General features: G+C 42.5%; 223 protein-coding genes and 1 tRNA gene (1 of these 224 cut by a window edge). 84 read left to right on the forward strand and 140 right to left on the reverse strand.

All coding sequences use genetic code 11. The annotated features are described in order from the left end of the window. Window positions 1-377: 377 nt before the first annotated feature. Window positions 378-740, reverse strand: a complete 363-nt coding sequence (locus MTO98_RS26385) for a WGxxGxxG family protein (RefSeq protein ID WP_243481975.1) — start codon at window positions 738-740, stop codon at window positions 378-380. Between the two features lie 411 nt (window positions 741-1151). Here MTO98_RS26385 and MTO98_RS26390 point away from each other — a divergent pair, with 411 nt between their 5' ends. Further along, window positions 1152-1712 (forward strand): hypothetical protein, encoded by a 561-nt coding sequence (locus tag MTO98_RS26390; protein WP_243481976.1) that lies wholly within the window; start codon window positions 1152-1154, stop codon window positions 1710-1712. 543 nt (window positions 1713-2255) lie between these two features. Here the strand turns inward: MTO98_RS26390 and MTO98_RS26395 are convergent. After that, on the reverse strand, window positions 2256-3320 hold the full coding sequence (locus tag MTO98_RS26395) for a hypothetical protein (RefSeq protein ID WP_243481977.1): 1065 nt from the start codon (window positions 3318-3320) through the stop codon (window positions 2256-2258). A gap of 257 nt (window positions 3321-3577) precedes the next feature. On the opposite strand from MTO98_RS26395, the gene MTO98_RS26400 reads away from it, so the two are divergent. Then, window positions 3578-4045 carry a hypothetical protein gene (locus MTO98_RS26400; protein WP_243481978.1) on the forward strand — a complete coding sequence of 156 codons (468 nt, stop codon included), beginning with the start codon at window positions 3578-3580 and terminating at the stop codon, window positions 4043-4045. A gap of 480 nt (window positions 4046-4525) precedes the next feature. Then, a tRNA-Arg gene (locus MTO98_RS26405) sits at window positions 4526-4600 on the forward strand. Between the two features lie 16 nt (window positions 4601-4616). Here MTO98_RS26405 and MTO98_RS26410 read toward each other — a convergent pair. Next, window positions 4617-5945 carry a site-specific integrase gene (locus MTO98_RS26410; protein WP_243481979.1) on the reverse strand — a complete coding sequence of 443 codons (1329 nt, stop codon included), beginning with the start codon at window positions 5943-5945 and terminating at the stop codon, window positions 4617-4619. Between the two features lie 539 nt (window positions 5946-6484). On the opposite strand from MTO98_RS26410, the gene MTO98_RS26415 reads away from it, so the two are divergent. The 5 genes from MTO98_RS26415 (at window position 6485) to MTO98_RS26435 (ending at window position 14678) form a co-directional block, all read left to right on the forward strand. Further along, on the forward strand, window positions 6485-7120 hold the full coding sequence (locus tag MTO98_RS26415) for an RNA polymerase sigma factor (protein WP_243481980.1): 636 nt from the start codon (window positions 6485-6487) through the stop codon (window positions 7118-7120). A 45-nt stretch (window positions 7121-7165) separates the two neighbouring features. Beyond that, on the forward strand, window positions 7166-8359 hold the full coding sequence (locus tag MTO98_RS26420; protein WP_243481981.1) for a FecR family protein: 1194 nt from the start codon (window positions 7166-7168) through the stop codon (window positions 8357-8359). Window positions 8360-8567: 208 nt separating this feature from the next. Further along, window positions 8568-11792 carry a TonB-dependent receptor gene (locus MTO98_RS26425; protein ID WP_243481982.1) on the forward strand — a complete coding sequence of 1075 codons (3225 nt, stop codon included), beginning with the start codon at window positions 8568-8570 and terminating at the stop codon, window positions 11790-11792. Between the two features lie 34 nt (window positions 11793-11826). Further along, on the forward strand, window positions 11827-13467 hold the full coding sequence (locus MTO98_RS26430) for a RagB/SusD family nutrient uptake outer membrane protein (RefSeq protein WP_243481983.1): 1641 nt from the start codon (window positions 11827-11829) through the stop codon (window positions 13465-13467). Between the two features lie 29 nt (window positions 13468-13496). Further along, on the forward strand, window positions 13497-14678 hold the full coding sequence (locus MTO98_RS26435) for a CehA/McbA family metallohydrolase (RefSeq protein WP_243481984.1): 1182 nt from the start codon (window positions 13497-13499) through the stop codon (window positions 14676-14678). Between the two features lie 119 nt (window positions 14679-14797). On the opposite strand, the gene MTO98_RS26440 is transcribed toward MTO98_RS26435, so the two are convergent. Then, window positions 14798-15640, reverse strand: a complete 843-nt coding sequence (locus MTO98_RS26440; RefSeq protein ID WP_243481985.1) for an AraC family transcriptional regulator — start codon at window positions 15638-15640, stop codon at window positions 14798-14800. Window positions 15641-15726: 86 nt separating this feature from the next. Here MTO98_RS26440 and MTO98_RS26445 point away from each other — a divergent pair, with 86 nt between their 5' ends. Together MTO98_RS26445 and MTO98_RS26450 are read left to right on the forward strand one after the other, a co-directional pair. Continuing rightward, a complete protein-coding gene (locus MTO98_RS26445; RefSeq protein ID WP_243481986.1) occupies window positions 15727-16122 on the forward strand; it encodes a DoxX family protein in 396 nt (131 codons plus the stop codon). Window positions 16123-16126: 4 nt separating this feature from the next. Further along, window positions 16127-17074: a polysaccharide deacetylase family protein gene (locus tag MTO98_RS26450; protein ID WP_243481987.1), complete on the forward strand. Its 948-nt coding sequence runs from the start codon at window positions 16127-16129 to the stop codon at window positions 17072-17074. A gap of 133 nt (window positions 17075-17207) precedes the next feature. Here the strand turns inward: MTO98_RS26450 and MTO98_RS26455 are convergent, their stop codons facing one another. The 4 genes from MTO98_RS26455 to MTO98_RS26470 form a co-directional block, all read right to left on the reverse strand. Further along, a complete protein-coding gene (locus MTO98_RS26455) occupies window positions 17208-18596 on the reverse strand; it encodes a sulfatase (protein WP_243481988.1) in 1389 nt (462 codons plus the stop codon). Window positions 18597-18705: 109 nt separating this feature from the next. Further along, window positions 18706-19524, reverse strand: a complete 819-nt coding sequence (locus MTO98_RS26460) for an SDR family oxidoreductase (protein ID WP_243481989.1) — start codon at window positions 19522-19524, stop codon at window positions 18706-18708. A gap of 84 nt (window positions 19525-19608) precedes the next feature. Further along, on the reverse strand, window positions 19609-20526 hold the full coding sequence (locus MTO98_RS26465) for an AraC family transcriptional regulator (RefSeq protein ID WP_243481990.1): 918 nt from the start codon (window positions 20524-20526) through the stop codon (window positions 19609-19611). A 75-nt stretch (window positions 20527-20601) separates the two neighbouring features. Further along, the gene (locus MTO98_RS26470; RefSeq protein WP_243481991.1) at window positions 20602-20961 is read right to left on the reverse strand and encodes a helix-turn-helix domain-containing protein; all 360 of its coding nucleotides are present in this window, start codon (window positions 20959-20961) and stop codon (window positions 20602-20604) included. A gap of 75 nt (window positions 20962-21036) precedes the next feature. On the opposite strand from MTO98_RS26470, the gene MTO98_RS26475 reads away from it, so the two are divergent. The 3 genes from MTO98_RS26475 (at window position 21037) to MTO98_RS26485 (ending at window position 23886) form a co-directional block, all read left to right on the forward strand. Further along, window positions 21037-21852 carry an SDR family oxidoreductase gene (locus tag MTO98_RS26475; protein ID WP_243481992.1) on the forward strand — a complete coding sequence of 272 codons (816 nt, stop codon included), beginning with the start codon at window positions 21037-21039 and terminating at the stop codon, window positions 21850-21852. Window positions 21853-22033: 181 nt separating this feature from the next. After that, a complete protein-coding gene (locus MTO98_RS26480) occupies window positions 22034-22918 on the forward strand; it encodes an oxidoreductase (RefSeq protein ID WP_243481993.1) in 885 nt (294 codons plus the stop codon). Window positions 22919-23079: 161 nt separating this feature from the next. Continuing rightward, window positions 23080-23886, forward strand: coding sequence for an AraC family transcriptional regulator (locus MTO98_RS26485; RefSeq protein ID WP_243481994.1), 807 nt, complete (start codon window positions 23080-23082; stop codon window positions 23884-23886). Window positions 23887-24245: 359 nt separating this feature from the next. Here the strand turns inward: MTO98_RS26485 and ychF are convergent, their stop codons facing one another. Then, window positions 24246-25349 carry a redox-regulated ATPase YchF gene (gene ychF / locus MTO98_RS26490; protein ID WP_243481995.1) on the reverse strand — a complete coding sequence of 368 codons (1104 nt, stop codon included), beginning with the start codon at window positions 25347-25349 and terminating at the stop codon, window positions 24246-24248. Window positions 25350-25568: 219 nt separating this feature from the next. Between ychF and mgtE the strand changes: the two genes are divergently transcribed. Beyond that, entirely contained in the window at window positions 25569-26939 is a 1371-nt protein-coding gene (mgtE, locus tag MTO98_RS26495; protein ID WP_243481996.1) for a magnesium transporter, read from the forward strand. Window positions 26940-27025: 86 nt separating this feature from the next. On the opposite strand, the gene MTO98_RS26500 is transcribed toward mgtE, so the two are convergent. The 23 genes from MTO98_RS26500 to MTO98_RS26610 form a co-directional block, all read right to left on the reverse strand. Next, complete coding sequence (locus tag MTO98_RS26500) at window positions 27026-27358, reverse strand: DUF3276 family protein (protein WP_090528014.1); 333 nt, start codon at window positions 27356-27358, stop codon at window positions 27026-27028. A 349-nt stretch (window positions 27359-27707) separates the two neighbouring features. Beyond that, window positions 27708-29495 carry an ABC transporter ATP-binding protein gene (locus tag MTO98_RS26505; RefSeq protein ID WP_243481997.1) on the reverse strand — a complete coding sequence of 596 codons (1788 nt, stop codon included), beginning with the start codon at window positions 29493-29495 and terminating at the stop codon, window positions 27708-27710. Between the two features lie 481 nt (window positions 29496-29976). Continuing rightward, window positions 29977-31785, reverse strand: coding sequence for an SGNH/GDSL hydrolase family protein (locus MTO98_RS26510; RefSeq protein ID WP_243481998.1), 1809 nt, complete (start codon window positions 31783-31785; stop codon window positions 29977-29979). Then, the gene (locus MTO98_RS26515; RefSeq protein ID WP_243481999.1) at window positions 31782-32243 is read right to left on the reverse strand and encodes a hypothetical protein; all 462 of its coding nucleotides are present in this window, start codon (window positions 32241-32243) and stop codon (window positions 31782-31784) included. The genes MTO98_RS26510 and MTO98_RS26515 overlap by 4 nt, the downstream gene beginning before the upstream one ends. Before the next feature lie 18 nt (window positions 32244-32261). Continuing rightward, the gene (locus MTO98_RS26520) at window positions 32262-33068 is read right to left on the reverse strand and encodes a hypothetical protein (protein ID WP_243482000.1); all 807 of its coding nucleotides are present in this window, start codon (window positions 33066-33068) and stop codon (window positions 32262-32264) included. Next, entirely contained in the window at window positions 33065-33553 is a 489-nt protein-coding gene (locus MTO98_RS26525) for a hypothetical protein (RefSeq protein WP_243482001.1), read from the reverse strand. Before MTO98_RS26525 ends, MTO98_RS26520 begins: the two co-directional genes overlap by 4 nt. Continuing rightward, entirely contained in the window at window positions 33546-34376 is an 831-nt protein-coding gene (locus MTO98_RS26530) for a hypothetical protein (protein ID WP_243482002.1), read from the reverse strand. The genes MTO98_RS26525 and MTO98_RS26530 overlap by 8 nt, the downstream gene beginning before the upstream one ends. A gap of 2 nt (window positions 34377-34378) precedes the next feature. Continuing rightward, on the reverse strand, window positions 34379-34669 hold the full coding sequence (locus MTO98_RS26535) for a LysM domain-containing protein (RefSeq protein ID WP_243482003.1): 291 nt from the start codon (window positions 34667-34669) through the stop codon (window positions 34379-34381). Beyond that, on the reverse strand, window positions 34659-34955 hold the full coding sequence (locus MTO98_RS26540) for a hypothetical protein (protein WP_243482004.1): 297 nt from the start codon (window positions 34953-34955) through the stop codon (window positions 34659-34661). The genes MTO98_RS26535 and MTO98_RS26540 overlap by 11 nt, the downstream gene beginning before the upstream one ends. Beyond that, on the reverse strand, window positions 34952-35170 hold the full coding sequence (locus tag MTO98_RS26545) for a hypothetical protein (RefSeq protein ID WP_243482005.1): 219 nt from the start codon (window positions 35168-35170) through the stop codon (window positions 34952-34954). Before MTO98_RS26545 ends, MTO98_RS26540 begins: the two co-directional genes overlap by 4 nt. Further along, window positions 35167-35628: a hypothetical protein gene (locus MTO98_RS26550; RefSeq protein ID WP_243482006.1), complete on the reverse strand. Its 462-nt coding sequence runs from the start codon at window positions 35626-35628 to the stop codon at window positions 35167-35169. Before MTO98_RS26550 ends, MTO98_RS26545 begins: the two co-directional genes overlap by 4 nt. Then, the gene (locus tag MTO98_RS26555) at window positions 35621-36703 is read right to left on the reverse strand and encodes a hypothetical protein (RefSeq protein ID WP_243482007.1); all 1083 of its coding nucleotides are present in this window, start codon (window positions 36701-36703) and stop codon (window positions 35621-35623) included. Before MTO98_RS26555 ends, MTO98_RS26550 begins: the two co-directional genes overlap by 8 nt. Beyond that, window positions 36703-37317 carry a DUF6046 domain-containing protein gene (locus tag MTO98_RS26560; protein ID WP_243482008.1) on the reverse strand — a complete coding sequence of 205 codons (615 nt, stop codon included), beginning with the start codon at window positions 37315-37317 and terminating at the stop codon, window positions 36703-36705. Before MTO98_RS26560 ends, MTO98_RS26555 begins: the two co-directional genes overlap by 1 nt. Further along, window positions 37317-39110, reverse strand: a complete 1794-nt coding sequence (locus MTO98_RS26565) for a tape measure protein (RefSeq protein ID WP_243482009.1) — start codon at window positions 39108-39110, stop codon at window positions 37317-37319. The genes MTO98_RS26560 and MTO98_RS26565 overlap by 1 nt, the downstream gene beginning before the upstream one ends. Before the next feature lie 165 nt (window positions 39111-39275). Beyond that, window positions 39276-39659: a hypothetical protein gene (locus MTO98_RS26570; protein WP_243482010.1), complete on the reverse strand. Its 384-nt coding sequence runs from the start codon at window positions 39657-39659 to the stop codon at window positions 39276-39278. A gap of 28 nt (window positions 39660-39687) precedes the next feature. Next, on the reverse strand, window positions 39688-40122 hold the full coding sequence (locus MTO98_RS26575) for a hypothetical protein (protein WP_243482011.1): 435 nt from the start codon (window positions 40120-40122) through the stop codon (window positions 39688-39690). Window positions 40123-40125: 3 nt separating this feature from the next. Continuing rightward, window positions 40126-41319 carry a DUF2586 family protein gene (locus MTO98_RS26580; protein ID WP_243482012.1) on the reverse strand — a complete coding sequence of 398 codons (1194 nt, stop codon included), beginning with the start codon at window positions 41317-41319 and terminating at the stop codon, window positions 40126-40128. Next, complete coding sequence (locus tag MTO98_RS26585; protein WP_243482013.1) at window positions 41319-41936, reverse strand: hypothetical protein; 618 nt, start codon at window positions 41934-41936, stop codon at window positions 41319-41321. Before MTO98_RS26585 ends, MTO98_RS26580 begins: the two co-directional genes overlap by 1 nt. Window positions 41937-41943: 7 nt before the next feature. Beyond that, the gene (locus tag MTO98_RS26590; protein WP_243482014.1) at window positions 41944-42429 is read right to left on the reverse strand and encodes a hypothetical protein; all 486 of its coding nucleotides are present in this window, start codon (window positions 42427-42429) and stop codon (window positions 41944-41946) included. Between the two features lie 5 nt (window positions 42430-42434). Beyond that, a complete protein-coding gene (locus tag MTO98_RS26595) occupies window positions 42435-42911 on the reverse strand; it encodes a lysozyme (protein WP_243482015.1) in 477 nt (158 codons plus the stop codon). Beyond that, complete coding sequence (locus MTO98_RS26600) at window positions 42902-43444, reverse strand: phage holin family protein (RefSeq protein ID WP_243482016.1); 543 nt, start codon at window positions 43442-43444, stop codon at window positions 42902-42904. Before MTO98_RS26600 ends, MTO98_RS26595 begins: the two co-directional genes overlap by 10 nt. A 100-nt stretch (window positions 43445-43544) precedes the next feature. Next, window positions 43545-44657 carry a hypothetical protein gene (locus MTO98_RS26605; RefSeq protein ID WP_243482017.1) on the reverse strand — a complete coding sequence of 371 codons (1113 nt, stop codon included), beginning with the start codon at window positions 44655-44657 and terminating at the stop codon, window positions 43545-43547. A 61-nt stretch (window positions 44658-44718) separates the two neighbouring features. After that, window positions 44719-45786, reverse strand: coding sequence for an HK97 family phage prohead protease (locus MTO98_RS26610; protein WP_243482018.1), 1068 nt, complete (start codon window positions 45784-45786; stop codon window positions 44719-44721). Window positions 45787-46037: 251 nt separating this feature from the next. Between MTO98_RS26610 and MTO98_RS26615 the strand changes: the two genes are divergently transcribed. The 7 genes from MTO98_RS26615 (at window position 46038) to MTO98_RS26645 (ending at window position 52308) form a co-directional block, all read left to right on the forward strand. Continuing rightward, window positions 46038-46493, forward strand: coding sequence for a hypothetical protein (locus MTO98_RS26615; RefSeq protein ID WP_243482019.1), 456 nt, complete (start codon window positions 46038-46040; stop codon window positions 46491-46493). Continuing rightward, window positions 46493-48004, forward strand: coding sequence for a hypothetical protein (locus MTO98_RS26620; protein WP_243482020.1), 1512 nt, complete (start codon window positions 46493-46495; stop codon window positions 48002-48004). The genes MTO98_RS26615 and MTO98_RS26620 overlap by 1 nt, the downstream gene beginning before the upstream one ends. Before the next feature lie 2 nt (window positions 48005-48006). Beyond that, the gene (locus MTO98_RS26625; protein ID WP_243482021.1) at window positions 48007-48420 is read left to right on the forward strand and encodes a hypothetical protein; all 414 of its coding nucleotides are present in this window, start codon (window positions 48007-48009) and stop codon (window positions 48418-48420) included. 31 nt (window positions 48421-48451) lie between these two features. Beyond that, the gene (locus tag MTO98_RS26630; RefSeq protein ID WP_243482022.1) at window positions 48452-49810 is read left to right on the forward strand and encodes a DUF935 family protein; all 1359 of its coding nucleotides are present in this window, start codon (window positions 48452-48454) and stop codon (window positions 49808-49810) included. 35 nt (window positions 49811-49845) lie between these two features. Continuing rightward, a complete protein-coding gene (locus MTO98_RS26635) occupies window positions 49846-51096 on the forward strand; it encodes a PBECR2 nuclease fold domain-containing protein (RefSeq protein WP_243482023.1) in 1251 nt (416 codons plus the stop codon). Window positions 51097-51194: 98 nt separating this feature from the next. Continuing rightward, window positions 51195-51773, forward strand: coding sequence for a hypothetical protein (locus tag MTO98_RS26640; protein WP_243482024.1), 579 nt, complete (start codon window positions 51195-51197; stop codon window positions 51771-51773). 4 nt (window positions 51774-51777) lie between these two features. Further along, complete coding sequence (locus MTO98_RS26645; RefSeq protein WP_243482025.1) at window positions 51778-52308, forward strand: hypothetical protein; 531 nt, start codon at window positions 51778-51780, stop codon at window positions 52306-52308. Window positions 52309-52337: 29 nt separating this feature from the next. On the opposite strand, the gene MTO98_RS26650 is transcribed toward MTO98_RS26645, so the two are convergent. The 4 genes from MTO98_RS26650 to MTO98_RS26665 are packed head-to-tail and all read right to left on the reverse strand — an operon-like array spanning window position 52338 to window position 53913. Continuing rightward, window positions 52338-52505, reverse strand: a complete 168-nt coding sequence (locus MTO98_RS26650; RefSeq protein WP_243482026.1) for a hypothetical protein — start codon at window positions 52503-52505, stop codon at window positions 52338-52340. A 7-nt stretch (window positions 52506-52512) separates the two neighbouring features. Next, a complete protein-coding gene (locus MTO98_RS26655; protein ID WP_243482027.1) occupies window positions 52513-53049 on the reverse strand; it encodes a hypothetical protein in 537 nt (178 codons plus the stop codon). Continuing rightward, a complete protein-coding gene (locus MTO98_RS26660) occupies window positions 53046-53585 on the reverse strand; it encodes a hypothetical protein (protein ID WP_243482028.1) in 540 nt (179 codons plus the stop codon). Before MTO98_RS26660 ends, MTO98_RS26655 begins: the two co-directional genes overlap by 4 nt. Before the next feature lie 16 nt (window positions 53586-53601). After that, window positions 53602-53913: a hypothetical protein gene (locus MTO98_RS26665; RefSeq protein ID WP_243482029.1), complete on the reverse strand. Its 312-nt coding sequence runs from the start codon at window positions 53911-53913 to the stop codon at window positions 53602-53604. Window positions 53914-53990: 77 nt separating this feature from the next. Here MTO98_RS26665 and MTO98_RS26670 point away from each other — a divergent pair, with 77 nt between their 5' ends. Next, window positions 53991-54257 (forward strand): hypothetical protein, encoded by a 267-nt coding sequence (locus tag MTO98_RS26670; RefSeq protein WP_243482030.1) that lies wholly within the window; start codon window positions 53991-53993, stop codon window positions 54255-54257. Here MTO98_RS26670 and MTO98_RS26675 read toward each other — a convergent pair. Then, window positions 54249-54446 (reverse strand): hypothetical protein, encoded by a 198-nt coding sequence (locus MTO98_RS26675; protein ID WP_243482031.1) that lies wholly within the window; start codon window positions 54444-54446, stop codon window positions 54249-54251. The two genes, MTO98_RS26670 and MTO98_RS26675, sit on opposite strands and share 9 nt — an antisense overlap. Window positions 54447-54779: 333 nt before the next feature. Here MTO98_RS26675 and MTO98_RS26680 point away from each other — a divergent pair, with 333 nt between their 5' ends. After that, complete coding sequence (locus tag MTO98_RS26680) at window positions 54780-55367, forward strand: hypothetical protein (RefSeq protein WP_243482032.1); 588 nt, start codon at window positions 54780-54782, stop codon at window positions 55365-55367. A 26-nt stretch (window positions 55368-55393) separates the two neighbouring features. On the opposite strand, the gene MTO98_RS26685 is transcribed toward MTO98_RS26680, so the two are convergent. The 20 genes from MTO98_RS26685 to MTO98_RS26780 all read right to left on the reverse strand — a co-directional run bounded on the left by MTO98_RS26685 (window position 55394) and on the right by MTO98_RS26780 (window position 65161). Beyond that, on the reverse strand, window positions 55394-55612 hold the full coding sequence (locus tag MTO98_RS26685) for a hypothetical protein (protein WP_243482033.1): 219 nt from the start codon (window positions 55610-55612) through the stop codon (window positions 55394-55396). Window positions 55613-55624: 12 nt separating this feature from the next. Further along, window positions 55625-56173, reverse strand: a complete 549-nt coding sequence (locus MTO98_RS26690) for a hypothetical protein (protein ID WP_243482034.1) — start codon at window positions 56171-56173, stop codon at window positions 55625-55627. A gap of 1 nt (window position 56174) precedes the next feature. Further along, window positions 56175-56558, reverse strand: a complete 384-nt coding sequence (locus tag MTO98_RS26695; protein WP_243482035.1) for a hypothetical protein — start codon at window positions 56556-56558, stop codon at window positions 56175-56177. Window positions 56559-56562: 4 nt separating this feature from the next. Then, entirely contained in the window at window positions 56563-56883 is a 321-nt protein-coding gene (locus MTO98_RS26700) for a hypothetical protein (protein WP_243482036.1), read from the reverse strand. Between the two features lie 4 nt (window positions 56884-56887). Then, the gene (locus tag MTO98_RS26705) at window positions 56888-57286 is read right to left on the reverse strand and encodes a hypothetical protein (RefSeq protein WP_243482037.1); all 399 of its coding nucleotides are present in this window, start codon (window positions 57284-57286) and stop codon (window positions 56888-56890) included. Continuing rightward, on the reverse strand, window positions 57279-57560 hold the full coding sequence (locus MTO98_RS26710; RefSeq protein ID WP_243482038.1) for a hypothetical protein: 282 nt from the start codon (window positions 57558-57560) through the stop codon (window positions 57279-57281). The genes MTO98_RS26705 and MTO98_RS26710 overlap by 8 nt, the downstream gene beginning before the upstream one ends. Then, a complete protein-coding gene (locus MTO98_RS26715) occupies window positions 57557-57988 on the reverse strand; it encodes a hypothetical protein (RefSeq protein ID WP_243482039.1) in 432 nt (143 codons plus the stop codon). The genes MTO98_RS26710 and MTO98_RS26715 overlap by 4 nt, the downstream gene beginning before the upstream one ends. Continuing rightward, entirely contained in the window at window positions 57981-58682 is a 702-nt protein-coding gene (locus MTO98_RS26720) for a DNA repair protein RadA (protein WP_243482040.1), read from the reverse strand. The genes MTO98_RS26715 and MTO98_RS26720 overlap by 8 nt, the downstream gene beginning before the upstream one ends. Window positions 58683-58686: 4 nt before the next feature. Continuing rightward, entirely contained in the window at window positions 58687-58911 is a 225-nt protein-coding gene (locus MTO98_RS26725; RefSeq protein WP_243482041.1) for a hypothetical protein, read from the reverse strand. Beyond that, entirely contained in the window at window positions 58911-59264 is a 354-nt protein-coding gene (locus tag MTO98_RS26730; protein ID WP_243482042.1) for a DUF4406 domain-containing protein, read from the reverse strand. Before MTO98_RS26730 ends, MTO98_RS26725 begins: the two co-directional genes overlap by 1 nt. A 76-nt stretch (window positions 59265-59340) precedes the next feature. Further along, on the reverse strand, window positions 59341-59574 hold the full coding sequence (locus tag MTO98_RS26735) for a hypothetical protein (RefSeq protein WP_243482043.1): 234 nt from the start codon (window positions 59572-59574) through the stop codon (window positions 59341-59343). A gap of 74 nt (window positions 59575-59648) precedes the next feature. Beyond that, the gene (locus tag MTO98_RS26740) at window positions 59649-59882 is read right to left on the reverse strand and encodes a hypothetical protein (RefSeq protein ID WP_243482044.1); all 234 of its coding nucleotides are present in this window, start codon (window positions 59880-59882) and stop codon (window positions 59649-59651) included. Window positions 59883-59884: 2 nt separating this feature from the next. Next, window positions 59885-60526 carry a DUF3164 family protein gene (locus MTO98_RS26745; protein ID WP_243482045.1) on the reverse strand — a complete coding sequence of 214 codons (642 nt, stop codon included), beginning with the start codon at window positions 60524-60526 and terminating at the stop codon, window positions 59885-59887. A gap of 4 nt (window positions 60527-60530) precedes the next feature. After that, on the reverse strand, window positions 60531-60764 hold the full coding sequence (locus MTO98_RS26750; protein ID WP_243482046.1) for a hypothetical protein: 234 nt from the start codon (window positions 60762-60764) through the stop codon (window positions 60531-60533). 122 nt (window positions 60765-60886) lie between these two features. Continuing rightward, window positions 60887-61246 carry a hypothetical protein gene (locus MTO98_RS26755; RefSeq protein WP_243482047.1) on the reverse strand — a complete coding sequence of 120 codons (360 nt, stop codon included), beginning with the start codon at window positions 61244-61246 and terminating at the stop codon, window positions 60887-60889. A gap of 1 nt (window position 61247) precedes the next feature. After that, window positions 61248-61652, reverse strand: a complete 405-nt coding sequence (locus tag MTO98_RS26760) for a hypothetical protein (RefSeq protein WP_243482048.1) — start codon at window positions 61650-61652, stop codon at window positions 61248-61250. Beyond that, a complete protein-coding gene (locus MTO98_RS26765) occupies window positions 61649-62548 on the reverse strand; it encodes an AAA family ATPase (protein ID WP_243482049.1) in 900 nt (299 codons plus the stop codon). The genes MTO98_RS26760 and MTO98_RS26765 overlap by 4 nt, the downstream gene beginning before the upstream one ends. A 60-nt stretch (window positions 62549-62608) precedes the next feature. Next, on the reverse strand, window positions 62609-64651 hold the full coding sequence (locus MTO98_RS26770) for a Mu transposase C-terminal domain-containing protein (protein ID WP_243482050.1): 2043 nt from the start codon (window positions 64649-64651) through the stop codon (window positions 62609-62611). Between the two features lie 65 nt (window positions 64652-64716). After that, entirely contained in the window at window positions 64717-64872 is a 156-nt protein-coding gene (locus MTO98_RS26775) for a hypothetical protein (protein WP_243482051.1), read from the reverse strand. A 19-nt stretch (window positions 64873-64891) separates the two neighbouring features. Next, window positions 64892-65161, reverse strand: a complete 270-nt coding sequence (locus tag MTO98_RS26780) for a hypothetical protein (RefSeq protein WP_243482052.1) — start codon at window positions 65159-65161, stop codon at window positions 64892-64894. An 81-nt stretch (window positions 65162-65242) separates the two neighbouring features. Between MTO98_RS26780 and MTO98_RS26785 the strand changes: the two genes are divergently transcribed. From MTO98_RS26785 to MTO98_RS26810, 6 genes are all read left to right on the forward strand, one after another. After that, window positions 65243-66169, forward strand: a complete 927-nt coding sequence (locus MTO98_RS26785) for a S24/S26 family peptidase (protein ID WP_243482053.1) — start codon at window positions 65243-65245, stop codon at window positions 66167-66169. A 289-nt stretch (window positions 66170-66458) separates the two neighbouring features. After that, on the forward strand, window positions 66459-67061 hold the full coding sequence (locus tag MTO98_RS26790; RefSeq protein ID WP_243482054.1) for an RNA polymerase sigma-70 factor: 603 nt from the start codon (window positions 66459-66461) through the stop codon (window positions 67059-67061). 89 nt (window positions 67062-67150) lie between these two features. Further along, complete coding sequence (locus MTO98_RS26795; RefSeq protein WP_243482055.1) at window positions 67151-68338, forward strand: FecR family protein; 1188 nt, start codon at window positions 67151-67153, stop codon at window positions 68336-68338. Between the two features lie 274 nt (window positions 68339-68612). Then, entirely contained in the window at window positions 68613-72044 is a 3432-nt protein-coding gene (locus MTO98_RS26800) for a SusC/RagA family TonB-linked outer membrane protein (protein WP_243482056.1), read from the forward strand. Window positions 72045-72065: 21 nt separating this feature from the next. Then, window positions 72066-73541, forward strand: a complete 1476-nt coding sequence (locus tag MTO98_RS26805; RefSeq protein ID WP_243482057.1) for a SusD/RagB family nutrient-binding outer membrane lipoprotein — start codon at window positions 72066-72068, stop codon at window positions 73539-73541. A 189-nt stretch (window positions 73542-73730) separates the two neighbouring features. Beyond that, window positions 73731-74366, forward strand: a complete 636-nt coding sequence (locus MTO98_RS26810; RefSeq protein ID WP_243482058.1) for a hypothetical protein — start codon at window positions 73731-73733, stop codon at window positions 74364-74366. Window positions 74367-74856: 490 nt separating this feature from the next. Here the strand turns inward: MTO98_RS26810 and MTO98_RS26815 are convergent, their stop codons facing one another. Beyond that, on the reverse strand, window positions 74857-75318 hold the full coding sequence (locus tag MTO98_RS26815; RefSeq protein WP_243482059.1) for an RES family NAD+ phosphorylase: 462 nt from the start codon (window positions 75316-75318) through the stop codon (window positions 74857-74859). Then, the gene (locus tag MTO98_RS26820) at window positions 75315-75812 is read right to left on the reverse strand and encodes an antitoxin Xre/MbcA/ParS toxin-binding domain-containing protein (RefSeq protein WP_243482060.1); all 498 of its coding nucleotides are present in this window, start codon (window positions 75810-75812) and stop codon (window positions 75315-75317) included. Before MTO98_RS26820 ends, MTO98_RS26815 begins: the two co-directional genes overlap by 4 nt. A 204-nt stretch (window positions 75813-76016) precedes the next feature. Between MTO98_RS26820 and MTO98_RS26825 the strand changes: the two genes are divergently transcribed. The 11 genes from MTO98_RS26825 (at window position 76017) to MTO98_RS26875 (ending at window position 84083) form a co-directional block, all read left to right on the forward strand. Continuing rightward, entirely contained in the window at window positions 76017-77102 is a 1086-nt protein-coding gene (locus tag MTO98_RS26825; protein ID WP_243482061.1) for a Glu/Leu/Phe/Val dehydrogenase, read from the forward strand. Between the two features lie 58 nt (window positions 77103-77160). Beyond that, on the forward strand, window positions 77161-78108 hold the full coding sequence (gene nusB / locus MTO98_RS26830; protein ID WP_243482062.1) for a transcription antitermination factor NusB: 948 nt from the start codon (window positions 77161-77163) through the stop codon (window positions 78106-78108). 8 nt (window positions 78109-78116) lie between these two features. Continuing rightward, window positions 78117-78557, forward strand: a complete 441-nt coding sequence (locus tag MTO98_RS26835; protein ID WP_243482063.1) for a DUF1573 domain-containing protein — start codon at window positions 78117-78119, stop codon at window positions 78555-78557. Between the two features lie 16 nt (window positions 78558-78573). After that, window positions 78574-78906: a preprotein translocase subunit YajC gene (gene yajC / locus MTO98_RS26840; protein WP_243482064.1), complete on the forward strand. Its 333-nt coding sequence runs from the start codon at window positions 78574-78576 to the stop codon at window positions 78904-78906. Window positions 78907-79076: 170 nt separating this feature from the next. Beyond that, complete coding sequence (locus tag MTO98_RS26845) at window positions 79077-80027, forward strand: YbbR-like domain-containing protein (RefSeq protein WP_243482065.1); 951 nt, start codon at window positions 79077-79079, stop codon at window positions 80025-80027. Then, window positions 80027-80623 (forward strand): dephospho-CoA kinase, encoded by a 597-nt coding sequence (gene coaE, locus MTO98_RS26850; protein ID WP_243482066.1) that lies wholly within the window; start codon window positions 80027-80029, stop codon window positions 80621-80623. Before MTO98_RS26845 ends, coaE begins: the two co-directional genes overlap by 1 nt. Next, window positions 80623-81561, forward strand: coding sequence for an MBL fold metallo-hydrolase (locus MTO98_RS26855; protein WP_243482067.1), 939 nt, complete (start codon window positions 80623-80625; stop codon window positions 81559-81561). Before coaE ends, MTO98_RS26855 begins: the two co-directional genes overlap by 1 nt. After that, a complete protein-coding gene (locus MTO98_RS26860) occupies window positions 81561-81749 on the forward strand; it encodes a DUF5522 domain-containing protein (RefSeq protein ID WP_243482068.1) in 189 nt (62 codons plus the stop codon). The genes MTO98_RS26855 and MTO98_RS26860 overlap by 1 nt, the downstream gene beginning before the upstream one ends. A gap of 46 nt (window positions 81750-81795) precedes the next feature. After that, entirely contained in the window at window positions 81796-82245 is a 450-nt protein-coding gene (locus MTO98_RS26865) for a MarR family winged helix-turn-helix transcriptional regulator (protein WP_243482069.1), read from the forward strand. A gap of 51 nt (window positions 82246-82296) precedes the next feature. Next, complete coding sequence (locus MTO98_RS26870; RefSeq protein ID WP_243482070.1) at window positions 82297-83526, forward strand: AAA family ATPase; 1230 nt, start codon at window positions 82297-82299, stop codon at window positions 83524-83526. Then, on the forward strand, window positions 83526-84083 hold the full coding sequence (locus tag MTO98_RS26875; RefSeq protein ID WP_243482071.1) for a DUF4276 family protein: 558 nt from the start codon (window positions 83526-83528) through the stop codon (window positions 84081-84083). The genes MTO98_RS26870 and MTO98_RS26875 overlap by 1 nt, the downstream gene beginning before the upstream one ends. Before the next feature lie 116 nt (window positions 84084-84199). On the opposite strand, the gene MTO98_RS26880 is transcribed toward MTO98_RS26875, so the two are convergent. The 6 genes from MTO98_RS26880 to cysC all read right to left on the reverse strand — a co-directional run bounded on the left by MTO98_RS26880 (window position 84200) and on the right by cysC (window position 89167). Then, window positions 84200-85288, reverse strand: a complete 1089-nt coding sequence (locus tag MTO98_RS26880; RefSeq protein ID WP_243482072.1) for a family 10 glycosylhydrolase — start codon at window positions 85286-85288, stop codon at window positions 84200-84202. A 5-nt stretch (window positions 85289-85293) separates the two neighbouring features. Beyond that, window positions 85294-86421 carry a carbohydrate-binding family 9-like protein gene (locus MTO98_RS26885; RefSeq protein ID WP_243482073.1) on the reverse strand — a complete coding sequence of 376 codons (1128 nt, stop codon included), beginning with the start codon at window positions 86419-86421 and terminating at the stop codon, window positions 85294-85296. After that, window positions 86418-86825: an EVE domain-containing protein gene (locus MTO98_RS26890; protein ID WP_243482074.1), complete on the reverse strand. Its 408-nt coding sequence runs from the start codon at window positions 86823-86825 to the stop codon at window positions 86418-86420. The genes MTO98_RS26885 and MTO98_RS26890 overlap by 4 nt, the downstream gene beginning before the upstream one ends. Before the next feature lie 125 nt (window positions 86826-86950). After that, window positions 86951-87541, reverse strand: coding sequence for a hypothetical protein (locus MTO98_RS26895; RefSeq protein ID WP_243482075.1), 591 nt, complete (start codon window positions 87539-87541; stop codon window positions 86951-86953). A 208-nt stretch (window positions 87542-87749) separates the two neighbouring features. Continuing rightward, complete coding sequence (locus MTO98_RS26900) at window positions 87750-88580, reverse strand: sulfotransferase (RefSeq protein WP_243482076.1); 831 nt, start codon at window positions 88578-88580, stop codon at window positions 87750-87752. 26 nt (window positions 88581-88606) lie between these two features. Further along, complete coding sequence (cysC, locus tag MTO98_RS26905) at window positions 88607-89167, reverse strand: adenylyl-sulfate kinase (RefSeq protein ID WP_243482077.1); 561 nt, start codon at window positions 89165-89167, stop codon at window positions 88607-88609. A 336-nt stretch (window positions 89168-89503) separates the two neighbouring features. On the opposite strand from cysC, the gene MTO98_RS26910 reads away from it, so the two are divergent. Beyond that, on the forward strand, window positions 89504-90148 hold the full coding sequence (locus tag MTO98_RS26910; RefSeq protein ID WP_243482078.1) for a hypothetical protein: 645 nt from the start codon (window positions 89504-89506) through the stop codon (window positions 90146-90148). Between the two features lie 8 nt (window positions 90149-90156). On the opposite strand, the gene MTO98_RS26915 is transcribed toward MTO98_RS26910, so the two are convergent. Both MTO98_RS26915 and holA read right to left on the reverse strand, forming a co-directional pair. Beyond that, window positions 90157-90534 carry a hypothetical protein gene (locus MTO98_RS26915; RefSeq protein WP_243482079.1) on the reverse strand — a complete coding sequence of 126 codons (378 nt, stop codon included), beginning with the start codon at window positions 90532-90534 and terminating at the stop codon, window positions 90157-90159. A gap of 22 nt (window positions 90535-90556) precedes the next feature. Beyond that, window positions 90557-91579: a DNA polymerase III subunit delta gene (holA, locus tag MTO98_RS26920; RefSeq protein ID WP_243482080.1), complete on the reverse strand. Its 1023-nt coding sequence runs from the start codon at window positions 91577-91579 to the stop codon at window positions 90557-90559. Window positions 91580-91713: 134 nt separating this feature from the next. Here holA and MTO98_RS26925 point away from each other — a divergent pair, with 134 nt between their 5' ends. Both MTO98_RS26925 and MTO98_RS26930 read left to right on the forward strand, forming a co-directional pair. Next, entirely contained in the window at window positions 91714-92166 is a 453-nt protein-coding gene (locus MTO98_RS26925) for a type I restriction enzyme HsdR N-terminal domain-containing protein (protein WP_243482081.1), read from the forward strand. A 312-nt stretch (window positions 92167-92478) separates the two neighbouring features. After that, window positions 92479-94290: a glycoside hydrolase family 2 protein gene (locus MTO98_RS26930; RefSeq protein ID WP_243482082.1), complete on the forward strand. Its 1812-nt coding sequence runs from the start codon at window positions 92479-92481 to the stop codon at window positions 94288-94290. A 308-nt stretch (window positions 94291-94598) separates the two neighbouring features. On the opposite strand, the gene MTO98_RS26935 is transcribed toward MTO98_RS26930, so the two are convergent. Further along, window positions 94599-96407: an ATP-binding protein gene (locus MTO98_RS26935; protein WP_243482083.1), complete on the reverse strand. Its 1809-nt coding sequence runs from the start codon at window positions 96405-96407 to the stop codon at window positions 94599-94601. Window positions 96408-96507: 100 nt separating this feature from the next. Next, complete coding sequence (locus MTO98_RS26940; RefSeq protein ID WP_243482084.1) at window positions 96508-99204, reverse strand: valine--tRNA ligase; 2697 nt, start codon at window positions 99202-99204, stop codon at window positions 96508-96510. Between the two features lie 522 nt (window positions 99205-99726). Here MTO98_RS26940 and MTO98_RS26945 point away from each other — a divergent pair. From MTO98_RS26945 to MTO98_RS26990, 10 genes are all read left to right on the forward strand, one after another. Continuing rightward, window positions 99727-101802, forward strand: a complete 2076-nt coding sequence (locus tag MTO98_RS26945) for a M13 family metallopeptidase (protein WP_243482085.1) — start codon at window positions 99727-99729, stop codon at window positions 101800-101802. 152 nt (window positions 101803-101954) lie between these two features. After that, window positions 101955-102245: a hypothetical protein gene (locus MTO98_RS26950; RefSeq protein WP_243482086.1), complete on the forward strand. Its 291-nt coding sequence runs from the start codon at window positions 101955-101957 to the stop codon at window positions 102243-102245. A gap of 84 nt (window positions 102246-102329) precedes the next feature. Next, entirely contained in the window at window positions 102330-102401 is a 72-nt protein-coding gene (locus MTO98_RS26955) for a hypothetical protein (RefSeq protein WP_371825437.1), read from the forward strand. Window positions 102402-102570: 169 nt separating this feature from the next. Next, a complete protein-coding gene (locus MTO98_RS26960) occupies window positions 102571-103917 on the forward strand; it encodes a rhodanese-like domain-containing protein (protein WP_243482087.1) in 1347 nt (448 codons plus the stop codon). A gap of 144 nt (window positions 103918-104061) precedes the next feature. Next, entirely contained in the window at window positions 104062-104739 is a 678-nt protein-coding gene (mnmD, locus tag MTO98_RS26965) for a tRNA (5-methylaminomethyl-2-thiouridine)(34)-methyltransferase MnmD (protein WP_243482088.1), read from the forward strand. A 53-nt stretch (window positions 104740-104792) separates the two neighbouring features. Next, window positions 104793-105596, forward strand: coding sequence for a nucleoside triphosphate pyrophosphohydrolase (gene mazG, locus MTO98_RS26970; protein WP_243482089.1), 804 nt, complete (start codon window positions 104793-104795; stop codon window positions 105594-105596). 71 nt (window positions 105597-105667) lie between these two features. Next, window positions 105668-106108, forward strand: coding sequence for a hypothetical protein (locus MTO98_RS26975; protein WP_243482090.1), 441 nt, complete (start codon window positions 105668-105670; stop codon window positions 106106-106108). Window positions 106109-106277: 169 nt separating this feature from the next. Further along, on the forward strand, window positions 106278-106832 hold the full coding sequence (locus MTO98_RS26980; protein WP_243482091.1) for an RNA polymerase sigma factor: 555 nt from the start codon (window positions 106278-106280) through the stop codon (window positions 106830-106832). Continuing rightward, window positions 106825-108357 carry an outer membrane beta-barrel protein gene (locus tag MTO98_RS26985; RefSeq protein ID WP_243482092.1) on the forward strand — a complete coding sequence of 511 codons (1533 nt, stop codon included), beginning with the start codon at window positions 106825-106827 and terminating at the stop codon, window positions 108355-108357. Before MTO98_RS26980 ends, MTO98_RS26985 begins: the two co-directional genes overlap by 8 nt. Further along, entirely contained in the window at window positions 108354-109103 is a 750-nt protein-coding gene (locus tag MTO98_RS26990) for a hypothetical protein (RefSeq protein ID WP_243482093.1), read from the forward strand. Before MTO98_RS26985 ends, MTO98_RS26990 begins: the two co-directional genes overlap by 4 nt. Before the next feature lie 2 nt (window positions 109104-109105). Here MTO98_RS26990 and MTO98_RS26995 read toward each other — a convergent pair whose 3' ends face one another. After that, window positions 109106-110257 carry an ABC transporter permease gene (locus MTO98_RS26995; RefSeq protein ID WP_371825386.1) on the reverse strand — a complete coding sequence of 384 codons (1152 nt, stop codon included), beginning with the start codon at window positions 110255-110257 and terminating at the stop codon, window positions 109106-109108. A 155-nt stretch (window positions 110258-110412) separates the two neighbouring features. On the opposite strand from MTO98_RS26995, the gene MTO98_RS27000 reads away from it, so the two are divergent. After that, complete coding sequence (locus MTO98_RS27000) at window positions 110413-111654, forward strand: exo-beta-N-acetylmuramidase NamZ domain-containing protein (RefSeq protein WP_243482095.1); 1242 nt, start codon at window positions 110413-110415, stop codon at window positions 111652-111654. A gap of 32 nt (window positions 111655-111686) precedes the next feature. Continuing rightward, a complete protein-coding gene (gene fmt / locus MTO98_RS27005; RefSeq protein ID WP_243482096.1) occupies window positions 111687-112604 on the forward strand; it encodes a methionyl-tRNA formyltransferase in 918 nt (305 codons plus the stop codon). Between the two features lie 566 nt (window positions 112605-113170). Here the strand turns inward: fmt and MTO98_RS27010 are convergent. From MTO98_RS27010 to MTO98_RS27035, 6 genes are all read right to left on the reverse strand, one after another. Continuing rightward, window positions 113171-114244, reverse strand: a complete 1074-nt coding sequence (locus MTO98_RS27010; protein ID WP_243482097.1) for a hypothetical protein — start codon at window positions 114242-114244, stop codon at window positions 113171-113173. Window positions 114245-114605: 361 nt separating this feature from the next. Beyond that, window positions 114606-116564 (reverse strand): M1 family metallopeptidase, encoded by a 1959-nt coding sequence (locus MTO98_RS27015; RefSeq protein WP_243482098.1) that lies wholly within the window; start codon window positions 116562-116564, stop codon window positions 114606-114608. A 189-nt stretch (window positions 116565-116753) separates the two neighbouring features. Next, window positions 116754-118019 (reverse strand): anthranilate synthase component I family protein, encoded by a 1266-nt coding sequence (locus MTO98_RS27020; RefSeq protein ID WP_243482099.1) that lies wholly within the window; start codon window positions 118017-118019, stop codon window positions 116754-116756. A gap of 167 nt (window positions 118020-118186) precedes the next feature. Next, a complete protein-coding gene (locus tag MTO98_RS27025) occupies window positions 118187-119464 on the reverse strand; it encodes an adenylosuccinate synthase (protein ID WP_243482100.1) in 1278 nt (425 codons plus the stop codon). Window positions 119465-119510: 46 nt separating this feature from the next. Continuing rightward, window positions 119511-119978 carry a Fur family transcriptional regulator gene (locus MTO98_RS27030; RefSeq protein WP_243482101.1) on the reverse strand — a complete coding sequence of 156 codons (468 nt, stop codon included), beginning with the start codon at window positions 119976-119978 and terminating at the stop codon, window positions 119511-119513. Between the two features lie 137 nt (window positions 119979-120115). Then, entirely contained in the window at window positions 120116-122338 is a 2223-nt protein-coding gene (locus MTO98_RS27035; protein ID WP_243482102.1) for a bifunctional (p)ppGpp synthetase/guanosine-3',5'-bis(diphosphate) 3'-pyrophosphohydrolase, read from the reverse strand. Window positions 122339-122447: 109 nt separating this feature from the next. Here MTO98_RS27035 and MTO98_RS27040 point away from each other — a divergent pair, with 109 nt between their 5' ends. The 3 genes from MTO98_RS27040 to bshB1 are packed head-to-tail and all read left to right on the forward strand — an operon-like array spanning window position 122448 to window position 124312. Beyond that, window positions 122448-123062, forward strand: coding sequence for a DUF4294 domain-containing protein (locus MTO98_RS27040; RefSeq protein WP_243482103.1), 615 nt, complete (start codon window positions 122448-122450; stop codon window positions 123060-123062). Window positions 123063-123066: 4 nt separating this feature from the next. After that, a complete protein-coding gene (locus MTO98_RS27045; RefSeq protein WP_243482104.1) occupies window positions 123067-123570 on the forward strand; it encodes a glutathione peroxidase in 504 nt (167 codons plus the stop codon). Between the two features lie 16 nt (window positions 123571-123586). Beyond that, entirely contained in the window at window positions 123587-124312 is a 726-nt protein-coding gene (gene bshB1, locus MTO98_RS27050; protein WP_243482105.1) for a bacillithiol biosynthesis deacetylase BshB1, read from the forward strand. A gap of 99 nt (window positions 124313-124411) precedes the next feature. On the opposite strand, the gene MTO98_RS27055 is transcribed toward bshB1, so the two are convergent. Both MTO98_RS27055 and lat read right to left on the reverse strand, forming a co-directional pair. Beyond that, window positions 124412-124849, reverse strand: coding sequence for a hypothetical protein (locus MTO98_RS27055; RefSeq protein ID WP_243482106.1), 438 nt, complete (start codon window positions 124847-124849; stop codon window positions 124412-124414). A 227-nt stretch (window positions 124850-125076) separates the two neighbouring features. After that, window positions 125077-126408: an L-lysine 6-transaminase gene (gene lat, locus MTO98_RS27060; protein ID WP_243482107.1), complete on the reverse strand. Its 1332-nt coding sequence runs from the start codon at window positions 126406-126408 to the stop codon at window positions 125077-125079. Window positions 126409-126752: 344 nt separating this feature from the next. Here lat and MTO98_RS27065 point away from each other — a divergent pair, with 344 nt between their 5' ends. Next, window positions 126753-128774, forward strand: a complete 2022-nt coding sequence (locus MTO98_RS27065; protein WP_243482108.1) for a PAS domain S-box protein — start codon at window positions 126753-126755, stop codon at window positions 128772-128774. 284 nt (window positions 128775-129058) lie between these two features. Here MTO98_RS27065 and MTO98_RS27070 read toward each other — a convergent pair whose 3' ends face one another. Continuing rightward, the gene (locus MTO98_RS27070; protein ID WP_243482109.1) at window positions 129059-129955 is read right to left on the reverse strand and encodes a 1-aminocyclopropane-1-carboxylate deaminase/D-cysteine desulfhydrase; all 897 of its coding nucleotides are present in this window, start codon (window positions 129953-129955) and stop codon (window positions 129059-129061) included. A gap of 75 nt (window positions 129956-130030) precedes the next feature. Here MTO98_RS27070 and MTO98_RS27075 point away from each other — a divergent pair, with 75 nt between their 5' ends. Beyond that, window positions 130031-131068 (forward strand): RluA family pseudouridine synthase, encoded by a 1038-nt coding sequence (locus tag MTO98_RS27075; protein ID WP_243482110.1) that lies wholly within the window; start codon window positions 130031-130033, stop codon window positions 131066-131068. Between the two features lie 72 nt (window positions 131069-131140). Further along, the gene (locus MTO98_RS27080) at window positions 131141-131977 is read left to right on the forward strand and encodes an aminotransferase class IV (protein ID WP_243482111.1); all 837 of its coding nucleotides are present in this window, start codon (window positions 131141-131143) and stop codon (window positions 131975-131977) included. A gap of 182 nt (window positions 131978-132159) precedes the next feature. Here MTO98_RS27080 and MTO98_RS27085 read toward each other — a convergent pair whose 3' ends face one another. The 6 genes from MTO98_RS27085 to MTO98_RS27110 all read right to left on the reverse strand — a co-directional run bounded on the left by MTO98_RS27085 (window position 132160) and on the right by MTO98_RS27110 (window position 136976). Beyond that, entirely contained in the window at window positions 132160-132957 is a 798-nt protein-coding gene (locus MTO98_RS27085; protein WP_243482112.1) for a DUF3050 domain-containing protein, read from the reverse strand. A gap of 273 nt (window positions 132958-133230) precedes the next feature. Next, window positions 133231-133962: a YqjF family protein gene (locus MTO98_RS27090; protein ID WP_243482113.1), complete on the reverse strand. Its 732-nt coding sequence runs from the start codon at window positions 133960-133962 to the stop codon at window positions 133231-133233. A 47-nt stretch (window positions 133963-134009) separates the two neighbouring features. Next, on the reverse strand, window positions 134010-134810 hold the full coding sequence (locus tag MTO98_RS27095) for a M48 family metallopeptidase (protein ID WP_243482114.1): 801 nt from the start codon (window positions 134808-134810) through the stop codon (window positions 134010-134012). Window positions 134811-134815: 5 nt separating this feature from the next. After that, entirely contained in the window at window positions 134816-135469 is a 654-nt protein-coding gene (gene plsY / locus MTO98_RS27100) for a glycerol-3-phosphate 1-O-acyltransferase PlsY (protein ID WP_243482115.1), read from the reverse strand. A gap of 103 nt (window positions 135470-135572) precedes the next feature. After that, complete coding sequence (nadC, locus tag MTO98_RS27105; RefSeq protein ID WP_243482116.1) at window positions 135573-136418, reverse strand: carboxylating nicotinate-nucleotide diphosphorylase; 846 nt, start codon at window positions 136416-136418, stop codon at window positions 135573-135575. Between the two features lie 162 nt (window positions 136419-136580). Next, on the reverse strand, window positions 136581-136976 hold the full coding sequence (locus MTO98_RS27110) for a DUF4783 domain-containing protein (protein ID WP_243482117.1): 396 nt from the start codon (window positions 136974-136976) through the stop codon (window positions 136581-136583). A gap of 193 nt (window positions 136977-137169) precedes the next feature. Here MTO98_RS27110 and gpmI point away from each other — a divergent pair, with 193 nt between their 5' ends. Next, the gene (gene gpmI / locus MTO98_RS27115; RefSeq protein WP_243482118.1) at window positions 137170-138693 is read left to right on the forward strand and encodes a 2,3-bisphosphoglycerate-independent phosphoglycerate mutase; all 1524 of its coding nucleotides are present in this window, start codon (window positions 137170-137172) and stop codon (window positions 138691-138693) included. Continuing rightward, a complete protein-coding gene (locus MTO98_RS27120) occupies window positions 138680-139246 on the forward strand; it encodes a hypothetical protein (RefSeq protein ID WP_243482119.1) in 567 nt (188 codons plus the stop codon). The genes gpmI and MTO98_RS27120 overlap by 14 nt, the downstream gene beginning before the upstream one ends. Before the next feature lie 20 nt (window positions 139247-139266). Here the strand turns inward: MTO98_RS27120 and MTO98_RS27125 are convergent, their stop codons facing one another. After that, window positions 139267-139917 carry a tetratricopeptide repeat protein gene (locus MTO98_RS27125; RefSeq protein WP_243482120.1) on the reverse strand — a complete coding sequence of 217 codons (651 nt, stop codon included), beginning with the start codon at window positions 139915-139917 and terminating at the stop codon, window positions 139267-139269. A 369-nt stretch (window positions 139918-140286) separates the two neighbouring features. On the opposite strand from MTO98_RS27125, the gene lon reads away from it, so the two are divergent. Both lon and MTO98_RS27135 read left to right on the forward strand, forming a co-directional pair. Further along, on the forward strand, window positions 140287-142761 hold the full coding sequence (gene lon, locus MTO98_RS27130) for an endopeptidase La (protein WP_243482121.1): 2475 nt from the start codon (window positions 140287-140289) through the stop codon (window positions 142759-142761). A gap of 525 nt (window positions 142762-143286) precedes the next feature. Continuing rightward, entirely contained in the window at window positions 143287-144246 is a 960-nt protein-coding gene (locus tag MTO98_RS27135) for a lipid A deacylase LpxR family protein (RefSeq protein ID WP_243482122.1), read from the forward strand. Window positions 144247-144404: 158 nt separating this feature from the next. On the opposite strand, the gene arfB is transcribed toward MTO98_RS27135, so the two are convergent. Then, a complete protein-coding gene (arfB, locus tag MTO98_RS27140) occupies window positions 144405-144821 on the reverse strand; it encodes an alternative ribosome rescue aminoacyl-tRNA hydrolase ArfB (RefSeq protein ID WP_243482123.1) in 417 nt (138 codons plus the stop codon). Window positions 144822-144892: 71 nt separating this feature from the next. Between arfB and cmk the strand changes: the two genes are divergently transcribed. Further along, window positions 144893-145570: a (d)CMP kinase gene (gene cmk, locus MTO98_RS27145; protein ID WP_243482124.1), complete on the forward strand. Its 678-nt coding sequence runs from the start codon at window positions 144893-144895 to the stop codon at window positions 145568-145570. Window positions 145571-145778: 208 nt separating this feature from the next. On the opposite strand, the gene MTO98_RS27150 is transcribed toward cmk, so the two are convergent. Both MTO98_RS27150 and MTO98_RS27155 read right to left on the reverse strand, forming a co-directional pair. Next, window positions 145779-146234: a dCMP deaminase family protein gene (locus MTO98_RS27150; protein WP_243482125.1), complete on the reverse strand. Its 456-nt coding sequence runs from the start codon at window positions 146232-146234 to the stop codon at window positions 145779-145781. A 112-nt stretch (window positions 146235-146346) separates the two neighbouring features. Continuing rightward, window positions 146347-148026, reverse strand: coding sequence for an MFS transporter (locus MTO98_RS27155; protein WP_243482126.1), 1680 nt, complete (start codon window positions 148024-148026; stop codon window positions 146347-146349). Between the two features lie 123 nt (window positions 148027-148149). Here MTO98_RS27155 and MTO98_RS27160 point away from each other — a divergent pair, with 123 nt between their 5' ends. Continuing rightward, window positions 148150-148806: a LysE family translocator gene (locus MTO98_RS27160; protein WP_243482127.1), complete on the forward strand. Its 657-nt coding sequence runs from the start codon at window positions 148150-148152 to the stop codon at window positions 148804-148806. A 14-nt stretch (window positions 148807-148820) separates the two neighbouring features. Here MTO98_RS27160 and MTO98_RS27165 read toward each other — a convergent pair whose 3' ends face one another. The 4 genes from MTO98_RS27165 to MTO98_RS27180 form a co-directional block, all read right to left on the reverse strand. Beyond that, entirely contained in the window at window positions 148821-149309 is a 489-nt protein-coding gene (locus tag MTO98_RS27165) for a hypothetical protein (protein ID WP_243482128.1), read from the reverse strand. An 84-nt stretch (window positions 149310-149393) separates the two neighbouring features. Then, on the reverse strand, window positions 149394-151301 hold the full coding sequence (locus MTO98_RS27170) for a class II glutamine amidotransferase (RefSeq protein WP_243482129.1): 1908 nt from the start codon (window positions 151299-151301) through the stop codon (window positions 149394-149396). Window positions 151302-151391: 90 nt separating this feature from the next. After that, window positions 151392-151757, reverse strand: coding sequence for a hypothetical protein (locus tag MTO98_RS27175; protein ID WP_243482130.1), 366 nt, complete (start codon window positions 151755-151757; stop codon window positions 151392-151394). A gap of 54 nt (window positions 151758-151811) precedes the next feature. Next, complete coding sequence (locus MTO98_RS27180) at window positions 151812-152420, reverse strand: alpha-ketoglutarate-dependent dioxygenase AlkB (protein WP_243482131.1); 609 nt, start codon at window positions 152418-152420, stop codon at window positions 151812-151814. A gap of 313 nt (window positions 152421-152733) precedes the next feature. Between MTO98_RS27180 and MTO98_RS27185 the strand changes: the two genes are divergently transcribed. Continuing rightward, entirely contained in the window at window positions 152734-154731 is a 1998-nt protein-coding gene (locus MTO98_RS27185) for a KUP/HAK/KT family potassium transporter (RefSeq protein ID WP_243482132.1), read from the forward strand. Window positions 154732-155453: 722 nt separating this feature from the next. Here the strand turns inward: MTO98_RS27185 and MTO98_RS27190 are convergent. From MTO98_RS27190 to MTO98_RS27275, 18 genes are all read right to left on the reverse strand, one after another. Continuing rightward, the gene (locus MTO98_RS27190; RefSeq protein WP_243482133.1) at window positions 155454-156761 is read right to left on the reverse strand and encodes an ammonium transporter; all 1308 of its coding nucleotides are present in this window, start codon (window positions 156759-156761) and stop codon (window positions 155454-155456) included. Window positions 156762-156856: 95 nt separating this feature from the next. Beyond that, complete coding sequence (locus tag MTO98_RS27195) at window positions 156857-158350, reverse strand: NADH-quinone oxidoreductase subunit N (RefSeq protein ID WP_243482134.1); 1494 nt, start codon at window positions 158348-158350, stop codon at window positions 156857-156859. 7 nt (window positions 158351-158357) lie between these two features. Continuing rightward, complete coding sequence (locus MTO98_RS27200) at window positions 158358-160337, reverse strand: mucoidy inhibitor MuiA family protein (protein WP_243482135.1); 1980 nt, start codon at window positions 160335-160337, stop codon at window positions 158358-158360. 8 nt (window positions 160338-160345) lie between these two features. Further along, window positions 160346-161950: a NuoM family protein gene (locus MTO98_RS27205; protein ID WP_243482136.1), complete on the reverse strand. Its 1605-nt coding sequence runs from the start codon at window positions 161948-161950 to the stop codon at window positions 160346-160348. A 5-nt stretch (window positions 161951-161955) separates the two neighbouring features. Beyond that, a complete protein-coding gene (nuoL, locus tag MTO98_RS27210) occupies window positions 161956-164013 on the reverse strand; it encodes an NADH-quinone oxidoreductase subunit L (RefSeq protein ID WP_243482137.1) in 2058 nt (685 codons plus the stop codon). A 139-nt stretch (window positions 164014-164152) separates the two neighbouring features. After that, window positions 164153-164458, reverse strand: a complete 306-nt coding sequence (gene nuoK / locus MTO98_RS27215; RefSeq protein ID WP_121231449.1) for an NADH-quinone oxidoreductase subunit NuoK — start codon at window positions 164456-164458, stop codon at window positions 164153-164155. Then, window positions 164455-165003: an NADH-quinone oxidoreductase subunit J gene (locus MTO98_RS27220; protein ID WP_243482138.1), complete on the reverse strand. Its 549-nt coding sequence runs from the start codon at window positions 165001-165003 to the stop codon at window positions 164455-164457. Before MTO98_RS27220 ends, nuoK begins: the two co-directional genes overlap by 4 nt. Beyond that, complete coding sequence (locus MTO98_RS27225; protein ID WP_243482139.1) at window positions 165000-165587, reverse strand: 4Fe-4S binding protein; 588 nt, start codon at window positions 165585-165587, stop codon at window positions 165000-165002. Before MTO98_RS27225 ends, MTO98_RS27220 begins: the two co-directional genes overlap by 4 nt. A 123-nt stretch (window positions 165588-165710) precedes the next feature. After that, complete coding sequence (gene nuoH, locus MTO98_RS27230) at window positions 165711-166781, reverse strand: NADH-quinone oxidoreductase subunit NuoH (protein ID WP_243482140.1); 1071 nt, start codon at window positions 166779-166781, stop codon at window positions 165711-165713. 462 nt (window positions 166782-167243) lie between these two features. Continuing rightward, entirely contained in the window at window positions 167244-168092 is an 849-nt protein-coding gene (murI, locus tag MTO98_RS27235) for a glutamate racemase (protein ID WP_243482141.1), read from the reverse strand. Window positions 168093-168158: 66 nt separating this feature from the next. After that, window positions 168159-168671 carry an OmpH family outer membrane protein gene (locus tag MTO98_RS27240; protein WP_243482142.1) on the reverse strand — a complete coding sequence of 171 codons (513 nt, stop codon included), beginning with the start codon at window positions 168669-168671 and terminating at the stop codon, window positions 168159-168161. Window positions 168672-168894: 223 nt separating this feature from the next. Then, window positions 168895-169407 (reverse strand): OmpH family outer membrane protein, encoded by a 513-nt coding sequence (locus tag MTO98_RS27245; RefSeq protein WP_243482143.1) that lies wholly within the window; start codon window positions 169405-169407, stop codon window positions 168895-168897. A gap of 48 nt (window positions 169408-169455) precedes the next feature. After that, on the reverse strand, window positions 169456-169986 hold the full coding sequence (locus MTO98_RS27250; protein WP_243482144.1) for an OmpH family outer membrane protein: 531 nt from the start codon (window positions 169984-169986) through the stop codon (window positions 169456-169458). 16 nt (window positions 169987-170002) lie between these two features. Then, window positions 170003-172555 carry an outer membrane protein assembly factor BamA gene (gene bamA / locus MTO98_RS27255; protein ID WP_243482145.1) on the reverse strand — a complete coding sequence of 851 codons (2553 nt, stop codon included), beginning with the start codon at window positions 172553-172555 and terminating at the stop codon, window positions 170003-170005. 63 nt (window positions 172556-172618) lie between these two features. Next, the gene (locus tag MTO98_RS27260; RefSeq protein WP_243482146.1) at window positions 172619-173359 is read right to left on the reverse strand and encodes an isoprenyl transferase; all 741 of its coding nucleotides are present in this window, start codon (window positions 173357-173359) and stop codon (window positions 172619-172621) included. Between the two features lie 383 nt (window positions 173360-173742). Beyond that, complete coding sequence (locus MTO98_RS27265) at window positions 173743-174261, reverse strand: biopolymer transporter ExbD (protein ID WP_243482147.1); 519 nt, start codon at window positions 174259-174261, stop codon at window positions 173743-173745. Window positions 174262-174438: 177 nt separating this feature from the next. Then, complete coding sequence (locus tag MTO98_RS27270) at window positions 174439-175224, reverse strand: DUF6089 family protein (protein WP_243482148.1); 786 nt, start codon at window positions 175222-175224, stop codon at window positions 174439-174441. A 9-nt stretch (window positions 175225-175233) separates the two neighbouring features. Continuing rightward, complete coding sequence (locus MTO98_RS27275) at window positions 175234-176115, reverse strand: NAD kinase (RefSeq protein WP_243482149.1); 882 nt, start codon at window positions 176113-176115, stop codon at window positions 175234-175236. Window positions 176116-176379: 264 nt separating this feature from the next. Between MTO98_RS27275 and MTO98_RS27280 the strand changes: the two genes are divergently transcribed. Further along, window positions 176380-177042, forward strand: coding sequence for a response regulator transcription factor (locus tag MTO98_RS27280; protein WP_243482150.1), 663 nt, complete (start codon window positions 176380-176382; stop codon window positions 177040-177042). A 103-nt stretch (window positions 177043-177145) separates the two neighbouring features. On the opposite strand, the gene MTO98_RS27285 is transcribed toward MTO98_RS27280, so the two are convergent. The 6 genes from MTO98_RS27285 to ubiE all read right to left on the reverse strand — a co-directional run bounded on the left by MTO98_RS27285 (window position 177146) and on the right by ubiE (window position 182016). After that, window positions 177146-177808 (reverse strand): CBS domain-containing protein, encoded by a 663-nt coding sequence (locus tag MTO98_RS27285; protein WP_243482151.1) that lies wholly within the window; start codon window positions 177806-177808, stop codon window positions 177146-177148. Further along, complete coding sequence (locus MTO98_RS27290; protein ID WP_243482152.1) at window positions 177809-178582, reverse strand: alpha/beta fold hydrolase; 774 nt, start codon at window positions 178580-178582, stop codon at window positions 177809-177811. Between the two features lie 218 nt (window positions 178583-178800). After that, complete coding sequence (locus MTO98_RS27295) at window positions 178801-179250, reverse strand: GatB/YqeY domain-containing protein (protein ID WP_091172583.1); 450 nt, start codon at window positions 179248-179250, stop codon at window positions 178801-178803. A gap of 158 nt (window positions 179251-179408) precedes the next feature. Further along, on the reverse strand, window positions 179409-180167 hold the full coding sequence (locus MTO98_RS27300) for an SDR family oxidoreductase (RefSeq protein WP_243482153.1): 759 nt from the start codon (window positions 180165-180167) through the stop codon (window positions 179409-179411). A 386-nt stretch (window positions 180168-180553) separates the two neighbouring features. Continuing rightward, on the reverse strand, window positions 180554-181288 hold the full coding sequence (locus MTO98_RS27305) for an outer membrane beta-barrel protein (RefSeq protein WP_243482154.1): 735 nt from the start codon (window positions 181286-181288) through the stop codon (window positions 180554-180556). Continuing rightward, complete coding sequence (gene ubiE, locus MTO98_RS27310; protein WP_208864852.1) at window positions 181285-182016, reverse strand: bifunctional demethylmenaquinone methyltransferase/2-methoxy-6-polyprenyl-1,4-benzoquinol methylase UbiE; 732 nt, start codon at window positions 182014-182016, stop codon at window positions 181285-181287. The genes MTO98_RS27305 and ubiE overlap by 4 nt, the downstream gene beginning before the upstream one ends. 356 nt (window positions 182017-182372) lie before the next feature. Between ubiE and MTO98_RS27315 the strand changes: the two genes are divergently transcribed. Both MTO98_RS27315 and MTO98_RS27320 read left to right on the forward strand, forming a co-directional pair. Next, entirely contained in the window at window positions 182373-183743 is a 1371-nt protein-coding gene (locus tag MTO98_RS27315; RefSeq protein ID WP_243482155.1) for a Gfo/Idh/MocA family protein, read from the forward strand. A gap of 24 nt (window positions 183744-183767) precedes the next feature. Next, window positions 183768-184505, forward strand: coding sequence for a DUF1080 domain-containing protein (locus MTO98_RS27320; RefSeq protein ID WP_243482156.1), 738 nt, complete (start codon window positions 183768-183770; stop codon window positions 184503-184505). A 220-nt stretch (window positions 184506-184725) separates the two neighbouring features. Here the strand turns inward: MTO98_RS27320 and MTO98_RS27325 are convergent, their stop codons facing one another. Next, window positions 184726-185214, reverse strand: coding sequence for a VOC family protein (locus MTO98_RS27325; protein ID WP_243482157.1), 489 nt, complete (start codon window positions 185212-185214; stop codon window positions 184726-184728). A gap of 148 nt (window positions 185215-185362) precedes the next feature. Between MTO98_RS27325 and yihA the strand changes: the two genes are divergently transcribed. The 5 genes from yihA to MTO98_RS27350 all read left to right on the forward strand — a co-directional run bounded on the left by yihA (window position 185363) and on the right by MTO98_RS27350 (window position 190477). After that, a complete protein-coding gene (gene yihA, locus MTO98_RS27330; protein WP_243482158.1) occupies window positions 185363-185986 on the forward strand; it encodes a ribosome biogenesis GTP-binding protein YihA/YsxC in 624 nt (207 codons plus the stop codon). Between the two features lie 13 nt (window positions 185987-185999). After that, window positions 186000-186854, forward strand: coding sequence for a UbiA-like polyprenyltransferase (locus tag MTO98_RS27335; RefSeq protein ID WP_243482159.1), 855 nt, complete (start codon window positions 186000-186002; stop codon window positions 186852-186854). After that, the gene (locus MTO98_RS27340) at window positions 186842-187447 is read left to right on the forward strand and encodes a Crp/Fnr family transcriptional regulator (RefSeq protein ID WP_243482160.1); all 606 of its coding nucleotides are present in this window, start codon (window positions 186842-186844) and stop codon (window positions 187445-187447) included. Before MTO98_RS27335 ends, MTO98_RS27340 begins: the two co-directional genes overlap by 13 nt. Window positions 187448-187699: 252 nt before the next feature. Further along, entirely contained in the window at window positions 187700-188620 is a 921-nt protein-coding gene (locus MTO98_RS27345; protein ID WP_243482161.1) for an NAD-dependent epimerase/dehydratase family protein, read from the forward strand. A gap of 153 nt (window positions 188621-188773) precedes the next feature. Beyond that, window positions 188774-190477, forward strand: a complete 1704-nt coding sequence (locus MTO98_RS27350) for a M3 family oligoendopeptidase (protein ID WP_243482162.1) — start codon at window positions 188774-188776, stop codon at window positions 190475-190477. Between the two features lie 241 nt (window positions 190478-190718). Here MTO98_RS27350 and MTO98_RS27355 read toward each other — a convergent pair whose 3' ends face one another. The 12 genes from MTO98_RS27355 to MTO98_RS27410 all read right to left on the reverse strand — a co-directional run bounded on the left by MTO98_RS27355 (window position 190719) and on the right by MTO98_RS27410 (window position 204186). Beyond that, window positions 190719-191723, reverse strand: coding sequence for a glycosyltransferase family 4 protein (locus tag MTO98_RS27355; RefSeq protein WP_243482163.1), 1005 nt, complete (start codon window positions 191721-191723; stop codon window positions 190719-190721). Continuing rightward, window positions 191724-194000, reverse strand: coding sequence for a glycosyltransferase family 4 protein (locus MTO98_RS27360; RefSeq protein ID WP_243482164.1), 2277 nt, complete (start codon window positions 193998-194000; stop codon window positions 191724-191726). It abuts the gene before it with no gap. 680 nt (window positions 194001-194680) lie between these two features. Continuing rightward, on the reverse strand, window positions 194681-195877 hold the full coding sequence (locus tag MTO98_RS27365) for an aspartate aminotransferase family protein (protein WP_243482165.1): 1197 nt from the start codon (window positions 195875-195877) through the stop codon (window positions 194681-194683). Window positions 195878-196194: 317 nt separating this feature from the next. Beyond that, window positions 196195-196701, reverse strand: coding sequence for a hypothetical protein (locus MTO98_RS27370; RefSeq protein ID WP_243482166.1), 507 nt, complete (start codon window positions 196699-196701; stop codon window positions 196195-196197). 17 nt (window positions 196702-196718) lie between these two features. Then, complete coding sequence (locus tag MTO98_RS27375) at window positions 196719-197756, reverse strand: hypothetical protein (RefSeq protein ID WP_243482167.1); 1038 nt, start codon at window positions 197754-197756, stop codon at window positions 196719-196721. A gap of 51 nt (window positions 197757-197807) precedes the next feature. Then, on the reverse strand, window positions 197808-198362 hold the full coding sequence (locus MTO98_RS27380; protein ID WP_091221884.1) for an RNA polymerase sigma factor: 555 nt from the start codon (window positions 198360-198362) through the stop codon (window positions 197808-197810). Window positions 198363-198393: 31 nt separating this feature from the next. Further along, window positions 198394-199359 carry a transketolase family protein gene (locus tag MTO98_RS27385; protein WP_243482168.1) on the reverse strand — a complete coding sequence of 322 codons (966 nt, stop codon included), beginning with the start codon at window positions 199357-199359 and terminating at the stop codon, window positions 198394-198396. Window positions 199360-199458: 99 nt separating this feature from the next. Then, complete coding sequence (locus MTO98_RS27390; protein ID WP_090531971.1) at window positions 199459-200304, reverse strand: transketolase; 846 nt, start codon at window positions 200302-200304, stop codon at window positions 199459-199461. 52 nt (window positions 200305-200356) lie between these two features. After that, window positions 200357-200818 carry a thioredoxin-dependent thiol peroxidase gene (gene bcp / locus MTO98_RS27395; protein WP_243482169.1) on the reverse strand — a complete coding sequence of 154 codons (462 nt, stop codon included), beginning with the start codon at window positions 200816-200818 and terminating at the stop codon, window positions 200357-200359. Window positions 200819-200831: 13 nt separating this feature from the next. Further along, complete coding sequence (locus MTO98_RS27400; RefSeq protein WP_243482170.1) at window positions 200832-202553, reverse strand: M23 family metallopeptidase; 1722 nt, start codon at window positions 202551-202553, stop codon at window positions 200832-200834. A 2-nt stretch (window positions 202554-202555) separates the two neighbouring features. Continuing rightward, a complete protein-coding gene (locus MTO98_RS27405) occupies window positions 202556-203167 on the reverse strand; it encodes a fumarylacetoacetate hydrolase family protein (RefSeq protein ID WP_243482171.1) in 612 nt (203 codons plus the stop codon). A gap of 503 nt (window positions 203168-203670) precedes the next feature. Beyond that, on the reverse strand, window positions 203671-204186 hold the full coding sequence (locus MTO98_RS27410) for a T9SS type A sorting domain-containing protein (RefSeq protein WP_243482172.1): 516 nt from the start codon (window positions 204184-204186) through the stop codon (window positions 203671-203673). 198 nt (window positions 204187-204384) lie between these two features. On the opposite strand from MTO98_RS27410, the gene MTO98_RS27415 reads away from it, so the two are divergent. Continuing rightward, a complete protein-coding gene (locus tag MTO98_RS27415) occupies window positions 204385-206334 on the forward strand; it encodes a KUP/HAK/KT family potassium transporter (RefSeq protein WP_243482173.1) in 1950 nt (649 codons plus the stop codon). Between the two features lie 177 nt (window positions 206335-206511). On the opposite strand, the gene MTO98_RS27420 is transcribed toward MTO98_RS27415, so the two are convergent. Both MTO98_RS27420 and MTO98_RS27425 read right to left on the reverse strand, forming a co-directional pair. Next, window positions 206512-206925 (reverse strand): DUF5655 domain-containing protein, encoded by a 414-nt coding sequence (locus tag MTO98_RS27420; protein WP_243482174.1) that lies wholly within the window; start codon window positions 206923-206925, stop codon window positions 206512-206514. A 3-nt stretch (window positions 206926-206928) separates the two neighbouring features. Beyond that, entirely contained in the window at window positions 206929-208863 is a 1935-nt protein-coding gene (locus MTO98_RS27425) for an amino acid permease (RefSeq protein ID WP_243482175.1), read from the reverse strand. Between the two features lie 80 nt (window positions 208864-208943). Between MTO98_RS27425 and MTO98_RS27430 the strand changes: the two genes are divergently transcribed. Next, window positions 208944-209624: a phosphatase PAP2 family protein gene (locus tag MTO98_RS27430; protein ID WP_243482176.1), complete on the forward strand. Its 681-nt coding sequence runs from the start codon at window positions 208944-208946 to the stop codon at window positions 209622-209624. Here MTO98_RS27430 and MTO98_RS27435 read toward each other — a convergent pair. Next, complete coding sequence (locus MTO98_RS27435) at window positions 209621-210289, reverse strand: hypothetical protein (RefSeq protein WP_243482177.1); 669 nt, start codon at window positions 210287-210289, stop codon at window positions 209621-209623. The two genes, MTO98_RS27430 and MTO98_RS27435, sit on opposite strands and share 4 nt — an antisense overlap. 449 nt (window positions 210290-210738) lie before the next feature. Further along, the gene (locus tag MTO98_RS27440) at window positions 210739-212199 is read right to left on the reverse strand and encodes a glycoside hydrolase family 130 protein (RefSeq protein ID WP_243482178.1); all 1461 of its coding nucleotides are present in this window, start codon (window positions 212197-212199) and stop codon (window positions 210739-210741) included. A 211-nt stretch (window positions 212200-212410) separates the two neighbouring features. On the opposite strand from MTO98_RS27440, the gene MTO98_RS27445 reads away from it, so the two are divergent. Both MTO98_RS27445 and MTO98_RS27450 read left to right on the forward strand, forming a co-directional pair. Continuing rightward, window positions 212411-213088 (forward strand): response regulator transcription factor, encoded by a 678-nt coding sequence (locus tag MTO98_RS27445; protein WP_243482179.1) that lies wholly within the window; start codon window positions 212411-212413, stop codon window positions 213086-213088. Between the two features lie 13 nt (window positions 213089-213101). Then, window positions 213102-214421, forward strand: a complete 1320-nt coding sequence (locus tag MTO98_RS27450) for a HAMP domain-containing sensor histidine kinase (protein WP_243482180.1) — start codon at window positions 213102-213104, stop codon at window positions 214419-214421. 237 nt (window positions 214422-214658) lie between these two features. On the opposite strand, the gene MTO98_RS27455 is transcribed toward MTO98_RS27450, so the two are convergent. From MTO98_RS27455 to MTO98_RS27465, 3 genes are all read right to left on the reverse strand, one after another. Continuing rightward, on the reverse strand, window positions 214659-215579 hold the full coding sequence (locus MTO98_RS27455) for a DUF58 domain-containing protein (RefSeq protein ID WP_243482181.1): 921 nt from the start codon (window positions 215577-215579) through the stop codon (window positions 214659-214661). Window positions 215580-215685: 106 nt separating this feature from the next. Further along, the gene (gene trxA / locus MTO98_RS27460; protein ID WP_022831961.1) at window positions 215686-216006 is read right to left on the reverse strand and encodes a thioredoxin; all 321 of its coding nucleotides are present in this window, start codon (window positions 216004-216006) and stop codon (window positions 215686-215688) included. Between the two features lie 508 nt (window positions 216007-216514). Next, window positions 216515-217279, reverse strand: coding sequence for an SDR family oxidoreductase (locus tag MTO98_RS27465; protein WP_243482182.1), 765 nt, complete (start codon window positions 217277-217279; stop codon window positions 216515-216517). A gap of 132 nt (window positions 217280-217411) precedes the next feature. Between MTO98_RS27465 and MTO98_RS27470 the strand changes: the two genes are divergently transcribed. Then, window positions 217412-217822, forward strand: coding sequence for a helix-turn-helix domain-containing protein (locus MTO98_RS27470; protein WP_243482183.1), 411 nt, complete (start codon window positions 217412-217414; stop codon window positions 217820-217822). Between the two features lie 125 nt (window positions 217823-217947). On the opposite strand, the gene dnaE is transcribed toward MTO98_RS27470, so the two are convergent. Then, on the reverse strand, window positions 217948-221532 hold the full coding sequence (dnaE, locus tag MTO98_RS27475; protein WP_243482184.1) for a DNA polymerase III subunit alpha: 3585 nt from the start codon (window positions 221530-221532) through the stop codon (window positions 217948-217950). 226 nt (window positions 221533-221758) lie between these two features. On the opposite strand from dnaE, the gene MTO98_RS27480 reads away from it, so the two are divergent. The 3 genes from MTO98_RS27480 (at window position 221759) to MTO98_RS27490 (ending at window position 229785) form a co-directional block, all read left to right on the forward strand. Next, window positions 221759-226927, forward strand: a complete 5169-nt coding sequence (locus MTO98_RS27480; RefSeq protein WP_243482185.1) for a translocation/assembly module TamB — start codon at window positions 221759-221761, stop codon at window positions 226925-226927. 4 nt (window positions 226928-226931) lie between these two features. Beyond that, the gene (locus tag MTO98_RS27485; protein ID WP_243482186.1) at window positions 226932-229214 is read left to right on the forward strand and encodes a BamA/TamA family outer membrane protein; all 2283 of its coding nucleotides are present in this window, start codon (window positions 226932-226934) and stop codon (window positions 229212-229214) included. Window positions 229215-229320: 106 nt separating this feature from the next. Further along, entirely contained in the window at window positions 229321-229785 is a 465-nt protein-coding gene (locus MTO98_RS27490; RefSeq protein ID WP_243482187.1) for an aspartyl protease family protein, read from the forward strand. 7 nt (window positions 229786-229792) lie between these two features. Here the strand turns inward: MTO98_RS27490 and MTO98_RS27495 are convergent, their stop codons facing one another. Continuing rightward, window positions 229793-230455 carry a hypothetical protein gene (locus MTO98_RS27495; protein WP_243482188.1) on the reverse strand — a complete coding sequence of 221 codons (663 nt, stop codon included), beginning with the start codon at window positions 230453-230455 and terminating at the stop codon, window positions 229793-229795. Window positions 230456-230526: 71 nt separating this feature from the next. After that, window positions 230527-230686 carry the 3' portion of an alpha/beta hydrolase gene (locus MTO98_RS27500; protein ID WP_243482189.1) on the reverse strand. 764 nt of this gene lie beyond the right edge of the window, so 160 of the gene's 924 nt are visible here — the last part of the coding sequence; the start codon falls outside the window, past its right edge; its stop codon occupies window positions 230527-230529.

Here is a 230686-nt window from a genome sequence, read left to right on the forward strand (position 1 = left end):
AGCTTGATAGCAAACTCATCAATTGAGAGATTGGTTGTAGCTAACTATATCGCAATCTATCGCTAGTGCCAATTGCTTTTCAACCTTATTGATTTAAAAGGTGAATGAATCAAATGCCTTGCAAAGAGTTTGTCAAGCTAACTGCAAATAATTTTCATCAGCACCTTGTAATAACATAATCAGTCCTGTCCCTCCGCCATCAACATAACATATTTTTGCCAGGCGTTATCTTTGGTACCTTGCTTACAGTCCATCATAAGCCTGTATAGAGGCGCTCTGTATTCACTTGATTTTGATGTTCTTCGTTTATGCAAGTGTTCATTCATTAATTGCTCCTCTCTTTGAAACATTTCAAGCTGCGACAGTCTATCAATGCCTTAAGCTTTTTCGCTAATGTTTTTTCTCAAACCAAACAAACCCAGTAAGCCAAATAATCCGAGAAGTCCCCAGTTACCTGCTGATTTTGTTGGTTGATTTGATGTTGAATCCAATTGCGTTGGTACAGATTTAATTCCTGATTCCCCGGCGCTGCTACTGTCACTATTGGCAAGTGTGCCGGATCCGGTACCTGATACTGTCGCGGCATCAGGTGAGCCCTGACTCGAACCATTTCCCGCACCAGATCCATTAGCTTTAGTAGTCGATGCTGAATCTTTTAGTGTTTGTGCAAAGACAGGAGCAGTTGTAGATAAGATTGTACTGTAGACAATGGCTGTTGCAACCCATTTTAACTTTTTCATAATACAGATATTGATGTATCCGTAAAAGATCAATAGTTGTGCCAGTTCGATAGCACGTTGTCTTCATGCTGACAAGACCAAGAGACGGATTGTGCACCAATAGAAAGATTTAGTATATCCTAAACTATTTCTTACAAACCCCACAGGTTAAGCCTTGCTTAGCACATCGTTTACAATACTTACAGTTCTTGCAAGCACGGCAAGGGGTTTCACCTTTACAAGTTGCGAAATTAGTCTTGGAGGTTGTATAAGTTGGATTGAAGCTGGTAGTGCACATAAGAGTTAGTGCAGCCAGGCTATGGACGATAAGGTGTCGCTTCATGATCGTGTTAGGTTAATGGTAGTAAATATAAGTAGTATATCTCTGTAATACTATTAAATAATTATCTTTAGAAACTAAATCGAGTCATAATGAAAAAGCTTTTAACCCTCTTACTGATCATTTGCGCTTTTAAGTCCCAAGCACAATACAATGCCACAAACTTTCCAAACAATATCGATAAGTTATTTGCTCAAGAATATAGCAAAGACGCCAGTGAATTTCTTACCAAGGTTTACATATCGAGGAATATATTAAAGCTTAATGAGAACGAGTTAACAGGGTTTCAAATAGATGCTATTACAGCAGCAAAAAGTGGTGAGCTTACAACCGTCCTATACAATTGCCCCAAGTTGAACCAGAAAGGACTTGTATTTGTCTTCTACAACTACAAGCATTTCAGCTTTTACCACTTCGAATTCAATGAAGCTAAAGTGCTACTTGATAAGATATCCGCAGCGGTCGAGGACAATAAACAAGTTTTGGATGAGGTTAATACAAGCGTTTTGAAAGCAAATGATATACATCTCATATTTGCAGAAAGCTCGATAAGGGTTGTTTGGGATGAGTACGACTCCAATTGGGACAAATCAAATTTCAAAACCACGTACAGGAGATTTGACAAGTTTTTTAAGAAGCAGTTCAAAGGATAAACCGATCTTGGTGCTGCCTAGTCGAAGCAATGCTGACTGTTTTATTAAAAGGCGACGCTAAACAATTAGTTGGTCAAATAACTGATAAAACCATTACTGTAAAAGGATCAGTAATCGACTTTAAAGGCAAGCCGGAGATTATTGTTACAGATCACAAATTGATTGTTATCCAAAGGTAATTCCTCGATATCAGCCAGTTAAACCATCTATTGATAATACAGATTAAACGCCATAACTTTAACTGACAATATAAACCCATAACTTATTACAGTTCATTATGAAACAGAAATTATTCCTATTGCTAACGGTAACAATGTTACTGGCAACACAGTCTTTCGCTCAACGCGTTCACTATCCAGGCAGAACTCATACCTATAGCCATGGTGGACATTATTCTGGAGGTCACGGCAGTTCGCATAGAGGCGGGCATTATCGCAATGCGCGAACCGGTAATCATTACGGTAGACATAGAAGATAAGCGAAATACTAATAACACACCATCTAACAACAAACGCCAAGCTGTTAAGCCTGGCGTTTGATTTGCTAACCATTTCCTGTATGCCCTCCGTCTAACAGTGTATTTGAGTGCGTAATCATTTCATAGGTTGAGTTACGAACATGCGCTTGATAGTTTGAATACTGTTCATAGAAGTGCTTAGCTTTCTTATGGTCACTGATGTAATAAAGTTCATTGATCCCAGAAGGGCTTTTAAGGTGGATCGATCCGTATAATGCTATTGGGATTTTATAGTTACCTACAAATCGCCTATCGGGAGAGCCATCTTTATTCACTCTATACCAGGTTTCGCCAATTGTTGTTACGTCACTCACTATATCTTCTTTCCTTTCTAAGAACTGCTGCTCCTTATATTCGATATATAGGTCTGTATAATCTATAATCGCGATTTCCTCGCGTCCTTTGAAATAAATAATGAACATCGGGTAGAAATAAAAGTCACCACCATTGAAGTTCTCGACATGCAAAACCTTTTCATTGGTAGACAGTATATCCAAGCCTTTAAAATCGAATTTAACCTCATGCCGGTCAATAGATGTACCCGCTGCTGCTTTAGTGTCTAAATTCATTTGCGCGGTGGTGACATCCCAAATCTTGTTAGCTGATTTCATTGTGGTGAAAGAGCTTGTTAGGTCTGAATAAGCATCTGTTAGCAGAGAGTTTTCATACTGATATTTAAGGTCAACACTTGATCCCAATTGCGATTCTTTAAGAGAATTAACTTGATTTGAAAGCTGTTCAACTAACTCAGTTTCCTTAGCTATCTTTTTCTTATACAGAAACTTAAATAACGATGACTTGCGATTATCAAGGTTTTGAGATTTTGCACGTAATTCATTAGAGAAATGATGCAATTCTGATGTTAACTTTTTTCTTATATAATGAGTACCAATTACCAGCTCCTTAAAGCCAGTGAAGTTGAAAGAGTTAAGTCGTTCGGTATTGAAATGGCTTTGAATATCTCCGTATTCAACTGACTTGGGGAATAGTTTATTTACAACGCCTTTAGCAAATTGTTTTGATGCAGAGTGTAAAGATTGTCCGTAAGCAAAGCGTTCAAATGCAGTTAATAGCTGTTTAAAGTCTGTCATAGCAGTAAGTTTTATGTCGAGTGAATTCTCGAACGACTCACTGCTGATCAGCAGCACTAAGACAAGGTGGAGGTAGAGTAATTGTGGAGGGTCACGAGGAAGGAGGGAAACCCAATTACGAGATACTACCTTGAAACGAAGTTGAACTATGTGCTGACGTATCAGCTAACTTTGTGATGGGAATCTACAACATTCATCGTTAAACCACTATTAAAGTGATGGGAAAAGTGCTTAACTTTACGTAAAAGAACCTAAACATGAAGCAACTCTTAATATATATTCTCATAATCGCTTGCTTTTCCTCGCAATGGGCATTGGCCGCTAAGCGCTGTAATAGTAATATCACCTTCCGACCGGTGATGCTAATGTTAGATACACCACTATTTAATCCTGATATCGATATGTATGGTGCATTTACACCAATGATTCTACCGCAGCAACTACAGTATCACGTTAATGAAAAGGTTTTTACTCAAGGTAAGGTTTACGATGCTCACGTTGATTTAAAGAGCAACGCGGTACTTTTAAGTCTTGGGAACGAGCGTGCAGTCGAAAGAGTCACTATCATTATTAAAAACAAGTATAGAGTTAAGTTCGACCACCCTGAAATATCGCTATTGGGCAAGACAATAACTGTATTGGGTTGGGTAATCCACTACAAAGGAGATTCCGCTATGAAACTAAATGATCCAAAGAATTTACAGATATCTCATAGCGAAGATTAACTAACATTTTATGTGTGCCATCTTGAAGTGAAACGGCTATTAGCTGATGCATCAGCTAACTTTGTGGAAAGAATTAAGAGGTAAATCTTTTGCCTCTTTCCTATCTTAATATCTTACTTAAACCAACAATTAAATGGGTGGGCCAGGCAGTGGACGTGTAAAAGACTGGTTTGAAAAGAATCCGTCTAAAACACAGTTCTATCTTACCATTGTTGTATTATTTACAACAATAATCTTTTCATATTTAGGGCTAGTAGATAATTCAACATGTTAGTTAAAACCAATTGTCTTAGTGATAAACTTTAAATGATTCTTCATCTTTGGTATTGGGTTGTTGAAACTTAATAATTCAAAAATCTAAAAAATCGAGGTAGTTTAATCGTCCTCAATCAAGGTTGAGGAAAAAATTTTCCCGACATGTTTTTTCTTTTTTGAGATTCCCCGTCATACTTGAAGAATAATTTTAACTTTGCGCAAATTGTTCCCGTAGTTCAATGGATAGAATTGCTGATTCCGGTTCAGCTGATATGAGTTCGAATCTCGTCGGGAACACCAAGCCTTTAGTTAACCTCTAAAGGTTTTTCTTTTTTAGGGGTTTTAGATTGATCCCTGCCAAAAGTGTTCTCACAGGCGAAGCATTTTTTTTCAACTCATCCTTCTTAATATATCGAATTATCAGACAAACAGCTTCTTGTACCTCATCAACAATTTTCCAATCTTTAGTAATGTAAATATCTGTCGTTTTTCTATTCTCGTCGATATGATTTAAAGCCATAGCAACGTCGTCTTTGCTTATTCTGCATTTGTTTCTTGCCCAAGTGGCAAAAACGCTTCTAGCCCAATAATAGGTTACCTCCGGTAAATTTGAATCCGCAATAATTTTTCTCATACCATTACTTAAGGCAGTCGATAATCCGGTTCGCGTAGTAAATCTCAATTGCAATTTGCCTAGGTATTTATCCAATAAAGATTTAGCCTCATCAACTATTTTGATACTGATAAAAGCTTTATCCAACCTTTTACCTTTGGTTTTTGATCTGTTGTAATCTAGTCTACCTCGATTTATATTCGAGCGATCCATATTATAAAAATCAACGGAATTTGTTCCGCACATATAGAACGATAGCATAAACAGATCCCTCGCCAATTCATTTTGAGATCCTGGCTTACAATCAATATCCCTAATTGCTAGTATCTGCTCGATTTCAAGATATTTCTTCGGTGTTTCTGGTCGTTTTATAATCTTAAACTTTTTAAAGGGATAATGGGGGATTCTAATGATTCCGAGATCTTCATCATTAAAATGATCCTTGGCAACATTGAATAAACTACGGAGATCCCGCAGGTGGTTATGAAGTCCGCTATCTGATAATCCGGGGCTAATTATCGTGAATTTTTTCTGGCCCCTGCTTTGTCTTTCGAGCTTTCTCTCTGTTCTTAAATATCGTTCGTAAGAACGAAGCATATTTGCTGTAATTTCAGAGATATAAATCACTTCCCTACCAAAATAATCGACAAGACTATTGGTAACAGCACGAAAATTGGAAGTACCATTGTTTTTGTTTTCAGATAATTGTAATATGTGCGCTCTGGCAAATTCTATAAAATCAATTTCCTTTTTGTTCGACTGGAGATAATCAACAATTTGATCGCAAGTCATTAGATTGATTTTTTGATCAAGTTCGCCAATACCCTTCCTGTAATCATTTAGCGTTTTATCAACTTGTAATAGAATGATGTTATCCTTTATCTCCAACTTCTTGTTAAGTTGTTTTTCTGCTACAAAATGATTGGTCTCAATATATCGCGAAACTCTGTTATGCGAGACTCTGATTTTAACATTATAGGTACCATCTGATTTCCTGTTATGTTTTAATACAAGTGCTCTAATCGTTGCCATCAATTCCTATTTAGTAAAACATTTGTAAAACATTTTCGTGAAATTGAACAAATTTATCTGCTTAACTTAACAAAAACCACTACTTTAATTAGTCTAAAATACGCTTTTAAAGCATAAAAAGGCACTTTTTTATAAAAAAATGAAATAATTAAATTTTATAAAAATCCTATTATGTATGGTTTCCGGTACCATCGATATGAGTTCGAATCTCGTCGGGAGCACAAGGGTTTGGCACACAGTGTAAAAACCGAACCGGCGGAGAAATATATTTCTCCGCCGGTTTTTTATTTTAATGGTTCAATCAAATCCCTTGAATTTACTAACCGGTTCTTGATTAATCCTGCACTGCTCCAATAGTAGCCGGTACATAAGCTATTCAAAGTTGCCGGGAGATTCTTTTAGTTAAGCACACAATATTTACAACCAAAAAATTTACACAGCGCAGCGGGCTTTAACAAATTGATAACATTAGATAAACTGTGAATGCACATCAGGTGACCAACTTTGTCGCCGAATTGCTTCCCCACAGTTCACATGCAATGTCCAGTCACGGAAAATCCGGTTTAGCGTTAAAAGCACATTGGGATACTTTCATTTTGGAAGGAGGACAAGATGTTTTTTACACGCTTTATTCGCATTATCATGATTATCTGATCTATCTCGGCAACTTCAAAGGGGCTACGATTGACCGGTCGAAAGATTGCATCAACGACCTTTTCTTGTATGTGTTTGAGAACCGTGCACGGTTGCAACACATCCGTAACCATCATAACTACCTGGTAACATCCTTTTTGCGTAACCTTTTCCGCAAGTCGCATTTTGGTGCAGAAGAAAGCCTGGAATTGCAGGACCTGCCAGAAATGCCGGCCTACCCTTCTGCAGAGGCTGAATATATTCAGCGGACAAGCCGGGAACAGGCAACACAGGTTTTGGGCGATTATATTGGCCAGTTATCTGACAGCCAAACAAAAATTGTATATCAAAAATTCTATCTCGGCCTCACTTACGAAGAAATAGCGCTGGTGAATGAAATTTCAATAAAAACCGCTTATAATACCATATTTAACGCGGTAGAGAAGCTCAGGAAGCTGATTGGCCAGGAATATGTGAGTGTACTTACTGCGGCAATTTCCCTTTTCAGTCTTCTTTTTTTAATTTTTTTAAAAAAAGCATAGGTAAAATCTAAGGCTTCCTGCTCTATTGTCCAAAGCTTACCGCAAATGTTGGACAAAGATCTTGCACATTTACTCCACAAGGAGAGTTTCCTGAATTATTGTTTCGGGCGAAACGATGATGATGTCAGATATTGGAACAAATGGCTGGCAGATCATCCCGAAGATGAGATGCGGATAGAAGAACTCAGGAGAACTGTTATTTTGCTGGGTAATGAATCACATAAGCATCTGCGCGACAAACATTTTGAAGAGCTTCAGCAAAAAATAACTAAAACAAGTATAATTCCTTTGTTAACAAGGAAGAAGATATCAATATGGAAACCGGCAATGGCAGCCGCATCTGTAATTATTGTGGTATCTGCTGTTGCAGTACTCTTTCGCCCGGGTTCAAAACCTGCAAAAAGCAATACCATCGCAAAAAAAAATGATATTAAGCCGGGCAGCAACAAGGCCGTTCTTACACTGGCTAATGGTCAAAAGATCACTTTAACAGACTCTGTCAACGGCCAAATCGCGGTACAAGCCAACGTTAAGATCGCAAAAACAGCAAAAGGTCAGATCGTTTACGAATTACCGAAGGAAGTAACGGATAATGATCTTGCGCCAGAATACAATACGATTGAAGCCCCAACCGGCGGGCAGTGGGAAGTTATCCTGCCCGACCAGTCAAAAGTTTGGTTAAATGCTAAATCAAGCCTCACCTATCCAACTTATTTTACCGGGAACGAACGGAAAGTTCAGCTTAAGGGAGAGGCTTATTTTGAGATCACCCATAATGCAAAAATGCCTTTTAAAGTAAACAGCAGAGAACAGACTGTTGAGGTGCTTGGAACACATTTCGATATTATGGCCTATGACGATGACGATATCATCAAAACTACGCTGCTGGAAGGCTCGGTAAAGATCTCCAATAACGGTCATTCGCGCATACTGGTTCCGGGCGAACAGGCGCAGGTAAGTAATGCAGGTACAAAAGTAACTAATGATATTGACCTGGAAGATGTGATGGCCTGGAAAAACGGCTATTTCAAATTTAATGACAGCCTGGAAAATGTGATGCGGAAGATCTCCAGGTGGTATAATATAGAAATCAAGTATGCAAACAATGTGGATCCGTCTTTACGCTTCGGCGGGAAGATCTCCCGATACAAGAACCTGTCTTCGGCCTTGAAGATCATGGAATTAACCGGAAATATTCACTTTAAAATAGAAGGAAGGAGGGTGACCGTTATGCGATAAACCTAATCAGCAAACGGTAGCTCAAAAAAAAGCCAGGGGTGCTTGGAACCACCGCTGGCCTATGTTTGGGGCTTACCATTCCGCTCTAAACGGAAAAATAGTACATAAACAAGACTTCTTGAATAAACCCTAATAACAAATGTATAAAACTTTTTTACAAGTCACACGCGGTATTTCTTACCATGTCTTAAAAAAATGCCTGTTAATTATGAAACTCAGTATCATCATACTAACAATGGCCATCTTTCAGGTAAGCGCCAGTACCTATGCACAAAAGATCACGCTTAACAGAAGTAAAGCGTCTATGGTACAAGTGTTTGATGACATTCGTAATCAAACGGGCTACGATTTTTTTTATAACCTGAAACTAATTAAAAGCGCCAAACCGGTTACTGTTAATTTAAAGAACGCCGAACTGGAAGATGTACTTGCAGAGATCTTTAGCGGTCAACCCTTAACGTATACCATTACTAAGGAAGACAAAGCTATCGTGGTTAAAGAACGGAAATCACCAATTCCGCCACGTAAGATCAACGGCAAAGTAACCGATGAAAAGGGGAACCCGCTGGTTGGGGTTATTGTAAAGGGCAAGTCATTCAATGCGGCATCATCAACCGATAAAGATGGAAACTTTGCAATCACCGTGCCCGATGAAAATGCAGTGCTGGTATTCACGTACATGGGATATAAAACTATCGAGATCCCTGCCGATCGCGGTACGCTTACTGTAACTATGCAGGAAGATGTTTCGGCGCTTAACGAGGTGGTGGTGGTAGGTTACGGTACGCAGAAACGTACCGACCTTACCGGCGCACTGAGCTCCGTATCTAACGATAAGCTGGTGGCCACACACTTCAACAACGCCGTGCAGGCACTGGCCGGTCAGCTACCGGGTGTAGACATCGTAACAAATAGTACTAAGCCTGGTGGCGGCTTCGATATCTCTATCCGCGGACAAAACACCATTAAATCGGGTACTGACTTAAGTGCCATCAATCCTCCCCTTTATGTATTGGATGGTATCTATGTCAATTCAATCAACGACATTGCGCCCACAGATATTGAGCGCATCGACGTATTGAAGGATGCTTCTTCAACGGCCATTTATGGTTCGCGCGGTGCAAACGGTGTAATCATCGTTACTACCAAAAAGGGAAAGCAAGGCAGAAATACTGTAGAATATATAGGCTCTGAGTCGATAAGCAATGCGATGAACCTGCCCCATTTCACCAACGCCGACGAGTGGGTACAATATCGTATTGACCGTAGCAAAGGACAAAACTATACCAACCCCGACTATCAACCCGACCTGCAGCAGTTGCTGGGCCAGGCGGCATACAATAACTACCAGGCAGGCAAATCTATTAGCTGGCCTGATCAGATCTTGAAAACGGCCTACTCGCAATCGCATGCATTGAGCGTGAATGGCAGTGCAGAAAAGCTTACTTACAGCCTGGGCGCTGCAATCAATTCTGAAAACGGCGAAATTAGTGGCGACGGCTATACCCGATACAACCTGAATGCATCGCTCAATAAGCAGATTAATAAAACATTTAAAATTGGGACAACCATCTATACTGCTTACGAAATCACTAAACAAGCCAGCCCCGAAACCTTCCGGACCATCTATCGCCTTAATCCGCTGTCTGATAAGTATAATGCCGATGGGTCTTTAAAGTTCTATCCAGACGGAATAACAACTATCACCAACCCTTTTATAGAGGAGAAGAACAGGCATACGCAAACCAACAATACGCATACTTTTGGAAACGTATTCCTTGAGGCGAAACCGCTGAGCTGGTTGAAGTTTACCACCACTTTTGCTCCCGATATCACGCATACCGAATATGGATCATACATCGGGTCGATGACAAAAACAGGCGCAGGAGCGCTGGCCAATAGCAGTGCCCAATACCAGGCAGGACGCACGGTAAAATATACATGGGACAACTTGTTACAAGCCGATAAAACCTGGGGCGATCATACCGTAAATTTCCTTTTGGGTTCGTCCTATTATAAATCATCCATCATGAATTCGGCCGAGGCGGCAAGAGCATTCCCTACCGATGCTTATGATTGGTATAACCTTGGAGCCGGAACAATGTCTTCCATGTCTACCGGTTATATACAAGAACAGCTGGATTCGTATTTTGGACGCGTTAACTACGACTATAAGGGACGCTACCTCTTAACCGCCACAGGGCGTACAGACGGTAGCTCAAAACTTGCGGAAGGGCATAAATGGGCATTCTTCCCTTCAGCAGCCGCTGCATGGAGAATCTCTGAAGAGGAGTTTTTGAAAGACAAAACCCCGCTTTCTAATTTAAAACTACGCTTCAGCTATGGTGTATCGGGCAACAATGGCGTGTCGCCTTATAGCAGTTATCCAACAGTAGCCAATGCCAGGTACCTTTTTGGCTCCTCAAACGTGGTGAACACATCGTCTATAACGCGCTTTGCAAATAAAAACCTCACCTGGGAGCGAACTAACGAGTTTAACCTGGGTTTAGACTTTGAACTCTTCAAAGGAAGGATCGGCGGAACGATAGACGTATACAACCGCCGTACCAACGGTATTATTATGAACAGGGTGATGTCTGTACTTAATGGGTTTACCAGCCTTACAGATAATGTGGGCTCGGTTAACAACAAGGGTATTGAAATTGGCCTAAACACGGTCAACATTAAAACCGATAACTTTTCATGGAATACATCGCTCAACTTTGCGTCCAATAGCAACAAAATCGTAAGCCTTTCTGATGGTTCTACCCGCGATGAGGCCAACGGTTGGTTTGTGGGGCAACCTGTAGGTGTTGTATGGACCTATGACCAGGTTGGTTATTGGGGTGAAAACGAGGCTGCAGAAGCAAAAAAATACGGACTGGCACCAGGTAGTATCAAAGTGCGTGATATTGATAACAGCGGCACCATAAACAATGCCGACAAGGTATTTAAAGGATCGCTTTTCCCTAAATGGACAGGAGGTATCACCAATACTTTTACTTATAAAAATATTGACTTAGCATTTACGGTGACCACCCGTCAGGGGCAATATTCATATTCGCAGTTCCATGGATCGTACTCGTTGGAGGACAACGAGAATTTCAATGTACTGAAGCTCAACTACTGGACCCCGCAAAACACCAGTGGTACCTGGGTGCGCCCCGGCGTGCCGTCGGGCCCGATGGAGGTGTTATATTATCAGAAGACTTCGTACGTAAGGGTAGGTTACATCAATGCCGGCTACAACCTGCCTAAGAGCCTGACAGGCAAATTAGGGCTTAGCAAGTTGCGGGTATTCGCTTCGTGCCAAAACCCTTTCATCTTTACCAAATATGTAGGCTGGGACCCTGAAAATGCAGGCAAGGACACGCAAACCTATGGATATACGATGACACGTAAGTTTATGTTCGGACTCAATTTGGCGTTCTAATTCATTAAGGATCAAGCGTATTTTATTATTAATTATGAAAAAAGCAATCAATTATATCGTAGTCATTTCGTTGTTGGCCTTAGCCCAGTCATGTAAACTGGATGAGGTTAACCCCTCGTCGGTGACGAGTGACAAGTATTTCGTTACTCAAAGCTCGTATGAGGAGCTGGTGAACGAAACATACAGATACCTGCGCCCATTGTTGCAGAATACTAACCATATGTGGTACGGTACAGATATGTATGATCGTACAGGGGTGGTAGATGACACTCAATTGCCCATTAATGATTACACCACATTTACGGGCGACGAAAGCCTGGGCTGGTGGACCGACAACTACAACCTGATTAGCAAGGCTAATACAGCCCTAACGCGCGGAGCTGCTATAAAAGATAATATAGACCCGAAAGTATACGCCACCCGCACCGGCGAACTGCTGGCCCTGCGCGCTTATGCCTATTTTAACCTGGTGGAGACTTTTGGAGGCGTGCCGCTGATTACCAGCGAGGTTACCCAGGCTACCTACAATTTCACCCGCTCTTCTGAAGAAGAGGTGTATAAACAAATTGTGGCCGACCTTAATCAAGCCATCGCCCAGTTACCGGGCGATCCAAGCGACTATGGACGTGTAGCCCAGGCCATGGCCCAGCACCTGCTTGGCAAGGTGTTGCTTACACGCAGCTACAAATCGTATGCGCAAACAACCGACCTTGCAAATGCCGTTAACAATCTGCAAGGCGCAATGAACAAATCAACGCTCAGCACATGGGATGCTCTCTTTGGCGACCAATACTCGGCTGGTGGCAATAAAGAAGTCATATTTGCGGTCCGCTACTCCGCCACTGATGCGAACAACAAAACCGGCAACAATCTTTATCAGCAGTTCAAATTTTGGACCGACAGGTTTCCGGGTGGAGCGCTGGCAGCGCCGTACTGGCGGCAGGATGCCTCTTATCAGCCTTCATCTTACCTTTTCAACCTCTATGCTGCTACTGATTACCGGGCGTCTGAGCGCTTTTTACAAAGACACATCGTGGCTGCTGCCAACGCAACAGGACCTAATGGCGCAATTAAGGCAGGCGATAACGTGATCTACCTGCCCCGCGTAGCGATGAGCGCAAGCGATATTGCCGCCTATGAGGCTGCAAACAAGCCAACGTATTATGTGGTGAACCCAGATCAGTATCATCAGTTTTTTGGATCAAACACCATCTATCCTATCATCTGGAAGTTTTATGACCCTACGGTAGTAGTTTATACCAACTCTGGTGTAGATCCGCAAGGCCACCGTGACACGTACATCTTCCGTCGTGCCGAAACCATGATGTTACTGGCCGAAGCATATGTTAAACAAGGACAAGGAGGCTTAGCTACCGGATTGATCAACGACCTGCGCACACGGGCCAAGCTGAGCGGAAGTGACCTGCTTACCGGAAGTGCCACATTAACGGATGTGCTCGACGAATCGGCCCGCGAACTTTTTGGCGAATCGAACCGGTGGATGGATTTGAAGCGTACCGGAACTTTGCTTACCCGCGCAGCTCAATATAACGCTTTCACTGCTCACAATCACCCAGCCACCATTGATTCTAAGTATTTGTTACGCCCAATCCCTGTAACGGAAATTGTACGCAGCCCTACTTTAACACAAAATCCTGGCTATCCAAGTAAATAATTGTAAAACCACTTTAATCATCAATCTATATGTATAAAAATATTCGCACCGCATTTGCAGTACTGGCAATGATCAGCACCGGCAATATGGTATCTGCACAACAAAAAATAGACAAAGACCATGTTAACCCCTGGATCAAGCCGCTGGGCGCATTGCCTCCAATTGCCAGCCTTACTGAAGGCGAATGGATGAAAGGTGACCTGCACGTTCACTCCAGCTACAGTTCTGAGGGCGGCTACGATCCGCAGCGTCACCCTATTTCAAAAATTAAAGCTTTCGCAAAATCTGTAGGTTTCGGTTTTATCGGCATTACCGATCATGATAACCACGTGCTGGGTAATACAGCAAACAATACATGGGCCGATACCGCTTTTAAAGACAATACTTTGTTAATGCTTTACGGCGCTGAGTGGACTACCACCCGCGGTCATGGTAATACTTTTTCTGCCACACCTTACGATCACCAGAAATTTTATGACGTGCGCGATCAGCGCGATGCAGACATAGCTAAAGTGAAAAAAGAACTTGGCATCCACCTGTCGGCTAACCACCCTGCTGGCCCTAAAGACCATTTCGGTTTTTCTTATGACCTGGTTGACGCCATGGAAGTCTGGAACTCTTGCCAGTGGACTAAAAATGCCAATTCAAACCTGATCTGGGAAGACATGCTTTCATCAGGCCGCAGAATTACCGCCCGTGGCGGCAGCGATGTTCACAGGCCAAGCGATGTAAATTACATTGGTACCCCAACCACCTGGGTGTTTGCAGCCAAACACACTGCCCAGGCAGTTGTAGATGCGCTGCTTAACGGCCGTGTTTCGATAAGCGCAAACCCTTATGCCCCGCGCGTAGAGTTCTATGCTGATATCAACGAAGATGGTAAAATGGATATGATGATGGGCGATAACGCAAAATCTACCGGTAAGCCAATTAAATTCCGTGTTGAGCTTAAAGGAAACGTAAAAACAGACAGCACTTATACAGTGAATGTAATTAAAGACGGCCGTAAGTTTGGCAGCTATAAAATGGAAGGTAAAAACCCGGTAGTTGAGTTTACCGATACGCCAAAATTAGTTGAGCGTATGTACTACCGCCTTATAATTGAAGGCCCGTCTACCGATTATCCGGAGGTTCCAAAATCAGCAAAGGTAACCGGCAACATGGTGGCCCTTTCAAATCCGATCTACTTCAACTTTGATCCCAAATTTTAGTAAAAAAAGAAGGACTAAAAAGCACTAAGAATAAGATCCCCGATATGGAAAACGTATCGGGGATTTTTTTATCCTGCTTTAAGATTTGCTAACTTAACATTAAAAGTTCAGTCCGTTATTTACCTATTCACCTCCGCATACCTCTTCCTAAACGCCGTCGGGTTCTCCCCTTTATACTTTTTAAAAATCCGGTTCAGGTGGCTTTCATCGGTAAAGCCAAATTCATAGGCTATTTCGCTCATACGCTTATCGGTGTATTGCAGGCGGGTTTCAATCAGTTTCAGTTTATAGCTGGTGATGTATTGCTGCAAACTTTCGGCAGTGGTTTTCTTAAAGTATTCGCTGATATAGTTTGGCGAAAAGTTAAAGCACGAGGCTATGGTTTCAACCTTTAAGCGATCTGGCTGATAGATATGTTCATGAATGTAATTAAGCAGCGGCAGCGTGGTAGCTGATGGCTGCTTTAAAATATCGGCACGTTGTTGTAAGGTTATATTACGGGCAGCTATGGTTATAATAGTGTTCATTACCTGCTCAAGTACCTCATTGTGTTGCGGATATGCATTTGATGTTTCCCTGATCAGCGCCTCAACCATAGCCCTTACCAATGGCTTATCGGTAACGGTTTTCAAAATGCAGCCTGGTAAATGGTTATGGTTATGAAAAATAAATTCCATCTTTTTAACCCATTGGTCGCTTTGAGCCTTCAGGTAGCTATCTGCAAAGCGGATAAAATAAAAACGGGTTAGTTCGTGTACTTCAAAACCGTGTTTATCTTCCGGAAAAATCAAAAAGAACTTATTAGCAGCATAAGGAAGTTCATGCCCGTTGATCACCTGGATACCTGTTCCTTCAAGCGTAAAAACCATCTCAAAAAATGTATTACGATGCGGCTTGGCCACATACTGGCTTGTTTCAAGCAGTTCCAGCTCATAAGGGCGGTAAAGGTTTTTGATCTCCATACCTGTAAAGTTACATATCATCCCCTGAAATGTACAACGCCGGGGCTCCGATAAAGCGGAACTTTGACATATCAAAACAAACGAAAATGAACACTACATCTTTTTTACTATTAAGACTGGCCATCGGAGCCAGCATGTTTGGTCACGGATTGGTTCGCTTACCTAAACTTAGCGGGTTCAGCAACTGGATGGTTGGCACATTTGCAAAATCAATGCTTCCAAAAGCATTGGTAACACCTTTCAGCTATTTGCTTCCTATTGCCGAATTTACAATTGGCTTACTGCTAATATCAGGCCTGTTCACCAAACCGGCTTTAATTGCTGGCGGCCTTGTTATGATGCTGTTGATTTTAGGCAGCTGTATGATCGAAAATTGGGAGATACTTCCTTCACAATTGATCCACGCCGCATTTTTTGCTTTGCTGCTTCAGTTTGCAGCCAATAACACCTATTCATTAGATAACCTTTTATTTAACATATAATATCATGAGCTCAAGAAGAGAATTTGTAAAACAAGGGGGCCTTTTAGGTTTGGCCGGTTTAGTAGGCAGCAACCTGGTATCTGCTAAAGAACGTATAGCAACCAATAACTCAAGCACTTCAAAATGGGCCGATGGCTCAAGGCTGGTAGTTTCTATATCCATGCAGTTTGAAGCAGGCGGCCAGCCGGATAATGCAGAAAGTCCGTTTCCTCAAAATATGCAAAAGGGCTACATCGATTTGCCCGGAGCAACATGGTTTCAATATGGTTATAAAGAAGGCATTCCGCGCATGCTGGATAACTGGGATAAGCTGAATATTAAAGTAACATCGCACATGGTTGGTTCGGCCGTGCTCAAAAATCCGGCTTTGGCTAAAGAAATTGTCGACCGTGGCCATGAGGCAGCTGCACACGGCATGAATTGGGCTACTCAATATACCATGCCCTACGACCAGGAAAAGCAGTTTATAAAAGATGGAGCAGATGCCATTAAAAAGGTAACTGGTTTTACCCCGGTAGGTTACAATGCCAACTGGCTGCGCCGCGGCGAAAACACACTGAAAATATTACAGGAACTTGGTTTCGTATATCATATTGACGACCTAAGCCGCGATGAACCTTTTATTATCCCGGTAAACAATAAAGATTTTGTAGTGGTGCCCTATACCCTGCGTAATAACGACATTGAACTGATTGAAGGTAAAAATTTCTCCGTTGATCAATTCCTGAACCAGGTAAAAATGGAATTTGATCAGCTTTATGCCGAAGCCGAGTTTAAACGCCGTCAAATGTCTATCAGTTTCCATGACCGTATTGGCGGCACCCCGCAAATGGTTAAAGCCGCTAATGACCTGATCAAATATATGCAGCAGCACAAAGGCGTAAGCTTTAAACGGAAAGATGAAATAGCAAAAATGGCTCTGGAAGATAAGACGACGATAAGGGAGAGTTGATAAAGAAATAAAAAATGTCATTGCGAGCGTAGCGTGGCAATCGCACAGAAGCACAGCCGCTCTGTATAGCATGCGATTGCTTCGTCGTTCCTCCTCGCAATGACATAATTTTATTTGCTTTTTATTTTTTTTCCTAATTCTCCTTCATACCCGGATATTGGTCAAAAAGAACTTTTAGCTTCTGGGCCATTTCAGGGTATTCTTTTATCACGTTAGTACGCTCGCTGGGGTCATAGGCCAGGTTAAACAGTTCGGTTTGGGCAGGTAGCGGCGAACCGGCTACTCCACCAACATTATTATTGGCCTTAACTTCGCGATACTTCCAGTCGCCGAGGCGCACGGCTTCGCAAACGCTGTTATTGTAATAATAGATAGGCCGGTGTTCGGGATGTTTGGGCCCTTTACCTGTCAGCACATCGGCTATTGATTGTCCGTCAAGGGTTCTGCCCTTAGGCAGCGGAGCTCCTGTCCAGTTAGCTAAAGTAGGCAATACATCAAGGTTGCTCATCATACTGGTGATACTTGCGCCAACAGGGGTATGGTTTTTCCAGTAAACTATAAATGGTTCACGAACACCGCCCTCATATGATAAACCTTTGCTTCCCCTGAAAACCCCGGCCGTACCGGCATCCCAGTGTTTGGTAGCATTATCGCCCAGCATCCGGTCAGGAAAGTCAATCCAGGGACCGTTATCGCTCGAAAATATGAATATCGTATTATCGGCCAAACCTTGTTTTTCCAACTCGCTCCAAACCTTGCCAAGACTTTCGTCCAGTTGTTCAACCACATCACCTAAGTGCCCGCCGTCGCTGCGGTTTTTATTTTTTACAGATGATGCAAAGGCTACCGGCAAATGCGGCATATTGTGAGCCAGGTACAGAAAAAACGGCTTATCCCCTTTTTTCTGCTCTTTGATGTAGCGAATAGCTTCACGCTGATATAAGTCGATCAGCGATGAATCGGCTGGTTTCAAGATCTCCGGCTTATGGTTACGGAATACTTTAATGGTAGTATCTGTTTTTACATAAGGCGAGCGGTAATCATGGCTGTACAGCAAACCATAATATGAATCAAAACCCTGTGCCATGGGGTGGTTATAAGGTGCATGATCGCCCAGGTGCCATTTACCGATCATTGCTGTTTTGTAGCCAATTTGCTTTAGCATTTCGGCAATGGTAACTTCCTGGTCGGGTATACCAAGCGATGAGCCCGGACCTATAGGATAAGGTAAATTCATTCTTGAAGCGTAACGCCCGGTTAGCAAAGAAGCACGCGAAGGCGTACAGGTTGGGCTGCTCACTACGTAATTGGTGGCCCTTACCCCTTTTTGCGCCATTTTATCTAAAAACGGTGTGCGGATAACAGGGTTACCATAGCAACTTAAGTCGGAGTAGCCCATATCATCGGCCAGTACAAAAATGATATTAGGCAATTGCTTTTTTTGGGCCGAAGCCGGTACGATCAGAAATATAAAGGCCACCAGAAAAAAGCCTTTGCAGGTTAATTGGGTTAGATGTTTCATTACCGGTGAAAATAGTTTTTTGTTGCAGATAGCTGTTAAAGATAACTTAACTTTTACAATTGGGAATGAAAACAGAAAAGCCGGCTTTTCTGCCGGCTCCCGGGATAGATCATTCTATAAAAAGTCCGCGCATCCGGTCAATATAATCCTGGTCATTACTAACATTTCTGCCGGCAAGATAAAATTCTGCATCCTTGCCTACCACATACCTTAAGCGTGCGGTACTATCTGTTGCAGCCTGGTAAATGGTTTCTGCAACGTCTGCAGCTGATGATTTTGGGATGTGCTCGGTTGCTTTGCGGTACCGGGGTACTACATTGTCCATCAATTGTGTATAAACTGGTATATTGTTGGGGATAAATACAGCCGATGTAGTAACAAAGTTTGTAGGGATACTGCCCGGCTCAATAATGCGCACTTTTACATTAATAGCCGCCATTTCATAAATTAAAGCTTCCGAATACCCTTCAACTGCAAATTTACTGGCATTATATAACGCACCGCCAGGAATTGTGACACGCCCGCCCATTGATGATATGTTGATGATAGTTCCGGACATCCGTTCCCTGAAATGCGGCAATATTGCCCTGGTAACATTCATCAGGCCAAAAACATTTACATCAAACTGTTTTTGTATCTGCCCGGGCCCAGCATTTTCAAACATGCCTATTAATCCATATCCGGCATTATTTACCAACACATCGATATTTCCAAATCGTTGTAAACCTATATTCACCGCTTTAGTAATGGAATCTGTATCTACTACATCAAGCCGGGTCACCAATACATTATCAAACTGGTTTAGTTCCGATTCCTTTTCGGGCGTACGCATGGTGGCAATAACGTTCCAGTTTTTTGCAGCAAATAATTTAGCAGTTTCGCGCCCTAAACCGGATGAGGCCCCGGTTATCAATATTGTTTGTTTCATGATCTTTATTGAATAATTATATCACAAAGATCATCAGTCAATTACTGCATCTTTATACGGGTATCAACAGCTTTTATATGAAAATCAACTATACTGCTGCCTGCGGAAAGTGGCCGGCGTAATGCCTGCATACTTTTTAAAAAAGCTGCTGAAATTAGGCTGATCGGCAAAGCCAAGTGCGTAGCCTATATCCTGCAAAGTCCAGTCGGTTTGCAGCAGCAGGGCTTTACTTTCATCCAAAATACGGTTTTTGATATGCGCGCTTACATTTTGACCGGTGTATTTTTTAAGTAAAGTATTGAGGTAATTGGGCGTGATGGCTATGCTTTCGGCAAATTCTTTAGCGGTTTTCATTTTTATCGGCTGCACATAATTAACATCGGCGGCTTCCACCTCCAACAAATTAAAAAATTGGTGAATATGCCGGTAATCGTCGTTAAGTTTTCCAGGGTTGGTATAAGTGGTCATTTTTGCAGCGGCTATCATGATCAATTGCAGATACGCCTGTATAGCATCTTCGGCAAAAATATCTCCCGGTTTATCCTCCTCCTGTATTTTAACAAACAGATCAGCAAGGCGCTGTACTGCTTCAGCCGGCACCTTTATCACACCTTTTCCAGCAGTAAAGAGTCCGTATTTGTCCATAACCCCTTTGAGATTAGAGTGGCTATCTACAAACTTGCGTTTAAATAAACAATAATGCGCCTCTGAGCCGCTGGCAAAACCCTGCCACGAAATAATATCGGCAGGTGGTATGAAAAGTATAGTGGGGCTATCAATCTGGTAAGTATTCAAACCCATAGTAAATATACCGCTGGCCTGGGTAATAAGCATCACCTTATAATAGTCGCGCCGGTTGGGCGACATATGGGCCGTTGTTTCTGCGCGTTGTTGGGTGAATGCCTTTATAGACCAATTTTTATAATACTCCCTAACCACAGGCGTGGTTAAGCGTACATCTGTAAGTAATGGTATCTTTTTATTGCCGGCTATATTTGTCATTGCTGCAAAAATTAAACACTTATAACAACATGTTTATATTAAAAACAATAGCGCCTATATTAAAATCAACAGCTACTACTTATTCTCACTACGCAACATTTCCCGATGCTCTTTACCCCATTTTATCATCTCCAAAATGATATTGCCAAAACTTCTGCAATACTCGGTGGACTGGTATTCAATTAAAACCGGGGTGGTAGGCGTAACTACCCGTTTCACAAGCTTGTTCATTTCCATGGTTTTTAGCTCGCGCGACAACATGCGTGTGGTGATGCCGGGGATACTCCGCTCAATTTCCCTGAAACGGTGGTTGCCATTGCAAATGGAATTGATGATAGGCAGTGTCCACTTACCGCCTATAACATACATGGTGTCCTGAAGTGCCTGCCGTTCATCGGCATGATTACGCTGGTATGACGTTATTCCTGCTTCCATACTGGTATACTCTATGTAACTGGTTACAAAATTATACCAATTCCGTTATAATTTTGCATCATCAAATAAAATAACATGACAAAAACAATTTTTATAACCGGAACCAGTAGCGGCCTGGGCAAATTAACCGCTAAACATTTTGCCGGTATGGGTTGGAACGTAGCTGCCACCATGCGTACACCCGAAAAAGAAACAGAGCTTACACAATACCCTAATATTAAAATATTTAAGCTGGATGTAACCAATCTTGAGCAGGTAAAAACCGCTACCGAACAGGCGATAGCCGCTTTCGGCAAAATTGATGTGGTAGTGAACAATGCAGGCATGGGCACTTATGGTGCACTGGAACTTGCCAAAGAAGAAGATATTGACTGGCAATTTGCAGTAAATACCCGCGGCCCCATAAATATTATCCGTTCTTTCCTGCCTCATTTCAGGCAAAACGGTGGCGGTACCTTCATCAACATCAGTTCATTTATGGGTATTACTACGGCGGTACCGCTTGGCTCATTGTACAACATGTCGAAATTTGCGTTGGAAGGCCTTACCGAAGGACTTTATTACGAGCTAAAGCCGCTTAATATCAACTTAAGGCTCATGGAGCAGGGCGGCTCAAAAGACAATAACTTTGTAGACAGCGTAGTTTGGAATCAAAATCCCGACATAACCGCTTATGACAAACTTACTGGCAAACTACAAAACCTAATGAGCTCACGCGATGAGTCGCAGCTTGATGACCCGATGCTGATTGTAAATGCTATTGATGATCTTGCTACCGGAAAAAGTAATAAATTCCGTACAGTAATAGGTAATATGGGCAACATGTTGATGAACATGCGCAGCACTATGCCTATTGAAGAGTACCTGGATAAGATGGCAACATTTTTTTGAACCATGATTTTCTTGATTAGAGGATTTCCATGATAGATAATCCATCGCCCGCTATCAAGCAATCCTCTAATCAAGAAAATCATGGTTCATTGAGCTTTTCAACAAAACAATTTGAACTTTCTAACAAAACGTTTTGCCTTACATCAGCCTAACTTTGTGTTATCAAAATAAAGATAACACTATGAAAAAAGTATGGTTTATAACAGGAAGCGCCCGCGGATTAGGCCGCAGCCTTACAGAAGCAGTTTTAGCAGCAGGCGATAATGTTGCCGCTACAGCACGCAACCCCGAACAATTAAAAGATCTGGCTGATAAATATCCCGGCCAGGTTTATCCTATAAAATTAGATGTAACCGATTACCCGGCAGTACATAAAGCTGTTGCCGATACAGTAGCCCATTTTGGCAAAATTGATGTATTAGTAAATAATGCCGGTTTCGGTATTATTGGCGCAGCTGAGGCTTTTACCGATGAGCAGGTACGCAGCCAACTGGAAACTAATTTATATGCCCCTATCGAAATTACCCGCGCGGTATTACCTTATATGCGCAAGCAGCGTTCGGGCCGCATTTTACAGATCAGCTCGGTAGGCGGTCGTATAGGTAATGCTGGTTTAAGCATGTACCAGGCAGCTAAATTTGGGCTTAGCGGTTTTACCGAAGCTTTATCAAAAGAAGTAAAACCACTTGGTATATTGGTTACCAGTGTTGAGCCGGGAGGTTTCCGGACCGATTGGGCGGGCGATTCGATGAGCTATGCTCCGAAAATTGAAGGTTACGAGCAGACTGTTGACGCCCGTGCGGATTTTATGTCGAGCGGTAAATTTGTACCAGTTGGCGATCCTGAAAAGGCAGCCAAAGTGATGATCGATTTGGTTGAACACCCTGAGCCACCAATGCACCTTGTATTGGGCAGCGAAGCGGCGGCATTGTTAACCCTTGCTGATGAAGCACGTAAAGCCGAGTTTGAGAAATGGCTGCAGGTTACTAAATCAACAGATCATGACGAAGCAGACGATTTCCTGAACACCGAATATGGCAAAGCGATAGCCGCGCAAAAAGGTTAAAATATTTTCAGATCAGGAACTGCTCAGACGGCCATGTCCTCACGGCTGCGAATATGACATGAACGTCACCCGGGCGTGAGGACATGCTTCGGGAGGACATGCCAGACTTACGAAGTTTTTGAAACCTCGTAAGTCTTTCTTTATTATTAAATTTGAACAACATGCCTTTGTCAAATCCAAAAACATCGCCCCGTATACTTTATTCCTGTTACTCGCATACAAGCAGGGCCGGTGAGCAATTTATCCCCGACCATGTTTTCGGCTATATCCTTTCCGGCGATTCGGAGCTTTACGTTAACGGCAAAAACTACTATTTTAAACAGGGCGATTACCGTTTTCTGAAACGGAACGAGCTGGCCAAGTACGTAAAACATCCACCTGCAGGCGGCGAATTCAAAACCATTACCATCGGTATGGATCAGGCCACACTGCAAAGCATGAGCGCCGAACTTGATTTGCATGCAGAAGGCCCATATACGGGCGAAAGCGCACTATTTCTGAAACCGAATGAGCTTTTTAACAATTACATGAAGTCATTAAGCCCGTATATGGATAAAAGCAGTGATGAAATTAGCCCTGCGCTTACCTTGCATAAGGTAAAAGAGGCTATAATGATATTGCTTGAAACTAATCCCGAACTTAAAAATATCCTGTTTGATTTTAGCGAACCAGGCAAGATCGATCTGGAAGCCTTTATGACCCAAAACTATCGTTTTAATGTGGATCTTAACCGCTTTGCCTACTTAACCGGCCGCAGCCTGGCTACCTTTAAACGAGATTTTGAGAGGATCTTTAACACCTCCCCCAACCGCTGGATCCAGCATCAAAGGTTGAAAGATGCGTATTTCCTGATCAAGGAGAAGGGCCACAAAGTATCTGAGGTTTATATGGACGTTGGTTTTAAAGACCTCTCCCACTTTTCATTCGCTTTTAAAAAAGCTTACGGAGTAGCACCATCGGCGGTGTAACGGCTGAGAGGATTCAAGACGGCAAGAGCCAAGAAACAAGAGGAGAAAGAGTCAGGAAATCAAGATTAAAGAGCCAAGAGGATAGGAAAGAAAAAAATAACACCGTTACAAAATGATATGACTTAAAAAAATCGTCATTGCGAGGTACGAAGCAATCCCCGACACGCAGAGAGGCTTTGCAAATTAAGCGGCTCTGTACAGTTTGGGATTGCTTCGTACCTCGCAATGACGATCTTCTTATTTGCATTAAACAGCTTCTAATAAAAAAAACCAGGAAAAAGTGAAGATTACCCCCAACTTCATTCCTGGCTTTTTTCTTATCGTCTTAATTCCTGACTCTTAAAATCGTGTCTCTTTCCTTAGACGTTAAACCTGAAGTGCATAATGTCGCCATCCTGCACAATGTAGGTTTTACCCTCAACGCCCAATTTGCCGTTTTCTTTTATAGTAGCCTCAACGCCATTGAATTTTACAAAATCGTCGTATTTAATTACCTCGGCACGGATAAAGCCTTTTTCAAAATCAGTGTGGATAACACCAGCGGCCTGTGGTGCGGTGAAACCCTGGGTAATAGTCCAGGCACGTACTTCCTGTACGCCTGCGGTAAAATAAGTAGCCAGGTTCAATAACCTGTAAGCAGCTTTGATCAGTTTATTAACGCCCGATTCGGCAAGGCCAAGATCATCCAAAAACATCTGGCGTTCTTCGTAAGTTTCCAGCTGTGAAATTTCAGATTCAATTTGCGCTGATATAATCAGTACTTCGGCATTTTCATCTTTAACAGCAGCCTTCACCTTTTCAACATAAGCGTTGCCGTTATTTACCGAGCCTTCATCAACATTACAAACATACAACACCGGTTTTGCGGTAAGCAGCCAAAGGTCGGCTACGTATTCTTTATCTTCTTCCTCTACCGGTGCGGTACGGGCCGATTTACCCTCAAGCAGATGATTTTTATAAACGGTTAAAACATCAAATGTTTTCTTGGCCTCTTTGTCGCCGCCGGTTTTAGCCATCTTTTCAACCTTCTGGATCTTTTTCTCGATAGATTCAAGATCTTTCAGCTGTAACTCGGTATCAATGATCTCTTTATCACGGATAGGGTCAACAGAACCATCAACGTGGATCACGTTATCATTATCAAAGCAGCGCAATACGTGGATAATGGCATTAGTAGCACGGATGTTAGCTAAAAACTGGTTACCCAAACCTTCGCCTTTGCTGGCCCCTTTAACCAAACCGGCAATATCAACTATCTCGATAGTGTTTGGTACTATACTTTTAGGGTTAACTATTTCGGTAAGCTTTGTTAAGCGCTCATCCGGCACTGTAATTACACCCACGTTTGGCTCAATGGTACAAAACGGAAAGTTAGCCGCCTGTGCCTTAGCGTTTGATAAGCAATTAAAAAGTGTCGATTTACCCACATTCGGCAAACCTACTATACCACATTGTAAACCCATTTTTGTGTTTTTAGTTGATTGAGTGAGTGGTTGATTGGGTTGATTAAGTTTTGATTTTGATAAACTAATCAACCATTTAACCTAATAAACCACTCACTTTAAAAAGCGCAAAGATAACAGAAAATTTTGCCTTATAATTTGAAAAAATAAACGACTTTTGCGCTCGGAAAAAAGAAGCTAAAATATTAAAACACCGATGTAAAAAAGGAGGGTCTATATATGGAAGAAATGGTTGAGCAAGTAGAATTGTTGCTGGAAAAACAAGACGACACCCAATTACAGGAATATTTGAACAACCTCAACATATCGGATGTTGAAGAACTGATCGGTGAGCTTCCTGAACATGGCCCTAAATTCATCGAAATCCTATCGCTTAACCGCGCTATTAACGTATTCCGGATCCTTGAGTTCCCGGTGCAGGAGCGTATCATCAAAAAACTTTCGGGCCAAAAGGTTGAAGATCTGATCAATGAACTTCCACCAGATGACCGTACTGCCCTTTTCAGTGAGCTGCATGGCGATGCTGTTCAAAAGCTCATCCAGAAACTTTCGCCCGACAACCGGAAAGAAGCCCTGATCCTTTTAGGCTACGAAGAAGAAAGTGTTGGCCGCTTGATGACCCCGGATTATATCGCTGTAAAGCGTACCTGGGATGTAAGCCGCGTACTTTCGCACATTCGCCGGTATGGTAAAAACTCCGAAACTATTGACGTTATTTATGTAATTGATGAGCACGGTGTTTTACTTGATGATATCCGGATCCGGGAAATATTACTGGTAAAACCAGAAACCAAGGTAAGCGAGCTGATGGACGGCAGGCTGATTTCCCTTAGCGCCAGCGATCCGCAGGAGGAAGCCATTAACGTTTTCAGGATGAATAACCGCACCGCCCTTCCCGTTGTCGACACTAATGATATATTGCTGGGTATCGTAACCGTTGATGATATCCTTTGGATAGCTAACGAAGAGTATACCGAAGACATCCAGAAAATAGGTGGTACCGAAGCACTGGACGAGCCCTATCTGGATATCAACCTTTTTAAACTGGTAAAAAAACGCGTAGGCTGGCTTATCATTTTATTTTTAGGCGAGATGCTTACCGCCACCGCCATGGGTTATTTTGGCGATGAAATATCAAAAGTAGTAGTATTAGCTTATTTTATTCCCCTCATTATTTCAAGCGGGGGCAACAGTGGTTCGCAGGCATCAACCCTCATTATCCAGGCCATGGCCCTTGGCGAGGTAACGGTGGGCGATTGGTGGCGTGTTATGCGCCGCGAAATACTTTCGGGCCTGATGCTTGGTGTATGCCTGGGTTTGATAGGCTTTTTACGCATAGCGGCATGGAGTATGTTCAGTAATATTTACGGTCCGCATTGGATGCTGGTAGGCTTTACGGTTGGTGCTTCCCTTATCGGCATTGTTTTATGGGGATCATTGTCGGGTTCAATGTTACCGTTATTGCTCAAAAAACTTGGTGCCGACCCTGCCACGTCATCAGCGCCTTTTGTGGCTACACTGGTAGATGTTACCGGTTTGATCATTTACTTCACTATAGCAGTATTGTTTATGCGGGGAATATTATTGTAATATCTGCTTTCAATATAACTACGCAAAAAGCCCTGCCTCTTAATAAGATGCAGGGCTTAATTATTTTAGTTTAGTGTTGTTCCGTATTAAATCTCAAACGAGAAATCCTCATCTGCAGATGCCCTGGCAATTTCAGGGTTCTCGCTGTATTCGTAGCGTTTTTCAACTACTTCCTGGTTTGATTTGATATAGTCGATAGTATCTTTCAAACCTTCAGCAAACTTTTCAAAGTCTTCTTTATATAAAAAGATTTTGTGTTTTACAAACACCCCATCTTCCAAACGTTTTTTGCTTTCAGTAATAGTAACATAATAATCGTTTGAACGGGTTGCTTTTACATCAAAAAAATAGGTCCGCTTCCCAGCTCTCACCTTCTTTGAATAAACCTCTTCACGCTCTCTATTGTCAAAATCTCCCATATATATTTACCTGTAATTAGTTTTGGTTGGCATAAATATAAATAAATTTTCAAAGTGCAAGTATTTTATTCGTTATTATTGAACTTTTTGAAACAAAAGTGTCATTTTTTTGTGTGCTTCACTGTTTAAAGAATGAACTATGAAATGGAAGGATTGCGCGAATCATACTTCCTGTTAAGAGATTATTAAATTGCGACACACTGGCGCAAGTGTTGTGTGGAGGTTGCAGGAGAGCTCACTTGTGCCTATTCGTTATGCATCCAGGCAGATAAGGCGGCGTAGAAGATTTCTCCTCTCCCCTCGCACATTCCCAAAACTGGTTCCTCGAAATGACAATTGGTTTTAGCTATCAGGCATCCTGCTCTTCTTCCAGCAGTTGCTTTTCGTAAAGCTCAAAATAAGTACCTTTAAGCTGCATGAGGTATTCGTGGTTGCCCTGCTCAACTATTTCCCCATTATCCATCACCAGGATCTTATCGGCATTTTTTATGGTGGAGATGCGGTGGGCTATAATGATGCTGGTTTTATCCTGCATTACACGGCCAAGATTATTCAGGATCTCTTCTTCTGTACGCGTATCAACAGCCGAAAGACAATCGTCAAATATTAGCACCTGTGGGTGTTTAAAAATGGCGCGGGCAATGGATACGCGCTGCTTTTGCCCACCCGATAGGGTCACGCCGCGCTCGCCGATAAGGGTGGTAAAACCATCTTCCAATTCAATGATATTGTTATAAACCGCGGCATCTTTGGCGGCCTGCTCCACAACAGGCATGTCAAGCACATCGGCACTAAAAGCTATATTATTGGCAATGGTATCCGAAAACAGGAAAACCTCCTGCGGCACAAAACCTATCTGCGAGCGGTAGTTTTCAAGGCCAAGCAATTTTATCGATTTGTTATCAACCGTAATTTCTCCGCCTGTAGTATCGTACATCCGCATCACCAGGTTGGCAATGGTTGACTTACCCGAACCCGTGCGACCAATAATAGCCAGCATCTGCCCAGGCTCAACAGTGAATGAAACATTTTTTAGCGCCTGTATGCCAGTATCGGGATAAATAAATGATACATCATCAAACCTGATCAATCCCTCAACATGATGATTATCCGCAACAGGCGAAATGATCTCCGGTTTTTCATGCAGAAATTCATTAATACGTTTTTGCGAAGCGGCGGCACGCTGCACCAGTGATGTCACCCAGCCTAATGAAATAACAGGGAACGAAAGCATGTTGAGATAAACGATAAACTCAGCAATATTACCAGACGTGATATTACCTTTTATAACTTCTACTCCGCCAACATACATGGTTATCACGTTAGCCAAACCAACCAGCAATAACATGATCGGGAAAAACATAGCCTGCACCTTAGCCAGTTCCATAGAGTGTACCTTGTAATCTTCGCTCTCCTTTGCAAAATTTTCGCGTACAAAGCTTTCGCGCACGTATGATTTGATCACCCTGATGCCCGAAAAGTTTTCCTGAACAAAGCTTGACAAGCCCGAAAGCCGCTCCTGGATCATCTCGCTACGGTGATTGATCACATTGTTTACATAGTAAATAACACCTGCCAGAATTGGCAATGGCAGTACCGAAAAAACAGCCAGCTGCACATTAACGGTAAGCATGGCGTATATCACCATCACAAACAGTACCACGGTATTAATGGAATACATAATGCCCGGCCCAAGATACATACGCACACGGCTTACATCCTCGGTTACGCGGTTCATCAAATCGCCGGTGTTGTGGCGGCGATAAAAGGCCAATGACAGCTCCTGGTAATGATTGTAGATCTCGTTTTTCAAATCATACTCAATATGGCGCGACATGAGGATAATGGTTTGCCTCATGAAAAACAAGAACAAGCCACGTAATAATGCCAGCACCAATACCAGCGTACCAAACATAAACAGGCTGGTACCGAAAATATCATAAATAAAGCTTTGCCTATCGAAACCCGAAAAAAGCTGGTAAGCACCAATATTTTCGGTGACCAGATCAAAAGCCACGCGTACAACCTGTGCAGGCAGCACACCAAAAATATTGGATATGATCACAAACAGCACACCCGGAATAAGTCGCCAGCGGTATTTGTAAAAAAATTTATTAAGGTATGCGAGGTCTTTCATTTATTATAGTCCGGAAGTCGGGAATTCCGAAAGTCGGAAAGCCCTGACATAATATTCAAAAGTATTAAAATTTGAGGAGAGTGATTGGATGGAAAAGTCGGGAGGATGTAAGAATGTTACATTGATGTATCTGTTACAATCTTGTTAGTGTTCAATTTTAAAAGTATGAACACTTACTGTTTTTTCAAAAATAAACACCATTGATAATCAGCAAATTACAAACAGCCTAAAGTGAGTTAAAACCCAGCATGAACGCATAAGCACTAATAATCAACTAGTTACAAAATCGCAAAATAAAAAGCTGAACACCCGTTTTTTAAAAACTGAACACTCATTAAAATCGCAAAATCCACTTGTGATAAAAAATAAAACCACTTGTAATATTTTTTAAACGATTTCTCCAAAAATACAACAAAATTAAAGCCCTTCTAAATAACATTTAAAAGGGCTTTAATTTTCATTTCATCAGTAGTATTATGCTTTACGCCCATGAGGACAGTACACCAACAGAAGCAAGGTATTTCTTCCACTTTATAGCTATAATTACGTGTACATCATCATTTGGGTGCAATGTATTCGGTGCGCCATTGGCCACCATCTCATCATGTAAGTTATGGTATTTAGTAATACCTAACTCGTTACAAACTTCTACACCGGCTGCCATTATTGATTCGTGCCGTGCAAGCATTGTCGAATCTTCTATACCAATTAAATACCCGATACCTATGATAAAATCATCTACAGACCACCCTTTCGTTAATGCGTAGTTTACCACTTGTGTGATGCCGTCTTTATAGTCTTGCGGAGTACCAAAACTACCAAGTGTATCATTGGTGCCGAATGAGATAAATATAAATTTATCATTGCCCGTTTTCTGTAGTATTCGGCTTGTGTATTCGTTCAAAAACGAAGGTGATGAGCTACTACCCGGATTTGCAGTTGTTATAGTTGAACCACCCTCACCGGCGTTATCGCCCTCCCAATTCATTAACGCGCAAAGCCGGTAAGCCCACCCTTTGCTCGATACCGAAGCACCTGAACCGGCTGTTATACTATCACCATAGAAATGAACTTTCGCAGGGGGAGTAGTGATACTTCTAAACATGCTCGAATTATAGTTTTCAATAATCGTGTTTAGCGTGGTGGCTTCTGAATCCGTAAGCCCTCTGTTAAATATACCGGCAGTTGCTACACCAAGCTGGGAATTAAAGCCTACGCCCCCTGAACTACCCAAACCATTAAAAGCTATATTTAAGCTCAAAGCGCTGCTGCCCGGCGTATCCTCGGTACGTTTTACCCCTCCGCGCCAATAGTTATATTTAGTTGAACTTACGATATTAAGTATCTGCAAACCGCCGCCCGGCGTAACACCACCATTGTTGCCCTGAACTAATAATGAACCATCTGCCCCATTAACAGCCAAACTATTAGAGCCACCATAACAACCCATTATCCACGCGCCGCCCAAATTTCGTTTATAAACAAACAAACACTTTGAATACATCGGCAACAATGAAGCATTATATAAGCTATCAACTGTTGTCACGAGGCCGTCGCCAGTTACACTAATAGGTGTTGTTGCTGGCACCGCTCTATAAGCGCCATCGGAATCAACCGGATTTTTAAGATTTAACAAATAATCCAAATCGGTTTTGCCAACACCGGGATACAGTACAACCAAGTCGTCCCATAGCCCGGCTGCCTGCAAGTCAGATGTAAGTTGCGATACGGAAGCGCTCATAACTGTGTCTGGAATCCCTCTATCAGTATAAATATTAGTTGGCATTAAGCCTACTCCACTTGCAGCTATGAGAACATCGTGAACAACCGGGGCAGCAGAATTGTACCCTGACTCGGCATTTTGCGACGCCGTGATTGAGACGCTACCGGCTGCAACAACATGCAAATACCATTGGTCATCTGTTTTAAAAACAGTGGCCTTAGTAGGGTCAGATGAGACTAAATTAACGCTTGGACTGTTATGACTTGAGCTAACCATTAAAGGTTGATCAATTGAAGCTAAAACCATGTCATCGGGCTGTATAAAGCTTATTACCGGCGTTATTGGTGACGATGCTGTAAAAGCCACAGCATTAACAAGCGATGCGCTTTCAGGATTCAGCCCAATCGGCTTAACCTGAACTTCAAGCCCACCAATTGGTATATCTATTTCCAACCCTTCTTTTATTGTATAGGTGTGGTCGCCGTTGTCAATTGTGTTTGATAGTGAACAGGCAACCCACTCGCCGCCGTTAATTCTGTACCTATGGTCTGTTAATGGCCTTATCATATTTCGCCTCCTAAAAATGTAAATGTGTTTAATTCATTATCTACCTCGCCTCCCGTTGGTGGTTCGGGTGTAACCGGTGCTTCTGCCGGTAGCTTATATCTTAATTCGCCAGTTGATGTTTTATAAAGGCGATAATCAGCCAGGCTAACGGCGGCGGCTTCATTGTCATAAAGCGGTGCATTAGCGATATAATTTGTCATATCAAACGATACTCCCGAATTTGCCAGGTCATCGATTTGCATTTGCAAATCTTCATCGGCGGTTGCGCGGGTGGTGGCTTCATTTTGCAAATCTTCATTAGACACTTTACCGGCTAAAGTTGTAGACAGATTAGCAACCTTGTTAATAGGTATAGAATCTTCATCCTTATGCCAAAAGGAATCAATCCACGAGGCGAATTGACCGGATGTTGGTTTTGAACCTCTTGTAAAAAACGCTTTTAATTGTGCTCTTGTCATTTATAGGGGTATTATAATTTAGTTGAAAAATTCGGGTATAGGTTCAATCCAACATCCAACGCCATAAGGGTTTAATATTGGGTGTGCCGCGCCGCCTCCGGCGTTTACCGTAATTTGTATATCGGGCGCATTAGGAGTATTTGCATGGCCTACGAGCTTTTCACCCGCACCCTGAATGTTTGCATATCCGGTAGTTGCCACATTTATTTTAAATTCCGGTATTTCTTCTTTTGTTAATGTATGTGTTTCCGCTCCACCAGTATCGCCAACATCGAACCCGTCAGGTCTCACGCCATCACCGTTTGGCGCTTTCGCATGCATCGGAAATTTTCCGCGCCACTCATTAACTTCACGCCATCCGGCCGGTATACTTGCGATGCTACCCTTCCACCATACCATGCCGCCAGCGCCACTAAAAGGCCTCAACAAGCCCTCAACCCTGTCGAGCCTGGCCAATACACCTTCGGCGGTATTCCGTTTAAAATTTGTCCATTGGTTATTGCTAACACCGTCGTCGCCAAATTTTGCCGCCCGCTGGTATTTTACGGTTCGCGGCGTACCATCCTGATAGGCTATAGCTGTGGCGGTTTCCTGAATAATTACTTTGGCAGAAATCACCCCGCCAATAAATGGCAAGATCTCGCCGTTAATGACCACCACACCATTACTCACAGAACCACCGGCTACTGTGCACCCTGAAAGGATAGCCAGCGAACCCGATAGCGCGGCGGTAGATGCTGCCGTGTTTATGCAGTCCTGTATAAATTCCATAACGCCCTGATCGAAGGGAAAGCCGCCGGGCTGGGTAAAATCGTATCTGTTCATGCTGTACGGTATATTAAAAATCGTTTACTCACCAACTTGTAGTATTTAACAAGGGCGTTCATTTCTATAATGTCCTGCGGGGAAACGGGCACGGCATAGGGCACGTTTACAATAAAGTCGACGCCGGTATCTCCATAGTCGCCGGGATTATGCAACGGCACTGTGCCCAGGTAAAGCGGTTTATTTTCGTCAGGCCTGAATATATATATCCTATCGAATGAAAAGCCGTCTGTAATTGTTATGCGCCGCTCTGTCGCGTCGAACCTGTCGTTGAGCATAGCGCGCAAGCTAAACACGCGGCCGTCATGTGCAAGGTTGTAAAGGTCGGCGTTGCGTTTCACTACAAGCCGGTTGTAGATAATAACAAACGGACTGCAAAGCGCACGGAGCCAGGCAAACATTACCGGGTGTCGTTTGAAGTTGGGTATCTCACTTAGTACCAACCTATCATAATTGATAAAAAACAGTCTATCGTAATTAGGCATATGCGCGGTAGTTTATAGTGAAACCATCATCAATTACACGCAGGTAACCGGCATCAGGTATTACCCGTTCGTCAATCTCTGTAAATGGGCGTGTGCCGTACTGTGACTGTGCGCTAAGTATGCCTACCAGTACTACGCCATCAACTGTCTGTAGCTGATCTGCAAGCCTTGTTTTGGCAAATTCACCATTGAACTTCAAAGCCTTTAAATAGGCTTTAATGGCGTCAATAACGGGCGCAGTAGCATTACCGTCAATCCGCGCACCTGTATTGTCCAAAACCAACGGATCGTAAAATATATCGATAACCAGTTTTAGGGAATCGGGCGGCAGGCTATCAATATTGATGCGCACCCCTGCATCTTTTGTATCCGCTATGTAAGCTTTAAAAGCCAATATTTCAGCGTCGCTCAATTGGGCATAATCGTCATTAAGCAGCTTAACCACCTTGATGCGCATAGAACCGTCGTCATTTTCTTTTACCGCCGCCTGGGTGATTATCTTTTGCGCTGCAATTTGTGAAGCATCAAGCCCGGTATTTAAATACTGGTCGGTGTCGGGTATTAAAGCCTGCCCGTACTGAAACCTCAATGATAAGTCACGGTACCACTTTTCGGTATGCGGTTTTTTTGTAGCTAAAATATCCTGTACGTTAGCGTCCCTTAGATCAAACAGAACGTCTATTGTCCACGCTACGTAAGCAACAATGTAAGCCCAAAGTTTATAATCGGCTACAGCGCTGGTATGGTCGAGGTCGCTTAAAACGTCGTCGCCGTAAACCTTAGTAATAATTTGATTGTACCAGTAATCTACTGTTTGTGCCATTTTTAACTAACTATAAAATCATATTCAATTGCCCAAAACTCAACGCCTTCGGGTGCTAAATCATCTATCTGCATGGCCGACGTTGCCGGGCTTATATTGTATTTTCGGAAATAGTCCGCAACTGCAAAAACGGTCACATCGCCCGCGTCAATCAATTGCCCCGACGTAAGCGCATCAGTAATACCTATGCCGTTTAATGCTGCCAGTATAAACCTGTTTTCGGCAGTGCCGCCGTATTGTACCGCTATATCGCCCAACGATTGCCCCGCCTTAACTATCTTATTATTTGGCATAATCACCCACAATATTTAAAAGCCCGTTTACAAAGCCCATTGATTGTATTTTAATACCGTCGTCGCTGAAACGAAGGCGTATTTCTCTTAAAAGCGCTTCGCCTTGCGTATCGCCTTCGTCATTCAAAAACTGAAACGTGCCGACGGTGGCGGTAGGCGCTTGCTTGTATTCCCCCTTTTCGGCAAGTAATAGTTTACGCTGTTGTTGCTGGTTGCTTTCACCGCGTACAAAATCACCGTTCCTGATCAATAGGTCGTCGTTATCATCCATCAGGTAATCTTTCATCGTACTTCACCGTTAAATGTTCCTACTACCGGGTATGCCCCCGCTGTTAATCCATCAGTATAAATTACTTGTGCTGTTTTTACATAAGCTTCCAGCTTATCGGTAAATGCGTCAATAAACGCGTCTAAAGCTTCGTCGCGGCTGCCCGTTGCCAGGTAAGTTGCGGTATATACCTCCTTAAGGTCGGTTTTAAGCTGCGCTGTATTTAAACTCATTTTAAAAGGTTATTAATCCTGTCAAGCAGCAAGGTTAAAGCCGCCATGTCTTTAGGTGCGGCTATACCTGCAATCACATTGACGAGGTCGGTTAAAATCTTATTTAGTGTTTCGGTGCCCTTGCCAATCAGTACGCCACCACTGTTTAACCTGATAGTTGTAGTATCTGTAGTTACCTGGTACATGGTTATTTGATCGCAGGCTATTACGATATAATCATCGTCGCCCAGCTTGCCTATAACTACCTGGCTGCCCACGGCGGGTAAAACGTCAATGCTTTTGTTTTCGCTAACTACGGCACGTAAACGAACTTCATATTGCGGCGATTCATTCAACATTATGTCGCATGTAAATGAATCGCTATCAATAGCCGTTACCTCCGCATCATAAAAGCCAACGGGGCCGCCTGCATGTGCCTGATCTAAAAACGACTGCCGTAGCTTGCTAATCTCATCCATCCAAACGATATGTTATTTGTGCTTTTCGCTCCGCTCCCTGAACCCCAAAACGCACCTCGGTACCGGCAACGAAATAGGTACCGGCACGTGCACCCGCAAACCTTTTATCCATAATGGTAGCTTTCCAGCCTGGCTTACAAAATGGCTGTAGTAAACCGCTTATGGTGCCTTCGTACCCGTCATACTTTAATTTTTTGAGGTAGGCTGCCGCCTGATCCTGTAAATATTCTTTATCGTCGCTAAATGGGATAATCCTTTCAACTATAGAGCCGCCCGGGTCGCCAGCCTCATATAAAATATGTTTCCCTGTTTTACCACGCGTTTTTAGTCTTACGCGCACCTTGTTATCGCTACCCAAACGCTGTTTTAAATCGGCCTGGTCTACCGGGCAGTTATAGCCCAAATTGTAAACCACTTCGGCAAGCCCTGTAAGGTTTTTATCACCGGCTATATTAACAGTGGTACGGCCTTCTTCAATGCCTGCGTACAACACGTTATCATCAAAATAAACCGTTAACAACATTTTGTCCTTTAAGTATTCCAGCACCTTTAAACCACTTTCGTTTTTAATGTAAAAGCTGGTTAGGGCAATGGTTGGGATATCCGGGCTTAACACAATATCGGTACCCTGTATAATGTGGGTTAAAACCTCTTTAAGCGTGGTTTTTTTCCAACTGGCTAATATGTTTTGGTTGCGCAGCTGCCACGCGTAGCCCTCCATTTCGATAATTACCGGCGTAGTTAAATTAACCCGCCTTACAAAACCCCTGAACTCATTGCGCAGGTCGCCGTTATAACCAAGATCAAACGCCACCGGGTCGCCTTCTTTAAACAGCTTTGCGGTCTCCACGCTGGTAGATGGCATATTTTTAACTGCCTGTTGTGTGCCTAACCCAATTACGCTCAACGCGTCATTAATGGCGTTATTAATTGGTATTACCTGCCCTAATCCCGGTATCTTCAGTACAGCCGTGTCAACAACTACGTGAACGTTCTTTTTTATCACGAGGTCATTAATACCGCCTCTGAATGAGTAGCGGCCTATCTTGCTAATACTATTTAATACGAACGCCATTAGCTTTGATAATAAAGGGTAAAAATTGAATCGCTTTTAATTTGCATTGCAAAGTCACGAACCCCTATAACTTTTGGTTTTTCGGGGATTGATAGTTTGTAAATAAGTACCTGGTCGTTATTATGCAGAAAAATATCAGACGTGGCAGATTTGAGCCTAACCGGCCTTGCGAAATCAAACACATCGTTGAGCATTTTTAATTTTTCATCTGGAAACTGTTCATAGTCCCCAATCAAAAAACCCTTGATTGTAATTACCCAATCCTTTTTATTAATGATCTGCTTTGCGGAGCCTCCCAGCTCCGACATTTCAACCTCTTTAACTGTTAATTCCCTATCGAAACCTATCACCGCAAAAGGGAAATAATAGTCAACGCCATCAACCTCAATAGTAATGGGCGAAAACACTTCGCGGCCTATCATATCGGCCTGCCCGTACAGCGGTGTGCCGTACAGATTGGTTGTTTTACGGGTAGCGGGCTGAATATTTGCCGACTGGCCATCTACAGGCGAAGGCGGGAACCCCGGCACATGTGCAGGCTTATACCCGTATAGCTGTTTAAAAATATCAGCTATATCAAAAACGGTATTGAGATTAGCGTATGGCGGTAACATTAGTTAGGATTTACGGCCGCGTTTCCGCTATTGATGACCTGGTTAAACATTTGAATGAAAATTGCCCGAATCTCGGCCGCGCCTTCCGTTACGCTGGCGGCATGTAACGTAAGTTCATCTATACCCAGCTTTGCGATGTTGATGGTTTGGTTACGAACTCCGCCACCTGCAATACCTTTGGCCGAATCCTGAACACCGGTAGGAACGCCGCCGCCTGCACCAGCGCCAGCACTACCGCCTGTTAATGAATCCATCCAGCTTGATTTTTTTGAACCGGGGGCATCCTTATGCTTTGTTAAACCAACTTGTTTCCACGAATTGGCTATAGATTGCATGTGCCCGCCGAAAGCCTTCATGTATTCACTATGCTGCGACGCGCGTTCTTTTTTCAGCGCGTCAATTTCCTTGTCAGCATCGGTGGTAATATGGGCGGTAAGCACTTTTTTAGCCCCCAAAAAATCGCCGCTAAGCGCCAGTTTCATAGCCTCAACGGTGTTACTGATTAGCTGGCCTACAAACTGAAACACGCTTTTAGCTTTCAGGTAAAACAACTCAAACCAATACAAATACTGTTGAAAGCTTTCTTTAAAGGCAAGCCCAACCATGCTAAAAAAGTCCTTAATGATTTGCCAAAGCGCCTTTATGCTTTTGCCCCACCCGTCATAACTTTTTACCAGCCAAACTACAGCACCAACCAGCAAGCCTATAACCGCAATAGGCCAAAAGGCAATTGCGTTTAGTATTCCCTGCCAAATTGCTGCCCTTTGTGTCCATGCTGTATATAAGCCCCAAGCAATTGTCATAGCACCAATACCGGCAGCTATGCCGTACATTAAACTCTGATTATTGCCCAGCCAGTTAAGCACATCTATCATGCCTGCCGCAACCGGCAGCAAGCCCATGCCTATTGTACCCGCTAACGTTTGCAAAGCACCCTGAAAAGCCATTATCTTACCTGTTGGGGTTTCACTCATTCGCTTCATGCCATCGTGAAACCTTCCCATCGGCCCCGTTGCATATTGGAAAGCCCCGGCAACATCCTGAAAGGTTATTTTACCCTTTTCTACATCTTTTCGCAGGTCGGCCATTTTGCGGCCTGTTTTTTCGCTGATAGCCTGCAACGGGTTAAACCCGGCGTTGATGTATTGCAATAAATCCTGCCCGGTGAGCTTACCGGCACTGGCTGATTGTGAAAAGGCAAGGCTTAAGCTTTTCATTTTTTCGGCATCACCCATTGCCACATCACCCAGCATTTTTAAATCGGGCATGATGTTTTTAGCAGCAATACCAAAGCCCAGCATTGTTTTAGCCTCACCAAAAACCTCGTTACCATAGATGGTGTCTTTTGCAAAGCCCATCAGGTTACCGTGTAACTGATCGCCTTGCTTATTCCCAGCCATAACCTCGAAGCTTGTACCGGCCATTTGCCGTTCCATGCCGCTTTTAATAGCTCTACCCCCCAATGCTACAGCGGCAGTAAGCCCACCAAATAGCAGGCCTTTAGCAATAAGCCCCATACCACCGCCACCGGATGGGTTAGTAATGCGGTCACGCTGGCGCTCAAGGTCGGCTATTTCCCGGTTTGCCCGCCTAATCTGCCGGGTATCAATCGAAATGTCGCGGGTACGGGTTAACTGGTCAATACGGGCACTTAACTGATCGGCCGACATTCCTATGCGGTTCATGCGCGTAGTGATACGGGAAAATGCGCCATCGGCGTTAGTTGCCAGCTGGCGCATTTGCCCCGAAGCGAGGTCACGTATTTTTACAAGAAATTCAACCAGGTTAGCCATTGTTTTGCGATTGTGCGGCCTCTCTCTGCCGTATGTCTTTAATTTGCAAGTAAACTTCTGCCCAACGTTCGTCGGATAGTGTAGAGGGGTCATAGGTGGTGTAGTAGGCTATCGAGGTGTCTATATATCCTAAATAGTTCACCTCGATATCACCACGGGCAGCCTCTATAATTTTTTTAATTCCGAACTTTTAATATCAAGCACGTTTTGTACTTGTGGCATCACGCTGTAAAATGCCTCATCGTCGGTTTTAATGGCATCGTCACCACCCAGCCAAAGCGCATCCAATACAATTTCGGTGTAGGTAACCGGGTCGGTTTGCTTTGAGGTAAATTCGCGCATTTCATCGCGGGTAGGCTTACGCATATAGCCCTTGTACAAAGGGATTGGCTTTTTAACCGGCGGTTTGCCTTCCTCCGTAATTGTTTCAAATTCGCCGCTGTTTACAACCAACTCAAAAACCCCGGTCGGGTATGCTTTTTTCCATGCTGCCAAAACTTCGGCGGTAACGTTTGCCGAACTTTTCGGCATGATATCTTTTACGTTCACTTTAAAATTGATTTAAAAGGGTTTTAAATTATGACTGCTTTACACCCACCGCTATAAACGGCATGTCTATTTCCATCATTTTAGCACCTTGCTCCATGCCTTTCTCCCATTCCGTGAACTTAACGCCCCTGATTATATCAGTCTTTTGAGCGCGGCCAAAAGCTTTCTTGTACACAAAGGTTAACACGATGAGTTGATAAGGCACGTCGGCGAAATCGTCATATCCAGCCGCTTGAGCCGCCTCGTTCAACTTATCGTAATCAGACTTAAGCATTTTTACGGAGCCAGTAACCTTCTTATTACCTGTCTGAATGCCTATAGCTTCATCACCTGCGCCATACAGGTGTTCGCTGTCGGTTTCTTTTTTGTACTTGAAGCCTCTTAGGGTGCGAATTGTAAGGCTTAAAAACACAAGGGTGGAATGTTTCCATTCCAGTTCTTGACTGTTTATGTAATCTGCCATTGATTAGTTATTTTGAGGGTTGTAAAAACCCAGTTTGATATTTATTAATTTGGTGTACCCTTTACGACGAATACCCAGGTTAACATTGAGGGTTGATGTTTGGGTTATTTGCTGGGTATCGTCAATGTAAACCACCGGATCACCGCTCATACTTTCGGCCATATTGAGGTTAAGCGCGTTCACCATAGAGGCCTCAAGCGCTTTCAATACCACCGGCTCAATATTACCGTTGTCGTCCAAATCAACGTCGTCGTTGATTTCGTTAACGTATGTTTGATAGGCTACAATAGCGGCCTTATCAATCACACGACCGTAAGCAAGGCTGTTATAATCGTCGGTTTCAGGGCAGGCCATAGGGTCGCTACTGATAAACAGGCCGCCTTTTTGGTCGTACTTCTTAACAGTGATGTAACCCATATCAATTAGCTGATCAAGCTGCCTGTAATATGGGTCGGTAGGTGAATCAATGTTTGGCAGGATACTTTGTGTACCTATGTAATAATTGCTTACTGGCAAATCACCGTCTTTAACCCGGCCTATGTTCACATGTGGCGCGGTGGCAGCGATACGGCCTAAAACCAAACCCAGTGAGGTAACACCATTGTTTTGCGCGCCTCCGATTACAAAACCTACATTATTTGCGGTTAGCAATTTCGGGCTGTCGATTGTGGCATGCGTAACATCATTAACGCGGGCGGCAAGCAATATCCTTACAGGCTTGTGGGCGTCAAACATGGCCTGCGCAAATACTTTAGCATTTGGCACAGCCGCCGCCACATCACTATCAAGAAACTTCACGGCAGGCGGCACATAGGATACAGCCGGTGTGCGGGCAACGCCAACAACACGGATTTCACCATTACCAAAATCCATCAGTTTTTTGAGGCCGGTGGTAACAGCCACATCACATAGGTTTACTAAGGTGGTTGTATTAGCCGCCAGCATGATATAAACCGGGCATCCGCGGGTGCCGGTGATGCTGTAAAACTCTGTAACAAACTGGTAAGCTTCCGGCTCCGCTGCTTGCGTGATGCCCTTTGAAGCGGCATCATCAACGCTTACAACCTTTACGGGGGTGAGCAATGGCAGCAAGCCAGTACCAGCGCCGGTTAAAACTACACCGGTAATATTATCATTAGTGGCAGTACTGCCACCTAACTGGCCATTGGCCAGCTGCACATTTACACCTGGTATCATTAGTTATTACCTCCTTCGGTTGCTTTTGTTGCTTTAGTGATTAAACCTTTTTGGTATGGTGTCCTATCAGCTTCGGGGGTGGCGAATGCTACCGCTAAAGCGTCTTTTGGCGCTACAGTTGCTGGCGGTACGTCTGCCGGTGGCTGATCTGCGGGCGGTACGTTTGCCGGTGGCTGATCTGCGGGCGGTACGTCTGCCGGTGGCTGATCTGCTGACGGTACGTCTGCCGGTGGCTGATCTGCTGACGGTACGTCTGCCGGTGGCTGATCCGCAGGCGGTACGTCTGCTGGTGGCTGATCCGCTGGCGGTACGTCTGCCGGTGGCTGATCCGATGGCGGTACGTCTGCCGGTGGCTGATCCCCTGGCGCTTCGTCTTTTTGAATGGTATCCAGTATAAATACCTGTTCGCGTGTAACCTCGATGTAGTCGCGTACCTTCAATTTTTGCCCGTGGCTATCCGCCATATTTTCGGCAAAAAAGGCTTGCGCATCCGATGTTATATAGAATACGTCGACAGACGGGTGCGTGTCGAAAAGCCTTTTCAGATCGGCGTGATACAAATCGCCATTTTCACAAATAGCTTTTGAAAATTCTGTTGTAATTGCAATTAGTTTCATGTTGTGATTATTGAGCAATGAAAATTTGTTTGAAATACAGCTCTACCACGCTAACGGCTTCGCTCCAGGTAACTTTGCCGTCGCTTACCACCATGATAAGGCGGGCAGCCAATACATGATATAAAGCGTCTTTATCAGCGTCATCGCTGAATTTTACCTTGCTTAAAAGCTTATCAAGCATTACCGCGTTATCCGGCGGTGTATCTAAAAGATTTTTACTGAAGGTTAAGCCGGTAAGCAGCGCTGGTATAGCCTGGTTAATCTTGTCACGCACGGCATTGTCTATACCGGTTGGTGTAAAATCAACTATCAGCCCTACAATGGGGTTGTTAACTACCGCCTTAACTTTGTTAACTACATTTATTACCAAGTCTATTTCGGCCGTAGTAATGGCGATATCTGTAGGTAGCTGAACCGCTGCATTATTATTGCCTGTCAGTTTTTTAAACAGGACGGCGAAAAAGCCGCCTATTGCTTTTAGTATTGTTGGCATTATTGTTAAATAGGGGTTGTAAATAATTTCTGTTCTTTTGCACGGCGCTTAACGAGGGTGTCGTTAACCACCTTTTTACCTGTTTTAGGGTCGGTAACTTTAACCCATAAGTCAAATTGAGCGGCAGCGCCACCAAAATCACCGGCGTTGAGTTTCCTAAGTAGTGTACTTGATGGCAGGCTACCAGTGTTAAAATGAAAGCTTACAAGTGCATCGTATTGATTTTGGTTGAGGGCAACTGTAACAACGCGGTTAACGGTACGTTCAAAATCCCTCAAGACTACACCGAGCAAATCACTTGCACACTCCTTATTTACCAGTTTATCGCCTGGCTGAATGCGTTTGCCGTTGGCGTAAAAAGTACAGCCATAACCGATAGTCCACACACCGGCAACGTCCTGATAGGCTGCGAGCCTTAAGCCCTCAAATGATTTAATGAGGTCTAAACCGCGAACACTGATTGCATTTTTAGTTATGGCCATAGTGAGGTTATTTTGTCTTTAATTTTATTGATCCATGCGGTTTTGTCTTTACCGTCAATAACCGCGAGGTTTTCGAGTATGGATACTATGTTTTCCTGTGCTATATGGATTATCAGAAAGTTTTGCAGCCAGTCAAAGCACACAGCCATTACAGTTTCGCCTTTGGCGGCATAGTTTTGCGACCAGTGGTAAGGGAGTGCGATTAGCACCAGGTATATGAACACCTTAAGCGTAAACCTCGACAGCCTGAAACTGCTAAATTGTTCCTGCCGAATACGTGATGCAACAATGCCGCTAAACAGCTCTACCACGAAGGCAAGTAACATGCTTACCAGTGCAGCCGTTTGAATACCCAGCGCCACCGGTATTTGCGGAAAGAAAGCGGCTAACCATGCAAGGCCGGGAAATGTACAGCTAACCAAAAGCAGCTGCCGGGTTATACAGTATTTAAACGACGGTGCTATGCTTTCAAAGAAATTGGTGAAGCTGTCGTAATCGTACGACGCAAGCATTTTGTAAAACCAGTCTTTCATTTGTCCTCAATCAACCCGCGCCGCCCCTGATCGTATCGGGGGACTATTAAGGCGCGGGGTTCTTTTTGTTTACTTATGTTGATTTAGGGGTTATCGAAGATTAAGCGGCAGTACCTTGTATCATGGCACCCACACCTAAATTATCAGCCCTGCGGCGGCGGCCACCCATACGCAGCAATGCACTGTATATGTCACCGTAGTATTCGGCACGGTCGGGGTTTTCAAAAAACTTAACATCACCCAGCGCGCGGGCTACTGCATCTTTTTGCCATACCAGCGATACAGCACAGTCACCGGCGGCACCGGCAGCGCCTAACGCTTTAATGGCGTGGGCAGCATTGGCAACGGCCACGTTGCTACGGTCAAGGATATCAAAGCCATAAAGGCGGCCAATAATACCTTCGGTGGCGTTGTAGTATTGTGAGAAATCACGGTACTGGCTATCTGTTAAGCTTGAAGTAAACTGGTCAAGCATGTTGCTTTCAAACAACACCTGGCGGTTTGCTTTCGGAATGTTGTTTTTGTTGAACTGCAATTGCCATGCTTTCAAATCAAGGTGATGTGTAACATAGCGGTTGCCAGTGGCCGAATCGGTAGTAGCGGCGGTTACGTCGGCAGTTTTACCGCCTGTGGTGTAAAGTTTGGTTACGTTGCTAACGCTTTCGTCCAACCATTTCAAAATGATATCGTCACCCACAAACTCAACCAGTTCACCCGCATGATCGCCGTATACGCTGTCGATTTTATCATATGATAATTCGTATTTATCAGCATCAGGTATGTGGGTTGGATCGGTGGTGTACTCATCCAATACGTAAACGATGTCGGTATCTGTACGCCTTACAGCGGTAGCAGGGAACACGCCACGGTTTTTAGTTACCGACGGTTTAGCGCCTGGCTGCGGGATATGCACCACTTTACCGGCTAATACTTTATCGTCATCGCTAAAGGCACGTTTCATAAATCCGTTATCCTTCCAAAAGCGCTCAATAATGTATTGCGCCCAAATTTCAACCTGTATACCGGCGGTATGTGCAACCGGATTGTTTGATTGAAGCGTTGAAAGTTTATAAAACATTAAGCCAGCGCCGCCAACAACTACCGACGCTGTAAGTGCGCTGGTATGGGCAGCCATCGCAAAGGCATTTACACCCAGCGAGGCAAAAAGAATGAGGCCAACTGTGGCGACTAAAAATTGCTTTGAATTTTTCATTTGGTTATTTAATAGGGGTATTTGTTTCGGGGTATTAAAAGGTTATTTAAAGCTTAAGAGGTTACTTTTTATCAGATTTAACCGGGAACTTTTCGGCGCGCTTATCTAAGTATGCCTGATTATCCAGCTTTTGCAGGCGTTCTAACTGGCCTGTTTTCCACAGTTCGTCGTAGCTAAGCTTAATCAGTTCTTTTACTTCCTTGTCGCCGTTTTCATTACCGCTGGTTAGTTTATCGGCAACGCTTTCAAGTACCGGCATGCCTTCCAGCAATTCTTTAGTGCCATCAAAGTCAACCCTTGCCAAACGGATATACTTTTCGCGTTGGCCGGGTAGGTATTTGTTTTTGTTGTCGTCGGCCAGCTTGATTACATTGGCCTCGTTCTGATCTGCCTTAAGCTGTGTTACCTCATCCTGCAAATCCTTTTTATCGGCTTTAAGCGTGTTGATATCGGTTGCCTGTGATGCATTTAACTGTATCATATCAGCCACGGCCTTTTGCACCTGTACCTCGGTGGCGGTTTCATCCAGTTTAAGCGAAAGCAATATGCCGTTCAATGCTGCGCCTGTCAGTTGAATTAGTTTCATGTTGTCGTTATCGTCGTTTTTAATTTGTTGTAGTGAGTTGAAAAGTTTGATAAAACCCTCTTTATCCAACCCGGATAATTCAATCCTTTTTTCGTCGTGCCCGTATAGTTGGCAGGCACACGCATCATCATTGCCACCAATGTCCACGCAACTGATATCGGTAACTTTCCACTTGGTAATAGTGGGGCCGGTTTGGCCGGGCAGCATCATTGAAGGATCTTCTGTCCATTCAAGCGGGATAGCACCCAACGACACCATATTTAAAATGCCAGCTTCATACTTGTTGTATAGCTGCATTGCAAAAGGGTCGTTTTCATCAAATTCCAAATAGCAACTCCACTCGTCTCCATGCAGCTCTATTTCAACAGCGCATCCCGGTGGTAGTATTTGGCTTTTATCGTTGCTGAATGCCCGCTGATGCATCCAAAGTAGTATTGGGTTTTTTAGATATTGAACCCAGTCGCCACCGTCAGACATCACGCGATACTTGTAGCAATTAAGGCCGCTGGTCGTGATTACATACCGCTTAGTCGTACGTTTCATTTTTTTTCGGTTGAATACGCCAGCGCCCCTGTTAATTGCCTTTTTTTCATGTTTGGTTTTTTAGTTTTTCATAACCTTTTATTGGTTTCGTTGGGACAAACGTACAGCGGTATTTTGGCCATAAAAAACCGCGTTTCTGAATGATTAAGGCGGTTTTATGGTATGATTAAAGCAGCGTTAATCATCCAATTACCCGGTTATATAAGAGGTAAAAAAGCCTGCAATTTTGGGTGTAAATCATCTAAAAACACATGGCAAAAACACGAAGCAAAGCCGAGATTGAACGACTAAAGGGCTATGCAAAACTGCTGTTCATTAGGGATAGGCTATCACAAAAAGAGATTGCGCAACGCACCGATGTTTCTGAAAAAACTATAGGGAAATGGGTGGAAGATGGGCAGTGGGAAAAGGAGCGGAAAAACTTTGTTTTAACCCGGCAAGAGCAAATGAGTAAGCTACTTGATGAGCTTACCGAGATTAACGCTTATATAGAGTCATTTGAGAAAGGAAAGCGTTTTGCAGATAGCAAATTGGCAGATGTAAGGCGCAAGCTGATTAAGGACATTAAGGAACTGGAAACAAAAACCAGTAAACCCGAAGCTATTAGCGCATGTATCGGCCTTCTTGAATTTATTCGCAAGATTGATTTAGCCAAGGCACAAGAGTTATCAGGGTACATTGATGGGTTCATTAAATCCATTATGTAATGAGTACGATAGCAGAAAACCGCGCGGCTCAAAACGAATGGGACGATTTTTTAAGAAACTTACTTCGGGCAGCAACGGTTGACGTTGACCAGACGGAAGCGGAGCGAATAGCGCATAGGGAATGGCTTGAAGCGCCGGGCAATGAAGAAGAATGGAATAAATTCTTTTTCCCTAACTACTATAAATCGGAAGCTGCCCCTTTTCATAAAAAGAGTACTAAATGGTTATTTAACCACATGGAGGGCTATTTGGTACGAGCATGGAGCCGCGAAATGGCCAAAGATGTGCGTACCATGATGGAAACAATACGCCTGGGGCTTACCAAAAAGAAAAAGTTAGGATTATTAGTTAGCAGTAGCGCCGAAAAAGCTGTGTTACTATTAAAGCCTTATAAAATCAATTTTGAAAGTAACCCCCGCCTAATTGCTTACTACGGCGAACAGGTAACCTATGGGGCATGGACTGAAAGTGCATTTACTTGTAAATGCGGTATGGCGTGGGTAGCTATAGGCAAAGGACAAACGCCGCGTGGTTTGCGAAATGAAGATATCCGTCCGGATTTGGTAGTTATCACCGATATGGACACTGACGAGGATTGCCGCAACCCTGAAACAATAGCCAAAGATTGGGCATGGTTTGAAAAAGCAGTGTACGGCACCAGGTCGGTAAGTAACCCCTTCTTAGTAATATTCCTGGGTAACATTATAGCAGAAGATTGCACAATCAATAACGCCATACTTATGGCCGACAGGTCAGAAGTCATCAATATTGAAGACGAAGACGGCAATAGCAACTGGCCGGAAAAGAACACGCAGGAAATGATAGCGCGTATCAAATCAAAAATTAGCTACGCGGCTTTTATGGGCGAATACATGAACACGCCGATTACCGATGGCAAGACCTTTCCCGACATCTACTTTAAAAAAATGATGCCATTAAAGATGTATCGTTTTTTAGTAGCGTATTGCGACCCCAGCTATAAGAGCGGTAAAAAGAACGACTTTAAAGCAATTGCCTTAGTTGGCAAATACAAAGATGAATATCATGTAGTAAAATATTTCTGTGCGCAAACAACTACGGCCATTATGCTGCAATGGTATTACATGATAATGAAGTTCGTGGCATTTGTGATAAATGTTTTTTACCTCATAGAATGGCCATGGATTGACGACACATTAAAACTCGAAATACAAGCCGCTAATAAACGGGAAAAGGTAACACTTCCATTGGTGCCGGATGATAGGGAAAAGCCGGAAAAATATTTTCGTATTGAAAGCCTTTTAGAACCATTAAACCGAAACGGGCACCTATGGTTCAATATCGACGATAAAGACAGCCCGCACGGCGTTGCCATGCGGGCACAGTTTAAAGCTTTCGGCCCCAAAAGCAAGGCGCATGATGACGGCCCCGATGCCGTTGAGGGGGCAGTTTGGACGATTAACAACAAATCAACCCGCGACCCTGCAAAAATCCAAGTACTTAAAGCACCAAAAAAAGCCAAACGATATTAACCATGCCATACTTAACCAAAGCAGATTTAACCACCGATATATACACAGAAGATATAGACGCTATAACCGAAAATAACGACGGTGATGTAACCGCCGCCATAAACAAAGCAATTGGCGAAGCGCAGGGGTACTTTGACAGGTACGACATTGATGCGCTTTTTGCCCGCACAGGTGACGACCGCGACCCTATTTTAGTTGGCTCATTAACGGCGATTGCCCTTCAATGGCTTACACGCAAATGCCCGGCAAACCAAAATATAAAGCAAATTCGGGACGATGCCGCTACAGCCCGTGTATGGCTTCGCCGGGTACAGGCGGCAGATGTTAAACCGAGGGGGTGGCCGCTAATCACACCGCCCGAAAAGGCAACCTTTTTTCATATGAGCAGTAACCCGAAACGCGGCAATCACTTTTAATTTTTAATACCCCTTTAAATAGCTTTTAAACATGGCCATAACTAAAAAACCTACCGTTACCGCCGACGGTACACAACCCAGCATTGCTATAACCAAGATAGATGTAATGCCTATAGTCCGCGAAAATCAGGACATAGTTAAATGGCGCAATTATACACGTAGTGCCGAATCACGGGTGCCACGCCGCGCATTGCTCTATAGTCTGTATTTTGATGTGATATTAGATGCCCAGGTGATAAGCGTAACCGGCAAACGCCGGGATGCTATTACTACCGCCGGTTGGCAGTACGTTGATAAGGATGGGCAGCCGGTTGATGCCATCAACGAATTAGTAGATAGTTTGGGCTTTGCCAAATTGCTTGAAGAAATTTTAGATAGCCGCTTTTGGGGCTACAGTATGGTAGACTGTAATATTTACAAAGACGATGAAGGCACCTGGCAGATGACTGCAACGCAGTTTGACCGCCGCCACATGCGCCCCGAACTGGGTATGGTTGCTTACCGGCAATACGATGATGAGGGTTTTAGCATTCGTGAGGGTGTTTACACACAAACCGTTTTGGAGGCAGGCGATGAAAAGGATTTGGGGCTATTATTATCGGCAGCACAATACGCCATATATAAACGTGGTGGTTTAGGTGATTGGGCTACGTTTGTTGAGGTTTTCGGCAATCAGATTTTAGATGCGCAATGGGATGGCTACGACGAAGACCAGCGTTTACTATTGCTTGATGCTATTGAGAAAATGGGCAACAATGGCCGGTTGGTACGTCCGAAAGGTACGGAGGTACAATTTGTGCCCAATCAAAACAACGCTACCGGCGCTTTACAGGAGGGCTTTGAACGCTACTTAGATGAGCAGATAGCAAAATCGCTATTGGGCAGCACCGAAACATCGGGTACAAGTGAGCGCACCGGTTACGCAATTGGGAAGGTGCATTCTGATCAGGACGAAAAGAAAAACGAAACGGATACGGATTTTGTACGCAGAATCCTGAACAGTCGTTTCCGCAAAATATTAAAAGCCTTTGGCCTGCCTTATGAGGGCGGCAAGTTCATTATACCCGAACGTAAACAAAAACTATCCCTTACCGACGAGATCAATGTTTACGTGCAAATGGCTACTCAATTGGGTATGCCGGTTGACCATGATTTCATCTATCAGCGCACGGGGATGCCAAAGCCTGCCGATTATGAGACACAAATGAAGGAAAAAGCCGCCCAAAAGGCCTTTAACGCATTAAATACGCAGATTTCGGACGATGACGACGAAGAAGAAAGTGCAAATACCCCCCCGGCTAAAAAGGAAAAAAAGAGCAAAAAGCCGGGTGGTGTGAAGCTAACTTTCCGCGAAAAGCTGGCTTTACACATGATGGATTTTTTCGCGTAGCCCCGGAGTTAACGGGGCATATTAAACTAAAGGATTTGTATAGCGATGATTGTGATTGCGGCGATAGCCACAACCATACTACTATACAGCTTGCCGGTGGTTATCGCGACATATTAAATGACTTTTTAAGGCAGGTACACACCGGCGAACTTAAGCCGGGCAGCATCCAGCCCGACTATTATAACAACATGGCTACAAAACTGGCCGGGGCAGTTAGCGAAGGGTTAGGCGGTAAAATATTCGCTTCAGACGATGAACGCAATACACTGAAAGCATATTTCGACCATAATATTTACGCATTTAGCGGCGCTAAAAGCCTCGTTATGCTTAAGGAGTATAACCGCCTATTACTTGACGATAAAGGCCAGGTGCTACCTTATAAAGAGTTTGAGAAACGGGCTTTAAAGGTTGATGCGCTATACAATAAAACGTATCTCGAGGCCGAATACGAAATGGCGGTAGCATCGTCGCAGATTGGTGCAAGCTGGCCGGGCTTGATGAAATTTAAGTTATTGGAGTGGAGTACAACAGGCGGGGAAAACGTTTGCCCTATTTGTGGCGGGTTCGACAGGATGATAATAGCCAGCAACAATCCTATTTTAAACAGGCTTTGCCCTCCGCTGCATTTTAAATGCCATTGCAAATTGATCCCGGCGGCAGATACCGACACGCCTACCCCCGAAGATCACATCAATAATGTAGAAAAGGCAGCCGATATAAAACCTTACTTCAAAAACAACCCAGGCAAAAACAAAGTGATTTTTGCCGACGGCCACCCGTATTTTAAAAATTTAGGCAACAATAAACAGCGTGAGTTAGATGCCGAAAAAAATTACAATATGCCATCGGGCGAAAGGATTTACGCTACCATCAACCTGCCATCATACACCGAAGCAAAAAGTAAAGATGAGGCAAACAAGTGGTGGGCAGATTTAGCGGGCGGCCAGCGTAAAAGCATTGATATTGTAGCGCGTGACGGCATTACCGTGAGTATGGATAACAGGTTTAGAAACCATGTATTAGAGGAAAATAAAGACAACCGCTACAGGTTCCTGCCACAGTTGCCCGATATTTTGAAAAACCCCGATGAGGTATGGAGTAATAAAATAAGGGGCAGCATTCAAACCGCTTATATCAAATATTACAAAAACTGCCCGATTGTGATTGTAACCGATTCACGCAGCAATGTTACAGCTATAACAGCCTACGAAGTGCAGAAAAATGGGCGAACAAACTTTGGCGCGCTTGCCAATATGCGGAAGGGTGTTTTGAAATATAAAAAGTAAAGCCGTTTACACAGTTCCGGTAGCGGCTAACCAAACAGCGCCCCGCCGGTGCATAAACGGCTTATTTATAACACAAATATAAATATATTTTATAAAAAATGGATAGTGCCGCTTTTGTTCGCACAAGCCGCCGCAAAGCTGCGCAGATAGCTACCTACGTGAACGATATAGCCCCGGCAATGGTAGTACGCAAAACGTTGCGATTTATTGACGGTAACTTCAGGGCGCAGGGCTGGCAGGGCGCTACTTTTAAAAAATGGAAAGATAAACAGAGTAATGCCGGTAAAAAGCGAAGGGGGCTAAACCTCATCGTAACCGGCAGGTTAAGGCGCGGGGTAAACTATACTACCAATGGTCGGGGCGAAGTATACTTTTATAACAACGTTCCATATGCCAAAGCACACAACGAGGGCTTAACCATAAACGCCACCGTACACGTTAGTGCCTATACCCGAAGGCGCTTTACCACCGACGAAGTGAGCGCACCACGAGCACGCAAAACCAAATTTGTGAAAACGCAAACCGGCGAAAGCGAAGTAAGATCGCATACCCGCGTAATGAAAACCCAAATGCCACAACGCCAATTTATGCCTTACGAAAGCCACGGCAGCCCGGTTTTGATTAACTCAATACGGCGGGATTTAGAAAAGGATATGACAAAGATTTTAAACGCATAACATCATGAGTGAATTAACAATGGATGCCATATTGGCAAATGTATTTTTAACCGTACAGGCACGTTTAGCCACGCTGCCCGAATTGAAATTTATTGACCAAGATTTGGGGCAGTTGGAATTTGACGACGCTGACCAGCTTTGCCCGGTTAAGTTCCCGTGTGCTTTATTTGATCCTGTAGAGATACGCTATACTGACAATAGCGAATACAGCCAACAGGGCGAAAGTGTACTGGAAGTTCGGCTGGCTGTAACTGCATACACAGCCGCCACCCACTACTATGAAAAAGATAGTCACAAAATAAATGCTTTGGGATACTTTAACTTAGAACACCGGGTTAACAAGGTATTGCACGGGTGGAGTGATGAACGGTATTTTAACCCGTTAAGTCGTATCAGCGCCCAAACCGAGCGCCGAAAGGATAACGTAAGGGTTAGAGTACTGCGCTATGCTTTTGGCTTTGTAGATAATACAGCGATGAAGGTGAGAACACCGCAACCGAGGCCGGATTTGGAAGTTATACCGAATGTGGTCTAACAAAAAAGCCGCTTACTTAGCGGCTTTTTTTATTCAAATTCAGACTTTTCCACGTGTTTCTTTACTATCCTGTAACTGCCTTCGGGACTGGCGGCCTTAAAATGTGCCTCCCGTTTCATAGCTAACCATTCCGAATCATAAACGCCGATGATTTCATGTGGCGCGGCGTACTCATTTATCAGTATATAAACTTCCATTTTTCTGTTAATATTTAAATTCTACAATTCCGGCATTGTCAGCAACGGCGGGTTCAACTTTGATATTAAGGGGTTGGCCAAATTGCCCTGCATGGCGATTAATTATAAATACCTTTTCCGTTCCTTTGTTGTTTAAATATTGATCGTAATTGCGCCAATCAATCAATAGTTTTTTAGGGCTCGTACCGGTGCTATCAACATGCTCTTTAATTAGGCTATGTATTACATCTTTACTAAACTTATCAATTGAATATTGTGTGTCACTTATCCGGCAACCTGCGAACTTATATTTGCCATTATCATTCTCAATTGTAGACACAGTATTTCTAATAAAGTCCCCTTTAATACTCTCTAATCTGTGATGAAAGCTATAGGCAAGCGAATTGATTTCATCCAATAAAAAAATGTATTCACATTTATAATCATACCTAAAGCCGCGCATTACCACTTTAGATTCGTCAGCTTTAAACAGTAGAGGGGAAAAGAAGTCGTGAAAGTAATCTGATATGGCAGTTTTAAGGGTTTCTATTGTATATGAGTTCATTTGCTTATTTCTATAAATGGCACACCAGTTTTGTTATTATAGGTTATAGTCTCATCAATCAGCATCTTTTTAGCCACTACACCGTTATGTAACTGCGCTGTTGATGTCCATTGGATATCGGTAGGCCAATATTGTATAAACAGCCTGGCGAGGCCTACAGGATGGCCGGTTATTTTCACCTTCGTTATTCGCTTATCTGCGTTTACCCAATACTTTAAATATAATTTAGGTTCGCCGCCCGTGCTGATCCGTGGAGCAAAAATAAATTCACTGCCGCCTTTAATATACCTGGTTTCATCCATATTATAACCATTGGCCTGCAAATAAGTGGCTATGCCATTGGCGTAATATTCTTTATAGCCTATCAAGCGGTAAAGTTCATACCCGGCCTTATCCCAAAGGGCTTGCTGTTCGCGCTTTTCTTTTGGTGTTCCGTACCATTTAGCGTCGGTTTTAGTCCATTTGGCTGTATCTGTTTGCGCATAGCAATAAGCCCCAGCCAGTATAAATAAAGTGACAAGTATCGGTTTTTTCATAACCCAAATATAAGGGTTAATACCAATTAAAATGAGGGATAAGTTTTTGCAGGTACTTGCGGTCGGCACCGTCGGCTTTTAGTTTTTCGAGGGTGTCGCGTTCCTCCATGATGATTTGCGAAATGGTGGTTTCGCCTAAATAAAACTCGTGGTTTAATTCCTCTACAGCGCGTTCGTATTGCAGGCCTTTGATTTTGTAGTGGTAATAAAGGCGGCATACAATATGATGATCCCGGCGGGCTTTAAACACCCCTTTAACGTGCTTAACAGTGCTACGCTTAAGAGGTTCAGAAAGGATGCTTGCGACAAGTTGTTTACCGAGTGCCATAGATTAATCAGGTGCCATAAAATTACCCAATACTTAAAAACTTAGCAAAACAAACCAGCGCACATTATATTTGTGATATGACAATTGAGTTTGAAGCGACGTTTGGTGACGAAGTGAAATTGGTTACAGTTAGCTGGGATGAATGGGGGCACAAAGGCTTTAACATCCTTTTAAATAAGCGCTATCAGGGCTATGTTATAAAACATAAAGACATTTGGGATCACTGGTTACAAGTGCGGTACCCGCAACATGATTTTACCACCGACGACATACAAATTATCATTGCGCTTATAGAAGCTCACCCCGATTATGAAACTGTATCAAAACGCTTTAATCTATTTTAATTGCGCACTTTCGGGCATCATTTCGCTTAATAAATGTGTCAGGGTGTACACCTCATCATGATCGGGCGGGGTGTCGGGGTTTTGGTTTCCCATAAGGTGCAGCAATGACCTGTACAGGTGTACATAATCATCACGGTCGCCATTCAGTGTAATAATAATCTTTCTCTCTTTCTGCTCAAACGCTACCATAAACCCGGCCGGTTAAATCAATTTAAAATCTGTTTAAAGGTTTCATCAGGTAGATGTATCAGCCGGGCAAAAAAAATGACGCAGCCAATACCTTAAAGCCCATCAAGGGAGTCCAAGCCCTATACACGCAGAAAGATACAGCCACGCCATTACTGGCGTACTATTTGGCTTGTGCTGCGTGTATCTGCAATTTTGGACTTTTAGATGATGGGCAGCACTTTAAAAAGTACAATTTCTTTTACTTTACAAAGTTAGGGCTTTTACGGTTATGAGGGAATAGGGTTACAATAATAAGAACTATTAACAGGTATTTTTATTACCTTAACTATAATTATGGCAAGGATATTTACATCGAAACAAAAGGCAATTGATCTTATTAACAATAGAATAAACGAGCTAAATGATTTTCAAAACTTCAATCACGTAGCTTGGAAAGCACGAACGGTATCTGATTTAACAGAAATATTCGGTCCAGCAAGTAATCAGGTGTTTAACGCCCAAAGACTTAACTTTTATGATATTGTTACCAATGAAAACGGAAAGATTAGGGAAAACTTTAGGCAATTATTGCAAAGCTATATCGGTTTTATAAAGGATCACATACCGGAAGCCCAAGTGAAAGTAGTGGAGCAAATAGATTGGGAAAAACAGTATAACGAAATGCATAACATTGTAATTCAAAAAGGCCATAATTTCGATGCCCTTCACAAGCTTTTAGAAAATAGAGATTCGATGATAGACGAATTAAATGCAGAAGTCGAGATGCTTAAAAACAATGTTTTTCAAACGGAAAATGTTACACCATTGCGTCTTTGGCGTTTTTTTATAAATCTACCTTGGGAGAGCGTTACAATTATCATAGGAATATTGGGAGCAACATTCGCACTGGGTGTGTGGTTAGCACATTTACTAAAGCTTTAAAATAAAAAAGCCCCTTTAACGGGGCTTTAATTGGGCGATTGTAAGAACGTTTCTATTTTCGCTGCATCGGTTAAACTTTCACACAATATGTGATAATGGTAAAACCAATTATATCCATCGCAATCATACTTAAATGAGTTTTCATCTAAAAACCCATCAAGCTTTTTAGCTTCTTCGCCTTTATGCTTTTCTATTTTTATGTAAAGCACAAAAGGCTTATCGAATTTTATTATTTGATGATCCATGTTTATTATATTCTATTTAATGCATTTATCTGCTACCCTTATAAGCCACTCCGCAAACCTTATCGGCGTAGCTTCTCTTTCTTTTTTGGTTATAATCTTAGCGCCGGTGCCGTTCCGTGCTGGCCTTACTACATACTCTATTGCATCGAATGATATTGGAATAGGCGGCAGTTTATCGGGAGTGCAGCCTACTATATAAAGCAGCGTTTTCTTTTGTGCTTTGTGTCCCCACCAACTTTGGTTAACACAAATGGAATACCCCCCCCCTATGTCTTTTTTGCCTGGCATTGGTAACGGTACTTCATTCCATAGGGTTGAGCCGTAAGGATGTTCGAGCACACCGCCATGTTTTCGGATCATATCAACGGCGTAAAGCGCTAATTCTTTTTCGTCCGGCCGTGGTTTAGCAAATTGAGATAAACGCCCCCATGCCCGGCAAGGCGGATGCGCTACAACAGGGTTGCCTCCCGGCCATTTACGCGCATCCCGTTCAATATCCCAGCAGTCTACATTGAGGGTATTGTATATTGATTTTGCTTGAGTGAATAATATTGACACCATGTTAATCTAACTCGTCTAATTGGTAGTACACCGGGCATGTTTTCCCGTGTACCGTTTCAAATTCAATTACAACCATAGGTTCGTTATCGTAGATAGCAAACTTTGGATGGCTGATAATTATGCGGTTTTCGTAGCCAGGTATACACTTAATATCCATGATAGATGTTATTTCATGTATCCCGTTAGAGCGTTTTTTTACACCGAAACCCGCCAAACTTTGCTCTAAAACCTGCTGAACAGGTGGGGGTATATGCATAATTAACTCATGCGGACGGTACATTTTAGCAGTAAAATAGCCACGTGCGCGCGCAATCATTTCAACCAAAATGTGCATTTCTGCACATTCAGGCCGGTAATAAAGGCGGGCAACGCGTTTGATCTGCACGGCTTTAGTTGCGTTTTTTGATATTACCACGTTCAATAACATCGCCTAAAAAAATAACGAAGTCACCGGGCAACGACCATATTACAAGCTTGCCTGCATCGTAGCTAATTCGCATCATTTTTGACATTCTGATAACGCCTTTAAACTCCGCAATAAACCACGGCTTATCAGCTCCATATCCATTCGTGAACTTCACGTGCGTGTATTGTTTGCCTATCAGCCGCGAAGCAATCCAAGTGCTTTCGCGTCTAAATTCGATACGTTTTAATTCGCGTTCCATCAAATCAAACGGATGCTTCGTTAAAGTGAGATTAAGCAACTTCATACCTTTAAATACCCTTTAAATACTTTAAATAAACCTGATTAAAGGCGCTCACGGCCTTTACAAGGTCGAGGTAATATAAATTATCCAGCGGAGCGCTAAACTTGCTTTCACACCATTCGTTAACGCGTTTCATATCTACCTTAACCGTGCCGGGTAACTCCCAATGCATTTCGTGGGCAAGGCTTAATATTTTACGCTTCATTTTGTCGGCTTCGCTGGGTGGCTGGCCTACGAGGTTTTCAAGGTGTTCAAAAAGCGCCTGTGTTTCCGGGTAATCCATTTCTGTAAGGCTTACCGTACGGCCATCGGTAAAACTTTCTACCGTGGCTTCTTTTTTATATTCCTCTTTAATGCCCGCCTTAGCTAATAAGGTGCGGGCTTTTTTGATTTGATCTTTAGTCATGATATTCGGGATATGCCATGTGTGGCGGGTTAGCATCGAAACTAAAAGCCGGGCGGTTGTCGATGTCGACCAGGTAAGGCAGCGGCTTCATGGTGTCCCTAAATTCAATTAATGCTATCCGGTTCATGGATTCGTAATTGCTTCCAAAACTTACACGGGTTTTGTCGGCTGTTATATGCAGGCTTTTTACTCCAATTATTTCCAGCGCCTTTGCTAAGTTGTCGATAGCTTCGTGAAGTATTGCGAGTTTGCCGGGTTGTATGTTTTCGTTCATGATTCTTTGCTCCAATCTGTTTTATAATATTCTCTCTTTAAAAAGCCTTCGGGGTTTGCCTGCGCTACGCCAGTGCGTTTCAGGTAGGCTTTGTAGGCTGGTATACATTTGAGGTATGCCAGCTTCTTAACATCGCTTAGCCTGTTCCAATATGGTTCGCAACGGTGCGGGTGTATTTTCTTTCCGTATTCGGTTATGAAGTTTTCAAAACTCAAATCTTCCGACACCTTGCGAACGGTAAAATATTGACTTGTGTTAAGCGCGGCCAAAGCGGCTTCCTCGCGGGGTAGTTTTTGTAGCAGTGTAACCAGTTGCTTTTCGTTTAATTCGGCATCCAAAACGCTGTAAAACACCATTAAACCGGCATTGTCATAGTTAAACTGCACAGTGCCTTTGTAGTGGTCGGAGGTTAAAATGTACTTATTCATCTGCAAATACCCCCTCCTTTTCGGGTGCGTTTTGCGCAGCTTTGGCAAGCTTTAGCGCCATTTTATCAAGCCTATCGAAGTATTTATGTTCAAGCAACCTGGCTCTTTCCTCCCAAATAGCTTGTGGGATATTACCACCAAAACGGCTTTTTGGCCATATCATGAAGTTTTTAACGAACAACTTAACGTCGCACAGATATTTTATATCCTTTGATGACTGCGTTTTAGGTTCACTTCCCAAACTCCACATTATGAGTATGATGATTTTATTTTTCAGCTTCTTACGCATGTATAAGAACTGTTCGGGTGTCATTTTCCAAACATCAATACTATCTATAACCGCAACATCCGGCGAACCGCGTCGGCAGAAATATTCTATCACTTCTTCAAAAGTGGCATTCGCAGCGAGTATGATTTTACCGCTATAATGGTCTATTATCCCCTCTCGCCTTAATGCATCCTGCATTGTGGCGCTGTGACCTTCTTCAAGGCTTACGTACGTTGCACGTAACCCACAATCACAAAGAGCCTTTAAAAGCCTTAATATCCCTGTTGTTTTGCCATTACCGCTACCGCCCCAAATAGCGCAGCTGAAATTTTTATCAACTAAGCCTATGGTATTTTTCCAAATTGTTTCTAAGTCTAAACGGTCAAATACCATCTGCCCAACCTGGAACATTCCTTTTGTCTCCATTTATCTAATCTGTGTGTCTTAAAAAAATTACTTCCGTGTTTTTGTCTATTGCTTTCGGGTATTTGGGGCTTGTGTTTGGCGGCAGGTACCACAGCTTATAAGTGCGGTATTGCGTTTGCTTTGGTTCGCGTTCAACCATTTGGTTTACTGTTTTGGCTTTATCACTTGCCTTGTAAAAGCGGTCGCCTACCCGTAGCTTTTCCGCTGTTGTTCGGGTGTTGCGCTCCATTATTCATACATGGTATTAAGCCCGAACTTTACCGCCTGCATATGCTCAAATATTGCCCCTTGGCTATCTTTCCAATCAGGGAGCATATAAATATGATCGGCCATATTTAACAGCGTTGTAGCCTTGCGCATGGCGGTTTGCCAGTCTTCTTCGGGGCCGATAAAGTCGCAGGGGTTAAGCACGTGAAAGCCTTGTGCAGTTAGCTTGGTTTTAGCCTCTCTAAATTTGGCCTCGTACTCATCTACCGGCAGCCCGGTTACTTTACCGGCTATATAAACCACCTGGCTTTTTGATTTGGCTAAATGGGTTGTTAATTGTATTAAGAAACTTGTTTTTGTCAATAGCTTTAACATAGTTTTAAAGGGTGTTTAAAGGTTATTAAATAGTACCCGGCCGGGGATGCGAACCCCGGCTTTGCACCATGCCGGGTTAAAGGTTTTTTAAAAGCCTGATACAGGTTGCGGCGGTTTGAATGGCTTCCCTTCTTATTTCTTCCACGCCACCACCCTCGTACTTGTGTTGCAATGCTGCCCGTACCAGTTCGCCGCTTTCTTCGCCAACAATGGCGGCGGCATGTATTTTATCTTCCGGCCATTCAGGATGCTTTCTTTCAGCCCTGTTTACCTCAATAATTACCTCGTTTACTACTTCTGATAATCTCATGTTAATTATTCGTTTACTGGCACCATTGCCATTGTACCCGCCCCAGCCTCGAACCGGGGTGGCTGCCTGCCGGGTTAAGGATTGATAAAAAAATCGAAGGGTATTACTTTGCACTCCAATTGCTTTAATTCGGCTTTAGGGAATTTTTGTTGAACCTTGCGGATAACTAAATCATAGGCTTTTTGACCTGCTATTTTGGGGTTTGCCGCAACTACTAATCCTTTGACTACAGCTGGCTTAAATTTTATGTTCGGTTGGCCTGGCTCGAATGCCTTGAGGCGAACGAAATACATATTTTCCTTTGCCATGATTATATATTTGAAAAATTTAAATGAACATCAACGTAATCGCCTTTTTCGTCGCGCACGTAAAGGCTGAAATACTGTTTACTTTTAGGCTTACGGATGGCCTGCCTTACAAAGGCCATGGCCTGTTTATACCTCGGATCGGGTATGTTTTCCTCGTGGCGTAAAAGGGCTAAAATCCGCTTACTATCTAACCGGCCATCGCGGGTACTAAAGGCGTCCATGATGATAGTTTTAAGCCAGTCGCTTGCGGCTGAAAGGCCATCGTTAAGGATTTCATCAAGTTTGTTCTTAGCAAGCATCAACAGGCCTTCATCAAAGGCTATAGCCTCATTTACATTGATCTCAATTTTAATGGAGCGGTCAAAGTTGTACCGGGTGATATTTCCTTTTCCCTTGCTTTTGTTATTCACACCTCCGTTTTCGTTTAAGAATGCTGTGTATAGTTCTAAGGCTATATCAAAGCATTTCTTTTTATGCTTTTCGAGGGCTGCGCGAAATGCTAACCGCTCTTTAGCCAATACCGATAGTTTGGCTTCGGCAAGGCGTTCACTTTTGCTAATCCTGTCTAATGGTATCAGGTCGCCGCTTTCGTTTACCCACTTTTTATCGGCTGGTTTTTGTTGTTTAATTGTTAGTGCTGTCATGCGTTTATTGATTTAAAAGTTTAATCGTTGGTAATGGATGATAATTATATTCGCTCATGTGGTGCTCTATTTGAACCATATGCGAACGGATAAAATTTAACTCGTATGAATCGGGCAACTGCACATAAATCCAGTATGTGCAATACGCTACGGCTTCGGCTTCGTTCAAACTGATGCTGTAAGCTTTTTTTCGCCTCCCTTCAAATTGGTTGCGCAGCTTTTGATAAATTTTTATCATGTGTATTTGCAAAAGCTGTTCACTTAAAGACACTACCGGGCTTGTCAAAATGAACTTGTGATACAAGCTTACAAGCGCTTGCATTTGCTGTGGAGTGTATTTTAAAACCATTTTAAAGGCATTTAAAGGATGATTACAAACAGTCGATAATAGTCACCACGTAAGTCAGCGTAAACCTTAAGCCAGGTATCCAATTTTGTTAAGGCTTTAGTCACGCTTTCGCGGTTCATTTTAAAATATTCGGCTATTTCATTATGGGTATAGCCCGCCTTTTCCATAAGGGCAAACACCAGGTAACGGCGCTCGGTGGGCTTTTTCCGGTCGTCTTTAACGTCCTTTAAATCGTCGACCATAACGCCCAAAAGGTCGGCTGACTCTTTAGTCAATTGATTAAGTGACTTTCTGCCGGGCGCGGCCGGTTGGGTACCGTTTAAATGGTTTTCAATAATGCTTTCAGCGTGATTTATAGTTTCTATTCTCATTTTATAGTGTGTGTTTAATTAGCGGTTTTACTGTTTTACAAGCTTCCTGCAGTATTGAATTATGCGGGATAAACTCAAAGGTTTCGGGGTTGTGCATGGCATCATATAGCTGCATGCATTCGGCCAAATCCCGCTTGTGTATACCCTCTGTTGATACTACCAGGCCTTCACATTCGGCCACAAAGGCCATATCTATTTTATGCCAGTGATTGCGCCACCATGCCCAAAAAAGCGAACTGGTTTGCAGTCCTTTGGTAAGTGTGGTGTCGCCGGTTTGCAGTTGCAGGTAATCATAAGCGGCAAACATTACCACGCTGCCGTATTGCACTTCGGTAAGTTCAAGCAGGTGCATTACCTTTTGGCGGGTAGCCTGCTGTATGGTTATTTGTTGCTTTATTTGGTTCATGCTGCCGCCTCCTCATTTTGCTGATCTTCCAATTCAGCCTGTTTTTGTTTCCACGCATGCACCAGGCGTTCAACACGGCGCATATCAACTACCCCGTTTTTAATGGCGGCACCATTGGCAATAAAGGCGAGTGATTCGGTGTCTGTTACCCCGTTTGTTTTGGCTACCAATATGGCATCGTCATAATCGGGTGTAGGTATTTCGATGAACTTACCGCCCAGTCGGCTAAGTATCTCGTTAAAGCCGATAGAGCCGCGGGCTTCGCCCAATTCAATACGGTCGCGCAGGTTATGGGTACCTATCAAAACAATGCCGCAACGTTTCCAAAGCGCATTATACAGGTCGATAAAAAGCAGTAATAAGCCGTTTCTAACCTTTTCCATTTCATCAATAATGATGATAGGCTGTTTGTATTTATCTACGCGCTCTTTGATGATAGAGGTTAGCAGCGATACGGTACCAGCATTTGATTTAATGCCCATTGATTGCAGTATTTTGGCTAACAGTTCCTTTTCGGTCATGTGGCGTTCACACTTCACGTAAAACACGTTTTTTTCTTCCTTCACGTAGTTATCAAGCATATCGGTTTTACCGCTGCCGGGAGTGCAAACCAACCCGAATACGTTACCGTGCATACGGGCATCGTCAAAGTAGCCGCGAAGCTTTATAGCCGGGCGGGTATCGGCATGGTACCAAATTTGGTCGAGCCTCATACCTAATTGCTTGGAGATTTTAACCCACATAGCATCGCCTAAACCATCATCTTTTCCCGCAATGATCTTGCTTACGGTGGCGTTTGATACTTTCAGTTTGGCGGCTGATTTAACCTGGCTGCCGGAGTGCAACACATGTTTGTTTAATTCGGCTCTAATTAGTTCTTTTGCTGTGTTATCCATTTTTAATTAGCTTTTAAGTGTTTAACTGGCCGGATACGTGAGGGTGTCCGGCCTTAATTTTTACATTTCGTCGTAGATACTTTGGGTTATTTTTGGCGCTTTAGGCCGGGCTTTATGCTCAATCTGCACATCATCGTACTGCTCTTCATAGCCACCTATTTGCTTTTGCGCCTTGTGATTGATGGCTTTAACCAATACCCCAGCCTGTAGAATGCTTTGTGCGTCTATTTCGGCACGTTGTAAGCGTTCGTCACGGCTGGTTACATAGTCAACCATCTTTTGAGTAATGGCCTTCTTTTCTTCTTTGCGTTCGTGCAGGCGATGGCCGTCGCCTTCTTGCATATCAGCTACCGCCGATGGCTGTAACACGTATTGGCCGGTTACAAAGCGGATACCGCTATGATCCGTTACAAGTACCTGGCTCATATCTGCCGGGTCATAGTACACATCAACCTTTTTGTTTACACATTCCGGGAAGTACTTAGCCGGTATATCAAAACTGTATTTGATATTGTTTAGCTGGAAGTTAAGCCCGGCAGGTTGCAGGCGTAATGATTCGCGCGGGTCGCGCAGTTGATGTTTTGCGCCCAATATTTCTATTTTGCGCTCAACACTTAAGCGTTTCTTTTGGCTTATTTCACTTTCATGGAAACCTTTAAGCCAATATTCCTGCCTTGTCAAATCGGTGCCGGGCATTTGGGCATGCCTCATTTGATTGATGGTCATTTCTATCACAGCTGGCGCATGTTTTTTATCGGGGAAGTTGGCACTTCGTTTTTGCAGCGCTTCGGCATTAGGGCGGGCATTTGCGCCGCGCGCTGTAATGTTGGCACCCGAATAGTTGGGGTACATTTTGAGTATCTTATGCAGCGGGTGGCTAAATACCCTCTCAATGTATTTTGATTGAGCCACCGAGGCGGTGAAAAATGTGCTTTCGCCACCCATCTTTAAAAATGTTGCTAAATCGCCTTTTAAAGCCGGGTCAATACTCCATTTATCAGATTTGATCTGATGCCATAAGTACGCATCGCCGGTAAGCTCAACGATGTGAGCCATAGCATTGCGGTAAGCCTGCTTTATCAGTTCAATGGTAACCGTTTCGCCTATGGCGTAGCCTAAAGGATAGTCGTTGTAGTTATCCACAACCACATACATCACCGGGCGGTAATAGCGGTTGACATTTTTGCGGCCATCTTTGTAAGTGGTTTCAGTGAAGTATAAGTCTAACACGTTATCATCACTGTTTACATAAATGAGCGGCGCGGTTGGGCGGGCTTGCTTAATTTGCTTGTTGTATTTGTTGTAGGCGGCCGCTTTACCTTCGCGGGCTATAATTACTTCGTGGTAATTTTCGCGGCGGCGATAGCCAACAGCTTGCGGGGTAATGGTTTTGCGGCCATTTTCAAGCGCCCACATATTATATGCTTGAGATATAACGACATCGTCATGCTTATTATCAAGCGCAATAAGGTGCATCAGGGTATCTTCGGCCTGCTGATCTTTAACTTTTTTGCTATTATCGTTGCCAAATCTGTATTGCTCTATCAAAACGGGGAAACCCTGCGCTTTATAGGCCTTAATCTTCTCTTTTAGGCGGGTTTCATTGGGGGGTAAACCCACTTTTTCGGCCTTAATAACGTCGGCTACAATCGACCAAAAAGCCGCCATTGTGATGTTAAAATCACGTTTTAAAGCCATTTTATCGGTAGTGTAGTGTATAATACCGTCCATATAGCTAACCGCTTTGGTGTATTTATCGCGGTACGCTTCGGGCAGATTAAGGCCGCTGGGTAGCGTGTATCCCTTGCCGTTGGTATTGTTATAAAAGTCGAATGCTTTTTGGTTCCAGTTGATAGTTACCCAATCAGTAAGCGGCTGTTTTACGATATACTCGTAAGGGTTGCCGTACTTTTCTATGATCTTCTTTTTACGTTCGTCCGATAGGCTTTCATAATCTATCAATACCTCTCTACCTAAGCCACCATATCCGTAAACGGTTATGGTACCCCGCTGACGAGACTTATTATAGTTCTCTACAGACATCAAGCCTGGTACCAATTCGTGGTATTCAAGGCAGAGGTTATTTAGTTCGTTGTACTTCATTTGGTTAATTAGGGTGTTACAAGCCCCGGCCTCGAACCGGGGTGGCTTCCTGTCTGTAAGGGGTATTAATGGTTGGTTAATAGTTGCGGCTCGAATAGCGCAAGGCTGCCGAATATGATAGTAGCTAATACAACTACCGATATGATAGTCTGAATAGCGGTGAACTGGTTACGCTTTAGCGCTTGCGGGATTGTTGTGATTTCTTTAATTAGCTTTTTCATGATTTTGAGGGTTTGAGGATTATTTATTTATAATGAGGGATTTTTTGCTTTCAATTATTTCGCCTACTGTTTGTAGCAGCACTTTTTGACCGTCAATAAGCAGTTCATTGCAGTATTTAACCAGGTCAGTAGCCGGGGTATCTGCCGTACGGTCGCCGGTGCGAACCTTTTTAACATAGCTGGGAGATACACCAACTATGTCGGCAACCAGTTTTGCCGTAGGTGCAGGTAACACCAGCGTTGTAGATTTTTTGTTACAAGTGGATTTTATATTTTTATCTTTGGTCATGTTTGTGTTCCTTTGCGAACACAAAAGTGTAGATTTAAATCTAAATAAACAATAGGTAGTGTAGATTTTTTACTAAATAAAATGGCATCAGCGGAAAGGTTGTTACAATTTCTTGAAAAGCAAGGCATTAGCAAACGGAAGTTTTATACAACTGTCGAGGTTTCTAACGGCTATTTAGATAAATCTAAAAATATTAGCGCTGATATATTGGAGAGAATAATCTACAGTTATCCCGACATAAACATAATGTGGGTGATCACTGGTACCGGCGAAATGCTGAAAAGTGACGAAAAACCGGCAGATACCCCGACCTCAAACAACCACGTGCACGAGCCGGTAGTTACGATAAATACAAATACCCCTGTTACCATTAGCAAAGGCGCTGCAAGCAAACTGGAAAAAACTGTCCACCCTCCTGTCCACCCTCCTGTCATTTTACAACCAAAAATTATTACTGTAGATGGTGGCGGCTACGAAAATATTTTACATGTGTCTATTAGGTCGGCGGCAGGTTACTTAGCCGGACATTCCGACCCCGAATACCTTGAAAAGCTGCCATCTTTTAGGCTGCCCGGCCTTACTGGTAAAACGTACAGATCATTTGAAGCGGATGGCGATAGCATGGACCCGACAATCAAGCATGGGCAGATGGTTATAGGTGAATGGGTGGAAAGTTTGGAAGATATTAAAGATGATCGTGTGTATATTATTGTGACCAAAAACAGCCGTCCTGTTATCAAAAGGCTGTTAAATCGCATAAATACAAAGGGTTTGATAATAGCAAAGTCGGACGCTACCAACAATAGAGAGTTATATAAAAACTACACTATAAACCCCGATGATATCTTAGAAGTTTGGTACGCCCGTTTCCACGGAAGTTTCGATTTTCAGGCACCTGGTGATATGTGGAAGCGCGTTAATAACCACGAGGCTGATATAACGCTTTTACAAAGCACAGTTGACAAACTCATGAACGTTATTAAAACGGCTGGTTTGTTAAACGAATAGAACTTACCCCCTTTAAATGCCTTTAATTTTTTTTGCAAAATGGAAGGCAAATTAACCCTAATTGTACAAGTCGTTTTTACAGCACTTTGTAAAAACCGCCTTAATCGTACTAAAAACGGACTTTTTTATACTATCAATTATTACAAGTGGTTTTAACCCCCTTATCATGATATTTTCATCAACACTTATTAATATTACGTATCCATATAAAATTTCAAAAGCAGTTTTCCTGCAGCTATGAATAGCAAGATGATATTAATGTTAAATAATATTTATATTCGTTACCTTTATGAACAACCGGATCGATTTGACAGAACATGAGCTACTTAACTTACTGGAAGGTAAAAACATAGCCGCTTTCGATCAGATTTTTGAGAAATTTTACCGGCCGTTATGCTTTTTTGCCTCGCGCATTATTCATGACCCGGTTGATGCGCAAGACCTGGTACAGGATGTTTTTGTCAGGTTTTGGCAAAAAGAAAACCTGCCGGTTACTATAGATGCTATCAGATCTTACTTATATGTAAGCGTAAAGAACTCCTGTTTCAATCACCTTGAAAAAAACAGCGTTAAAATAGCTCACCGGCAAACCCTTATAAACACCGACATTGAGGAAGCCACCATTTTAAATAATATTATACAGGCCGAGGTGTTGAGACAGGTATTCGCTGCTGTTGATACTTTGCCCGAACAGTGCCGCAAAATTATCCGGATGGCATTTGAGGATGGCAAAAAAGCCAAAGAAATTGCCAGCGAGCTCGGCATTACCGTAAGTACGGTAAACAACCAAAAAATGCGGGGTCTTAGCTTGTTAAAAAACCGCCTGTCTGAAGAGGGCTTTGCCCTGGGAATGCTCCTGATATTACCCGGCATTGTAAACCATGTAAAGTAGGCATTAATAAAACATAAAATTTATTTCAATTTCCTTTAGATAAAACATTACCCTTTCCTGTTCTATCACCAAATACCGGTTATAGACGCATGGATAATTTTAAAGTAGACAGCCGATTAAGGATTTCTGATCTTATCAGCAATTATTTGAAAGGCAATTTAAGCGAGGCTGAGCATGCCGAGTTATTTTCGTGGGTTGAAGCCAGCGAAGAAAACAGCGCTTTATTTGATACGATCCTCAACGAAAACAACCTCGAAACCAACCATACCGAATACAATTTATTTGATACCGAACATGCTTTGGCCAATGTTAAAGCCAGGCTGCAGCCAACCAATGTTAAAACATTCGGGCTACATAGTAAATGGTTGCTTGCAGCAGCGGCAGCGGTTATTTTATGCCTGGCCGTTGGTATACCTGCTTACTTACACCGTTCATCGCAACAAGCCGTAGCTGTAATAAAAAAGGATCACGAAATTATCCCGGGTGGCAACAAAGCTATCCTCACATTAGCCAATGGCAGCAAGGTAGTTTTAAACGGTGCCGCTAATGGCAATATAGCAAACCAGGGCAGCACAACAATTAAAAAACTAAGCAATGGGGTGGTTGCCTACGATAAAAACAACCTATCAGGCACACAGCCCGCAGCTATTAGCTACAACGTGATGAGCACACCCCGCGGCGGGCAATATCACCTGATACTGGCCGACGGTACCAATGTTTGGCTTAACGCTGCGTCGTCCATAAAATTCCCTGTTTTATTTAATGGCAATGAGCGCAAAGTACAAATTACCGGCGAGGCATATTTTGAAGTTGCGCATGATAAAACCAAACCTTTCCGGGTTGAAAGCAACGGACAAACAGTTGAGGTTTTAGGTACGCATTTTAACGTAAATACCTATGCCGACGACAACGATATTAAAACTACGTTATTTGAAGGCAGTGTAAAGATAAAAACGGGCGATAAAAGCTACCTGCTTAAACCCGGCGAACAATCACATCTGAAAAATGGAGATATAAGTATTGCCCCGGCAGATATGGATGAGGCGCTGGCCTGGAAAAATGGCGTTTTCCATTTTAATGATGCCGGCATTGAATCGGTTATGAAGCAAATTAGCCGTTGGTATGATGTTGACGTAAAATATGAAGGAAAAATAAAAGAGCGCACTTTCTCGGGCGAAATATCCATGAACGTTAATGCTTCACAAATATTGGACGCCATGCGTTTCAAAAAAATCAATTATACGATAGAAGGCAAAACAATTACCGTAAAGCCCTAACCTAATAGTAAATTATTAATTAAAGCCAACTGAATGAATAAAAACATACAAAAAACGCCTTAGGCGCCCTCCACAAACACGGTTATTTTAAATAACCGCACCCCGACTGGCATCAGGGTACGGTAAATATTTGAGTTAACCCTTCCGGTAAACCGGAAAAACAAGCTTAGTGTACCTAACCATGTATTAACCCAAACTTCCCAAAAGTATGAAATTAAATGCTTTTTTAATGGCCATTCATAAACCATGGCTGCCCAAAAAAATCTTATTGGTTATGAAATTGACTACCCTATTTATGGTCATAGCCTTTATGCAATGCAGCGCGAGCGCGTTTAGTCAAAAGATTAACCTCAATGCTACAAACGTACCTTTAAAACAGGTGCTAAAGGAAATCAATAAACAGAATGGATATCTGTTTTTTTACGACACCAAAGATGTGCGCAATAAAAACATTACTGTAAATGTGAAAGATGCATCTGTAGACGAAGCTTTAAACGCTTGCCTGAAAAACCTGCCGTTAACTTACAAAATTGTAAACAACACCGTTTTTTTGCAAGAGAAAGACATTACCGCAATAAACCCGGTATCGCTTAACATTAAAGGCAAGGTAGTTGATGAAAAAGGCGAGCCTTTACCCGGTGCTACCATCAAGCTCAAGGGCACTACGCTGGGCGTAACAACCGATGCAAACGGCACTTTTAGCATTAATGTACCTGATGATAAAAGTATTTTAATTGTAAGCTTTGTTGGCTTTACACCTAAAGAAGTTACAGTTGGCAACAGCACTTTTTTAACGGTTAGCCTTAGTGAATCAGGCAAATTGAGCGAAGTTGTAGTAACCGCTTTGGGCGTTAAAAAAGCTGAAAAACAATTAGGTTACTCCATAAGCCAGGTTGGCGGCGAAGAAGTATCGCTAACCCGCGAGCCTACTTTTATAAACGCGTTGGAAGGTAAGGTAGCCGGTTTAGTTGTACAAAGCCCGCCAAACGGTCCGGGCGGTTCATCAAGGGTTATATTGCGTGGAAATTCTTCATTTTCGGGATCAAACCAACCTCTGTATGTTGTTGATGGGGTACCCATCAATAGCAGCACCCGCGAAAACAGCGATGATGGCGGCAAAGTTTATGGAGGATCTGACCCGGGCGATGGTTTATCATCTATCAACCCGGATGATATTGAAAGCATCAGCGTTTTAAAAGGCGCATCGGCAGCAGCCCTTTACGGCGGTGGCGCACAGGCCGGTGTTATTTTGATCACTACAAAAAAAGGCAAAAAAGGCCAGGGCCTTGGCATAAGCTTCAACAGCAACACTGTGTTGGAAAAAATGGTGCCTTATGATCATTTACAAACTGAATATGGCCGTGGTTACCTGGGCCGCCCGTATACACCTGCCGATTATAGCGACCCGATATTTTACGGGCAGCTTGCGGATAACTCAGGCGACGCGCCGGGATGGTCATGGGGTGGTAAGCTGGATGGCCGGCCATTTATAGATATTGACGGAAAAACAAAACCTTACGTATCTCAATCGGCAGCTAAAAACTTCGACCGTTTTTTTAAAACAGGCGTAACTACTACCAATAGCTTAGCCTTTACCAAAGGTACCGAAAACGGCTCATACAGGGTTTCGCTTTCACAAACACAAGATAACCTCCCTACTCCTGGCGAAAAATACGAAAGGTATAACGCCGTAATACGCGCTACTCAGGATTATGGCAGCAGGTTACATACCGATTTCAAGATAGACCTGTCAAGGACCCTGCGCGAAAACGCGCCGCTGTTACGTGGCGATGGCCGTGGCTCATTTGGCCTGGCGTATCCGCGTATTGCCAGTTCAACAGACATCACTTTGCTGGATGCTAAAACCCCGGATGGTAAATACCTGTCAACTTATAACGCCAACCCTTATGTGCAATTGGAGCAGGTAACCAATAATCAAACTCAAAACCGCATCCTGTCATCGGCCAATCTCACTTATGATATTACTAACCACTTGCATGCCAATTTAATTGCCGGTTACGATTATATATATACACCTGCATTATTTGTGGTACGTCCGAATAACGTAGTTAATACCGACGGTGTTTACCGCACTACTACTATTGAGCAGCAAAAGTCTGACGTTAGGGCAATGCTATCATACGATCATAAATTTTCAGACCTTACAGTGAATGCCTTTGCTGGTGCCGAATTGCAAAATTCACAACAATATTCACTGGATCTGTATGCCGAGGGATTGGCTGATCCTAACCTGTTAAACTTCAGCAATGCAAGCAATGTGCATGTGCCAACAGAGTCGCATACGCCAAGGTATAAAACCAATTCTGTTTTTGCCGATGTACAATTTGGATACAAGGATTACCTGTTTCTGGAGATAACCGGCCGTAACGATTGGTACTCGGCCTTGTCATCTACCCGCCCTAATTTTAAACCGAACCTGTTTTACCCATCGGCTAACTTAAGCTTTGTATTCACCGACGCATTAAAATTAGATCCGTCTGTATTATCATTTGGTAAAATAAGAGCATCCATAGGACAAACAAGCAGTAACCCTACGCCACAGCTTACAGACCTAACCTTTACGCTTAAGCCGCCTGTAAATGGCATTACCAATGCCGAACTTACCGGCGCAACCGTACCGCCGCCAAGTTTAAAACCCGAAACTACAACAGAAACAGAACTTGGTACCGAACTTAAATTTTTCCAAAACAGGATATCGGTTGATTTTGCTTACTACTACAAAAAGTCTGATAACTTTTTACTGCAATCAACAATCAGCAGTGCAACCACCTATAATTCATTGTACTTTAACGCTGGTTCAATGTATAACCGCGGGATAGAGCTGGCCATTAGCGGCAGCCCTATAAAAACCCAAAACTTTACCTGGAATGTTGCCATTAACGGTGCTAAAAACAAAAACATGGTAACCGCACTTGATCCTACAATCGGAGCTAACGGTATCTCCCATTATTACAACATTAAATCAAAAGTAGGATACCCACTGGGCTCTATCTTCGGCAGTACATTTTTGAAAAATGCCCAGGGACAAGACGTGTATGTACCTGTAAATTCAAGGTATGGCACATCTGATGCATCGCAGCCAAATAACGCGGTTATCAAGGACGTTAATAACAATGAAAGCTATCTGGGGTCACCAAATCCAAATTGGGCTGGCGGTATAACCAATACTTTCAATTATAAAAACTTCTCCTTCAGCTTCCTTATCGACGGCCAGTTTGGCGGACAGATTTACGAAGCAGGTGCCCGGTGGACAAACTATTTTGGTAATTCAGAAGCATCACTTCTTGGCCGCGACGGTACCTACATACCTAACGGTGTTATCAATACCGGTACAGCGTCGGCTCCTGTTTACGTGAAAAACACGCTGCCATATAGTCCTTATATCCAATACAATGATGGTGGCAATGCCGATAAAAGCGCCGATGAAGCTAATGTGTTTAGCCGTACTTTTGTCAAATTCAGGCAAATTTCACTCGGTTATTCATTACCGCAAAGCTTGTTAAACAGCAGTCATATCCGCTCGGTTACACTTTCACTTATTGCCCGTAACCTTTTCTATATTAAGAAAGACCTGCCAACCTTTGATCCTGAAGCATCAGATAGTATTGCCCAGGGTTATGGCTATGACAGCGGCGCGCTGCCAACAAGCCGCACTTTCGGCTTTAATTTAAATGTTACCTTTTAATTATACAGAAAGGAGAAAATCATGAAAAATTCAATAAACAGCATATTACTATTCTTCGTTATTGTAACGGTGCTTTCGGGCTGTACAAAAAACTTTGCGAAGTACAACTTAAACCCCGATGCCATAACTACCATTGATCCGGGAGCCTTGCTTTCTGACGCTGAGGTTAATACATCAGCTGTAGATATGTTTCCGCGTACAGCTTATTGCCACGCTTTTATGCAGTACGGTTATGCAAATGATTGGCCAGGTACTGCTTACGTTGCAACTGATGATGTATCACAACGTTACTGGAACAACTTTTACCGGCCGGCGCTAAATGACCTTGAATACGTTGTACCGGTATTAAAAGCCCGTACCGATTTGCAGTCAACTTATGCTGCCGCCCGGATATGGAGGGTATTTATCTATCAAAAATTAACCGATTATTATGGCGATATCCCATACAGCCAGGCAGGCAAAGCTTTAAGCGATAAGGTATTTACGCCTGTATATGATCCGCAGCAACAGATCTACACTGATTTTATAAAAGAACTTAGGGAATCTATCATACTTTTAACAAACAACTCCAATCAAAAAGTAAGCGGCGACCAGTTTTATGGTGGCAATGCCGCGCAATGGAAAAAGCTGGCTTCATCCATGCTGCTGAGAATAGGTATGCGTTTGATTAAGGTTGACCCTACGCAGGCATCAACATTGGCCAAAGAAGCCATTGCCGATGGTGTGATGAGCAGCAATGCCGATATGCCTGTTTTAATGCACAATGCCGCCGCGCCAAACGGTTTTAACTTTACATTGAACGACGGACAAAATGATTTCTTCCTCCATAAAACCCTCGTAACCGAAATGAAGGTTGCCGGAGATCCGCGTTTATTTGTATATGGCGGTGTTTACAATACATTCATAGCTAACAGCGGTCAAAAAGCTACCCCGGTTGATACTACTCAATTTAATGGTTACAGCTTTAATGCTAACGACCCGGCACCAAATACCAGGGTTAATTATGATGCCTTTGGCCAAAAAGAAACCCCATTTTTTGACTTTGCTTATGCTGAGGTTGAGTTTTTAACAGCAGAAGCTATTGTGCGCGGCTACGTTACAGGCAGCGCCAACGACCATTACCAGGCAGGTATCAGGGCGCATATGCAGTCGTTATCAAAATTATCGGGAAGCCCGGTTATTACCGAAACACAGATAAGTGATTACCTGACAAAAAATCCATTACCGGCAGCATCTGAAGCACAGATAGCCAAGATAAACACCGAGTTTTGGGTGGCTGGTTTTGTTTTTGATGCCGATGAGGTTTGGGCCAACTGGAGGCGCACCGGCTACCCTGTGTTAACGCCAAACCCAGGCACAAGCGGCGGTATCCCGCGTAAAATACCTTATCCGCAATCGGAGTTTAATTTAAACAATGCCAACGTAACCGCGGCGATAGCCAATTACGGCGGCACCAATAATTTTAATCCTAAAGCTCGTGTTTGGTGGGATAAATAATTCAGCATTAATTTAGGTAAAGGGCCGCCTCCGGTTTTACCGGGGCGGCTTTATTTTGTTAGTAGGAGTTAATTGATTGATGAGATAATAACCCTCTACACTAATATTAAATATGTTACGTTGAAGCAAGCGGGGAAATCATTTCCGCAGGTTATTTTTAATTTAATCCCGCAAATAATAATTATAAAATTGAAAAATTTCCCGTTCGATACTGTGTCACTTGATGCCGACGAGGTACAAGCACTTGAAGATACTTACAAAGAGCTTAAAAGAAAATTCAATATCGGCTTGCCGAATAAATCAGAACACCACATCAACAAATTTGAAATATTTAATAACATTCCAGACGCAAAATTAGGAGGTACTTTACTCGTCAACTATCCTTCGGCAAATTGTTATCTGAACTTTGTTAAATTCAGTTATCAAAATAGCATGGGCGGTCGTGGTGGTAAGGGTGGGCAGGTTACCCAGTATGATAAATACCAGGTATGGGCATTTGCAGATTTAAAATCAGATTTTGGAAGGGTATTGATCAGAAGAAAAACATTTACTGACAGAGTATTAGAAATATTTCACCCTGTTGAGCTTAAATTTAATAACGACAAAACGTTCAGCAATCATTTCTACGTTGTTGCTAACGATAATGAAAAAGCGAAAGCGGCCATGACTTCAGCTTTCAGGAATGTTCTTGTTGAAATGATGTATAAAGACTTCGTGGTAGAGATCATCAACACAACCATAGTTATACGCACAATTCAACCAGTCACTCCTGAGCATACGGTTCATTTAGCTGAGTTTGTAAATAAACTCTCAGAGCTTACTTAGTTGAAATGAAGAAATTTACAGTCTTGTTAAGGAGGCTTTTGAGTATAAAAGTTATTTTCTCTCAGCAAAATCAAACAAGGTGCCCGGTGTTTTATGCAAAAAATCCCCTCTGGAAAGAAGCGCGTAGAACGTGGGTAGCAGGAGCGTGTTTCTACTATAGGCTTATCAAAACAGCCCCTCTCTCAGGCTACTGTGTGTACACATCTTATAAAAAATGTCATTTCGATAGAGCAGGGGCGGGCTGAGAGGTGGAGCGAAAGAGAAATCTTCTACATCGGACTCTACAATTATACCTGTAAAAGCAGAGCGTAGAAGATTTCTCCTCACCTCCGATGCGCAAACCCCTACCCTTGGTTCGTCGAAATGACATTTTTTATTAATGCTAAAATTAAAAAGATGTGTACACACAGTAGCTCTCTCAGGAGGGGAATCGCTCAATTCCGCGCTTTTTTTTCTTAAGTTAACCGCTATGGGTGGACCACAAGTATGATCATCCTTTTTTGATCAATCGTTTATCAAAAGTAAAAGGCCGTACATCTTCAATTTTCAATAGGGTAACATCAGGGTGCATGGGATTTATCAACACATTTTTAGCCAGGGGATCAATAACACTTGGAATATAAAGCAGCAACGCACTCTTTGATGTGAGCCAGGCATTACCTATCCTTTTTAATATTGCCGGTGCAGGATAACTATTCCAGTCGGCGGGTAGTTGAGCTATATCTAATTCTTCGCTACCGGTTGTATCCGGTACAATAATGCTCATAATCACAAGATCGTTATGAATTTCTTCGGGTTGCAGGTGCACCAATACTTCCAGAATAGCAGTTGATGAATTGACAGACGAATATATAACCGGAATATGGTCATGCCAACGAGCGGAAGACAGCAAACCTCCCCTGCCCGATAAATCATTAGCATACTTTTCCCTTGTAATACGATAGAGGATCATGAATAAAAACCGTATTCAATTTGCGAAAGCACATCATTAACCATTCTTAAACCTTCGCTTGTATCAAGTAACTCTAAGGGCTGTTTATCGCCTAATGCCATATTCGGGCGCATTAGCCACTTATCAACCGTTGCACCATCACCTAAAATATCAAGCCCGCGGGTATAAATGCGTGTAAACTCATAAAGAAAATTTGATTGCTCCGGCGACAAGCGGTCATCTTTCCCGTAGCGACTAAGCTGCCGCGGGCTGATATGGAGTATATTAGAAAGCTGTGTTTTGGAAACATTCGTTTTTTCTAAAATGCTATCAATCGCCAGTCTTGGTATTCCAACTCTTATACAATCAATTGCATCACTATCCATATCACACTTCATATGGTTTTTAATATACTCGTGGGGAAAAAGGAACGAAAAAACGTGCCATGCATAAGGCTCCCCAATCTTAAGATCGGCTATATTTAACTTCTTCGGATGATTAGCTACCCCTGCCATAATGTCCACTAATATAAAGACAAATGTCTCAAAATCAAAATTTGTTTTTATAACTCAATTGCAATCATAAAACTTCTAATATCTAACTGCCCCCTGCTTATACATATTTAATAGCGTTTTCATACATACTGTAACTTAATATCTTTGCCAGTATTAAAAAAAACCTCTACTTTTGTGCGCTTATCGACATTTATTTGCGTGCTAATGCCTGAACAACATCCACCGGAATCCATATTTAGCCAGCTTAACGCTTTCGGGCATAAGAAAGTTGTTTTTTGTACCGACCCGGATACTAATCTCAAAGCTATTATTGCTATCCACAATACAACGCTTGGCCCTGCTTTTGGCGGCGTGCGTATGTGGGCTTACAAAACCGAGGGCGAAGCACTTGATGATGTATTGCGTTTAGCTAAAAGCATGACCTATAAAGCATCTATTGCAGGCTTGAACCTTGGTGGCGGCTATTCGGTAATCATCGGCGATTCGAGGCAGGATAAAACCGAGGCCTTGCTGCGTAAATTTGGTCGGTTTGTAAAAAACCTTAACGGCGAATTTATTGCTGCCGAAGACGTGGGCACTAACCCGCGCGACATGGAGTACATTAAAATGGAAACTAACCATGTTACCGGCGCACCCGAAAATATCGGCGGTAGCGGCGACCCCTCTCCTATTACTGCGTTGGGGGTGTTGATGGGCATCAAAGCCTGCGTACGTGAAATGTACGGCAGCGACAGCTTAACAGGCAAATCGGTAATAGTTCAGGGAATTGGCCATGTGGGCGAAAACCTGGTGCGCCTACTCAGGGATGAAAATGTAAAGGTTTATGCCAGCGATATAAATGAGGAACGGGTAATCCAAATCTCGAAAAAATATGGCGCGCAGGCGGTATCAAACAATAATATCTTTGATATCGATGCCGATATTTACGCACCGTGTGCTATGGGCGGTACTGTGAATGCGCAAACTATTGCTAAGTTGAAATGCGGTATAATTGCCGGCTCGGCCAATAACCAGCTGCTTGACGAAAGCGTTCACGGCAAAATGCTGCTTGATAAAGGCGTACTTTTTGCGCCCGACTATGTGATCAACGCAGGTGGTATCATCACCGGCTATTCGGAGTTGATGAACTTTAATAAAAAGCGCACTTTACAGCTTACCGAAAACATCTACGAAGCCACGCGTAACGTTTTAAAGCTGTCAAAAGCCGAAAATATTCCAACTATTAACGCGGCCAATAAAATTGCCGAAAAACGTATTGAGGATATCAGGAAAGTAAAATCATCCTATTAAAACAATTAAATTTTATATAAACCGTTTGCACTAAGCAAACCAAATCGTTCTTACAAAAATGTTAAACAGAAGGCACCTCCGGGTAAAGGTATTACAGGCACTGTACGCGTATCATCAATCAGATACGAAAGACGTGAAGCTATTTGAAAAAAATATGCTGAGCAGCATAGACCAGGTTTACGAAATGTACATCTGGATGCTATCATTAATTAATGAAGTAGTAAGTTTTGCTGCTAATGACGCACAGGAACGCGCCAACAAACACCTGCCCACCGCCGATGACTTAAATGCAAACCTTAAAATACTCACTAACAGGTTTATCCTGAGCCTGAATGACAATAAGGAATACATTACAGCCTGGAAAAAATACAAAGTTGACTGGACCTTTGAGCCCGAACTTGCAAAATCGCTTTTTATTATCCTTAAAAACTCGCCTGAGTACGCTGAGTATCTTGCTAAAACAGGTGATACGCTGCAAACAGACAAGGATATCATTAAATTCATTTTCAAAAAAGTTATTCTTAAATCATCACTGGCCGAGCAGGTTTTTGAAGACAGGTTTATTTTTTGGCCTGTAGATAAAGACGTACTTCAGGCACTTATCGCCAAAACGTTTAAAAACTTTTCAAATGATGATTACAAGCTTAACCAGCTTGCCGAAATTACCGGCAACTGGGTTGAAGACCGTGAGTTTGTGGTAAACCTGTTTCAGCAAAGCGTAAGGTATAATGATGCTTACCATGAGCTGATAGCTGCTAAAACCCAAAACTGGGAGCCCGAGCGTATTGCCATGATGGATACTTTGCTGATGAAAATGGCTATAACCGAGTTTATCAATTTTAACTCGATCCCTGTTAAAGTTACCATAAACGAGTATCTTGAAATATCAAAAGAGTTCAGCACGCCTAAGAGTAATTCGTTTATAAACGGTATCTTGGACAAGATTTTAATAGAGCTTAAAGCCGAAAACAAGATCAAAAAAATAGGCCGCGGCTTAATAGAATAATATTAAAAATGAAAAAACTATTTTTAAGCTTGGTAGCAGCCGGCATGTTATTTTCGGCCTGCAACAGCAGCAATGGCAGTACCGCTGATAATACATCAAAAACCGGTGCCGATAGCGCCGCAACTGCAGCAAATGCCCCGGTAGCTAAATTTGAAAAAGAAAGCCACGATTTTGGCAAGATCAAAGAGGGTGATAAAGTATCATATGATTTCAAGTTCACCAATACCGGTAAATCGCCATTGATTATTACCAATGCGCGTGCTACTTGTGGCTGTACTACCCCTACCTGGCCAAAAGCTCCGGTTAAACCCGGCGAAAGCGGCGTGATCAGCGTTACCTTTAACAGTGCCGGTAAAAGCGGTTTACAGGATAAACAAATAACCGTTACAGCTAACACCCAGCCTGCCGAAACTATGGTGCATTTAATTGGCGAGGTTTTAAAAAAATAACAATTAATTTAAACAAATGATAGCTACTATTTTATTACAAGCCTCAGCAGGCGGCGGCTTGGGCAGCTACGGATCATTGGTACCAATGGTACTGATCATCGTAGTATTTTATTTTTTCATGATCCGCCCGCAGGTTAAAAAGCAAAAAGATCAAAAGAAATACGTTGACGAACTTAAAAAAGGCGACAGGGTTGTAACTACAGCCGGCATTCACGGCCGTATTGTAGATTTAAACGACACTACTTTTTTAGTTGAAGTTGATAATGGCAAAATCCGTTTCGATAAATCGGCCATATCACTTGATGCTTCAAAAGCATTGAATACACCAGTGGTTGAAAAGAAAGCTTAATTTTTTTAGGCGAAAGGTTAAAGGTAAAAGGCGAAAGGTAGAAGTTGCTTTTAGCCAAATCACATAACCTCCAAGAATATAAAAAAGGATGAAAGGTTAAAGGTAAAGGAATACACAAATGGTGTTTGACCTTTCACCTTTAACCTTTCGCCTTTAACCTAAAAACAAATATGGCAATAGTAAAATTATCGGCAACAGAACGCAGGCGGCTCTCGGTATTTTTTACCTGTTTGTCGCTGGCTATCGTCGCCTGGATTTTTACTACCCTGTCCGATCCGCTTCCTTATAAGGTAAAAAAGGTTTTAACTTTCAAAAACGCCCCGCAAAGGCGGGCGTTCCATTCGCTTCAGCCCGATACTGTTGATGCTACTATACAGGGTAATGGCTGGCAAATGCTTTTCTCCAAAATTAACAGCGATAATAAGCCCTTAGTGGTTGATCTCAGATCGCTCGAAACCCGCAACTATGTGGTTATCGACAGCGTGCAGCTCAAGCAGATCAATTTGGGAAAAGACCCTGCCAACCGTGTTTCGTCAATTGATCCGGATACGCTTTATTTTGATTTCAGCAACCGGCTTATCAAAAAGGTACCTGTTCAGCTTACTATGGGCGTTAGTTATCAAAAGCAATTTGCCATATCGGGTAATATTACTGTAAGACCAGCCTATGTAACCGTGAGCGGGCCCATTGAGCGCCTGAAGGAGATCACTTCGTGGAAAACCGATTCGCTTAAGTTTGATAACGTTAATGAAACCATTAATACCAGGGTTAATTTAAAGCCCAGTAATGAGGGAAACCTGAATGTTTATCCCCGATCTGTCCAGGCTATCATCCCCGTTGATGAATTTACCGAAAAAACGTTGGAGATCCCCGTAAAACTGATCAATAACAACAACTATTACAACGTAAAAGTATTTCCTCAAAAAATTAAAGTAACCTTTACCACATCTTTAAACCGGTATGCCGATATTGACGAAGACTTGTTTGAAGCCGTTGCCGATCTTAACCTTTGGCGCGATAAAGGCTACACAGCGCTGCCCGTAAAACTTATCCATTTGCCGCCTTTTTGTAAAGTGGTAAGGATAGCCCCTGCCAACATTGACTTCTATATAAAAAAATAATGCTTAAAGTAGGTTTAACAGGTAATATAGGCAGCGGCAAATCCACCGTAGCCAAAGTGTTTGAATTACTTGGCATCCCTGTTTTTTATGCCGATGATGAAGCCAAAAAAGTAATGGTTACCGACCACTTACTTATTGACGGCATTAAACAAACTTTTGGTAAAGAAGCTTATTTTGATGACGGCAGCCTCAACCGCTCATACATATCAGGAATTGTTTTTAACAGCAAACCCGAACTTGAAAAGCTTAATGCACTGGTGCACCCTGCTGTGTTCAGGGCCTTTGATAGTTTTGACATCCTGCACAGGAATGCGCCTTATGTAATTCGCGAGGCGGCTATCTTATTTGAAAGCGGCTCATACAAAATGTGCGACAGGGCAATCATGATCACTGCGCCGCTTGAAACCCGCATTGCCCGCGTTATGGAACGCGATGGCATCAGTCGCGCCGATGTTGAAAACCGCGAAGCCCGCCAGCTATCGCAGGATGAAAAGCTGAAGCTGGCCAATGATGTAATTATTAACGACGGTAAACAGCTGGTTATTCCCCAGGTAATAGCGCTGCATGAACTGTACTTATCACTTGCCCGCAATTAATGATACTTGACGATTTTGTTTTTTTTGACGAGAATGGGCTGTATTGTAAATACGGCGACTTTTATATCGACCCGCAACAGCCTGTAAAAACTGCAGTAATATCCCATGCCCATGCTGATCATGCCATAAGCGGCAACAACACCGTTCATTGTACCCGGGCAACAGCAAGCATCATGCAATTAAGGTATGACCGTACAGCGGCCAAAGTTTTTAATATCGCAGCTTTTAATGAACCGTTTAAAATAGGTAAGGTAACGGTAACGCTGATCCCTGCCGGGCATATGCTTGGTTCGGCCCAGGTACTGATGGAATATGAAGGCGCAAGGTATCTGTACACCGGCGACTATAAGCTACAGCCCGATGCTACCTGTGAGCCTATTGAATGGGTTACTACCGATGTGCTGATAACTGAAAGTACATTTGCTAATCCGGAGATTATCCACCCCGACCCGGTTGCCGAAATCATGAAGATCAATGATATTAAGAGTAATATTTTATTGGGCGCTTATGCCCTCGGCAAAAGTCAGCGGTTAATAAACCTCATTACCGAGCACGCACCTCAAAAAAAGATCCTGGTGCATCACAAAATAATGCCCATTAACGCCATTTATGAAAAAATGGGCTTTCACCCCGGCAAGTATCAAATTTACGGGCGCAAGCTAATGAAGGTGCAGGATGAGTTTGTTTATATAGTACCACCGTTTACCTTTGATAGCTATATCCGCGCCACAGGTGTTAAGCGCCTGTTTGCCTCAGGATGGAAAAACCTGCAGGTAAATAACCAGGATACCCTCTTTATATCCGACCATGTTGACTGGAACGATATCCTGCAAACCATAGCAAATACCAACCCTAAACAGGTATGGACACTTCACGGTAAGGGCGATCATCTGAAAGCTTATCTTAAAGATGATATATTTGTAAAAATTCTCAACTGATGTTGCAGGAAGGCGTTGATTATTATATTAATGAAGACGGCAATTTTGTTTTTACTGAAGCCTATCACCTAAAGCGTGGCTATTGTTGTAAAAACAAATGCAAGCATTGTCCCTGGGGTTACGGCAAGCAAAAATTGTCCGGAAATAACACAGAATCAGGCAACAACGATAAAATAAATCAACGTTAAATCAAAAATATTTAAACATATTTGTATCCCATTCATTACTACTATTATGCGGATAGAAGACGAAATACAAAGTACCAATTTTGAAGATGCCTACCACAAAGTGGCCATTAACGTGGCGTACACGCAAGGTTGGTTGGCTAACTACTTCCGTTGTCACTTTGAAAAACATAATATTACCCAGCAACAGTTTAATATACTGAGGATATTACGCGGCCAATACCCCAAGCCAGCTACTATCAACTTGCTGAAGGAGCGGATGATCGATAAAATGTCGGATGCATCGCGCATTGTTGACCGTTTGGTTCAAAAGGGGCTGGTTTCACGATGTACCAATAATAAAGACAGGCGCGCGGTTGATATCCGTATCAGCGATGAAGGACTTGCAACCCTTTCAAAAATGGATTCCGAGTTTAAAACCAAAGAGATACTGAGCAATAACCTCACTGAGGATGAAGCTTCAACCCTAAGTGACCTATTGGACAAAATGCGGGGATAAGCTTGAGAGGCGAAATAAATTGTATTTTTACAATGTTATAGTTAATCAAAAATGGTGGATCGAGTTTATCTTAGTGAAGTACAGCTATCGGGATATAAAACAATTTATGACGTTCATGTCGATTTCAATCCTGGATTGAATATTATCATCGGAAAAAATGGTGCCGGTAAAACTAATTTTCTTAATTTTCTAAATATTGCATTAAAGAGAGATTATAAAAAAATTTTAAACTATAAAACTTCGCTTACATTCAAAGCAGCAAAAGGAACCCTTGAAGTATCTTCCGAGAAACAATCAAACTTCAAAGAAACATCAAGACAAGATTTCATAGATTCATTGAACGATGATTCGTCAGAAACAAGAGCTGTATTAACGCTACCGGATGGTTCACAACTGGCTGATGATGAAAACATATCGGTTTTCCTACGAAAACAAAATTTTGATATAGGTAAAATCGTAATTCCTCACGGCATAAGAACTGGAAAAGATAATAGGATAATAGATTACCCTTATTCGTTTACCTACGCTTATACTAAGATTCATAATTCATCCTTACTAACGGATTTCCTTGACGATGATAATTCATACTTTTTTAAGTCAGTTGCATCGACAATTTATTTTGCAATGATAGATAACTTGGGGGAAGACTTTGATGAAAACATTGAAACATCTTTTGAAGAAGCAAAGCTAAAAGAGATTATTCTTAAAACATTTAGAGAAATTGAGGAGTGTCTGAATGAGACCCTTTCCAACTATCTTCCCATTGAAGAAATTAAATTTAATGAGTCTTTTTCCATATATCATGATAGTATAACGAAAAACATCAAAATTGAAAACACTTATTTAGAATATAAGGTACAAGGCACGTGGCTGCCCTTTTCGAGTTTATCAGATGGTACCAAAAGGCTATTTTGTATATTTTCAGATTTAATATCTCCCAAATATTTTGACTTAAAAGATGGAGATTTAGGGATGTGGCACAAAGTTGTCTTACTCGAAGAACCTGAGCTTGGGATACACCCCCATCAGTTCCACACTTTAATGACATTCTTGAAAAGCGTTTCGAATGATGTTCAAATTATTCTTACTACTCATTCCCCTGCGGCTTTAGATATAATTACTCCAGAAGGATTAGATATTTTACATATCTGCTCATTCGATATAGAAAAAGGAACACAATTAGTTTCATTGACTAATTCTCAAAAAGATTCTGTCATTCATTATTTAAATAATGAATCTTATCTAAGTGACTATTGGAGGTATTCAGATTTAGAAAGTTAATGAAGAAAATTGGTTTAGTGGGAGAAGCTCCTCATGACACACGGTGCATTGAGGTTGTTCTAAGTAAGATATTCCCTGATTTTACATATTTAACTTTATTAAATAATATTCATGGCTCTCAATTAGACCAACAGCAACCTACCAAACGTCTATTACGAATAGAATATGAATTAAAGAAGCCCGATTTAGTTGTAATTATTAGGGACTTAGACAGTTTACATTCTGATAGAAACAAGAAAAAACAACGACTCGAAATTTTTAATGCATTCAAGTCAATCGTCGACAAAAAAGCAATTTTCTTGCTAAATATTTATGAAATAGAAGCGCTTATTTTAGCTGATATCGAAAAGTTCGGCTCTTTATATAACTGCGCTGTCCCTGAGTATGATGATCCATCTGGAGTTATTGACCCCAAAGGCGAATTAAAAAAAATCTCTAAGAGATACAATGAAGTTAAAAATCTTGAATTATTTCATCTTTTGGATATCGATAAATTAATTGCAAAATGTTCCTATTTCAAAGATTTTTTAAAAAAGTTTGAAAAGGCTGTCGCTTAGCAACTTATTGATCGTCAATAACTCACTCTAAATAACACGAAACGCATCCTTTACAAAAACTTGTACTCATTTATAACGAGTACAAGTTTTAAACAGGGATAGAAAAATAGAGAATACTACGACGCTTTAAACGCCGCTACCTCATCCTTCAATATCGCCAAAACCTCCGGTCTCACGTTACCGAAGAAGGACACGCCCATAGCGCCATTTTTCAACGCCACCTGGATGCCGGTGCGGATCTCATCATCACTTTTAAAATCAGATAAATACAGGCCTGCATAAAGCGGGAACCTTCCGGCCAGGAAATGGACGCCTTCGGCTACGGCATTGCCTATCCAGCTTACACCTTCTTTGTAAAAGCCATGGTATATCATGGGGCAAATACCGTCCATGTTCCAGTTTGTCCAGTCCTGCCTTACGTTACGGCGGGCCACTTCGGGTGTTGGGAATACGGCCGCTGTAATTTGTTTTTTATGCTGATGCGCTACGGTAGAAATACCGTTAACTACCCGGGTAATATTGTTATACCTGAACAGGCGCCATGAAAGGCTGGCTTCCGGATATTGGATCTGATCCAGGTCGAGATTATACTCTTCCTTAAATTTGGCTTTACAAACATCGCAATAGCAAAAATCATATTCGGGCAGCTCTTTGGTTTGATCAAGCTTATAATGGTCCCAAAGGTTTACCGGCAGTATTACATCGCAATAGCGTACATAATCCAGATGGATACCATCGATATAATCTTTTGCCAAAATATCATCAACAGTCTTGGTTAAATACTCCTGCACCTCGGGGCGCGACGGGCAAAGCCAGCGATAATACTGTACATAAGGCGGATGATCGGCACATGACTCGCCTTTACGGTTTTTACTGTACCATTCGGGCTTTTCATTCACCAGTTCGGCACGGTTAAAAGTCCACATCCAGCGGTGGGCTTCCAAACCCTTAGCTTTGGCAGCGCGAAAATGACGTTCGCTATCGTTTTCGAAAAATATGCCCGTTATGCCTGATGCTTTGTATGCCGTATAGCGTGCAGCAAGCTCATCATCAGTATCTTTCTGGTTAGGATTGATCCATACCCAGTTTTTCATCGCCTTTTTCTTGCTGCTTTTGGCAGTTTCGACAGCGGCATTGCTTACTAAAGGTAACTGGGCGGCCACGCCAGCCAGTAAACCGGCTTTTAAAAATTCGCGCTTATTCATGGAGTTTAGGGATTTATCAACTGCTGTACCAGGCCATCCTGGTCAATTGTATAGGTTATATTGGTTTTAGTATCAGTAACAGCAACTACAAACTGGCGGGTAGTAGCCTCCAGCTTAAGCTCATTTACATTGCCGGCTACCGTAACTTTATCATCGATGCCTAAACCTTTTAGTGTTGGCAGGTATTCATGATGATCTTTAAACCATTGTTTTTGTTTATAATAAACCAGCCAAAGGTACCTCTTTTGTTGTTCGGCATAAGGCATTTCAAACTTTACATCATTAGCCTCATTGCTGCTGAACAATAAGTATCCCCAACGTTCGGGGAAATGCATATTAATGAGCCCCTGGTTGCTCCATACCCAATTATGCTCCGGCAAATCCCTACCGTTATTATCCTGTAGTTTTACATACTTGCCATTCTGCACCTTAGTATCATACTCCACCCGCGAAAAATTGATGCGCCACATTGTGCCATCTTTTATCACCGACTTGTTAAAGCCCCCGGTAATCGCCTTAAAGGGGATAGCCATTTCAACTGTCCAGCCTTTGTCAATATCTGAAGGATCATTCAGCGTGCCCTGAACTTTCACAGCCGAACGCAATCCATGTGTATCCCAGCCGGTTACCGCAGCACCACCGTTGCGGTAAGGCTTGGTCAAAAACAAATCGAATATGGTATTAAGGGCATTCACCTCAATTTCGAAATATTTGTGTGTGCTGTTAGTAGGATCGATAAAAAGCTCAAAGTCGTTATCCAGGTAAATAATATCATCATGACGGGTAAGTTTAGCCCATACATGCGGGTCTTTGATCCTGGCGGCAACATACAGACAGCTATCGTCCCAAAGCATTTTAACGTTGGTTTGCAATGGTGGCTGCGGCTTAAGGCGGCCTTCAATATCCTGAAAATCCTTAGTCCACGGAGCCTGCTGCCATACAGCATCCTCCACATCGCCATCAATTACAGGCGGCTGTTTTACATGTTTCGCTACATAACTATAAGGCACAGTAAATAAATCCGGAAACTCCTTAAAAACATCCTGCGCCTTTACCAGGCCGGGCAGTATTAACAAAGTTGCGGTTATGCCCGGTTTAATAAATCGGTTAAAGCAGGTGCTTATTGATCTCATTTGCTGCCCAGCGCTAAGATATAATCAAACTCTTCGCGCTTTATTCCCATTACTGACAAGCGCCCCTGCCTTACCAAACCGATATCCTGTAATTTAGGGTCGGCTTTAATTTGCTCAAGCGTTACCGGTGTTTTCAGGGCCTCAACCGGGGCCAGGTCAACAACTACCCAATTGGTATCATCTGTTGTAGGGTCCTGGTAAGCTTCTTTTACTACTTTGGCTATGCCTACAATCTCTTTACCCTCGTTGCTGTGGTAAAATAAAACCAGGTCGCCTTCCTTCATTTCCCTGAGATTGTTACGCGCCTGGTAATTACGCACGCCATCCCAAAAGGTACGACCATCCTTATTAAATTTTCCCCAGCTATATTTAAAGGGCTCACTCTTAACTAACCAATGTTGCATTTGTACGGTATAAATTTTTGTAACGTAAAAATGTAAAAAAGGCGGGAGAAACTGAAATCTGCAATGGGCTATACCGGGTATTGTTACACGGAGATTACGGGTTGGAGTGGTAATGTAGTGGCCGCTTATTTATCATTACTGGTTAACAGCTGCGTTAACCTCTTCGCGTTTTTAGCATTCAGCACATTAGTTAACGGCACAGAGGTATAAACGGCTATTCCCTGCTCATCATCGGGATGAAAGCTCAGCATTAGTTTTACCGTGCGCGACTCCCACATATAAACATCCTGGTAATCATTTGGCTTTGCGGTGAAAGTACCGTACCAATGCAAAAATTTACTGAGCATTTTATACCCCTGGTCGCGATTAAAGAAAACGTAAATGTTAACCACCCTGTTTTCGTAGCTACGTATACAAATATGACTTGCAGTTAGCCCGCCTTCCAGCTCCATTGGTTTATCGGGGTGGTATTCATAAGTAACACAACTATCAGCATCGGGCTTACTACCCTCGCCGTCAAGATAGGTTAAACCTTGTACCTGCTCGCTGGTGAGCAAATTACCAAGGGTAAATCCACCAATGCCATTGCTGGCTTTCAAATATGCCAGCGAACCGGCTTTTCCTGATTGCGAAAAACCCGGCGAATGTAAACACATGATGATCAAAAGCCCTGTAAATACCCTGTAGGGCAAATAACAAAAAAACTTAGCTTTCATATCCCCCTCCCCTGTTTTACGTTGGTTAAACAAGCGCCATTACTGACGCTTAAAATATTGCGTAAAACGAATTTGAAGAAATAATCAGCTGATTATCAAACAACAAGAACGATTGTATAACAAATTGAGCTGCCTTTACACTTTATTGCACAGATATTTGTTTACTTTTTTCGCAGGAATGTATAAGGAAATGCAAAAAATTAAAATGCTAATCGGTTAGCATATAGCCCTTAAGTTCATCCTGTAATGCCACGGCCTGGGCAATTAAGGTTTTATCTTTAATATATTGTTCAAAAGCAACATCCGGGCCGATCAGATTTTCTTTAAAAATATCTTTAAATCTCGAATATTTTAATGCCAGGTTCCACTTGTCCCTGAGGTATTCAAAAACCTGTGCATCTTCGTTCTTTAACATCGAATAATTGACAACTACATAGGCATCGCGCGAGAGCGTTTTTATGCACTTCAGGATATCCTGATTGTAAGCAATCCATACCTTCAAATATTCAGTTGCCTGATCATTGTAGAACTTTACCATCCGGCGGGATCGTCTGAATTGCTGCCACACCAGCCTCGAAAAGTATTTTCGTGCCATGTATTTATTATCCACCCATTTAAATTCACGCCGTAAAAGTGAGCTTACTACCGATTGATAATCGCGCAGGATGACCAGGTAGCAGGCATCGGGCAGTAATTCTTTGTAAACATCCAGAAACAGGCAGGTCCGTGGGTCCTTCCAGCCCCATTGGTCGTATAACTGCTGCTTAACCTTAATTACGCTTCTAAGCTTTTCCTTTTCGTAAACGGTAAACTGTGCCACATGCCCAACCGTGAGCCCGCTTGTAGGCAGGTTATGATCAGCAAGGATCTCCTCGTGCATTTTTAAAAATTCAATATCCTCAAAATGCCCTTCAATATTGCCGTTGCCGCCAGGGACAAGCCTTTCGCCTGTTTGCAGGCCGCATTTAGTTAGCCATTGGGTAATAAGCGAGGTGCCGGAACGATGCATTCCGGTAATGATGAGTACTCTTTTTTGCATAAATCAATTATAAGCGTCCGTTTTTGTCAGGAGTAGCTTGGTATCTTATTTATCTGCCTAACAGGATGCAGATTATTTATAATATAATAGAGCAGTGAAGAGGTGCTTTGTTGTATGGTATAATTGCTGGTATCAAGGTACAAGTCGGGGTTGATGGGCACTTCAAACCTATCGTTAATACCAGTAAGGTTAGTGAGCTTATCCGGATGCCCATCTGGCAGCAATGCCCTTTTATACAGGCCCTTGGTATCGCGGCTTATCAGTTTGTTCACCGGGCAATCTATATGAACAATATTTACATGATCATATTTTTCGGCAAGTTCCTGCCTAATTTCATCGTAAGGGTTTATGGCACTAACTATGGTTACAATGCCTTGTGCGCTGAAACGGCTGGCCACAAATCCCAGCCGACGGATGTTTTCGTTTCTGTCTTCTTTACTGAAGCCCAGATCGCGGCAAAGTGCTGCACGGTATTCGTCACCGTCAATAATCTCGATTTTAATACCGAGGCTTGTTAATTCGGCGGCTACACTTCTTGCCAAAGTAGTTTTTCCCGCACCCGATAATCCGCAAAATAAAAGTATCATGACCTTAATTTTTATTTAGTATGCTTTATTGATCAGCTTAACACGTGCTTAGGATGAGTGAACTTAGGAAATTAATTGGCAGGTGAATTTTGTTACATTGTAAATAATCAATTACATGTAAACCGGCACACTATGAAGTCAGGACAAAAACCTAACAATACCGGCCAAAAATGAAGTTTTAATGAATAAGTGTACGTGTACGGTCAAACACTAACCAACGCTACAGTTAACAAAAATGTTACATTATTTAATTTATTAGAAATGATTTTGGAGATTATTTGACTATCCTGTTTTACTGTATCTTTACAGCAAGCTTAAGAACCTATCACAATAAACATGAACGAGTTTTCACTTAGCGGAGGTGCCTATATAGGTAATACCAAAGCTTCTAAACCTTTCGCAACTTTAAAAGTTACTTCCGAAGTATTGCAGATCAGCGTTGGCTTTATAGGCCAGTATTATTTTAATGCCGGCAACATTATTGAAATTGAATCCGCATCCACATTAGGCGGCCATGGTATCAGGATAATACACAACGTACCATCATATCCTAAAAATGTTACGTTTACAACCGGTACGCCCTATTATAACGTTATCGAAAACATCAAAGCAACCGGTTTTTTTGATAAAACTGCACAAAATCAAATACAGGCCTACCAGGTTGAAAAAATGCAGAAACAAGGCAGGATACCGTTTAAAACAACAGCATTAATTGTATTTATCTTAGGATGGAATATTCCTTTGTTTGCCGGCTTTATAAAAGGAGGTATCAATTTTGCCGCAAGTTATTCGATCGTGTCATTCCTGTTTGTTTTTTTGAGCGCTGTACTGATACTTTTTTCACCACCTTTCAGAACATTGGTATTGAAAGAGGGCAGGGAAATCAACGACATGAAAAAATCCTTATATTTCTTATTACTTATTGTTACAATTGGCGGCATCATGTTTAATGTAATAAACAGGGCACCCTTTAATAAATAAGTAAGGTACTATTCAGCATCTTCATTAACGGGGGCTTCTTTATCAGGCATAAAAAGCAAAACCAGCGAGCTTATTTGCAAAACGTCGATTATTATGACAATAAAACCCGCATAAATATTTGTTTTAAAGGTTGAGGGAAGGCTTAAAAGATCGGGGGTTATAGTTAAGATCAATAAAAGCAACAGCACCCATTTAGCCCACTTGTGTCCCTGCCTGATAAAAAGGGCCAGTATAAGTAAAATGCCAAGGGCAATGCAGGTAGCTATGGCAAAGTTAAAGGAGGCCGCCCCTCCGCCGTTCAAATAATAATAAACTAAATACAAAACTGCCGAAATGCGGATCAGCGTGGATGCCGCACTTGCTTTTGATTGTGGTGATAGGGCCATAACAGGTTAAAGAGAATTGGTATTAATGTAATATCTTAAACATCAGCTCCTTCATCAGCTCGCCATGGGGCGCATTTGATTCAACACCTTTGCTTTTCAGATCATACTCACGCAGATAGCTGATCACCTGGAAAATTTTACCAAGCGGATAGTTACGGGCAGCCTGCTCATAATCTTTAATAAAGTATGGGTTAACGCCCATTTCCTTAGCCAGATTTTGCGGGGTTTTGTCTTTTACGTAGTGGTACACCAGCACCTTGCTGAAAAAATTGTTCAGATTGCCCAATACCAGTACAATAGGGTTTGATTTTGGGTTAGCCTCAAAGTAATTGATGATCTGGTTTACCTTATAAGCATCTTTTTTGGTAAGCGCGGTTTGCAGCTCAAATACATTATATTCTTTGCTTATACCTATATTATCCTGAATATGCTTTAGTGTGATCTCCTGCCCGGCGCTAACGTTCAGCATCAGTTTTTCAAGTTCGTTGGCAATTTTGGCAAGGTCATTACCCAGGTACTCGGCAATCATAGCCGATCCCTGCTGGTTCATCTTATAACCTTTATCGCTTACGTAGCCCTCAACCCAGGCTGGCACTTTATTATCATACAAAGTGGCCGATTCAAAGATGAGCCCTTTCTTTTCGATAGCCTTGTACGTTTTCTTACGTTTATCAAACTTGCCATATTTATAACAGAAAACAAGAATAGTGCTTGGCAATGGATTTTCCAGATAACTCAGCACCGGGTCAATGCTCTTTTTGTTATCATCCTCTTTGCCCCATTTCATATCCTGGGCTTCTTTAACCAGCACAACCTGATAATCGGCCATCATAGGATAACGCTTGGCAGCATTAAGTACGGTCATGATATCGGTATCCTTGCCGTAAACTACGGTTTGGTTAAAGCCGCGCTCATGCTCAGGCAACACGCTATGCTCAACATAATTACTCACCAGATCAATAAAATAAGGCTCCTCCCCATGCAACAGGTACAGCGGTTTAAACTTACGGTTCTTAAGGTCCTTGATTATCTCGGCAGCAGTCATATTTCGCAGTCAAAAGTACTAAGTGGAAAGTCAAAAGTGGAATGTATTTTTATTTAACGGATGCCCAATGATATATTTACTAATTTTGAAGCCAGACTCAAGACCCATAACTTTCGACTTAAGACTGCGCAAAAATGCTCCAACCGCTTAATCTACCCCCTCACCCCTTTAAAATAAGCGACGATAACGGCACATTGACCCTTTTTGATGAGATCCGCAAAAAAAACATCATCATTACACCCGAAGAATGGGTACGTCAGCATTTTGTACAATATCTTATTAAACAAAAAAACTATCCCCGCTCGTTAATTAAACTGGAAGGCGGCCTTAAGCTAAATACCCTGCAAAAGCGAACCGATATCGTGGTTTTTAATTCTGTTGGTCAACGCATTTTAATGGTTGAATGCAAAGCCCCTTCAGTAACTATCGATCAAAAAACCTTCGACCAGATTGCCCGGTATAACATGGTTCATAAAGTATCCCTGCTGGCCGTAAGCAACGGCCTGCAACATTACTATTGCACCATTGATCATGAAAAATGCACTTACCAGTTTATTGAGGAACTGCCGGTGTATGTTAAGGGGTAAATTCTTAACGTTTTATATATTCTGTTTGAAACACGGGGCACCTACGGAGCCCTAAGTTCTTGATCTTGTCATCCTATAAACACGTGACTCCTATTGGAGTCCTCAGCAGATCGATTAGATATAGAAGAATGACCAACGTATTAACTCCGTAGGAGTATCGTGTTTATAGTTTATAATAAAAGTTAAGGCTCCGTAGGTGCCTCGTATAAACTTTTAGCAAAGCCACAGCACCTATCAATAAAATGTTATGATAACAGTTATTTATTCCCTATTTTGGGCGTTCATAACCCTGTCAATTATAACATCCTACTCATGAAAATTTACAGCAAGGCAATTGCGCTGGTTTCCATGCTCATAGCAGGCAGCAGCATAGCATCTGCACAGGAGGCGAAACTCCCAACACAATGGACAAACGCCGCCATGCAAGCCAGGATACCTCTGTCAGAATATCCAAGGCCCCAGCTACAACGTAACGATTGGCTTTGCCTTAACGGGCATTGGGACTACCGCGGCGGTAAAAGCGCCCCTAATGCATTGAACCCCGAAACACCTGCCTCGTTTGAAGACAAGCCAGATCAGATACTGGTGCCCTACTGTCCCGAGTCTGTATTATCAGGCGTGCAACGCAACCAGGAAATCAACATGTGGTACCGGCGAAGCTTTGAGATCCCGGCAAAATGGCAAAACAAACAAGTCATCGTTCATTTTGGAGCAGTTGACCACGACGCTACCGTTTTTATAAACGGGAAAAAAGCAGGCTCACACTCGGGTGGTTATGATTCATTCAGCTTTAACATTACCCCGTACCTTAAAGAGGGAAGCAATACCATTATTGTTGCCGCCAAAGATCCTAACGATGGCAAAACCCCATCAGGTAAAAACGGTCCGCGCGGCGATTATACTTTTTCCTCGGGCATCTGGCAAACTGTTTGGCTGGAGCCTGTGAGCAAATCATACATCAAAAACATCCGCCTGTTACCCGATTTGGAGGGTAAACGTCTTAAAGTTTTTGTAAATGCCGAGGGAGCCGGCAAAATCAAGGCAGTTGCCTTAAACAACGGTAAAGAGGTTTCGCAGGTTAGCGCCGCCGGAGGGTCCTATTTTTATCTGCCCATTGATAATCCTGTTTTATGGACGCCTGATTTTCCGTTTTTGTATGATCTGAAACTTACGCTTTATAATGCCGATGGTAGCGAAGCCGACGAAGTTAAAAGCTATTTCGGGATGCGCGATATAAAACTGGGTAAACTTAACGGTGTAATACGTCCGCTTATTAACGGCAAATTCATCATGCAGCTTGGTTTGCTTGACCAGGGTTACTGGCCCGATGGCGTGTTAACCGCACCAACTGAAGAAGCTCTTAAATTTGATATTGAATACACCAAAAAAGCGGGCTACAACCTGATCCGCAAACATATGAAGACCGAGCCTCAGCGTTTTTATTACTGGGCCGATAAAATGGGACTACTGGTTTGGCAGGATATGCCTGCTATATGGTATCAAAATGAAGATACTACCCAAAACAGGAAGGTTTACCCCAAAGAGCTTAAAGCTATAATTGACGATCATTATAACTCGCCCTCCATCATAACCTGGGTACCTTTCAACGAAAACTGGGGTGCCTTTGATGTAAAAAACATTACCAATTGGGTTAAAAAATACGACCCTTCGCGGTTGGTTAACGGCAACTCGGGTTTTAACAATAATCCCAGTTACCAAAAACCGTACGGCGACCCGGGTAACGGCGATTATGTGGATACGCATATTTACGTAGGCCCGTACGGAGCATCTGTTCCCGATAGTCGCCGGGCAGCTTCACTTGGCGAATTTGGCGGCGTGGGCCTGTTTGTGCGTGGCCATATGTGGCCGGTGCATAACAATGCTTATGACTACGAGCCAACAAAAGCCCGGCTTACCGACCGTTATGTTTTTTTATTAGATGAAGTAGAGCAGCTTATGAAATATAAAGGATTAAGCGTTGCCATATACACCCAAACCACCGATGTTGAACACGAAGTAAACGGCGTATTAACCTACGACAGGGCCGTTGAAAAAATGGAAATTGAACGGGTTAGGGAAGTGAACCAGGCGGTGATTAAAGAAGGTGTTAAGTTGAATAAGTAGAAAATTAATGCCATGTCATTGCGAGGAGCGGCATGGGCAAAAGCATTTGGGGCGACGTGGCAATCCCGTAGCTATACAGGGCGGACATGCATAGGCTACGAGATTGCCGCGCTATGCTCGCAATGACATTTTTTATTTAAAAACAGAGATAAGTTGACCTTCCAAACACATATATTGTTGTCACCAACAACTCTACACCATTCAATAACGATGTGGAATGTAGTTCATAACGTGTTTACAGAAACAAAAGAGAATTATGGTCGTTGGTGACAACACCAACAACGGCGTAGATTTAAATACAACCAAGCTCAAATCACCTTTTTCAAAGCATAATTATTAAGCTTTTCCAGCAGGTCATCTGGTTTAAATGGTTTGGATACATAATCGTTCATGCCGGCTTCGTATACTTGTTCTTTGATATCAAAGAGTGCGGAAGCTGTAAGTGCGATGATAGGTACGCCTGATTTTTTAGGATCGGCCATTTTACGGATCTCTTTAGATGCATCAAAGCCGTTCATTACCGGCATCTGGAGGTCCATCAATATAATATCAAAATTGCCATATTGCATAAACTCAACAGCCCGTTCGCCATTTTCGGCAATGGTTGGGTTGATGCTCCACTTACTCAGCAGTTTTTTCATCAGCATCACGTTAACCATATTATCTTCGGCAATAAGTACCCGTAAACAGGCCAATGGGCTTTCTGCAGGCTGCTTGGTTTCGGGGACGGCCACTACCTCAGGTAATACTTCTGTTGATACGGGGAACTCCATGTGAAATGAAAATTCAGATCCGTGCCCAATCATGCTGTTAACGGTTATTTGCAGGTCCTGCAGCTCAAGCAAACGTTTAACTATAGCCAAACCAAGCCCCGTACCTCCATATTCGCGCGTGGTGGCTAATGACTCCTGTGTAAATGGTTCAAATATGTTTTTGAGATTTTCTTTTTCAATGCCGATACCTGTATCCCTCACCGAAAAGTTTACCGTAACGGTATTATGCCTGTCTTCCACACAAGTAACCCGCACCCAAATATTTCCTTGCGGTGTAAATTTTATAGCGTTGCTAACCAGGTTAAAAATGATTTGGGTTATACGGGTAGGATCACCAAAAAGCACTTTATTTTTCAGCGAACTATCAACGTCGAGCTTAAAAAGTAATCCTTTTTCTTCGGCTTTTAGCATCTGTCCGCCGCAGATATTGTTCATGAGCTCAATCAGGTTAAAGCGGATATTTTCAAATACTACTTTTCCCGATTCAATCTTGCTAAAGTCAAGCACATCATTAACTATGGCAAGCAGGTTATTGGCCGAAAACTTCAAAACCTCAAGGTTTTCCCGCTGATCGGGCCGCGGGCCACTCATCATCAGCAAATTACTCATTCCAATAACGGCGTTTAACGGCGTACGGATTTCATGCGACATGGTTGACAAAAACTCGGATTTGGCCTGCGCCGATTTTTCTGCCTTTTCAATAGCCGTTTCCATCTTATTGTAAAGCCGGGCCTGCTCCTTACTGCTATCCTTAAGGTGCCTGATGTTTTTTAAAAAAGCTGTATAAAAATGACTGTGGATAAAAATCAATAATATGAAGTTGGCAAACAGGCTGATAATGATGGTAGACTGGTCGATTTTATTAGGTTTTATACCAATAACATACCCGCTGTGATATTCAATGATCATAAATACCAAAACCGGCACCATATTAAGCAGCGAATAGATAAGTCCCCACTGCTGCCCAAGCATGTAATAGCTAAACGCTATAACAATAATAATTACCTGTACGGTAATGATGTTTACCGTTTGCATGGAAACATACACCAGGCTGGCATTAACAAGGGTACCAACAATGAGTAAAGCATGTGCTGCGCCACGCCAATCGGGCCGCCAGGTTAAATATTTAAATAACACAACCACCGATGCCATCAAAAACAGGGCAGTGTATGCAAGCATCTTTTGGTTTTGGAAATAAACGCTTAGGTAAAGCGTACCGAGGGCAACAAAAATAAGGAAGAACCCATAATACAATAAACGGATCCGGGCCTGATCAAGAAACGATTGCTCCTTAGACAGGATTTTATAAATTGATAAGTTAAAAAAACTTACTTTATTACTCATATTCAGAACTTAACATTGGCCCTGCAATTTGAACAAGCTACCGCACAGCAATCAAAATACTGTAGGGTAGCTTGTTATGCAAAGTCCGTAAGTTCTGCAATTAGCAAGCCAAAGCTGCTAAGTTATCTTCAATGATGGCTAATTTAGCTTCGGCATCGGCCTTTTTCTTTTGCTCAACCTCAATAACCTCAGGTTTTGCATTAGCCATGAACCGTTCATTGCCCAATTTTGCATTAACCGATTTAAGGAAACCTAACAGGTATTCCTGTTCTTTTTTCAATCTTGCGCACTCGGCAACCGGGTCAATTTCTTCATTGAAAGGAATATAAAATTCATCGGTTGAAGCCAGGAAATTAATAGCGCCATCAACTTTATCAGTTACAGTTTCAAACTTGCTGATGTTACCAAGCCTGGTAATAATGGCCTGATATTGGCTATACTCAATACCAGAGTTTGATTTTACAAATAATTCAAGCGGTTCTTTATCCGATATTTGTTTTGTTTTACGAGTATTCCTGATAGAAGTAACAATATCTTTTACTATCTCAACCTCAGTTAATAAGCGTGAATTTATTTCCCCAATAACGGGCAATTGTGCTACAATACAGCAATCCGTTTCGGTACGTTCGCCAAACAATTCATCATGCCATAACTCTTCGGTAAGGAAAGGCATAAAAGGATGTAACATCTTTAAAACATTTTCGAAAAATTGAATCGTAGCCGTATAAGTTGCTTTATCAATTGGATGCTGATAAGCAGGTTTGATCATTTCCAGGTACCACGCACAAAAATCATCCCATACCAGCTTATAAGTGTCCATTAAAGCCTCTGATAAGCGGTACTGGGCAAAGTTGGCTTCAATTTCTGCAAGCGCCTGGTTAAACCTGTTACCAAACCATTCAATGGCTACCACATTAGGGTTAGCAAGACTTTCATCTACCTCCCAGCCTTTTACCAGTTTAAAGGCATTCCATATTTTGTTGGCAAATCCGGCCCCCTGTTTACAATAGCTTTCATCAAACATTAAGTCGTTACCGGCAGGCGAGCATAATAACATGCCCACACGTACACCATCAGCACCATATTGAGTTATAAGATCAAGCGGATCAGGTGAATTACCTAATTGCTTCGACATTTTACGGCCAAGTTTATCCCTCACTATACCAGTAAGATATACGTTCCTGAAAGGTACCTCGCCCCTAAACTCATGACCAGCCATGATCATCCTGGCTACCCAGAAAAATAAAATTTCGGGAGCTGTAACCAGGTCGTTGGTTGGGTAATAATAGTTGATATCGGCATTGTTAGGGTCTTTAAAACCATCAAATACCGATATTGGCCATAGCCATGACGAAAACCAGGTATCAACCACGTCCTCGTCTTGTCTTAGATCAGCAGCCGTAAGTTCCGGATTTTTCGCTTGTGCATCTTTCAATGCCTCTTCAGCATTTTTAGCTATCACAAACTCGCCGTTTGGCAGGTACCATGCCGGAATCTGCTGTCCCCACCATAGCTGGCGGCTGATATTCCAGTCCCTTACATTCTCCATCCAGTGGCGGTAGGTGTTCACAAACTTTTCAGGGATCAGTTTGATCTCGCCATTCAGTACATAGTCTAAAGCAGGTTTAGCCATCTCGCCCATCTTGCAAAACCATTGCATAGATAGCTTAGGCTCAATAACAGCATTGGTACGCTCACTGAAACCAACCTGCGATTTATATTCTTCAACTTTTTCCAGTACGCCGGCTTCTTCCAATAGTACTGCTATCTTTTTACGGGCAGCAAAGCGGTCTTCACCAACCAGGATCTGCGCTTTTTCATTCAGCGTGCCGTCGTCATTAAGGATATCGATAACCGGCAGGTTATGACGCTGACCCAGTTCGTAGTCATTTAAATCGTGCGCAGGTGTAACCTTCAAACAGCCGGTACCAAAATCCATGGTTACGTAATTATCCAGTATCACCGGGATCTCACGGTCAATAAGCGGGATATATACCTTTTTACCATGCAGGTGCAGGTAACGCTCGTCATTAGGATTGATACAGATAGCAGCATCAGCCATAATGGTTTCCGGGCGGGTGGTAGCGATGGTCAGGTAGTCGGGAGTCTTAAGTCTTAAATCGGAAGTCAATTCTTGACTTTCTACCTCTGACTTTGGACTTGAGACTTCAGACTCCGGGCTTACAACTTTATACTTAATATAATAAAGCTTTTGGTTAACTTCCTTACGAATAACTTCCTCGTCGCTAACGGCCGTTTTACCCTGCGGGTCCCAGTTGATCATGCGGATACCACGATAGATCAGCCCTTTTTTATACAGGTGGATAAAGGTATCAATTACCGCCTCGCTGAGGTTCTCGTCCATGGTAAATTTGGTACGGTCCCAATCGCATGAGGCACCCAATTTTTTTAGCTGCTCCAGGATAATACCACCGTATTTTTCCTTCCACTCCCAGGCGTAGGTTAAAAACTCTTCGCGGGTAAGGTCTTTTTTGCTGATGCCGCGCTCTTTAAGCATGGCAACAACTTTAGCTTCGGTAGCAATACTGGCGTGGTCGGTACCGGGAACCCAGCAGGCATTTTTGCCTTTCATACGGGCACGGCGAACCAGCACATCCTGTATGGTATTGTTAAGCATGTGCCCCATGTGCAAAACCCCGGTAACATTTGGCGGCGGAATGACTATTGTATAAGGCTCGCGCTCATCAGGCACCGACTTAAAAAAGCCGTGCTGCAACCAGTAACTGTACCATTTTTCTTCGGTTTCTTTAGGGATATATGTTTTAGCAATACTCATAACGCGCAAAAATACGATACTTAGCGGTTCATAGCCAAAGGTTAGGGGATTTTTTTGGGAATATAGTTGATGGTTAATAGTTGATGGATCATAAATGACGGTTTTGATCCGATAGTTTTTTATCGGACAAGAGCGCAGGCCGCATTAGGGATGGTAGCGAATACCGGCCAACGCTTTGTCTGAACCTTGATTAAACGGATTAATGGATTACCAGGATTTTTGTTCTACGAATTGTCGTTGCATGCTCCATCACTTACATACCATCCAACCCAAACCATGATCTATCAACTATCAACCATGAACCCTTCCCCTACTCCCACAATATTTTTACAATTAACCAGTTATTATATATGTAACATTCAAATTGTCATGAAAACAATACCCTTGCATCGTTTCTGGCTTGATATTTTGAAAAAAACAAAACTCGACGCCATCATCAACTGGTTCAATCACTAACGGCCTGCCCCCGGCCATTTTTGCTTAATACCTGTTATTTATTAACTTTAATTTTTAAGTATTGACATGAAATTAAAGTTTAACTATTTATTACTGGCTGCCAGTCTTGGTATGTCGGTAAATGTTTTCGCTGCTGAAGGGCCTAAACCCGTAAAAGCCAGGCATAAACACTCCGCGCCACCTCAAAAATTTATCGATCCCGCCAATATGGACCTGAGCGTAAAGCCCGGCGACGACTTTTTTGAATACGCCAACGGCGGCTGGTTAAAACAAAACGGCATTCCGGCCAAAGAAACCCGCTGGGGAAGTTTCAACATTTTGAGGCAGGAAAATACTGATAAACTTATCGGGCTGCTGAACGAGGTAAGCAAAACATCAGCATCGCAGCCAAAGGGCAGCCTTAAACAGCGTGTGGGCGATCTGTATGCCAGCGGCATGGATAGCTTAACCATCGAAAAACGTGGTTTTGATCCTATAAAAGCCGATCTGCAGCGTATCGATAAGATAAAAACCCTTGATGATTTTATTAACGAACTGGTTTATGAACGCGTTAACGGTATCAGCTCTCCGATTTTCAGGTCGGGCGTTGACCAGGACGACAAGAACGTAAACAAATATGTAATAAGCCTTAACCAGGGCGGCACAACCCTGCCCGACAGGGATTATTACCTGAAAAATGATGCGCGCTCAAAAAAAGCACAGGATGCTTTGAAAACGCTCATCACCACTTTATTCACCCTTAGCGGAAGCAGCGCCGATGACGCAGCTAAAAATGCAGCTATAGTTTACGACCTGGAATATACCTGGGCCAAAGCCCAATTGAGCCGTGTAGCCATGCGCGATCCGCATGTTACTTATAACAAGTTCCTCGTTACCGATTTTGAAAAACAAACTCCACACTTAAAATGGTCTAAAATATTGCCGGCCCTTAATATGGGCGGTCAGGATAGTATCATTGTAGGCCAGCCATCATTTTTCAAAGCCGTCGATTCTACATTTGCCGGCACTCCCATTGCCAAATGGAGGGTTTACCTGCGCTGGAACATTTTAAGAGGATCGGCAAGTGCCTTAAGCTCCGATTTTGTTAATGCAAGCTTTGCTTACAGCAGTGCGCTAAGCGGTCAAAAGGTACAAACCCCGCGTACCGAGCGCATGAGCGCCCTTGTTGATGGCTACCTTGGCGAATTACTGGGCCAGCTTTTTGTTGAAAAATACTTTACTCCGGCGGCTAAACAATACATGGTTGATTTGGTGAACAACCTTAAGGAAACCCTTGGCGACCGCATTAAACGCCTTGACTGGATGAGCCCTGCTACCAAAGAGCGTGCACTAAAAAAATTAAATGCCTTTACTGTAAAAATAGGTTACCCCGATAACTGGGAAAAATATGAAGGTATCGTAATTAACCGCGACGATTACTTTGGCAACCTGCGTGCTGTTGGCAAATGGCGCTACAATTTCAATGTAACCCGCTTAGGCAAACCGGTTGATAAAACCCGCTGGGGAATGACACCGCCTACTGTTAACGCATATTATAACCCAACCAATAACGAGATCGTGTTTCCGGCAGGCATCCTGCAGTTCCCGTTCTTTGATTTCAAAGCCGACGATGCTGTTAATTACGGCGGTATCGGCGCTGTAATTGGCCACGAAATGACCCACGGTTTTGACGACCAGGGCCGCCAATATGATGCCGACGGTACCCTGCGCGACTGGTGGACCAAAGATGATGCTGATAAATTTAAATTGCGTGCCGACCAGGTTGTTAAGCAGTATGACGCTTTTACAGTTGTGGATACCCTGCATGTAAATGGTAAACTTACCCTTGGTGAAAACCTTGCCGACCTCGGCGGTTTAAATATTGCTTATGAGGCTTTCAGCAAAACCAAGCAAGGCCAGTCGGCAAATAGCATTGATGGCTTTACGCCCGATCAGCGTTTCTTTTTGTCATGGGCCCAGGTATGGCGTGCATCGCAAACGCCTGAATCGGCTGCACAAAGGATCCTGACAGATCCGCACTCGCCCGAACACTTCCGCACCAATGCGCCAATTACCAATATGAATGCCTGGTACAAGGCTTTTGATATTAAACCCGGCGATAAAATGTATAAAAAACCAGAAGACAGAACTAAGATCTGGTAATTACACTTTTTTTATAATGACAGGCCCGGTTGTAAACCGGGCCTGTTTTGTTTGGTAGTTATTGGCATAAATCCTCCCTGCTTATGGCTCAAAAACGCCTGCATCATATTGTAATTTCATGATAACTTTATGGTATAAACCTGTTAACACCAATGAAAACAATATTTGATAAAGAAACCCGCGATGGTCTGATAACCCGAATCAATGCGGTTAATGAAAACAGCCAGCCGCAATGGGGTAAAATGAATGTTTATCAAATGCTTAAACACTGTACCCTGTCTGACGAGATGTACCTGGGTATCACCCATTATAAACGCGCGTTTATTGGCAGGCTATTTGGAAAAGTGGCATTGAAAAGTATGCTCAAGGATGATAGCCCCTTAGCAAAAAATAACCCTACTGTTCCGCAGTGCAAGGTAACTGAAGAAAGCGGCGACATATAAGCCCAGAAAAAACAGTGGATTGAACTTGTAGAAGAATATGGCAAGACTCCCAAGACCGATTTTGAACATACTTTTTTCGGAAAAATGACCAGGGAACAGATGGGGCAATTAGCTTATAAACATGTTGACCATCATTTGAGGCAGTTTAATAATTAAGGCTAAATCATGCCGAAAAGTTTTCATTGAAAACTCTTTACTAATCGTTTTCCGATCTGCACCTATGAACCAGCTTCACAGAGTTTACACAAAAACAACCAATATTTACACCACATAAACATTGCACGAATAAAACATATTGCCTAAGCATTATCTTTGCAGGCAAAATATGATCATTCAGCAATTTTACGATAAAGGCCTGGCGCACGGTTCATATGCCGTGATCCGTACGGGCAAAATGATAGTTATTGACCCGGCCCGTAATCCGCAGCCTTATTATGATTTTGCGGCACAGCACGATGCCGATATTGTTGGGGTTATTGAAACCCACCCGCATGCAGATTTTGTAAGCTCGCACCTTGAAATTCATCAAACCACTGGTGCTGTTATTTATTGCAGCAAACTTACCGGTGCAGCATACCCGCATGAAACTTTTGATGACGGCGACGTTATCCAGCTTAACGATATCAAGCTAAAGGCCATTAATACCCCAGGCCACTCGCCCGATTCTATCTGTATTTTACTGGTAGATGAAGAAGGTCGCGAAACAGCGATCTTTACCGGCGATACATTATTTGTTGGTGATGTTGGCCGCCCAGACTTACGCGAAAACGTGGGTAACATCACCGCAAAAAAAGAGGAGCTTGCGCGCCAGATGTTTCAAAGCACCCGTCAAAAAATCATGACGCTGCCCAAAAGCGTAGTGGTTTATCCCGCCCATGGGCCCGGTTCGTTATGTGGTAAAAGCATGAGCCCCGACCTGGAGAGCACCATAGGCCGTGAACTGCGCGAAAATTATGCTTTGCAGCTGATGGATGAGCTGGAGTTTGTTAAAACCCTTACTACCGATCAGCCTTTTATGCCAAAATATTTTGGCCGCGATGTAGAGTTGAATAAAAACGGCGTATCGGGATTTGAAGATAGTATAGCAGCCGTACCGCATATTGACGCAAACAGCTCCTTGGAAAAAGGCATCCTGGTTATTGATGCCCGCCCGAAAGCGCAATTCAGAAGCGGACATTTGAACCGCGCTATAAACCTGCAGGATGGCGAAAAATTTGAAACCTGGCTGGGTTCCATCATCGGCCCGGATGAGCAATTTTACCTCATTGCCGAAAACGACGATAAGCTCGGCACCCTGATAAAAAAAGCAGCCAAAATTGGCTATGAGCAAAATATCAAAGCAGCGTTATTAGCACCTGCCAATGCTAATGCCGCATCGGCCGATCTTGATTTAGACGCATTCAAAGCAAACGAAGATGACTATACCATAGTTGACGTTCGCAATCATGGCGAGGTTGCTGCGGGCAAAGTGTTTAAAAATGCAATCAGTATCCCCTTGCCCGAACTGCGTGAACGCGTTGGTGAAATCCCTGCCGATAAGCCCGTTGTGGTGCATTGCGCAGCTGGCTACCGCTCGGCCGCAGGGGTCAGTATTATTTCTGCTGCTATCGATGCCGTGCCCGTTTATGACCTGGGAGAGGTTGTAACAGAGATGATGAAAGAAGTGCATTAATAAAATATCAAATAACAACGTCATTGCGAGGAACGAAGCAATCCCCTACATACAGGGCGGCCATGACAGCTTCTCTGTATAGTTTGGGATTGCTTCGTTCCTCGCAATGACGCGTTTATATAATAGCGTATACAATAACATCTCATGCCCCAACTAACCATAGTCCCCACTGCCGACGGTTCCAATACCATTTATAACGCCGAAGTAGGCGAGCATTACCACTCGCGCCATGGAGCATTGCAGGAGAGCCTGCACGTATTCGTTAAATCGGGATTACAATATTTTTCAGAACGGAATGACGTCAGCGAGGTGAGCATCCTTGAAGTAGGTTTCGGCACCGGGCTAAATTTTTTATTAACTGCCGATGCATGTAACGGTAAACAAATGAAACTTAATTATACCGGTGTCGAAGCTTACCCTGTAAGTACCGAAATGATAGGCCAAACCGGCTATGAGCAATACATACCCGAACTGCTATGGCAGCAGTTCAACAACAGTTACGTTAAAGCCTTAACCGGCAAAACCGAGATCAACCAGGCTACTAAACTGCATGTCGCTCACAGCAGGCTTTTGGATTTCAAAACGGATGAGCAGTTTGATCTTATTTATTTTGATGCCTTCGCCGCTGCTCATCAACCCGAAATGTGGAACGAAGAAGCCATTGGCCATACCGTTAGCTTTTTAAAACCAGGCGGCGTGTTTGTTACCTATGCCATTACCGGTAACCTGAAACGCATGCTCAAAAGCAAGGGCTTTAAAGTAGAAAAAGCGCCGGGAGCACCAGGCAAACGCGAAATGTTAAGAGCGGTACTATCTGCCTAAATTGCTCATCACCTCATATTTAATGTTTATTTTTGCGGCATAACATCAAATTTATGCCTCTAAAAGCTCCGGAAACTGCACCTACCGCTACCATAGCGTTCAATCGCCTGCTCATCATCATGGACGACCTTCGGGCCAATTGCCCCTGGGATAAAAAGCAAACGCTCGAAAGTCTGCGCCACCTTACCATTGAAGAAACTTACGAACTGAGCGATGCTATATTAGGCGGCGATATGCCCGAAATAAAAAAGGAGATCGGCGATATCATGCTACACCTGGTATTCTACGCCAAAATTGCTTCTGAAACCAATGATTTTGATATCACCGACGTTCTGAACAGTGTTTGCGATAAACTGATCAACCGTCATCCGCATATTTACGGAGATATTGAGGTACAAAATGAAGAGGATGTAAAACGGAACTGGGAACAGATCAAGCTTAAAGAAGGTAATAAATCTGTTTTGGGCGGCGTACCGGCTTCCTTACCGGCATTGGTAAAAGCATCACGCATACAGGAAAAAGCACGCGGCGTTGGGTTCGACTGGGAGGAGAAAAGCCAGGTTTGGGCCAAAGTTGAGGAAGAAATGCAGGAATTTAAAAATGAATTTAATGCCGAAGATGAAAGCACTATCGACCATGAAAGGGCTGAAGCTGAATTTGGCGACCTGCTGTTTTCACTGATCAACTACGCCCGCTTCATCAATATAAACCCTGAAAATGCCCTTGAAAAAACCAATAAAAAATTCATTAAGCGCTTTCAATACCTTGAACTTAAAGCAAAGGAAAACGGTAAACAACTGCATGATATGAGCCTGGCCGAGATGGATATTTTTTGGGACGAGGCAAAAAAACTATAAAATATCACCGGCTGATGTAGCGTTTAGTTAAAAACGTGCGTAATGGTTAAAAATCGATAACGAGATAAGATATGAAACGTAATTTATTTTACCTGCTACCATTATTATTAACATTAGGTGTGGCCTGCTCTCCTAAAAGCGATGTTACTCCTGTACCACAGCCGCAGGGTACTTTCAAAGGCACCTTTGCAGCCTTATTAAAAAAGAGTTCAGGAACCGGTTATGATACTATCAGAGATAGCAACTTTGTTTTGAATTTAACTGCCTCATCATCATTTTCTGTACAGGCAGCAACAGCTCATCACGCCGCAAGCCATGGTGCGTTTGCTTACAATGGCTATTATATCCAATTTAAAGATTCGAGCGCAGTTTCAACCGGCCCCGGAGCAAAGTTTCGCTTAAATGCTGTTTACCAATATGGTTACGATGGTACCCAATTTCAGCTGCTTCGCCAATATGACGGAGGTAACGATACCTTAGCTATACAGTACGTACTCAAAAGGGTTAACTAAATTTTTATTGTTTTAATTACCTGCCGGTGCCTTTATACAGGTACCGGCTTTTTTGATTACGGCAAGCTTACAATTTGGGCAAAAATATTTTCTTATTTTGTAGCATTTAAATCTTTTACCACGTAAGGGCTTTAAAACAAACAACATTTAGCGGAACTAAGTACATTTAATGCATCCACCCCCTCGCATTACCGAAGAAGAGATCGTAAGGCAATGCAAAAAAGGCAGCTTAAAACACCAGGAATTGCTATATAAGCAGTTCTATGGCTATGCTATGGGTATAAGTTTGCGTTACAGTTTAAACCGCGATGATGCTCTTGAGGCTGTAAATGACGCTTTTATAAAAGTATTTAACGCTATAGGCGGATATAATACCGAAAAGCCATTCAAAGCATGGCTCCGTACCATTCTGGTTAACACGGCCATTGACCGCCGGCGTAAAGACCTTAAATTCCAGCTTAATGTTGATTTGGAAAATGCCGCCCCCATCAGGAGCAATATGGGGCCGGTTGATAATTTAAATGCACAGGATATTTTAAAGCTGCTGGTTGAGCTCCCGGCCATACAGCGTACAATTTTTAACATGTACGAGATAGATGGCTATGACCATGACGAAATAGCTACAACGCTTGGTATCCCGGTAAGCTCATCGCGCGTTTACCTGAGCCGGGCGAAAGAACGATTAAGGACTATATTAAGAAAAGAAGCACAAAACCATGGATGATCAGTTGGATAACGACTTAAGAGACCGCATCAGGGAAGTGTTTGATAACTACGAAGACACTACTGCTGATGAAGGCTGGCTGCTGCTCAGGGAAAAATTCCCTGTTCAGGAAAAACAGCGCCGTCCGGTTTACCTATGGTGGGCAAGCGCCGCTGCTGCCCTGTTGCTGTTTTTAAGTATAGGTTTATGGATAGCATCAAATAAAAATAGCATAAATAACAATGATCAAACACTGTCGGTGAAACCTTTGAAACCTGCACAACCACAGACCAACACAACCGACAGCGTTATTCAAAATGCTGCACCTGTACAGCCACCTGTAACGGCCGGGCAACCTGTTGCAACAAATGCAACCAATCTTGCAAGCAATAATAGCGCACAAAGCCCGGTTACAAAACCAAATCCTGCCGGTAATGCAGCAGTAAGCAATCCTAATATTTTTGCGGGCAGCACCTCTTTAAATAAACCGGCAAACAATAGCGTTTTAAATCAACAGCCTGCTATAACACCGGCTATTACGCCGTCCATAGCAGGCCCGGTAAAAACTGACCCGGCTAATACAATTGCAAAAACAAATGCGCCTGTTGTTAACCAGGCCGCTAACAATAGTGCCCTTAACACCCTACCGGTTAAAAAAGCCGATAGTGTAAACACTGTTTTATCGCAAACAAATACACAGCAATTTGCCAATACACCGGCTGTACAGCCTCCGGTTAATAACAATCCGGCTAAAACATCTCCTGTTAACATCATTCCATCGGTAGTAAAAGTTAAACCAAAAGCCAACTCCATGGAAGCATTGCTGGCCAGCGATCATGACCAGGCTAAAAAACCAGACATGGGAGCCGACGAACGCAGGGTAAAATTCAGTGTTTATGCTGCAACGTTCTTTAACTACGCAAAAGGGAGCCAAAACCAGGTAAATGCGGGTGCGGGCTTTACATCGGATATAAGGCTAAGCAAAAACTTTAAGCTTTCGACCGGTTTGGCGCTGGCTCAAAATACGCTTAACTATGATAAAAGCCAGCCTACAGATGCCCGCGCAGCAGTCTCTTTTTCGCCGGCATTAACAGCAGCTTACAATAATGTTGATGAGTTTAGTAAAGTATCGGCTTCGCCAACATTTACAAATTACAATGCCAAATTGGTTGGCTTGGATATTCCGGTTAACCTTAAATATGAGTTTAATCCTCAAAAAAATGACACTTACATTTCGGCGGGTGTAAGCTCGGGTACATTTATTAATGAAGCCTATACGGCAAGTTACAGTTACCCAAGCCTGGCATTAGCTGCAGGTGTACAGCCGCAAACATCCGACGAAACAACACACAAAAGCTTCAATAGCTTTTACTTTGCCAAAACCCTGAATGTGGCGTTCGGTGTCGGTTATCCGCTCGGTAAAACGAATAAACTAATTATCGAGCCATTTTTGAAATACCCGCTTGATGGGCTTGGATCACAACAGATAAAATTTGGAGCAGGCGGTTTAAACCTAAAACTGAACTTTACAACACATAAAAAATGAAAAAGAACCTCCTTATCCTTATCTCGCTGATGCTTGGCGGGCTACAGCTCTATGCCCAAAAATTAGAAGTTTCTGTACAGGCAAACACCGGCTTGTTCCATTTTGCGGGCAAATCATCAGTGGCCACTACACAAGTATTACAGGGTTCAACCACCGGCGATCCAATGAACCGCGCCAATAATCCTTATGGCAATAAAAACGCCTTTAGTTATGGCGGCAGTATCCAGATTCAAACCATTTCAAAAAGCGGGTTTATTGTTGGTTTGCAGGGTGGTTATGAATTATTGAGGAGTAAAGCTGGGATAGACAAGTATACTCCCATAGTATTTCTTGTACCTGGCCCGTATAATATTACAACTAATGATCCCAGTTTCCCGGTAACCGGCGATGTAGCTTTCCAAAACCAAAGCATCAACCTTAACCCCTATGTAGGTTACCGTTTTCAGCTTAGCAAGGTTAATCTTGATATTTTGCCGGGGATGGATATCGGCCTGATATTGGATAGCCGTGATAAAGGCGAGGTAAAAGACAATGACGGTAAAATTTATAAAATTGACTACAAACGAAGCAAAGCACCAACAGATATACGGTTGCGTCTTGGTGCAGTAGCCAGTTACGGCCGTTATGGTTTAAATGCAAGTTTTGCCCATGGTGTAAGCAATTATATGAAAGATGTTGTAGGTGATGCTTCTTTCAATGCACACAGCGAATATTTCAGAATGGGATTAAGTTATCGATTACTTTAAATTTATTTGAACTGGATAGCCTTTACCGGCGAGATCCTGCTTACCAGGGTAGATGGGATAATAAGTACCAGCATACAGATGATCAGTGTACCAATATTGAGGATAATAATATCAAAAAGATCAAATTCAACCGGTACAAATGTCATGTAATACGATGCTTGATCAAGCTTAAAGAAATGGGTATACATTTGGAAATAACCCAATCCTATCCCCAGTAAATTACCCAGCAGCAGGCCCAAGCCAATAAGGTAAGTTGCATTGATCAGGAATACCTTGCGTATTGCCCAGTTGGATGCCCCCATAGCCTTAAACATGCCTATCATAGCGGTTCGTTCAAGAATCATGATAAGCAGTGCCGATATCATATTAATAACAGCTACGGCTACCATCAATACCAGCATCACTACTGCATTAACATCGAGCAGGTTAAGCCATTCAAATATGGTGGGGTAATCTTCTTCAATGGTATATTCTTTCAGTTTTACGGGCAAAACATTTTCAAGTGCTTCGGCCGCCTCGTTAATGTGCTCAAAATCTGACACCCGGAGTTCGTATTGGCCAATCTCGTTGGGCTGCCAGTCGTTAAGGCGATTAATGAGGGATAAAGCACCTATAACAAAGGTTTTATCAACTTCTTCAACCCCTATGTTAAAAATCCCTTTTATTTTAAACTGACGCTTACGGAGCGGTTCCTGTACAAAATACATCAGCAGCTTATCCCCTACCTTAAGTTTAAGCCTGTCGGCTGTTGTTTGCGAAATCATGATTTCCTTTTGCGCTTCAACAGAATCGGCAAAATTGATCACATCTCCCGCAACTATCATTTTTTTAAAATAGTTCCAGTCATAATTTTTATCAACGCCCTTAAGCACCACACCTTCAATTTCGTTGTTGGCCTTAACAATGCCCGGCTTGGTAGCCACCGGCATTACATGGGTAATAAAGGGGCTTTTGAGCGCCCGCTTAACAAAATCGCTGTCGGCAGCAAATGACGAACTCTGGTATGAATTATTCAGGTCAAACTTAACCACGCGAATGTCGCCGGCAAAACCGCGAACTTTATTGCGTATTTCGTGTTTAAATCCTTTAACGATAGCAAGGGACAGTATCATTACGCCAAGGCCCAGCATGATACCTATAATCGCAATACGCACTATCAGTTTTGAAAATGTGCGTTTTGATTTAAATGTTATACGGGCTGATATAAAGGAGGCGAAACTCAATGGCAGACTGATTTTTTGTACCTTCGCAAATATGCGGTTTTGCTGTTAAACCTGCTACTTTTAAAATTGTTTCAACTCAATATTTTATGAATAAGATTTGTGCTTTTTTACGATTTGCCCTGATAACAGTTTTACTTGCTCACAGCGCATGCAGCCAGGCAACCGATTGTAAAAGCTGCAAGACAGCATCCTCATCCAAAAACAAAAAAAACGGGCCAATTACCCCCGGAGCTGATCAAATTCCGCTATATATTAATTATCTTAAGGGAAAAAATATTGGAATGGTGATCAATCAAACTTCTGTTATTGGTAAAAATCTAACTGCCAGTGTAGATAGTTTGGTTCACTCGGGCGTTAACATTAAAAAGATCTTCGGGCCCGAGCACGGTTTCAGGGGTAATGCCAGTAACGGAGCCACAGTTGGCGATGCTAAAGATCCTAAAACTGGACTGCCTGTAATATCATTATACGGCAACAAACACTATAAACCGACACCGGCCGATTTAAAGGGTATAGACCTCATGATATTTGATATACAGGATGTTGGCGTACGTTTTTATACTTACATATCAACCCTGCACTACGTAATGGAAGCATGCGCCGAAAATAATGTAGAGCTGATGATTTTTGACCGGCCAAATCCTAACGGCTATTTGATTGACGGGCCTATCCTGGATACTGCTAACAGGTCATTTGTGGGCATGCACCCTATTCCCATAGCTCACGGCATGACCATTGCCGAATATGCCCAAATGATAAACGGCGAGGGCTGGTTAAAAAATGGGGTTAAATGTAAACTAAAGATCATTAAGGTAGCTAATTACAAACACGATTTACCTTATACTTTGCCTGTAAACCCTTCGCCCAATTTAAACACTCCCATTTCAATTTTATTATACCCAAGCACCTGCTTGTTTGAGGGTACAACTTTTAGTTTGGGCCGGGGTACGCTTGTGCCCTTTGCAGTATTAGGGCACCCTGCGCTGAAAGGAAAATACAGCTTTTCGTTCACACCGAAAAGCATACCAGGCATGAGCGAGTCCCCGCCTCAGAAAGACCAGGAATGTTTTGGCATCGATCTGCAAAATATTTCGCCGGATGAGATTACCGGCACGGGTGCCATCAACCTGAAATGGCTCCTGGAGCTATATAATGCCTTCCCGGATAAAGACCATTTCTTTAACGCTTATTTTATAAAACTGGCGGGTACAATAGAATTGCGAAAACAAATTGAAGCAGGCAAAACCGAAGAAGAGATCCGTGCCAGCTGGCAGCCAGGATTGACTGCATTTAAAGAAACACGAAAAAAATATTTATTATACGAATAACCGAATAAAGCACATCTAATACCTAAACATCTATGAGAATTATATTTATGGGTACCCCCCAGTTTGCCGTTGCTTCGTTAGACGCTTTACTTAAAGCAGGCAGTAATATTGTAGCTGTTGTTACAGCGCCTGATAAACCAGCCGGAAGGGGGCAAAAAGTTAGTGAATCGACTGTTAAGCAATATGCAGTAGCTAACGGATTAAAAGTGCTGCAACCGGAAAAACTTAAAAACGAAGATTTTATTGCCGAACTTAAAGCACTTAAGGCCGACCTGCAGGTTGTAGTAGCCTTCAGGATGCTGCCCGAAGCTGTTTGGAACATGCCCCCTAAGGGAACCATAAACTTACACGCCTCACTATTACCGCAATACCGCGGCGCCGCCCCTATTAACTGGGCGCTGATAAACGGTGAAAAAGAAAGCGGTGTAACTACCTTCTTTTTAAAACATGATATTGATACCGGCAACATCCTGTTCACCGAAAAAATAACCCTTACCGGCCATGAAGATGCCGGCGAACTGCATGACCGCCTGATGAATAAAGGTGCCGGGCTACTGGTAAAAACCGTTAAAGCGGTTGAGAGCGGCAGGTACAACGAACACCCACAATCACAATTAACTGCAGGAACGGAGTTAAAACATGCACCAAAGATTTTTAAGGATGATTGCCAGATAGATTGGACACAGCCTGCCTTGTCAATTTATAACAAAATTCGCGGCCTGAGCCCAGTGCCTACTGCTTTTACTGAGCTTAATGGTAAAAACTTAAAAGTTTACGCATCCGAATATCAGCTATCGGAAACAGATATACAACCCGGAGACTTTTTAACGGATAACAAAACCTATTTGAAGTTTGCAGCGAAGGATGGTTTTGTATTGTTAAAAGACATTCAATTAGAAGGCAAGAAACGTATGGGGATTGAAGATTTTTTGAGGGGAGTGAAATTATAAGAGTTTTACGATTATCAACCCCGGGATCTCTAAAATAAACCCGAGGTTGATAATTATCTGTAATAAAACATAGAATATCTAAGAGCGGGCATAGTGCAAAACATCAGGGTCCTATGCGAGTTTAAATTAACCCATAAAATTTTCCAACCCTAATTTCAACACGTGGCACCTACGGAGCCGAAAAACATGCTCGTTTAGGGCTATAAACACGTGGCCCCGCTGGGGCCGGCAATATTTTATGATATAATCAGCATGGATCATGTGCTATGCGGCCTCAGAGAGGCCACGTGTTTATAGACAAAATTTAAAGAGATATTGGACTCCAGCGGAGTCTCGTAATCGTAAACTTGCTTTCGAACCACTGCTTATTACACATTTAGATTTCGTGGGTGAACTTAAATTCAAAAAGCCACTGATGAATGAAATAAAACGTCGACCGCACCAAGCCAACGCCTTACGTAACTAACTATTAACTGATCTTAAATAAGAACGAGGTGCGTTTTAATCCATTTTAACATGGCAGCAATTATCAGCAGCCGTCTAAATCAATAGCTTTTTTCTGATACCTACTTGCAATTGTAGGTATATGTATTTACCCCCGAACCATTAATTGCCATGCTAACGGGCAAATTTTTATCGTTGTATTGATAAGTAAGGGCCGCGTTAACGTCTGCAGGCTCCCCTCCGGCAACCTGTCTCAATTTGCCTGTAATTTTAACGGGATTATTCTTACTCATAATTGCGCAGCGGCCGGCCCAAAAACGAACCTTATCCAGGTTATACGCACCAAATCCGCTGAAATCTTCGCCTATAAACTTCCAATATTTTGAGATAGCTGTATACGGAGATGGCTTATCATCATAGGTAATGTTCAGCAATTCGTCAGAAGTCTGTTTGTAATCGATCCTGCTCTCGCCCCCGGGATAAACGGTCGTCTTTTTTGACCAATCGTATATGATTTTGGCTTGTGTCACATTATCATTGGCATCATAAACAAAATTGAGTTCATATCTGAAAAGTATAAAGTCCTGAGCATCTGTCGAGCCGCTGCCTGCTAATAAAACTGTGGTAAGGTGTTTCTTGGCATCGTCATACAAAAACTGATACAATGAGTCTCTTCTAAATGTATTAGGCGGATTAGTGGCGGCAAATAATTCATGCATAAATCCGGGATTGCCATCATAAAGATTCCCGCTTCCTCCAGTGTAACTATAGGTAATATTAATATTGCCATAGTAGTGATTTCCATTGCCATCAACCGATGCGGTAGGATAAGCGTCGACAGCTTTAGCAGATGTAATGGTTCGGACAAATGGCCCGTAAAAATAGTTAGGTCCCGTCATTTTGGTAAGAAGACCTTTATCATCATACTCAAAATTGCGCACTCCAAGCGCCTGGTCTATATCGCTTGCTATGGCGCATCCTGTGGGATTTACCACAGTTGGGGTGGGGATTTTAGAAGGTTTTTTGCAACCATACAAAGCGGTTAACAAAAGCCCCATGAACAAGGCGACAAGCAAGGGGCTGTAAGTTCTTATTTTTCGTGCTTCTGAAATAAAAGCTGTGTTTGCATTTTTGCCTGGAAAAGGTAATTGGTATTGAGTGTTGTTAAATGTAAAATGGGTTTTAGATGTTTTCATTACAGGTAGGTTTTGGTTTATTATTATGATTTTATAATCGCTTAAAAAGCTAATCATATAGCTATCGTCAGCGAAAATGTTACCGGCAAATAAACATCATAGGCAAAGGAAGCGCTTACGAGTTTGTTGCAAATACATATGAGTTTGTTGCATTACAAATTTCGTTTTGCTGCATTATATGTCTGAAACAGACATTAGGAGAAATGAGGGAAGGTAGAGAAGATCAAGGCATAAAATCGTCGTTGCGAGGCACGAAGAAATCCCCGACCTACAGGGCCGCTCTGTATAGTTCGCGATTGCTTCGTACCTCGCAATGACATGATGAAGAAGTATATCGGGACACTTTTCCCCTGAAAAATACTTACTTTTTCAATTCATAAGTATTATTGCCCCTATCCACGTCAGGATAAATTTTCTCCGGGTCGATAATAACTTTGGCAACAGTGACCTTTTTATCCCCTGTAAAACTATAAGTACTGGTATACTCCCAAATTTCTACCGGGAATTCACGGTACTCTTTTGAGCCATCGGCATAGGTTATTTCAACAGCCAATGGCATGGCAGCTTTTTCCATATTTTCAATGGTAATGCTTGGTTGGGCACCTGCAGGGCTTTCTACTTTAGTTATTTTTTGATCGAGGCGATAGTTTTCCAAAAACATCGATTTCCAAAACCAGGTAAGGTCTTCGCCGGTTGAGCTGTCTATACTTCTGAAAAAATCCCAGGGCGTTGGGTGCTTATAGGCCCAGTCGCGGATGTATTTTCTGAAAGCACGGTCAAAACGTTCCTCTCCTAAAATATGATTGCGCAAAAGTGCTAAGGAATATGCCACTTTTTGATATTGCAACGGATAAACCTGGTTGCCGGGCAATGCATCGGGCCGGGTGACAATAGGTAATAACTTTTCTGAAAACAAGGAATCAAGCGGACTGTCGATCTCTGCGTAACCTATAAACTCACCTTTATTAAAAGCTTTGACAGCTATTTTGTCAATAAACATATTAAAGCCCTCATCCATCCAGGCGTATTTGCGCTCGTTGCTGCCCACAACCATCGGGAACCAGGTATGCCCCAGCTCATGGTTTACGACAGCAAAATACATATTGCCGGTATCTTTTGCCGAACAAAAAACCATGCCGGGATACTCCATACCATCCAGGTTTGAAGCTACGTTAACCGCCTTGTTGTAGGGATAAGGGAGCCATTTCTCCGAAAAATGCTGTAAGGTAAATTTGATATATTCCGACGAACGTTTCCAACTGCCTTGCTTCTCCGACTCTACCGGGTACACCGAGCTACCCATTACCCGCCTGCCATCGGCAAGTTTAAAACTTAACCCTTCCCAAATAAAAGAGCGCGAGGCAGTCCAGGCAAAATCACGGGTGTTATCCAGCTTAAATTTCCAGGTACAGGTTGCTTTAGCAGGTCTTGACGATGGATCGGTTACTTCCTTCGCAGTACGGATCTGTACGGGTAAATCGCTTTGTTTAGCGGCTTGCCAGCGTTTTAATGCGGTGGGCGTTAATACTTCCTCGGGATTAAGCAGATCACCTGAGCTTTCAACAACAAGCCCTGATGGTACGGTGATGTTAACCTTGAAATTGCCATACTCCAGGTAAAACTCGCCGTTGCCTAAGTACGGCAGCGTGTTCCATCCTTCTACATCGTCTAACACACACATCCGCGGGTACCATTGTGCTACTGCATAGATATTGCCGTTTTTTGTTGGGAGGATATCGGTACGGTTAACCAGGAAATCGGCATTTTTATAGTTTACCGGAAAGTTGTAACGATAGCGGATACTGAAACTGATTGCCTGTCCGCTTAAAAGCGGCTGCGCCAGTTCAAGCTGCATCCGGGTATCATAGATATGATATTTAATATTTCCGCCTTTATTACCTGCAAGCTGCACGTCTTGTATTTGATACCCGCCGTCGGGAGTAGCTTTATCAGGATCCTGGTAAAGGAACAATTTGGATTGGATCCCCCGCGAATCTTTTTTAAATACATTTTGCTCCAATTGTAGCCACAAGGCAGAAAGTGACTTCGGACTGTTATTGGTGTACGTAATGGTAGCCGTGCCGGTGATTACATTGGTTTTATCATCAAGCGCTACGTCAATTGAATAATCGACCTTGTTTTGCCAGTAGGCAGGCCCCGGTTCGCCGGTGGCGGTGCGGTATGAATTACCCGGCGGCAGTAAAGGTAACGCAGGGAACAGATCGGCGGGATTATACTTTGTTTGGGCGAGGGTTATGCCGCTAATAAATAGCAATAGGGCAACAAGAATCAGTTTTATGTTTTGTAGGGGTTTTAACATAATGACAATGAGAAGAGCAAGTGTTTAAAAATTCTACTGCTCAATATAATGAAAATTGATGATCTGTAAAGTATCTTTTGTAGAGACGCATCACATGCGTCTCCCATAGGACAGGTAATATTAGGGCAATTAATCTATTCGTAGCTTGCATGCGAAAGACGCATGTGATGCGTCTCTACAGAGAAAATCTTACGATCCTCCCAAAACCTCCATCACCGCAGCAGCCTTCAACAAACATTCCTCATATTCATTTTCGGCAATAGCATGATAGGTAATAGCCCCACCTGCATGAAAGGACAGGTATTTATCAGAAGAGTTATAAAGTAACGACCGAATCACCACGTTAAAATCAAAATCGCCATCGGGGCTGAAATAGCCGATAGCGCCTGAGTATACGCCGCGCTTGCTGCGCTCGTATTGTTCCATCAGCTGCATGCAGCTCACTTTTGGCGCTCCGGTCATGCTGCCCATGGGAAAAGTATTTTTGATAGCCTGCACATTTGATAAGCCCTCCTGCAATTCGCAAACCACAGTAGAGATCATCTGGTGAACCTGCTTAAAACTATAAATGCCAAAAAGCTCTTCGGTTTTAACAGTGCCGGGGTTGGCCGAACGGGTGAGGTCGTTACGAACCAGATCGACCACCATCACGTTTTCCTGTAATTCTTTGGGATGATTGCGCAGGGTTTGCTTGGCCTGTTCATCAGCCTTAATATCGTCAAGCCTTTTGGCCGTACCCTTTATGGGCTGTGAGATAAGCTTGCTTCCCCTCTTAGCTAAAAAACGTTCGGGCGAAGCACCGAGGATATAGTTTCCATTCCATTTGAAAAAGGTAGAGAAAGGGTTTGGGGAAACTTCGTTTAAACTCCTGAATATATCCAGTGGAGCAAGGATTACATCTTCTGCAAAAAACTCCTGGCAAAAGTTGGTAACATAGATATCGCCACGGGTGATATGCTCTTTTATTTTATTTACCGTATCAATGTATTCCTGCCTGCTAAAGCGGGGCTTTAAACTTATAACAGGCTGCTGACCGGGAATGGTTAACACCTGTTGGTTTATGGCTTTCATGACCATTTCAGGTTCATCTGAATTGATCTCGACCTCATTTTCTCTGATCAAAACAAGATGCTGGGGAATAAAAAAATACAGATCGGGAAATTTTAAGCCATCGGGATTAACGGATGTAAGCGCTTCAATTTCATTTTTAAGATCATACCCCAGGAATCCGGTCATCCAGCCGGGGTTGTTCTCCCTGAACCGTTCAAGCTTATCAAATGCGTTACCTGTGTTCGCTGTAAGTTCAGCACGTGCACCCGCTGCTATCAGTGTATCAAATTTGGAATAGGGATCGTTAAATCCGTTCGAGTCGAGGTAGCAGGCGGCATCAAATATTGACGCCCATTGTAGTGCTTTCTGTTTAAATTCCGGCAAATCCTGTACCTGTACAATCACGCTGCAAAAATAACCAAGTAAATGAAATTAGATTGGTTTAATGTTAATCGATTTGTATGGGCGGTTTCGTTTCGTGGAGACACGAAACGGGGGGGTAAATGAAAAAGGCCGGTATTACCCGGCCTCTAATTATCATCCAGTTTTCCGTGTCCCCACGGAAAACATTATCAATGCAACGTTAAAGTCTGTTTCCTATCTGGCCCTACAGATAAATATTTTACCGGTACGCCAAGTTCAGCTTCAAGGTAATCAATGTATGATTGCAGCTTAGCAGGAATCTCAGATAGTTCGGTAATACCGGTCAGGTCTTCGTTCCAGCCGTCAATTTCCTTGTATACCGGCTCTGGTTTTACCGAGCAGATATCGTAAGGCATATAATCAATCTGCTCACCCAAATAGTTGTAGTGAGTAGCAGCATAGATCTTTTCAAAACCGCTTAATACATCAGCCTTGGTCATTACCAGTTGGGTAACGCCATTAAGCATAATGGCATATTTTAAAGCAGGAAGATCGATCCATCCGGTGCGGCGTGGCCTGCCTGTGGTTGCACCAAATTCGTGACCAACTTTGCGTAGCTCTTCGCCTGTTTCATTCTCTAACTCGGTAGGGAACGGACCACCGCCAACACGGGTACAGTATGCTTTAAAAATACCGATCACGTTGCCAATTTGCTGCGGAGCGATACCTAAACCGGTACAAGCACCGGCAGCCGTAGTATTTGATGAAGTTACAAACGGATATGAACCAAAGTCGATATCAAGCATGGCACCTTGTGCACCTTCGGCTAAAACTTTTTTGCCTTCTTTAATATAGTTGTTCACCAAATGCTCAGAATCAACTAACGGAAACTGGCGTAATACATCCAATGCTTCAAAAAACAGTGCCTCACGTTCTGAAAAATCAGCCACTTCGCCGTAAAGCTGTTGCAGCATGGATACGTGTTTATCAACCAGTTTTTGGTAACGTTCTTTAAAATCGGGCAGGGTGATATCACCAATGCGTAAACCGTTACGACCGGTTTTATCCATATACGTTGGGCCAATACCCTTTAAGGTTGAACCAATTTTGCCTTCGCCCATCTTTTTTTCGTTGGCGGCATCAAGCAACTGGTGGGTTGGCAATATCAGGTGTGCTTTTTTAGCAATTAAAAGGTTCTTTTTTGCCAGCAGGTCATGCCCGGCATCTTTTAATTTATCCAGTTCTTTTTTCAGGGTGATAGGATCAATCACCACACCATTACCGATAAGGTTCATGGTGTTTTCAAAAAATATACCTGAAGGAATGGTGTTTAAAACAAACTTTTTACCGTCGAACTCCAAAGTGTGACCAGCGTTTGGCCCGCCCTGGAAACGTGCAATCAGGTCATAACCTGCGCTAAGCACATCAACAATTTTTCCTTTTCCTTCATCGCCCCACTGGAGGCCTAATAATACGTCAACAGCCATTAATTTATCGTAAGTTCAAGAATATGTGTTATGAAAGGGGGCAAAGTTAAATTTTTCTGTCACAAAAACCCTCTCTTAATTTGGTACAATTACCATAAAGATTTAAAGAGTGGTGTTTGATCTCAAATTTCAATATATCGCCCATCATACTCTGTATCTGCTGAATGCGGGGATCGCAAAACTCAACCACTTTTCCACAGTCAATGCAAATGATGTGGTCATGCTGTTTGTAGCCGTATGATTTTTCGAACTGGGCCATGTTTTTGCCAAACTGGTGTTTAGTAACCAGATCGCACGAAACCAATAACTCAAGCGTGTTGTAAACCGTTGCACGGCTAACACGGTATTTTTTATTTTTCATGTGGATATACAACGACTCCACATCAAAGTGATCTGTACGGGAATATATCTCTTCGAGTATAGCAAAACGTTCAGGGGTTTTCCTGAGATTCTTATTTTCAAGGTAAGCCTCAAAAATTTTCTTAACCATTGGTATGGTATCCTGCTGTGACATAATGATGTATTAACGGGGGCAAAGTTATTAAATATTTGTTAAGTGGTGAGTGGTTGATTAAGTGAATGGTTGATTATGTTGGCGTTTCATTGCATAAAAGCAACCACTCACCTGATCAACTCAATCAACTACTCACTTCACGACGCTTTTTCGATAGCCGAATCAAAACGGTTAACTGCTGTAACGCCTTTTACTTGTTTTAGGTTTTTAATCAGGGTGTCCAAATGACTGGTGTCGTTAACATACAACATCAGCGACCCTTCAAATATACCATTATCGCTGTCAACTGTAATAGATCTGATGTTTATTTTAAAATCATTTGATATTACGGTAGTAAGCTTGTTGATCAAACCAACCTCGTCAATACCGGTAATGCGCAAACCGGTAAGGAAAGCAAGTTCCTGCTGATTTGTCCAGCGGGCTTTTACTATCCTGTAACCATAGTTGGCCATTAATTTGGCGGCATTGGGGCAGTTAGTACGGTGAATTTTGATACCATCGCTCACGGTAACAAAACCAAATACATCATCGCCGGGGATAGGGTTACAGCAATTGGCAAGCTTGTAATCTATCTTTTGCATATCCTCGCCAATGAGCAATATATCGCTGTCTTTGGCCTTGATATTTTTAATGAGATTTTGAACTTGTTCCTGATCAATTTTATCCTGGGGTTTATTATCAATTATTTTTTCGGATGCCTGATATTCTTTCAGGTCCTTCATATCAATAATACCTTTGGCAACATTATAAAAAAGGTCCTGAGTAGCCTGCAGTTTAAAAAAGTAACTGATCTTTTGCAGGTTTTCAGAATTATAAGTGATCTTGAGCGATTTCATTTTACGCTCCAGGATCTCTTTACCATCCTCGGCAATTTTGCGCTTCTCCTCTTTTAAGGCCGACTTGATCTTGGCTTTAGCCTTAGCGGTAACTACAAAGTTAAGCCAATCTTCCTTAGGGGTTTGTTTGCTTGATGTAATGATCTCTACCTGGTCGCCATTTTGGAGCTTATAGCTTAGCGGCACCAGTTTGTGATTTACCTTAGCACCGATACAACTTGCACCCACATCGGTATGGATCTCGAAGGCAAAGTCAAGTGCCGTAGCATTCAGGGGCAGCTGGATCAACGCTCCTTTCGGCGTAAAAATGAAGATCTCATCACTGAAGAGGTTCATTTTAAAATCATCGATAAAGTCGAGTGCGTTGGTATCAGGGTTTTTCAGCATCTCACGTACTTTTGTTACCCACTGATCAAGACCACTATCTGTACTGGCTTCTTTGTATTTCCAGTGTGCAGCAAAACCCTTTTCGGCAATTTCGTTCATCCGTTTGGTGCGGATCTGTACTTCAACCCACTGCCCGCGCGGGCCCATTACGGTGGTATGCAATGATTCATACCCATTGGCTTTAGGCGATGAGATCCAATCGCGCAGCCTGTCGGGATTGGGGCGATACTGGTCGGTTACTATGGAGTAAGCTTTCCAGCAGTCGGCTTTTTCATTTTCGGGCGTACTGTCTAATATGATCCGGATGGCGAAAAGATCATACACCTCTTCAAAGGGTATCGACTTCTTCTTCATCTTATTCCAGATGGAATGGATAGATTTTGGCCGGCCAAATAAATCAGCCTCAAGCCCCTGGATTAACAACGATTTATTGATAGGCTCGATAAAGTCACGGATAAAACGTTCGCGTTCGGCTTTTTTCTCGTTCAGCTTATTTTTAATGAACTGGTAAGTTTCGCGCTCCATATATTTCATGGAGAGGTCTTCCAGTTCGGATTTTATGGCATACAAACCCAGGCGGTGTGCGAGCGGTGCATACAGGTATACTGTTTCAGATGATAGCTTAAGCTGCTTGTCCCTGGGCATAAACTCCATGGTACGCATATTATGCAGCCTGTCGGCAAGCTTGATCAGTATCACTCTTACATCGTCGGCAAGGGTAAGCAGCATTTTGCGGAAATTCTCTGCTTGTAACGAACTGTTGGTATCAAATACGCCAGATATTTTGGTAAGGCCATCAATGATTTTTGCTACCTTTTTACCAAACTCCATCTCAATTTCATCAAGCGTCATGTTGGTATCTTCAACCACATCATGCAGCAGGGCGCACACTATTGATGTTGTACCCAGGCCAATTTCTTCGGCGGCTATCTGGGCAACGGCAATAGGGTGATATATATAGGGTTCACCGCTTTTACGGCGCATATCCTTATGGCTTTCAAGGGCCATATCAAATGCCTTGCGTATCATGCGTTTATCGCCCTTTTGCAGGGTTGATTTACAGGCACGCAACAGGGCACGGTATCTTTTTAGTATCTCGTTCTTCTCGGCTTCCAGGTCAATCACTAAGTCTTTCATGTACGGGGTATTAGCGGTATTTAATCATAAACATGCAGCAAATAAATATTATTGCAGGTATTAGTAAAATACCAAAAAAAATTACATTATTTTTGTATTAAGTAAAAATATGAAATTTATTGGTTCTCTGTTGCTGTTATGTTGCTTAATGGGTGCTGCGAAGGCCCAAACAGTTACTCCTGCATCTGTAAAACTTGGCAAAAATGATACCATCAGGACGGCAATGACCAATCTTGACGGCGAGCTTGTACCATGGATAGTTGAGCCAGAAGTAAAAATTGTAGATACCCGCATTTTTGCAAGCGAGGCCGATAGGCTAAACTATCGCCGTTTGCGCTATAATGTAATGAAAGTGTTGCCCTACGCACGTTTTGCAGGGCAAAGGTACCGCCAGTTACAGCGCGACCTGGCTGTTACAGCCGATAGGAAAAAACAAAAAGAATTAGTGAGTACCTGCGAGGGTGAAATAAAAAACCTGTTCAACAAGGAAATCAAGAACCTGACAATTAGTCAGGGAGAGGTTTTAATTAAGCTTATCGACCGCGAAACCGGGCAAACCAGCTTTGCTATGGTTAAAGAGTTAAAGGGCGGTTTTAAGGCTTTCATGTTCCAGTCGGTAGCCAGTATATTTGGCCACAACCTCAAAGAAACCTACGACCCTGAAGAACAAAAAGATATCGAGGCCATATTAAACCAGGCCGGGTATAATTCATACAGCAATTAGTTTAATGGATAATAGAAGCATTTACCAGTTTAACGTTCACAAGTTAAACGGTGAAGAAATTAGTCTTTCCGAATATAACAACAAGGTTCTTTTAATAGTAAACACAGCCTCACAATGCGGCTTTACGCCCCAGCTAAAAGAACTTGCGGCATTGAAAGCCGGTTTTGAAGGCAAAGACTTTGAAATCCTTGCATTCCCTTCAAATGATTTTGGTGGCCAGGAACCCCTGGATGGTGAGGCGATAGCCGTGTTTTGTGAAAATTACGGGGCTAATTATCCAATATTTCAAAAAATACGGGTACGCGGACCCTATGCCGATCCTTTGTATCAGTTTTTTGCCGATAAAAAAGAGAACGGAAATCTACGTTCGGTCCCCCGCTGGAATTTTCACAAGTTTTTGATCGACAAGACAGGGCATGTGGTTGATTTTTACTATCCTTTTACCAAGCCCAACTCGTCAAAGATCAGGCGAAAGATTGACCGCCTGCTGACAGCGGCATCTATCTAATAAATTACTTTTGCGCATGCTTAAATTAGATATATTAGTTTTATCGGTACACCCTGATGATGCTGAGTTAGGTTGTTCAGGTACAATTTTAAAACATATTGCCCTTGGCCATAAGGTTGGCATTGTTGATCTTACCCGCGGCGAACTGGGTACTCGCGGCTCTGCCGAGATCCGTAAACAGGAAGCAGCAGCCGCTGCCGAAATATTAGGTTTAGCCGTACGTGAAAACCTGGGCCTTCCCGACGCCTTTTTTGAAAACACCCGCGAGCACCAGGTAAAAGTAATTGAGGCCATTCGCAAATTTCGCCCTTCAATTGTAATAACCAATGCTTATCATGACCGCCACCCTGATCATGGCCGTGCTAATGAACTGGTTGAAGCTTCGGCATTTTTAGCAGGTTTGCGAAAAATAGAAACATTTGATGCCGATGGTATACTTCAGGATGCGTGGCGGCCGGATATTGTACTCCACTTTATACAGGATAATTATATAACCCCTGATATATTAATTGATGTAACCGAACATTGGGATAAAAAAATAGAAAGTATTTACGCCTATGGTTCACAATTTTATAACCCAAGCTGGGAAGGTGAACCACAAACCTATATTTCAACGCCCGATTTTATTGAAATAGTGACGGGCCGGGCCCGCGAATTTGGCAAAAGTATCCAGGCAAAATATGCCGAAGGCTTTACAAGCAGGAAAATTTTAGGCGTAGATAATTTATTTAACCTAAAATAATATTTATTTAACTATAAATTATATATAATCTATATAATTCAAATAAAAAAGGAACCTGAAATCAGGTTCCTTTTTTATTTGAAGCAAGTATAATGATACTTATGCTTTAATATATTCAAAGCGATTATTCTCATTGCTTCTTTCTCTCCTAAGCTTATTTTCATTAGCTAATTTTAAAAGGATGCCTGAAAGTTCAGACGTTTTAAAATCTGAATCATACTGATCTTTACAGTAATTGGCAATGGATGATATAGAACGCTGAGTATCGAAAAAATCTGTACTTAATAACTGATTAAGTATTTTAGTGGCACCTGGCTTTTTACGGCCCGAAACAGCCCCACCTTCATCCTCAATACGTAATTTCCTTGTTTTTTTACCAAATATTTCAACACCTTCGGCATCTACTTTTTCCGATTCGATCATAACTTCCAGTAAACGGTCAATTATCCGTACCTGCACAGCTTCAGACTGGAATGAGTTTACAACTTCGGCTACTTCAACCAGTTGCTTCTTTAATTTCTCTATGTGTTTGCTCATGGTGATTGAATAGAACTACGCTACTTTAATAGGGTTGCAACAAATCTAATCGGAATAATAACAAAAAATATGGCATATTTTGGAAAAAAAGTAGCCTATATTAATATCTTTTACTATTTCTAAATAATAGATGGGGTTTTACCTTATTAAATATTAGTTAATTTTATCCGTTTACGGAGCGGGTTTAGCTATAACCGAAACGATAATTGCAGTTTTTATCCAACTATCTATAAAGTGGCCGAAAGCTGTTCAAGCATGTCAAGGCCAATATCGATATGGCTTTTTTCAATTATAAGTGCAGGACGGAAACGTACACTCTTTTCACCACAGCCAAGGTACATAATATTATTATCAAAACCTTTTTTAATAAAACTATCTCTTGTTGATTTATCCGGAAAATCAAAAGCTGTCAGTAGTCCTTTTCCCCGTACATTACTTATCATCGGCTGGCGTTCGGCAATTTCACTAAGCCCGTTTTGCAGGTATTCTCCCATAACTGCCGCATTTTCGCATAGGTTATCTTCCTCAATTATCTCCATAATTTTGGATGAGCGTACCATATCAACCAAACTCCCTCCCCAGGTTGAGTTGATGCGCGATGATACTTTAAACACGTTATCTTCAACCTCATCAATGCGTTTACCGGCCAATATACCGCAAACCTGCATCTTTTTACCAAAAGCTATGATATCCGGGCGCGCTTGTTCGCCAAAATGTTCATGGCACCAGAATTTACCTGTTAAACCAACCCCGGTTTGCACTTCATCGTAAACTAACAACGCCTCATACTCATCGGCAAGCTCACGCAGTTTCTCTAAAAACTCCTTACGTACGTGGTTATCCCCACCTTCTGATTGTACAGGCTCAATTATTATGGCACATATGTCATCCTTATTATCTTTAAATGCTTTTCTTATTTGTGTTACCGATAGTTGCTCTCTCTTTAACAGATCTTCATGATTAGCATCACTATAAGGAAAATTCATATAAGGCACAGATACCCGCGGCCAGTCAAACTTGGCAAACCACTTAGTTTTATTAGGCAGCGTATTGGTAAGACTAAGGGTATAACCCGAGCGGCCGTGAAAGGCGTGCTCAAAATGCAATACTTTAAAGCCCTTTTCTTTAGTATAACCCCTGGCAAAGTTTTTTTGTACTTTCCAGTCCATAGCCACTTTCAGTGCATTTTCAATAGCAAGCGCACCACCGGCAATAAAAAAGGCGTGCGGTAAGTAGTCAGGAATCCCTACCCTATCAAATGTTTCAACAAACTGGGCGTATTGAGTTGTGTAGATATCTGAATTTGACGGATTAGTTAAAGCCGCAAGCATCAGGTTTTTCTTAAACTCTTCATCATTCAGCATTTTGGGATGATTATAGCCCAGAGGTACCGAAGCAAAGCAGGTAAAAAAGTCAAGCAGTGTACGTTTATATTTAGCATCATAAATATAAACACCCTTACTTTTTTCCATGTCAAAAGTTAGGTCGAAGCCATCGGCCAGCACATGCTTTTGAAGCGATGCCTGGACATCCTGAGGAGAAACAAGTAGGTTGTACATATCAATTGGGTTTATTACAAATTTAGCAAAAACCGCCTAAATTCAAAATTTAGGCGGTTTTTGAACCGATTGACAAAAAAGTAACTTTAAATTGTTTAAAGTTACTTTTTGTACCAAACTCAAAACCGGTACACTTGTTTTTAACTCTGATACTTGAAAAAAGAATGAGCAAAAGCCACTTTTACAACCCGGTAACAAGCAAAGTTATCTGCTGCAGATGCTATTATAATTTCTCCTCATTTTCATAACCAGCGTTTTCTTTTTGATTAATTTCTGATCAGTTGAATATTTTAATATTAAATTCGTAGCATATACAACCAAAGGGAGTATTATATAATTAACCCATGGGAGAAAATCAGTTATCTGCCCTAAAGGCAACATTTAGTAACCTTGTTGCCCTCAACTTGCTTGAAGACTTGCCCGTTGCTGTTTATAGCTGCAACAAGGAGGGATATATAACCTCTTTCAACAAAGCAGCAGTAAAGCTTTGGGGTAAAACGCCCGAGTTAAACAAAGACAAATGGCACATCAACCGGGAGATATTTGATGCTGATGGTGCCCTGCTAAAACCCGAAGAAATGCCAACGGGCAAGGTGTTAAAATATGGCAAAGCTGTAAAACAGCAGGAAATATATATTAAACACCCCGACGGCAACATTAATTGTATATTATCAAATCCCAAGCCCCTTTTTAATGACAGCGGAGAGCTGACCGGAGCCGTCAACATCTTGATAGATATTACCGAACAAAAAAATGCCGAATCAAAACAAGGCATGCTGGCATCTATCATCGAGTCATCAGAAGATGCCATTGTAAGTAAAAACCTGGCTGGCATCATTACCAGTTGGAACTATGCTGCCCAACGTTTATTTGGCTATACCGAAGATGAAATTATAGGCAAGCATATCACAGTACTAATCCCCGAAGACCGCTATGATGAAGAAGAACTGATCATCAAAAAAATACGGGCCAACGAAAGAATTGAGCATTTTGAAACCATTCGTAAAACAAAAAGCGGCGAAGAGATACAAATTTCGCTTACTATATCTCCCATCAGAAACAGCGCCAACCAGGTAATCGGGGCATCAAAAATAATACGTGATATAGGCCGACAAAAAAAATCAGAAGAAAAGCTGCTGCAATACGCCGAACGCCTGGAGATCTTAAATTCAATAGGCCAGGTTATTTCGGCCGAGCTGGATATTCAAAGCATCCTGCAAAAAGTTACTGATGCCACTACCCAGTTATGCGGTGCAAAGTTTGGTGCCTTTTTTCATAATCAGGTTAACGAACAGGGCGAATCGTACATGCTGTTCACTCTTTCAGGAGCGCCACGGGAAGCATTTGAAAAATTTGGTATGCCGCGCAACACAGCAGTTTTTCACCCTACATTCAGCGGCGAAAGAACAGTTAGGGTTGATGACATTACCAAAGATCCGCGTTATGGAAAAAATGCCCCGCATTTTGGGATGCCTAAAGGACACCTTCCCGTAGTAAGTTACCTGGCAGTGCCGGTAAGGGCCAAATCGGGCGAGGTTATTGGCGGTTTGTTTTTTGGCCACGAACAACCCGCAAGATTTACGATAGAGCATGAGCAACTTGTTTTGGCCGTTGCCGCCCAGGCAGCAGTAGCGCTTGATAATGCAAAACTGTACGAAGATATTAAGCAACTTAATGAAAAAAAGGACGAATTTATAGGTCTTGCCAGCCATGAGCTAAAAACCCCTGTTACCAGCCTGAAAGGATATCTGCAGATCATAGCGCGCAATCTATCTCCTGATGATAAAAATAAGCCCCTTGCCAACCGCGCGCTTGAACAGGTGGGTAAACTAACCACACTGATATCAGATTTGCTTGATGTTACCAAAATTCAAACCGGTAAACTTCCTTTTACCTACGCCAATTTTGATGTAATAAAATTACTTTCCGAATCGAGGGAGATCCTGCAGCAAACAGGGCCGTCTCACGAACTCACTTTAAATCTGCCTTTCAAAGAATTAATTATTAATGCCGATTGCCAGCGCATAGAGCAGGTTATTATTAACCTGGTAACAAATGCTGTCAAATATTCGCCGAAGGCAGATAAAGTGATCATTGAAGCCACGGTTATCAACAACAAGTTCAGGGTGTCTGTGCAGGATTTTGGTATCGGAATCCAACCCGATCAACTGGACAGGGTATTTTCGCGCTTTTATCGCGTTGAAAACCTCGCCTCACATATGTCGGGGTTAGGGATAGGGTTATACATTTGCCAGGAAATAGTTAACCGTCACCATGGCAGGCTTTGGGTTGAAAGCACTTACGGCGAAGGCTCAATCTTTTACTTCGAGATTCCAATAAACACGAATGATCTGCACCATGGTTAGCAATTAGAGCGAATTACACGAATTATTCTGATTCGTATCAGGGAACTCGCTTTTAAACTATTGAAGGAGGATAGATAAGAAATTTTTACACAAATTTTTACAAATTAATCGAATTACACGAATTTCAAATCGGCATCAATAAAAAATTCGTGTAATCCGATTAATTGTGGCCAATTTGAAAATCAATTCGTGTAAAAATTTTTCAGTCCCTTTCTATTCACAGGTCTGATCATTTTAAAAGCGATTGCCCTGGCATTCATATAAATTCGAACCCATTCGTGTGATTAGTGCTGATTAAATTTTTCTTTCATCCCCAATAAGCCCCAAATGCCCCCGCTATGTATTGCCATGATTTTGCTGCCGGGTTCAAAGTGTCCTTTGGTTATCAGATCATATAAAGCATACATCATCTTGCCTGTGTATACAGGCTCTATCAATATGCCTGTTGCTGCAACAAACTGTTTAATAAAACTTACAAGCTCATCATTTGCTTTTCCGTAACCGCCAAAGTGATAACCGGTGTGTATATCATAATCTGCCGGTGCTGTTAAAAAGCGGTTTATCTCATCCTTAATAAACCCGCCATTCTTAAACACAGGCACCGCATTAAATTTTGTTTTTAGTTGATGATTGCTTAATCCGTTAATGATACCTGCCGCCGTTGTGCCGGTACCGCAGGCGCAAAAAATATGATCATAGGGCTCCGTTAGCTCATCAACCAGTTCGCTGCAACCCCTGGCCCCTTCGGCAGAGGCACCACCCTCATCGATAAAAAAAGCCTGGTCATCATTATCAAAATATTGATTGAACAGGGTGGGTTTATCACGATAACTGTCACGATCTGTAAACTGCAGTGCCATACCATGCAAACGGCATAAAAACAAAGTGTCGTTATCAACTTGCTCGCCCCTTACAATACCTGTTGATTTAAATCCAAATTTTGCCGCAGCAGCTGCCGTAGCTAACAGGTGGTTTGAATAAGCTCCCCCAAAGGTTACAAGGTGCGTTTTCCCCTCAGCCTGAGCATGTTTAAGTACATATTTAAGTTTACGCCATTTATTTCCTGATATCATTGGGTGGATCAGATCATCGCGCTTGATGAAAACTTTTATACCCTGGCGATCAAACAAAGGGCTGTTGATTTGCTGTACAGGGCTAAAAATCTCAAGATCGATGTTCATAAAATAATATGGCCTTAATGCTATTGCAATATTACGTTTAACCTACCACAAAAAACGATTACTTTTGCGCCTCAAATGGCACACGAACCCGAACTTGTTGAGCAGGAAGAACAGGACTTGTATGAGCACTTACGCATAGTGGTTGACAAGGGCCAGTCGCTTTTACGTATTGATAAATTTTTGATGCACCGCGTAGAGAATGCTTCACGCAACCGTATTCAAAATGCAATTGAACTGGGCAATGTGCTGGTGAACGATAAAACCATTAAATCAAGCTATAAAGTAAAGCCGCTTGATGTGATTTCGGTAGTGTTACCGCACCCGCCGCGTGATACCGAGGTTTATCCCGAAAACATTCCTATCAATATCATTTATGAGGATGATGATGTATTGGTGGTTGATAAGGAAGCGGGCATGGTGGTTCACCCGGGCTATAACAACTATACAGGCACATTAGTAAATGCGCTGGTATATCATTTTCAGCAATTGCCCACCTTACCGGGCAATGATGGGCGGCCCGGGCTTGTACACCGCATTGACAAAGACACTTCAGGGCTGTTGCTTATCAGTAAAAACGAGCGCTCCATGAACTGGCTGGCTAAGCAGTTTTTTGATCATACCATCACCCGCAAATACATAGCGCTTGCCTGGGGCGATCTGCCCGAAGATGGTACCGTAACCGGCTATATTGGCCGCAGCGTTGCCGACAGGCGGGTAATGTCGATATACGACGATCCTGAAAAGGGCAAATGGTCGGTAACACATTATAAAGTCCTGGAGCGTATGGGTTATGTTACCCTGATCGAGTGCCAGCTGGAAACCGGGCGCACCCACCAGATCAGGGCACATATGAGGCATATCGGTCACCCCTTGTTTAGCGATGCCACTTATGGCGGCGATAAAATTTTGAAGGGTACCATGTTCAGCAAATACAAACAGTTTGTTGAAAACTGCTTTGAACTGATGCCGCGGCAGGCCCTGCATGCGCAAACGCTGGGCTTTTTACACCCCACGTTAAAAAAGCAGGTACATTTTGAATCGCCGCTGCCACCTGATTTTGAAGCAGTACTTGCAAAATGGCGAAAATACAGTGATACAGATACGAAGCAATAGACGTTAGATAAAGAAGACAAATAATACCTGGTAACCCAATAAACACGATCAAATTATAATATCTACCTGTCCATGATGCCCGTATTCATCAATTTTAACGGCGAATATCTCCCACAAAACACACCATTGCTTTCCATTGGCAACAGGGGCTTTAAATATGGCGATGGCCTGTTTGAAAGCATGCGGTTGATGAAAGGAAAACTAAAATTTGCCGAACTGCATGCCGACCGCCTTCAACGGGGTATGAAAGCCCTTAAAATTGATGGCTATTCGCAAATGGACACCTGGTTTCTGAACGATATTGTTAATGAACTTGCCCGCCGGAACAAGGTAAAACACGGCAGGCTGCGCCTAACCGTTTACCGTGATGCCGAAGGTTTGTATACTCCCACCCAAAATAAAATGGGTTATTGCCTGGAGCTAACCCCATCAGAAGAGCCCCGGTATTTTTTGAACGAGAAAGGCCTGATCATGGATGTGTTTACGGAATTACCCAAACCCTCAAATTATCTGTCAAATATTAAAACCTGCAACTCGCTTATCTATGTTATGGCCAGCTTATACAAAACCCAAAACAAGCTGGATGATGTTTTTTTGCTGAACCAAAATGGTAACCTCTGCGAGGCCAGCAGCTCCAATATTTTCATCAATTATCAAAATCATTTATATACCCCGGCACTAAGTGAAGGCTGCGTTGAAGGCGTTATGCGCCATGTAGTGATTAAAATGGCCAAAGAAAATAACATCGAGATAACCGAAGCCCAGATCAACCCCGACATTTTATACGAAGCCGACGAAGTGTTTCTAACCAATGCCACCCGCGGCATCCAAACCGTGATGGGTTTTGGTGTAAGGCGTTATTTTAACCAGTACAGCAAGGTGCTGATGGATGAGCTGAATAAATTGTAGGTATTTAGTTTCCTGCCGATTGCCATTTCGACGAATGTGTTAGGGAATGAGCGTTAGCGTGAGGAGAAAAATCTTATACGCCATGCACAATTGTTTTACAGGGCGCATAAGATTTCTCTTTCGCCCCGGCGCTTATAGCCCCCCTGCTCTATCGAAATGACAATTTTATTATAGAATGATATTTAAAGAGAGCTTACTTCTTGTACTTTAATCCCCTCCAAAATTCCATCCCAAAGGGCAATACGTGCCAGTAAAGCTTCTTTAACAGCCGCAGTAGCCTCGGCCCATTTGCTGTCATCCTCGCCGCAAAGTTCGGCGGTCATTTGGTAGGCCAGTTGAGAGTGGTGGTCGCCGTCAACTTCAATGTGGCGCTCAAGATAGTATAAAAGGATATCCACCTTGCCCGGTAACTGCTGGCTTAGTTCCTTTACTATGCTCACAAACATATCAGGGATCAGGTCTTCACGGCCAAAAGTGAATACAGCTGCTTGCAGGTAATCTTTATTGGTATCAATAACATCAAAGGTATGCTGTACAAAGCTTCGTGCAGCAACGGGAATATTAGCAATAATGAGCGCCTCATCAATATGCTTGCCGAAGTTCAGCTCATTAAATAGGTTATTGATCCCTTCGGCTGCACTGCCTGCTTGCTGCATGGCCCGCAGGTAAAGTTCGAAATGGCTTGCCCGGTTACCTTCCTCGTCGATATCGCTTTCTTCGCCTGCAACAATTTCATTGATCAGGTAACGGGTATTTGCGTTGCCTGTTGGCATCCATGGCGTAATAGTGCAGGTGAGCTTTTGCTGCAAAGCTTTTAACAGCGACATAAAATCCCAAACAGCAAATACATGGTGCTCCATAAAAACGGTAAGTTCATCAAGCGAAGTAATGTTTTTATAAAGCTCGTGACTGATAAGCTGATTACGTAAAGGCTGGATCTCGTTCTTTAATTGTGCAATGCGGTTGCTGTTATTAGCCATGTATCAAAAATTGTATGGGCAGCAAAAATAGCAAACAGGGTGATTATTAATGAAGTAATTATTTTTTTTGACGGGGTGGTGATGAGGGGTTAAAACGCTTTTAGAAGAACGATGTTTAAAACGACACAATGTGAATTACGAATTGGAAATAGAATCTCCACCGCGTCATTCCGAGGAACGAAGTAATCTCTAATTAGCAGAGCCGCTATGTGTAGTTCGCGATTGCTTCGTTCCTCGGAATGAAGTTTTTATTAAGCAGCTTTTTGCACCCCCTTACTTCCTCACCACTATTTTCTCCCCCATCCTAACTACAATATCCGACCCAAGCGCATAGAAAGCCGAAACAGGCTCCCTCTCCAAAAACGGTTTAAATACTTCGCCGTACAGTGCGGTAACATCCGCATCAAAAACATAATCGCACACCAACCCGGTTTGCCATGAGATGTGTTCAACCTGATATTCCATAGTTTTGGTATCGCTTAAACCGTTGTACCCCCAGTAATGCTCCAGAATAAACTCTTCCGGGCTACCGGTTTTGATGTCAACCAACTCATTACTCGCTGTTGCGCCGAGTTTATTCCAACGGCCGTTAAGCTTCCATTCGTATAAAAATTGGGTATGGTTATCTGCTGCTGCGATGACGGAACTACGCATAGGCAGGGCGCGGTAATGCTCTTTATAAAGATTATTGGCAATAAGCATGATCATGCTTTTCGGCACTATCTCACTGATGAAAACAGCCCCCCTCTTCCATTCGGTACCATTGTTATATCGCACATAAAAACGCAGGTTTACCTCTTCAAAGTTTACATGCCACGGCCATTTTATGCCCAGCACCCGTGTATCCAGAAACATGAAACCAACCATGCTTACCAGCGCCTTGCCTTCCCAAAGATCAAGCACGGTACCCGCCGGGATGTAAGGTTTTAATATAGCGGCATCAACCTCGTAATTGAGCATTACCAGGTTTTTCCATTGTGCTTTTAAAAACTCGCTTTTAGCCATAAAAAGAAAAATCCCGCCTTTTCACGGGCGGGATTCATTATTGATGATTAGTTTTTATAATATTTCATAGCCTCGGGTATGAGGTTCTGGATATTGGCAATACGGGTTGCGTCGGCAGGGTGTGTGCTTAAAAACTCAGGTGGAGCCCCACCTTTATTTTGAGCTGCCATGCGCTGCCAGAAAGCTATAGCATTATGCGGATCATAACCAGCCATAGCCATAAAGGTTAAACCTAAACGATCGGCCTCCGATTCCTGGTTACGTGAGTAAGCAAGTAATTTCAACTGGCTTCCAACTCCGTATAAAGTGCTGATAGCGGTTTGTGTAGCCTGCGATTGCTGGCTTGTAGCCGCGCCCACTAACTGTCCGCCGCCTTGTACCAGCATCTCCTGCGAAATACGTTCGGCCGAGTGGCGTGCTATGGCATGACCAATTTCGTGGCCCATAACCACAGCAAGGTAAGCATCTGTATTGGCAACAGGTAACAATCCGCTGTAAACGGCCACCTTGCCTCCTGGCATACACCAGGCGTTAACTTCGGTGCTTTGGATCAGGTTAAATTCCCATTGAAAGTTATACTGATCGCCATAGCCATTTTCTTTCAGGTATTTTTCAATGGCTACAGCAAGCCTGTTACCAATGGTTTTAACGCGTTGCGCGTCGGCACCACTGGCTACTACTTTGGTTTTAGGGTCGGTGAGCAGTTGTTTGTAGCTTGCCGCAGCCGACTGATTTACTTCGGCATCACCAACAAGGCTTAATTGTTTACGGCCGGTTAACGGCACAGTTGAACATGAAAAGACAGCCATGACAGCTATCAGGACTAATGCAGGTTTAAACTTTTTCATGGTGATCAGGAAGTTGTTGTTTTCTTTTTAAAAAAATTAACTTTCGATTCTTTGCCCCTTATTAAGCGTTCAATATTTTTTTGGTGGGTTACAAGCACAAGCACACAAATGCACATGCCGTAAATTACTATCGACCGGATAGGTGTTGGGAACACAAATGTAACGCCTATAGGATAAGTAAAGGCAGCTGCAATTGAGCTCAGCGACACATATTTTGAGATCAGCAATACCGTTATAAAAACAATTATACACAATAAAGCGGCATGGAAATGTATAGCCAAAATCATTCCAAACAAGGTTGCTACGCCTTTGCCCCCTCTAAATCCTGCAAAAATCGGGAACAGGTGCCCCATAACTGCTGCGATACCCAAAGCAAGCTCATAGTTTGTATAGGCGGTTGAATTGATAGCACCTGTTGCAGATGCCCCAATAAAATAAGCGAAGTTGGTTGCTGCCCAGCCTTTAAAAATATCAAGCAGCATCACCGGAATGCCTGCCTGTTTACCAAGCACGCGAAAAGTATTTGTAGCACCAGCATTACCGCTTCCGTACTCTCGTACATCCACTTTGTAAAAAGCCATACCTATCCAAACAGCCGTTGGTATTGAGCCGCATAGATAAGCCATTATAAGCGCTGTAACAGAGTAAACGGTTATCATTCTCGTGCAATATTACAAAATTGAAGCGGTAAAAGCGTTTTAATCGCAGCGCTTTTACCACTAAACTTTGTTAAATAATATGTTATTTGATTTTTAACTCCCCTTACTTTACAGCTTTCAGACTAAGGTCAAGGCTTTTAACCGAATGTGTAAGCGCCCCTACAGAAATGTAATCAACCCCGCAATCCGCATATTCGCGGATATTATCAATGGTTATCCCTCCCGAAGCTTCGGTAATAAAGCGCCCCTTGTTCATGGCTACAGCCTGGCGCAGGTTATCGAAATTAAAGTTGTCTATCAATATACGGTTTACGTTACCTGTTTGTAAAACCTGCTCCAGCTCATCAAGGTTACGTACCTCAATTTCAATAGCCAATTTTTTTCCGGTGTTAGCGAGGTATTGATTAGCACTTTCAATGGCTTGCCTTATCCCGCCTGCGTAATCAACATGGTTGTCCTTGATCAGGATCATATCGTACAAACCAAACCGGTGGTTTACACCTCCGCCAATGCGCACTGCCCATTTTTCGAGGTAACGAATACCCGGGGTAGTTTTGCGGGTATCCAAAACTTTAGTATTTGTTCCTTTCAGCAAGTCAACTATTTCGCGGGTTTTTGTAGCAATTCCCGACATGCGCTGCATGCAATTCAGTACCAAACGCTCGGCAGTTAAAATGCTTCGCGAACTGCCTTCAACCTCAAAGGCAACGTCTTTATATTTAACCGGCGTACCATCCTGCAAAAACACAGTAAGTTTAAGATTGGGATCAACCACATGAAATATCTCGGCAGCCAGCTCAACACCGGCCAGTATTCCTTCGTCCTTAACTAAAAGCCGGGCTTTGCCCGTAGCTTCAGCAGGGATAGTTGAAAGTGAAGTATGATCGCCATCGCCAACATCCTCACTTAAAGCATTATTTATAAACTGATGTATTAGTTCCTTATCCAATTGCGTACTTTTTGAGTGTCAAAAGTAACAACAATTTTTAAATGCGGGGGTTTGATGGCTATGTATGATAAAATGAATTTGAAAATACGTTGATTTGAAAATTTGATAATGTCAAAGCATATTCATTTTCAAATTAACCAATCTTCAAATTTTCAAATCAGATCATTTCACCTTCTCGTCTTCGATTTTTAACTCAACAACATTAGTGCCTTTGCCGGCATCTTTCAGCGTAATGGCAACCCTGAACTCACCTTTATCGGTATTTAAGATATAAACACCAAAATGGTAGTTGCCTCCCGAGTTTACTTTGTGCAGGAGTTTTATGCCCTGGGGTTTATTTTTAGCAAAAAATTTATCCAATATAACTGCAGCCTGGGTTTGCGAGTAAACATTCTCCTCCTCCATCATGGTTATCTCCACGTTATTGGCAAATAGCTTGGATAGCTCTTTGGTGTTACCGGCCTTTAAAAGATTAGCTACGTTATCTAACACATCGGCATATGAAGCGTATGGGATCAGCAATAACAAAATAAACGATGGCAAGTATTTCAATTTCATACTATAATAACGTACTAATGGGTGCTAAAGTTACAGGGACGACTAACAGGTTAGTTGATTTTATATAAGATGAAAAGGTATTTCAAAATCTTATACAATACATATTAACACGCAAGTCGCACTTTTATTTCAGGCTGCTAACCTAAATTAAAAAATTATATATAAAGTACCCCGTTGCCTTTATATTTGCATTGTGGAAAACAAAAAAAAACTCGCATTAATAATACTTGATGGCTGGGGTTACGGCCGCAACGATCAATCAAACGCTATAGTGGCTGCCAATACTCCTTTTGTTGATGGCTTGCTTAAGCAATATCCAAATTCAAAACTTGAAGCTTCAGGAATAGCAGTGGGCTTACCTGCGGGGCAAATGGGCAACTCAGAGGTTGGCCATATGAACCTTGGTGCCGGCCGCGTGGTTTACCAGGAACTTGGCCGCATTCATAAAGCGGTTGATGACAATGAGCTGCCAACCATCCCCGTATTGAAAGATGCCTTTGAATACGCAAAACAAAACAATAAAGATGTACACTTCATCGGTTTAGTATCTGATGGTGGTGTGCACTCGCACATCAGGCATGTAAAAGGCCTTTGCGACGCTGCTAAGCAACTGGATGTTAACAATGTGTATATCCATGCCTTTTTAGACGGCCGCGATACCGACCCTAAATCGGGTTTAGGTTTCATTACTGATCTGGAAGAGCATATTGCCGGTACCGGCGCTAAAATAGCTTCGGCTATCGGTCGTTATTACGCTATGGATCGTGATAACCGCTGGGAGCGCGTTAAACTGGCTTACGATTTGTTAGTTAACGGCCTTGGCACCCCAACTCAAAATGTTACCGACCTTATCAAGCACTCATACCTTGAGGATGTTACTGATGAGTTTGTAAAACCGATAGTTGCTGTTGACGGCGAAGGAAAACCGCTGGCAGTTATTAAAGACGGCGATGTGGTGATCTGCTTTAACTTCCGTACCGACAGGGGCCGTGAGATTAGTATTGCCCTAACGCAAAAGTCGTTCCCCGAATATAACATGCACCCGCTTAATGTCCGTTACATCACCATGACGCCATATGATGAAACGTTTAAGAATGTACAGGTTGTTTTCAACAAGGAAGATCTGACCAAAACCCTCGGCGAGATCCTGCAAAATGCCGGGAAATCACAGATCAGGATTGCGGAAACTGAAAAATACCCTCACGTAACCTTCTTCTTTTCGGGCGGCAGGGAAAAAGAGTTTGCCAACGAGAAAAGGTTATTAGTACCATCGCCAAAAGTTGCTACTTACGATTTACAGCCCGAAATGAGCGCTGCCGGCATCCGCGATGCTATCATTCCTGAATTGGAAACCGGCTGGCCTGATTTTGTTTGCCTTAACTTTGCCAATACCGATATGGTTGGCCATACCGGCGTTTTCAGCGCAGTAGTTAAAGCAGCCGAAACTGCCGATAGCTGTACCAAAGCTGTTGTTGAAGCAGGTTTAGCCAACGGCTATTCGTTCATTATCCTGGCAGATCATGGTAATGCTGATTATATGATCAACGAGGATGGATCGCCAAATACGGCACATACTACCAACCTGGTGCCATGTATTGTGATTGATAAGGATGTTAAAGAGGTAAAAGACGGAAAACTGGGCGATGTGGCGCCAACAATATTAAGTATATTAGGTGTTGCCATACCTCCCGAAATGACTGGTAATGTATTGGTTTAATCCAAAAAGCATAAGCAAAGCCGCCCTGTTGGGCGGCTTTTTATTGTTAATAGCAAATTTATATTCATGCAGGCCCGATAACCGTCAAAGCGGTGCAAAGCTGGTTTATTTTGACCTGAAAGCATTTTTCCGGGCCGACTCAGCGCGCCTTACCAAATTAAATCCGGCTGTTGTTAAAACAGTTACCCATAACGGCGTTACCGAAACCAAAACGGTACATATCGGCAACTGGAACCAGGAGCTTAATTTATTTATCCAATCAGACATTAACCGCCCGGCCTGGAAAAACAGTTATATAGTTAGCACCAGCGATAGCGCTATTGTTTACAGGGCGCGCACACCTGAACTTAAAACCCGCCGCATTATTATTAAAAAAGCCGGTGATAAAGTGGAATGGATCCTGATCTATAACCACACCAAAAACCTGTTGTACGAAACAAACGAAAAGCTAAGCTATTTTCCCGATTCGCTTTACCTGATCCAAAAAACACAACATGTAAAACTGATGGGGCGCAATGATTACAAAGTGCAGGGAACTTTGCCGAAACGTTAAGAGAAAAAAATAAGTGAATTTTAATGCTGTTTCACCAGCGTGTTAACGCCGGTAGTAGCCTGGATGAGTTTTTCTCTTGACTGATCGATCAGTGCGGAAATATCCATGCGGCTTGGATTGTCGGCAAGTACTTTTTCCAGATCGGTAATAGAAGCCTTTAACGAATTTATACCTCTGGCTTTATCATAAAAACGCGAAGTTGCCTGCAGTTTAAAAACGCCATAATCACGATAGGCTATACCACGGTTTTGATAGTACTTGTTATCCCTTAGGTCGCTATTTATGGAAATGGCCTTTGTAAGGTCAACAATAGCCCCCAACAAATATAATTCCTTATCTGCCGCCGACGCCTGATTGTCTCGTCCGAGATAGCTTTTTGCCCTTGCCCTGTAATAATACGCAGTGGCATCAGCAGGCTTTACGGCAATTACCTTGGTGTATGCTAATATCGATTTCTTGTAATTATCGCTATGATAATATGAATACCCCAACATCCACATAGCGTTGGCATTGGTTGAATCAGTTATGCATGCCTTTTCCAGGTGTGACACAGCCGAACGGAAATCGCCGTCCATGAGTGCCTGCTGGCCAAGCCGCACATATGCATTTTGCGCTATAGCCGACTCAAGCGAAGACATGATCAGAAGGGGCAGGATAACTGATAACTTCATTAACGGATTACTGGTAAAACAAAAATGGTATTATATTAACTATCAATGCATCAAATTATTATGCCATATTACAGTTTTGTGAAAAAAATTTTCACATGTGCATATAAATTGTGAACAGCGATACTATGACTTTTTTTCATCTTTATCAATAAAATCTCATTTATTTGTATTACTTGCCATAAATTTGTAACAAACATATAACCAACACGTTAAACCAACGAATTGCTTATTGCCATTTATTGGCATAACTTGGCACAGCTCTTGAACCATAGTAAGGTGCGATTTGATAATCGCAATTTAACCTGCAATTGGCGCAAATGCTTTTTTGCAGGCTGACAACATGGCGTTTTATTCTATAAAATATAATTAATGAATTTCGATCCGTTTGATTTTAAAAATGCTTTACCGGTTATAAATGAGGATTCAGAATTTTTCCCGTTAATGTCATCGGAAGATGAGGAGGAGATGAATAATGAGGAACTTCCCGATGTAATGCCTATTTTACCCCTGCGCAACACCGTGCTTTTTCCAGGTGTTGTGATCCCTATTACTGTGGGCAGGGATAAATCAATAAAACTAATCCGCGATGCCAATAAAGGCAGCCGCATGATTGGAGTGGTTTCGCAACAGGATGTGGGTATTGAAGACCCTACTTTTAGCCAGCTTAATAAAGTTGGCACCATAGCACTCATCATAAAAATGCTGCAAATGCCCGATGGTAACACCACCGTTATCATACAGGGTAAAAAACGCTTTTATTTAAAAGAAGAAGTACAAAGCGAACCTTATATAAAAGCTACTGTTGAGCCGTTTCATGAGATAAAAGGCAAGGAAGATAAGGAATTTAAAGCCATGGTATCATCCATTAAGGATATGGCCATGAGCATCATCCAGCTTTCTCCAAACATCCCAAGCGAAGCAGGTATTGCTATCCGCAATATCGAAAGTACATCATTTCTGATCAACTTCATATCATCAAATATGAATGCTGATATGACGGCCAAACAGCACCTGCTTGAAATTGCCAACCTGCGCGAACGTGCTAACCTGGTATTAGAACATTTAACGCTCGACCTGCAAATGCTTGAGCTGAAAAACCAGATCCAGACCAAAGTACGCGTTGACCTTGATAAACAACAACGTGACTACTTCCTTAATCAGCAGCTCAAAACTATACAGGAAGAACTGGGCGGTAACACACCCGATCTGGAAATTGAAAGCCTGCGCCAGCGTAGCTTGAAAAAGAAATGGGCAAAAGAAATCAAAGACCATTTCAACAAAGAACTTGAAAAACTAAGCCGCACCAACCCTGCAGCGGCCGACTACTCTGTACAGATCAATTATCTTGAACTGTTGCTTGATTTGCCATGGAACGAGTTTACCAAAGACAACTTTGACCTTAAGCGTGCGCAAAGGATCCTTGATAAAGATCACTTTGGTTTAGATAAGGTGAAACAGCGTATTATCGAATACCTGGCCGTGCTGAAGTTAAAGCACGACATGAAAGCGCCTATCCTTTGTTTGGTAGGCCCTCCGGGAGTTGGTAAAACGTCTCTTGGTAAATCGATAGCCAAAGCGTTAGGCCGTAAATATGTACGTATGGCATTAGGCGGCATCCGCGATGAGGCAGAGATCCGTGGCCACCGCAAAACCTATATCGGTGCTATGCCGGGCCGTATTATCCAGTCGATAAAAAAAGCCGGCGCATCAAACCCGGTATTTATTTTGGATGAAATAGATAAGGTAGGCAACGATTTCAGGGGCGATCCGTCATCAGCCCTGCTTGAAGTGCTCGACCCTGAGCAAAACGGTACTTTTTATGATCACTACGTGGAGATGGATTATGATCTTTCAAACGTGATGTTCATAGCAACCGCCAACTCCCTGAGCACTATTCAGCCCGCTTTGTTAGACAGGATGGAGATCATTGAGGTGAACGGTTATACCATTGAAGAAAAAATTGAGATAGCCAAACAGCACCTTGTGCCCAAACAGCGTGAAGCTCATGGCTTAAAAATAAAAGATATAAGCCTTAAAGCTGATGTGCTTGAAAAGGTAATAGTTGATTACACCCGCGAATCGGGTGTACGTTCACTGGAGAAAAAAATAGGCTCGGTTGTACGCGGCGTAGCTAAAAACATCGCCATGGAAGAACCCTACAACAGCGCTGTGAGCAAAAAAGATATTGAAAAGATATTGGGCGCCCCTATTTTTGATAAAGATCTTTATGAGGGTAACGACGTTGCCGGCGTTGTAACAGGCTTGGCCTGGACTTCGGTAGGCGGCGATATCTTGTTCATTGAAGCAAGTTTAAGTCCCGGAAAAGGCCGCTTAACGCTAACAGGCAGCCTTGGCGATGTAATGAAAGAGTCGGTTACCATTGCACTCGCTTACCTGCGGGCGCACGCTGCCGATTTTGATATCAACCCCAAGCTGTTTGACCAATGGGATGTACACGTACACGTACCGGCAGGTGCCACCCCAAAGGATGGCCCATCGGCAGGTGTTACCATGCTTACGGCGTTAGTATCGGCATTTACGCAGCGTAAAGTAAAACCTAACCTGGCCATGACCGGCGAGATCACGCTGCGTGGTCGCGTGTTGCCTGTAGGTGGTATAAAGGAGAAGATCCTGGCTGCCAAACGTGCCAACATCAAGGAGATCATCCTATGTAAATCAAACCAAAAGGATATTCTGGAAATTAAAGAAGACTATATAAAAGATCTTAGCTTCCATTATGTTACCGATATGAAAGATGTAATAACTATGGCACTGCTTAACGAAAAAGTTAAAAAGCCAATTGATCTTACCGTTAAGGAAGATGAAAAACCGGTGATTAACTAATCTATTATTTTACCCAAACAACGAAGCTTTACAGTATACTGTGAAGCTTTGTTGTTTTAAAGGAAATAAAGAAAAAGGGAGGGAAAGTGCGATTCCCCTCTTGAGAGGCTACTGTGTGTATACATCTTTTTAATTTTAGCATTAATAAAAAAATGTCATTTCGACGAACCAAGGGTAGGGGTTTGTGCATCGGAGGTGAGGAGAAATCTTCTACGCTCTGCTTTTACAGGTATAATTGTAGAGTCCGATGTAGAAGATTTCTCTTTCGCTCCACCTCTCAGCCCCCCCTGCTCTATCGAAATGACATTTTTTTATAAGATGTGTACACACAGTAGCTTGAGAGGGGTGGAGGGGAGTGTTTCTGCTTCAATAATCCAATAGTGTAAACACACCCCTGCTACCGCTCTTTCCAACCGCGCCCCCTCTCAAGAGGGGAATTAAAAGCTGCAGTCCTGTTAATTTATAACTCCTTTATTTGCATTGGGTTTTTTATATATTAGCGCACATATACTATTTAAACCCCCAATGCCTAATAAACTATTTTTAACACTGGTATGCCTGTTTAGCGCTACCTGTTTATTTGCACAAACCCGCGGTCACGAATTTGGTATCCAATCTGATAATGATTCTTTTCTTGGTCAGGGATCAGACAGGTATTACACCAATGGCATTTTCTTTTATTACCGAAAAGCCCTAACGGTAAAACCATCAGAAAATGACCTCCAGAATAAAGTTTTAGGATTTGAATTGGGGCAAAAAATGTTTAACCCCCAATCAGGCTATGTTCGGGGGCCATTTGATATCGACAGGCCTTTTGCTGCTTATACTTATTTAGGTTCAACACTTAACTTCCTGTATAAAAACGAAAGCAACCTCAAACTCGGGGCTCAATTGGGTGTTGTTGGCCCTGCAGCAGGCGGTGAACCTGTACAAAAACTTATCCATAATACATTTGGTTTTTATCAGCTTAACGGCTGGCAATACCAGATCAAAAATGATGTGGAACTAAACCTCTCGGCCGAATATAATAAATTGCTGGCCCGCGCTTCCTGGATAGACCTGAACTTTAGCTCATATGCTAACCTGGGCAACGGCTTTACCGGTGCAGGTGCCGGAGGCTTCGTGCGCATAGGTAACTTTAACCAGTTATTCAACTCTATCAGTACCCAAAGTACCGTATCAACCGGCGGCGAAGAAAAGTTACTACACAAACACGAGATCTTTTTTTACTATAAGCCTTTAGCTAACCTGGTTGGCTATGACGCTACCATACAGGGCAGCTTGTTCCGCAAGCATGACGATCCGAATAGCCTGGAAGTTGTTTCAGAAAAAAAACCATTTATATTTAGTCAGCAAGTTGGCCTTGCCTTTACCACAAGCCGCTTTGCTTTTGATATAGCTGCAGTTTTCCATACTAAAGACGCCAAGGAAATGTTCCGCTCGCATCAATGGGGATCAATTACCGGTTTTTATAGGTTTAAATAGAGAGATCAGAGGTTGGGGTTAGAGATTAGGAGAATTGCTACTTGAACCATCATGTCATTGCAAGCGCAGCGTGGCAATCGCATGCTATACAGGGCGGCTTAGCTTCCGTGCAATTGCCACGCTGCGCTCGCAATGACATAGTTTTAGTTAGTCTCCCCCTAATCACTAATATTAAATCTCTTCCCTCTCCCCTCCTTCTTCGCCGATTGTATTTTTTTACTATCCAGTCTTGCCGCCTTTGCAGCTTTGCTCACTTTGGTTGGCTTCCGTATTTTAGGTTTTTGGAGTGATTTTGTTAACAGGGATATCAGCCGCTCAACAGCTTTTTCTTTATTAAGATATTGACTCCGCTCTTCATCGCATATCACCTGTACATATCCATCTTTGTTAAGCCTGTTTTGTAGTTTATCAGTTAGCAGCAACTTTTCCTCGTCGGTAAATAATGCCGATGCGCCTATCGAAAACAACAATTCAACCTTGCTCGAAACCTTGTTTACATTTTGACCGCCCTTTCCTCCGCTTCTTGATGTTTTATAGTTCGTTTCTTTTTGCAGATCGGCTTTGGTAAAATTCATTCTCAAAAATAAGCGTAATTGGGTTAGCTCCGGCAGGGCATTTGCCGATAATTTGTTAATTTAGCAATTCTATGAACAACAACATCGTAGTAGCCATTGATGGTTATTCTTCATGCGGAAAGAGCACCCTGGCAAAAGCCTTAGCAAAAGAGCTTCATTTTATTTATGTTGATAGCGGTGCCATGTACCGTGCCGTAACCTTATATTTTTTAAGGCACAACATTGATTTTACTAACCATGCCCAGGTAGCAGATGCATTACATAATATTCATCTTAACTTTAAAACGCACAATCATAAAACCTTCATTACATTAAATGAGGAAGATGTATCTGAAGAGATTCGCCAGATGCATGTAGCTGATAAAGTTAGCCCGGTTTCGGCCATTAAAGAGGTACGTGTAGCTATGGTGAGGCAACAGCAGCGCATGGGCCGCTCAAAAAACATTATCATGGATGGCCGGGATATCGGTACCGTTGTGTTTCCGGATGCACAGGTAAAATTGTTCATGACCGCCGATCCAAAGATCCGGGCCGAACGCCGCTACAAAGAATTATTGCCAACCAACCCAAACATTACATTAGAAGAAGTTTTTGATAATCTTGCCCACCGCGACTATCAGGACACCACACGCCAGGAGAGCCCATTAATCCGAGCTCAGGACGCCATAATATTAGATAATACAGATTTGAGCCAGGACGAACAACTCTTGTTTGCCCTGAGCCATATTGAGCCCTTTATTACAGAGTAGTAGTTAGAGATCAGAGGATGGAGATCAGAGATTAGATTTCTTTTCTGAATAAAAAAGCGTCATTAGAAAAAACCTAATGACGCTTTTTTATTCAGAAGGCGTTGATTGTAGATCATAAATCAATTTCCACGTTAATTATTCAGTGTAATCAAAATTCAATAGGTGAAATCCCGGAAAAAAATCAGTGTAATCAACGCAATCAAAAAAATCAACGGTCAAACTTTTCCGCCTTCACTCCAAACCTATTTAAAAAATCTACCCCTTCATCGCTTGCCAGGCCTTTATATTCGGCATATGATTTATCATAGTAAACATGGGTGATCCCGGCCGAATAGATAAGCCTCGCGCAAGGCAGGCACGGCGATAGCGTGGTGTACAACGTAGCGCCTTCAAGTCGTGCCCCATTTTTCACTGCGTAAAGTATTGCATTTTCTTCGGCATGCAGGGCCAGCGAGCAGCTTCCTTTTGAATCACGCGCACAACCAACCCCAGGCCATTCCTCATCGCAGTTATGCGTACCTGCAGGAGGGCCATTATAACCGATAGATATGATCCTGGTATCGCGGGTTAAAACCGCCCCAACATGCGCCTTAACGCAATGCGACCGTTGAGAAAGATCATTGGCCAGGTTCATGAAAATATGATCAAAGCTGGGTTTTGTCATCGGTGATCAGAGGTTAGAGATTGGAGATTAGTTAAAAATTACTATAAAAAGAAAAGAGGTTGAAAATTAAAGGCCTAACCTCTAATCTCCAACCTCCAATCTCATAAAAATATTAATGTCCGCCTTTAACTTCAACATGGTCAAGGTCGATACCCTGGCTGCGAAGTTCACGGCTAACTTTCCATGCAAAATAAGCAAGATAGGCAAAGCCCAGCACTGGTACAACGTATGAGAAATGTATACCACTCATGCCCGGAACAAGACCGGCTGCACCATCAGCAATTTTACCCTGAAGTGGTGGAATGATAGAACCACCCAGGATCATCATAATCAAAAATGCCGAACCCTGGCTGGTATATTTACCCAAACCGGTAATGGCCAGCGAAAATATAGATGGCCACATGATAGAGCAGCATAAACCACCGCTGATAAATGCGAAGGTAGCCACCTTACCTGTAGTAAATAAGCCGGCAAGCATAAACGCCACGCCCAACAAACCAAGTACAGATAACGTACGGGTTGGCTTTTGCTGACCGATAAAGAAAGCCACTACCAGGATAGCTACACAAATTGCATAAGCATACAGGTTACTTACATTAACCCCAGTGGCAGCATTCACTAATAATACAATACCGAAAGCCAGAAAAGGAATTAGTATATATAATATATATTTAACTGATTTTGAAAGGTTGAATGCATCTATAGAACCGGCAAAACGACCAATCATCAAACTACCCCAGTATAAAGAAATATAAGGTGCGATATCAGACTCGGCGAAAGAACCAAATTCAGGAGTTTTTAATAAAGCGCCCATGTTACTTTGAATAGTTACCTCAGTACCTACATAAGTAAATATGGCCAGCATTCCTAATATCAACTGAGGATACTGCATAGCTCCCCAACCTTCTTTGTTCTTTTTGGCCGCGAAAATAGTACCTACCAGCGTAAATACAATTATGGCCAATGAAGCATATACAAAATACTGACTTGGTACGCCTGTAGCCGCGCTGATAGGATCAGCAGCGAGTATTAAACAAAATGCTACAAACATTACCAATAATGGTGTATTTGCTTTTGAGCTTGATTCGATCTTCTCGTCGCTGGTAACTTTTGGTAGTTTTGAAAACCAAAAGAACAAAGCAACTGCAATGAACAAGCCGGCCAGCAAATAATACAGGTTATTAATTGATGATATCTTAACGTCGGCAGCAGCGGTTTTGGCAGTTGCAGAACCAAATAATACCACGCCCACCACTACAGGGCCTAATAAAGCGCCGATGTTATTGATACTCCCCGCAAAATTTAAACGGTTTGAACCAGTTTCTGGCGGACCTAATGCTACAACAAAGGGGTTTGCAGCGGTTTGCTGTAATGAAAAGCCGACGGCTATAATGAAGAAAACAGCCAGGATAAAGCCAAATGCACCTGAAGCCACTGCTGGGATCATGCCCAAAGCGCCAACAGCCGAAATAACAAGGCCTAAGATAATACCGTTTTTGTAACCTAACTTGTTCATAATATCAACCTTGCTTGCCTGTGAAGCAAAGTAAAGTATCAGTGAACCAATGAAATACCCTCCATAAAAAGTAAAGTCAATTAACTGGGATTCGAACTGGGTGAGGTGAAAGTGTTCTTTGCAGAAGGGTATGAAAATACCGTTGGAGGCTGCTAAAAAGCCCCAGAAAAAAAACACGGTAATCAGCGTATACAGGGCTGTACCGTAGTTCTTAGCATCTTTTTGTTCCATTTTTAAAGTAGGTTGTACCGTTTTGATTTTTGAATCTCTAAACATAATTCAATTTTGGTAAAAGTCTCCACTCTTTTTTAAATAAATTAAATCACAATTTTATGTTTCGTTGTTTAAGTGATAAAATTGCATATTCGCAATGTTCAAAAAAGAACAAAGCTCAACTTAATGATAAAAGCCATTGTTTCGGGTATCGGGTTTGGATTAGTACTTACATTTATTACCGGCCCGGTTTTTTTTGCGCTTATTAAAACCAGTATCGAAAAAGGTTTTCATGCAGGTATTTCACTTGCCCTTGGCGTGGTTTGCAGCGATGTGGTTTTCGTAGGAGCAATCCTGTTTGGTTCGCAATATATTGATGTATCTGATCACACCAAAGTTATAGCCGGCGTTGTGGGCAGCGCCATATTATTTGCGCTTGGACTATATTATATGTTCAAGAAAAGCGATATCAACTATGAAAACAAGGTACCGTCAAGTGCAGATCGTTTTGGTTACGTACTTAAAGGCTTCCTGATGTGTATCTTTAACCCTACCCTCCTCTTCCACTGGACGGTAGTGATCGGCGCAGCCAGTACAACATTCCTGGTAGGCACGCCACACAGGTCGTTTCATATCGCTATCATGTTCTTAACCATACTCGTTATTCAGTTCGGTATGGATACCCTTAAAGCTTTTTACGCTAATAAACTACGCGACCGTATTTCGGTTAAATTCATTCACCGCTTAAACGAAGTTGCAGGCATAGCACTTATTATTGCTTCGCTGGTATTGATCGATAAGCTGGTTACGCATTTTGTGTTTGCTGCACCGGTGGGATCGTAATTAATCGAAGGATCTTATCTGCTAAAAATATCTCTAAACTCCTGGCGGGTGCTAAAACTTTCAAATCCAATATTTTTTATACCATTAGCCACAAAGCACCTTTTTAATTCCTTGTAATTACTGTGGTAAAACTCAGAGAGTTTAGCGATCTTTCTATTGCCGTTCATTAAATACAAATACTCGTATTCTTTACCTTTTGAGATCAAAACCGAAATCTTAAACCCCGATATATCATTTATCGCGTAAGTTCTTGCGATTCCGGCACCAGCAAATCTTCTTATAGTAATTTGATCATCTTTAACAATTACAGTTATTGTCTTTGTCCTCGACTCACCAAAGAATATAAAAATCCAAGCAAATACAAAAGGCGAAATATGAACGAAAGGCAATACAAAACCGGAGCGTTTTGATATATCTTCTATGAAAATGAAAACAGATATACCTAAAATTAAAATGGTGCCTATAGCCAATAAATAGGCCGAATATTTGAATTTGGATTTCATCGGTATAAAAATATAAATTAACAAAAAAGGCGATGAAAAATTCATCGCCTCGTATATCATTCCCTCTTAAAGGGGTTAGGTATCTTACATATAAGCTCTTTGGTTTTTACCTTCCATCCAGTTAACAAAGGCGCGGTTAACAACCTTGTTACCACCCGGAGTTGGATAATCACCGCTGAAGTACCAGTCGCCAAGGTTATCAGGACAAGCAATGTGCAGGTTATCTAAGGTTTGATAAATTACCTGTACTTCACAGTTCACATTTTTAGGAGTGATGATCTTTGCAATACGGTCAGAGATCTGCTGGTCGGTAAACATGGAATAAATCTCTTTAACATAGTTTTCAACCTCTTCCTTCGGCAATTTCTGGCTGTCTTTACATTTTTGATAAACGTCCAGTATCACATCTTCCCTGTCCATCTCTTTTAACAAGCTGATAGCAGCTTCAAAAGCAACAAACTCGCCCATGCGCGACATATCGATGCCGTAACAATCAGGATAGCGGATTTGCGGGGCCGATGAAACTACAACCACTTTTTTAGGACCGAGCCTGTCAAGGATTTTCAGGATACTTTGTTTCAGTGTAGTACCACGAACAATAGAGTCATCCAATACCACTAATGTATCGGTGCCTTTTTTGATAAGGCCGTATGTGGTATCATATACGTGGGCAACCATTTCGCTTCGGTCTGCATCCTGGGTTATGAAGGTACGCAGCTTAACATCTTTAATGGCTATCTTCTCAACCCTTGGTGCTATCTGTAATATCTCAGCAATATCTTTTTCAGTGATGTCACTTCCCAGTTCAAGCAGTTTTTCATGCTGATATTTTTTTACATATTTATGCATGCCTTCAACCATGCCATAAAAGGCAACTTCGGCAGTGTTTGGTATGTATGAGAATACGGTATTTTTTATATCGTGATCAACAAAATCTAATATCTGCGGACAAAGCAGGCGGCCTAATTGCTTACGCTCGCGGTAAATAGCTGAGTCGCTGCCGCGTGAAAAGTAGATCCGCTCGAAAGAGCAGGCTTTCTTTTCTTTTGGCTCACTAAACATATCCTCAGTTATCTTACCATTCTTTTTAACGATCAAAGCATGACCCGGGCGAATTTCCCTGATCTCTTCCATCGGTATATTAAATGCGGTTTGAATAGCCGGACGCTCAGATGCAGCAACAACGATCTCGTCATTGTAATAATAAAACGCCGGACGAATACCAACCGGGTCGCGCATTACAAAGGCATCGCCATGGCCAAGGATCCCGGCAATGGTATAACCACCATCCCAGTTTTTGGCTGATTTACGCAGGATCTTGGCAACATCCATATCATTAGCTATAAGCTTGCTGATCTCCCTGTTATCGTCCAATCCCTCGCGCTTGTACTGATCAAACAAACCTTGATTTTCGGTATCAATAAAGTGACCGATTTTTTCAAGTACAGTAACTGTATCAGCTTTTTCTTTTGGATGCTGGCCCAAAGCGTACAGCTGTTGCAGTAACTCATCAACATTGGTCATGTTAAAGTTACCTGCAATAACCAGGTTACGGGTCATCCAGTTGTTTTGCCTCAAAAACGGATGGCAGCTTTCGATGCTGTTTTTGCCGTGGGTACCATAGCGCAGGTGCCCTAACAAAACCTCGCCGGTAAAGCTAACGTGTTCTTTAAGCCATTCGGCATCGGCCAGTTTTTCAGGAGTTTCTTTCTGAATTTCCGCAAATTTCTTTTGGATATATTCAAAAATATCAGCAACAGCATTTGAAGCCATTGAACGGTGACGGCTAATGTATCTTTTGCCCGGTTCAATATCCAGTTTAATGGTAGCAACACCTGCGCCATCCTGGCCGCGGTTGTGTTGTTTTTCCATCAAAAGGTAAAGTTTGTTCAGGCCGTACAGTGCAGTTCCGTACTTTTTCTGATAATAAGATAGTGGCTTTAGTAAGCGGATAAATGCCACACCGCATTCATGTTTAATCTGATCGCTCATGATTCGGAATGAGGCTGCAAAGGTATCATTTTAAAATGAAGTATGGGTATTATTAATTGTCATAAGTTGGTCGTTTATTTGTTACGACACTTAATTGGAGTTTTCGGGGTAGAAGGAACGCGTAACTATAATATTTCCAACTATATGGTCGTTAAATTCTTCAAGCTCCTCGGCGGGTACCCATAGCTCATTGTGAATAGCACCGCCCACATTTTGCACTTCAAATTTACGGAGGTAGCTTTCGGGAAGATCAAATTTTGTAACAAATCCCGAGCCTGAAGCAGGTACATTCCAGTCCCGCGCTATTTGTATAGCGTATTCTTCATTCATAACCGGATAAAAAATAGGCTGCTCTATCAACCGTTTCGGAAAACGCTTGTAGCCCGATTCTTCTATTAGCTTAAGCTCTTTAGGGCCTACAGGGCGATATAGTGTTATTAGCTGGTTGTTTTGCACTATACTAAATTAGTTAAAACCATTCTGTTTCTCAAATTGATAATAGCAACAAGTTTACCCTATCCACCTAAAAGTAATATTTATCCTCGGCCCCGGCCTTTTAGCAGTCTTCGGTACCTGGTGCAACCAATGGTGTTGTGTTTTTCCCTGCATAATTAACAGATCGCCATTATGCAACTCCACAGAAACTTTGGCATCCTTCTGTCGCTTATGCTTAAACTGAAACACCCTGGATGCGCCGAATGACACCGAAGCTATCACAGGGTTACCGCCAAGCTCACTTTCGTCATCGCTATGCCACCCCATGCTATCATTGCCATCCCGGTAATAGTTAAGCAATGCAGTATTAAACCGGTGGCCGCTTTGCTGTTCTGCCGCCTGCTTGATAACACCAAGCAGCGGACTAAATTTAACGGGCACATTTACTACCCCCGAGTACACGTAAACCTTATCACTTTCTCCGTACCAGGCCGTAAGCCGGGGAAAATTCACTTCCTTGCCGTAAATCTTCATCTTGTCCTGTTTCCATAGCGTTTCATTAACCAGTTGCTCAAATACGTCTTCCTTAAAAAAATGAGGATAAAGTAATACCTCTCCATCAAAGGGCAGCAAATTCTTTGACCCTCCAAACAGGTTAAGCTGATCGCTATTAAATAGATCCATGCTCAAATATCTGCATTCATTCTATAAAAATGCCATCTCAAATCTGTTCTCAAAATGATAAAACCTATCATTTTGATAGCATTAACTCATATTGAGAAAATCAATATCATTTTGATAAACAACTGTAAAACAACAATCTACATAAACAAAACATTTGCTGGCATATTAGTTGGCCGCTCATTTACGTATTCAAAATATAATTTACGATGGCATTGTTTATCGCGGCAGCATTAAAATTTGCGCAACAGACCTACAAATTTCCCCGCGGCAACCGCGCCATCTTTTCTTTTTCCCCTAATAATTTATACAATTCATGAATTCGCATGTTAAGCAACTTTCTTTTGCTGGTTTGATCGTTACCCTGGGTATTATTTTTGGTGATATCGGCACCTCTCCTCTTTATGTTTTTCAAACCCTGCTGGTTGAGGGCGGCAAAATAAATACCGCGCTGGTATTGGGTTCCATTTCCTGTATTTTTTGGACACTAACCCTTCAAACTACTTTTAAATATATTGTAATTACACTTCAGGCCGATAACAAAGGCGAAGGCGGTATTTTTTCTCTTTATGCATTGGTAAGGCGTTATGGCAAATGGCTGGCGATACCCGCCATCATAGGCGCAGGCACCTTGCTTGCTGATGGTATCATTACCCCGCCTATCTCCGTAACATCGGCTATTGAAGGTTTAAATTTAGTACCCGCATTTTCAACTGTGATAGTACCCGGCAATAACCTGATCCTGATCATTGTAATTACCATCATTTTACTGCTGTTCTTTTTCCAGCAGTTTGGCACCAAAGTGGTTGGCTCGGCTTTCGGTCCGGTTATGCTGATGTGGTTTATTATGCTGGGCGTGTTGGGTACCCTGCAGATAGCACACTTTCCTTCTATATTTAAAGCGCTCAATCCATATTATGGTGCCCGCTTATTGATGGACCACCCCAAAGGTTTTTGGCTGTTAGGTGCAGTATTTTTATGTACCACCGGTGCCGAAGCCCTGTATTCCGATCTGGGCCATTGCGGCAGGCGTAACATCCAGGTAAGCTGGATCTTTGTTAAAACAACCCTGATATTAAACTATCTTGGTCAGGGTGCATGGGTACTGTCACAAGCACCGGGCAAGGACTTCGCCGGCGTTAACCCTTTTTTCGAAATTGTACCGCATACCTTCCTTTTACCCGCTGTAGCTTTGGCGACACTGGCAACCATTATTGCCAGCCAGGCCTTGATCAGTGGCTCATTTACACTCATCAGCGAGGCGGTAAGTATGAACTTCTGGCCGCGGATCACCATTAAATATCCCTCAAACATTCGCGGGCAAATCTATATCCCCAGCATTAACTGGATGCTATGCATCGGTTGTATCCTTGTGTCAATGTATTTCCGTACCTCAAGCGCCATGACCGCTGCGTATGGTTTCAGCATTACCATTGCCATGCTCAGTACTACTATTTTAATGTATTATTTTATGCGCTACGTAAAGCACTGGCCGATATGGCTGGTTACCATTATCCTGTGCGTGTTTGTAACCGTTGAGTTTTCATTCCTTGTGGCCAACGCAGTTAAAATATTAAAACGTTTGTTTTTTGTGGGATTTGAAGTCGGTTTGATATTTACGATGTATACCTGGTTCAAAGCGCGTAAGATCAACAACCGTTTTCTTAACTTCACCGATATTAAAGAGAAATTACCGCTGCTTAGCGCCCTGAGCAATGATACTACTGTAAATAAATATGCAACGCATCTTATTTATTTAACCAAAGCCAATAACAGCAGGCAAATCGAAGAAAAGATCATCTACTCTATCATGAGCCGCAGACCAAAACGTGCAGACACTTATTGGTTTGTGCATATTGAACGTACAGATGAGCCTTACACCATGGAATACAATGTTGACCAGATTGAACCCGGCAAAGTTATCCGTGTGGAGTTCCGTCTTGGTTTCAGGATCCAGCCGAGAGTAAATGTATTGTTCCGTAAGGTGGTGGAAGATATGGTTGAACGTGGTGAGATAGATATCACCAGTAATTACCCGTCGCTGAAACAATATAAAATGGCTGCTGATTTCAGGTTTGTGATCATGGAAAAATTCCTGTCATACAATAACCTGTTCAGTGTATCCGAAGGTTTTATCCTGAACAGTTATTTTGCAATCAAAAAACTGGCACAGTCTGAAGCGAAGGCATTTGGCTTGGACACCAGCGAAACCCGGATTGAAAAGATTCCGCTGGTGGTAAAACCGGTTAATAATATTCATATTAAACGGGTAGATGATCCGGTAGATAATTTAATTGCGGAGTTTGCTGATTAATTAACTCAATTTGGTATTGCTATGATTGAAACCCATCTTTGCTTCGCAAAGAGGGGTTTCTTTTTGTGCAGGTACAAGCGTCCTCCGCCATAGCCGTTAACTAAGAAATTAATTGAACAAAGGATTTTAAAATCCCCTCTCGAGAGGGTAGGAACGTGTGGTAGCAGGGGTGTGTTATACAGGCGATAAGCCGCATGTAGAATAACACGCCCCTCCACCCCTCTCAAGCTACTGTGTGTACACATCTTATAAAAAAATGTCATTTCGATAGAGCAGGGGCGGGCTGAGAGGTGGAGCGAAAGAGAAATCTTCTACATCGGACTCTACAATTATACCTGTAAAAGCAGAGCGTAGAAGATTTCTCCTCACCTCCGATGCGCAAACCCCTACCCTTGGTTCGTCGAAATGACATTTTTTATTAATGTTAAAATTAAAAAGATGTGTACACACAGTAGCCTCTCAAGAGGGGAATCACACACTCCCACGCTTTTGATGAAGTTTTTTAACATCCACAGCCCAAGTTATCCCTTTTTTGGCGCAAGACTTGTGTGCTGGCCGGTGCCGGGTTGACTTGTGACTCCGCAGCCCAAGTTATCCAACACTCTTTAGTCATCCCACAAAACTTGAGCTAAGACAATGCTGTATTTTTGCTTTAAAGCAAAAAACCCAGCCTTGCGGGCCGGGAGTTTCATCAGGTTTATTGGATTGGTTGGAAAATGGGATTATAATTTTTCGCCATGCTGACTAATGTCAAGGCCCTGCTCCTCTTCTTCTGCAGAAACCCTTAATGGTGAAATCATATCGGTGATCTTCAATAAAAGCAGTGATCCAAAAAAGGCGAATACCGACACGCACACCAATGCTACCAATTGCACAAGGAACAAATGTGTTTCGCCGAAAAACAAACCGTTACCGGTTGTATTATTAGGGTTTACATGCTGGCTGGCAAATACACCGGTCAACAGCATACCAACCATACCACCTACGCCATGGCAAGGGAATACGTCAAGCGTGTCATCAATTGAAGTACGGGTACGCCATTCAACAACCAGGTTACTTATTACGGCCGATATGATACCGATAGCCAGCGAGTGCGGCACGGATACAAAGCCTGCAGCAGGCGTAATAGCCACCAAGCCAACCACAGCACCTATACATGTACCCATTGCCGATGGCTTGCGGCCAAGCAGCATATCAAAAAAGATCCAGGTAACACCCGCAGCAGCAGAAGCTGTAGTACTGGTTGCCAAAGCTGTAACCGCCAAAGCATTAGCGCCAAAAGCAGAACCTGCATTGAAACCGAACCAACCGAACCATAGCAACCCGGTGCCTATCATGACATAAGTGATACGGGCAGGAGCATGATTAGCTTCGTTACGGCGTTTCAGATATAAGGCCGATGCTAAAGCAGCCCATCCGGCAGACATGTGAACTACCGTACCGCCGGCAAAGTCAAGCACACCAAACCTGGCCAGTATGCCGTCAGGGTGCCATGTACAATGCGCCAATGGCGAGAATATGAAAATAGAGAACAGTACCAGGAAGATAATGTATGAATTAAAACGGATCCGCTCGGCAAATGCACCGGTAATAAGTGCCGGGGTAATAATGGCAAATTTTAACTGGTACATAGCAAATAACAGCAAGGGAATGGTTGGTGCGGCTTTCCAGGTTGCGTTGCCCAGCATACCCTTCATCATAAAATAGGTTGACGGATTACCGATAACGCCGTAAAAGCTATCGCCAAAAGCAAGGCTAAAACCGAAGATGCCCCACATTACTGTAATGATCACCATACAAACAATGCTTTGCAGCATGGTGGATATCACATTCTTTTTATTAACCATACCCCCGTAAAAGAACGCGAGTCCGGGCGTCATGATCAAAACAAGCGCCGTCGACATCAGCATCCAGGCAATATCACCCGTATTAAAGTTAGGATGACCGGAATTTTTAAAATCAACCGATGGAAAAATAAAAGTAAGTGAAAGTATGATTAAGATCAGGATAAAAGGGAAATACCTCTTCATGTATTTAGAAAAAATATGTTTTAAATCGGCATGAAAGGTAGTGTTTTTTCTAAAAACAAAAGAAATTAATTGATTTTTGTTTGAAAAAATACCAACTAAAGAAATTTCAGGATATAATTTGGGAAAATACCTAATAAAACGAGCAGAAAACTAACTATAATAGCTAAAATTAGTAAATTATAAGACCGTTCGTCAGCAACTTCAGCGTTTTCTGTTCTTTTCAGAAATAAATACAATGGGATTTTGAGGTAATAAAACAAAGATACTACTGTGGTTAATGCGCCGGTTATCATCAAAACCAGTAACCAAATGCTATGAGTTTGCTCATAAGTACTATAAACTGCCGAAAACACGAATAATTTACCGGTAAAACCCGCAGTAACTGGAATTCCGGTAAGAGAAATGAGTATAATTACAAAACAAACCGAAGCTGCAGGGTATTTTAAGCCCAAACCTTTATAATTTTCAACCTCTTCGGCATTAACAGCATTACTAAAATAGGATGCAAGCGCCAAAGCCCCAATATTTGCTAAAGCGTACACCGCCAGGTAATAGGTAAGTGACGATAATCCCTGCACATTAAAGGTAACAACAGCCATTAAAGCAAAACCAGTGTGGCCAATACTTGAATATGCCAGGATCCTTTTTACATTGCTTTGTAAAACGGCAGCAAAGTTACCGGCTATCATGGTGATGATACCAATGGCCGATAAAATTATACCAAAATCAATCCCTTTCCAACTTGCCGAAAACAGGAATAACGGCATCACATTTACAAGCAAAGCAAATGCGGCTATTTTAGGCACAGTTGAAAGATACGCAGTAACAGGTGTGGGTGCGCCCTGGTAAACATCGGGCACCCAGAAATGCATGGGCACAAATGATAATTTAAAGCCTATGCCTGTCAATACCAATACCAAGGCAAACGAAACGCTCACTGCATTCACATTTGGCAACTGTGCTACGATGTTCAACAGATCAAGCGAGCCACCAAAGCCATATAGTAACGAAATACCGTACAGCATAACAGCGGACGATGCCGCGCCGAACAGCACGTATTTTAAACCGGCTTCCGTACTTAAAGCAGTTTCTGAGCGGTAAGCCACCATCAGGTATGATGCTACCGATACCATCTCGATAGCAAGATAAACCGACAGCAGGTTGATGGCCATTGTCATTAAATGCAACCCTAAAACAGAGGCGATGGAAATGGTATACAAATCAGATAAACTTTTCGGATGCGCCTTCAGCTTATCATCCCAGGTAAAATTCAGTAACAGGATGAATGATAGCAGATCGATAATGACCTTGAAGAACACCGCCGATCTGCGCAGCAGTAACATGCTGCCGAAAATAACATGATCGCCGTCAAGGATGAGGGCCACCTGCTGCAGGTCTTTAAATAACACCAACAGCAAGCCTGCACAGGCTACTATTTTACAAAGCTTTACAGATCTGCGTCCAAATATCAGGTCGGTTGTCAGCACCACTAAAAACAGCACGGTTAAATAAATTTCGGGCATGAAATAGGGTATACTGCCAAAAACATTGGTTAACTGAGCTGATATATGGGGGAGCAGATCGTGCATTTATATTTTATTGTACTATTACTGTTTGATTTTTTGGGTACTTAACCTGGTATTTCAATTTCACCTTCTTTTCATCGAGCGAATTTAAAACGAATTTCCATGAAACTTTGCCTGTTGTTGCATCGGGTTTCGCCCCTGATGTTTCCTGGGCCTCTACTTCAATATCTTTATTTTGCGAAACCGGCACCTGGTCTTCAACCAACAAGTTAACCGGCTGGCTTTTCCGGTTTTTTATATCGATGAGCCAATTGCGGATTTCCTTTTGGTTTGAACCTGATGATTGCCTCATGGCCAAACCCTTTTCCATTGTACGGGTAACAATGATGTTCTTATCGGTACCTAAAGACAGGTTTAGCGTATCTGTAGTGGCATCGGTATTAATAAGCGATTTACCGATATAAGTACCTTCAAAAAACAGGTTAGCCTCGCCAGACAGGAAACTATATTTGTTCCAGTTGGTAAGCTGCGCGGTAAGGAACACATCGGTACTTAATTTAGGTGCTACGTAATACTGGTAGGTAGCATCAATATTATACTGGCTTATTTCAACCGCATATTGCTTGCCATCGCTTAGCACAGTATAGGGATTGGCAATGTTAAATTCAATATTGGTTTGGTTCTCTTCTTTTTTAACTTCGATAGGAACTGTATTAACCAAAGCCTTCTGCCTTATTACAGAAACAGCTCCCGTACTTGCTCTTTTTTCTTCTGACGAACCATAGCCCACCGCAACAACTTCGTTCAACTGGCTTGAAGATGGTTTTAGCCCCACATTGATCATGGGCGCGTTAGCCTGCCTCTCTAAAGTTTCAAATCCTATAAAACTATAGGTAAGCACAGCATTGGCATTTGGCAGTTGAATGCTGTAGTTTCCTCCCACATCGCTTACCGTCCCTATCGAGGTTCCTTTTACCCTGATGCTTACGCCAGGCAAGGGTTGATTACTGTTTTCTTCATATACCCTACCCATCACCTTTGTTATAGCAGCAGTACCCGAATAATACATACCAAAGTTAAGGTAAGCAGGTGTAAGCTCGGGCTTGGCCCCATTTACTGTAGGATTACCTGTTGATAAGGCAAGTTTGGCGCTTTTCCAGTCCTCGCCTGTTTTTTGCGATACATTGGCCTTATAAACAATGGTTATTGGACTGTTTACGTTTTTAGCACGGATATCATAAGTAGGGAACCAGCTTGCATCACGCACTAAATAACTCAAAGTAAAATTTGCCTGCAATGCTGTTTTTGAAGATACTGTTACCAAAACATTGCTTGTTGTTTTAGCGCCTGCCCTGTTAATTTCCGCAATTTGCTTGTCATATCCCTGCAGTTCGTCGTTAAGCAAATCAATCTGATCGTTAACCACCTGCTGGTTTTTCTTGATCTCATTTAAACGGGCTGTCTGAAAATCGAGTGTCTGTTTCAGTTTAACAGGATCAAGGGCAACGTTTGTTCCATTACTTACCGGGTTTTTGGCCAAGGTATTGGCCTCTTCCTGATAAATAGAAAGCATATTATTTTGCAGCGCTATCTTATTCCTTACCAACTTTTCTTTCGCCTCTATAGCCTGTATATTTTTTTGCCTGATCTCGTTATCGGCAAAATCAAGTTCGTGATTAACCGAAAGAATGGTAAAATCGCCGCCGGCATTTACCTGGATACTTTGCACATCAATACCCGGCGACAGGTTTTCAAAAACCAATGTTGATGTACCGGGAGTAATATTCACCAGCGCGGTACGGCTTACCTGCGCCCCATTTAAAAACACGGTTACTTTTTGAACTTTTGAGGCTACTTTTTGCCCATCGTTAGCCCTGGTTACTGCAGCAATAAAAATTAATGCTGCGGCAATAGATAATTTTTTAAACATAATTCCTTCGGTTAAATACATACCATCTGTTATTTCTCCGGTGCCCGGGTTGCCGGGGGCAGCGTAAATAAAAGATGCAGGGGTATGCACTTTTCCATAAATGAATTTATGTTGAAACACGATTTATTTTATTTAGCCTGTAAATACTGTATCAGTGCCAATACCGAATCATTGATCTTATCAAAAACCAGCCCCGGCATTATACCTAAAGCCAACGCAGCAAGGGCCAGCGGGGCAAGTGTCAGTTTTTCGCGAAGGTTCAGGTCGGTAAGGGCTATTTTCCAAACTTCGCCGCCTTTTAATGATACTTTGCCAAAAAACATGCGTTGCAGTGTCCAAAGGAAATAGGCCGCACTAAGCAGGATCCCTATAGAACCGCAAATAGCCATCCAGTATGGCAGCAAGCCGTTTGCCGTTGCCGATTTAAATGTACCCGTAAGCGTAAATGCTTCGGCCACAAAAGCCGAAAAACCCGGCAAACCTAACGACGCAAAAAAGGCGATCATTACAAAGGCGGTATACTTTGGCATATGTGTACCTAATCCGCGGAAATGATAGATATCTCTGTCATGCACGCGGTTGTAAACCACACCTACCAAAAAGAACAACATTGACGATAAAAAGCCGTGACTTACCATCTGCATCACGGCACCACTTACGCCTTCGGCAGTTTGCGAGGCAATGCCCAGCAGTACAAAACCCATATGTGATACCGACGAATAAGCGATCATCCTTTTCAGGTCGCGCTGGGCCAGTGCATTGCATGCACCATATAATATCGAAACAACACCTATAAGGCCAAGCCAGAAAGCACCCGATGTAGCTATCTCCGGGAAAATCCCCAGGCAGATCCTGATGATTCCGTAGCCACCTATTTTAAGCAGCACGCCGGCCAGGATAATGGATACCGGCGTTGGTGCCTCTACGTGGGCATCGGGCAGCCAGGTGTGCAATGGCACAACCGGCACTTTAATAGCAAAGGCGATGAACAGCACCACAAAACCAACCGTACGCGCGGGCATACCCAATATGGTTTGATGTGCCGCTACAGAAAATACCGACCCCGCAGTGTAATTGGCCGGGTTCATCATCTGGATAATATTAAAAGTATGGCTGCCTGTTGCCGGGTCGCTCACCGAAAGGTATAAGCCAACCATCACCAATAACATAAACACCGAACCAAACAGCGTATACAGGAAAAACTTGATAGCAGCATATTCCCGGCGTACACCACCCCACATCCCTATCAGGAAATAAAGCGGCAATAACATCAGCTCATAAAACAGGTAAAATAAAAAGAAATCCAACGCGCAGAATACGCCCATCACAGCCATATCCAGCAGCAGGAACAACAGGAAGAACCCTTTCAGGTTACTCTTGATCTCCCAGGAAGCCAGCGTAGCCACCACCATTACCAATGCCGACATCACCAGCATCGTTACCGAAATGCCATCTATCCCAACAAAATAATCTATCTGCAGCTTACCCATGCTGCCAAGGTTAAGGCCTATCCATGGTAGTTTCTGTACAAACTGGAACTGGTTTTCATGGTTGATACCCGCTGTGGCCGCGCCTGTTTTAAAATTAAGGTATATATATATACTTATACCCAACTGCAAAAGTGTAGCCAGCAGGGTAATATATTTAAAACTTCCCCGAACCGACGATGGCAGCAATACGATCACCAACGCAAACAGTACCGGTATAAATATAAGTAGGGTTAACAGGTTCATTAAATTCAGATCAGTATTTTTAAAATAAAGAGTACCAGCACAATGAGCAGCATACTATACAAATAATACTGCACCTTACCGTTTTGAAATTTACGTGCAAAATTGCCAATACTTTGCACTAATGCGGCCATCAAATGCAAAAATCCGTCGACAATATATTTATCGCTCCATGCCGTTAAGCTTGCTACCATGCGGCTTATACGTTCAATTATATGGATCAGTCCGTCAATGATATTTCTATCAAACCAAAAACAGGTTTTACCCAACCCAAGTATAGGCTTTACAATTGCTTTTTTATAGATCTTGTCCAGATACCATTGATTATAAGATAAACGGTACAGGAAACCCGTTTGCGGAAACGAGAAAGTATTTTGTTTTACGTAGATGGCGTAAGCAGAGTACATTACAAACACGCTCAATATATTCACCCCTATCGGGATTATGGTATGATAAATATTTTCGCGGGCCAGGAAGTCGGCAGGCTTTAAACTCTCAAACAGCCATGCTTTTTCATAGAAGAATGGGTTAAGCGAAAACAGCGGGAACAAACTGCAAACCGCCAGCAGGATCAACGGCAGCTTATATTGCCAGCCACCATCGCTAATATGGAATTTTATTTGAGGGTTACTTTTCAGCAAACGAAACTCGCCGAAAAAAACTTTTACAATAAGCCTTGATACATAAAAAGCGGTAAGCCAGCTGGTAAATAAAGCACCTGCGGGGATCAGTTTAAGCCATGCGCTTCGGCCTTCGCTCCATTCAAATGCCTGGATCAGGATCCCATCTTTTGACAGGTAGCCCGATGTAAGCGGAATACCGATTAGCGCCAGCGAACCAACAACCGCAACAATAAACGTAACCGGCAGCTTTTTACGCAAACCGCCCATATGCAGGATATTCTGCGGATCGATATCCAGATCATTCTCTTCCTTAATGTGCTGCATCTCGTGAATCACAACGCCCGCCACCAAAAACAGCAAACACTTAAAAAAAGCATGCGTAGCCAAATGGAATAAGGATGAACCGTAAGCGCCCACCCCCATCGCCAGGATCATGTACCCCAATTGCGATATAGTAGAATAAGCAAGCACACGTTTCAGATCGTTTTGCGTAAGCGCAATGGTAGCCGCCATAAAAGCGGTAAAGCAGCCAATGACGGCTAAAATAGTAAGCTCACTATCAGTAAACAGCGGATAAACCCTGCCCAGCAAAAACACCCCGGCAGCCACCATGGTAGCCGCGTGGATCAAGGCTGAAACAGAAGTTGGGCCCTCCATGGCATCGGGCAGCCAGGTATGCAAAGGGAATTGTGCCGATTTAGCTGCAACAGCCATAAACACGCCCAAACAGGCGATGTATTGCCAGATAGCCGGGATCTGACCTGTAGCTGAGATCCACAAACCATCATGTATAACCGATTTAAAAACGAGGTTATTAGTAATAAAAAGCTCTGCAATATCAAATGTATGGAACTGCGCAAAAATGATAATGATGGCGCTCAGCAAGCCGATATCGCCAATGCGGTTCATGATAAAGGCCTTTTTATTGGCCTGTACAGCCTTATCCTTGGTAAACCAAAAACCGATAAGCAGGTATGAGGAAAAGCCCACCAGCTCCCAGAAAGCGTAGAACAGCACCAGGCTATCCACCACGACCAAACCCAGCATACTGAAACAAAAGAAGCTGAGATAGGTAAAATAACGACTGTACCTGTCGTCGTGCTTCATATACGCAGTAGAGTAAATATGTACCGGCAAAGCGATCAGTGATACCAGCAGCAACATCATCACCGAAAGATTATTAAGTAATATCCCTGCAAAAACTTTGGTGCTGCCAATGGTAAACCAAAGCGTTTGAGTATGTAATGGTTGCTGGTTCCAAACACTCGCAAATACAATAGCCGATAAAACGCACCCTATCAAAACAGCCAGTGTTGATATCCAACCCGCTACTTTGCTTTTTACAGGCAGGCAAAAGTTGATCAACGCGGCAAACAGCGGCAAAGCCACAGCTGCAATGGTGTAGCTGATAATGGTATCGGTATATGGTAACGTGTTGTTCAATTACTTACTATCATGTTGAGTCACATAAGATGTGTCTCGCCGTTATTTTTTTTTCCTGTAGAGACGCATAATTGCGTCTCCGAATGTGCAAATCCGCTTGTCCTGCGCGAGACGCAATTATGCGTCTCTACAATTTTTTCTAATCCCTCAAATTTTTAATCTCATCCGGATCAATGGTTTTATATCTCCGGTAAACATTCAGGATAATAGCCAGGGCAACTGCCGTTGTAGCTGCGGCCAGCACAATAGCAAACAGGGCAAATACCTGCCCGCCATTATTTAGCTTATCATATTTACCAAAAGCTACCAGGTTTAAAATGGCAGCGTTCAGCATCAGCTCAATACCTATCAGTACTTGTATAGAGTTGCGTTTAGATACAATCATGTACATGCCAATACAAAACAGCAAGGCACCTACCAATAAAAAATCGGTTAATGTGATCATGCCCTGCCCTCCTTACGTGATAAATGCGCGGCACCTACCAAAGCCATCAGCAATAAAACAGAAATAGCCTCAAAAGGCAGCAGGTATGTGGTCATTAAATTAATGCCGATATTTTCGGTCATCAACGTAGTTGGTACGATCTCATTTTTTTGTGTGATGGACTGCTTTACCCATGGCAGGTTATCGGCATCGGTTTTAAGGATAATGTTTATGATCACCGCTAAAAACAGCACAGCCAGTATAACTGCCGGTACTTTAGCCATGTTAACAAACTTTCCCTTTTGCTGTTGGATCACATTCAGTGTTTCGCGACCGGAAAGCATAAACGCAAAAAGGATGAGCACCAGGATGCCGCCCACGTAAATCACTACCTGCGTTACCGCCACAAAATCGGCAAGGGCCAATACATACAAGCCGGCAAGGGCAAACAAAGTCACAAAAAATATAAAAATACTTCTGACCAGGTTTTTGCTCAAGGCAGCATACAGCGCCGAAGCAATGGCAATAAAACTCATCACGTAAAACAGCAACCGAACCAAGGTCATGCCCCACCCTCCTTTTGTTTCATAGCGGCTAATTTCGCAGCCTGCTTTTCGGCCTGTTGCTTATCAAAAAGAGCACGCTTTTCGGCGGCATCTTCAGCTGTCATGTCCGAAAACTGGTAAACCAAATCACTCAACTGAAAAACGGTTTTATCGTACTGATTGGTCATGGTGATACATTCGGTTGGGCACACAATAGTGCACAAACCGCAATACATGCATTTGGCCATATCAATATCAAATTTGGCGGCGTATAAACGTTTGGTTGTCCCGTCGGACGTTTGGCCGATAGCTTCTGTTGCCTTGATCGATTCGATATCGATACAATTAACAGGGCAAACCTTAGCACAAAGATCACATACTATGCAATCGTCCATTTCCACATCCAACTGGTAACGGCCCACTTCAGGAACCGGTAATTGCTGCTTAGGATATTGGATGGTATTGGTACCATGTTCCAGTTGTTTAAAGTAATTGCTATCGCTCACGGTCACAATTTCCCTTTTGCTATTACCCGCAAAAAGGTGGCGTATGGTAAGGCTTAAACCTTTCCATGCCGTTGTAAACGCTTTTATTACTTTATTCACCGTTGATTTTTTTGATTTCGTTGATAATTTTAAATTTGATTATCCTATTTTTCGCTTTCTCTTATTTTACTTCTTCTCTTTTATCTTGCTTCCTGACTCTTGATTTCTTGACTCTTTCTCCAACTACATTAACCACAACCGCCACACGCCCGATATCAACATGCAGGCAAAAGCAAGCGGTGTTAATACTTTCCAGCAAAGGTTCATCAGCTGGTCAACCCGTAAACGGGGCAGTGTCCACCTGATCCACATTTGTACGCCTACAAGGGCCAGCGTTTTTAGTACTACCCAAAATATGCCCCAGGCCACGCCGGTTGTCCAGGTTGCCAGTTTAACGCCTCCAATGTTAGGCAGCGGCGTATTCCAGGCACCTAAAAACAAAATCACTGCTATCATTGATACCAGGAACATCATCGAATACTCGGCCAAAAACACCAGTGCAAAGCGGATGCCTGTAAACTCGGTATGGAAGCCTGCCACCAGTTCCGACTCCGCTTCCGGAATATCAAAAGGCGCACGGTTACTCTCGGCCAGTGAAGCTATAAAATAGATCACAAACGCGATCAATAAATGTGGTGCGCGGAAAACATTCCAGCTAAAAAATCCACCTATCTGAGATACATCCCAAAAACCGGCAAACTTTATCTTTTCGGCAGCCAGGATACCTTGCTGGGCAGAGATCACCTGCAAGTCCAGCGTTTGTGCTATCATTACAACCGATATAATGGCAAAACCCGCAGGAATTTCATATGAAATGATCTGCGCTGCCGAACGCATGGCCCCGAGGATAGAATATTTATTATTGGATCCCCAACCCGCCATCAGGATCCCTAATGTTTCGATAGAGATAATAGCGAAGATGTAGTACAGGCCAATATTAGTTTTTGAAGGAATAAGTCCGGGTGCCCAGGGTAGCGCGGCAAAGCCAAGATATACCGCTATAAATATTACTGCCGGAGCGAGCATAAACAACCATTTGTCGGCGGCCGCCGGGATGATCAGCTCTTTCTGAAGCATCTTTAAAATATCGGCCAGCGTTTGCAGCGAACCATATTTTCCTGTCTCTGTGGGACCAAGTCTGTCCTGTATAAACGCTGATATTTTACGCTCGGCATATACCCCGAATAAAGCGAAAAAGGCCGAAAAACTGAACAACCCAATTGCCGCAATAAAATATGTAAAATAATAGTTCAACAGGAATATTTGCTTAAGGGTGCAAACTTACTAAATGTTGAGTTATTTAGAATGATTAAATTATATATTAAGTTGATAGGGATTATTGGGGATTGGTTAATTGTACAAGTGAGTGGTTGATTGGGTTTATTAAGTGAGTGGTTCTAATTTGTTTGTCTGAACTCGAATTTTAAGAATTGCGTTTTCCTGGCGCGAGTCTTGTGGGCTGGACTAAGGGATGGCGACTTGTGCCTTCCAAACTTTTCCTGGCGCAAGTCTTGTGGGCTGGACTAAGGGGGGATGACTTGTGTCCAAACACTGCAGAAGGCACAAGTCACCAGCCCTCCACCAACAACACAAGACTTGCGCTAAAAATGGTAAGTTAAAAACTTAAGTAATGGCTAACCACGGGTTACGCTACGCTAAACCCGCGGCAGATACCTTATTTAACCAACCACTCACTTAATCAACCCAATCAACCACTCACTTACAAACAACCAAATCATTAGCCGATATAAATGTAGATTTTACGGGGGCTGAAAAGAACAGCGAGGCATGATGATCAAAATCGGCGGTATCATCGGTAGTGGTATAAAACCTATTTTCGCCGTTGCGGCTTATCTTTTGTTCTATTTCGGGGTGGCGGTTTAAATAATCAACCAGGCTTTTGGCTACGATATCGCCCTGCCCAACTACATTAATGCCCTCGGGCAAATGCGCTTTGATCTTGTCCTGGATGATAGGATAATGTGTACAAGCCAGCAAAATGGTATCAATATTGGGCGATTGAGCCATGATCTGATCCAGGTACAGCTGCACAAAGAAATCGGCACCGGGTTTATCGTATTCGCCATTTTCAATAAGCGGCACCCAAAGCGGGCAAGCTTGCTGATGCACCTTAATATCCGGAAAAAAGTTATTGATCTCTAAAAGATATGATCCCGACTGCACTGTTCCTTTTGTACCAAGCACTCCTATCTCTTTAGTTTTGGTATAATCGCCTATGATCTCGGCCGTTGGGCGGATCACGCCTAATACTCTTTTTGAAGGATCTCCTATATGTTTAAGATCCTGCTGCTGTATGGTGCGCAGTGCTTTGGCAGATGCTGTGTTACATGCCAGGATCACCAGCGGGCATCCCTGGTCAAACATCCACTGTACACACTCCCAGGTGTACTGGTGTATGGTACTGAACGAGCGGTTGCCATAAGGGGCACGGGCATTATCGCCCATATATATATAATCGTAACCGGGCAGCTGCTCTATAATGGAGCGAAATACGGTTAACCCGCCAAAGCCCGAATCAAAAATACCAATGGGTTGATTTGACATATACAAACATAAAAAAAGCGTCCCGTAATTACGGGACGCTCTTGTATAATTTACTTAAAGGTGATTTTATTTTAAACCTAATTTCAATTTCACGGCAGGCATCAAATCGTCGCCAGCCGGAGATACGATCATGCTCACTTGTGATGAATCCAATACGTAAGCGTAGCCTTTTTCTTTAGCTACAGCCTGTACAGCCTGGCTAACTTTATCAATAATTGGCTTACCTAATTCTTGTTTTTTAGCATCAACTTGTTGCTGAGCGTTATTTTGATAATCGTTCATGCGTTTTTGGATATCCTGCAACTCAGAAGTTTTTGCCTGACGCACTGCATCTGTCATTGTAGATGCATTTTTATCCAAATCAGCACCTTTGGTTTGCAATTCACCGTTCATTGTAGTTAACTGATCAATGAATGTTTTTTGATAGGCCTGTAATGTTGTAGAAACAGTTTTAGTTTCAGGCATCTGATCAATAACCTGGCTGAAGTTAACATAACCTATTTTTGTTTGCGCTTTAGCGAAACTACCCACGAACAACATACCTGCTGCAACTAAGGCGACTTTAAATAGTTTTTTCATTTTTGTTTTGTGTCCTGTGTTTAATAATGGATAATAATTATCTGTTTGTTTTTGTAACGTGTATCTGCAAATCACTCATGAATTAACCCGGAAACAGCTTTTCAATGAACAGGAACATTGGCGGCTATTTTCCCCGGTTAAATAACACTATGTAATTTGATTGGTAAACATAAAAAAAGCGTCCCGTTTAATCAGGGCGCTTTTTTTATATCATTTGTGATTCTTATTTCAAGCCTAATTTTAGTTTTACAGCAGCCATCAGGTCGTCAGCATCAGGAGATACCAATAAAGTGATCTGTGATGAATCCAACACATAAGCATAACCTTTTTCTTTAGCTACAGCCTGTACAGCCTGTGTAGCTTTATCAATAAGCGGCTTGCCTAATTCCTGCCTTTTAGCGTCAACTTGTTGCTGAGCATTGTTTTGGTAGTCATTCATACGCTTTTGAATATCCTGCAATTCGCTTTCTTTAACGCTGCGTACGGCATCAGTCATAGTAGCTCTTTTTGACTGGTAATCCTGTCCTTTTGTTTGGTACTCAGTGTTCATAGTAGTAAGCTGATCAATGAACGTTTTTTGGTAAGCCTGGATAGACGCAGTTACTGTTTTAGTTTCAGGCATCAGATCAATTAGCTGATTGAAGTTGATGTGACCGATCTTAGTCTGAGCATTTGCAAAGCTGCCCGCAAATAATAAACCAACTGCAACCAAGGCAACTTTAAATAGTTTTTTCATTTTCCTTTTTCTGTGTTTAAATAATAGTTCGATTTATCTTAATTCAAATTATTTAGCAAATACTCCTGGTTTTAGTCCTAACCTGGTTATAACATCCGCACTTTTATCATATCGCGGGTTAGCATACAACATGATCACCTCGCTGTTTTTATCAAAAATCATATCCAGGTTATCGCCTTCGGCAATTGCTTGTACAGCTTTAGACACTCTATCCTGAATAGGTTTAATCAGCGCCGTGCTTCTTTGCGAAAGCTCACCATCCGGACCAAACTTTTGGCGTTGAAAATCTTTCGCCGCCTTTTCTTTTTCTACTATTTCGGCCTCGCGGCGTTTCTTCATATCAGGGGTCATCAACACCTGATCGGCCTGATATGATTTGTACAAACGGTCTATTTCCTGAAAACGGCCGTCAACTTCTTTTTGCCACTGATCAGATAATGCAGCCAATTGTTTTTGCGATGAAGCATATTCAGGCATGTGCTTTAATATATACTCCGAATCAACATAAGCAAAACGTTGCGCATATGCGCCTGCAAAAGCAGTTAACGTAAAAAAGGCTACTAAAATTATCTTCTTCATATATTCGGTACGCAAATTAATTAAATCCGCCGGATAAACTCTGAGAAATTGTAAAATGGAACTGGCCTTTGTTTGCATCCGGTTGTCCCGGTATTTTGTCAAAGCCATAACCATAATCCAACCCAAGTAAACCAAATATAGGTAAAAATATCCTCGCGCCCACACCTACCGAACGTCTTACGTTAAATGGATTGAACTGGCTAAACTGGTTCCATGCGTTACCACCCTCAGCAAAAGCAAGCAGGAATATAGTTGCCGACTGACTTGCAATAACCGGGTGACGAAGCTCCAGTGTATATTTATTATAGATTGCACTACCTGTATTGGTGTTCTGATTTTCATTTGAACCTTCAGGTACTATCGAGAAGTTTTGGTAACCACGTAAACCAATGATCTCACTACCCTGTAAAAACTGGTAGCTCTGCATACCGTCGCCACCTAATTTAAAGCGCTCAAATGGTGATGGGCCAACTTCATGGTTATACTGACCAAGGAAACCAAACCGCACTTGCGACATCAATACAAACTTACCTACCAGTTTCGAGAACCATTGTGCATCATATTTAAATTTATAATACTCAACAAAATGGTAACGCTGCTCAGGAGTAGCTATTTTATAGTTGATATCATTAAACAATGAGTATGGAGGCGTAGCCTGGATAGTAAGCTTAATGTTTGAACCCTGTGTTGGGAAAATAGGCGCATCTATTGAGTTACGGCTCAACTCCTGGGTTAACTTGATGTTGTATGAAGTACCATTGGTGAACAGGTAACCAGTATAGTTATCAAGGCTGTAATGGTCAAAGTTAAGCGAGTAGTTTAACTGGAAGTAGTTATCAGGCCATTTCAAACGTTTACCTAAGGTAACACCCACACCGTTAATACGCAGGTTGTTGTAGTAAGGGCTTGATTTTGGATAGTACTGACCGGTTGAACTTCCCTGGGTATAAGCTGATAACGCAAAGTAGATTGGTTTTTTACCACCTAACCATGGCTCAGAGAATGTGAACGAGAAGTTTTGATAAGTACGGCCGCTTGACTGTCCTCTTAAACTTAATTTCTGACCATCACCTTTTGGAAGTGGTTTGTAAGATTTAAGGTGGAAAATATTACGGATAGAGAAGTTGTTAAATGTTAAACCTAATGTACCTACCAACTGGCCACCACCAAAACCACCCGAAAGCTCGATCTGGTCTGAAGGTTTTTCAACTACGTTATAAACCAAATCTACAGTACCATCCTGAGGGTTGATATTAGTTGGTTTAGGTTCAGTTTTTTGCTCATCAAAGTTGCCTAACTGTCCAATTTCACGAGCACTGCGAATCAGCAACTCTTTGTTGAACTTTTGTCCCGGTTTAGTCTGGATCTCACGCATTACCACCTTATCGTTAGTAACATCGTTACCTTTTAACATAACGCGGTTAATGGTATACTGAGGGCCTTCGTAAATTCTCACATCTACATCTACAGTATCGTTGTATACCCTTGTTTGTACCGGATCGGCATTAAAGGTAAGGTAACCATCATTTAAATAAAGAGATGAAACGTCATCATTACCCGGTGTAGGGCCACTTAAGCGTTTGTTCAATTCATCTTCGCTAAATACATCACCTTTTTTAACATGGAGTATCCGGTTCAACAAATCGGTAGTATACTTAGCATTGCCCGAAAACTTAACATTACCAAAGTAATATTTAGGGCCTTCATATACTTTGAGTTTTACGTTTACAGTTTCATCATCGTGTTTCCAAACAGAATCACTCAGGATCTCGGCATCACGATAACCTCTTCCCTGCATCTTTTCAACCAGGTTTTGCTTATCTTCTTCGTATTTATCCTGTTTAAATTTCTTTGAACCAAATAGGTTATACCATTTACGTTTACGGGTTTTACTTAAAAAGCCGCGCAGGGTGCTGGTGCTAAATGCTTTATTGCCTTCAAAAATAACGTCATTGATTTTAACCTTGGTTTTCTTATCAATGGCAACATCTAATATAACACTGTTAACATCGCCCTGATCTTTGCGTTGAGTGATAGTAACGGTAGTGTTTAAGAAACCTTTTTCATTAAAATGTTTTTTAATGATAGCAGTTGTTGTACTTATAAGGTTTTCGTTAACGATTTTGCCAACGCGGTCATTCAGTTTTTTCTGAACATCTTCAATTTCACCTTTACGAATGCCGGTTAAGTGCATGCGCGACAAACGAGGACGCTCCATAACTGCTATCTCCAGGTAAATGGTATCCATGTTAATTTTGGTGATGTTTAACTGAACATCATCAAATAAGCCCTGTTGATACAGGGTTTTGATAACCTCGGCATTACGCTCGCCCGGAAGGTTGATCCGATCGCCTTTGGTTAACTTGGATAACTGGATAAGGATGTCTTTATCAAGATATTTTGCGCCACTAACAGAAATACCACCAATAATATAATCCTTAGGATTAAGATAACTTAAACTATCAGCCGGTATCGATTTTGTAAGTGTAGGCCTCGGCCCATTGGATATCTGGGCGAAAGCCGTAGTAGCCAAAACCGAGAAAAGAATAGCAAAAAGAAATTTATACATTCGAATATTTTAGTGGGCTAAAAATAATTTATACAGTTGTTAAAATTTGTTAAAAGTAAAAATTTAGTTCACCTGCTCGCTTGTTAAGCCAAAACGGCGCTCGCGTTTCTGGAAATCAATCACTGCTTCATACAGGTCTTCCTTCCTGAAATCGGGCCATAACTTAGTTGTAAAATACAACTCAGCGTAAGCAATTTGCCATAATAAATAATTACTTATACGGTATTCACCACTGGTTCTGATCAGCAGTTCGGGGTTTGGCATATCACCGGTAAAAAGGTTTTGTTCAAAAACCTCTTCATTAATATCGTTTACATCAAGCTCGCCGTTTTTTACTTTTATGGCGATGTTTTTTGCTGCACTTACAATTTCACGGCGCGAACTATAGCTTAAAGCCAGTGTAAGCACCACACCTGTATTGCCTGATGTTGTTTCAATTGCACTGTTAAGTTCACGAAGACACCTTTCGGGCAACATATCCAGATCGCCAATGGCGTTGAGCCTGATGTTGTTTTTCATAAATCCGGGAACCTCTTTATGAATGGTACTTACCATCAACTCCATAATTGCCATAACCTCCAGCTTGGGGCGGTTCCAGTTTTCGGAAGAGAATGTATATAAGGTAATATATTTAATACCTAATTTATCGGCCCCCTCAACAACATCCCTAACAGATGTTACACCGTTATGATGGCCAAATATCCTTAATTTGCCTTTGCCTTTCGCCCAGCGCCCGTTACCATCCATAATGATAGCTACATGCTGCGGTAGTCTCGACAAATCAATCTGATCCAAATAATCCATATTACTATTTATCAAAAACCACCCCGTACAAACACACTTGTGTAAAATTTTTCATCAATACTATGGTCTGTTATATTCGGTTGTTAGACTAATCAATTATTAATTAACCCGATTTTGCCATTTTTGCCATGCAAATTGACGGATTTTTCAGGGTACAAAGGTAAAACTTACTTTGTATTTTTTTAGTATCCCGCACTAAAAGAAAATGTTATTGCGAATAATATATTAAAACTGCATAAACAGCCATCAAAACCGTGATTTTTCATAATTTTTACTTTAAAGACCATTAAAATAAAAAGGCCGGCAGCCATCATCTGTTTGATAATGAAAGCTGCCGGCCCCAAAAAGCTGCCCGTAAATTTGCTTACAATTGCATTACCTGTTTATATTCCTTTTTGTTTAAGCGCATCAACATCGGCAGGAACAATATTAACTATGGCATATTGCTGAATACCGGTAATGGCCAGCTCATCAAGCGTACTCACCAAATTACTGTATTGTGATTTATCGCTGGGTTTTACCAATACTATCATGGATTTACCGGTATTGTCATGTACCTTTTTATTAGTTTCGATAATAACCTTCCGGATACCATCGGCACCAAAATTGGTTACCGAAGGTGCAATAATTGGATTTTTAAGCTCGCCTAAAAAATACATAGCCTTATTGTTTTTACCCAGACACACTGTTAACGTGCGGCTGGCACCTACCGGCTCGTGCTCCTCGCCTACCGGCATGGCTATATCCATCGCCTTTGATTTAGCCAGCGTGGTGGTCATTATAAAAAAGGTAATGAGCAGAAATGCCAGGTCTACCATTGCCGTGAGATCAACGCGGGCGTTCATTTTTTTGCGTTTGTGCTTTCCGCCGCCATTTTGGGGAGATGAATTTAATTCGGCCATGACTTTAAAGATTTAAGGTTAATAATTAATCTCAATACTAAATTACAAAATCAAATACAAAAACAGAATTAAATATTGTATTTTAATTTAAAAACGAATTAAATATTGTTTTATTATCTAAAAAGGCACAATAATTCTAAGGCACTTATATCCTGCAATCAAAAAACTTAAAGCAGATCAGAAATAACAGTTTGCAGTTACGAAGGTAAAAGCGATGGTAAAATTGAGGAAGAAGTAGGTATCGTGCGATTTAAAATCACCGCGCTGGGAGCCTACAGTACCGGTATAAACTCCGGTTTTTTCACCCGAACGATCAGAAAGAGCAGCTGCAAGAGCAGGCATCTTGCTTTTATCGGCATAAACACCGCTCACATCATCAAGATAGTCGGTAAAGGCGTAACGGTATCCCATATCGGCCATAATAGTAAATTTACCAGAAAGGTTATACTTAATGCCCAGGCCGTAAGGGATCACAACCGTATTATTTCCGTAAGGCTTAAGCTGGCCTTCTGTTTTAAGCTGCCGCAAGCCAAATGTCCCACCGTTAAAATCCTGTGCCCGGGGAGCGTATGAAGCAATACCTATACCTGTAAATATATAAGGGGTGTATTTGTTTCGCCCGGCATCGGGGATATAATTCATGAAGTTAAATTCGCCGGTAAGGCTCACCTCGCGCAGCTGATCTTTAAAATTAAGATTACGATCACGAAATTGCGGATAACCCGAACGACTGTCATAAGCTGCAATATTACCAATGCCAACATTGAGCTTAGCCGAAAAATAACCGTCGAAATTTCGCTTTCCAAATATGCCTGCCGAAACGCCACTTATTTTAACCGGGTTATTAGGGTTAAGGTCCCCAATATAACCAGCACCTCCTATCGAACCGCCAATTTCCCATGTTTGGGCACGCAGCTGATAAGTTAAAAATAAGAGAACGGTAAGGAGTAAGTATTTTGGCATTAATTTAATTTAGTAATTACGGGCGTCAAGGCCCCAAAGCAATTTATTTCTTAACGTAGTTAAGTAACTTTCATTACTAAGACGGATTAAATTTAACTGAAAACTGGCTTTCTGCACATGAAACTTAACGGTTTGATCTAAAACCTCTGTCCGCGAATCGCAAGAAATGATGTAATTAGCGCTGCGGCTTTCAACCTCGAAACACAGTTTACTGGTATCGGGGATAACTATAGGCCGTACATTAAGGTTATGAGGCGATACCGGGGTTACTACTATACTATTTGACTGCGGAAAAATAATTGGCCCTCCGCAGCTTAATGAATATGCCGTTGAACCTGTTGAGGTAGAAATAATTATCCCGTCGCCCCAATATGAGTTTAAAAACTCATCGTTCAAAAATACATGGGTTATGATCATGGCCGCATCATCGCGCTTATGAATGGTTACATCATTAAGGGCGAAATTATTGCTGCCAAAAACATTTGGGTTCGAATCTACAGTAAGCAGTTCGCGGCAATCGCAGGTAAACTGCCTGTTCACTACCGCATAAATAGCTGCTGTGATGTCACTCTTATTAACACTGGCCAAAAACCCGAGCCGTCCAAAATTAATACCGATAATAGGGATCCCCGAATCGCGGATCACGGTAACCATATCAAGCAGGGTGCCATCGCCGCCAAGTGTGATAAAAATATCGATAAAGCCTTTTAAAGTTTCGGCCGGACGCAGCACCTTATATTGTATTGTGGGTAATTTATCCTGCAGGTACTCATGGAGCTGCTGATGTACGTAAATATCAACGTTGTGCTGTGCAAGGCTGTCAAAAACCTGCTGTATAAAGGGTAAAACAGATGGCTCATTAAATGGCCTGCCGTAAACTGCTATCTTCATTTTTTAAAAAAGCGAATATCGAACTTTGAAAGTACATTAATGCAGTAAGGCATAAATAATTAATCTCAGTACGGCCCAGGCACCGCGATAAGTGCCTATTAGCCGCAATCCATGCTTTTATAATGCAAATGATGCGCTATTGTTTGCTTACAGGCCTAAATAAACCAGTTTAATTGCTTAGACAGCAAAATAACTTCAAAGTAAAATAATTGAGTTTAAATATTTTAGCCTACCTTACAGTGTTAAATAACGGTTATTTTACTGATGGATCAAACCTTTATCCAAAAACTGTCCGATATACGGCTAATAGCTGATGAACTTCCCTCCGCATTAATAATTCATGAGGTTGAAACATTACAGATAGTATATATGAACAATGCTGGCCTCAATATATTGGGTACAACCCTTGATGAATTAAAAGCCATGGGGCCTGAAATATACCACGCAAAATATTTTAACACCGAAGACAGCGATGAGTATGTGCCTAAAATATTGCACCTTATAAAAAGTCGCACTCAGGACCACGTATCCTACTTTCAACAGGCCCGCTCATCAAAGCATATGGAATGGCAGCTTTTTGTTAGCAATACTAAAGTTTTTGCCCGCAATGATGCCGGCGACGCCACGCACATTTTAACTTTAGCCAGTATGCTTGACCCTGTTCATCATATAACCACCAAAGTGAACCGGCTTATGGACGACATTTCGTTTTTACGAAAAAATAACCTGCTGTTTTTGACCCTTACCCGCCGCGAAAAAGAAATTCTGAAATATATTGCCACAGGCATGAGTTCGGCCGAGATTGGAGCCACGCTTTTTATTGCCCCTGCCACCGCCGAAACGCATCGTAAAAACATCAAGAACAAGCTGCGGTTAAAAAATCATTATGATGCCGTGCGGTTTGCGCAAGCGTATAATTTGGTTTGAGACTAAAGTAGTTCGAAGTCGGCAGTTCGAAGTATTAAGTCTCACATTCAAAATTTTGCTGTTGAAAACTTACGACTTAAGACTCAGGACTTAGAACTTAAGACTACAAATTAAGGTAATTCATGAGCGAATCATACCTGTCGCGGGTGGTATCGTTGATATCGGTATGGTTAAAGGTAGCTTTGATATCATACTCGTACCTAAGGAAACTGGCGGTTATGGCCGAAATATCCTGTTTGTTGATTTTAAGCGTAACCTCCATCCGGGTTGAATCGGGAAAGGACTGAACGTAGGAGCTCAGGATCTGCGCATTATCCGACTCTACTATCTGCGCCATGTGTGCAAGTGAGTTATTCTTATTGCTGATTTCCAGTACAATGATCCCTCCCGGCTGCGATACCGACGTTATTTGGGCAAAATACTCTGTAATTGCATTAATGGATATCAGGCCAAGATAATTGCTTTTGGCATCAAGCACCGGCACAACGGTAAGCTGCTGCTCATAAAAAAGCCGGATAACGTCATAAATGTGCTGTTCTTCCAGCACATAAGGGTTAACCAGCGAAAGCGCCAACGCACCTATAGGAGTTTGATAATCACCTTCGGCTATCAGGTCATCTTCGGCAACAAGGCCTAAAAACTGCTCTTCATTTACAATAGGCAAATGCCTGAGGCGAAACTCAACCATACGGTCAAGCACTTTCTGAATGGTATCAGAAGTGTGTACCGGTGGTATCGAGTCAGCTATCAGGTCAAGTGCTATCATCTATGCATTTACTTTGGTCTCTAATTTAGCTAAAAACTGCTTAAGTAAAACATTAAATTCTTCCGGGTGCTCCATCATTGGGGCATGACCGCATTTATCAATCCAATGCAGCTCCGAATCGGGCAGCAGCTCATTAAATTCAACGGCTACCTCCGGCGGGGTGATCTTATCATTACGTCCCCATATCAAAGATACCGGAATAGTGATCTTATGCAGATCTTTCTTCATATTGTGCCTGATGGCCGATTTTGCCATGGCCAGCAAACGGATCACTTTATGCCTGTCATTAATGGTACGAAACACATCCTGTACCAGATCATCAGTGGCAATAGCCGGATCATAAAAAGTAAACTGCACCTTTTCGCGTACAAAATCAATACTTTCCCTGCGCGGAAATGAACCTCCGAATGCATTTTCATACAAGCCCGAACTGCCGGTCAAAACAAGCGCCTTTATATTTTCGGGATGTGTAGTTAAATATACTAATGCCACATGCCCGCCAAGCGAGTTACCCAGCAAAGTAATATTACTAAGCTTTTTAAATTTTATAAACTTATGTACAAATTTCGATAAACTTTTTACCCCTGTGCTGATCAGTGGCATGTCATAAACAGGTAGTATTGGGATAATAACCCTGTACTTTGATTTAAACTCATTAATAACACCATCCCAATTGCTCAAAGCTCCCATTAAACCATGCAGCAGTAACAGCACCTCTCCTTCGCCCTCATCGATGTAACTAAAACCGTGTTCCTCTTTAAGCACGAACTCCATATAAAATATTAAAAATTAATTTTCAAAATTAGCTTATACCAAAATCACTTTCAGTACAAATTCCCGTTATTCCGCTGTAAAATTAGTTTATTACGAACGACATTTAGCAAGTATAGCAATTATTTATCAATGTAGTAATGTTAAGCTTTTATTAAATAGCTTAACATTAATTCAACATTAGTGTTTAAAAAGCTTAGCAATAATTAAATGCCAAGGGCCTAACCCAATAACTGTTTAACCACCTCTGATATTGTTTTACCATCGGCCTTGCCGGCAAGTTCTTTACTGGCCATGCCCATTACGCGGCCCATATCTTTTACAGATGTTGCACCTATCCTGCCAATAAGTTCTTCCAGATATCCTTCAATTTCAAACTTGCTCATTTGCTGCGGAAGGTATTCTTCAATAACCAGCATCTCGGCTATCTCAACCTGGTAAAGGTCATCCCGGTTTTGTTCTTTATAAATATCAGCCGACTCCTTGCGCTGTTTTACCAGCTTTTGCAATACCTTAATTTCTGCATCTTCGGTAAGCTCATCGGCGGCGCCCTTTTCGGTTTTAGCTAAAAGCAAAGCCGATTTAATAGCGCGTAATCCCTGTAAACGATCTGCCTGCTTTGCAAGCATGGCCAGTTTAATGTCCTGGTCTATTTGTGTAATTAATGACATATCCTTAATTAGTGAATTATTGATTTAGTGAATTAGTGAATCTTGATGTGCAAATTTCAGCTACGCAAATGTGCAGATTATTGTAGTTCACATTTTCAAATCTTCAAATTGACAAATTATCAAATTTTTAATTTGCACATCTAAAATCTGCACATCGACTACCCCCTGAATATAGTTCCCGCGTTTGCCTGTGCTGTCGGCATGATCAGAATATCGTTAATATTAACATGTGCAGGTCGTGATGCAATGAACCAAATGGTTTCGGCTACATCATCTGCCTTCAATGGTTCAAAACCTTCATATACTTTTTTGGCTCTTTCTTTATCGCCCTTAAAGCGCACTTCCGAAAACTCGGTTTCAACAGCCCCGGGGTGTATTGCGGTAACCTTAATACCATGAGCTAAAAGGTCAATCCGCATTCCTTTATTCAAGGCATCAACAGCATGCTTGGTTGCACAATATACGTTTCCGTTGGCATAAACTTCTTTACCTGCAATTGAGCCAAGGTTTATGATATGGCCTTTACCATTTGCAATCATCCAGTTTGATACCACCCGGCTTACGTATAACAGGCCTTTAATGTTGGTATCAATCATGGTTTCCCAATCGTCAATATCGCCCTTTTGGATCGGATCAAGTCCCTGGCTTAAACCTGCGTTGTTAACCAGTACGGTTACCTTTTTCCATTTTTCGGGTAATGCTTCCAGGTTACTGATGGTATCCTCACGGTTACGTACATCAAATGATGAAACAGCAACCTCTACATTATATTTATCATTCAGGTGCTTGGCCAATTTTTCCAACCGCTCCAACCGGCGACCGGTTAATACCAGGTTATATCCCTCACGGGCAAAAACGTGCGCACATGCCTCGCCAATGCCGGCGGTAGCTCCTGTAATTAAAGCAATTTTACTCATAGGTTTGATAACTCTAAACAGCGAAATTATGTTTTTTAGTTTGAAATTTTGTCGGTTGTGGGTAAGGATGTTTTTGGAACGCGGATTTTACTCACCCCGACATCGCTGCGCTTGTCACCCCTCTCTGCTTCGCAAAGAGGGGGCTGCTATTCTTAGTTTCCCTACCCTCTTTGCCGCGAAGCCGGAGAGAGGGTGATTCAGCGAAGCGCAAATCGGGTGAGTCAAATATGCACCATGCATTAACAACCAAACGGGATCACCTATTGCGTTAAAAACGCAAAACCATTTTAAGCACTCATTATAAATGAGCGCCAGAAAGCCAAGAAAGTAAAAGAGCTTTGCGCCTTAGCGCCTTTGCGAGAAAACTATAACGAATAGTTAAGCTACTATTCAAAAATTAAACTGAACATAATGGTATGCAACCCCAACCTGCTAAGCGGTGCCGAATAAGGATTATTTTCCCGCATCAGCACGTTGCCCAATGAATTGGAGATCTTGATCTCGGGAGAGAGCTTAAAAAACTCAAAGTATATGTCGCAACCTAAGCCTGCTTCGTACGACGCAAAACCGCCTACGTTTTTCACCAGCTTTTCGGAAAGATCAAGATTGGCATCCGCATTTTTCTTAGAGCCTATGGCCTGCGTATATTTCAAGCCGCCTACAACGTAAGCCCTGAAATCGCCCAGCCTGTCCGATTTTAATTTTAATTGCAGCGGAACGTCTACCGAAGTGGTTTGCACTTTTTTGTCAACATCTTCTGATGGGTCCACATAAGAATAATGTAAAGCCCTGTCCGCAAAAATTAATGATGGTGTGGTGCGTACCTCCAAATGCTCGGTGATCCTGTAGCGAGTTAAAAAACCTACGCCGAACCCCGGTGTGCTTTTTGAGCTGATGCTGTTAAGCGGGCCTTTAACCTGCACACCATTCTCATCCAAAAATGCATTACGAAAACCGGGCTGATTGATGATCTTGAAATCGGTACTCACATAAGTAAAGCTAAAACCAAAACTCAGGTCCTCCTGATCTGCCCCACCACCCCATGCAGGTGCACGTTGAGCAAGCAATAAATTGCTGCTAAAAATAAGTACAACTACAAGCAGGTAACGGTTTATAATCATTTAATACCGGTGTATATTGAACAGATACCAAACGTTAAAGGCCGGCATTTGGTATTTTTAAAACCCACTTTATCCATCAAAGCAACAAAAGTTTGTCCGTCAGGAAAAGCAGCTACCGACTCGGGCAAATAGCTGTAAGCTCTTGCATCTTTACTGAACAACTTACCGATGCCCGGTGTAATATAGCTGAAATAGAAATTGTACAACTGTTTTATCGGAAATGCTTTTGGCTTTGAAAATTCAAGCACCACCACTTTCCCACCTGGTTTAAGTACCCGGTTGATATCAGCAAGGCCTTTTTCCAGGTTTTCAAAGTTACGAACCCCATAAGCAACCGTCACTGCGTCAAACTCAGCGCCTTCAAACGGTAATTTTTCCGAATCGCCAAGTTTTACGCCAAACTTATCACCTAAACCACGCTTAGCTATTTTTTGCTCCGCGATATCAAGCATCCCCCTTGAAATATCAACCCCGATAATTTTTTCGGGTTTCAGGATGGATAAAGCCTCAAAAGCAAAATCGCCTGTACCTGTAGCAACATCCAGGATGAGTTTTGGTTTGTCGTTCTTTAATTCGTTGATGGCTTTTTTACGCCAGATGATATCAATACCAAGCGACATGAAATGGTTCAGAAAATCATATGTTTTTGATATATTGTTAAACATATCTGCCACCTGCTCTTTTTTAGTAGCCTGCTCGTCATGGTACGGTGTTATGGTTTTGCTCATCGCGGGCAAAGATAGTGATTGTATGCTGAATGCTTTAATATTAAGAAAGGCGAAAATGAATCCTGAAACAGGGCTGACAAGTTTACTCACCCCGGCTTCGCTGCGCTTGCCACCCCTCTCTGCTTCGCAAAGAGGGGCTTTTCCTTTTACTTCTTCTACCCTCTTTCCGCCGAAGGCGAAGAGAGGGTGGTCCAGCGAAGCGCAGACCGGGTGAGTCAACTATACGCCAGGAAGTTAATACCCCGATATTAAGTTGCCCTAATTATGTAAATGTTAAGTCAATTCATTATTTTTAAAAACCAATTACAGCCGGTAGATCCCGGTAAATCACATTTAAAATTTGTTTCCTTATCCTTATGAAAGACGAACAAGAATCCTCGCGCCGTAGTTTCATTAAAAAACTAACCACAGCAACCGCGGCCGTAGCTGCCGGATCAGGCCTCCTGGCCAGCCAAAGCCAGGCCAAATCTTTTTCAATCCAAAAACGCCTTGTGGGCAACAGCCCTAACGACCAGGTAAACCTCGCCCTCATTGGTGCAGGTGGCATGGGTACCCAGGATACCATCACCGCCCTGCAGGTGCCCGGCGTAAAACTGGTAGCCGTGTGCGATTTGTACGACGGCAGGCTTAAAGATGCCAAAACCCGTTGGGGGGCCGACATTTTTACTACCCGGGTTTATAAAGAGATCCTGAACCGTAAAGATGTGGATGCCGTGATCATCGCCACCCCCGATCACTGGCACCAGCAAATTTCTGTTGATGCCATGCACGCCGGTAAACATGTGTATTGCGAAAAACCAATGGTACACGCAATCACCGAAGGCCCCGCAGTTATCAAAGCACAAAAAGAAACTGGAATGATATTCCAGGTGGGCAGCCAGGGCGTATCATCATTAGGTAACGAAAAAGCGCATGAACTTTTAAAAAGCGGCGCTATTGGCGAGTTGAACTATGCCGAAGGTTTCTGGGCCCGCCGTGCACCTCTTGAGGTTTGGCAGTACCCCATCCCTGAAGATGCCTCGCCCCAAACTGTTGATTGGGAAACGTATATCAGCAATACTAAAAAACGACCATTTGACGAGAAGCGCTTTTTCCGCTGGAGAAACTATACTGATTACGGCACAGGCATGGCGGGTGATCTGTTTGTTCACTTGTTTTCAAGTCTGCATTTTATCACTGATTCCGTTGGCCCAAATAAAATTTACGCTTCAGGCGGTTTACGTTTCTGGAACGATGGCCGCGAAGTGCCCGATGTGCTTTTAGGCACTTTTGATTATGGCAAAACCCAGGCACATCCGGCCTTTAACCTTTCCTTAAGGTGCAACTTTGTGGATGGCACCAGCGGTACTACCTATCTTAAACTGGTAGGCAGCGAGGGCTCCATGGATATAACCTGGGATAAGGTGACCTTAAAACGCAATAAGGTTTTAGCATCCGATGATCCTTTTTATCTTGACAAGCTAAAAAAAGCCGGAAGCGGTTACGCCGAACGCAAAAAGATGCTGCCCCCTGAAGAGATCACCTATGATGCCGATAAAGGTTACCTCGGCGGCCCGTATGATCATATGAACAATTTCTTTACGGCTATCCGCAACAAGGGCAAAGTAACCGAAGATGCTATATTCGGTTATCGTGCAGCAGCCCCTGCCCTGCTATGTAATGATAGTTATTACAACAATACTCCTATGTTCTGGGATCCTGAAAAAATGCAGCTCATTAAAAAATAAACACATCACAGCAAATACCTTATTATGAAACAACAGTTTAAAAAGCTTGGTTTGGTACTGGCCGCTGCCGGCCTGGTTTGCGTGCAAACGTCGGCAATTACTGTTCATGCACCTAAACCCGCCAAACAGGCTACCCCTGCAAAAGGCGGATGGGTAAACCTTTTTGATGGCAAAACATTAAAAGGCTGGCATGGCTTCAACAAAAAGGGCCCGGTAAAAAACTGGACAATTATTGACGGTTCACTTGTTTGCCTTGGCGCAGCACAGGGCGATACCGGTGGTGACATTGTAAGCGATAAAGCCTATACCAATTTTGAGCTTTCATGGGAATGGAAGATAGATAAAGGCAGTAACAGCGGTGTGATGTACCATGTGGTTGAAGATCCGAAATACCACGCCAGCTATGAAACCGGCCCCGAATACCAGATCATTGATGATGCAGGCTGGCCCGAAAAACTGGAAGACTGGCAAAAAACCGGCTGCGATTATGCCATGTACCTGCCTAACACCTTAAAAAAAGTAGCGCCGGTTGGCACCTGGAATACCAGCAAAATTGTTTTCAATAACGGACATGTGGAACATTGGCTTAATGGCAAAAAAATCATTGCTTTTGAAGCATGGACCGCAGATTGGAAAAAGAAAAAAGCTGAAGGTAAATGGAAGGATTACCCCGATTACGGCAATGCCAAAACAGGTTTAATTGCCCTACAAGATCACGGGCACAAAGCCTATTTCAGAAACATTAAAATAAAGGAGTTATAAAATTTATAACTTTTTGCTTCGTACCCGCGTATAACAGTTTATCTTTATAAAAAACTCATTGCGAGGTACGAAGCAATCCTTAACAGCAGGCAACCATGCAATATCGCCGGCAGCGGGACTGCTTCGCCGTTCCACCTCCCAATGATCGGGAAAGAAATAATCTTTTGATCCCCCGTTGAATATATAACCCGCAATGAGTTTTTTTGTTTGCTATGATCTGTTAATTAGCGAGTTGCAGCAAACCTTCAATATCCAGCCTCCGGGTAAACATCGTTAAGTTACCATCCTGATCTACAGGCCATAGCTCTTCTGGCCGGTCCCAGTAAAGCTCAACACCATTTTGATCGGGATCGTTCAGATAGATAGCCTCAGATACCCCATGGTCAGATGCACCGGTGATCTGATAACGGGCTTCAATTAACCTTTTTAGTATAACGGCAAGGTCTTTTCTTTCAGGATATAAAATTGCGGTATGGTACAAGCCCGGTGCATATTCCGGTGCCGGCGAAGCGCCTTTACTATGCCAGGTATTTAAACCTATATGGTGATGATAACCACCGGCAGATATAAAAGCAGCCTGATCGCCATACATTACCATCTTTTCAAAGCCCAACAAACCGCAATAAAAATCAAGCGACTTTTGCAGGTCGCTTACTTTCAAATGTACGTGGCCAATTCGGGTTTGGGCGGGTATTTTATAATCGTTCATTATATTACATGTTTAAACATCAAATTTAACTATTATTGCGCTGTTTTTTGTTTTCCTATTGTAAAACAAGCTTATAAATAGGTAACCACTATTTACGTTGGCATTTTACCACAGTGAGCGCATAAAGTAAAAATACTACCTTTGCAGAATGATCGTAAAATCGGCCGACTTTATTTGCAGCAATACCCAGATTAGTAAACTGCCTCCACCGGTAAAACCGGAGTATGCATTTATTGGGCGCTCAAATGTGGGCAAGTCATCCCTCATCAATACCTTAACCGGTAAAAAGGGACTTGCCAAAACATCGCAAACCCCTGGCAAAACGCAGCTGATCAACCATTTTTTGATCAACGAAAACTGGTACATTGTGGATTTACCAGGTTATGGTTATGCCCGCGCATCAAAAAGTGAAAAAGCCAAGTGGGATAAATTTATCCATACCTACCTGGATAAACGCGAAAGCCTGCAATGTGTAATGGTACTGATTGATAGCCGCCTCGAGCCGCAAAAGATAGATGTTGAATTTTGCAATTGGCTTGGCGAAAAAGGCCTGTCGTTTGTATTGGTATTTACCAAGGCCGATAAACAATCTTCAGTTAAAACAGATCAAAACATAGCTAAATTTCGCAAAGCGATGCTGGCTACTTTTGAGGAAATGCCACAATTTTTTATAACATCATCAGAAACACAGCTGGGCCGTGAAGAGATCCTGGCATTTATAAGTAATATAAATCAGCACTTTGAAGTGCCGTTGTTCAACCCTCCGGCCTGAGTATAATAAAACCATGAAAAAATACTTATCCTTAGTAACCTTCGCCCATACCATTTTCGCCATGCCGTTCGCATTTATCGGCTTCTTTTTGGCGGTAACTACAACAGAATATCATTTCGACTGGCTTAAGCTGGTTTTGATGGTGTTGTGTATGATATTTGCACGTAATTCGGCTATGGCATTTAACCGCTATCTGGACAGGGACATTGACATTCAAAACCCACGCACAAAGCAGCGCGATATTCCTGCAGGGAGGATCAGCCCGCGGGCTGCTTTAACGTTTGTCATTATCAATTGTCTGTTGTTTATTACGGCAACATGGTTTATTAACAGGCTTTGCTTTTTCCTTTCGCCGGTAGCCTTATTTGTGGTGATGGGTTATAGTGCAACCAAACGTTTCACGGCGCTTTGCCACCTGGTATTGGGATTGGGCTTATCGCTTGCCCCTATCGGTGCTTACCTGGTGGTTACCGGGCAATTTGCTATTACACCCATATTTTTCTCTTTATCTGTACTTTGTTGGGTAAGTGGTTTTGATATTATATACGCCCTGCAAGATGAAGATTTTGACCGAAGCAAAAACCTGCACTCAATCCCGGCTTATTTGGGTAAACTAAATGCCTTAAGGTTATCTACCTTTTTACATGTGCTTTCGGCTATATTTATCATGATGCCAGCTGTTGAAACTCACGTAGGCTTCCTGTACTACATCGGTATCGCATTCTTCTGCGCCATGCTGATCTACCAGCACCTGCTTGTAAAACCAAACGACCTGAGTCGCGTTAATTTTGCATTCATGACAACCAACGGTATTGCCAGCGTGGTATTTGCTGTATTGTTTTTGCTCGACAGGATATGGATCCACTAAGCGCCCTCCAAAAGTTTCGGGAATATTTTGAAAGATATGTTCCGCTTACTGACGAAGAGTGGCAGGCTTTATCGCAATACTTAACTGTAGATGCTTTAAAAAAGAAAAGGTTTTACGTAGAAGCCGGCAAAGTATGCGATCATATCGGCCTGGTGGTAAAAGGTGCGGTACGCTACTACCATGTTAAGGACGGCGAGGAAATAACAGGCTACTTCAGCTTCGAGGATGAAATGCTGAGCTCATACAAAAGCTTTTTGACCCGTACCCCGGCCGCAAACTATATCCAGGCGCTTGAAGATTCGGTTACAGTGAATCTGAGCCATAAAGGTTTACAGCAAGCCTGTATGAATGAACTGCTCGGCTTTAAAATGGAACGCTTCGGCAGGTTAACAGCCGAACATTACCTCATCTGTTACGAAGAACGTATTACCGCTTTCATCACCCAATCGCCCGAAGAGCGTTACAGCGATCTTTTACAAACAGGAGGCGAAGCCCTTTACCGTATTCCTCAACATTATATTGCCAATTACTTAGGCATTACCCCGGTTTCACTTTCGCGGATTAGGCGTAGGATCATGAAGATAAGCGCCTGATAAGGAGGCGAAAGGTAAAAGGCGAAAGGATAAAGGTTTTTGAGGAGAGCTGAAAGCCGAAGGCTTAAAGCAGAAAGCCAAATAAAAATTCAAAAATCTACTAAATCCGAAATTGAACTTCCGAAATCCAAAATCAGAATAATTCCGAAATCGAACATCCGAATTCCGAAATCTCCCTAATTCCTTATCTTTTGTTAACGTTTTGATTTACAAAGGCCGCCTACCTTTGTTATACACAAAACGAAAAAGATCATGCATACTATATTAGGAGCCGGCGGTCCGGTAGCGAACGCACTCACCAAAGAGTTAATTAATCATAACGAAACCATCCGTTTAGTTAGCCGCAAACCGGTTAATACCAATAATAATCCAAAAGTAACCTGGCAAAAAGCCGATCTGCTCAATTATGATGAAGTGCTGTCGGCAGCAAAAGGATCAACAGTAATTTATCTTGTTGCAGGCCTGGTTTACGACAAAGACATCTGGCGGGCACAATGGCCGGTGATCATGCAAAATGTGATCAACGTTACCAAAGCAACCGGCGCACGTTTAATATTTTTTGATAACGTTTACATGTACGGATTGGTTAATGGGGCTATGACCGAAGATACACCTTACCAACCCAGCAGCATAAAAGGCGAGATCCGTGCAGGCATTGCTAATATGCTCATGGACGAAGTTAAAGCAGGCGACATCAACGCAACCATTGCCCGCGCACCTGATTTTTATGGTGCTCCGATAAACAGTTTTATTGACATGATGGTGCTGAGCAATTACGCAAAAAAGCAGAATGCGCAATGGATAGGCAATCCTAATTGTAAACACAATTTTATTTATGTGCCCGACGCAGGTAAAGCTATGTTCATGCTTGGTCAGGATCCTGATAGCGGCAACCAGATCTGGCACCTCCCTACCCCGCCAGCCATCACCGGTAAACAGTTTTTAGATATTGCCGCCAGGGTTTATAAAGTTGAGCCAAAATATACACGCGTTAATAAAGTAATGCTATGGATGTTTGGTTTGTTTAAAAAAGTGGTAATGGGTACGGTAGAAATGTATTACCAGTATGATCATGACTATATTTTCGATAGCAGCAAATTTGAAAAAGCATTCAATTTTAAACCAACAAGCTATGAAGATGGTATAACCGAAATATCGAAGAATACTTTATAAGTCGTAAGTCCAAAGTCATTAGTCTTAAGTTTTTAAGTCCGTAGGCTGTAATCGCATCTTGCGGATTTTTTACTTTCAGCTTATTAATTATTTGCACATCTCCAACCATAATCTGCACATTTGCACATAAGCATATCTGCACATCTAAAAATCATGATCCACAAAAAAACAAGAACATATATTCCCGCTTCCCTCGATATTAAATGGGAAACGCTTGAACCTTTTTATAAAGAACTGCTTGATCGTCCTATTAATTCGGTTGAAGAACTGGAGAAATGGCTGCGCGATAAAAGCGAACTTGAGGCGGCTTTAGAAGAAGATTTTGCCTGGCGCTACATCCGCATGACCTGCGATACGAACAGCGAAGAACTGCTGCAAAAATTCCAATATTTTGCTACCGAAATTGAGCCCCAAATTGCCCCATTCAGCAACGAGCTAAACAAAAAGCTGGTTGCCAGCGAATATGTTGACCAACTGGACGGCGAGAAATATTTCATCTTCCTCCGCGCCGTAAAAAAAGCATTGGAGCTTTTCCGCGAGGAAAATATCCCGGTACAAACCGAGATCCAGGTGGAGCAGCAGAAGTACCAGTCGACCACCGGTGCCATGTCTGTCCATATTGATGATAAGGAGTTTACTTTAGAGCAGGCTTCCGTATTTTTAAAAGGTACCGACCGGGCCAAACGCCAGGAAGTTTGGGAAAAGATCACCAACCGCCGTTTGCAGGACAAAGAAAAGCTGAATGAGCTTTTTGATCACCTGCGCAAGCTTCGCCATACAGTAGCCACAAACGCGGGCTTTGAAAACTTTCGCGATTACATGTTCCAGGCATTAGGCCGTTTTGATTACACGCCACAGGATTGCTATGCCTTCCACGCCGCTATTGAAACTGAAATAGTCCCTATCCTGAGAGCTCAAGCCGAAAAACGCCGCGAGGCTTTAGGTTTGCCTGCTCTTAAGCCATGGGATATGGATGTAGATATCTCAGGCAAACCAGCTCTTAAACCGTTTCAAAATGGCGAGGACCTGATCGAAAAATCTATCCAATGCTTCAGCAATATTAACCGTTATCTGGGCGAGCGTTTGGAGATCATGAAGGATAACGGTTTGTTTGATGTGGAAAGCCGTAAAGGTAAAGCCCCGGGTGGTTACAACTATCCGCTGGCCGAAACCGGTGCACCGTTCATTTTCATGAACTCGGCAAACACTTTCCGCGACCTAACCACGATGGTACATGAGGGTGGCCACGCGGTTCATACTTTCCTTACCGCCGACCTGGAACTGAACGATTTTAAACATTGCCCGTCTGAAGTTGCAGAACTGGCCTCTATGTCGATGGAGTTGATCTCGATGGATAACTGGAATGTTTATTTTGATAACGAGGAAGACCTTAAACGCGCCAAACGCGATCAACTGGTCGACGTATTGAAAACCCTTCCATGGGTAGCTGTGGTTGATCAATTCCAGCACTGGATCTATACCAACCCCGATCATACCGATGCCGACCGTACAACTGCCTGGATCGAGATCTTTGAACCTTTCGGCGCAAACTTTGCCGATTGGAGCGAGCATCCAGAAGCATTGGCTAACTTGTGGCAAAAACAACTGCACATTTTCGAAGTGCCTTTTTATTATATTGAATACGGAATGGCCCAGTTAGGTGCTATCGCTGTTTGGAAAAACTACAAAGAAAATCCTGAAAAAGGTTTGCAGCAGTATCTTAACGCCCTTAAATTAGGCTATACCAAAACCATCAAGGAAATTTATGAAACCGCCGGGATCAAATTTGATTTCAGCGCGGCTTATGTAAAAGAGTTGGCTGAGTTTGTTAAGGCTGAGTTGGATAAGTTGAATTAAGATATTCGCTTCAAAAGCGCCTCATCAAATATGTCATTGCGAGCGCAGCGTGGCAATCGCACGGAAGCAAGGCCGCCCTGTATAGCATGCGGTTGCCACGCTGCGCTCGCAATGACATTGTTTTAATTACTTGCCGTGGTTGGCTATGGTTAAAGCTTTCAGCTTTATCTACTTGGGCTGAAAGCCCAAATTATGTTACACCACGGGTTACGCTGCGCTAAACCCGCGGCAGCTTTTTCTTTTACCCCAATATCTTTTTATACAACGCCCAATAATCCCTCACCATTTTTTCACTTGAAAACTGTGAGTTTGCCCAGTCATAACAGTCAGCCCTGCTGATCTGATCGAGCCAATCAACAGCATCAACCGCTTCATCAACCGTATTAACTAAAAAGCCTGTCTGTGCATCTTTGATCAACTCGGGCATCGAACCGCGGTTGAAGGCAATAACCGGCGTACCACAAAGCATGGCTTCGGCTATACTCAAACCAAAAGGTTCATCAAAGCTGATGGGGTGTAATAAAGCATAGGCTTTTCCCAAAAGCTCCCGCCGTTTATCAGGACCGGCATGACCTATATATTCAATCTCTTCAGATAACTGCGGTTCTATCTTTTCTTTAAAATAATTAGCATCCTGCACTATGCCAGCTATCAGCAGCTTTCTTTTACTCTTTTTGGCGATCTCAATCGCCTCAGCAGTGCCTTTATCAGGATGGATCCGGCCGAAGTATAACAGGTAATCATCCGGCTGTTCATAAAACTGAAAATCACGGGTATCAAGTCCGTTGTAAACCGTAGCTAAATAATCAAGCTCAAGGCTCCGGTCGGCATTGCTGATAGATACATAATGTCCCCTGCTATTGTATTTTTTATAAACCGGGATGATCTTCGGCGATGAAAAACCATGTATGGTAGTGATCACCGGAGTTTTGATCAAGCCCGAATATGTTAAAGGCAAAAAGTCAAAGTTATTATGGATGATATCAAACTGGCTTGCTTTTTCCATCAGGTTACTGATGTGCAGGCATTCCAGCACTTTAGCATCCTGCGTTCTGTCTTCCTCATAACCAGTGGCGCAAATGGCATCAAGTGTTCCTGCGGTTATCGAATCACCTGTGGCAAAAAGTGTTACTTCGGCCCCAAGTTTGATAATACCTTCGGCTATGTTTGATGCTATCTGCTCCCAGGGCCCGTAGTGCCTGGGCGGTGTGCGCCAGGCAACAGGGGCTAATACAGCTACTTTCATTTAGCAGATCTGCAGCTTTTGACCGTATTTATTGTATTCGTATTCAAGCTCGAATGCTTTCAGTACAGTGAGGTGCGATATCAGATAAGCCAGCGTACTTTCGGCTCCTTGGTTACGGTTTATGCCGCCGGGCAGCAATCCATCGCAACAGCCCTTGGTTTCGTGATCATACAATGGTGCACGTAACGTATTTTCGCCCAGGAACCATTTATAGCTCAGGAACATTTTTTCAATATATTGCGGAATCCTGAATGTTTGATAAGCCTGAAAATGCATCAGCACCATAGCCATGGTTTCAATAGCCTGCTGATCAAATGTAGGGAATGTACCTCCACGATAATACCAGCCATCATTACCAACAGGGCTTAAATATCCGTTCGAAAGCGTAAGCTGATCGAGGAAAGCCATGGTTGCCAAAGCTATTTTCTTGGCTTCTTCATTACCCGTTATTTCACATGAATGCAACAATGCAAGTGGAAGAATGGCGTTATCGTAAGTCATTTTCTCCTCAAACCATTGCCAGTCGTCAGATTGTGTATTGTTGTAGGCATCTATCAATGGCTGGGTTAGGTTAGCCAGGATCTTCACCATGCCCTCATCTGTAGGGTAAACCTGCAGGTATAAGCTGATACCAATTATGGTATTGGCCATTCCCCTTAAATGTTTCAGCGCTGCAAAATGTGGTACCGATTTATGAAAGATCTCTAACGAAAACTCCCGGTACGAGTTACTTGCCGCACAGCCAATCAAATGGCCAAGCGCCCAAATGGTACGGCCAAATGAATCCTCCGAGCCTACCTCATCCAGATATCGTCTGTCAAAACTCAGGAAGTTGCGGAAGTTACCATCGTCGGTTTGCATGTAGTGTATGTAGCTCAGGTATATCGGCAGCAGTTCAAATGCCTCGCGGCTCCCGTTACGCTGATAAGCCATCAGCGCCATGATGAGGGCACGGGCGTTATCATCCAAACAATAACCTTCTTTCAGATTTGGAATGCCGTATTTGGCATGCTGCACAATCCCTGTATCATCAGTTAAACGCAATACATGAGTTAAACTGAATTTTGGCAGGATCTCGGGATCAACAATACTATTGCGCAGAATCTTATCGCTAAAGTCATAACGAACCAATGATTCCTGTGCTACTTTAATAAACTCAGCCCCAATTACCGGCCAGCGCAGATGCAGCCCATATTGATACGCGTTTTCTTTTAATTCCTTCAGTACACGGTCCTGGTCAAGCAGCTCAATAACTGTATCGGCCAATGCATCTGAATTTTTAAAATCAAATAGGCGACCTCGTTTATCGGCCAGCAGTTCAGTAGCGTGCCAATATGGTGTTGATACTACGGCTGCTCCTGCACCCACCGCATATGATAATGTACCACTGGTGATCTGTGCCTCATTTAAATACGGGGTTACATAGATCTCACAAGCAGTGAGGTAATTCACCAGCTCTTCTTCGGACACGAACTTAGCAATGAAAGCCAGATTTTTTGATACCCCCAACTGGGCAGCAAGCGATTTCAAATGGTCACGATATTCTTCTCCCGAATTTTTAATCACACCAGGATGCGTATTACCTAATACCACGTACATAACATCCGGATGCTTCTCAACTATTTTGGGAAGTGCTTTTACAACGGTTTCCAAACCTTTGTTACGGCTCAGCAAACCAAAGGTGAGCATCACTCTCTTGTTTTTAAATGACGACAAGTTCTTAACCGGGTTTTCGGCAGGAGCTTCTACATCAGGTACGCCATGCTCTATGATCTGGATCTTATCGGCAGGGATCTCGTAAATATTGGTCAGAAATTCAACAGCACGTTTGCTCATCACAATAATCTTTGATGACTGTTCGGCTATCTCCCTGATGATGATACGCTGCACGTAGCTTGGATCTTTTAATACTGTGTGTAAAATAGATATTAGCGGCTTTTCGAGGCGATTGATGAGCGGCAAGATATAAATGCCGCTTTCTCCACCGTAAATGCCAAACTCATGTTCCATAATGCAAACATCGGCATCGCTTGTATTGACATAATTTGCGGCCCGGATATAATCCTTTTGATGATTTTGGCGGATAACATATTTTACCTCCTCCGGGTATTCATATTCCTGTAGATTTTCCGAATCATTAAGTGCTACAACAAAACCGTTTTGCAGCAATGTCTTCCTATCCGGAAAATTTGAGCCTATGGCCCGCATCAAATTATTATTAAATGTTGCAAGACCGCATTCGCGTGGGGGATAGGTTGATATATATGCTATTTTCATAAGTAGATTGTATATAGATGCAAGTTTTTGAATTCAAGGCTCAACAATTTTTTAATTAATTGTATAAACGCCTGACTATTTAAATGGGCAGAAGTGACCTTATTTATTGCGATTACAGCATTTCTTGCGGCATTTTCATAGCTATTACTATAAATGCACAAACCATACCATTTTAACTCAAACTAAAATTTGACGGTGGGTATTTTATAAAGTAACTTAATCGTTACTTTCTTTTAGAAGAGAGCAGTGATGTTAAATCATGTTAAGATACGTAAAAATAACCGATTGCTTCGGTTATAATTTGGCTGGCAATACAAAGCGGACAACCTCGGGGTATTCTGCGAGTTCAAGTTAATCCACAAATAATAGCCAAATGGTTATTGCCAATTGAGTAGTACGTTGAACCCCTCTGGGGCTCTGGTAAGGGCGCGACGTGATTTCTACAAACCTTTTCCCCCTCTGGGGGATTTTACAATTCAAAAAACAGGTATTAATTGAGATGTACTCACTTGTACCAGGACAAATGCACCAGAGGTGCAAAAGGTTTGTAGCATAAAAAAGGATAAAAATATCCTTTGCCCCAGAGGGGCAAAACAAGGCGCATTGCCGTTAAGCGACAAAACAATTTACGGATTAACTTAAATTCGTAAAGTACCTTGAGGAAGCGGGGATACGGATTTCTATTTATTATTACTATAATAATCAACCGCTTCAATGATCACATCACAAGCCTTCCTGATCTCATCATGCGTAATAATAAGCGGGGGAGCTAAACGCATGGAATTGCTGCAATGCAAAAACCAATCGGTGATAACACCATTTTCTATACAGCGGTCAATTATTTTTTTATTGAGATCGAAATTTTCCAACTCGATGGCCATCATAAGGCCCTTGCCCCGCACCTGGTGTATAGCGGGGTGTACAAGCAATTCACGAAACAAAGTCTCTTTTTCGGCTACGCCAGATACCAGGTCGTTATCCAGCAGGTACTCCAAGGCGGCTAAACCTGCTGCACAACATACCGGGTGCCCGCCAAAAGTAGTGATGTGACCAAGAATTGGGTTTTCTTTCAATGCATCCATGATTTGGTTTGATGAAATGAATGCCCCTATTGGCATGCCCCCTCCTAACGCTTTTGCCAAAAGCAAAATATCAGGAACAATATCAAAATGTTCAAAAGCGAAAAGCTTACCTGTACGACCAAACGCCGCCTGGATCTCATCCAGTATCAACAGTGTACCCGTTTCGGTACAGCGGGCACGTAAAGCCTGCATATAGGCAAGATCCGGTACGCGGATCCCTGCTTCGCCCTGGATGGTTTCGATAATTACACAGGCAGTTTCTTCGGTGATAAGTTCAAGATCCTCCGGATTATTAAAACGGATAAAATTTACACCCGGTAATAAGGGCCGGTAAGCCTGCTTAAATTCTTCATTGCCCATAACGCTCAATGCGCCATGCGTACTGCCATGATATGAGTTAAGGCAGGCAACAACCTGCTGCCGTCCGGTAAAGCGTTTAGCGAGCTTTAAAGCCCCTTCAACCGCCTCGGCACCCGAATTGGTAAAATATACCGATTGCAAATTATCCGGCAATACAGAAACAAGCTTTTCGGCAAAACGCACCTGCGGTGTTTGCACGTATTCGCCGTAAACCATCAGGTGCATATATTTATCAACCTGCTGTTTTATGGCATCAATAACATAAGGGTTGCTGTGCCCTAAACTGCTTACGCCAATACCCGATATCAGATCGATATACGGCTTGCCCTCCGCATTGTACATATAAATACCTTCGGCACGCTCAAATTCAAGCAATAAAGGAAAATTGGTGGTTTGTGCGTTATTGGCTAAAAAAAGCTGGCGAAGAGTTGGCATGTTGTTAAGTTGTATTCAAAAGTGTTAAAATCCAAACCGTCATTGCGAGGTACGAAGCAATCGCGAACTATACAGAGCGGCTCTGCTTATAGAGGATTGCTTCGTGCCTCGCAATGACGAGTAGTAAAATCCAGACTTACGAAGTTTTGAAAACTTCGTAAGTCTTAGATCCGCAATGACGGTTACTTAGATTCACCAACAAAGATAAACTAAAACAGATGGACGAAAATCCATCTGTAAATGATATTTAAAATACTTTGATTTTTAAGATAAGTTAGAACAACTAATCTCTAAACTCCAACCTCTAATCACTAACCTCAATTTCCCGCTCTTTCGCTGCGTTCGCTGAGTTGTTTGATGAGCTCATCGTTAAACTCCTGCTCGCTTTTGTACAGGATGCTTACCTTTTCGGGTGGAAGGATCTTTGAAAAAGAATCGCGATAGCGTTTACGGATCCCAACCAGCTGGCTTTCGTAATAAATTTCTTTATCTATTTGTTCGGTGCCGTTGGTTGACGAAGTTGAGTTGTTTAAACGCTTCAGGATACGCACAGCAGTAAGTTCCTGCTGATATTGATTATAAAGCGGCCAAAATTTGGTCGCCTCTTCATCTGTAAGATCAAGCTGGCGGCTGATATACCTGTTACGGGCCGCTTCCAGCCTTTTACCCATATTGCCCTTTTTGTTGCCATTAGGCCGAACGGGATTAAGCTCGGGCCTTGAAGGTGTTTGAGCCGGAACAAAGCGGTTAACCTGTCCCATAGCTTCATACCCCATAGCCATAACAAATAACACAATACAAATATGCCTGATAAATTTACTCATTAAATGTTTTCCTCTGTTTAATTATCTATATAATCCGACAGATCTTCGTCTGCATTACTTGTATTACTTTTTTGATTAGCATCCATCAGTGTACGGGTGTCACTTGCATCCATATGCAGCTGAAGGTAACTTTTAATTTCATCAACCGGAACTGATGATACCTGCTCATGTAAATAAGAATGGTTATGATCTGCCGGTTGCAGATCTGCCCTGAAAATAACACCTACACCAAGTATTAGTGCAAAACAAGCCGCTGTAGCATACCTGATGGTTGGTGAAGACCAAAGCCTCCTTATCATGCTTTTTTTCTGTACATGTTTGGCTTTGTTAATGCTTACAACGTTATCTGCTTCCTGCTCCTCCTCAACTTCGGCATTAACTGTTTTATCAAGGATACGCTGGCTAAGCTGATCAAAATAGTTTGCAGGCACTTCAAAACCTTCGTGCTCCATGTTTATGGCTTCCTCAACCGCAATGCGGCTTTGAATGTTGGCACTTAGCTCCTCAAAATAGTTTTCAGGAACAGTAAAGCCTTCATCGCCCATGGCCTCCTCCACCGCAATGCGGCTTTGGATATTGCTGCTCAGTTCGCCAAAATAATTTTCAGGAACCGTAAAACCCTCATCGCCCATAGCCTCCTCCACCGTTATACGGCTTTGAATATTGCTGCTCAGTTCGTCAAAATAATTTTCGGGCACCGTAAAACCCTCGCCCGCATCCATGGCTTCATCAACCACAATACGGCTTTGAATATTGCTGCTAAGCTCATCAAAATAATTTTCGGGAACGGTAAACCCCGAATCACCGGCGCTAAAAGCACTCTCAATATTTATACGGCTCTGGATATTGCTGCGTAGCTCGTCAAAGTAATTTTCAGGTACCGTGTACCCTGCAGATGGATAGTTCTTTAATCCCTCAAGCCTTATGCGTGTTGTAATGTGCTGCGCTAACTCATGGAAATAGCCGTCAGGCACTGTGAACGGGTTAGTTTTGCTAACCTGTTTCAGCGCGATGAAATCATCCAGCCATTCCCTATTGTCCATATCGCTTTTCATACACAACTATAGATTGGTATTGTGCTAAAAGGTTTAACGTAAATTAAAAAATTAATCGTGACCAAGCAAATGAGCTTCTATCTTCTTGACTGCCAAGTGAAAAGAAGCTTTTAAAGCCCCTACGCTGGTACCCAAAACCTGCGACATTTCTTCGTACTTCATGTCTTCATAGTATTTCATATTGAAAACAAGCCGTTGTTTTTCGGGCAGGGTAAGCAGTGCTTCCTGCAGTTTACGCTGCGCTGCGTCGCCGTTAAAATAGGTTGAGTCGGCCAGTGTATCAGCCAGCTCGTAAGCAACATCATCCAACGAAACATTATTCTTTTGTTTTTTCTTATTCAAAAAAGTAATGCATTCGTTGGATGCTATCCTGTACATCCAGGTGTACAGTTGCGCGTCGTTTCTGAAACCGGCAAGGTTTTTCCAAACCTTTACAAAAACATCCTGAACCAAATCATCGGCATCGTCATGATCAACAACCATGCGCCTGATGTGCCAGTATATTTTTTGCTGGTATTTTTTCAACAACAGGTTAAACGCCTCATTCCGGGTTTTTTCGTCCTGGAATTTGCTTAATATCTCTGAATCTTCAACCTGTACCGACATTTTTAGAATTTTATTAATGTTAAAGGTTTAATTAACCTTTTTTGTTTTTTCTTTCTATCACCTTTTTAACTGCGGCCACAATATGTTCGGCATCTAAACCGTATTTGGTCATCAGCTGTTCAGGTGTACCGCTTTCGCCAAAGCTGTCATTAACAGCTACGTACTCCTGTGGCGAAGGGTTGTGTACCGCAAGTACCTGCGCAACACTGTCACCTAAACCACCAAGGCGGTTATGCTCTTCGGCAGTAACTACGCAGCCTGTTTTAGCAACCGATTTCAAAATAGCCTCTTCATCAAGCGGTTTAATGGTGTGGATGTTGATGATCTCAGCATCGATACCCTGTTCAGCCAAAATTTCGCCTGCTAAAATAGCCTGCCATACCAGGTGACCTGTAGCAAAGATACTTACATCAGCACCTTCATTCACCATCCATGCTTTACCAATTTCAAATTTTTGATCAGGATCGGTAAAAATAGGAACAACCGGGCGGCCGAAACGCAAGTAAACCGGGCCGTCGTACTCAGCAATAGCAACAGTAGCAGCTTTTGTTTGGTTATAATCGCAGGTGTTGATAACGGTCATGCCCGGTAACATTTTCATCAGGCCGATATCTTCCAGGATCTGGTGGGTAGCACCGTCTTCACCCAAAGTTAAACCGGCGTGTGAAGCACAAATTTTAACGTTTTTGTTTGAATAAGCTACCGACTGACGGATCTGGTCATAAACCCTGCCGGTTGAAAAGTTTGCGAAAGTACCGGTGAAAGGAATTTTACCGCCAATGGTCATACCGGCAGCAATACCGATCATGTTGGCTTCGGCAATACCCACCTGTACAAAACGCTCAGGGAATGCTTTAATAAAATCGTTCATTTTTAACGAACCGATAAGGTCGGCACAAAGGGCAACAACCTGGTCGTTTTTCTGGCCTGCTTCCAGCAACCCGGCACCAAAGCCCGAGCGGGTATCTTTTTTATCTGTGTAAGTGTATTTTTTCATTGTTCAAATTCCCTTTGCTTCCGCGAGGGAATGGCATTAAATCGTGATAAATTAAACTGATGTTTCTAACTCCTCCGTTAGCCAACGGAGGCCGGGGGATTAATAATCGCCCAGTGTTTCTTCTAACTGATCTAAAGCCAGTTTAAGCTGCTCATCATTTGGCGCAACACCGTGCCATTTGTGGCTGCCCACCATAAAGTCAACACCATAACCCATTTCAGTATGCATCAGGATCATGATCGGTTTGCCCTGGCCTGTACGGCTTTTTGCTTCTTCAAGCACCCTAACCACATCAGCCATATCATTGCCTTTCATATCCAGTACATCCCAGCCAAAAGCTTCCCATTTAGCACGAAGATCGCCTAATGAAAGTACCTGTTTGGTTGGACCATCAATTTGCTGACCGTTAACATCGATAGTTGAGATCAGGTTATCAACATGATTGTGAGGAGCAAACATTGCTGCTTCCCAGATCTGGCCTTCCTGGATCTCGCCATCGCCATGCAGGGTAAACACCAATGATTTATCACCGTTTAATTTTTTAGCAAGTGCAGCACCAATAGCTACCGATAAGCCCTGACCTAATGAACCCGAAGCAATACGGATACCAGGAAGGTGCTCATGTGTAGTTGGGTGACCTTGTAAACGAGCATTCAGTTTACGGAAAGTTGCCAGTTCGGCTTTATCAAAATAACCAGCATGTGCAAGTGTGCTGTAAAACACAGGCGAAATATGGCCGTTTGACAGGAAGAAAATATCTTCGCCAACAGCGTCCATATTGAATTTAGGATCGTGGTTCATTACCGAAAAGTACAGTGCGGTAAAGAAATCGGTACAGCCCAGCGAGCCGCCCGGGTGGCCTGATTGACAGCCATGTACCATGCGTACAATGTCGCGCCTTATTTGTGACGCGGTTTTTTCTAAAGTTTGTAAGTCTGCTTTCATTAATGGAATTTAGGAACTGCTAAAGTAGTTATTTTGATTGTGTTTTTAACACTTATTTTACAAGATCAAGTACCTGTTGAGACGAGTTTTTGGTATCAACCTTACTGATCACGTGTGTAATAACTCCTTCTGCATCAATTATGAATGTGGTACGTGCGGTACCCATGTATTTTTTGCCATACATATTCTTCTCAACCCAAACGCCATAAGCTTCAACAATTTTAAGCTCATTATCGGCTATCAGGGTAAATGGCAGGCTGTATTTGGTTTCAAATTTTTTGTGCGATTTTTCATCGTCGGTGCTTACACCTATCACCTCAAAACCCTTACTTAAAAGCGATTGATAGTTATCCCTGAAATCGCATGATTCGGCAGTACAACCGGGGGTATCATCTTTTGGATAAAAATAAAGGATCACATTTTTGCCCTTGTAATCGGCAAGGGATACTTCCTTACCGTTTTGGTCTTTAGCGGTAAAAGCGGGTGCTTTATCGCCTTCTTTTAATGTTGTCATGATTTATAGGTACTTATCTGTAAAAATCGGCGGTAAATTCCGAAAAATTATTCTTGTTATCAACTAAAGCCAACTTAAACACGTGTTTACCAGGCGCAATATCGCCATTAAAGGTGTAACTTAATATTTTACTTTTATAATCGTGCTCCATCAGCACCCATTTGCCGTCGATAGTGCCTGTATAGCTTTTAATTCCTGATAAATTGTCGCTCATTCTGAAATTAATGCTTCGTGCGGCCTTCATATTGCTCCCGTTTTTGATATTGAGCGGATGAATAACAGGCGGTACGGTATCAATCTTAATATAATAATCGCCAAAGGCACTTACCTGCGATATCACATACCCATCTTTAAAGTAACCACCCTGGCAGCCACCCCACGAGCTCACAATAACCGCCTTATCGGCATATTTGCCCAGATCAACATCGGGCTTGATCCAGATCTCATAGCTGTCATGAATAGGCGTTAAACGGTTATGGATATGGTGCATAGCCGAATAAGCTCCTACAGGTTTAGCCGATGCTGAATACTGAAAATCAAGATCGTCATACAGGTTGCCGGGCATAATGATCACCTTAACTTTATCGTTACTAAACTCGCTGCGTTTATCATAATAAAGCATGGTACCGGTTGGCTTTACTGGCTGCGGATTGGTAAATGGTGATGATTTAACTTTTAGCTTAAGCGATGATGTATTGCCTGCCACATCTTTCACCACATATTCTACATCATGCGTAGCATTGTCGTCAAAGGTAATGATGCCATTGTTTACCGATTGCGGGTACAGTGAAATCCGGCTGCCGGGAAGGATGAAGCACTTTTGCATCCACCTGCGCGATGATTCAAAGGCCGGGTAATCGATATAAGCGTTAATTGCATGGGTTTGATCAAACGCGAAACGCTCAACCGCAAAGGTATATACTGTTTTGCCATCCAGTTTTAATTCGATAGAATATACGCCGTTATGGTTAAACGAAGTGCTGTTCATATCGGTGGTATTGATGCCAAAACCGATATTACCGCTTAATTCCAGTGTTTGCGGTTTAATAAGGTGGTAATTACCTGCAGAGCCGGTAACGCCTAAAAACTCTTTAGGTGTTTTTTCGCTAAAGGGTTTGCCGTTAAGGTGGTAAATACCGATAGAGGTAATTGTAGGCGGTACTTTATCGGGAATGGTTAAACCAAACAATTGCGCATTGATGGTTTCTTCAGTTTTGCTATCCCTGATCTCGAAGTGCACATGCGGCCCTGCGGATGCACCTGCATTACCCGATATAGCTACAACCTCATCCTTTTTTACCGGCACCTGGGTTGGTGTCAGGTTAAAATCGGCTTCGTAAGTTTGATGATCATACTGGTATTTTTTAACCAGTTCAATTACCGCCGGACTAAAGCTTTGCAAGTGGCCATAAACAGTGGTATAACCGTTGGGATGGGTAATATAAATAGCCCTGCCGAACCCGCCAAACTGCACGCGCACCCTTGATATATAACCTTCGGCAGCAGCATGTACAGGATAACCTGTACGCTGGTTAGTCTTAAAATCCAACCCCGAGTGGAAATGCGACGGTCTTAACTCACCAAATGAGCCTGCGGTAGTAGGTGGCGTAAGATCAAGCGGATACCTGAAATAGTTTTGAGGATACTGCCTGCTTTGTATGATATTATTCTGTGCATACGTGTTTGAATAAAGCGCCAAACACATTGCACTTGTAACCAATAGTTTTTTGATCATGCTTATTTAACGTAAAAATCGAGCATTTTTTCATCCTCAAGGTATCCCTCAAGCCTGTCGCCAATTTTCACTTTTGATACACCCGGTGGGGTGCCGGTAAATATTAGGTCGCCCTTTTTTAGGGTGATGTATTTTGAAACAAACGCGATGATACTCTCAAACGAGAAAAGCAGATCGCGGGTATTACCCTGCTGTCGGGTTTCGCCGTTGATATCCAGTTTAAAATTGATATCATAAACAGACTCAAACTTAGCCTTTGGCACAAAATTACTAATGGGTGCCGAACCATCAAAAGCTTTGGCTAATTCCCAGGGTAAACCTTTCTCTTTATGACGGGCCTGAATATCGCGGGCAGTAAAATCAATCCCTAAACCAATTTCCTCGTAATAGTTGGCGGCAAATTTTTCACTGATGTGCTTGCCTTCTTTACTGATCTTTAAAACCAGCTCTATTTCATGATGCACATCTTCCGAAAAATCGGGGTGATAAAAAGGCTTATTTTCTTTCAGCAAAGCCGTTTCGGGCTTCATGAAGATAACCGGCGTAGTAGGTACCGGGTTATTAAGTTCTTTGGCGTGTTCGGCGTAGTTGCGGCCAATGGCTATAATTTTCATAAATGAACGCTATAAACGCCAAAGCTAAAAAATTTGATGGGTTTGGGGGAAGGTTTGTGAGCTTGTATTAATTATTTGACGTTTTCAATGCCGTTGTTGGTGTTGTTACCACAGGTGTTCGGAAGAATTAAAAAAACGAGGGGCTGTGCGATTCCCTCCCCTGGGAGGGTGTAGGGAGGGGTTTATCCGCCAAACCTATCTGCTTTAATGACGCATAAACCCCTCCCAGCCAACGCACATTTCAGCCGCTCCCCTCCCAAGGGAGGGAATTAAAAAAATCTTCGTAACACCTGTAGTAAAAACACCAACAACGGTGTAGCATGTCATTGAGGAGCGGCATGGGCAAAAGCGTTTGGTGCGACGTGGCAATCTCGTAGCTATACAGGGCTGACATGCATTGCGACGAGATTGCCGCGCTGCGCTCGCAATGACATTTTTTTTTGCTTAGTTGTTAATAACACACAAATAACCGCGAGAAAATAGCTTAAGAAACTAAAAATTTATTAATTAATAACAGAGATCCTTTTGATAACCGATTCCGTACCGGCTACTACGCGTACAAAGTAAAAGCCGCGAACCAGCTTATTGCTGATGGGATAATTCAGATTATGATCGCCGGATTCAACCCTTTGCGAAAACAGAGTGGAAATATCGTTACCTAAAACATCCATTATTTTAATGGTAACATTGGTATTACGGGATATAGAGTATTTAAGGTTGATTTGATCCGTAACCGGATTTGGGTATAACTGTACATCACTTAATAACTTATCGTCGGGCCTTGACACGTTCAATTTTACATTTGAAGTAACAGCGGGTTTCAACGGCGGAAGTGAAAGATGTAATCCGTTTTTTAAATAGGAAGTTTTAGCAGCCTTATTTTTACCCCTAAGATATACAGTATCAGATTTTAGCGTATGACCGTCAACTACAAAGGCGAAGTTCATGAAAATTGCCATCGCAATTATCACGACCCATGTGTAGGTGTAAACATAAGAATATGTAAAATTTCGCCTCATTATTTAGTATGATTCTACAAAAGTATAAATAATGCCCTCATCCTATTAAATAGTTAATGTTTTTGTAAAACTTTTTAACAATTTTTAACAAAACGCACTGCCTTATTGTATTGTAGACACATTATTTCCTTATACGTTTAATCAAGATAATGGTTTAACCAAAAAAATTAATATTTTTGCCATCTCTAAATCATAAAAGTGTCAAATCATAAAGATCTGCATAAACTGTCGGCCGCTGGCTTTTTGATCAGTTTAGGAATAATTTACGGTGATATTGGTACCTCCCCATTATACGTATTCAAGGCCATAGTTGGTCAGCGTCAAATTTCAGAAACATTAATTCTTGGAGGTGTTTCGCTTATATTCTGGACATTAACCCTACAAACCACTTTAAAATATGTGGTAATTACTTTAAGGGCTGATAACAAAGGTGAGGGTGGCATTTTTTCGCTGTTTTCACTGGTTCGGCGTAAAGCAAAGTGGCTTATTGTACCAGCGGTTGTAGGCGGTTGCGCCCTGCTTGCCGATGGTATCATTACGCCGCCAATTACCATATCGTCGGCCATTGAAGGTTTGCAAACCTATTATCCACATTTGCCAACAGTGTATGTAGTAATGGCCATTATTACGGCTTTGTTTATCATACAGCAATTTGGCACCTCATTGGTGGGCAAGGCTTTTGGGCCAATTATGTTCATCTGGTTTACCATGATGGGCTTTTTGGGCATTACTTACATTATACACGACCCATGGGTTATCCGCGCGTTAAACCCATACTACGCAATTAAACTGCTTACCTCAAGCTCAAGTGACAACGCCTTCATCATATTAGGTGCTGTGTTTCTGTGTACTACGGGTGCTGAGGCTTTATACTCTGACCTTGGTCATTGCGGTAAAGCCAATATCCGCGTAAGCTGGGTTTACGTAAAAATATGCCTTATTTTAAACTATTTGGGCCAGGCCGTTTGGTTATTACAGCGCAATGGTCACACTATGGACCTTAACGCCAACAACCCATTTTACCAGATCATGCCATCGTGGTTCCTGATATACGGTATTGGTATTGCTACCGTGGCTGCTATCATAGCCAGCCAGGCGCTGATATCAGGGTCATTTACACTCATTGCAGAGGCTGTAAGGCTTAACCTTTGGCCAAAAGTAAGGATCAATTATCCGTCTGAGCAAAAAGGGCAACTTTATGTGCCAAGTGTTAACTGGCTGCTTTGGGCAGGGTGTTTGGGTGTGGTGTTGATATTCAAGCATTCGGATAAAATGGAGGCGGCTTACGGTTTAAGTATTACCGTAGCCATGCTCATGACCACCATACTGGTATCCAAGTTCCTAAAACGTAAAAAGGTCCCTAACTACATCATCAATATGTTTTTGGTGGTTTACCTGCTTATTGAAGGCACCTTCCTTACCGGTAACCTGCATAAGTTTTTAGACGGTGGCTGGTTTACTTTATCTATAGGCTTTATCCTGTTCACGGTAATGTGGACCTGGCATACCGCCCGTAAAATCAGAAACCGCTATGTTAAATTTGTTGAGATAGAGGATTATTTCGACATTATAACAGAGTTGAGCCTTGACGAAAGTGTACCTAAATATGCCTCACAGCTGGTGTACTTAACCAGCGCCAATTTCAATTCAGAAATTGAATCGAAAATTGTTTACTCCATACTGCAAAAGCAGCCTAAGCGCGCCGACGTTTACTGGCTGGTACACGTTGACGTAGTTGACGAACCTTACAAACGCGAATACGAGGTTGACCATTTGGTACCAAACAAACTGATCCGTATTGACTTTAAGCTTGGTTTCCGCGTTGAACAGCAAATAAACCTGTTGTTCAGGAAAGTAGTGGAAGACCTGGTTAAAAAAGGTGAAGTTGATATTACCAGCACTTACAAATCACTGAACAGGCACAAAATTGTCGGCGATTTCCGTTTCGTGGTGATCGAAAAGATCTTTTCACGTTCGCACAACCTATCTTTTATCGAAAGGTTTATTATGGATTACTACAAGCAGCTTAAAAAAGTGAGCTTATCCGAAGAGCGTGGTTTCGGCCTCGATCTGAGCTTTGTAACGGTGGAAAAAGTACCATTGGTGCTTGCCATACCCGAAGCAATTGAAATTCATAGGGTTAATTAAAAATACTTAATAAACAAGAAAGGCTCCCGGAAATCCGGGAGCCTTTTCTTATTAAAACAATCTGCCGCGGGCTTTCAGCCCGTGGTTTACCATGGTTTGAGCTTTCAGCTCAAGAGTATAAGCTGAAAGCTTACATTACGCTGCCCACAGGCTGAAAGCCTGCGGTAGTTTTTATTTTTATAACCCGCTCTCCCACGCCATCCGCATATACTTCCTTACTTCATCATTAATATCTTCCTTAAAAAACATCCTGAAGTAATGGTTGTATTGATCGGTACCGGGTACCTGCTTTATTTTAATGAAGCACAGGTTACCGTCATAAACCTGTTTAAAGGGGAATACTACGTCAAGAAAGTTTTTACCTAATTGGGTAACATAAGCAAAATTCACTCTTGCCCCTAAAGCAATCATGCTTTTGGTAGGATAAACTTTAACCGGACCAATGTGCAGGTACTCCTCAACCAAATGGTCAAAAAGGGCAATGGTATGGGAAGATTTTCCGTTTAGTGCTTCTGATAGTTCCCTGTCGCGGCATGAATGTACCTGGTTGGTGGCAGTAAATTCACGTTCGCATAAGGGGCAGGTCCACATGGTTTACACTGTTTTCGCTTCTTTACCCAACACGCTGTTTTTATAGCTATAGGTAGCATAAATTACCAAACCTATTACCAGCCAAATTAAAAACCTGAGCCAATTGGTATAGCCAAGCTCGGTCATGAGATAAAAACAGCTCATGAGCCCTAAAACCGGGATTAGTGAGAAGTTTTTAATAAAGCTATAAACCGCTATAATGATGATCAGGATAAAGAAAAGATAGTTTGGGAAATTATACAAAAATCCATTAATACCAAGACTATATTTTTTAGCATCGCTGATATCACTTGTTTGCCTTACTGCAGTATTGAATTTATCCTCCTCAATATCCTTAAAATATTTCTTAGCCGAATCGGGCTGGGCGGCTACGTGGGTATTATAAAGCTGATTGGTGGTTTTAAGCAAACTCAGCTTATCATTATTATCCAAATTATCAATGATGTCGCTCCTGTCTTTAAGTTTTTTAAACTGCATCATTTCAACCTGAGCAGCTGGTTTAAACCAGGCAACCGAACCCAAAATCACAAGCGTTATAATTGGAATAATAAATTTACCGTTAACGTATGGCAGATGAAATTTACCTTTTTCGGCTTCCTGACGCGGAAGCAGCAATACACCGCCGCAAACCAGCACAAAGGCAAAAAGAGTACCTATACTGGTCAAATCGGTAACTTCGGTAAGATTCATAAACAGGGCGGGAATAGCAACAACAAACCCGGTTACAACTGTAGCAAATGCTGGTGTTTGATATTTAGGGTGGATACGTGAAAATGCTTTAGGCAATAAACCATCGCGGCTCATGCTCATCCAGATCCGGGGCTGCCCCAACTGGAATATCAGCAGCACGCTGGCCGTAGCTATAACCGCACTGATAGATATCACATAGCTTATTTTATTTAAACCAACCTTTGCAAAAACAAAAGCAAGCGGGTCGCCAACCTGCAGGTCTTTATAACTCACCATACCTGTAAGCACCAGGGCTATCAGGATATATAATACCGTACAAATAATGAGCGAGTAGATCATACCGCGGGGCAGATCACGCTGCGGTTTTTCGCACTCTTCGGCGGTGGTTGATATAGCATCGAAACCGATGTAGGCAAAAAACACACCTGATACACCTTTCATTACACCGCTGAAACCGTTAGGCATAAACGGGTGCCAGTTAGCAGGCGTTACATAAAAAAAGCCAACCACTATAACCGCTATTACGATAACTATTTTAAGCACCACCATAGCATTGGTGGCCTTTTTTGTTTCGCGGATGCCTATGTAAACCAGGTAAGTGATGATAATAACAATTAAAAGAGCCGGCAAATTGGCTATCAATTTAAAATTGCCTATGCCAGGTGCCTGACTCCAGGCCAGTGCCTCTGCTTTTACTTTATCGCTGATGTCGGCCAGATTTGATCCCGCTGCCTGAACCTGCTCGTGCCCCCGCAGGGCCGAAACATAATCCATAGTCAGAAACTTGGGCATATGGATATGAAAACCTTCAAGCAGGTTCACAAAATATTCGCTCCAGGAAATAGCCACAGCTATGTTACCGATGGCGTATTCCATTAATAAATCCCAGCCAATGATCCAGGCAATCAGCTCGCCAAAAGACGCGTAGGCATAAGTATATGCGCTACCTGCAACCGGGATGCGTGAGGCAAACTCGGCATAACAAAGAGCCGAAAATCCGCAGGTAACAGCCGTTAAAATAAATAAGATAGAAACCGCAGGACCGCCATGAAATGATGCTTCACCAATTGTCGAAAATATACCCGCTCCTACAACAGCGGCTATGCCCATGAGGGTGAGGTCTTTTACGTTAAGTTCTTTTTTGAGTTGGGACGATGTTGTACCGGGATGCTCACTATCACTAAAACCACATTCAACATCATTTAAAATTTTTGCTACCGACTTTTTACGAAAGATACTTTTCGACATGAAGTTTAATTAATAAGTGCTAATCAATCTCAAAATTAATCATTTTTTTGCATTGAATAAGTATATGCTTACTTTGCAACATGAAGATAGGAATAAAAGACGTGTTGTACAGGATCCGCCCTTTTTTTATCCTTTACCTTATCCTTTTAGCAACCTGTTTGACTATCAAACTGCTATTTACCCGCGAAGCCATTTTTTTTACCGTTAACGGATGGCATCAGCCCTGGCTGGATGTCATTGAGCCCTATGTTACTGATATCGGTGATGGTACTACAGCCGTAATAGTATCGCTTGCAATGCTTTTATTCAGTTACCGGAGCTGGCTGTTAATGGCTTCAAGCTATGCTGTAACATCCGTTGCAGCACAGATCCTTAAATACATTTATATAGCGCCCCGGCCAAAATTATATTTTGCCAGCCAGTGGAGCAGGGTGCACACAGTAGAAGGCGTTTATATATTAGAGAAATACAGCTTCCCCTCGGGGCATACGGTGAGCGCTTTTTCGGCGGCACTTGTTATAACTTACCTCTGTAAAAACAAAGGCTGGGGAATCCCAGCCTTGTTTGTTGCCATAATGGTTGGCTATTCAAGAATGTATTTAACCGAGCACTTTTACGAAGATGTACTTGCCGGCTCGGCCATTGGTGTGTTTGTTACTATATTCTGGCTCACCTGGCTTGATGGTAAACAATTCATCCACTCGGCCAAATGGAACAGGGGCCTGCTTGATCTGTTCAGGAAAGCCCCTGCCGATAATTAAACTCCTGCTTCCAATTGCCTGTTTTTACGTTTGATCACGGTTAACACGATGATCAGCACGATAACCGCACCACCACCATAAATTCCTATTTTGGCCGGAGCCGACATACCTTTTGCATCAGACAGGTACTGGTCGCGACGATCTAAAGTTGGCGCGATCTGGATAGAACTTGAAAACTGTTTCAATTCGGCTTTTGCAAGGTCAGCCCTTTGTTCCGGATAGTTATACTCAAAAGTATATGTTGCATCCTGGGTATAAAGCAGGATAAAGTTCCTTAACTCAGGAGACTCTCCAGTTGAACCGCTGTTGTCAATTCTCAGGGTGAATACTTTACCTTCCAGTTTGCCTATTGTAGTATCGCGCGGATACATTACGCTACCGTTAACAGATTGTTTTTGAATACCGTTGATGTAGGTTTTAAATACATCTTTCAGGTCCTTTTCTTTATTTAAAGGCTTGGTACTGGCGTTTGGTACGCGCAAAACCAAAATATTACCCAATGATCCGGTACCCTGATATATTTGTTGACCTAATGTATCTTTTTTTATAAAGCCTTGTGGCAATGAAACTGTAACAAGGCTATCTATCTTCACAGGTTTGAGTGCCTGGCTAAAACCTGCAAGCGAAATCAGCATTATGCTTAAGCTTAAAATTATCTTTTTCATATTTATTTAACTTAAAAAAGAAGAATAAGTTTTAACAAATAATGCATCATGAGATTTAAATGAACGTTAAATGACTTAAAATCAACAGTATAAATACAAGCTAAAAGCAGAAAGCTTAAGGCCGAAAGCTTTTATTGGAGGCGAAATACAAATGCTACCAAGGTACAATTAAACAAAAAACGTCGCTGCGATTGCGTGTGAAGATGGTATGCTTTCTCAATGTTTCGGCTCAAGTTTTGGGCGTTGATACAAGAGCTGGGTAACTTGGGCTTACCAACTGCACAAGTCGGCCTCCCAAAGCCCGCTACTCAAGACTTGCGCCAAAAGAGTATAAACCTATTTTAGGACAAGACAGACAGTTCTGAAGGATGAATGACAAAGCAGAAGACTTACGAAGTTTTTAAAACTTCGTAAGTCTGGATTTTAGATTCGTAAAGAATTTAATGGCTTTAGGCTTCCTTAAGCTTCGTTAATAGGTCATCCAGGCATACCTCGGCAAAGGCGGTAGAAGAATCGGAAACACCATAAGGAATGATGAGTTTATTGTTGTGTACAATTGCCCCGCATGAGTAAAGCACATTAGGCACATATCCCTCCCGTTCGTCGCTGGTGGGAATCAGCAAAGGCTCTTTCAACCGGCCTATTTCAACTGCAGGATCATCCAGTTTCAGCAGGCTTGCGCCAAGCACATAACGCCGCATCGGGCCAACACCATGGGTTATCATGATCCAGCCATCTGCCGTTTCAATTGGCGAGCCACAATTACCTATCTGCACAAATTCCCAGCTAAACTTAGGTTGCTGCAGCATCACCGGCTTTTCCCATATATTGATCTTGTCCGAATACATGATATAATTATTACAGCCATCTATCCGCGATATCATCACATACTTACCGTTTACCTTGCGCGGAAACAGGGCCAGGTTTTTATTCTGTGCGCCGGCCCCGTACAAAGGCATGATCTTAAAATTATAAAAATCGGTTGTTTGCAGTAACTTGGGCATAATCAGCGAACCATCGTAAGCTGTATAGGTAGCATAGTAAAGCTTGCTCCCGTCGTCATTGGTAAACTGTACAAAACGGGCGTCTTCAATCCCCTTGCGCTCATATTCAGATATCGGAAAGATCACCCTGTCGGAAATGTCGGTATCCAGCGAAAAAACAATTTCATAATATGAATCGGCAAGCCAAAGTACCTTATCGTACTCCAACCGCTTCATATCGTCTTCCTGCAGCCTTTGCGAATCCATGATGATCCTACGCAGGTTGGCATACTCAAAATGATGATCAAGCTTTGATTCCAGCTCATTTATTACATCAATGTTGATTTGCGTAATGGCTGCTTTTTCAAAAAACAGCTTTTTATTGTAAACAGCATTCCGTACAATCTCGGCTTCATCAATATAGCTGCCTGCGGGTTGTATACTGATATTATTGTTTTTATCTATCCAGGCCCGGCGAAAAGTTATTGAAGAAATATGCCCCTCGCCTACCGCCCTGAAACTGATGATCACCCGGCGCTGGCCGTCTTCCAGCTCTGTTTGATCCGGGTCTTCAACTATTGAAGGGTTGAAGAACGCAGCCGATTCAATAGAATATTCATGGGTAAAATATGAGCCTATGAGCAGCTTTCGATAAACAGTAAGCGTATCAAAATCAATGTTAAGCTCTAAAAACAAGGGCTTAAGTTTGCTGCAATGCCTGTTGAGCACGCGGGTTATGTTACGGTGCCTTTTTGAATATTCCTGCAATATCGGCGATACGATACCAAAAGCATCATCCTCGCTGATAAGCATTACACGCCCAATAACTTCTTTAGCGCGGTCATTTCCATTAAAAAAGAATCTTGCAATTACACGTTTTGGATCGGGATTTACCCGGATGGGTTTGCGTTCGATAGAAAGTCTCATACTATGAAGTGGTAGCTTTTAATTGTAACACTAATTGACGTAAATTGATTTATGCTTTTTTAATTTAAACGCAACATTTAAAAAATGACATTCAGAAGGCCGTTATAAAAGCCTATCTTCATGCTTTGTTAATCTACGGTGTGGTATTTTGCCTTCCGTGAACAATCCCGATCCTGTAACCCATATTGATAGTTTTTGTAAAAGTGCAATTATGAACGTATTAATTGTTGAAGACGAAAAAGGCCTTGCGCTTGAAGTTGATGAATTTTTAAGCCACGAAGGTTTCACCGTTGAGCATGCCCGCACTAAAAAGTCGGCGTCGGAGAAAATATTCGTAAACAATTATGACTTTATCCTGCTCGACCTTGGTTTGCCCGATGGTGATGGTTTTGACCTGCTGAAAATGCTGAAAAGCATGAATAATCGCGAAGATGCTGTAATTATACTTACCGCCCGAGGAGCTGTTGACGACCGGGTGTCAGGCCTTGAACAAGGAGCCGACGATTACCTGGCAAAACCATTTTCATTAAACGAGCTGTTAGCCCGTATGCACGCCATAACCCGCCGCAAACATCGTTTGGAAAGTAACGACATCAATGTAAAAGGACTGAAGATCAACATACAAAATCGTACTGTTATCTATAACGATGAACGCATAGCCCTTACCAAGAAGGAGTTTGAAATATTCAACTACCTTGTGCTTAACAAAAACAGGGTGATATCACGTACCAACTTAACCGAACATGTTTGGGGAGATGTACTGGAGATAAACTCCGACTCGAACTTTGTGGATGTGCATGTTAAAAACCTGCGCAAAAAACTATCGGCATATATCCCTATCGACTGGTTTGAAACTGTAAGGAGTATCGGCTACCGTATCAACATCTGAAATTAACAGCCTCATGAAATTACAGGTAAAACTGGCCCTTTATAACACATTAACCAAGTTAGCCATCATACTTTTTACGGGCCTGCTGATCCTGCTTTCTATCGAAAAAATTTCATACAACCATGTTGAGGTGAGGCTTGAGGAGAATGAACGGGAAACGCTTAAAAATCTCAGCTCAAAAGAGATCAACAGTAAGCTTGCCAATCAAAAACCTTATACCGACTATAATATCTTAAAAGAGGAATTTATTATCATTAGACCGGTTAAGTTTCAACCTACGGAAACCAGGGGCGCAAGGTTTACAACCGAAACCCGCACCAGCGACCAGGTTACGCAAACGTATCGCATTTTAACCCACCAGTTTAACTTTAATAACCACACCTATCTGCTCGAAATCGGGGTATCGATAACCTCAATTGAAGAATTAAAGTCGATAATTAAACGGTTTACACTTTTAACGCTGATAATAGCCCTTGCCCTTACATTGGTAAGCGACCTGGTATTCACTAAATTTTTGCTTGCTCCTTTTTATAAGATCATCGACCGCAAACTGATCAAGGTAAATGACCCTATGAACTTTGATTATGAAAAGATCCAGACCACTACCCAGGATTTTGAACTGCTTGATGACAGCATCAGTACGCTCATGAAAAAAATCAGTAACCTGTTTAGCCTCGAAAAACAATTTATTGCCAATGTATCGCATGAATTGCTCACGCCTATTTCAATAATCAGTTCACGGCTGGAGAATATTTTATTGCAGGAAGAACTTAGCGAGGCCAGCGAAAACAAGATGCATGCTTCGCTGAAAACATTAAACCGGCTTAAATCAATTATCAATAGCCTGCTGCTGATTTCGAAGGTTGAAAACAACCAGTATGATAAAGCCGATGTGGTGATGATAGCAGGTGCAATTATGGAGATTGAGGAAGAGCTTGAAGACCGGCTGGAAGAAAAGCACCTCACTTTCAACAATAATATCAAATACATCTACTCTATTATGGGCAACCGCCCGCTGATGCATACCTTACTGTTCAATCTTATTAATAATGCTATCAAGTATAACAAGCCCAAAGGCAGCATCACGATTGCCGATGAGCTGAAAGAAGATTTTTATATACTGGAAATTACCGATACAGGTGCTGGTATGGATCAGCAACAGATTGAAAACGCATTTAATCGCTTCGAAAAATTTGAAACCGAAGAAAAGGAAAGCTATGGCCTTGGCTTAGCCATTGTAAAAAGTATTACTACATTTCATAACATCAGGGTAAAAATAGACTCGGTAAAAGATAAGGGGACCAGCATATATCTGATTTTTAACCGGGAATAGAACTTCACTTATTCTTCACATTGTATCAATACCTTTACAAAAGTTTATTTTATAAGTAGATCCCCTATTTAACTATAGAGGCTGTTTTCCGGTTGGTAACAGCCTTTTTTTGTTTCAAAGAAATATGGTTATCTCACCAAATGGCGCAAGTCTTGTGTAGGTGGGCTGGAGGGAGGATGACTTGTGGCTACATTCACGATTACTCCGTACCTGCAACAAAGCTCCTTGGTAATTCTGTTATATCATTTTATTACGCTTAACCAGGTAGGTATTCAGGATGTGATGATAACCTTCGTGAATATCGGCATCAACCAAATCGATATGATATTGAGCGCATTTCAATTCCAGTTGATGGCGGTATTCTTTTAGGGATGCTTTGTAGGCATCCCTGATCCGGGCCGGGTTTACTCTCAATTCATCGCCGCTTTCAATATCTATAAAATGATGAGGGCGGTTATCAAAATTAAGTTCAAGTTCCTTTTGCTTATCAGTAACATTGAAGATCACCACTTCATGCTTGTTGAATTTTAAATGCTGAATAGCCGCAAATAAAGCCTGCTGTTTTTCAGCATCGAGGCTGTTTTCCAGCATATCGCTAAAAATGATCACCAGCGAACGCTGATGAATTTCCTGGGCTATATGGTGCAGTACGTTGGTGATATTGGTTTGCGTATTTACTTTAGGACTGGCGTACATTTTTTCCAGTTCGGCATATAAATAAAACAGGTGTGTGGTGGTTGATTTCGCAGCACTGATCCAGTCTATCTTATCCGAAAATAAGCAAAGTCCAAATGCATCGCGCTGTTTTTTAAACAGGTACATGAGCGATGCAATAGCGTAAACCGAAAATTGCAGTTTATTAGTACCCGTTTCCGGGAAATTCATGGATGATGACGTATCCAGCAGCAGGAAACACCGAAGATTAGTTTCTTCTTCAAACTGCTTCACGAACAGCTTATCGGTACGGGCCAGCAGCTTCCAGTCGATATTTTTTACCGACTCGCCATTGTTGTACAGACGGTGCTCAGCAAACTCAACCGAAAAACCGTGAAAAGGGCTTTGATGCAAACCGGTAATGAAACCTTCAACCACCTGCCGGGCCAGCAATTCGAGATTGGCCAGTTGCCTTATTTGCTGATCATCGTTTAATTTGGGCATAGGCTAATATAGGGCATAAAAAAAGCGTTGCAAAATTGCAACGCTTTTTCACTAAAATATGTTGTGTTAATGCTACAGTGGATAGCATTAAATAATCCTCTTTGAGTTATGCTAACTGTTTTGCAAGTTTATCAGTTAATACTGATTTTGGCACAGCACCAATTTGTTTATCCACAATTTCGCCATTTTTGAAGAACAATAAGGCAGGGATGTTACGGATACCGTATTTTACAGATATACCTGGGTTGTTGTCAACGTCTACTTTACCAACAACAGCTTTGCCTTCATATTCTTTTGCAATATCTTCAACTACCGGACCTACCATCCTACACGGACCACACCATTCTGCCCAAAAGTCAATTAATACCGGTTTGTCTGATTTCAGGACAAGCTCGTCAAAGTTTGCATCAGTTATTTCTAAAGCCATGATTTCTATTTTTTAAATTTTGTACTTACAAATATATGCTATTCAAATTGCTTGCCACAAGTGTACTACTGACAATGTGACAATTATATTATTATAATACACGCAGTTAACGCATGTATGACCATTTGTCGCGTTTACACCTCAACATACAGCTTTGCGACATGACGTAATAACACAAATTACCTGTTTACAAAGCATATATACAACTGTGCAGGCGGGTTACTTTTTAACAATTGGGGTATTAATTAACATTACAGCTAAATAAAATATTAGTGTCTTAACTCAAATTTTAAGGAATTATTTGGATTTATTGAATCTGTCTTTCATTCTGTTTAATTTGTTTAATTCCTTAAATTCGAGTTCAGAAAAAAAATGACCGGAAGCTAAAGCCGCCGGTCATCACATAACAATATATATTGACGAGCCTTCGAGACTTATTTCTCGTCCAAATTCTCACGAAAGGCAGTTTTTAAAAAGTCTCCCCTTTCAGGGGGAGATTTAGAGGGGCTTATGCACCTTTCAAAGTGGCCATACCACCATCAGCAATCAGCTCGGCACCTGTTATAAATGTTGAATCATCAGAAGCGAAGAAGGCTACTGTTTTAGCAATTTCTTCTGCTAAACCGAAACGACCCATTGGAATCTGTTTTACCAGTTCAGAACCCATGCCTTCCAGTTGTTCCTGGGTTAAGCCTAATTTATCGGCAGTATGTAAAGGTGTTACAACAGGGCCAGGGCTTACAGAGTTAACCCTGATGCTGCGTGGTAATAACTCGGCAGAAATATTTTTAGCCAATGAAAGCAATGCTGCTTTACTTGCCGCATAAACAGTTGCACCGGCCATACCTATGTGTGCGTTGATTGAAGTATTCAGGATGATAGAACCACCATCATTGATCAATGGTAGTAATTGCTGAATGCTGAAGTAAGCACCTTTAAAGTTAATGTTCATGATATCGTCAAACATCTGTTCGCTCATTTGCTCGGTTGAATTGAACTGACCAATACCTGCATTAACAAATACGATGTCGATTTTTTCGGCAATGGCTTTTACTTTTTCGCCAAGCTGTTTAACCTGGTTCATGTCACCGCTATCGGCAATTACGCCCTGAGCATCAGCACCAAGTATTTCAATTGCTTCGTTAATTGATTTTTGGTTCCTGCCGGTGATGATCACTTTAGCACCTTGTGCAATGAACTCCTGTGCTGTGGCCAGGCCTATACCACTGTTGCCGCCTGTTATTACTGCTGTTTTTCCTTGTAACTTTTTCATTATCTTTGTTATTGATACATCAAAGATACAGCGGGTTATACGGCCCCACAAGAATGCACCATTTAGTGTGCAACATACTTTTTGGTAGGTTATGGGCCAGTTTGATGCAATCGATATATCGCCTTTTTCATTATGACAAAAAACAGACATTCTGATCATTCTTGCACGATGGCAGCGGCCCTGAGTGTGATCAGCGGTAAGTGGAAACTGAGTATAATAAACCAATTATTATCCGGACAAAAGCGATACAGCGAGATAAACCGGGCTATTGCAGGCATGACTGAAAAGATGCTCTCCCAACAAATCCGCGAACTGGAAGAGGACGGTATCGTAACCCGCCATATTTTTCCTGAAGTACCGCCAAGAGTCGAATACTCCCTCACCCCCATTGGCGAAGAATTATCATCTATATTTTATACCCTCGAAAGATGGGGCAGCCACTACATGACCGTAACCAATGCCAACGGCGAAGTGATCAAGCCTGATTATACTTGTTATACTTTGATTAAGCAGGATGATGAGGTGGTGAAGGTAGAAGTGTAATTTGGTTTTTATTTGTTATGTCATTGCGAGCGCAGCGTGGCAATCGCATACTATACAGAGCGGCTATGCTTCCGTGCGATTGCCACGCTACGCTCGCAATGACATGAATTTAAGTAGTCCTGAAATCAACTCAGCACCGGCTCCTCATTAGTCAAACTATGGATCCCGGCCATAAAATCATCGCTTGGGTTTACTTTGAATGATTTTGATGAAAGTTCAACCAACATCACCTCTTCCCTGTCCTTGATCTGGAAACGGAGTTTACAGTTTTTTACCGGGTACTTTTGGTTATTATCATCTATCATGTGCTGAATATCATCCAACAGCTTACTATTAAGCATTTGCACATCAATACAAACAGTTAATGATTTGGTAAGTTTATCACGCATTTCTGATAGCAAGTCCATCACCATGATTCGCAGGTCCCAGTTATCTTTTTGGCGGAATTTCTCTTCAATGTTACCCTTAATATGCAGGAAGTAGCCTTCCATCATCATATTACGGAACTTTACATAATCATCGCCAAACAGGGCAAATTCATACGATTCATTATAATCCTCAAACACAAACGTGCCAAATGGCTTACCTGTTTTGGTCATTTTATGCTGAACGCTTGATACCAGGCCGCCAATCCGCAATTCGCCGCGGCGCCGCAGTTCATTAAACGCTGCCGTTACATCCTCACCGCCTTCGCCTGAGCGGGCTTTTTGCATCAGTTTCAAATCGCTGATGTTGGCGTTACAGAAACGTTTAAGTTCAACTTTATAATTATCCAACGGGTGACCGGTTAAATAGATCCCGATAACCATTTTCTCGTACTTCAGCTTTTCTATCAGCGCCCATTCTTCAACATCGGGCATAGCAGGTTCAGGTACATATGATGCTACCGAACCGCCGAACAATGACGATTGGGAGCTGCTTTGCACATTCTGATAATCATTGGCATATTTGATCAGGCGTTCAACACCTGTTAACACACCCAGTTCAGTTTTGGCAAAGAACTGTGCACGCGGAATATTGAAACCGTCAAAAGCTCCACCATAAACCAGGTTTTCGTACGATTTACGGTTAACGCTGCGGGTGTTTGAGCGCCTTGCAAAATCATATACCGTTTCAAACGGGCCATTAGCGGTACGTTCTTCAATGATACTTTCTACCGCTTTGTCACCCACACCTTTTACGCCGGTTAAACCGAAACGTACCTGTCCGCGTTTGTTCACGGCAAAAGCCATGTCCGACTCATTGATATCCGGCCCCAATACCTCAACCCCCATGCGGCGGCATTCCTCCATAAAGAAGGTAATCTTTTCTATGTTATTCTGGTTATTTAAAACCGCCGCCATATACTCTGACGGGTAATGCGCTTTTAAATAAGCTGTTTGGTATGCCACGAAAGCGTAGCATGTTGAGTGCGATTTATTGAACGCGTACTGGGCAAATGCTTTCCAGTCGGTCCAGATTTTGGTAAGCTTATCTTTGGGGTGCCCCTTGGCAACGGCACCATCCATAAACTGGGCTTCCATTTTATTCAGTACCTCAATTTGCTTTTTACCCATCGCCTTACGCAAAACGTCGGCATCGCCTTTACTAAAGCCTGCTAACTTTTGCGACAGAAGCATCACCTGTTCCTGGTATACGGTAATACCATACGTTTCGCCCAGGTACTCCTCCATATCAGGCAAATCGAACACAATAGGTTCACGGCCATGCTTACGGGAAATAAAGTTTGGTATGTACTCTATCGGGCCCGGACGGTAAAGTGCGTTCATGGCAATTAAGTCCTCAAACTTATCGGGCTTAAGCTCGCGCAGATACATTTGCATACCATCACTTTCAAACTGGAAAGTACCATTGGTATCCCCACGCTGGTAAAGCTCATAAGTTTTCAGGTCATCAAGCGGGATGTAGTCAATTTGTATCTCTACACCGTGATTTTGCCTGATCATGCGCAAAGCGTCCTTAATAATGGTGAGGGTTTTTAAACCCAAAAAGTCCATCTTAATTACACCGGCATCTTCAATAACACGCCCATCATATTGGGTAACCAGCAGGTCCGAATCTTTTGCAGTAGCTACCGGTACAATATCGGTAAGGTCATAAGGGGCAATAATGATGCCCGCGGCGTGTACACCGGTGTTACGTACTGACCCTTCCAGCTTTTCGGCCTCGCGCAGTACTTGCGCCTTAAGGTCATTACCGTTCAGGATCTCTTTTAGCTCAGGAACCTGTTCAATAGCATCTTTAAGTGTGATACCCAATGTTTCGGGCACCAGCTTTTTCATGGCACTTACATCGGCCAGCGGCATATCAAGCACCCGGCCCACGTCCTGGATACTGGTACGGGCAGCCATCGAACCATAAGTAATGATCTGGGCTACCTGGTTTTTGCCGTATTTATCAACCACATAATCAATAACCCGCTGTCTGCCGGCATCGTCAAAATCCGTATCAATATCGGGCATCGATTTACGGTCAGGGTTCAGGAACCTCTCAAACAGGAGGTTATACTTCATCGGGTCGATATTGGTGATCCCGGTACAATAAGCCACCACTGATCCGGCTGCCGAACCACGGCCCGGACCAATAAATACGCCCATATCGCGACCGGCCTTGATAAAGTCCGCCACAATGAGGAAGTATCCTGCAAAACCCATGGTACGGATGGTGAACAACTCAAAGTTGATGCGCTCCTCAGTCTCCGGACTGATATCTATGTAACGTTCCTTGGCACCCATAAAAGTTAGGTGCTTCAGGTACTCCCACTGGTTAAGGGTATCGGCATCAGGAGTATTGTGAATCTTAAATTCGTCGGGAATAATGTAGTTAGGCAGCAGGATATCGCGTTTAAGCTTCAATACCTCTACTTTATCAACAATCTCGTTGGTATTATCCAGCGATTCGGGCAAATCATGAAAAAGCTTGCCCATTTCTTCCTGCGTTTTAAAGTAAAACTGGTCGTTAGGGAAACCAAAACGATAGCCCTTACCGCCTTCTTCGTCGGTAGCGATTGGGGTGCTCTGCATATCGCCTGTGTTTACGCAAAGCAAAATATCGTGTGCGTTCGAGTCCTGCTGATCCACATAGTGCGAATCATTTGAACAGATCACTTTTACATTATATTTTTTAGCGTACGTGAGCAACACATTATTGATGATTTGCTGCTCGGGGATCTCATGGCGCTGAATCTCGATATAAAAATCCTCGCCAAACAAATCAAGCCACCATTTAAACTCCTTCTCCGCATTTTCGGGCGTATCTTTTAAAATAGCCTGTGGTACTGATGCACCAATACAGCAAGTAGTAGCGATGATACCTTCGTGATATTTCAGGATTAATTCTTTATCAATACGTGGCCATTTGCTGTACAAGCCTTCCATATACCCTAATGAGCATAGCTTAACCAGGTTTTTGTAACCGGTAGGGTTTTTAGCCAGCATCAGCTGGTGGCGGCGTACGTCCTTATTTTCTTTGGTAAACTGTTTTTTATGCCTGTCTTCAACCACGTAAAACTCGCAGCCTACAATGGGTTTTACATTGTGTTTACCGGCTTCGGCCACAAACTTAAATACACCAAACATGTTGCCATGGTCGGTTATTGCGAGGGCCTTCATCCCATCCTTGGCGGCTTTTTTATACAGCTTAGAAATGTCGGCTGCACCATCAAGCAGGGAGAATTGGGTATGTACGTGGAGGTGAGAAAAATCAGGCATAGTTAATCCGTTTCAGCAAAATCGTTATGAAATACAAAGTTAAAACAAGTTGATGAGTTAAAACAAGTTCGGCTATTGAATGTTAAAAAATAGCGTGTGGAAATTTTTTGTTTAAGCCGGTCCTCCATTTTGTAAATTATACAAAACACACAGCAAACTGCTATACTTAGCATGTTATTTGTATATATTGAGCTACCCTATCATCACCTTTGAAATACATATACAATTGAAAAAAATACTACGAATAACCCTTAAAACGATACTTTGGATACTGGTTAGTGTAGTTCTGCTGGTTATCCTTGTAGTAATTTTGATACAGGTCCCCGCTGTACAAAATTTTGCAAAAGATAAAGCTGTAACTTTTTTACAAAATAAAATCCATACAAAAGTTAAGATCGGCCACATAAGCCTTGGGCTCCCCAAATTACTTGTACTGGAAGATGTTTACTTTGAAGATCAAAAAAAAGATACCCTCATTGCCGGCGAAAAGCTAAAGGTTGATATCAGCATGCTCAAACTGCTGCATAGCCAGGTTGAGGTGAATGAAATAAACCTGCAGGGCATTACCGCCAACGTAAGCCGTGGCGCTGATAGTGTTTTCAACTTCGATTATATCATGAAAGCCTTTGTAGGCGAGCAGAAGAAAGAAGTAAAGCCAACTGATACTACTTCAACCATGAAGTTTTCTGTTGATAAGATCATCCTCGATAAGATCAACGTAAAATACAAGGATGCTATAACCGGCAACGATGTGAAATTTTTGCTGGGCCATTTTGATACCCGCGTTAAGGATTTTGATATGGATAAAATGAAGTTTACCATACCAAAAATTACGCTGAGTGATGTAAACGCAAAGATCATCCAAACGCCAACCGGTCCGCCGCCGCCTGATACGGCTACCGCACCTTTAAATATGGACCTTAATTTAGGGGTGATCGATATATCTAAAATTAAGGTAGATTATCAAAGTGCTGAAATGGGTGCTAAGGTAGACCTGAGTAAGTTTTTGGTAGAGATGGATAAAATCGATCTGAAAAACCAAAAGGTAGGCATCAAAAGTATCGAGCTAAGCGATACCAAAGCAGGCCTTAGTTTAGCCAAGCCTAAAACGGTAGCTAAGGCAGTTGTTAAAGCCGTTAAAAAATTGGATACGCTGGTATCCTCGCCCAGCAAATCGGCATGGCGGGCAACCATCGGGAAGGTTACTTTCACTAACGATAATATTAAGTTTGACAACGAGGCACAGAAAGCGATACCCAAGGGCCTTGACTTTGGCCATATGGATATCCGCATCCTGAATGCCGAAGCTGAAGAAATTTCATACAGCCCGGATACTATTTCGGGCAAGATCAACTCCTTTACTTTTACCGAAAAAAGCGGTTTAAAGATCAACAAATTTCATACGGCATTCCTGTATGGGCCAACCAATGCCTACATGAACGATCTGCTGCTGGAAACACCGAATACTACCCTGCAAAAATCGGTTCAGGTGCGTTACCCATCTATCGATGCCATCACCAAAAACATCGGCGCACTGGGCATCAATGCCAATTTAGATGGCAGCCGATTAGGTTTAAAAGACGTGTTACTGCTGATGCCAACCATGGCCAGCATGGAACCGTTCAAATCATCGCCGGGGACGGTGTTTAAGATCAATGGACGGGTAAGCGGGCAGGTGAATAACCTTGATATCCCTAACCTTGAGGTTACCGGCTTAAGCAGCACCCATATCAAAGCATCAGCTAAAATGAAAGGATTGCCTGATGTAAACAAAGCTACCTTTGATGTTAACATTGCCGACTTTAGTACCAGCCGCAGCGATATAGATAAACTGGCTCCGGCTGGCAGCATCCCGCCAAATGTGAGCATTCCTGAAAAAATGAGCCTGAAGGGCAACTTTAAAGGCAGCATGTACACCTTCAACACCAAAATGGGCCTGCGCTCAAGCTATGGCGCGGTTGATCTGGTAGCTGCTTTAAAAAATGGGCAAAACAAAAGTGCGGCGACTTATACCGCAAATATCAAGGCCAACGAATTGAATGTAGGGGCGCTTACCAAACAACCACAAATGGTTGGCCGTATTACCATGAGCGCAAATATTAAAGGCACAAGTCTGGATCCTAAAAAGGCGAGTATCGCCTTTAACGGCAATGTGGCCAAGGCTTATGTTAAAGGTTATACCTATCAAAACCTGGTGATGAAAGGCACATCAAGCAATGGCGCTTATACAGCCATCGCTACCATGAAAGATCCTAACATTAATTTTAGCCTGGATGCTAAGGCCAATCTTAATAAAAAATACCCGGCGGTTAAGGCTACTTTAAATGTGGATAGCATCAATCTTAAAAACCTGCACTTTGTAGCAGATGATATGCGTTTCCATGGCAAGATCGTAGCCGATGTACCTACAGCCGATCCCGATTATCTGAATGCCAATATCAAAGCTACCGACCTTTTGGTTGTTAACAAAGGCCAGCGCATCCAGATGGATACCATCAGCCTCATCTCAACAGCCAGCGCCGATAGCAGCACATTACGTTTAAAAACCCCTGTCATGACAGCGCACATGGCCGGTAAGTACAAGCTTACACAGATAGCCCCGGCCATGCAGGATGTGATCAACAAATATTTCAACACAGCTATTGCCGGCGGCCAGCAGGTTGCTGTAAAAACCAAAGGCGGTAAAACAGTAAAAACCAAGCCCGCACCAGTAGTAAAGTACGATGCCCAGCAATTTAAGTTTGAAGCCCGGCTGGTTAAAACACCTTTGCTTACTCAATTTGCACCCGACCTGAAACAACTTGACCCGGTTTTACTAAACGGTAGTTTCAATAGCCAAACCGGCGAATTGATTGTTAAAGGCTCATTACCCAAAGTGGTTTATGGCACCAACACGGTTAACAAAGCAACGCTTAATATCAATACCAGCAATAACGCGCTTAACTATAATTTTTCGGTTGATGAAGTAAAAGTTGGTTCATCTGTTGATTTGTTGTATACCAGTATTTCGGGCGCAGCGCAGGATAACAAGGCAGGCTTAAGTATTCAAATCCGGGATGCAGCTAAGAAGGAACGGTTCCGCATTGCCGGTACCTTTAGCATATTGCCGAATGAATATCAGTTTAGTTTTAACAAAGATGGATTACTGCTTGATTATTTGCCATGGGCGGTTAGCGACGATAACTTTTTACAATATGGGCCTAAAGGTATTTTGGCGCATAACTTTACCATTACCAACAGTAACCAGGTGCTGAGTGTTAACAGCAGTACACAGGAGTTCAACAGCCCGCTGAATATCAAATTCAATAACTTCCATATTGAGGCCCTCACCAAAATGGCCAAGCAGGATTCGTTACAGGTAGGCGGTACCATTAATGGCGACGCTACAGTAAGCAATTTCCAGGCTGCGCCTGTATTTACGGCGGCTATCAATGTTAATGACTTTAATTTTAAGGGTGACACCGTAGGTAACATTGCCCTCAAAGTAAACAATCAAACCGAAAACGCTTATGCTGCACAAATGAGCATAACCGGCAAGGGTAACCAGGTAGACCTGAACGGCACCTACTATACCTCGCCCGAAAGCCGCTTTGACCTTGATCTGAATATTGTGAACCTGAGCATGAAGAGTATTGAAGGCTTCAGCTTTGGCAGCTTAAGGAATGCCACGGGCAACATCACCGGGGCGCTTAAAATATCCGGTACTACCACTGCGCCATCCGTTAGGGGCGATATCAACTTTAACAAAGTAGGCTTTAATGTGGCCATGCTTAACTCCTACTTCCGCATGCCGCAGGAAAGTATCACCTTTAATAATGAAGGTATCCGTTTTAATGACTTTACCCTGGTTGATTCAACCGGCAACAAAGCAGTGGTAAGCGGAAGTATCTACACCAAAACCTACACCGACTTTGCCTTTGGCATGGATATCAACGCTAATAACTTCAGGGTTACAAATTCAACCGAAGCTGATAATAAACTTTATTACGGTAAACTTTATGTAGATACCCGCATCAAGATCCGCGGTAATATGGCCAAACCGGTTGTAGATGCCAACCTTACTGTAAATGATAAAACCGATATGACCTTTGTGCTGCCTACTAATGACCCGGCAGTAGAAGACCGTAAAGGTGTAGTTGACTTTATTGATAAGGATGCACCTAAAATGGACTCTATCCTATTGGCCCGGCAACTGGATTCACTCAAAAAATCGGATGTTACCGGATTGGATGTATCTGCAAACATCACCGTAAATAAAAATGCCGCGTTTACCATAGTGATTGATGAGCGCAATGGTGATGTGGTACACCTTAAAGGCGAAGCCAACCTTAACGGAGGTATCGACCCGAGCGGTAAAATTAACCTTACCGGTACCTACGTGGTTAATTCAGGCTCATATAATTTAGCCTATGCTACTGTAAAACGTACTTTCAACTTTAAACAGGGCAGTACCATAGTGTGGACAGGCGACCCAACCAGTGCCAATATCGACCTTACTGCAATTTACGTAGCCAACGTGCCCCCTATCGACCTGGTTTCAAACCAGCTTTCGGACGCACAAAATAGTACTATGTACAAGCAGAAACTGCCTTTCAATGTTAACCTTAACCTAAAAGATCAGCTGCTTACACCCAATATCAGCTTTGATATAGTATTGCCAGACAGTACCTACTCTGTATCATCAGATGTGGTAACCACAGTAAATACGCGCCTGACACAAATACGCCAGGATCCTAATGAGCTTAATAAACAGGTATTAGGCGTACTGGTGCTGGGCCACTTCATCGGCGATAACCCGCTGCAAAGCCAGGGGGCCGGGACATCTATTGAAGGAACTATCCGTAATAGCGTAAGTAGTTTATTATCTGATCAGTTAAACCGTTTGGCAGGCAGCCTGATCTCGGGTGTCGACCTTAACTTTGGTTTAACCTCCGGTGAGGATTATTCATCGGGAACGGCTACAAACCGAACCGATCTGAATGTTGGTCTTTCCAAACGTTTCCTGAGTGATAGGTTAACGGTAAGTGTTGGCAACAACTTTAATCTTGAAGGCAATCAGCAGGGACAAAAAGCTTCAAACATTGCGGGCGATGTATCCATAGCTTATAAATTGAGCAAGGATGGACGCTATACGCTTCGTGCTTATCGCCGCGATGAATTTATAGTGATACAGGGCCAGATCATAGAAACCGGTGTGGGCTTTACCCTAACTGTTGATTACAACCGTTTTAAAGAAATATTCCGTAAGCGTACTCCTGAAGAACGCAGGTTGCGCCGCGAGTACCAGCAAAAACAAAAAGAGGAAAAACAAAAACAGCAGGAAGCAGATAAGGCGCTGGAACAAAAGAACATGCAGCAGCAACAGGACAACAAACCGCAAACTACTTCAAACTAAGCCCATGACCAAACATTTAAAATATATACTGCTTTTATCATCTGTTTTACTGAGTGCCTGCAGTACAACTAAATTTTTGGCGCCAGGCCAAAAGTTGTATACAGGCGGCGAAGTGGTGATAAAAGATTCGGTTTTGAAAAAGAGCGAGAAAAACGCTTTGAGTGAAGAACTTGGCACTTTGTTAAGGCCTGTGCCCAACAGCACTATATTAGGCATGCGCTTTAAACTATGGCTTTACTTTAAAACTAAAACCAACAAAACTAAAGGCCTGGCCCACTGGCTAAACAAAAAAGGTGAACCACCGGTACTCATCAGCTCCGTAAACCTCGACCAAAACAGCAAGATCCTTCAAAACAGGTTACAAAACGAAAGCTTTTTCCAGGCGCAGGTAAGCGGTGATACCGTAAGCAAAAAACCCACATCAAAAGTTGCCAAAGCTGTTTATACAGCAGTAACAGGGCCGGGTTACAAAATCAGGAAAGTTATCTTCCCTCAAGGTAACCGCACCATTGATACGGCTGTTGCCGGCACCTCGGCAAAAACGCTGTTAAAGGTTGGCAACAAATACAACCTTGATGTAATTAAAACGGAACGCCTGCGTATAGATGCCAAATTAAAGGAAGAAGGTTTTTATTACTTTTCGCCCGAAGATCTGATCATGCACGTGGATAGTACTATAGCCGGCCACCAGGTTGATATATTTGTAGCGGTAAAAAACGAAACATCAGGCCGCGCTCAAAATATATACACTATCAACAATATTTATGTTTATCCGAGCTATACGTTAAGAGATACTTCACTAATGAAAGACAAAGCTGTCTTTTATAAATGGTATAATATTGTAGAACGCCGTAAAACGGTGCACACTTACGTATTTGCCAACACCGTATTGATGCACCCCGGCGAAGTTTATAACCGTACCGAGCACAACAACTCGCTCAATCGCTTTATTAATCTCGGCCCTTATAAGTTTGTTAAAAATCGCTTTGAGGATGTGTCTGCCGATTCATCAAAACTTGATGTTTATTACTTCTTAACCCAATACAAAAAGAAATCCCTGTCGCTTGATATCCTTGGCCGTACAACATCGGCCAATTATACAGGTACGCAGGTTAACCTTAACTGGCTTAACCGCAATGCCTTTAAAGGGGCCGAATCGTTAAAAATAACCCTTTTCGGAAGTACCGATGTGCAGGCAGGCGGGCAAAACGCAGGCTATAACGTGTATCAGGCGGGTATCCAAACAACACTTTCATGGCCGCGTTTTATAGGACCGATCTATCCAAAAGCGGCTGATGCCTACATCCCTCACACTAATCTGAGTCTGGGCTATTCAATAGTAAACAGGCAAAAGCTGTATAATTTAAATTCGTTTAACTTATCGTTTGGTTACCAGTGGCGCGAAACAGAACACCGTTCGCACGAGCTTAACCTCATCAATTTCCAGTTTGTAAATCCGCTGAGCGTATCTGACGAATATAAAGCAACTATCAACCCTGCCAACGGCCCGGTTAACCCTGCCCTGAAACACGTAATTGATAAGCAGTTTATTTTAGGGCCAAGTTACAGCTACACCTTCACCAACACCAACGAGGATTACCGCACCAACACATTTTACTATAACGGCAAGGTGACCTTATCAAATAATATATACGGTTTGGTGACCGGTGCCGATAGCGCAGGCGGCAAACCTAAAAAGCTTTTCGGGGCTATATTTAACCAGTTTGTGAAGTTCGAGAACGAGATCAGGTATTTTCACAAAACCGCGCCAAACAGTACCATTGCCACAAGGTTTATAGTGGGCGTTGGCTTACCATATGGCAACTCTACCCAGCTGCCATACAGCCAGCAATTTTTTATAGGCGGACCAAACAGTTTGCGTGGTTTCCGGGCAAGGGCCATAGGGCCGGGCTCATTTGATTCGCAAGTGGGCGTAGGTACCGGAGGCTTCCTGGCAGATGAATCTGGTGATATCAAGATAGAAGCCAACATTGAATACAGGCCAAAATTATTCAGTATTGTACGCGGTGCATTGTTTGTTGATGCCGGAAATATCTGGTTATTACACTCAAACAGTCAGCAACCCGGAGCAGTGTTTAGTAACAAGTTTTACAACGATATTGCTGTTGATGCCGGCTTCGGCTTAAGGTTTGATTTAACTGTACTGGTGCTCCGTACCGATCTGGGTATTCCGCTGCGTACACCATACGTTCGTGCCAATGAGCCGCGCTGGGACTTTAATTTTAACCGTAGCGTATTTAACCTTGCAATTGGTTATCCATTTTAAACGGCTTATCCCATATAGCTGAAGCCCTGGTTATTGCCAGGGCTTTTCTGTTTGAATCTACCGCTTTAATCTGCACATTTGCACATCTGTAATTATAACATCTACCATGATCATAACTGTTCCGCTTCGTATTATTGACCTGCACGACGATGGCTTTCACCCCCTGGTTGAAGTGATCCTGTTTGGAAAAACTTTTACTATGGTACTGGATACCGGCGCATCTAAAACAGCTTTTGATCAAACTACATTGACCGAGGCCAATGAAACCATGAACATATTGGCCAGCGAGAAACTTTCAACCGGTCTCGGCACCAATACCATGGAGTCTTTCACTGCAACAGTAAGTGACATGTACATTGGCGAACTGCCCGTTGCCGAATTTGAAGCAGCTGTACTTGACCTGTCAACCATTAATGTAGCTTACGGTCAAATGGGCCATCCGCTGGTACTTGGGGTTTTAGGCGGAGATATTTTAATGAAGTATAAAGCAGTAATTGATTACGGGCAACAAATACTAAAACTAAAAAAGCCCCGGTCTTTTAAACGCAGGGCTATGCATATAATAAAATAGCAAAGATCTAATTGATCATATTTACTTTAAATTCTTCCTTGCTTAGTTTGAAAAAAGCAAGAAAGTATACAGCAAACAATACCATACCTGCGGTAACTAAGATAACATCCGGCTTAAATCTGATTCCGTTAATTACCCCGGTTACAAGTAAGGCGCAAGCAGCGCAAAAAATACGTATTGGCAGCATGCTCAGGTTAGCCATCATGCTGTCACGAATGGATCTTTTGGTATCGCCAAAAACATAACCTGTAAAATAATACCTTAAAGGGATCACGAAATAGGGTAGTAAGGTCATTCCCCAAAACAGCCATTTAATGGTGTGATTACTCAATAATTCTTTATTTAATATTTGATACAGGCCCCACGCAAAACAGGCTACAAAAATCACTGCCGGAAACTTGAAAAAAGATATAAAATAATTGAACTGCTTTTTTCTCAGATCACGCTCCATTGCTTTTTTGCAATCACGTTCCAAACTGATGAGGCGGTTGTGTCCGCCAAAATCCACATGAATAATCTGGTTAACTGCTGTTTCAAAGCTGTAATCGCCTGGCTTGTTTTGGAGCGCGCTAATAATATGATCGTAAACTTCCTCGTAGGTTTCACGGTAGATAAATACCTTGCGCAGGTAATATTTCAATAATTCATCCTGACGTGCATCTGGTTTCATATAATGTAAGGTTTCTTCTAAAAAATAAGACTACTGTAAATTGAAGTAAATAGGAACATAATTACTCTTCACTATTTAAGCCATTTGTTAAAGTAAAAAATAAACTTTGCTTGCTGATCAATAAAAACCGTATGTGAACAATTGTCGATGTAGCGAAAACGTTTGATGCCGATTATATTTTTCAGGTTACTGATTTGTTGAATGGAATAAAGCCCATCCTGCCTACCGTAT

The organism is Mucilaginibacter sp. SMC90, from assembly GCF_022811725.1.
GTDB lineage: Bacteria > Bacteroidota > Bacteroidia > Sphingobacteriales > Sphingobacteriaceae > Mucilaginibacter.

Coding starts and splice junctions, on each gene's coding strand:
- MTO98_RS26385 (WP_243481975.1), bottom strand. CDS start 740: ATGAAAAAGTTAAAATGGGTTGCAACAGCCATTGTCTACAGTACAATC.
- MTO98_RS26390 (WP_243481976.1), top strand. CDS start 1,152: ATGAAAAAGCTTTTAACCCTCTTACTGATCATTTGCGCTTTTAAGTCC.
- MTO98_RS26395 (WP_243481977.1), bottom strand. CDS start 3,320: ATGACAGACTTTAAACAGCTATTAACTGCATTTGAACGCTTTGCTTAC.
- MTO98_RS26400 (WP_243481978.1), top strand. CDS start 3,578: ATGAAGCAACTCTTAATATATATTCTCATAATCGCTTGCTTTTCCTCG.
- MTO98_RS26410 (WP_243481979.1), bottom strand. CDS start 5,945: ATGGCAACGATTAGAGCACTTGTATTAAAACATAACAGGAAATCAGAT.
- MTO98_RS26415 (WP_243481980.1), top strand. CDS start 6,485: ATGTCCAGTCACGGAAAATCCGGTTTAGCGTTAAAAGCACATTGGGAT.
- MTO98_RS26420 (WP_243481981.1), top strand. CDS start 7,166: ATGTTGGACAAAGATCTTGCACATTTACTCCACAAGGAGAGTTTCCTG.
- MTO98_RS26425 (WP_243481982.1), top strand. CDS start 8,568: ATGAAACTCAGTATCATCATACTAACAATGGCCATCTTTCAGGTAAGC.
- MTO98_RS26430 (WP_243481983.1), top strand. CDS start 11,827: ATGAAAAAAGCAATCAATTATATCGTAGTCATTTCGTTGTTGGCCTTA.
- MTO98_RS26435 (WP_243481984.1), top strand. CDS start 13,497: ATGTATAAAAATATTCGCACCGCATTTGCAGTACTGGCAATGATCAGC.
- MTO98_RS26440 (WP_243481985.1), bottom strand. CDS start 15,640: ATGGAGATCAAAAACCTTTACCGCCCTTATGAGCTGGAACTGCTTGAA.
- MTO98_RS26445 (WP_243481986.1), top strand. CDS start 15,727: ATGAACACTACATCTTTTTTACTATTAAGACTGGCCATCGGAGCCAGC.
- MTO98_RS26450 (WP_243481987.1), top strand. CDS start 16,127: ATGAGCTCAAGAAGAGAATTTGTAAAACAAGGGGGCCTTTTAGGTTTG.
- MTO98_RS26455 (WP_243481988.1), bottom strand. CDS start 18,596: ATGAAACATCTAACCCAATTAACCTGCAAAGGCTTTTTTCTGGTGGCC.
- MTO98_RS26460 (WP_243481989.1), bottom strand. CDS start 19,524: ATGAAACAAACAATATTGATAACCGGGGCCTCATCCGGTTTAGGGCGC.
- MTO98_RS26465 (WP_243481990.1), bottom strand. CDS start 20,526: ATGACAAATATAGCCGGCAATAAAAAGATACCATTACTTACAGATGTA.
- MTO98_RS26470 (WP_243481991.1), bottom strand. CDS start 20,961: ATGGAAGCAGGAATAACGTCATACCAGCGTAATCATGCCGATGAACGG.
- MTO98_RS26475 (WP_243481992.1), top strand. CDS start 21,037: ATGACAAAAACAATTTTTATAACCGGAACCAGTAGCGGCCTGGGCAAA.
- MTO98_RS26480 (WP_243481993.1), top strand. CDS start 22,034: ATGAAAAAAGTATGGTTTATAACAGGAAGCGCCCGCGGATTAGGCCGC.
- MTO98_RS26485 (WP_243481994.1), top strand. CDS start 23,080: ATGCCTTTGTCAAATCCAAAAACATCGCCCCGTATACTTTATTCCTGT.
- ychF (WP_243481995.1), bottom strand. CDS start 25,349: ATGGGTTTACAATGTGGTATAGTAGGTTTGCCGAATGTGGGTAAATCG.
- mgtE (WP_243481996.1), top strand. CDS start 25,569: ATGGAAGAAATGGTTGAGCAAGTAGAATTGTTGCTGGAAAAACAAGAC.
- MTO98_RS26500 (WP_090528014.1), bottom strand. CDS start 27,358: ATGGGAGATTTTGACAATAGAGAGCGTGAAGAGGTTTATTCAAAGAAG.
- MTO98_RS26505 (WP_243481997.1), bottom strand. CDS start 29,495: ATGAAAGACCTCGCATACCTTAATAAATTTTTTTACAAATACCGCTGG.
- MTO98_RS26510 (WP_243481998.1), bottom strand. CDS start 31,785: ATGATAAGGCCATTAACAGACCATAGGTACAGAATTAACGGCGGCGAG.
- MTO98_RS26515 (WP_243481999.1), bottom strand. CDS start 32,243: ATGACAAGAGCACAATTAAAAGCGTTTTTTACAAGAGGTTCAAAACCA.
- MTO98_RS26520 (WP_243482000.1), bottom strand. CDS start 33,068: ATGAACAGATACGATTTTACCCAGCCCGGCGGCTTTCCCTTCGATCAG.
- MTO98_RS26525 (WP_243482001.1), bottom strand. CDS start 33,553: ATGCCTAATTACGATAGACTGTTTTTTATCAATTATGATAGGTTGGTA.
- MTO98_RS26530 (WP_243482002.1), bottom strand. CDS start 34,376: ATGGCACAAACAGTAGATTACTGGTACAATCAAATTATTACTAAGGTT.
- MTO98_RS26535 (WP_243482003.1), bottom strand. CDS start 34,669: ATGCCAAATAATAAGATAGTTAAGGCGGGGCAATCGTTGGGCGATATA.
- MTO98_RS26540 (WP_243482004.1), bottom strand. CDS start 34,955: ATGAAAGATTACCTGATGGATGATAACGACGACCTATTGATCAGGAAC.
- MTO98_RS26545 (WP_243482005.1), bottom strand. CDS start 35,170: ATGAGTTTAAATACAGCGCAGCTTAAAACCGACCTTAAGGAGGTATAT.
- MTO98_RS26550 (WP_243482006.1), bottom strand. CDS start 35,628: ATGGATGAGATTAGCAAGCTACGGCAGTCGTTTTTAGATCAGGCACAT.
- MTO98_RS26555 (WP_243482007.1), bottom strand. CDS start 36,703: ATGGCGTTCGTATTAAATAGTATTAGCAAGATAGGCCGCTACTCATTC.
- MTO98_RS26560 (WP_243482008.1), bottom strand. CDS start 37,317: ATGTTACCGCCATACGCTAATCTCAATACCGTTTTTGATATAGCTGAT.
- MTO98_RS26565 (WP_243482009.1), bottom strand. CDS start 39,110: ATGGCTAACCTGGTTGAATTTCTTGTAAAAATACGTGACCTCGCTTCG.
- MTO98_RS26575 (WP_243482011.1), bottom strand. CDS start 40,122: ATGGCAGATTACATAAACAGTCAAGAACTGGAATGGAAACATTCCACC.
- MTO98_RS26580 (WP_243482012.1), bottom strand. CDS start 41,319: ATGATACCAGGTGTAAATGTGCAGCTGGCCAATGGCCAGTTAGGTGGC.
- MTO98_RS26585 (WP_243482013.1), bottom strand. CDS start 41,936: ATGAAACTAATTGCAATTACAACAGAATTTTCAAAAGCTATTTGTGAA.
- MTO98_RS26590 (WP_243482014.1), bottom strand. CDS start 42,429: ATGCCAACAATACTAAAAGCAATAGGCGGCTTTTTCGCCGTCCTGTTT.
- MTO98_RS26595 (WP_243482015.1), bottom strand. CDS start 42,911: ATGGCCATAACTAAAAATGCAATCAGTGTTCGCGGTTTAGACCTCATT.
- MTO98_RS26600 (WP_243482016.1), bottom strand. CDS start 43,444: ATGAAAGACTGGTTTTACAAAATGCTTGCGTCGTACGATTACGACAGC.
- MTO98_RS26605 (WP_243482017.1), bottom strand. CDS start 44,657: ATGAAAAATTCAAAGCAATTTTTAGTCGCCACAGTTGGCCTCATTCTT.
- MTO98_RS26610 (WP_243482018.1), bottom strand. CDS start 45,786: ATGAAACGTACGACTAAGCGGTATGTAATCACGACCAGCGGCCTTAAT.
- MTO98_RS26615 (WP_243482019.1), top strand. CDS start 46,038: ATGGCAAAAACACGAAGCAAAGCCGAGATTGAACGACTAAAGGGCTAT.
- MTO98_RS26620 (WP_243482020.1), top strand. CDS start 46,493: ATGAGTACGATAGCAGAAAACCGCGCGGCTCAAAACGAATGGGACGAT.
- MTO98_RS26625 (WP_243482021.1), top strand. CDS start 48,007: ATGCCATACTTAACCAAAGCAGATTTAACCACCGATATATACACAGAA.
- MTO98_RS26630 (WP_243482022.1), top strand. CDS start 48,452: ATGGCCATAACTAAAAAACCTACCGTTACCGCCGACGGTACACAACCC.
- MTO98_RS26640 (WP_243482024.1), top strand. CDS start 51,195: ATGGATAGTGCCGCTTTTGTTCGCACAAGCCGCCGCAAAGCTGCGCAG.
- MTO98_RS26645 (WP_243482025.1), top strand. CDS start 51,778: ATGAGTGAATTAACAATGGATGCCATATTGGCAAATGTATTTTTAACC.
- MTO98_RS26650 (WP_243482026.1), bottom strand. CDS start 52,505: ATGGAAGTTTATATACTGATAAATGAGTACGCCGCGCCACATGAAATC.
- MTO98_RS26655 (WP_243482027.1), bottom strand. CDS start 53,049: ATGAACTCATATACAATAGAAACCCTTAAAACTGCCATATCAGATTAC.
- MTO98_RS26660 (WP_243482028.1), bottom strand. CDS start 53,585: ATGAAAAAACCGATACTTGTCACTTTATTTATACTGGCTGGGGCTTAT.
- MTO98_RS26665 (WP_243482029.1), bottom strand. CDS start 53,913: ATGGCACTCGGTAAACAACTTGTCGCAAGCATCCTTTCTGAACCTCTT.
- MTO98_RS26670 (WP_243482030.1), top strand. CDS start 53,991: ATGACAATTGAGTTTGAAGCGACGTTTGGTGACGAAGTGAAATTGGTT.
- MTO98_RS26675 (WP_243482031.1), bottom strand. CDS start 54,446: ATGGTAGCGTTTGAGCAGAAAGAGAGAAAGATTATTATTACACTGAAT.
- MTO98_RS26680 (WP_243482032.1), top strand. CDS start 54,780: ATGGCAAGGATATTTACATCGAAACAAAAGGCAATTGATCTTATTAAC.
- MTO98_RS26685 (WP_243482033.1), bottom strand. CDS start 55,612: ATGGATCATCAAATAATAAAATTCGATAAGCCTTTTGTGCTTTACATA.
- MTO98_RS26690 (WP_243482034.1), bottom strand. CDS start 56,173: ATGGTGTCAATATTATTCACTCAAGCAAAATCAATATACAATACCCTC.
- MTO98_RS26700 (WP_243482036.1), bottom strand. CDS start 56,883: ATGAAGTTGCTTAATCTCACTTTAACGAAGCATCCGTTTGATTTGATG.
- MTO98_RS26705 (WP_243482037.1), bottom strand. CDS start 57,286: ATGACTAAAGATCAAATCAAAAAAGCCCGCACCTTATTAGCTAAGGCG.
- MTO98_RS26710 (WP_243482038.1), bottom strand. CDS start 57,560: ATGAACGAAAACATACAACCCGGCAAACTCGCAATACTTCACGAAGCT.
- MTO98_RS26715 (WP_243482039.1), bottom strand. CDS start 57,988: ATGAATAAGTACATTTTAACCTCCGACCACTACAAAGGCACTGTGCAG.
- MTO98_RS26720 (WP_243482040.1), bottom strand. CDS start 58,682: ATGGAGACAAAAGGAATGTTCCAGGTTGGGCAGATGGTATTTGACCGT.
- MTO98_RS26725 (WP_243482041.1), bottom strand. CDS start 58,911: ATGGAGCGCAACACCCGAACAACAGCGGAAAAGCTACGGGTAGGCGAC.
- MTO98_RS26730 (WP_243482042.1), bottom strand. CDS start 59,264: ATGTTAAAGCTATTGACAAAAACAAGTTTCTTAATACAATTAACAACC.
- MTO98_RS26735 (WP_243482043.1), bottom strand. CDS start 59,574: ATGAGATTATCAGAAGTAGTAAACGAGGTAATTATTGAGGTAAACAGG.
- MTO98_RS26740 (WP_243482044.1), bottom strand. CDS start 59,882: ATGGCAAAGGAAAATATGTATTTCGTTCGCCTCAAGGCATTCGAGCCA.
- MTO98_RS26745 (WP_243482045.1), bottom strand. CDS start 60,526: ATGACAGCACTAACAATTAAACAACAAAAACCAGCCGATAAAAAGTGG.
- MTO98_RS26750 (WP_243482046.1), bottom strand. CDS start 60,764: ATGATAAAAATTTATCAAAAGCTGCGCAACCAATTTGAAGGGAGGCGA.
- MTO98_RS26755 (WP_243482047.1), bottom strand. CDS start 61,246: ATGAGAATAGAAACTATAAATCACGCTGAAAGCATTATTGAAAACCAT.
- MTO98_RS26760 (WP_243482048.1), bottom strand. CDS start 61,652: ATGAACCAAATAAAGCAACAAATAACCATACAGCAGGCTACCCGCCAA.
- MTO98_RS26765 (WP_243482049.1), bottom strand. CDS start 62,548: ATGGATAACACAGCAAAAGAACTAATTAGAGCCGAATTAAACAAACAT.
- MTO98_RS26770 (WP_243482050.1), bottom strand. CDS start 64,651: ATGAAGTACAACGAACTAAATAACCTCTGCCTTGAATACCACGAATTG.
- MTO98_RS26775 (WP_243482051.1), bottom strand. CDS start 64,872: ATGAAAAAGCTAATTAAAGAAATCACAACAATCCCGCAAGCGCTAAAG.
- MTO98_RS26780 (WP_243482052.1), bottom strand. CDS start 65,161: ATGACCAAAGATAAAAATATAAAATCCACTTGTAACAAAAAATCTACA.
- MTO98_RS26785 (WP_243482053.1), top strand. CDS start 65,243: ATGGCATCAGCGGAAAGGTTGTTACAATTTCTTGAAAAGCAAGGCATT.
- MTO98_RS26790 (WP_243482054.1), top strand. CDS start 66,459: ATGAACAACCGGATCGATTTGACAGAACATGAGCTACTTAACTTACTG.
- MTO98_RS26795 (WP_243482055.1), top strand. CDS start 67,151: ATGGATAATTTTAAAGTAGACAGCCGATTAAGGATTTCTGATCTTATC.
- MTO98_RS26800 (WP_243482056.1), top strand. CDS start 68,613: ATGAAATTGACTACCCTATTTATGGTCATAGCCTTTATGCAATGCAGC.
- MTO98_RS26805 (WP_243482057.1), top strand. CDS start 72,066: ATGAAAAATTCAATAAACAGCATATTACTATTCTTCGTTATTGTAACG.
- MTO98_RS26815 (WP_243482059.1), bottom strand. CDS start 75,318: ATGATCCTCTATCGTATTACAAGGGAAAAGTATGCTAATGATTTATCG.
- MTO98_RS26820 (WP_243482060.1), bottom strand. CDS start 75,812: ATGGCAGGGGTAGCTAATCATCCGAAGAAGTTAAATATAGCCGATCTT.
- MTO98_RS26825 (WP_243482061.1), top strand. CDS start 76,017: ATGCCTGAACAACATCCACCGGAATCCATATTTAGCCAGCTTAACGCT.
- nusB (WP_243482062.1), top strand. CDS start 77,161: ATGTTAAACAGAAGGCACCTCCGGGTAAAGGTATTACAGGCACTGTAC.
- MTO98_RS26835 (WP_243482063.1), top strand. CDS start 78,117: ATGAAAAAACTATTTTTAAGCTTGGTAGCAGCCGGCATGTTATTTTCG.
- yajC (WP_243482064.1), top strand. CDS start 78,574: ATGATAGCTACTATTTTATTACAAGCCTCAGCAGGCGGCGGCTTGGGC.
- MTO98_RS26845 (WP_243482065.1), top strand. CDS start 79,077: ATGGCAATAGTAAAATTATCGGCAACAGAACGCAGGCGGCTCTCGGTA.
- coaE (WP_243482066.1), top strand. CDS start 80,027: ATGCTTAAAGTAGGTTTAACAGGTAATATAGGCAGCGGCAAATCCACC.
- MTO98_RS26855 (WP_243482067.1), top strand. CDS start 80,623: ATGATACTTGACGATTTTGTTTTTTTTGACGAGAATGGGCTGTATTGT.
- MTO98_RS26860 (WP_243482068.1), top strand. CDS start 81,561: ATGTTGCAGGAAGGCGTTGATTATTATATTAATGAAGACGGCAATTTT.
- MTO98_RS26865 (WP_243482069.1), top strand. CDS start 81,796: ATGCGGATAGAAGACGAAATACAAAGTACCAATTTTGAAGATGCCTAC.
- MTO98_RS26870 (WP_243482070.1), top strand. CDS start 82,297: ATGGTGGATCGAGTTTATCTTAGTGAAGTACAGCTATCGGGATATAAA.
- MTO98_RS26875 (WP_243482071.1), top strand. CDS start 83,526: ATGAAGAAAATTGGTTTAGTGGGAGAAGCTCCTCATGACACACGGTGC.
- MTO98_RS26880 (WP_243482072.1), bottom strand. CDS start 85,288: ATGAATAAGCGCGAATTTTTAAAAGCCGGTTTACTGGCTGGCGTGGCC.
- MTO98_RS26885 (WP_243482073.1), bottom strand. CDS start 86,421: ATGAGATCAATAAGCACCTGCTTTAACCGATTTATTAAACCGGGCATA.
- MTO98_RS26890 (WP_243482074.1), bottom strand. CDS start 86,825: ATGCAACATTGGTTAGTTAAGAGTGAGCCCTTTAAATATAGCTGGGGA.
- MTO98_RS26895 (WP_243482075.1), bottom strand. CDS start 87,541: ATGAAAGCTAAGTTTTTTTGTTATTTGCCCTACAGGGTATTTACAGGG.
- MTO98_RS26900 (WP_243482076.1), bottom strand. CDS start 88,580: ATGCAAAAAAGAGTACTCATCATTACCGGAATGCATCGTTCCGGCACC.
- cysC (WP_243482077.1), bottom strand. CDS start 89,167: ATGATACTTTTATTTTGCGGATTATCGGGTGCGGGAAAAACTACTTTG.
- MTO98_RS26910 (WP_243482078.1), top strand. CDS start 89,504: ATGAACGAGTTTTCACTTAGCGGAGGTGCCTATATAGGTAATACCAAA.
- MTO98_RS26915 (WP_243482079.1), bottom strand. CDS start 90,534: ATGGCCCTATCACCACAATCAAAAGCAAGTGCGGCATCCACGCTGATC.
- holA (WP_243482080.1), bottom strand. CDS start 91,579: ATGACTGCTGCCGAGATAATCAAGGACCTTAAGAACCGTAAGTTTAAA.
- MTO98_RS26925 (WP_243482081.1), top strand. CDS start 91,714: ATGCTCCAACCGCTTAATCTACCCCCTCACCCCTTTAAAATAAGCGAC.
- MTO98_RS26930 (WP_243482082.1), top strand. CDS start 92,479: ATGAAAATTTACAGCAAGGCAATTGCGCTGGTTTCCATGCTCATAGCA.
- MTO98_RS26935 (WP_243482083.1), bottom strand. CDS start 96,407: ATGAGTAATAAAGTAAGTTTTTTTAACTTATCAATTTATAAAATCCTG.
- MTO98_RS26940 (WP_243482084.1), bottom strand. CDS start 99,204: ATGAGTATTGCTAAAACATATATCCCTAAAGAAACCGAAGAAAAATGG.
- MTO98_RS26945 (WP_243482085.1), top strand. CDS start 99,727: ATGAAATTAAAGTTTAACTATTTATTACTGGCTGCCAGTCTTGGTATG.
- MTO98_RS26950 (WP_243482086.1), top strand. CDS start 101,955: ATGAAAACAATATTTGATAAAGAAACCCGCGATGGTCTGATAACCCGA.
- MTO98_RS26960 (WP_243482087.1), top strand. CDS start 102,571: ATGATCATTCAGCAATTTTACGATAAAGGCCTGGCGCACGGTTCATAT.
- mnmD (WP_243482088.1), top strand. CDS start 104,062: ATGCCCCAACTAACCATAGTCCCCACTGCCGACGGTTCCAATACCATT.
- mazG (WP_243482089.1), top strand. CDS start 104,793: ATGCCTCTAAAAGCTCCGGAAACTGCACCTACCGCTACCATAGCGTTC.
- MTO98_RS26975 (WP_243482090.1), top strand. CDS start 105,668: ATGAAACGTAATTTATTTTACCTGCTACCATTATTATTAACATTAGGT.
- MTO98_RS26980 (WP_243482091.1), top strand. CDS start 106,278: ATGCATCCACCCCCTCGCATTACCGAAGAAGAGATCGTAAGGCAATGC.
- MTO98_RS26985 (WP_243482092.1), top strand. CDS start 106,825: ATGGATGATCAGTTGGATAACGACTTAAGAGACCGCATCAGGGAAGTG.
- MTO98_RS26990 (WP_243482093.1), top strand. CDS start 108,354: ATGAAAAAGAACCTCCTTATCCTTATCTCGCTGATGCTTGGCGGGCTA.
- MTO98_RS27000 (WP_243482095.1), top strand. CDS start 110,413: ATGAATAAGATTTGTGCTTTTTTACGATTTGCCCTGATAACAGTTTTA.
- fmt (WP_243482096.1), top strand. CDS start 111,687: ATGAGAATTATATTTATGGGTACCCCCCAGTTTGCCGTTGCTTCGTTA.
- MTO98_RS27010 (WP_243482097.1), bottom strand. CDS start 114,244: ATGAAAACATCTAAAACCCATTTTACATTTAACAACACTCAATACCAA.
- MTO98_RS27015 (WP_243482098.1), bottom strand. CDS start 116,564: ATGTTAAAACCCCTACAAAACATAAAACTGATTCTTGTTGCCCTATTG.
- MTO98_RS27025 (WP_243482100.1), bottom strand. CDS start 119,464: ATGGCTGTTGACGTATTATTAGGCCTCCAGTGGGGCGATGAAGGAAAA.
- MTO98_RS27030 (WP_243482101.1), bottom strand. CDS start 119,978: ATGTCACAGCAGGATACCATACCAATGGTTAAGAAAATTTTTGAGGCT.
- MTO98_RS27035 (WP_243482102.1), bottom strand. CDS start 122,338: ATGAAAGACTTAGTGATTGACCTGGAAGCCGAGAAGAACGAGATACTA.
- MTO98_RS27040 (WP_243482103.1), top strand. CDS start 122,448: ATGAAATTTATTGGTTCTCTGTTGCTGTTATGTTGCTTAATGGGTGCT.
- MTO98_RS27045 (WP_243482104.1), top strand. CDS start 123,067: ATGGATAATAGAAGCATTTACCAGTTTAACGTTCACAAGTTAAACGGT.
- bshB1 (WP_243482105.1), top strand. CDS start 123,587: ATGCTTAAATTAGATATATTAGTTTTATCGGTACACCCTGATGATGCT.
- MTO98_RS27055 (WP_243482106.1), bottom strand. CDS start 124,849: ATGAGCAAACACATAGAGAAATTAAAGAAGCAACTGGTTGAAGTAGCC.
- lat (WP_243482107.1), bottom strand. CDS start 126,408: ATGTACAACCTACTTGTTTCTCCTCAGGATGTCCAGGCATCGCTTCAA.
- MTO98_RS27065 (WP_243482108.1), top strand. CDS start 126,753: ATGGGAGAAAATCAGTTATCTGCCCTAAAGGCAACATTTAGTAACCTT.
- MTO98_RS27070 (WP_243482109.1), bottom strand. CDS start 129,955: ATGAACATCGATCTTGAGATTTTTAGCCCTGTACAGCAAATCAACAGC.
- MTO98_RS27075 (WP_243482110.1), top strand. CDS start 130,031: ATGGCACACGAACCCGAACTTGTTGAGCAGGAAGAACAGGACTTGTAT.
- MTO98_RS27080 (WP_243482111.1), top strand. CDS start 131,141: ATGATGCCCGTATTCATCAATTTTAACGGCGAATATCTCCCACAAAAC.
- MTO98_RS27085 (WP_243482112.1), bottom strand. CDS start 132,957: ATGGCTAATAACAGCAACCGCATTGCACAATTAAAGAACGAGATCCAG.
- MTO98_RS27090 (WP_243482113.1), bottom strand. CDS start 133,962: ATGGCTAAAAGCGAGTTTTTAAAAGCACAATGGAAAAACCTGGTAATG.
- MTO98_RS27095 (WP_243482114.1), bottom strand. CDS start 134,810: ATGAAAAAGTTTAAACCTGCATTAGTCCTGATAGCTGTCATGGCTGTC.
- plsY (WP_243482115.1), bottom strand. CDS start 135,469: ATGATAACCGTTTACTCTGTTACAGCGCTTATAATGGCTTATCTATGC.
- MTO98_RS27110 (WP_243482117.1), bottom strand. CDS start 136,976: ATGAAATTGAAATACTTGCCATCGTTTATTTTGTTATTGCTGATCCCA.
- MTO98_RS27120 (WP_243482119.1), top strand. CDS start 138,680: ATGTATTGGTTTAATCCAAAAAGCATAAGCAAAGCCGCCCTGTTGGGC.
- MTO98_RS27125 (WP_243482120.1), bottom strand. CDS start 139,917: ATGAAGTTATCAGTTATCCTGCCCCTTCTGATCATGTCTTCGCTTGAG.
- lon (WP_243482121.1), top strand. CDS start 140,287: ATGAATTTCGATCCGTTTGATTTTAAAAATGCTTTACCGGTTATAAAT.
- MTO98_RS27135 (WP_243482122.1), top strand. CDS start 143,287: ATGCCTAATAAACTATTTTTAACACTGGTATGCCTGTTTAGCGCTACC.
- arfB (WP_243482123.1), bottom strand. CDS start 144,821: ATGAATTTTACCAAAGCCGATCTGCAAAAAGAAACGAACTATAAAACA.
- cmk (WP_243482124.1), top strand. CDS start 144,893: ATGAACAACAACATCGTAGTAGCCATTGATGGTTATTCTTCATGCGGA.
- MTO98_RS27150 (WP_243482125.1), bottom strand. CDS start 146,234: ATGACAAAACCCAGCTTTGATCATATTTTCATGAACCTGGCCAATGAT.
- MTO98_RS27155 (WP_243482126.1), bottom strand. CDS start 148,026: ATGTTTAGAGATTCAAAAATCAAAACGGTACAACCTACTTTAAAAATG.
- MTO98_RS27160 (WP_243482127.1), top strand. CDS start 148,150: ATGATAAAAGCCATTGTTTCGGGTATCGGGTTTGGATTAGTACTTACA.
- MTO98_RS27165 (WP_243482128.1), bottom strand. CDS start 149,309: ATGAAATCCAAATTCAAATATTCGGCCTATTTATTGGCTATAGGCACC.
- MTO98_RS27170 (WP_243482129.1), bottom strand. CDS start 151,301: ATGAGCGATCAGATTAAACATGAATGCGGTGTGGCATTTATCCGCTTA.
- MTO98_RS27180 (WP_243482131.1), bottom strand. CDS start 152,420: ATGGATCTATTTAATAGCGATCAGCTTAACCTGTTTGGAGGGTCAAAG.
- MTO98_RS27185 (WP_243482132.1), top strand. CDS start 152,734: ATGAATTCGCATGTTAAGCAACTTTCTTTTGCTGGTTTGATCGTTACC.
- MTO98_RS27190 (WP_243482133.1), bottom strand. CDS start 156,761: ATGAAGAGGTATTTCCCTTTTATCCTGATCTTAATCATACTTTCACTT.
- MTO98_RS27195 (WP_243482134.1), bottom strand. CDS start 158,350: ATGCACGATCTGCTCCCCCATATATCAGCTCAGTTAACCAATGTTTTT.
- MTO98_RS27205 (WP_243482136.1), bottom strand. CDS start 161,950: ATGAACCTGTTAACCCTACTTATATTTATACCGGTACTGTTTGCGTTG.
- nuoK (WP_121231449.1), bottom strand. CDS start 164,458: ATGATCACATTAACCGATTTTTTATTGGTAGGTGCCTTGCTGTTTTGT.
- MTO98_RS27220 (WP_243482138.1), bottom strand. CDS start 165,003: ATGACCTTGGTTCGGTTGCTGTTTTACGTGATGAGTTTTATTGCCATT.
- murI (WP_243482141.1), bottom strand. CDS start 168,092: ATGTCAAATCAACCCATTGGTATTTTTGATTCGGGCTTTGGCGGGTTA.
- MTO98_RS27240 (WP_243482142.1), bottom strand. CDS start 168,671: ATGAAAAAACTATTTAAAGTCGCCTTAGTTGCAGCAGGTATGTTGTTC.
- MTO98_RS27245 (WP_243482143.1), bottom strand. CDS start 169,407: ATGAAAAAACTATTTAAAGTTGCCTTGGTTGCAGTTGGTTTATTATTT.
- MTO98_RS27250 (WP_243482144.1), bottom strand. CDS start 169,986: ATGAAGAAGATAATTTTAGTAGCCTTTTTTACGTTAACTGCTTTTGCA.
- bamA (WP_243482145.1), bottom strand. CDS start 172,555: ATGTATAAATTTCTTTTTGCTATTCTTTTCTCGGTTTTGGCTACTACG.
- MTO98_RS27260 (WP_243482146.1), bottom strand. CDS start 173,359: ATGGATTATTTGGATCAGATTGATTTGTCGAGACTACCGCAGCATGTA.
- MTO98_RS27265 (WP_243482147.1), bottom strand. CDS start 174,261: ATGGCCGAATTAAATTCATCTCCCCAAAATGGCGGCGGAAAGCACAAA.
- MTO98_RS27270 (WP_243482148.1), bottom strand. CDS start 175,224: ATGCCAAAATACTTACTCCTTACCGTTCTCTTATTTTTAACTTATCAG.
- MTO98_RS27275 (WP_243482149.1), bottom strand. CDS start 176,115: ATGAAGATAGCAGTTTACGGCAGGCCATTTAATGAGCCATCTGTTTTA.
- MTO98_RS27280 (WP_243482150.1), top strand. CDS start 176,380: ATGGATCAAACCTTTATCCAAAAACTGTCCGATATACGGCTAATAGCT.
- MTO98_RS27285 (WP_243482151.1), bottom strand. CDS start 177,808: ATGATAGCACTTGACCTGATAGCTGACTCGATACCACCGGTACACACT.
- MTO98_RS27290 (WP_243482152.1), bottom strand. CDS start 178,582: ATGGAGTTCGTGCTTAAAGAGGAACACGGTTTTAGTTACATCGATGAG.
- MTO98_RS27295 (WP_091172583.1), bottom strand. CDS start 179,250: ATGTCATTAATTACACAAATAGACCAGGACATTAAACTGGCCATGCTT.
- MTO98_RS27300 (WP_243482153.1), bottom strand. CDS start 180,167: ATGAGTAAAATTGCTTTAATTACAGGAGCTACCGCCGGCATTGGCGAG.
- MTO98_RS27305 (WP_243482154.1), bottom strand. CDS start 181,288: ATGATTATAAACCGTTACCTGCTTGTAGTTGTACTTATTTTTAGCAGC.
- ubiE (WP_208864852.1), bottom strand. CDS start 182,016: ATGAGCAAAACCATAACACCGTACCATGACGAGCAGGCTACTAAAAAA.
- MTO98_RS27315 (WP_243482155.1), top strand. CDS start 182,373: ATGAAAGACGAACAAGAATCCTCGCGCCGTAGTTTCATTAAAAAACTA.
- MTO98_RS27320 (WP_243482156.1), top strand. CDS start 183,768: ATGAAACAACAGTTTAAAAAGCTTGGTTTGGTACTGGCCGCTGCCGGC.
- MTO98_RS27325 (WP_243482157.1), bottom strand. CDS start 185,214: ATGAACGATTATAAAATACCCGCCCAAACCCGAATTGGCCACGTACAT.
- yihA (WP_243482158.1), top strand. CDS start 185,363: ATGATCGTAAAATCGGCCGACTTTATTTGCAGCAATACCCAGATTAGT.
- MTO98_RS27335 (WP_243482159.1), top strand. CDS start 186,000: ATGAAAAAATACTTATCCTTAGTAACCTTCGCCCATACCATTTTCGCC.
- MTO98_RS27340 (WP_243482160.1), top strand. CDS start 186,842: ATGGATCCACTAAGCGCCCTCCAAAAGTTTCGGGAATATTTTGAAAGA.
- MTO98_RS27345 (WP_243482161.1), top strand. CDS start 187,700: ATGCATACTATATTAGGAGCCGGCGGTCCGGTAGCGAACGCACTCACC.
- MTO98_RS27350 (WP_243482162.1), top strand. CDS start 188,774: ATGATCCACAAAAAAACAAGAACATATATTCCCGCTTCCCTCGATATT.
- MTO98_RS27355 (WP_243482163.1), bottom strand. CDS start 191,723: ATGAAAGTAGCTGTATTAGCCCCTGTTGCCTGGCGCACACCGCCCAGG.
- MTO98_RS27360 (WP_243482164.1), bottom strand. CDS start 194,000: ATGAAAATAGCATATATATCAACCTATCCCCCACGCGAATGCGGTCTT.
- MTO98_RS27365 (WP_243482165.1), bottom strand. CDS start 195,877: ATGCCAACTCTTCGCCAGCTTTTTTTAGCCAATAACGCACAAACCACC.
- MTO98_RS27370 (WP_243482166.1), bottom strand. CDS start 196,701: ATGAGTAAATTTATCAGGCATATTTGTATTGTGTTATTTGTTATGGCT.
- MTO98_RS27375 (WP_243482167.1), bottom strand. CDS start 197,756: ATGAAAAGCGATATGGACAATAGGGAATGGCTGGATGATTTCATCGCG.
- MTO98_RS27380 (WP_091221884.1), bottom strand. CDS start 198,362: ATGTCGGTACAGGTTGAAGATTCAGAGATATTAAGCAAATTCCAGGAC.
- MTO98_RS27385 (WP_243482168.1), bottom strand. CDS start 199,359: ATGAAAAAATACACTTACACAGATAAAAAAGATACCCGCTCGGGCTTT.
- MTO98_RS27390 (WP_090531971.1), bottom strand. CDS start 200,304: ATGAAAGCAGACTTACAAACTTTAGAAAAAACCGCGTCACAAATAAGG.
- bcp (WP_243482169.1), bottom strand. CDS start 200,818: ATGACAACATTAAAAGAAGGCGATAAAGCACCCGCTTTTACCGCTAAA.
- MTO98_RS27400 (WP_243482170.1), bottom strand. CDS start 202,553: ATGATCAAAAAACTATTGGTTACAAGTGCAATGTGTTTGGCGCTTTAT.
- MTO98_RS27405 (WP_243482171.1), bottom strand. CDS start 203,167: ATGAAAATTATAGCCATTGGCCGCAACTACGCCGAACACGCCAAAGAA.
- MTO98_RS27410 (WP_243482172.1), bottom strand. CDS start 204,186: ATGAGGCGAAATTTTACATATTCTTATGTTTACACCTACACATGGGTC.
- MTO98_RS27420 (WP_243482174.1), bottom strand. CDS start 206,925: ATGTGGACCTGCCCCTTATGCGAACGTGAATTTACTGCCACCAACCAG.
- MTO98_RS27425 (WP_243482175.1), bottom strand. CDS start 208,863: ATGTCGAAAAGTATCTTTCGTAAAAAGTCGGTAGCAAAAATTTTAAAT.
- MTO98_RS27430 (WP_243482176.1), top strand. CDS start 208,944: ATGAAGATAGGAATAAAAGACGTGTTGTACAGGATCCGCCCTTTTTTT.
- MTO98_RS27435 (WP_243482177.1), bottom strand. CDS start 210,289: ATGAAAAAGATAATTTTAAGCTTAAGCATAATGCTGATTTCGCTTGCA.
- MTO98_RS27440 (WP_243482178.1), bottom strand. CDS start 212,199: ATGAGACTTTCTATCGAACGCAAACCCATCCGGGTAAATCCCGATCCA.
- MTO98_RS27445 (WP_243482179.1), top strand. CDS start 212,411: ATGAACGTATTAATTGTTGAAGACGAAAAAGGCCTTGCGCTTGAAGTT.
- MTO98_RS27450 (WP_243482180.1), top strand. CDS start 213,102: ATGAAATTACAGGTAAAACTGGCCCTTTATAACACATTAACCAAGTTA.
- MTO98_RS27455 (WP_243482181.1), bottom strand. CDS start 215,579: ATGCCCAAATTAAACGATGATCAGCAAATAAGGCAACTGGCCAATCTC.
- trxA (WP_022831961.1), bottom strand. CDS start 216,006: ATGGCTTTAGAAATAACTGATGCAAACTTTGACGAGCTTGTCCTGAAA.
- MTO98_RS27465 (WP_243482182.1), bottom strand. CDS start 217,279: ATGAAAAAGTTACAAGGAAAAACAGCAGTAATAACAGGCGGCAACAGT.
- MTO98_RS27470 (WP_243482183.1), top strand. CDS start 217,412: ATGACAAAAAACAGACATTCTGATCATTCTTGCACGATGGCAGCGGCC.
- dnaE (WP_243482184.1), bottom strand. CDS start 221,532: ATGCCTGATTTTTCTCACCTCCACGTACATACCCAATTCTCCCTGCTT.
- MTO98_RS27485 (WP_243482186.1), top strand. CDS start 226,932: ATGACCAAACATTTAAAATATATACTGCTTTTATCATCTGTTTTACTG.
- MTO98_RS27490 (WP_243482187.1), top strand. CDS start 229,321: ATGATCATAACTGTTCCGCTTCGTATTATTGACCTGCACGACGATGGC.
- MTO98_RS27495 (WP_243482188.1), bottom strand. CDS start 230,455: ATGAAACCAGATGCACGTCAGGATGAATTATTGAAATATTACCTGCGC.